Source organism: Shewanella violacea DSS12, from assembly GCF_000091325.1.
In the GTDB taxonomy this organism is placed as follows: Bacteria; Pseudomonadota; Gammaproteobacteria; order Enterobacterales; family Shewanellaceae; genus Shewanella; species Shewanella violacea.
In genome coordinates this window covers 3,287,279-3,517,964 of sequence record NC_014012.1, presented here as the reverse complement: position 1 = coordinate 3,517,964, position 230,686 = coordinate 3,287,279, and the positions used below count along the sequence as shown (strand labels likewise).

183 protein-coding genes, 3 tRNA genes, 1 other RNA gene and 10 pseudogenes (2 of these 197 cut by a window edge) are annotated in these 230,686 nt (G+C 44.8%); 126 read left to right on the top strand and 71 right to left on the bottom strand.

The window, feature by feature from the left end; translation table 11 throughout:
- The 11 genes from metA to SVI_RS14570 all read left to right on the top strand — a co-directional run.
- Positions 1-185 carry the final stretch of a homoserine O-acetyltransferase MetA gene (metA, locus tag SVI_RS14620; protein ID WP_041419989.1) on the top strand. 766 nt of this gene lie to the left of the window's left edge, so the window shows 185 of its 951 coding nt (coding positions 767-951); its start codon lies off the left edge, out of view; its stop codon occupies positions 183-185.
- A gap of 518 nt (positions 186-703) precedes the next feature.
- A complete protein-coding gene (locus tag SVI_RS14615) occupies positions 704-3,034 on the top strand; it encodes an immune inhibitor A domain-containing protein (protein ID WP_013052373.1) in 2,331 nt (776 codons plus the stop codon).
- A gap of 89 nt (positions 3,035-3,123) precedes the next feature.
- Positions 3,124-3,570, top strand: a complete 447-nt coding sequence (locus SVI_RS14610; RefSeq protein WP_013052372.1) for a hypothetical protein — start codon at positions 3,124-3,126, stop codon at positions 3,568-3,570.
- 258 nt (positions 3,571-3,828) lie between these two features.
- Positions 3,829-5,019 carry a thiolase family protein gene (locus tag SVI_RS14605; protein ID WP_041419987.1) on the top strand — a complete coding sequence of 397 codons (1,191 nt, stop codon included), beginning with the start codon at positions 3,829-3,831 and terminating at the stop codon, positions 5,017-5,019.
- A gap of 197 nt (positions 5,020-5,216) precedes the next feature.
- Positions 5,217-6,722 carry a CoA-acylating methylmalonate-semialdehyde dehydrogenase gene (locus tag SVI_RS14600; protein WP_013052370.1) on the top strand — a complete coding sequence of 502 codons (1,506 nt, stop codon included), beginning with the start codon at positions 5,217-5,219 and terminating at the stop codon, positions 6,720-6,722.
- A 177-nt stretch (positions 6,723-6,899) separates the two neighbouring features.
- Positions 6,900-8,057 carry an acyl-CoA dehydrogenase family protein gene (locus tag SVI_RS14595; RefSeq protein WP_013052369.1) on the top strand — a complete coding sequence of 386 codons (1,158 nt, stop codon included), beginning with the start codon at positions 6,900-6,902 and terminating at the stop codon, positions 8,055-8,057.
- A 26-nt stretch (positions 8,058-8,083) separates the two neighbouring features.
- Positions 8,084-8,857 (top strand): enoyl-CoA hydratase, encoded by a 774-nt coding sequence (locus SVI_RS14590; RefSeq protein ID WP_013052368.1) that lies wholly within the window; start codon positions 8,084-8,086, stop codon positions 8,855-8,857.
- A complete protein-coding gene (locus tag SVI_RS14585) occupies positions 8,857-9,996 on the top strand; it encodes an enoyl-CoA hydratase/isomerase family protein (RefSeq protein WP_041419986.1) in 1,140 nt (379 codons plus the stop codon). Before SVI_RS14590 ends, SVI_RS14585 begins: the two co-directional genes overlap by 1 nt.
- 50 nt (positions 9,997-10,046) lie before the next feature.
- Positions 10,047-10,985: a 3-hydroxyisobutyrate dehydrogenase gene (mmsB, locus tag SVI_RS14580; protein WP_013052366.1), complete on the top strand. Its 939-nt coding sequence runs from the start codon at positions 10,047-10,049 to the stop codon at positions 10,983-10,985.
- Positions 10,986-10,989: 4 nt separating this feature from the next.
- On the top strand, positions 10,990-11,748 hold the full coding sequence (locus tag SVI_RS14575; RefSeq protein WP_013052365.1) for an SDR family oxidoreductase: 759 nt from the start codon (positions 10,990-10,992) through the stop codon (positions 11,746-11,748).
- 242 nt (positions 11,749-11,990) lie between these two features.
- Positions 11,991-12,236, top strand: coding sequence for a hypothetical protein (locus tag SVI_RS14570; RefSeq protein ID WP_408005174.1), 246 nt, complete (start codon positions 11,991-11,993; stop codon positions 12,234-12,236).
- 189 nt (positions 12,237-12,425) lie between these two features.
- Here the strand turns inward: SVI_RS14570 and SVI_RS14565 are convergent, their stop codons facing one another.
- Positions 12,426-12,812 (bottom strand): MerR family DNA-binding protein, encoded by a 387-nt coding sequence (locus SVI_RS14565; protein WP_157608708.1) that lies wholly within the window; start codon positions 12,810-12,812, stop codon positions 12,426-12,428.
- A 217-nt stretch (positions 12,813-13,029) separates the two neighbouring features.
- On the opposite strand from SVI_RS14565, the gene SVI_RS14560 reads away from it, so the two are divergent.
- The 5 genes and pseudogenes from SVI_RS14560 to yghU all read left to right on the top strand — a co-directional run bounded on the left by SVI_RS14560 (position 13,030) and on the right by yghU (position 19,454).
- A complete protein-coding gene (locus SVI_RS14560; protein WP_013052361.1) occupies positions 13,030-15,384 on the top strand; it encodes a heavy metal translocating P-type ATPase in 2,355 nt (784 codons plus the stop codon).
- A gap of 240 nt (positions 15,385-15,624) precedes the next feature.
- Positions 15,625-15,810 (top strand): annotated as a pseudogene (locus SVI_RS22010) (hypothetical protein); the annotation flags it as partial.
- 27 nt (positions 15,811-15,837) lie between these two features.
- Positions 15,838-16,023, top strand: a pseudogene (locus tag SVI_RS22105) (hypothetical protein); the annotation flags it as partial.
- 357 nt (positions 16,024-16,380) lie between these two features.
- Entirely contained in the window at positions 16,381-17,973 is a 1,593-nt protein-coding gene (locus SVI_RS14555; protein WP_013052359.1) for an ABC-F family ATPase, read from the top strand.
- Positions 17,974-18,599: 626 nt separating this feature from the next.
- On the top strand, positions 18,600-19,454 hold the full coding sequence (gene yghU, locus SVI_RS14545) for a glutathione-dependent disulfide-bond oxidoreductase (RefSeq protein ID WP_041419984.1): 855 nt from the start codon (positions 18,600-18,602) through the stop codon (positions 19,452-19,454).
- Positions 19,455-19,554: 100 nt separating this feature from the next.
- Here yghU and SVI_RS14540 read toward each other — a convergent pair whose 3' ends face one another.
- From SVI_RS14540 to SVI_RS14525, 4 genes are all read right to left on the bottom strand, one after another.
- Complete coding sequence (locus tag SVI_RS14540) at positions 19,555-20,763, bottom strand: NupC/NupG family nucleoside CNT transporter (RefSeq protein ID WP_013052357.1); 1,209 nt, start codon at positions 20,761-20,763, stop codon at positions 19,555-19,557.
- 474 nt (positions 20,764-21,237) lie between these two features.
- Positions 21,238-22,599: a leucyl aminopeptidase family protein gene (locus tag SVI_RS14535; protein ID WP_041419983.1), complete on the bottom strand. Its 1,362-nt coding sequence runs from the start codon at positions 22,597-22,599 to the stop codon at positions 21,238-21,240.
- A 140-nt stretch (positions 22,600-22,739) separates the two neighbouring features.
- Positions 22,740-23,135, bottom strand: a complete 396-nt coding sequence (locus tag SVI_RS14530; protein ID WP_013052355.1) for a hypothetical protein — start codon at positions 23,133-23,135, stop codon at positions 22,740-22,742.
- A 503-nt stretch (positions 23,136-23,638) separates the two neighbouring features.
- Complete coding sequence (locus tag SVI_RS14525) at positions 23,639-26,500, bottom strand: TonB-dependent receptor plug domain-containing protein (RefSeq protein ID WP_013052354.1); 2,862 nt, start codon at positions 26,498-26,500, stop codon at positions 23,639-23,641.
- A gap of 459 nt (positions 26,501-26,959) precedes the next feature.
- On the opposite strand from SVI_RS14525, the gene SVI_RS14520 reads away from it, so the two are divergent.
- The 11 genes from SVI_RS14520 (at position 26,960) to SVI_RS22005 (ending at position 39,561) form a co-directional block, all read left to right on the top strand.
- The gene (locus SVI_RS14520) at positions 26,960-27,664 is read left to right on the top strand and encodes a GntR family transcriptional regulator (RefSeq protein ID WP_013052353.1); all 705 of its coding nucleotides are present in this window, start codon (positions 26,960-26,962) and stop codon (positions 27,662-27,664) included.
- Position 27,665: 1 nt separating this feature from the next.
- On the top strand, positions 27,666-28,568 hold the full coding sequence (gene prpB / locus SVI_RS14515; RefSeq protein WP_041419982.1) for a methylisocitrate lyase: 903 nt from the start codon (positions 27,666-27,668) through the stop codon (positions 28,566-28,568).
- Positions 28,569-28,786: 218 nt separating this feature from the next.
- Positions 28,787-29,911, top strand: coding sequence for a bifunctional 2-methylcitrate synthase/citrate synthase (prpC, locus tag SVI_RS14510; RefSeq protein WP_013052350.1), 1,125 nt, complete (start codon positions 28,787-28,789; stop codon positions 29,909-29,911).
- A 67-nt stretch (positions 29,912-29,978) separates the two neighbouring features.
- Positions 29,979-32,597 carry a Fe/S-dependent 2-methylisocitrate dehydratase AcnD gene (acnD, locus tag SVI_RS14505; RefSeq protein WP_013052349.1) on the top strand — a complete coding sequence of 873 codons (2,619 nt, stop codon included), beginning with the start codon at positions 29,979-29,981 and terminating at the stop codon, positions 32,595-32,597.
- A gap of 300 nt (positions 32,598-32,897) precedes the next feature.
- Positions 32,898-34,208 (top strand): PrpF domain-containing protein, encoded by a 1,311-nt coding sequence (locus SVI_RS14500; RefSeq protein ID WP_013052348.1) that lies wholly within the window; start codon positions 32,898-32,900, stop codon positions 34,206-34,208.
- Between the two features lie 533 nt (positions 34,209-34,741).
- Entirely contained in the window at positions 34,742-35,977 is a 1,236-nt protein-coding gene (locus SVI_RS14495; RefSeq protein ID WP_172634441.1) for an alpha/beta hydrolase-fold protein, read from the top strand.
- A gap of 122 nt (positions 35,978-36,099) precedes the next feature.
- The gene (locus SVI_RS14490; protein ID WP_041419981.1) at positions 36,100-36,537 is read left to right on the top strand and encodes a hypothetical protein; all 438 of its coding nucleotides are present in this window, start codon (positions 36,100-36,102) and stop codon (positions 36,535-36,537) included.
- Positions 36,538-36,883: 346 nt separating this feature from the next.
- On the top strand, positions 36,884-37,312 hold the full coding sequence (locus tag SVI_RS14485; protein ID WP_013052345.1) for an HIT domain-containing protein: 429 nt from the start codon (positions 36,884-36,886) through the stop codon (positions 37,310-37,312).
- A gap of 120 nt (positions 37,313-37,432) precedes the next feature.
- Positions 37,433-38,059 carry a type B chloramphenicol O-acetyltransferase gene (gene catB, locus SVI_RS14480; RefSeq protein ID WP_013052344.1) on the top strand — a complete coding sequence of 209 codons (627 nt, stop codon included), beginning with the start codon at positions 37,433-37,435 and terminating at the stop codon, positions 38,057-38,059.
- Positions 38,060-38,553: 494 nt separating this feature from the next.
- A complete protein-coding gene (locus tag SVI_RS14475) occupies positions 38,554-39,342 on the top strand; it encodes an alpha/beta hydrolase (RefSeq protein WP_041419980.1) in 789 nt (262 codons plus the stop codon).
- Positions 39,343-39,432: 90 nt separating this feature from the next.
- A complete protein-coding gene (locus SVI_RS22005; protein ID WP_269453338.1) occupies positions 39,433-39,561 on the top strand; it encodes a hypothetical protein in 129 nt (42 codons plus the stop codon).
- Positions 39,562-39,649: 88 nt separating this feature from the next.
- Here SVI_RS22005 and SVI_RS14470 read toward each other — a convergent pair whose 3' ends face one another.
- From SVI_RS14470 to SVI_RS14460, 3 genes are all read right to left on the bottom strand, one after another.
- Entirely contained in the window at positions 39,650-40,222 is a 573-nt protein-coding gene (locus tag SVI_RS14470; protein WP_013052341.1) for a tRNA-(ms[2]io[6]A)-hydroxylase, read from the bottom strand.
- 91 nt (positions 40,223-40,313) lie between these two features.
- Positions 40,314-40,946: a sulfotransferase family protein gene (locus SVI_RS14465; RefSeq protein WP_013052340.1), complete on the bottom strand. Its 633-nt coding sequence runs from the start codon at positions 40,944-40,946 to the stop codon at positions 40,314-40,316.
- A 67-nt stretch (positions 40,947-41,013) separates the two neighbouring features.
- Entirely contained in the window at positions 41,014-41,781 is a 768-nt protein-coding gene (locus SVI_RS14460) for a ribonuclease H family protein (protein WP_041419979.1), read from the bottom strand.
- 249 nt (positions 41,782-42,030) lie between these two features.
- Between SVI_RS14460 and SVI_RS20790 the strand changes: the two genes are divergently transcribed.
- Positions 42,031-42,573 (top strand): GNAT family N-acetyltransferase, encoded by a 543-nt coding sequence (locus SVI_RS20790; protein ID WP_049791107.1) that lies wholly within the window; start codon positions 42,031-42,033, stop codon positions 42,571-42,573.
- 3 nt (positions 42,574-42,576) lie between these two features.
- Here the strand turns inward: SVI_RS20790 and SVI_RS14450 are convergent, their stop codons facing one another.
- Together SVI_RS14450 and SVI_RS14445 are read right to left on the bottom strand one after the other, a co-directional pair.
- Entirely contained in the window at positions 42,577-43,143 is a 567-nt protein-coding gene (locus tag SVI_RS14450; protein ID WP_013052336.1) for a DUF1415 domain-containing protein, read from the bottom strand.
- A gap of 115 nt (positions 43,144-43,258) precedes the next feature.
- Complete coding sequence (locus SVI_RS14445; protein WP_013052335.1) at positions 43,259-43,852, bottom strand: LysE family translocator; 594 nt, start codon at positions 43,850-43,852, stop codon at positions 43,259-43,261.
- Between the two features lie 325 nt (positions 43,853-44,177).
- On the opposite strand from SVI_RS14445, the gene SVI_RS14440 reads away from it, so the two are divergent.
- Both SVI_RS14440 and SVI_RS14435 read left to right on the top strand, forming a co-directional pair.
- Positions 44,178-44,660, top strand: coding sequence for a DUF4136 domain-containing protein (locus tag SVI_RS14440; protein WP_231847730.1), 483 nt, complete (start codon positions 44,178-44,180; stop codon positions 44,658-44,660).
- Between the two features lie 30 nt (positions 44,661-44,690).
- A complete protein-coding gene (locus tag SVI_RS14435; protein WP_013052333.1) occupies positions 44,691-45,119 on the top strand; it encodes a hypothetical protein in 429 nt (142 codons plus the stop codon).
- A gap of 58 nt (positions 45,120-45,177) precedes the next feature.
- Here SVI_RS14435 and SVI_RS14430 read toward each other — a convergent pair whose 3' ends face one another.
- From SVI_RS14430 to SVI_RS14420, 3 genes are all read right to left on the bottom strand, one after another.
- Positions 45,178-46,152, bottom strand: coding sequence for a lipase chaperone family protein (locus SVI_RS14430; RefSeq protein WP_013052332.1), 975 nt, complete (start codon positions 46,150-46,152; stop codon positions 45,178-45,180).
- A gap of 2 nt (positions 46,153-46,154) precedes the next feature.
- Positions 46,155-47,084 (bottom strand): esterase/lipase family protein, encoded by a 930-nt coding sequence (locus SVI_RS14425; RefSeq protein ID WP_013052331.1) that lies wholly within the window; start codon positions 47,082-47,084, stop codon positions 46,155-46,157.
- A 497-nt stretch (positions 47,085-47,581) separates the two neighbouring features.
- Positions 47,582-49,735, bottom strand: a complete 2,154-nt coding sequence (locus SVI_RS14420) for a TonB-dependent receptor (protein ID WP_041419977.1) — start codon at positions 49,733-49,735, stop codon at positions 47,582-47,584.
- A 154-nt stretch (positions 49,736-49,889) separates the two neighbouring features.
- Here SVI_RS14420 and SVI_RS14415 point away from each other — a divergent pair, with 154 nt between their 5' ends.
- Positions 49,890-50,294, top strand: a complete 405-nt coding sequence (locus SVI_RS14415) for a cupin domain-containing protein (protein WP_013052329.1) — start codon at positions 49,890-49,892, stop codon at positions 50,292-50,294.
- Between the two features lie 63 nt (positions 50,295-50,357).
- Here the strand turns inward: SVI_RS14415 and SVI_RS14410 are convergent, their stop codons facing one another.
- Entirely contained in the window at positions 50,358-51,173 is an 816-nt protein-coding gene (locus SVI_RS14410; protein WP_041419976.1) for a DUF2797 domain-containing protein, read from the bottom strand.
- Between the two features lie 253 nt (positions 51,174-51,426).
- A complete protein-coding gene (locus SVI_RS14405) occupies positions 51,427-51,927 on the bottom strand; it encodes a glycine cleavage system protein R (RefSeq protein ID WP_013052327.1) in 501 nt (166 codons plus the stop codon).
- Positions 51,928-52,096: 169 nt separating this feature from the next.
- Between SVI_RS14405 and SVI_RS14400 the strand changes: the two genes are divergently transcribed.
- The 6 genes and pseudogenes from SVI_RS14400 to SVI_RS14375 all read left to right on the top strand — a co-directional run bounded on the left by SVI_RS14400 (position 52,097) and on the right by SVI_RS14375 (position 61,219).
- Positions 52,097-54,352 (top strand): ABC transporter permease subunit, encoded by a 2,256-nt coding sequence (locus SVI_RS14400; RefSeq protein WP_013052326.1) that lies wholly within the window; start codon positions 52,097-52,099, stop codon positions 54,350-54,352.
- 147 nt (positions 54,353-54,499) lie between these two features.
- Complete coding sequence (gene pstA, locus SVI_RS14395) at positions 54,500-56,152, top strand: phosphate ABC transporter permease PstA (protein WP_041419975.1); 1,653 nt, start codon at positions 54,500-54,502, stop codon at positions 56,150-56,152.
- A gap of 89 nt (positions 56,153-56,241) precedes the next feature.
- Positions 56,242-57,060: a phosphate ABC transporter ATP-binding protein PstB gene (gene pstB / locus SVI_RS14390; protein ID WP_013052324.1), complete on the top strand. Its 819-nt coding sequence runs from the start codon at positions 56,242-56,244 to the stop codon at positions 57,058-57,060.
- Between the two features lie 96 nt (positions 57,061-57,156).
- Complete coding sequence (phoU, locus tag SVI_RS14385; RefSeq protein ID WP_013052323.1) at positions 57,157-57,867, top strand: phosphate signaling complex protein PhoU; 711 nt, start codon at positions 57,157-57,159, stop codon at positions 57,865-57,867.
- A gap of 857 nt (positions 57,868-58,724) precedes the next feature.
- Positions 58,725-60,700: pseudogene (locus SVI_RS14380) on the top strand (BCCT family transporter).
- Between the two features lie 156 nt (positions 60,701-60,856).
- Positions 60,857-61,219, top strand: coding sequence for a YajD family HNH nuclease (locus SVI_RS14375; protein ID WP_013052319.1), 363 nt, complete (start codon positions 60,857-60,859; stop codon positions 61,217-61,219).
- Positions 61,220-61,312: 93 nt separating this feature from the next.
- Here SVI_RS14375 and SVI_RS14370 read toward each other — a convergent pair whose 3' ends face one another.
- Positions 61,313-61,561, bottom strand: coding sequence for a DUF1289 domain-containing protein (locus tag SVI_RS14370; protein ID WP_013052318.1), 249 nt, complete (start codon positions 61,559-61,561; stop codon positions 61,313-61,315).
- 223 nt (positions 61,562-61,784) lie between these two features.
- Between SVI_RS14370 and SVI_RS14365 the strand changes: the two genes are divergently transcribed.
- The 8 genes from SVI_RS14365 (at position 61,785) to SVI_RS14330 (ending at position 72,255) form a co-directional block, all read left to right on the top strand.
- Positions 61,785-62,963, top strand: a complete 1,179-nt coding sequence (locus tag SVI_RS14365; protein ID WP_013052317.1) for a hypothetical protein — start codon at positions 61,785-61,787, stop codon at positions 62,961-62,963.
- 627 nt (positions 62,964-63,590) lie between these two features.
- The gene (locus SVI_RS14360) at positions 63,591-64,856 is read left to right on the top strand and encodes a methyltransferase (RefSeq protein ID WP_041419974.1); all 1,266 of its coding nucleotides are present in this window, start codon (positions 63,591-63,593) and stop codon (positions 64,854-64,856) included.
- A 247-nt stretch (positions 64,857-65,103) separates the two neighbouring features.
- A complete protein-coding gene (locus tag SVI_RS14355) occupies positions 65,104-66,153 on the top strand; it encodes a 3-oxoacyl-ACP synthase III (RefSeq protein WP_013052315.1) in 1,050 nt (349 codons plus the stop codon).
- Positions 66,154-66,266: 113 nt separating this feature from the next.
- The gene (locus tag SVI_RS14350) at positions 66,267-67,154 is read left to right on the top strand and encodes an alpha/beta fold hydrolase (protein ID WP_013052314.1); all 888 of its coding nucleotides are present in this window, start codon (positions 66,267-66,269) and stop codon (positions 67,152-67,154) included.
- A 97-nt stretch (positions 67,155-67,251) separates the two neighbouring features.
- The gene (oleC, locus tag SVI_RS14345) at positions 67,252-69,021 is read left to right on the top strand and encodes an olefin beta-lactone synthetase (protein WP_013052313.1); all 1,770 of its coding nucleotides are present in this window, start codon (positions 67,252-67,254) and stop codon (positions 69,019-69,021) included.
- 3 nt (positions 69,022-69,024) lie between these two features.
- Positions 69,025-70,119: a 2-alkyl-3-oxoalkanoate reductase gene (gene oleD / locus SVI_RS14340; protein ID WP_041419973.1), complete on the top strand. Its 1,095-nt coding sequence runs from the start codon at positions 69,025-69,027 to the stop codon at positions 70,117-70,119.
- A 58-nt stretch (positions 70,120-70,177) separates the two neighbouring features.
- Positions 70,178-70,651, top strand: a complete 474-nt coding sequence (locus SVI_RS14335) for a hypothetical protein (RefSeq protein ID WP_041419972.1) — start codon at positions 70,178-70,180, stop codon at positions 70,649-70,651.
- A 71-nt stretch (positions 70,652-70,722) separates the two neighbouring features.
- Entirely contained in the window at positions 70,723-72,255 is a 1,533-nt protein-coding gene (locus tag SVI_RS14330) for a S41 family peptidase (protein ID WP_013052310.1), read from the top strand.
- A 222-nt stretch (positions 72,256-72,477) separates the two neighbouring features.
- Here the strand turns inward: SVI_RS14330 and SVI_RS14325 are convergent, their stop codons facing one another.
- On the bottom strand, positions 72,478-73,341 hold the full coding sequence (locus SVI_RS14325; protein WP_013052309.1) for an RluA family pseudouridine synthase: 864 nt from the start codon (positions 73,339-73,341) through the stop codon (positions 72,478-72,480).
- A 298-nt stretch (positions 73,342-73,639) separates the two neighbouring features.
- Between SVI_RS14325 and SVI_RS14320 the strand changes: the two genes are divergently transcribed.
- The 5 genes from SVI_RS14320 to SVI_RS14300 all read left to right on the top strand — a co-directional run bounded on the left by SVI_RS14320 (position 73,640) and on the right by SVI_RS14300 (position 78,669).
- Positions 73,640-75,361: a phospho-sugar mutase gene (locus tag SVI_RS14320; protein ID WP_013052308.1), complete on the top strand. Its 1,722-nt coding sequence runs from the start codon at positions 73,640-73,642 to the stop codon at positions 75,359-75,361.
- Between the two features lie 286 nt (positions 75,362-75,647).
- Positions 75,648-76,748 carry a hypothetical protein gene (locus SVI_RS14315; protein WP_231847729.1) on the top strand — a complete coding sequence of 367 codons (1,101 nt, stop codon included), beginning with the start codon at positions 75,648-75,650 and terminating at the stop codon, positions 76,746-76,748.
- A 113-nt stretch (positions 76,749-76,861) separates the two neighbouring features.
- Positions 76,862-77,245: a VOC family protein gene (locus SVI_RS14310; RefSeq protein ID WP_013052306.1), complete on the top strand. Its 384-nt coding sequence runs from the start codon at positions 76,862-76,864 to the stop codon at positions 77,243-77,245.
- Positions 77,246-77,348: 103 nt separating this feature from the next.
- The gene (locus SVI_RS14305; RefSeq protein ID WP_049791106.1) at positions 77,349-77,843 is read left to right on the top strand and encodes a GyrI-like domain-containing protein; all 495 of its coding nucleotides are present in this window, start codon (positions 77,349-77,351) and stop codon (positions 77,841-77,843) included.
- 145 nt (positions 77,844-77,988) lie between these two features.
- On the top strand, positions 77,989-78,669 hold the full coding sequence (locus tag SVI_RS14300) for a helix-turn-helix transcriptional regulator (protein ID WP_013052304.1): 681 nt from the start codon (positions 77,989-77,991) through the stop codon (positions 78,667-78,669).
- On the opposite strand, the pseudogene SVI_RS21155 reads toward SVI_RS14300, so the two are convergent.
- The 5 genes and pseudogenes from SVI_RS21155 to SVI_RS14280 all read right to left on the bottom strand — a co-directional run.
- Positions 78,666-78,791, bottom strand: a pseudogene (locus SVI_RS21155) (AzlD domain-containing protein); the annotation flags it as partial. The gene SVI_RS14300 and the pseudogene SVI_RS21155 overlap by 4 nt on opposite strands.
- A 193-nt stretch (positions 78,792-78,984) precedes the next feature.
- Positions 78,985-79,326 carry an NIPSNAP family protein gene (locus tag SVI_RS14295; protein WP_013052303.1) on the bottom strand — a complete coding sequence of 114 codons (342 nt, stop codon included), beginning with the start codon at positions 79,324-79,326 and terminating at the stop codon, positions 78,985-78,987.
- A 13-nt stretch (positions 79,327-79,339) separates the two neighbouring features.
- Complete coding sequence (locus SVI_RS14290; RefSeq protein ID WP_013052302.1) at positions 79,340-79,642, bottom strand: AzlD domain-containing protein; 303 nt, start codon at positions 79,640-79,642, stop codon at positions 79,340-79,342.
- Positions 79,639-80,355, bottom strand: coding sequence for an AzlC family ABC transporter permease (locus SVI_RS14285; protein ID WP_013052301.1), 717 nt, complete (start codon positions 80,353-80,355; stop codon positions 79,639-79,641). Before SVI_RS14285 ends, SVI_RS14290 begins: the two co-directional genes overlap by 4 nt.
- Positions 80,356-80,396: 41 nt before the next feature.
- On the bottom strand, positions 80,397-81,317 hold the full coding sequence (locus SVI_RS14280; RefSeq protein ID WP_013052300.1) for an AraC family transcriptional regulator: 921 nt from the start codon (positions 81,315-81,317) through the stop codon (positions 80,397-80,399).
- Between the two features lie 409 nt (positions 81,318-81,726).
- On the opposite strand from SVI_RS14280, the gene SVI_RS14275 reads away from it, so the two are divergent.
- Positions 81,727-82,128, top strand: a complete 402-nt coding sequence (locus SVI_RS14275) for a thiol-disulfide oxidoreductase DCC family protein (RefSeq protein ID WP_013052299.1) — start codon at positions 81,727-81,729, stop codon at positions 82,126-82,128.
- A 350-nt stretch (positions 82,129-82,478) separates the two neighbouring features.
- On the opposite strand, the gene SVI_RS14270 is transcribed toward SVI_RS14275, so the two are convergent.
- The 4 genes from SVI_RS14270 to SVI_RS14255 form a co-directional block, all read right to left on the bottom strand.
- The gene (locus tag SVI_RS14270) at positions 82,479-83,396 is read right to left on the bottom strand and encodes a metal ABC transporter permease (protein ID WP_013052298.1); all 918 of its coding nucleotides are present in this window, start codon (positions 83,394-83,396) and stop codon (positions 82,479-82,481) included.
- Positions 83,380-84,333 (bottom strand): metal ABC transporter permease, encoded by a 954-nt coding sequence (locus SVI_RS14265; RefSeq protein ID WP_013052297.1) that lies wholly within the window; start codon positions 84,331-84,333, stop codon positions 83,380-83,382. Before SVI_RS14265 ends, SVI_RS14270 begins: the two co-directional genes overlap by 17 nt.
- Positions 84,334-84,410: 77 nt before the next feature.
- Entirely contained in the window at positions 84,411-85,274 is an 864-nt protein-coding gene (locus SVI_RS14260; protein ID WP_013052296.1) for a manganese/iron ABC transporter ATP-binding protein, read from the bottom strand.
- A gap of 104 nt (positions 85,275-85,378) precedes the next feature.
- On the bottom strand, positions 85,379-86,272 hold the full coding sequence (locus tag SVI_RS14255; protein ID WP_013052295.1) for a metal ABC transporter substrate-binding protein: 894 nt from the start codon (positions 86,270-86,272) through the stop codon (positions 85,379-85,381).
- Between the two features lie 223 nt (positions 86,273-86,495).
- Here SVI_RS14255 and SVI_RS14250 point away from each other — a divergent pair, with 223 nt between their 5' ends.
- Positions 86,496-86,714: a ParD-like family protein gene (locus SVI_RS14250; RefSeq protein ID WP_013052293.1), complete on the top strand. Its 219-nt coding sequence runs from the start codon at positions 86,496-86,498 to the stop codon at positions 86,712-86,714.
- A 78-nt stretch (positions 86,715-86,792) separates the two neighbouring features.
- A pseudogene (gene map, locus SVI_RS14245) lies at positions 86,793-87,403 on the top strand (type I methionyl aminopeptidase); the annotation flags it as partial.
- 230 nt (positions 87,404-87,633) lie between these two features.
- On the opposite strand, the gene panP reads toward map, so the two are convergent.
- Both panP and SVI_RS14235 read right to left on the bottom strand, forming a co-directional pair.
- On the bottom strand, positions 87,634-89,286 hold the full coding sequence (panP, locus tag SVI_RS14240; RefSeq protein WP_013052291.1) for a pyridoxal-dependent aspartate 1-decarboxylase PanP: 1,653 nt from the start codon (positions 89,284-89,286) through the stop codon (positions 87,634-87,636).
- A gap of 246 nt (positions 89,287-89,532) precedes the next feature.
- Positions 89,533-90,711 carry a glycerate kinase gene (locus tag SVI_RS14235; RefSeq protein WP_013052290.1) on the bottom strand — a complete coding sequence of 393 codons (1,179 nt, stop codon included), beginning with the start codon at positions 90,709-90,711 and terminating at the stop codon, positions 89,533-89,535.
- A 39-nt stretch (positions 90,712-90,750) separates the two neighbouring features.
- Here SVI_RS14235 and SVI_RS21550 point away from each other — a divergent pair, with 39 nt between their 5' ends.
- From SVI_RS21550 to SVI_RS14195, 9 genes are all read left to right on the top strand, one after another.
- Positions 90,751-90,915: a hypothetical protein gene (locus SVI_RS21550; RefSeq protein WP_013052289.1), complete on the top strand. Its 165-nt coding sequence runs from the start codon at positions 90,751-90,753 to the stop codon at positions 90,913-90,915.
- Positions 90,916-91,145: 230 nt separating this feature from the next.
- Positions 91,146-92,096 (top strand): hypothetical protein, encoded by a 951-nt coding sequence (locus tag SVI_RS14230; RefSeq protein ID WP_013052288.1) that lies wholly within the window; start codon positions 91,146-91,148, stop codon positions 92,094-92,096.
- 306 nt (positions 92,097-92,402) lie between these two features.
- Entirely contained in the window at positions 92,403-95,216 is a 2,814-nt protein-coding gene (locus SVI_RS14225; protein ID WP_013052287.1) for a hypothetical protein, read from the top strand.
- Positions 95,217-95,617: 401 nt separating this feature from the next.
- Entirely contained in the window at positions 95,618-96,196 is a 579-nt protein-coding gene (locus tag SVI_RS14220; RefSeq protein WP_013052286.1) for a hypothetical protein, read from the top strand.
- Between the two features lie 62 nt (positions 96,197-96,258).
- Entirely contained in the window at positions 96,259-96,837 is a 579-nt protein-coding gene (locus tag SVI_RS14215; protein ID WP_041419971.1) for a hypothetical protein, read from the top strand.
- Positions 96,838-96,875: 38 nt separating this feature from the next.
- Positions 96,876-97,409, top strand: a complete 534-nt coding sequence (locus SVI_RS14210; protein WP_013052284.1) for a hypothetical protein — start codon at positions 96,876-96,878, stop codon at positions 97,407-97,409.
- Positions 97,406-100,333, top strand: coding sequence for a fimbrial biogenesis outer membrane usher protein (locus tag SVI_RS14205; RefSeq protein WP_013052283.1), 2,928 nt, complete (start codon positions 97,406-97,408; stop codon positions 100,331-100,333). Before SVI_RS14210 ends, SVI_RS14205 begins: the two co-directional genes overlap by 4 nt.
- 3 nt (positions 100,334-100,336) lie before the next feature.
- Complete coding sequence (locus SVI_RS14200; protein WP_013052282.1) at positions 100,337-101,059, top strand: fimbrial biogenesis chaperone; 723 nt, start codon at positions 100,337-100,339, stop codon at positions 101,057-101,059.
- 1 nt (position 101,060) lies between these two features.
- A complete protein-coding gene (locus SVI_RS14195; protein WP_013052281.1) occupies positions 101,061-102,158 on the top strand; it encodes a hypothetical protein in 1,098 nt (365 codons plus the stop codon).
- Between the two features lie 46 nt (positions 102,159-102,204).
- Here the strand turns inward: SVI_RS14195 and SVI_RS14190 are convergent, their stop codons facing one another.
- Positions 102,205-103,434 (bottom strand): glycosyltransferase, encoded by a 1,230-nt coding sequence (locus SVI_RS14190; RefSeq protein ID WP_013052280.1) that lies wholly within the window; start codon positions 103,432-103,434, stop codon positions 102,205-102,207.
- 408 nt (positions 103,435-103,842) lie between these two features.
- The gene (locus tag SVI_RS14185) at positions 103,843-104,829 is read right to left on the bottom strand and encodes a sensor domain-containing diguanylate cyclase (RefSeq protein ID WP_013052279.1); all 987 of its coding nucleotides are present in this window, start codon (positions 104,827-104,829) and stop codon (positions 103,843-103,845) included.
- 519 nt (positions 104,830-105,348) lie between these two features.
- On the opposite strand from SVI_RS14185, the gene SVI_RS14180 reads away from it, so the two are divergent.
- From SVI_RS14180 to glnS, 3 genes are all read left to right on the top strand, one after another.
- Positions 105,349-105,618 carry a FeoA family protein gene (locus tag SVI_RS14180; protein ID WP_013052278.1) on the top strand — a complete coding sequence of 90 codons (270 nt, stop codon included), beginning with the start codon at positions 105,349-105,351 and terminating at the stop codon, positions 105,616-105,618.
- Positions 105,611-107,902 (top strand): Fe(2+) transporter permease subunit FeoB, encoded by a 2,292-nt coding sequence (feoB, locus tag SVI_RS14175; RefSeq protein WP_013052277.1) that lies wholly within the window; start codon positions 105,611-105,613, stop codon positions 107,900-107,902. Before SVI_RS14180 ends, feoB begins: the two co-directional genes overlap by 8 nt.
- Positions 107,903-108,119: 217 nt before the next feature.
- Positions 108,120-109,790 (top strand): glutamine--tRNA ligase, encoded by a 1,671-nt coding sequence (glnS, locus tag SVI_RS14170; protein WP_041419970.1) that lies wholly within the window; start codon positions 108,120-108,122, stop codon positions 109,788-109,790.
- A gap of 111 nt (positions 109,791-109,901) precedes the next feature.
- Here glnS and SVI_RS14165 read toward each other — a convergent pair whose 3' ends face one another.
- Positions 109,902-110,498, bottom strand: coding sequence for a Yip1 family protein (locus SVI_RS14165; RefSeq protein ID WP_013052275.1), 597 nt, complete (start codon positions 110,496-110,498; stop codon positions 109,902-109,904).
- Positions 110,499-110,883: 385 nt separating this feature from the next.
- On the opposite strand from SVI_RS14165, the gene miaE reads away from it, so the two are divergent.
- Positions 110,884-111,672 carry a tRNA isopentenyl-2-thiomethyl-A-37 hydroxylase MiaE gene (miaE, locus tag SVI_RS14160; protein WP_013052274.1) on the top strand — a complete coding sequence of 263 codons (789 nt, stop codon included), beginning with the start codon at positions 110,884-110,886 and terminating at the stop codon, positions 111,670-111,672.
- Positions 111,673-111,746: 74 nt separating this feature from the next.
- On the opposite strand, the gene SVI_RS14155 is transcribed toward miaE, so the two are convergent.
- Positions 111,747-112,481 (bottom strand): UDP-2,3-diacylglucosamine diphosphatase, encoded by a 735-nt coding sequence (locus SVI_RS14155; protein ID WP_013052273.1) that lies wholly within the window; start codon positions 112,479-112,481, stop codon positions 111,747-111,749.
- Between the two features lie 9 nt (positions 112,482-112,490).
- On the bottom strand, positions 112,491-112,985 hold the full coding sequence (locus tag SVI_RS14150) for a peptidylprolyl isomerase (RefSeq protein ID WP_013052272.1): 495 nt from the start codon (positions 112,983-112,985) through the stop codon (positions 112,491-112,493).
- A gap of 261 nt (positions 112,986-113,246) precedes the next feature.
- Here SVI_RS14150 and cysS point away from each other — a divergent pair, with 261 nt between their 5' ends.
- Positions 113,247-114,626, top strand: a complete 1,380-nt coding sequence (cysS, locus tag SVI_RS14145; protein ID WP_013052270.1) for a cysteine--tRNA ligase — start codon at positions 113,247-113,249, stop codon at positions 114,624-114,626.
- 99 nt (positions 114,627-114,725) lie between these two features.
- Here cysS and folD read toward each other — a convergent pair whose 3' ends face one another.
- The gene (gene folD / locus SVI_RS14140) at positions 114,726-115,586 is read right to left on the bottom strand and encodes a bifunctional methylenetetrahydrofolate dehydrogenase/methenyltetrahydrofolate cyclohydrolase FolD (protein ID WP_041419969.1); all 861 of its coding nucleotides are present in this window, start codon (positions 115,584-115,586) and stop codon (positions 114,726-114,728) included.
- 314 nt (positions 115,587-115,900) lie between these two features.
- Between folD and SVI_RS14135 the strand changes: the two genes are divergently transcribed.
- From SVI_RS14135 to SVI_RS22090, 11 genes and pseudogenes are all read left to right on the top strand, one after another.
- Positions 115,901-115,977: transfer RNA gene (locus SVI_RS14135), tRNA-Pro, on the top strand.
- A gap of 189 nt (positions 115,978-116,166) precedes the next feature.
- A tRNA-Arg gene (locus SVI_RS14130) sits at positions 116,167-116,243 on the top strand.
- Positions 116,244-116,251: 8 nt separating this feature from the next.
- Positions 116,252-116,327, top strand: a tRNA-His gene (locus SVI_RS14125).
- A gap of 253 nt (positions 116,328-116,580) precedes the next feature.
- Positions 116,581-117,885, top strand: a complete 1,305-nt coding sequence (gene tig / locus SVI_RS14120) for a trigger factor (RefSeq protein ID WP_013052268.1) — start codon at positions 116,581-116,583, stop codon at positions 117,883-117,885.
- 90 nt (positions 117,886-117,975) lie between these two features.
- Positions 117,976-118,587 (top strand): ATP-dependent Clp endopeptidase proteolytic subunit ClpP, encoded by a 612-nt coding sequence (gene clpP / locus SVI_RS14115; protein WP_013052267.1) that lies wholly within the window; start codon positions 117,976-117,978, stop codon positions 118,585-118,587.
- An 81-nt stretch (positions 118,588-118,668) separates the two neighbouring features.
- Positions 118,669-119,947: pseudogene (gene clpX / locus SVI_RS14110) on the top strand (ATP-dependent protease ATP-binding subunit ClpX).
- Between the two features lie 149 nt (positions 119,948-120,096).
- On the top strand, positions 120,097-122,454 hold the full coding sequence (gene lon / locus SVI_RS14105; RefSeq protein ID WP_013052265.1) for an endopeptidase La: 2,358 nt from the start codon (positions 120,097-120,099) through the stop codon (positions 122,452-122,454).
- Between the two features lie 259 nt (positions 122,455-122,713).
- Complete coding sequence (locus SVI_RS14100; protein ID WP_013052264.1) at positions 122,714-122,986, top strand: HU family DNA-binding protein; 273 nt, start codon at positions 122,714-122,716, stop codon at positions 122,984-122,986.
- Positions 122,987-123,171: 185 nt separating this feature from the next.
- The gene (locus tag SVI_RS14095; protein WP_013052263.1) at positions 123,172-125,037 is read left to right on the top strand and encodes a SurA N-terminal domain-containing protein; all 1,866 of its coding nucleotides are present in this window, start codon (positions 123,172-123,174) and stop codon (positions 125,035-125,037) included.
- A 1,441-nt stretch (positions 125,038-126,478) separates the two neighbouring features.
- Entirely contained in the window at positions 126,479-128,524 is a 2,046-nt protein-coding gene (locus tag SVI_RS14090) for a pentapeptide repeat-containing protein (RefSeq protein ID WP_041419968.1), read from the top strand.
- Between the two features lie 81 nt (positions 128,525-128,605).
- Positions 128,606-128,788: pseudogene (locus SVI_RS22090) on the top strand (hypothetical protein); the annotation flags it as partial.
- 311 nt (positions 128,789-129,099) lie between these two features.
- On the opposite strand, the gene fabV reads toward SVI_RS22090, so the two are convergent.
- The 7 genes from fabV to pspF form a co-directional block, all read right to left on the bottom strand.
- On the bottom strand, positions 129,100-130,302 hold the full coding sequence (gene fabV, locus SVI_RS14085) for an enoyl-ACP reductase FabV (protein ID WP_013052261.1): 1,203 nt from the start codon (positions 130,300-130,302) through the stop codon (positions 129,100-129,102).
- Positions 130,303-130,491: 189 nt separating this feature from the next.
- Complete coding sequence (locus tag SVI_RS14080) at positions 130,492-131,304, bottom strand: peptide ABC transporter ATP-binding protein (protein WP_013052260.1); 813 nt, start codon at positions 131,302-131,304, stop codon at positions 130,492-130,494.
- A complete protein-coding gene (locus SVI_RS14075) occupies positions 131,279-132,292 on the bottom strand; it encodes an oligopeptide/dipeptide ABC transporter ATP-binding protein (RefSeq protein WP_013052259.1) in 1,014 nt (337 codons plus the stop codon). The genes SVI_RS14080 and SVI_RS14075 overlap by 26 nt, the downstream gene beginning before the upstream one ends.
- Before the next feature lie 15 nt (positions 132,293-132,307).
- Positions 132,308-133,198, bottom strand: a complete 891-nt coding sequence (locus SVI_RS14070; protein WP_013052258.1) for an ABC transporter permease subunit — start codon at positions 133,196-133,198, stop codon at positions 132,308-132,310.
- Positions 133,185-134,216, bottom strand: a complete 1,032-nt coding sequence (locus tag SVI_RS14065; protein ID WP_013052257.1) for an ABC transporter permease — start codon at positions 134,214-134,216, stop codon at positions 133,185-133,187. The genes SVI_RS14070 and SVI_RS14065 overlap by 14 nt, the downstream gene beginning before the upstream one ends.
- Positions 134,216-135,856 carry an ABC transporter substrate-binding protein gene (locus SVI_RS14060; protein ID WP_013052256.1) on the bottom strand — a complete coding sequence of 547 codons (1,641 nt, stop codon included), beginning with the start codon at positions 135,854-135,856 and terminating at the stop codon, positions 134,216-134,218. Before SVI_RS14060 ends, SVI_RS14065 begins: the two co-directional genes overlap by 1 nt.
- An 85-nt stretch (positions 135,857-135,941) precedes the next feature.
- Entirely contained in the window at positions 135,942-137,012 is a 1,071-nt protein-coding gene (gene pspF / locus SVI_RS14055) for a phage shock protein operon transcriptional activator (protein WP_013052255.1), read from the bottom strand.
- 177 nt (positions 137,013-137,189) lie between these two features.
- On the opposite strand from pspF, the gene pspA reads away from it, so the two are divergent.
- The 8 genes from pspA to ffs all read left to right on the top strand — a co-directional run bounded on the left by pspA (position 137,190) and on the right by ffs (position 143,442).
- Positions 137,190-137,873, top strand: coding sequence for a phage shock protein PspA (gene pspA, locus SVI_RS14050; RefSeq protein ID WP_013052254.1), 684 nt, complete (start codon positions 137,190-137,192; stop codon positions 137,871-137,873).
- A 20-nt stretch (positions 137,874-137,893) separates the two neighbouring features.
- Positions 137,894-138,127 carry an envelope stress response membrane protein PspB gene (pspB, locus tag SVI_RS14045; protein ID WP_013052253.1) on the top strand — a complete coding sequence of 78 codons (234 nt, stop codon included), beginning with the start codon at positions 137,894-137,896 and terminating at the stop codon, positions 138,125-138,127.
- Between the two features lie 53 nt (positions 138,128-138,180).
- Positions 138,181-138,576 (top strand): envelope stress response membrane protein PspC, encoded by a 396-nt coding sequence (pspC, locus tag SVI_RS14040; protein ID WP_013052252.1) that lies wholly within the window; start codon positions 138,181-138,183, stop codon positions 138,574-138,576.
- Between the two features lie 49 nt (positions 138,577-138,625).
- Positions 138,626-140,080 carry a YcjX family GTP-binding protein gene (locus SVI_RS14035; RefSeq protein WP_013052251.1) on the top strand — a complete coding sequence of 485 codons (1,455 nt, stop codon included), beginning with the start codon at positions 138,626-138,628 and terminating at the stop codon, positions 140,078-140,080.
- A 21-nt stretch (positions 140,081-140,101) separates the two neighbouring features.
- On the top strand, positions 140,102-141,283 hold the full coding sequence (locus SVI_RS14030) for a TIGR01620 family protein (RefSeq protein ID WP_013052250.1): 1,182 nt from the start codon (positions 140,102-140,104) through the stop codon (positions 141,281-141,283).
- A gap of 122 nt (positions 141,284-141,405) precedes the next feature.
- Positions 141,406-142,584: a trans-sulfuration enzyme family protein gene (locus SVI_RS14025; RefSeq protein ID WP_013052249.1), complete on the top strand. Its 1,179-nt coding sequence runs from the start codon at positions 141,406-141,408 to the stop codon at positions 142,582-142,584.
- Positions 142,585-142,878: 294 nt separating this feature from the next.
- Positions 142,879-143,196 carry a ComEA family DNA-binding protein gene (locus SVI_RS14020; protein WP_013052248.1) on the top strand — a complete coding sequence of 106 codons (318 nt, stop codon included), beginning with the start codon at positions 142,879-142,881 and terminating at the stop codon, positions 143,194-143,196.
- Positions 143,197-143,345: 149 nt separating this feature from the next.
- Positions 143,346-143,442: signal recognition particle sRNA small type (gene ffs / locus SVI_RS20915), an RNA gene on the top strand.
- Between the two features lie 287 nt (positions 143,443-143,729).
- Here the strand turns inward: ffs and SVI_RS14015 are convergent.
- From SVI_RS14015 to dinG, 5 genes are all read right to left on the bottom strand, one after another.
- The gene (locus SVI_RS14015) at positions 143,730-143,999 is read right to left on the bottom strand and encodes a late competence development ComFB family protein (RefSeq protein WP_013052247.1); all 270 of its coding nucleotides are present in this window, start codon (positions 143,997-143,999) and stop codon (positions 143,730-143,732) included.
- Positions 144,000-144,303: 304 nt separating this feature from the next.
- Positions 144,304-145,002, bottom strand: a complete 699-nt coding sequence (locus tag SVI_RS14010) for a DUF2057 domain-containing protein (protein ID WP_013052246.1) — start codon at positions 145,000-145,002, stop codon at positions 144,304-144,306.
- 9 nt (positions 145,003-145,011) lie between these two features.
- The gene (locus SVI_RS14005; protein WP_013052245.1) at positions 145,012-145,686 is read right to left on the bottom strand and encodes a primosomal replication protein; all 675 of its coding nucleotides are present in this window, start codon (positions 145,684-145,686) and stop codon (positions 145,012-145,014) included.
- Positions 145,687-145,691: 5 nt separating this feature from the next.
- A complete protein-coding gene (locus SVI_RS14000) occupies positions 145,692-146,465 on the bottom strand; it encodes a sulfite exporter TauE/SafE family protein (protein ID WP_013052244.1) in 774 nt (257 codons plus the stop codon).
- A 9-nt stretch (positions 146,466-146,474) separates the two neighbouring features.
- Positions 146,475-148,547, bottom strand: coding sequence for an ATP-dependent DNA helicase DinG (dinG, locus tag SVI_RS13995; RefSeq protein WP_041420379.1), 2,073 nt, complete (start codon positions 148,545-148,547; stop codon positions 146,475-146,477).
- Between the two features lie 131 nt (positions 148,548-148,678).
- On the opposite strand from dinG, the gene SVI_RS13990 reads away from it, so the two are divergent.
- The 10 genes from SVI_RS13990 (at position 148,679) to SVI_RS13945 (ending at position 162,598) form a co-directional block, all read left to right on the top strand.
- Entirely contained in the window at positions 148,679-151,114 is a 2,436-nt protein-coding gene (locus tag SVI_RS13990; protein WP_013052242.1) for a DNA polymerase II, read from the top strand.
- A 228-nt stretch (positions 151,115-151,342) separates the two neighbouring features.
- Complete coding sequence (locus SVI_RS13985) at positions 151,343-152,548, top strand: porin (protein WP_013052241.1); 1,206 nt, start codon at positions 151,343-151,345, stop codon at positions 152,546-152,548.
- 628 nt (positions 152,549-153,176) lie between these two features.
- Positions 153,177-156,077: a TonB-dependent receptor domain-containing protein gene (locus tag SVI_RS13980; protein ID WP_041419967.1), complete on the top strand. Its 2,901-nt coding sequence runs from the start codon at positions 153,177-153,179 to the stop codon at positions 156,075-156,077.
- A 58-nt stretch (positions 156,078-156,135) separates the two neighbouring features.
- Positions 156,136-156,396, top strand: coding sequence for a hypothetical protein (locus SVI_RS13975; RefSeq protein WP_041419966.1), 261 nt, complete (start codon positions 156,136-156,138; stop codon positions 156,394-156,396).
- Positions 156,397-157,631: 1,235 nt separating this feature from the next.
- A complete protein-coding gene (locus SVI_RS13970; protein ID WP_013052236.1) occupies positions 157,632-158,414 on the top strand; it encodes a DUF3450 domain-containing protein in 783 nt (260 codons plus the stop codon).
- Entirely contained in the window at positions 158,414-159,769 is a 1,356-nt protein-coding gene (locus SVI_RS13965; protein WP_013052235.1) for a MotA/TolQ/ExbB proton channel family protein, read from the top strand. Before SVI_RS13970 ends, SVI_RS13965 begins: the two co-directional genes overlap by 1 nt.
- The gene (locus tag SVI_RS13960) at positions 159,769-160,296 is read left to right on the top strand and encodes a MotA/TolQ/ExbB proton channel family protein (RefSeq protein ID WP_013052234.1); all 528 of its coding nucleotides are present in this window, start codon (positions 159,769-159,771) and stop codon (positions 160,294-160,296) included. The genes SVI_RS13965 and SVI_RS13960 overlap by 1 nt, the downstream gene beginning before the upstream one ends.
- A 13-nt stretch (positions 160,297-160,309) precedes the next feature.
- Entirely contained in the window at positions 160,310-160,714 is a 405-nt protein-coding gene (locus SVI_RS13955) for an ExbD/TolR family protein (protein WP_041419965.1), read from the top strand.
- A 1-nt stretch (position 160,715) separates the two neighbouring features.
- Positions 160,716-161,336: an energy transducer TonB gene (locus tag SVI_RS13950; protein WP_013052232.1), complete on the top strand. Its 621-nt coding sequence runs from the start codon at positions 160,716-160,718 to the stop codon at positions 161,334-161,336.
- Positions 161,337-161,338: 2 nt separating this feature from the next.
- Entirely contained in the window at positions 161,339-162,598 is a 1,260-nt protein-coding gene (locus SVI_RS13945) for a tetratricopeptide repeat protein (protein ID WP_013052231.1), read from the top strand.
- A gap of 91 nt (positions 162,599-162,689) precedes the next feature.
- On the opposite strand, the gene SVI_RS13940 is transcribed toward SVI_RS13945, so the two are convergent.
- On the bottom strand, positions 162,690-163,199 hold the full coding sequence (locus SVI_RS13940) for a diguanylate cyclase domain-containing protein (RefSeq protein WP_013052230.1): 510 nt from the start codon (positions 163,197-163,199) through the stop codon (positions 162,690-162,692).
- A gap of 135 nt (positions 163,200-163,334) precedes the next feature.
- Here SVI_RS13940 and SVI_RS13935 point away from each other — a divergent pair, with 135 nt between their 5' ends.
- The 6 genes and pseudogenes from SVI_RS13935 to SVI_RS13910 all read left to right on the top strand — a co-directional run bounded on the left by SVI_RS13935 (position 163,335) and on the right by SVI_RS13910 (position 169,078).
- Entirely contained in the window at positions 163,335-165,179 is a 1,845-nt protein-coding gene (locus SVI_RS13935; RefSeq protein WP_013052229.1) for a DUF885 domain-containing protein, read from the top strand.
- A gap of 161 nt (positions 165,180-165,340) precedes the next feature.
- Positions 165,341-165,619 (top strand): peptidylprolyl isomerase, encoded by a 279-nt coding sequence (locus SVI_RS13930; RefSeq protein ID WP_013052228.1) that lies wholly within the window; start codon positions 165,341-165,343, stop codon positions 165,617-165,619.
- A 20-nt stretch (positions 165,620-165,639) separates the two neighbouring features.
- A pseudogene (locus SVI_RS13925) lies at positions 165,640-166,179 on the top strand (GNAT family N-acetyltransferase).
- A 66-nt stretch (positions 166,180-166,245) separates the two neighbouring features.
- Positions 166,246-166,479 carry an RNA-binding S4 domain-containing protein gene (locus tag SVI_RS13920; RefSeq protein WP_013052224.1) on the top strand — a complete coding sequence of 78 codons (234 nt, stop codon included), beginning with the start codon at positions 166,246-166,248 and terminating at the stop codon, positions 166,477-166,479.
- 32 nt (positions 166,480-166,511) lie between these two features.
- Entirely contained in the window at positions 166,512-166,898 is a 387-nt protein-coding gene (locus SVI_RS13915) for a ribonuclease E inhibitor RraB (protein WP_013052223.1), read from the top strand.
- Between the two features lie 209 nt (positions 166,899-167,107).
- Positions 167,108-169,078, top strand: coding sequence for an NERD domain-containing protein kinase family protein (locus SVI_RS13910; protein WP_013052222.1), 1,971 nt, complete (start codon positions 167,108-167,110; stop codon positions 169,076-169,078).
- A 259-nt stretch (positions 169,079-169,337) separates the two neighbouring features.
- Here SVI_RS13910 and gcvA read toward each other — a convergent pair whose 3' ends face one another.
- Positions 169,338-170,225, bottom strand: a complete 888-nt coding sequence (gene gcvA, locus SVI_RS13905) for a transcriptional regulator GcvA (protein WP_013052221.1) — start codon at positions 170,223-170,225, stop codon at positions 169,338-169,340.
- Positions 170,226-170,344: 119 nt separating this feature from the next.
- On the opposite strand from gcvA, the gene SVI_RS13900 reads away from it, so the two are divergent.
- The 4 genes from SVI_RS13900 to SVI_RS13885 all read left to right on the top strand — a co-directional run bounded on the left by SVI_RS13900 (position 170,345) and on the right by SVI_RS13885 (position 176,484).
- Positions 170,345-171,124, top strand: a complete 780-nt coding sequence (locus tag SVI_RS13900) for a TSUP family transporter (RefSeq protein WP_013052220.1) — start codon at positions 170,345-170,347, stop codon at positions 171,122-171,124.
- Between the two features lie 205 nt (positions 171,125-171,329).
- A complete protein-coding gene (locus SVI_RS13895) occupies positions 171,330-171,698 on the top strand; it encodes a tautomerase family protein (protein WP_013052219.1) in 369 nt (122 codons plus the stop codon).
- Positions 171,699-172,572: 874 nt separating this feature from the next.
- Entirely contained in the window at positions 172,573-174,114 is a 1,542-nt protein-coding gene (locus tag SVI_RS13890) for a methyl-accepting chemotaxis protein (RefSeq protein ID WP_231847728.1), read from the top strand.
- 717 nt (positions 174,115-174,831) lie between these two features.
- On the top strand, positions 174,832-176,484 hold the full coding sequence (locus SVI_RS13885) for a methyl-accepting chemotaxis protein (protein ID WP_041420377.1): 1,653 nt from the start codon (positions 174,832-174,834) through the stop codon (positions 176,482-176,484).
- A gap of 343 nt (positions 176,485-176,827) precedes the next feature.
- On the opposite strand, the gene SVI_RS13880 is transcribed toward SVI_RS13885, so the two are convergent.
- Positions 176,828-178,090, bottom strand: a complete 1,263-nt coding sequence (locus SVI_RS13880; protein WP_013052216.1) for a valine--pyruvate transaminase — start codon at positions 178,088-178,090, stop codon at positions 176,828-176,830.
- 448 nt (positions 178,091-178,538) lie between these two features.
- Here SVI_RS13880 and SVI_RS13875 point away from each other — a divergent pair, with 448 nt between their 5' ends.
- From SVI_RS13875 to SVI_RS13860, 4 genes are all read left to right on the top strand, one after another.
- Positions 178,539-179,684, top strand: a complete 1,146-nt coding sequence (locus SVI_RS13875) for an exonuclease SbcCD subunit D (RefSeq protein WP_013052215.1) — start codon at positions 178,539-178,541, stop codon at positions 179,682-179,684.
- The gene (locus tag SVI_RS13870; RefSeq protein ID WP_013052214.1) at positions 179,681-182,737 is read left to right on the top strand and encodes an AAA family ATPase; all 3,057 of its coding nucleotides are present in this window, start codon (positions 179,681-179,683) and stop codon (positions 182,735-182,737) included. The genes SVI_RS13875 and SVI_RS13870 overlap by 4 nt, the downstream gene beginning before the upstream one ends.
- Positions 182,738-183,064: 327 nt before the next feature.
- Positions 183,065-184,384 (top strand): peptidoglycan DD-metalloendopeptidase family protein, encoded by a 1,320-nt coding sequence (locus SVI_RS13865; RefSeq protein ID WP_408005139.1) that lies wholly within the window; start codon positions 183,065-183,067, stop codon positions 184,382-184,384.
- A gap of 319 nt (positions 184,385-184,703) precedes the next feature.
- Positions 184,704-187,301: a glycoside hydrolase family 3 C-terminal domain-containing protein gene (locus SVI_RS13860; RefSeq protein WP_083779906.1), complete on the top strand. Its 2,598-nt coding sequence runs from the start codon at positions 184,704-184,706 to the stop codon at positions 187,299-187,301.
- 97 nt (positions 187,302-187,398) lie between these two features.
- Here SVI_RS13860 and SVI_RS13855 read toward each other — a convergent pair whose 3' ends face one another.
- A complete protein-coding gene (locus SVI_RS13855; RefSeq protein ID WP_041419963.1) occupies positions 187,399-188,577 on the bottom strand; it encodes a helix-turn-helix domain-containing protein in 1,179 nt (392 codons plus the stop codon).
- Between the two features lie 214 nt (positions 188,578-188,791).
- Between SVI_RS13855 and SVI_RS13850 the strand changes: the two genes are divergently transcribed.
- On the top strand, positions 188,792-189,571 hold the full coding sequence (locus SVI_RS13850) for a substrate-binding periplasmic protein (RefSeq protein ID WP_231847727.1): 780 nt from the start codon (positions 188,792-188,794) through the stop codon (positions 189,569-189,571).
- A 68-nt stretch (positions 189,572-189,639) separates the two neighbouring features.
- Here SVI_RS13850 and SVI_RS13845 read toward each other — a convergent pair whose 3' ends face one another.
- The 3 genes and pseudogenes from SVI_RS13845 to SVI_RS13835 form a co-directional block, all read right to left on the bottom strand.
- Positions 189,640-190,149: a M48 family metallopeptidase gene (locus SVI_RS13845; RefSeq protein ID WP_013052209.1), complete on the bottom strand. Its 510-nt coding sequence runs from the start codon at positions 190,147-190,149 to the stop codon at positions 189,640-189,642.
- 89 nt (positions 190,150-190,238) lie between these two features.
- Positions 190,239-190,697 carry a DUF3010 family protein gene (locus SVI_RS13840; protein WP_013052208.1) on the bottom strand — a complete coding sequence of 153 codons (459 nt, stop codon included), beginning with the start codon at positions 190,695-190,697 and terminating at the stop codon, positions 190,239-190,241.
- 105 nt (positions 190,698-190,802) lie between these two features.
- Positions 190,803-192,141, bottom strand: a pseudogene (locus SVI_RS13835) (DEAD/DEAH box helicase).
- A gap of 283 nt (positions 192,142-192,424) precedes the next feature.
- On the opposite strand from SVI_RS13835, the gene SVI_RS13830 reads away from it, so the two are divergent.
- Both SVI_RS13830 and rssA read left to right on the top strand, forming a co-directional pair.
- Complete coding sequence (locus SVI_RS13830; protein ID WP_041419962.1) at positions 192,425-193,522, top strand: outer membrane beta-barrel protein; 1,098 nt, start codon at positions 192,425-192,427, stop codon at positions 193,520-193,522.
- A gap of 108 nt (positions 193,523-193,630) precedes the next feature.
- Positions 193,631-194,566, top strand: coding sequence for a patatin-like phospholipase RssA (rssA, locus tag SVI_RS13825; RefSeq protein WP_013052204.1), 936 nt, complete (start codon positions 193,631-193,633; stop codon positions 194,564-194,566).
- Positions 194,567-194,713: 147 nt separating this feature from the next.
- Here the strand turns inward: rssA and SVI_RS13820 are convergent, their stop codons facing one another.
- Positions 194,714-195,712: an NADP-dependent oxidoreductase gene (locus SVI_RS13820; RefSeq protein WP_013052203.1), complete on the bottom strand. Its 999-nt coding sequence runs from the start codon at positions 195,710-195,712 to the stop codon at positions 194,714-194,716.
- A gap of 234 nt (positions 195,713-195,946) precedes the next feature.
- On the opposite strand from SVI_RS13820, the gene SVI_RS13815 reads away from it, so the two are divergent.
- From SVI_RS13815 to SVI_RS13785, 7 genes are all read left to right on the top strand, one after another.
- The gene (locus tag SVI_RS13815) at positions 195,947-196,396 is read left to right on the top strand and encodes a MarR family winged helix-turn-helix transcriptional regulator (protein WP_041419961.1); all 450 of its coding nucleotides are present in this window, start codon (positions 195,947-195,949) and stop codon (positions 196,394-196,396) included.
- 111 nt (positions 196,397-196,507) lie between these two features.
- Positions 196,508-197,248, top strand: coding sequence for a hypothetical protein (locus SVI_RS13810; RefSeq protein WP_041419960.1), 741 nt, complete (start codon positions 196,508-196,510; stop codon positions 197,246-197,248).
- 321 nt (positions 197,249-197,569) lie between these two features.
- A complete protein-coding gene (nrdD, locus tag SVI_RS13805; RefSeq protein ID WP_013052200.1) occupies positions 197,570-199,687 on the top strand; it encodes an anaerobic ribonucleoside-triphosphate reductase in 2,118 nt (705 codons plus the stop codon).
- 112 nt (positions 199,688-199,799) lie between these two features.
- Entirely contained in the window at positions 199,800-200,273 is a 474-nt protein-coding gene (gene nrdG / locus SVI_RS13800) for an anaerobic ribonucleoside-triphosphate reductase-activating protein (RefSeq protein ID WP_013052199.1), read from the top strand.
- Positions 200,274-200,387: 114 nt separating this feature from the next.
- Positions 200,388-200,744, top strand: coding sequence for a YibL family ribosome-associated protein (locus tag SVI_RS13795; protein WP_013052198.1), 357 nt, complete (start codon positions 200,388-200,390; stop codon positions 200,742-200,744).
- A gap of 346 nt (positions 200,745-201,090) precedes the next feature.
- Entirely contained in the window at positions 201,091-201,708 is a 618-nt protein-coding gene (gene ribA / locus SVI_RS13790) for a GTP cyclohydrolase II (protein ID WP_013052197.1), read from the top strand.
- A 76-nt stretch (positions 201,709-201,784) separates the two neighbouring features.
- Positions 201,785-202,597, top strand: coding sequence for a hypothetical protein (locus tag SVI_RS13785; RefSeq protein ID WP_041419959.1), 813 nt, complete (start codon positions 201,785-201,787; stop codon positions 202,595-202,597).
- Here the strand turns inward: SVI_RS13785 and SVI_RS13780 are convergent.
- Positions 202,574-203,485: a LysR family transcriptional regulator gene (locus SVI_RS13780; RefSeq protein ID WP_013052195.1), complete on the bottom strand. Its 912-nt coding sequence runs from the start codon at positions 203,483-203,485 to the stop codon at positions 202,574-202,576. The genes SVI_RS13785 and SVI_RS13780 overlap by 24 nt on opposite strands.
- 163 nt (positions 203,486-203,648) lie before the next feature.
- Here SVI_RS13780 and SVI_RS13775 point away from each other — a divergent pair, with 163 nt between their 5' ends.
- Positions 203,649-204,626 carry a zinc-dependent alcohol dehydrogenase family protein gene (locus SVI_RS13775; protein ID WP_013052194.1) on the top strand — a complete coding sequence of 326 codons (978 nt, stop codon included), beginning with the start codon at positions 203,649-203,651 and terminating at the stop codon, positions 204,624-204,626.
- Between the two features lie 93 nt (positions 204,627-204,719).
- Here the strand turns inward: SVI_RS13775 and SVI_RS13770 are convergent, their stop codons facing one another.
- The gene (locus SVI_RS13770; RefSeq protein ID WP_013052193.1) at positions 204,720-206,249 is read right to left on the bottom strand and encodes a DUF3612 domain-containing protein; all 1,530 of its coding nucleotides are present in this window, start codon (positions 206,247-206,249) and stop codon (positions 204,720-204,722) included.
- 202 nt (positions 206,250-206,451) lie between these two features.
- On the opposite strand from SVI_RS13770, the gene SVI_RS13765 reads away from it, so the two are divergent.
- Positions 206,452-206,967 (top strand): aldolase/citrate lyase/malate synthase family protein, encoded by a 516-nt coding sequence (locus tag SVI_RS13765; RefSeq protein ID WP_013052192.1) that lies wholly within the window; start codon positions 206,452-206,454, stop codon positions 206,965-206,967.
- 97 nt (positions 206,968-207,064) lie between these two features.
- Here the strand turns inward: SVI_RS13765 and SVI_RS13760 are convergent, their stop codons facing one another.
- The 14 genes and pseudogenes from SVI_RS13760 to SVI_RS13695 form a co-directional block, all read right to left on the bottom strand.
- Positions 207,065-207,412 carry a VF530 family protein gene (locus SVI_RS13760; protein ID WP_013052191.1) on the bottom strand — a complete coding sequence of 116 codons (348 nt, stop codon included), beginning with the start codon at positions 207,410-207,412 and terminating at the stop codon, positions 207,065-207,067.
- Between the two features lie 128 nt (positions 207,413-207,540).
- Positions 207,541-209,949 (bottom strand): S8 family serine peptidase, encoded by a 2,409-nt coding sequence (locus tag SVI_RS13755; RefSeq protein ID WP_013052190.1) that lies wholly within the window; start codon positions 209,947-209,949, stop codon positions 207,541-207,543.
- Positions 209,950-210,616: 667 nt separating this feature from the next.
- The gene (locus SVI_RS13750; RefSeq protein ID WP_049791180.1) at positions 210,617-210,991 is read right to left on the bottom strand and encodes a rhodanese-like domain-containing protein; all 375 of its coding nucleotides are present in this window, start codon (positions 210,989-210,991) and stop codon (positions 210,617-210,619) included.
- Between the two features lie 201 nt (positions 210,992-211,192).
- Positions 211,193-211,909 (bottom strand): SIMPL domain-containing protein, encoded by a 717-nt coding sequence (locus SVI_RS13745; RefSeq protein WP_013052188.1) that lies wholly within the window; start codon positions 211,907-211,909, stop codon positions 211,193-211,195.
- A 164-nt stretch (positions 211,910-212,073) separates the two neighbouring features.
- Complete coding sequence (locus SVI_RS13740; RefSeq protein ID WP_041420374.1) at positions 212,074-213,321, bottom strand: OmpP1/FadL family transporter; 1,248 nt, start codon at positions 213,319-213,321, stop codon at positions 212,074-212,076.
- Between the two features lie 363 nt (positions 213,322-213,684).
- Positions 213,685-215,133: pseudogene (gene putP / locus SVI_RS13735) on the bottom strand (sodium/proline symporter PutP).
- Between the two features lie 138 nt (positions 215,134-215,271).
- On the bottom strand, positions 215,272-215,976 hold the full coding sequence (locus tag SVI_RS13730) for a DUF3379 domain-containing protein (protein ID WP_013052185.1): 705 nt from the start codon (positions 215,974-215,976) through the stop codon (positions 215,272-215,274).
- Positions 215,969-216,532, bottom strand: a complete 564-nt coding sequence (locus SVI_RS13725; RefSeq protein ID WP_013052184.1) for a sigma-70 family RNA polymerase sigma factor — start codon at positions 216,530-216,532, stop codon at positions 215,969-215,971. The genes SVI_RS13730 and SVI_RS13725 overlap by 8 nt, the downstream gene beginning before the upstream one ends.
- Positions 216,533-216,655: 123 nt before the next feature.
- Complete coding sequence (locus SVI_RS13720; protein ID WP_013052183.1) at positions 216,656-218,353, bottom strand: BatD family protein; 1,698 nt, start codon at positions 218,351-218,353, stop codon at positions 216,656-216,658.
- Positions 218,347-220,365 (bottom strand): vWA domain-containing protein, encoded by a 2,019-nt coding sequence (locus SVI_RS13715; protein ID WP_013052182.1) that lies wholly within the window; start codon positions 220,363-220,365, stop codon positions 218,347-218,349. The genes SVI_RS13720 and SVI_RS13715 overlap by 7 nt, the downstream gene beginning before the upstream one ends.
- Before the next feature lie 2 nt (positions 220,366-220,367).
- The gene (locus SVI_RS13710; RefSeq protein ID WP_013052181.1) at positions 220,368-221,372 is read right to left on the bottom strand and encodes a vWA domain-containing protein; all 1,005 of its coding nucleotides are present in this window, start codon (positions 221,370-221,372) and stop codon (positions 220,368-220,370) included.
- Positions 221,366-221,890 carry a DUF4381 domain-containing protein gene (locus SVI_RS13705; protein WP_013052180.1) on the bottom strand — a complete coding sequence of 175 codons (525 nt, stop codon included), beginning with the start codon at positions 221,888-221,890 and terminating at the stop codon, positions 221,366-221,368. Before SVI_RS13705 ends, SVI_RS13710 begins: the two co-directional genes overlap by 7 nt.
- Positions 221,890-222,819, bottom strand: coding sequence for a DUF58 domain-containing protein (locus SVI_RS13700; RefSeq protein WP_013052179.1), 930 nt, complete (start codon positions 222,817-222,819; stop codon positions 221,890-221,892). Before SVI_RS13700 ends, SVI_RS13705 begins: the two co-directional genes overlap by 1 nt.
- Positions 222,820-223,776: an AAA family ATPase gene (locus SVI_RS13695; RefSeq protein ID WP_013052178.1), complete on the bottom strand. Its 957-nt coding sequence runs from the start codon at positions 223,774-223,776 to the stop codon at positions 222,820-222,822.
- 418 nt (positions 223,777-224,194) lie between these two features.
- Between SVI_RS13695 and fadI the strand changes: the two genes are divergently transcribed.
- The 4 genes from fadI to SVI_RS22085 all read left to right on the top strand — a co-directional run bounded on the left by fadI (position 224,195) and on the right by SVI_RS22085 (position 229,052).
- On the top strand, positions 224,195-225,505 hold the full coding sequence (gene fadI, locus SVI_RS13690; protein ID WP_013052176.1) for an acetyl-CoA C-acyltransferase FadI: 1,311 nt from the start codon (positions 224,195-224,197) through the stop codon (positions 225,503-225,505).
- A 5-nt stretch (positions 225,506-225,510) separates the two neighbouring features.
- A complete protein-coding gene (fadJ, locus tag SVI_RS13685) occupies positions 225,511-227,637 on the top strand; it encodes a fatty acid oxidation complex subunit alpha FadJ (protein ID WP_013052175.1) in 2,127 nt (708 codons plus the stop codon).
- Between the two features lie 374 nt (positions 227,638-228,011).
- Positions 228,012-228,236: a hypothetical protein gene (locus SVI_RS13680; RefSeq protein ID WP_013052174.1), complete on the top strand. Its 225-nt coding sequence runs from the start codon at positions 228,012-228,014 to the stop codon at positions 228,234-228,236.
- 336 nt (positions 228,237-228,572) lie between these two features.
- Positions 228,573-229,052, top strand: a complete 480-nt coding sequence (locus SVI_RS22085) for a BspA family leucine-rich repeat surface protein (RefSeq protein ID WP_172634440.1) — start codon at positions 228,573-228,575, stop codon at positions 229,050-229,052.
- Positions 229,053-229,320: 268 nt separating this feature from the next.
- Here the strand turns inward: SVI_RS22085 and SVI_RS13670 are convergent, their stop codons facing one another.
- On the bottom strand, positions 229,321-230,686 hold the end of the coding sequence (locus SVI_RS13670) for an EAL domain-containing protein (protein WP_231847726.1). The gene runs 2,933 nt beyond the window's last position; 1,366 of the gene's 4,299 nt are visible here — the last part of the coding sequence; its start codon lies beyond the right edge, outside the window — the gene reads right to left on this strand; its stop codon occupies positions 229,321-229,323.

Below are 230,686 nucleotides of genomic sequence, written 5' to 3'. Positions count from 1 at the left end.
AGCCCGAAATTCCGCAAAACTATTTTAGAAATGATGATCCTGAGCAGGAGCCAGTCGCTCGCTGGTATGGCCATGGTAGCTTGTTAGTCAGTAATTGGCTCAACTACTATGTGTATCAGCTAACCCCGTATAATCTGGATGATATGAGTGCTATTACTCCCTGGGAAGAGGCTGAACTGCCTTAAATTAACTCGCTGCAAATAGAGTGATGCCAGATAAAGCCACCTGTGTGGCTTTTATTTTGTCGGCTAGAACAAAATTTAATCGCTTAACTGTGGAATCGCAGGTTTACATTTGAGTCAGTGCTAGTAGTAAAGGCTACAATTTACCGTCAGGAGTAAGTTAAAGGTGTTGGCTGCCTTAGCTGAAAAAACACTCTGATTTATATTTTTTCTTATCATCTTAGTCATTAAATACTCATTAAATATTCATAATAAACAGCTTGTTAGGTAATTAGTTGAACTAATGTCATAGCATTCTAAGCTGTCTCTTCAATTCCATCGATTTCCTATCTAACTAAAATAACTAGTATCGAGCCTGTGATCTACTACTTGTGACTGATATGTTGCAATAATGTTGTTGTATTTATTCCCCTTCAGGTAGAGTTTTTTACCTTGTCTCGGCTCATAAAAGCTAGCGAAAAAACGAGTACCTCGAGACAGAACGCTATCTCAACAACTAGAAGTTAACACAGGGGATTCACGTGTTGAATAAAACAATATTATCACTAGCCGTAGTGCTAGCAGGATTATCAGCTAATGCGCTCGCATCGGAGCGTGAACATTCATATCAATCAGGTGCATTCGATCTGGTCGTTGCCGATGAGCAAAGACTGATTCAAATGTTAAAAAAATCAGGAAAGATCGCTCAAGGGGCTTCATTTAATGAAGCCGAGGTCGCGCTACGCAGTTTTCTTAAGACTCGCCAACAGCAAGAAGCACTCAGAGCAGCAAGCTTAGATGCCGAAGCGACGAGCAATTTCGCTATGGATAGCGACATAAAATCAAGCCGTAAGAAAGTCAGACGCAGCAAGGGTGACAAGAAAGGTAAGTTTTCTAGGTCACGCAGAAATCGCCCAGATAACTTGGTAATTGAAGATTATAGCGGTGAAGCTCGTCAGGGCCGTGTGCTGGCTATCTTGATGGAGTTCCCTGATTTCCCTCATAACTCAATCTTGCCAGAAGATAGCGGCATGTATTATGAAGATTATAATCAGGATCATTATCGTCAGATCTTGTTCGGTGCCCAGGGTTGGATTGCCCCTAACGGACATCATGCAAACTCTTTCACTCAGTTTTATGAAAAGCAGTCTGGTGGCAGTTACTCACTCACAGGTGATGTAGCCGGTTGGTATATGGCTACTGAAAATGCGGCTTACTATGGTGGCAACCCTGATGGTGATGCACGTAGCTTAATTCGTGAGGCGTTAGCGGCTGCTGCTGCCGATCCAAGTGTGGATCTGACTCAATTTGATATTGAAGATAGATACGATCTCGATGGTGATGGCAATTATTGGGAAGCCGATGGCTTAGTGGATCACGTGATGGTGTTCCATTCCAGTGTGGGCGAAGAAGCCGGCGGTGGTCAACTCGGTGAAGATGCTATCTGGGCACATCGCTGGAATCTAGGAGGTGTCTGGGCAATTCCTGGTGCAACTTCGGATGTTCCCTATTGGAACGGAGCCATGGTTGCTTATGACTATACTATCGCGCCTATCGATAGTGCCGTTGGTATTATCAGTCATGAATTTGGCCATGATCTAGGTCTACCTGATGAGTATGACACTCAATACACAGGTAAAGGTGAGCCTGTCTCCATGTGGTCAGTGATGTCTTCCGGTAGCTGGGCGGGTCGTCTCGGCGGTACTGAGCCAACGGGTTTCAGTGCTTGGGCCAAGGAGCAGCTACAGGCTTCTCTAGGTGGCAACTGGTTACATGGCGCCACGGTTAACTTCGATGATATCCCCAGAAGTGGCATTCAGGGATTACTCGATCAGGCGTCCAGCAAGGGCACTAACCATGATGCAATTCGTATCAATTTACCCCAGAAGCAGAGCCTGATCACCACACCTGTGAGTGGCCAATATGCTTACTTTAGTGGTTCGGGAAATGATCTCGACAATCGTATGTCAACCAGAGTAGACCTGACCGCAGCAAGCTCAGTGGTGGTTAAGTTTAAGACCTGGTATGACATAGAAGCCGATTGGGATTATGCCTATCTGGCTGTCAGTACTGAAGCGGGTCTAGTGACCATAGCCAATGCATTGACCACAGATACTAATCCAAATGGCAATAACTTAGGCAATGGTATTACGGGGTCATCAAATGGCTGGATAGATGCTGAATTCGATCTGACTAGCTTTGCAGGCCAGGTAGTGGATATCACTGTCATCTATAGCACAGATCCAGGAGTGGCAAATGCCGGTATTTATATCGATGACTTCAGTGTCGAGCTAGACAGTGTCGCAGTCGTTACTGCCAATGCCGATGACTCAGCCTCTGAGCCATTTAACTTTGCAGGTTTCACAGCAAATACAGGCAGTAACTATACGGATCATTATTACTTGCTTGAGTGGCGTACTCATCACGGCGTTGACAGTGGCCTTGCCCACATTAATGTTGCCGGTGAAACTATGAGCTATGAAGAAGGACTACTGATCTGGTATGTGGATAATAAGTTTTCTGATAACTGGGTAGGTAATCATCCTGGTGATGGCTTCTTAGGGGTTGTCGATGCAGATCAGAAGACACTCAAATGGAGTGACGGTGCACCAGCTTCGACTAAGTACCAGATCCATGATGCGACATTTAGCATAGATAGAAATGACAAGATGTTCTTAGATCTTGAAGAGCAGTATGGCATCACACTCCGTGATAACCGTGTTCGTGGTCAACGTCTGTTCAATGACCGTAGAAAATATATCGGTAGTGACATTCCTGATGCGGGTCGTAATATACCCACTTACGGTCTGAAGATCCGTTTGATTAATCAGAGTAAAGACAGAAGCGTAGGTTCTATTTATATTTATCGTTAATTATAAATAGACTAAGCCCTAATAAAAGCGCTGTTATCAGCGCTTTTTTATTGTCAAATATAATAAAGTTAGTGAAAGGTGGATAGATAATGAAACCAATAAAACTGCTCGCCATACTCTTAGTGAATGCATCTGTGCTAGCCATAATGGCGACCCCTGCATTGGCCAGGCCCAAATTATCTCAGGCTTGTCAGCAGCCTTCACCTGTTGTCGATATATGGTCGTTAGAAACTATGCTGACTAAGAGTGGAGTGCTTAACGACTCCATGGCTAAAAAGGAAAAGGAGCTGGCTATTCGGGATTATATCAAGCAGAAAAATGATAAGTACCGCCAATGCCAGATTGGAGGTAAAACAGCCTCATCCTGTAACAAGCCCAAAATGAGTAGCCGACAAATTGAAACAAACTTGCTTAATCAAGGCTCAATAGCACAAGACACCAAAGATGAGAAAAAACAGCAACTAGTAGAAGAGTATCGACACAAGAGGGAGTCTGAGTACAGATTGTGCCAATTGAAACTTGGGGCAGCTCTCTAGTGCAGTAAACTTAAATACCAATATGTATAAGAGCTAGTTCTTTAAGCTAGCTCGCCTATCTTCTCTAGCCTGATCCACAGCAAAGGCTTGTGTAAATATTGAGTGACAATATAACTCCCTGGTATCTTTTCCTATATTAGTATTTACACTTGCTTTACGTTCGCGTAAACGTCAGAGTGCTATTCTTTAGTTATAGAAGTTGAACTGGATCACCTATTTCTGGTTGACATTAATTATCTAGTAAAGGCGGAGTGGACAATGAGTACAGAGCAATTGAGTCAAGAGATCGTCATTGTGGCAGCTAAGCGCACCCCTATTGGGGGCTTTCAAGGGGCCTTATCTAGCGTTCCATCACCTTCGCTGGCCGCAACCGCCATCAAGAGTCTGGTTGAGCAGACAGGCGTTTCCAAAGATGTCATCGATGAAGTCTTAATGGGTTGTGTACTGCCAGCGGGTCTTGGTCAGGCACCGGCTCGTCAAGCGGCTCTAGGGGCAGGTTTACCTCTGTCGGTTGGCGCAACGACAGTCAATAAGGTCTGTGGATCAGGAATGAAGACGGTTATGTTAGCCCATGATCTTATCAAGGCAGGCAGTGCCGATATTGTCATAGCTGGTGGCATGGAAAGCATGAGCCTGGCACCTTATCTGCTCGATAAAGCCCGCGGTGGCATGCGTATGGGTCATGGTAAGGTGATGGACCATATGTTCTTAGATGGCTTAGAAGATGCCTATACCGGTGGTGCCATGGGCACGTTTGCACAAAACACCGCCGATGACTTTGACATCACTCGTGAGCAGATGGACTCTTTTTCACTGAGTTCACTCGCTAAAGCCAATAAGGCCATCGAGTCTGGTGCATTCAAACAAGAGATAGCGCCGGTCACTATATCGAGTCGCCGTGGTGATACCTTGGTGGATACCGATGAGCAGCCGGGCAATGCACGCCCAGATAAAATTCCCACTCTGCGTCCAGTCTTTGCCAAAGACGGCACAATTACCGCGGCTAATTCAAGCTCAATTTCAGATGGCGCGGCGGCGCTTATGCTGATGACAGCGCAACAGGCCAATATTCAAGGCTTACCTATACTGGCAAGCATCAAGGGTCATGCTACCCATGCTCAAGATCCATCATTGTTTACCACGGCACCTGTTGGCGCCATAAACAAGCTGCTCGATAAGGTGAACTGGAGTAAGGATGATGTGGATCTGTTTGAGATCAACGAAGCCTTTGCCATGGTGACCATGTTGGCTATCTCCGAGCTCTCTCTCGATGAGTCTAAGGTCAACGTCAATGGCGGCGCCTGTGCTCTGGGGCATCCCATCGGCTGCTCGGGTTCGCGTTTGTTAGTGACCTTGATATATGCACTCAAGGCCCGTGGGCTCAAGCGTGGCGTTGCATCTCTGTGTATCGGTGGCGGCGAAGCCACTGCCATGGCAATCGAAGTTTAGCTTGCACCATAAGGCTTGTCTGAAAAGATAAGCCTTTTTTATCTGCGCTAGCTAAGAGAAGAATCGCTAAGTAAAAATAGACCTTTATGTGAGTTTAAAGCTGTCACTCATAGGTAGCAATCAAGAAGACAATAGGTGTGTGGCAAAAATAATAAACCACAGCATGCCTGTTCTAACCAGTCTTAATGGGAAGCAATATGACCACTCAAGTGCAACATTATATCGACGGCCAATTTATTGATGGTAACGGGAAACAACAAATCTCGGTCACTAACCCAGCCAACAATCAAACCATAGCCATGATTAACGCCGCCACCGTCCAGGAGGTGGAAACAGCCATCGCCAGTGCGAAATCTGCCTTTAATAGCTGGAAAGAGGTGCCCGTTTCCGAGCGTGCCAGAGTGATGTTTAGATATCAGCATCTGCTGAAAGAGCACCATGATGAGCTGGCGACTATTCTGGCACAAGAGACAGGTAAGACATTCGATGATGCTAAAGGCGATGTTTGGCGCGGTATCGAAGTGGCCGAGCATGCTTGTAATATCGCGAGCCTGTTAATGGGGGAAACTGTGGAGAATGTGGCCAGAGGCATAGATACCTATAGTTACAGCCAACCTCTGGGCGTGTGTGCCGGCATTACCCCGTTTAATTTCCCTGCCATGATCCCGCTGTGGATGTTCCCCTTGTCTATCGCCTGCGGCAACACCTTTATACTCAAGCCTTCGGAGCAAGACCCCATGACGCCTCAGCGTCTGGTTGAGCTGTTCGAAGAGGCTGGTGCGCCTAAGGGCGTGTTGCAGCTAGTGCATGGTGACAAGACTGCGGTAGATGTGCTGCTGAATCATCAAGACATCAAGGCTATCTCTTTTGTCGGCTCTGTAGGCGTGGCTCAATATATCTACAAGACAGGCACAGATAACCTCAAGCGTGTACAGGCATTTGCCGGCGCTAAGAACCATTGCGTTGTTATGCCTGATGCCAATAAGCAGCAAGTGATCAATAACTTAGTCGGAGCCTCCGTTGGCGCTGCGGGTCAACGATGCATGGCGCTATCTGTGGCGATTTTTGTCGGTGCGGCCAAAGAGTGGATCCCTGAACTCAAGGAAGCCATCGCTAAGGTTAAACCCGGTCTGTGGGATGATAAAGAAGCGGGCTATGGTCCACTGATCAGCCCTGCAGCCAAAGCGCGAGTGCTGTCACTTATCGCCCAAGGCAAGGCGGAAGGCGCCAGTTGTTTGCTCGACGGTTCTGAATTTACCGTGCCGGGTTATGAATCTGGTAACTGGGTGGGTCCGACAGTGTTTAGCAAGGTCACCACAGAGATGACCATCTATAAAGAGGAGATCTTCGGTCCAGTGCTGTGCTGCATGGAGTCCGATACTTTGGAAGAGGCCATCGAGATAGTCAATGCCAGCCCCTATGGCAACGGTACCTCAATTTTTACCGCCAGTGGTGCGGCTGCGCGTAAATATCAGCACGAGATAGAAGTGGGTCAGGTGGGTATCAATGTGCCTATTCCTGTGCCTTTACCTTTCTTCTCTTTCACTGGCTGGAAGGGCAGTTTCTATGGTGATCAGCATGCCTATGGCAAGCAGGCTGTGCGTTTCTATACCGAAACTAAGACCATCACGGCGCGTTGGTTCGAGTCCCAGATAAGTGACGCCGAGCATACCGCTCCCAACATGACGATTGAGCTTAAGTAATAGGGCTGACAGCTAGTAACGCTTAAGGACCTTAGGTGGATACGCTATCCATCTAAGGCTTATTAAAATATAAATGATTCAATAAACAGGCAGGCACAAATTAAAACAAATGGTTTGAGCTCTATTAAACGAGTCGATTCTACAAGCCTATTATAAAAAGTGCCGAGGAGACCTAAGATGGATTTTAACCTCAGTGATGATCAGCGCCAGTTTGCCGATCTAGCCCAGCAGTTTTCACAAGACGAACTCGCCCCATTTGCAGCTCAGTGGGATAGAGAACACCACTTCCCTAAAGATGTCATTCAACGCGCCGGAGAGCTAGGTTTCTGCTCCCTGTATTCGCCAGAGAGTGAAGGTGGTATGGGACTGTCTCGTCTCGACTCATCCATTATCTTCGAGCAACTGGCCATGGGCTGTACGTCAACCACTGCCATGTTGACTATACATAATATGGCGACCTGGATGGTGACCAGTTTCGGCAGCGAAACCTTAAGACAAGAGTGGTCCGAGTTATTAACCACGGGCCAGAAACTGGCATCTTATTGCTTAACCGAAGCGGGCGCGGGCAGCGATGCTGCATCCCTTAAGACCAAAGCGGTGCGAGAGGGCGATGAGTATGTGATCTCCGGCACCAAGATGTTTATCTCTGGCGCTGGGGCGACCGAGCTATTAGTGGTCATGTGCCGCACCGGACAAGATGGCCCTAAAGGTATCTCAGCCATAGTGGTCCCTGCCGATGCTAAAGGGGTAACCTATGGTAAGGCGGAAGATAAGATGGGCTGGAACGCTCAACCTACCCGGGAGATCACCTTCAGCGAAGTGCGGGTACCGGTAACAAATCTCTTGGGTGAAGAGGGACAAGGTTTCACTTTCGCCATGAAGGGCCTGGACGGTGGACGCATCAATATTGCTACCTGCTCAGTGGGTACAGCTCAGGCGGCGCTTGAGCGTGCCACTCAATATATGACCGAGCGTAAGCAGTTTGGTAAACCCATTGCCACGTTTCAGGCGCTGCAATTTAAACTGGCCGACATGGCGACTGAACTTGTGGCGGCAAGACAGATAGTGCGATTAGCGGCCTTTAAACTCGATTGTGGTGATCCCGAAGCCAGCGCCTATTGCGCCATGGCGAAACGTTTTGCTACCGATATCGGTTTTCAGGTTTGTGATGCGGCGTTACAGCTGCACGGCGGCTATGGCTACATACGTGAATATCCCTTAGAGCGTCATGTGCGTGATGTGCGCGTACACCAGATATTGGAAGGGACTAACGAGATCATGCGCTTGATTATTGCGAGACGTTTACTCGATGAGAGCGCCGGACAGATCTTGTAATTTAGACTCATAAAAGGAAGTGACAGATGACAGCCCTGATAGAGAAGATTGTAGGCCATACCGCAGTGATCACCATGAGCAATCCGCCGGCTAATACCTGGACTGCCCAGAGTTTGCAGTTGCTGAAGCAGAAGGTGGAGGCACTCAATGATAATCCGGACATTTATGCCCTGGTCATAACGGGTGAAGGGGACAAGTTTTTCTCCGCTGGGGCCGATCTCAAGTTGTTTGCCGATGGCAATAAAGACAATGCTGCCAATATGGCCAAGTGTTTCGGTGAAGCGTTCGAAGCTTTGAGCGCATTTCGCGGTGTTTCCATCGCGGCAATCAATGGCTATGCCATGGGCGGCGGACTCGAGGTCGCGCTGGCCTGTGATCTACGTATCGCCGAATCTCAAGCTGTGATGGCCTTGCCCGAAGCGAGCGTAGGTCTGCTTCCTTGTGCGGGTGGGACGCAAAATTTGGCGGCGCTCATTGGCGAAGGCTGGGCTAAGCGGATGATCTTATGTGGTGAGCGACTGGCCGCAGACCAAGCCCTGGAGCTAAAACTGGTGGAGGAGGTGGTGGCAACTGGCGCCGCTCTCGATGGGGCCATGGAGCTGGCCGCCAAGGTGGCAAACCAGAGTCCCAGTAGTATTAAAGCCTGTAAATTTCTGATCCAAGCCGGACGTAATATGCCGAGAAACCAAGCCTTACCCATAGAACGCGAGCAGTTTGCGGCCTTGTTTGATACCCAAGATCAAGCTGAAGGGGTTGCGGCTTTCTTAGAAAAGCGTAAGGCCAACTGGAAGAACTGCTGATGACTCATTCAAGTAATAGTGTGGTATTTCAAACCTTAGGCACAAGCTCTGGCAAGCAGATTGGGGTCATGACCCTGAATATGGAGCAAGCGCTTAACGCTATCAATCTCGAGATGGTGCAGTCGATGCTGGCTCAGCTTATGCGCTGGCAAGATGATGACGCTATCGCCATGGTGATGTTAGATGGTGCAGGCGAGAAAGCCTTCTGCGCCGGTGGCGATGTCAGGGCCATTTATCATGCATCTGTTGCCACACCGGGTGAGCTTACCCAGCAGGCGACAGAATTCTTTGAGCAGGAATATAGACTCGATCATCTTATCGATACCTATGCTAAACCCATTTTAGTCTGGGGAGCCGGTATCGTCATGGGAGGCGGTCTTGGCCTGATGATGGGCGCGAGTCATCGTGTGGTGACCGAGGGTTCTCGTATTGCCATGCCTGAGGTGACCATAGGTCTGTACCCAGATGTAGGTGGCAGTTATTTTCTCAATCGTATGCCGGGGAAAGTGGGATTATTTCTGGGGCTTACGGCCTATAACATGAATGCAGCCGATGCTAAATTCGTGGGTATCGCTAATCACTATATTCTAGATGATGATAAACAGCCCTTGCTCGATAGCTTAGCCTGCCTCAATTGGGGAGATGATACTGAGGTTAATCATAACTTGTTGACCCATGAGCTCAATCGCACCGGCGCCGACGCAAGTGTAGGATTTTCCAAGGGGCGGCTCGAGACTTATAAAAATGACATAGATGTACTTATGTCGGGCTCGCTCAACGAGATTATGGCTCGAGTCGAAGAGCTTAATCTCAATGACTCTTGGCTGAAACGTCCCATCGAGACCATGTTGTCCGGTAGCCCCATCAGTTTGCAACTTATTTATCGCCAAGCTCACTTAGGCATAGACCTGAGTCTGGCCGAAGTATTTAGGTTCGAGCTTGGTTTGAGCGTCAACTGCTGCGCCCTGGGGGATTTCTCTGAAGGGGTGAGGGCATTGCTTATCGATAAAGACCGTAATCCCCAGTGGAAGTTTAACCGAGTGGCGGATGTGCCCGTAAGCTTAATCGAGCAGATGCTGAGCTCGCCTTGGTCTTTAGCATCGCATCCTTTAGCTCAGTTGGAGGAGCCTGTGTTGTAAGAGCGCTATTGAAATGAGTCTCGGGGAATAATTTTCTTAAGGAGTTTAAGATGACAAGTATCGCATTTATCGGATTAGGGCACATGGGCGCGCCTATGGCGGCCAATTTAATAAAATCAGGCGTGATGGTTAAGGTGTTCGATCTCGTCCCCGAGGCGATGAAGTCTCTTACTGAGCTTGGCGCACTAAGTGCCAAGAGTGCCTGCGGCGCAGCATCCGGTGCAGATGTGGTGATAACCATGCTGCCGGCGGGAAAACATGTTCGCTCTCTCTACTTAGGTGAAGGCAGCTCTGATAAGGGCTTGCTCGATGTGGTAGCCGAGGGAACCTTACTGATCGACTGCTCAACCATAGATGCTCAGAGCGCTAAAAAAGTCGCCGAAGTTGCCGTGAGTAAGGGACTCGAGTTTATCGATGCACCTGTATCTGGTGGTACCGCAGGGGCTGCGGCCGGGACATTAACCTTCATCTGTGGTGGCAGTGAGACGGGTTTTGAGCAAGCCTCTAAGGTGCTAAGTCATATGGGCGCCAATATTTTACACGCCGGGGATTCTGGTGCTGGTCAGGTGGCCAAAATTTGTAATAACATGCTTCTGTCTGTGCTGATGATAGCCACCAGTGAATCTTTGCAGATGGGCATTGACCATGGTTTAGATCCTAAGGTGTTATCTGAGATTATGAAGGTCAGTAGTGGTGGTAATTGGACCTTGGATAAATATAATCCTTGTCCAGATGTGATGGAGTCTGTACCGTCATCCAATGGTTATCAGGGGGGCTTCATGGTGGATCTTATGGTTAAAGATCTAGGTCTATCTCAAGAGGCGGCATTACTGACTAATTCCTGTACGCCCATGGGCGCCCTAGCACGCAGTTTATATGTGAACCATGCTCGTCAAGGCAATGGTACACGAGATTTTTCTAGTATTTTTGAACAGTTCTCTAGTTTTCAACAGATGACTCATATTCAACAAAATAAAAACAAAGGGTAATACGATGGATTTAAAAGATAAGGTAGTGGTCATTACTGGTGGTGCTGGTGGACTTGGTTTAGCCATGGCAGTGGATTTAGCCGAAGCCGGCGCTAAATTGGCCCTTATCGATGTGGATCAAGACAAGCTTGAACGTGCTTGCGCCGATATTGGCGACAGAGCGGAAGTACAAGGCTATGCCTTCGATATTACCGATGAAGAAGATGTGGTGGCGGGTTTCGGTTTTATCCTGGAAGATTTCGGTAAGGTGAATGTACTTATCAACAATGCAGGTATCTTATTAGATGGCATGCTAGTCAAAGCTAAAGATGGCAAGGTGACCGACCGTATGTCATATGAGCAGTTTCAGGCTGTGATTAACGTCAACTTAACCGGTTCATTCCTCTGTGGTCGTGAGGCTGCGGCTGCCATGATTGAGTCTAAGCAAGAAGGTGTGATCATCAATATCTCCAGCTTATCCAAGGCGGGCAATATGGGGCAGACTAACTACTCGGCTTCGAAAGCGGGTGTTGCAGCCATGTCTGTTGCTTGGGCAAAAGAGTTGGCAAGATACAATATTCGCAGCGCCGCGGTAGCGCCGGGTGTGATTGAGACTGAGATGACGGCATCGATGAAGCCTGAAGCGCTAGCACGTATGGAAAAAATGGTGCCAGTTGGCCGTCTGGGTCAACCTAGCGAGATATCATCGACGGTTAAGTTCATCATAGAGAACGACTATGTTAACGGCCGAGTATTCGAGATTGATGGCGGCATACGTATATAGATTTATGTGTCTATAACCTGGGAGTGAGTGCCTAGGTTCTAATTTCTAAGACAAGTATGATAAATATTAAAACGGGCCTTGGTCCGTTTTTTGTTGCTTTGGATTTACTCAGTAAGATCTGTATTGACCCCAGTGACAGGATTTAACTTAGATACTCATACAAGTACTTATACCGATAGGTATTACATTAGTGCTGGTGATAAGTAATAATGTTCAATGTTAATATTTTGGAGAAAACTGATTTGAGATTCCACAAGCAGATGGTTTGGCTGGAAAAAGCGACTAGGAATTTAATGCTGTTAGTCGGAGGGCTTGGGGTCTTGGTTATTTATGCGGGATTTCTATATCTGCTCATCACTGGACGTGATACTTCTGTGTTGCCCTGGTATCTGCTCTTATCTCCCTGGATCTGTATCTTTTATGGATTGAGCCGGGATAAACAGTTAACAGTTTTTGAATGGTTTAAGAACCTTCTTATCAGAAAGTAATTGTCAGAAGTTAATTGTCAGAAAGTAATGCCAAGTTATTTGCCAATGCCAGAAACAGGAAAGCTAATCAGCTATCTTGCCTGCATTGTCTCACTGTTTTTTATATTGCTGCCTGGATGAGATAATTCCTCACCATTCACCTCGTGTTTTATTAAGTCAGGTCATAGGGGTCTGGGCTATATCGGCTCATTATTCACTGAGCCCGCTGAGTATGGCGCAGTCCGGTTGATGGCCGCCGCGACAATCCTTTATCAGATGGTTTAACTGACTCTCTAGTGCCTGTAACTTGGTTATTCTATCACTCACCATCTCCAGGTGAGTCTTAGCTAAGCGTTTTACATCTTCGGCATCTCGGTCTTGATTGAGCTTAAGATCCAGCAAAGATCGACAATCATCTAGAGAGAAACCTAAATCGCGACAGTGACCGATAAACCTGAGGGAGTCTATCTGAGGTTTATCATATTCTCTGTAGCCGTTTTCACCCCGTGTGGCGCAGATAAGGCCTATGTCGTGGTAATAACGAATACTCTTCACCGTTAGACCTGTCTTTTTAGCCACTTCTCCAATTTTCATCATATGCCTCACATGTCATTTAATTCCATTCACAGGGCGCTAAAACTCTGTTCAAGCTCAGGTTCAAGCTCAGGTTCAAGCTCAGGTTCAAGGTAAATCGAGGGACAATCAGTTTATTTTACATTAAGGGTTTGACTCTCCCATTAGGGGAGACATTAACCTAGGTGCAGTGAAATGGGAACAAGCGAGTTAAAACCGCCTTGATTGAGGGGAATCAAAGATGATGAAAAATACCAATACCAATAGCATGACCTTATATGTGCCTCAAATGAACTGCGCTACTTGTGTGGCAAAAATTGAAGCAGCATTCGAAAAGTTATCACAAGCTGGCGTGGATACTAAGCTGGTCTCTCAGGTATCTTCACGGGTGTCCGCACGGGTTAATCTGGCCGATAAGCAGGTACAAATTCAGGGCGATATCAGCAGTGAGTTAGCAATCGTGACAGTGGCCAGTGTCGGTTATGACAGTGAACTCGTGCTGGATGCCAAGCTTGCCAGCGAGAAGAAAATTCAGGCTGAACGAGTCGAGTACCGCACCCGTATCATCCAATCTATGCTGGGATTGGGCTTAGGCGTGCCTATGATGCTATGGGGGCTATTTGGCGGCGAGATGATGGTGAATAATCCCAGTCAGCAATTGGCTTGGGGAGTCATGGGTATTATCACATTGATCCTGCTAGTGACCACAGGCGGACACTTTTATAAAGGGATGTGGCGTGCACTTAAGGCGCGCAGTGCCAATATGGATACCTTGATTGTGCTCGGCACTAGTACAGCATGGGCCTATTCCATGCTGGTGGTGATCATGCCTTACTGGTTTCCAGCCGAAACCCGCCATGTTTACTTTGAAGCCAGTGTGATGATTCTGGGTTTGATTAACTTAGGCCATGCGCTGGAGCTCAGGGCTAAGGGCAAGACCAGTGAAGCTGTGCAGCGGCTTATCGGATTACAATCCACCACAGCAATAAGGCTCACCGACACTGGGGATGAGGAGGTTGAAATAGCGCAAATACGAGTCGGTGACAACTTGAGGCTACAACCTGGTAGTCGAGTCGCCTTGGATGGGGAGGTGTTGAGTGGTGAGTCGAATCTCAATGAGTCCATGTTAACCGGTGAGCCCATTCCCGTGTCTAAAAGTATTGGCGATATGCTCAGTGCTGGCACCGTCAACGGCAATGGCAGCATTATATATCGTGTGACTGCCGGGTTAACCGATACCCGTTTATCGAAAATCATCGACCTGGTTCAGCAGGCACAAACATCAAAAATTCCCATAGGCAGGCTCACGGATAAGATATCGGCTTACTTTGTCCCTGTGGTGGTGATTATTGCCCTAGTCGCATCTATGGTGTGGTATCTAGCGGGACCAGCGCCTCAGTTGTCACACGCGCTAGTGGTGTTAACAAGCGTGTTAATTATCGCTTGCCCCTGCGCCCTAGGATTAGCGACACCTATGTCTATCATGGTATCGGTTGGACGAGCGGCGCAGATGGGAGTCTTGATTAAGAATGGTGAGGCTCTGCAAACTGCGAGTAAGGTGACCTGTGTGGTGCTGGACAAGACAGGCACTATTACATCGGGTAAGCCAAGGGTAACGGATATTCTTCTGCTTGATTCTTATTATGAGAGTTGTTATGAGAGTTATGATCAGAGTGATGATGAGAGTGAGAGCTGCAGCAGTAGTGAAGCCTCTGCATCAGAGCAAGTGTTATTCCTGGTGGCGAGTCTGGAGCAACATTCCGAGCATCCATTGGCTCAGGCTATGTTGGATTTCGCCAAAACGCGCGAGATAAGCTTGGTCGAACCCGAAGGTTTCAACAATATTCAAGGCAAAGGCATAGTGGGCCGAGTCTCCGGCGTCGAGCTGGCCATAGGTAATATGAGCCTGATGACCATGGAGCAGATATCGGGTGTGGATGCTCTACAAGATGAGGTTGAGACCTTAGCCCTGCTTGGTAAAACCCCAGTTTATGTGGCGAAACAAGGACGCTTAGTCTGTGTTATAGCCATCAGCGACCCGGTGAAACCCGATGCCAAACAAGCCATTGCTGCACTCAAGCGTGGCGGTAAACGAGTGATATTACTCAGCGGTGACAAGCAAGAGACGGTTCAGGCCGTTGCCAATGAAGTGGGCATAGATGAAGTCATTGCCGGAGTCCTGCCCGAGCAGAAACAGGCTAAGATTATCGAGCTCAAAGAGATCGGAGAAGTAGTAGCCATGGTAGGAGATGGTATCAATGATGCGCCGGCCTTAATGAGTGCTGATGTAGGTATCGCCATGGGAGATGGCACCGAGGTCGCCATCGAGAGTGCCGACTTGACCTTACTGAGCGGACGCCTGTCAGTGTTGGCCGATACTTTTGCTTTAGCCAATGCCAGCATGAGGAACATTAAGCAGAACCTCTTCGGTGCGTTTATATACAATAGCTTAGGCATTCCAGTCGCCGCAGGAGTCCTGTTTCCACTTACTGGAATATTGCTTAGCCCTGTGATAGCAGGAGCTGCTATGGCACTTTCTTCCTTGACTGTAGTGACAAACGCTAATCGCTTAAGACATGTGAAGTTGACTCGTTAGTTTAGTTTTATTTACGTATCACAATCCGAACAAAACCTGTTCGGGTTGCCATGTATCTATAACAGCTTAGGTATTCCCGTTGCCGCAGGAGTCCTGTTTCCACTTACCGGAATATTGCTTAGCCCTGTGATAGCAGGAGCTGCTATGGCACTTTCTTCCTTGACTGTAGTGACAAACGCTAATCGTTTAAGACATGTGAAGTTAACTCGTTAGTTTAGTTTTATTTACGTATCACAATCCGAACAAAACCTGTTCGGGTTGCCATGTATCTATAACAGCTTAGGCATTCCGGTCGCCGCAGGAGTCCTGTTTCCACTTACTGGAATATTGCTGAGTCCTGTGATTGCTGGGGCTGCTATGGCACTTTCTTCCTTGACTGTAGTGACAAACGCTAATCGTTTAAGACATGTGAAGTTAACTCGTTAGTTTAGTTTTATTTACGTATCACAATCCGAACAAAACCTGTTCGGGTTGCCATGTATCTATAACAGCTTAGGCATTCCGGTCGCCGCAGGAGTCCTGTTTCCACTTACTGGAATATTGCTTAGCCCTGTGATAGCAGGAGCTGCGATGGCACTTTCTTCCTTGACTGTAGTGACAAACGCTAATCGTTTAAGACATGTGAAGTTAACTCGTTAGTTTAGTTTTATTTACGTATCACAATCCGAACAAAACCTGTTCGGGTTCCTTTCATATACATGTGAAGTTGAGCAAGTAATGATTGAAGTGTTTGCTGTCTGAGTTAGGAGCCTGAACAAAGCCTGTATGGCTTGCTGCTTTAAATCCCCCCACAACGGAAAATCCTCATCGCTTGCTAGTTCGCTTTTAGTTGATTGTTTGGCAGTCGCTGGCTATAATACCGCGCTTGATTTTGCTCGTTTAAGCATCATATCAGCGCCGTAAATTCATGTTTATGTCATAGGGATATTTTATAATATTCACCCGAATGATAGGACTTAAATCGCGCATCGCATAACAATTTTTGGAATCTAACACTTGATTACTACAGCTAATATCACCATGCAGTTTGGCGCTAAGCCACTGTTTGAAAACATCTCAGTTAAATTCGGCGGCGGCAACCGTTATGGTCTGATCGGCGCGAACGGCTGTGGTAAGTCAACCTTTATGAAGATCTTGGGTAACGATCTGGAGCCGACAGGGGGTAATGTCTCTCTGGATGTCAATGAGCGTATCGGTAAACTGAGTCAGAACCAGTTTGGTTATGAAGCGTTCAGCGTGATCGATACCGTTATCATGGGCCACGAACAGCTTTGGGAAGTCAAGAAAGAGCGCGATCGTATCTACTCTCTGCCTGAAATGACAGAAGAAGATGGCATCAAGGTTGCCGATCTAGAGATGGAATTTGCCGAGATGGATGGTTACACTGCCGAATCTCGTGCCGGTGAACTCCTGATGGGAGTGGGTATTCCTGTTGATCAACATTTTGGTCTTATGAGCGCAATCGCTCCAGGTTTCAAACTTCGAATCTTGCTGGCACAAGCTCTGTTCTCTGATCCAGATGTATTGCTACTCGACGAACCAACCAACAACTTGGACATTGACACCATTCGTTGGTTGCAAGAGATGCTGAACCAGCGTAACAGCACTATGATCATCATCTCTCACGATAGATATTTCTTAAACTCAGTCTGTACCCATATGGCGGATCTCGATTACGGTGAGCTGCGTGTTTTCCCGGGTAACTATGATGAGTACATGATGGCAGCTCAACAAACTCGTGAGCGCTTGATGTCTGATAATGCCAAGAAGAAGGCGCAAATTGCCGAACTTCAGGGCTTCGTTGCTCGTTTCTCTGCTAACGCATCTAAGGCTAAGCAGGCCACTTCACGCGCTAAGCTTATCGATAAGATTAAGATTGATGACGTGAAAGCTTCGAGTCGTGTAAACCCGTTTATTCGTTTCGAGCAAGAGAAAAAACTGTTCCGTAATGCTTTGATCGTTGAAGAGCTAAGCAAGGGTTTCGATGAGCCACTGTTCAACAAGTTAAACCTTATGGTTGAAGTGGGTGAGCGTATTGCCATCTTAGGTGAGAACGGTATCGGTAAGACGACTTTACTGCGTACCTTGACCCACGATATTCCTCAGGATAGCGGTACCATCCAATGGTCTGAGAATTCATCTATCGGTTATTATGCTCAAGATCATGAGTCAGATTTTGAAAATGAAATGACCTTGTTCGAGTGGATGAGCCAGTGGCGTAAGCCTGAAGATGACGACCAGTCGGTTCGTGGTTACTTGGGTCGTATGCTATTTAGCTCTGACGATATCAAGAAGTCAGTTAAGGTATTATCGGGTGGTGAGAAGGGTCGTATGTTATTTGGCAAGCTTATCATGCAGAAGCCAAATATCTTGGTGATGGATGAGCCGACTAACCACATGGACATGGAATCTATCGAGTCATTGAACAATGCGCTGGAGATCTACCAAGGTACGCTGATTTTTGTCAGTCATGACCGTGCATTCGTTTCATCGGTTGCTAACCGCATCATAGAAATGACTAAAGATGGCATCAATGACTTCAAGGGAACTTATGATGAGTTCCTTAGAAGCAAAGGCGTCGATGCGTAAGCAGACACCTAAGCCTGTCCAGGCTTAACCAGATTGCTGCCAAAAGCCCGAACCTAGTTCGGGCTTTTTTGTACAGGGATGTAGTTATCCCCGGATGCCATGGATGGCATAGGAGTGGGTTTGTACATGGATGTCTCATAGTTAAGAGCTATCCCGGATGCCATGGATGGTGTAAGAGGGGGTTTGTACAGGGATGTCTCATAGTGAAGAGCTATCTGCGGATATAATGGATGGTGTAGGAGTATGCTTCTTATATACCGGCTTGTATCTGGACTTCTTATATTTGAGGTTTACACAAAGTCAGTCCCAGATGCCATGGTTAGCCTAAGAGTCGACTTCTTATATCTCATGTTTAAGGCCTATAAAAAATATTTACAGACGTCGTATAGGGTGCAAGATTGGGTTTATTTAGCAGCTTGTGCGCTTATTAGTTTTCTTCAACAATCATTCCACTCAGTCCAATAATCATTCCACTCAGTCAAATATCACTCACTAATAAGATTAAAATATTCAATAGATTAATGATATTCTGCTTGAGGTTCAAAGCAAAGATGACGAGTGTTATTTGTTTTGAAAGTATTTAACTAGAACCACATTTGTACGTTAATCAAGTGTAGGGAAAAATGATGAGTAATGAATATACGCCGCCTAAGGTGTGGGTTAATACTAGTAGCGACAATAAATGGGCAAGCATTAACCGCCCGGTTTCAGGCTCAACACACGAGAAAGACTTACCTGTAGGTGAGCACCCTTTACAACTTTACTCCTTGGGTACACCTAATGGACAAAAAGTTACGATTCTTTTAGAAGAGCTATTAGCCCTAGGGATCAAAGAGGCTGAATATGATGCATACCTAGTTAACATTGGAGAAGGTGAACAATTTTCGTCAGGATTTGTTGGCGTTAATCCAAATTCAAAAATCCCTGCTCTAGTGGATAAATCCGCTGATGATGAGGTTAATGTATTTGAATCAGCTTCAATTCTGGTTCATCTAGCAGAGAAATTTGGTCAGTTTTTACCACAAGATGCTAGTGCTAGAACCCAGACATTTAACTGGCTATTTTGGGTCCAAGGTTCAGCTCCTTTCCTTGGTGGAGGATTTGGACATTTCTATTCTTATGCCGATGAAAAGCTGGAATACCCGATCAACCGCTTTGCAATGGAAGTTAAACGACAGCTAGATGTTTTAGATAAGCAATTATCTAAAACTACTTATGTAGCGGGTGAAGAATATAGTATTGCGGACATGGCAATATGGCCCTGGTACGGCAATTTGGTGTTGGGCAACTTGTATGATGCTGGACATTTCTTACAAGTTGAAAGTTATACTCACCTTCTACGTTGGGCTAAGATGCTATCTGAAAGAGAGGCTGTACAACGAGGACGTATGGTCAATCGTGCCTGGGGTGAAGAGTGGGAACAAGTTCCAAATCGCCATAGTGCAGAAGACATAGATAGAGTATTAAGATTGCAGCCGTAAATTTTCGACATGAGTTAGCGCAGCCAATTAACGGCTTGTGCAGTGCTGTCGAATCTAGCGGCTTATTCAGGGGCTTATACAAGCCCCTGAATATTATTGGTTAAAAGCTGATGAAGATACCGGCGAGTACGGCGCTCATCAGGTTGGCCAGAGTAGCAGCCAATACCGCCTTAAAACCTAGCTTAGCGACTTCAGCGCTGCGCTCAGGCGCCATGACCCCAATACTGCCCAGTTGAATCGCAATCGAGCCAATATTAGCGAAGCCACAGAGTGCGAAGGTGATGATGACCTGAGTATGATTCGACAGTTGCTCTTTTATCGACACGAAATCCATGAAGGCCACGAATTCATTGAGGATAAGCTTCTGACCTATGAAGCCACCGGCCAGCATCATCTCATCTGCGGGGACACCTATGATGAAAGCAATGGGAGCAAAGATGTAACCCAGTATGCTTTGCATAGTCACGCCTTCGAAGTTAAACCAAAGACCCACTTGCTCTATACCCGCGTTGAACATGGCGATAACACTGATGAAAGCGATCAACATGGTGCCAATGGCAACGGCTACCCGCATGCCATTCATCGCTCCAGAGGCGAGGGCATCGACGACATTGTGATCTTCACTGCGGCTCATATCTAGGTTTTGGTTACTCACTGGAGTATCGACTTCTGGTACCAGCAGTTTTGCCATCAGCAAGCTGCCTGGCGCAGCCATAAAGCTGGCTGCAATCAGGTACTTTAACTCGACTCCCAGACCTGCATACCCACCCAAAACACTACCAGCCACCGAAGCCATGCCGCCTGTCATTAGGGCGAAGAGCTCCGAGCGTGTCATCTTAGGCAGAAAGGGCTTAACTAGCAGAGGTGACTCACCTTGGCTGAGAAAGATATTACCCGTGGCGACTAAAGATTCTGCGCGGCTAATTCCCAATAACTTTTGTAGGCCGCCACCTATGATCTTGATGACCCATTGCATTACACCTAAGTAATACAGCATGGAGATGAGCGCGCTGATGAAGATGACTAGGGGCAGGACCTTAATGGCAAACACGAAACCGTTATTTGCCAGAGGACCGAACATGAATTGAATACCTTGGTCGGCAAATCCTAAAATTGCCGTGACTCCCTGGCTTACTGAGCCCAGTAGCTGTTGTCCCATTGGGACATACAAGACTAGGGCTGCAAATCCAGCCTGAAGAATTAAGGCACCGATCACGGTACGCCAATTAATTGCTCTGCGGTTCTCAGAGAAGATCCAACCACAGAATAGAAGAAAGAATATTCCGGCCAAGCTAATTAACAACTGCATTTTTTATCCAAATCTGATCTATAGAGAGCGAGTCGAAGATGAATCAGAGCTTGAAGTGTCGGCTAGCTGACAGCCTCCTGATGCAGGAAGAGGGCAGGTATCGTGAAGAGAGAATACTGAGTTACGGGTATTCCGGCCTAAACTACAAGGGTGGAGTCATCGGTAAACCCGCAACAAATTCTGCTGGTCCAGCTCCGTGGGTCTATCACATATCCCTGTAACAGCCAGTATTAGGTGGCAAAAGCATTGAGTCTTAAGCTGGGAAAGGATTATACGAGTAATTTATGAAATTTCCAGTCGGTTATCTTGTTTAATTACAGTTTGACGTGTTTTTAGTCTGAATTTGTTCGTTATCGAAGCGTTAACGGCTTGAGTGTTTGGAGATGTGGGATTTTATTACATTTTTGTGTGTTGCCACCGACTAGTGATATTGGATCATGGCCGGTGGCAATATTGAGTGAGGAACGCTAGGGCTTATTTGACGAAACGTGTCTGCAGATAATCGAATACCGCACGAATACCGAAGGCTTCGCCACCGATTGGGCGACCGGGAAGCTTACGCGTGTTCCATGCCATTACATCGAAATGAGACCAGCTAATGTCTGCATCGACGAAGGATTCGAGATAGAGTGCTGCAGTAATAGCACCACCTTGAGGAACACGGCCACAGTTGGCTAGATCGGCGATATCACTGCCGGTGAGTTCCAGGTATGGCTTGTGCAGTGGCATGCGCCAGATAGGATCTTGTACCTTGAGGCCTGACTGAGTCATATCGGCTGCCACTTGATCATCATTACTGAAGAATCCGGGAAGCTCGGTGCCTAAGGCGATGCGCATTGCACCTGTTAGTGTGGCGAAATCTATCATCAGCTCAGGCTTGTCATTGTTGGCTTCGGCTAATGCATCACACAAGACTAAGCGGCCTTCGGCATCTGTGTTATCAATTTCAACTGTGATGCCTTTACGGGTCTTAATCACATCACCTGGACGGAAAGCATTTGCCGATACTGCATTTTCGACTGCTGGTACCAATACGCGCAAACGTATTGGTAAGTTACTCGCCATGATCTGGTGTGCCAGGCCGATAACGTGAGCGGCGCCGCCCATGTCTTTTTTCATCAAACGCATGCCTGCACCGGGTTTCAGATCCAGTCCGCCGGAGTCGAAACACACACCTTTACCCACTAAGGTGACTCTAGGTGCATTCTCATCACCCCAGGTCATATCTATTAGGCGCGGCAGGTTTTCACTTGCTCGGCCTACCATGTGGATAGTCGGGTAGTTTTGTTCGAGCAGTTCATCGCCAACTATCTGAGTGATGCTTGCACCAAATTCCTTGGCCAAACCCTCCATTGTCTCACCCAAGTGCTGAGGCATCATGTCTGCAGCTGGTGTATTGACCAGGTCACGCACGATAGTCACTGAGCGAACCAGTTTGTTCATTTCATCGACTTGAGCCTGAGTCGGCAATACCAGTTGCGGATATACTTTGTCATTGCGCTTATAGCGGTCGAATTTATATGCGCCTAGACCCCAGCTAAATGCCGCGACTTTAATTTGCTCATCGCTGCCCTGGATGGTGTAGCGACCGGCAGGAAGCTGGTTTACTAGGTCGCCGCATAACCAATAGGAATCTAGCTCAGAGCTCACATAAATGGCTTGAGAGAGTTCACCTGCACCGTTTGGAATTAGGCTCATGCCTTTGCCATTAAACTGAGTCGTAGTTAGCCAGTTTGTGGTCTGAGTGTCTTGCTCGGCTAGCCAAGTTGAGTATGCATCTGTGTGTAAGATAGTGAGGGGGGTGCCTTGGGCACCTGAGATCAATAATTCAGTCATGTTGGACGCGTGCTCGCTGCTGCTTGTATCAATTTGAGGAGGGTTATTTTTATAACTCAATAGGGTAACAGGCAATCAAAGCGGGGGAAAGGAGCTGTAATAGAGAAGGGTGGGAAAATGGAGATTTAAAACGTCACAGGTTATTTTTCATTTTCAGTCAATGTAGCGGAGCGTTTCTTTTTCTTTCTGGAAAGATTGTTAAATGAGCTTGGCAGTACATCTACGCCTACTATTTTTCCAAGTTTGACTACCAGAGGTATGGTAATAGGGGCGAACGGTAGTACGGCAAATACGCCCAGGCCTAATCCTTTTAACAGATCACCGAATTGCTTATTGGCCTCGGCTAGCTCTTCACGGCTGGCCTGCTTTTTTGTGTAACGTTTATAGGTGACCAACATATCTTTGGTCTCCTGTTTCTCTTGTGACAATGCATCTTTTAAAATAAGCATGTCTCGTTTTAACCTGATCCAAAATCGCTTTCTGCCTATGCGGAACACGCGTATGGGGGCCTTGTGAATATGGGCATAAATTTTCATGGCTCGATTGTCTCATAGGCGACCCTATAGGCAAAGCCGTGCTTGTTGGTTTTATTACAATCTTTTGTAACATCTTTATGGTGCATTCTTGAGTGTGGGTCAAAAATCCTGGGTTAACCCATGGCCTTGGTCACCGAATAACCCGTTACAGCGGCAGTAAGATTTTATTCACCTAAAACTGAATATTGTGCAAGTAGCTTCCCCTAAGTGGCTAAGCTGAGTTGTCGACAAAGTATGCCCTCAGTCGCGCCATGATTGGAGAAGCGATTAATTGATTAGCCTAGTGCCGTATCGTCTAGCTTGTATATAAGTATTGTTTGGCGAGTGTTTGAAGCTTTATATCATGTTTGAATGTAAACAGAGGGGAATAAAAACAGTACAAATCATAGGGTATCTTAAACGATGTGAGCTGTTTAATTTCAATTTGTTGAAATAGAAAAGCTATTTATCAAGGTGAATTGATAAATAGCTAATCGAGTCTTAGTTATTTTTACTGGTGTAGATTAAAAGTTGTAGCTGGTACTTAAGACCGCGTATCGACCGATAGTGTCATAAAGGCCACCCGTGTACCCTATGTGATAGCTTGCACCACCTCGGTTTGCTGAGGGTATTTGTGGTGTACCTTGATCAGTTAGATTATTGATTGCTAAGTTAATAAAAAAGTTTTCACTAATGTAATAGTTAACATTGATATCGGTATACCATATCCCCCCAGTCGTAAGCGGAGAACGGTCCTCTTCAGTTAAGCTAATGTCAGTGCTTTGCTCACCAATATACCTGAAGGTTAAGCTTGTTGAGAGATCTTTTAGGCTATAGCTAGCGCTAATATTTCCTCGCCACTCTGGATATGCCATGCCGCCAACAAACTCTTCTGGCTCTTGGTCTGAATCAGATTGCAATGTCCTCTCAAGCATCTTTGACCATAGTGTGGTGAAAGAAAGGTCACCATAAGAGTCAAAAGAATATGAATAGTCTAGCTTCATATCTAAACCTCTTACTTTATGGGCTGCGAGGTTGAGTTGTGTCATCTCTACTAAGGTGACAATGCCATTATCATCACGAGTGATAAAGTCACAGAATTGGTTATCTATACTCTTTGAATCAACACAGCCATTTACAATGGTATTCATGTCATAGGAGTTTATTTCATCGGTTAAATCAATATCCCAGTAATCAACAATTATATTTAAATTATCGATATATCGTGGTGATATTACCGCACCTATAGTCAGTGTCTTGGCTTCTTCTGATTTTAGCTCTTTATTACCGGAGAAATTCTGGTTTGTCCATGTCCAGTATGGAATAGCATCTGGATCAACACCTAAAGCCGCACAGTTTGCGGTACGTGTTGGATTGTCAGTGACAGACCAAGCATTACATGGGTCAACCAACCATTCACCACCAAAGTTTTCTGTAGCGTATACCTCATTAATGTTTGGTGCACGTGCCGCTTTGGCCAGTGATGTTCTGAACTTAAGATCACTGATAGGCTGCCATTCTGCTCCTAAATTCCAGCTAGTGTTACCACCGGCTGTACTATAGTCGGCATAACGAATGGCTCCCTCAACAGATAAAGTTTGAGCAAGAAAAACGTTTGAAAGCAAAGGTATCCTGACCTCAGAGAAAACTTCAGTCACATTATAATTACCCGAAATAGGCTTAGTCACCGAATAACCACTGCCAATACCGCTTTGTGAAACACTAGATGGCATGTCAGAGCTACTTTCCTTTCGATAATCTAAACCTGTAGCAAAACCGACAGTGCCAGCGGGTAACTCAAATAGATCGCCTGTGATTGAAGCTGAAACAATGGATTGTTTCAGCTCTGCTTTGCCTGAGTGTGGTTTGATACTGACATAATCAATCATCTCTTGGGTTAATGGTTGGAAAATGTTAAGTGGCACACAGTCAGAGTCACAACTTGTTCCCCAGGCTCCCTTACCAGCATCCCAGTTAGCTTGATTTAAATCTCCATATCTGGTGTCTTCACTGCTTGATTGTCCATGTTGAGCAGACAATGTCCAATTGAAGTCGCTAAATATCTCGCCCTCCAGCACAGCAACCACTTGGTACATTTCATGTTCCCAAGTTGCGCCAGATTGGCCTAACTCTGGAAAACTACCAGCCCATTCTAGACCCGAGCCAATACGTTCAACTTCTGCTTTTTGCTCTGAAGTATAAAATGCGTAATCTGTAGGTAAGTAGTTACCACCGTATTCAGAATGTGGATTCCAGCGTTGTTCTGAGGAACCAGTTACATATTTAGCATCAAGGAGTAGGTGAGTAGTATCAGTGAGCTCTTGTTGGTAGGTGAGGTTAAAGTTGAATTTTTCGGAAGGGACACTTAATCTTTGATAATTATAATCACCAAAATAATAGCCGCTATCTGAATTGGTATATGATTTAAAGAAGCCAGCCTCCGGGTCCCCCATAATTCCCATTGACCCCATAGGCGTAGGCGAAATACTGCCATCTGGGTTTTGTCTGTAGACAACATTATTAATGAAGAAGTTTCGATCTTCTTGGTTGAAAAATCGCACATACTCTTGAATTGTTCTATCTGGAATACCTGAGATATCCCCTTCAGGATCATTAGGGTTGGTTAAATAGGCTATGTCTCTATCAACATAGCTTCTGTCCACTGCCATAACGGGTTTAGATTTATAGTAACTGAAATTGAGTACTATATTGGCACTGTCATTGAGTAAACTAGAACCATGTGTGATATCTAGACCGTGTCTTTGGCCATCTGACTCGCCAGAGATACCATAAGTGGCGTTTATAGTAGTGCCTTGATATTCTTTTTTCAAAATGACGTTGATAACACCTGCAACAGCATCAGCACCATAAATGGCCGATGCACCACCTGTCATTATTTCAATTCGCTCAATAAGGGGCATAGGTATAGTTGACATGTCTACCGATGTGCTCCCCGGCATGGAAGGAACATGACGTCTACCATTAACTAAAACTAAGGTTCTTTCTGCGCCTAAACCTCGTAAATTTTGGGTTGACATGCCGGCAATACCGTTAGAGTTACTGGTGGTATCGCCTAAGTCAGGTACTATTATTGGTAATTTATTTAGGGCTTCAGTAATATTTAAAGCACCCGTTCTTCTTATATCATCGCCTGAAATTGAAATCACAGGTGTTACCGCTTCAATATCAGTGCGTTTTATTCTACTGCCCGTTATTTCAATTCTCTCTATTTTCCTTTGCTCATCTTTAACCTCAGTAGCAATGACATTGGTGCTAAAAGCAATTGAAGTGACCGCAAGAGCAAGTAAAGATTTAGTAAAAGTTTCTTGGATGCTCTTTATTCTATAATGGGCCATGTATGTTTCTTTTTTTTTATAATTGGCCATATATGTTTCCTTATTTTTATTGTTTTAGACAATTTTTTGTTGAAAGGTAATACAAACATATTTAGGCGAGAGTAGAAGAGGAAGTGACACCAAGTAGGTAATATAGAACATCAATAGCTGTTCTATAGGTGTAAGCATTATCGATAAATATATTATCGACTAACTATTATGTCATTAAGATGTTTGAAGTTTTTATCTGCGTATCTTAGTAAAAAAACAATGAAACTAATCTGGCTCAATCGAGGCCAAAGCCCAGCAATAATGATTACATCCATCTTTTGTTATTTTCCCCTATGAACATCTAAAACACCCCGCCTCTTAAGATTGTCGACAATTTAATCTGTTGTTACTTGAATAATATCAACTTTGCGTTACTATTGCGTTATGTGAGTAACTTTGTCGACAATGTTTCTCGTCGGTAAAGGTGTGAAAATTATCAATAAGCTTGAATGAGACCATATGCTTTTACTTAACCCAACAAAACAAGCAGCAGTAACCACAGCCGATAAGGTCTTTGAACAACTTCAACATGCCATTGTTGAAGGAGATATGGCAGCCGGTAGCAAAATAAGTGAGCCAGAACTTGCTAAGCACTATCAAATAAGTCGCTCTACTTTACGTGAAGCGTTAAATCGCCTGGAAAAATGTCACTTGATAGAACGCAAGGCCAATATAGGCTCGCGCGTAGTTGATTGCACTATAGAGGGCCTGCTTGAATTATATATTACCCGAGAAGCACTTGAAGGCATGGCGTGTCGGCAGGCTGCAATGAATATGACAGATGATGAGATAGCACATATGCAAAATATGCTAACTCAGCATGCAGGTGATAAAGCACTGCAAGACGGTGTGTCTTATTATCAAGAGGAAGGAGATGTGGATTTTCACTATAAAGTTATTCTTGGTAGTCATAATCAGCAGCTGATTAATCTTATTTGCGGTCAGTTGTATCATTTAGTTCGCATGTACCGTTGTCAGTTTGGTATGCATAGCCCAAGAGCCACTCGCGCTTTTACCGAGCACTCAAACATTATTCAAGCAATCAGTGATAGGGATGGTGAACTCGCTGAGTTATTAATGCGCCGTCATATTGCCGCTTCTAGAAAAAACATTGAAAATAAAATTGCCCTGCAACAAGCAGAACAAGAATCACAGGAGACCTAAGATGTCAGAAAGTTTATCAATAACTGTTTCACCGGGTAAAAAATTCCGTCTTGCTCTAGAAAATAATACCCCCTTGCAGATAGTGGGCACCATTAATGCGTACACCGCCATGATGGCAAAGCAGATAGGTCACCAGGCCATCTATCTTTCTGGTGGCGGTGTGGCGAATGCTTCATACGGCTTACCCGACTTAGGCATGACCTCGCTAAATGATGTGATTGTAGATGTACAACGCATCACATCAGCCTGCGACCTGCCTTTAATGGTGGATATCGATACTGGCTGGGGCGGGGCGTTCAACATAGCTAAGACCATACGAGATATGGAGAAGGCGGGTGCGGCTGCCGTGCATATGGAAGATCAGGTTGCTCAGAAGCGTTGTGGTCACAGGCCTAATAAGGAGATTGTCTCGACTGCTGAGATGGTCGACAGGATCAAGTCGGCAGTGGATGCCCGCACAGATCCAGATTTTTTCATCATGGCGCGAACCGACTCCTTCGCTCAAGAAGGTCTAGAAGCCGCCATCGCGCGAGCTAAAGCCTATGTAGCCGCCGGTGCTGATGGCATCTTCGCCGAAGCGGTGAAAACAGAGGAGCATTACCGCGCCTTTACCGAGGCATTAGATGTGCCTATTTTGGCCAATATTACCGAGTTTGGTCAGACCGAATTGTGGAATAAACAGCAGCTAGGAGAGTGGGGGTGCGCCATGGTGCTTTATCCGCTGTCGGCATTTAGGGCCATGAATAAGGCGGCAGAGATGGTCTATGAAACCATTCTAAAAGATGGCGATCAGAAGGCGGTAACCGACAAGATGCAGACCCGCATGGAACTCTATGATTATCTTGGGTACCACGCCTATGAGCAGAAGTTAGATGTGCTGTTTAGCGAAGGTAAGAACAAGTAGCTTAGTGGCTCTAAAAAGTCATTTAGCCTGTAGATGTAGATAGCAGTTAGTTAACAGAGTTAAGCCTGGCAAGTGTTTAGCGATATAGGCCTTGCCTGGGAGATAAAGCGTCATAAAACCTTACATAAAGCATGATAAAAATAGATGACCCGTTATCAAAACTCTGTGAAGCAAGCATACAGGGGCGAGGTCACAGTTAACAAATAGAGGAAAGAGTAATGCTAGATAAAAAACTGAGTGGTGCAGGACTACGTGGACAAAGTGCCGGCGAAACTAGCCTTTGTACCGTGGGGAAATCGGGCAGTGGCTTAACATATTGTGGCTATGACGTGTCAGATTTGGCCGACAATACCAGCTTCGAAGAGGTCGCCTACTTGTTGTTTAATGGCGAGCTGCCCACGGTGGATCAACTCGAGACCTATAAGGCCGAACTGAGCACACTGCGGGATCTACCTCAGCTACTGAAAGAGGTGTTGCAGCGTATTCCTCGTGATGCCCATCCTATGGATGTGATGCGCACAGCTTGTTCTTTCCTTGGAAATTTAGAGCCAGAAAATGATTTTTCTGAGCAAAACCATGCCGCCAATCGTCTCCTTGCCGCATTTCCAGCCATCATGTGTTACTGGTACAAGTATTCCCATGAAGGCGTCGAGATAGATTGTGTCACAGATGAAGCCTCTATAGGCGGTCATTTCTTGCATCTTCTCAACGGCAAAACCCCCTCTGAGCAGCATCGCCGCGTGATGGATGTGTCACTAATCCTCTATGCTGAGCATGAGTTTAATGCCTCGACCTTTACCGCACGTGTGTGTGCATCGACCCTGTCCGATATGTTCTCTTGTATTACAGGTGCTATCGGCACCTTGCGCGGTCCGCTACATGGCGGCGCGAATGAGGCGGCAATGGATATGATCCAGAGCTTTAGCTCACCCAAGGATGCCAAGGTGCAGATGGCGGGTATGCTAGAGCGTAAAGAGAAAATTATGGGTTTTGGTCATGCCATTTACCGTACCTCAGATCCTCGCAACGTGATCATCAAGGCCTGGTCTGAGAAGCTAGCCCAGGAGAATGGCGATACTAGCCTCTATGATATTTCCGTCGCCTGTGAAGAGTTTATGTGGGACAGCAAGAAACTCTTCTGTAATGCGGATTTTTTCCATGCATCGGCTTATCATTTTATGGGCATTCCCACTAAATTATTTACCCCCATCTTTGTTTGTTCACGCTTAACCGGCTGGGCGGCCCATGTGATGGAGCAGCGTTCGAATAACCGCATCATTCGCCCGAGCGCCGATTACACCGGCAGCGAGCCACGTAAAGTGACGCCAATCGAAACAAGATAAGCGCCCAGAAGCTAGGCCCGAGTTCCTAGGAACTAGGGCCTAGACACCGCTAATTGAGTAAATAAAGATGAATACCCAATACCGTAAATCTCTACCCGGCAGTAAACTCGATTACTTCGATACCGAGGCTGCCGTAGACGCTATCAGCCCAGGTGCATACCGCAAGCTGCCTTATTGCTCTCGTGTTTACGCCGAGAACCTAGTTCGTCGCTGCGAGCCAGCTAAGCTGACCGACTCACTGAAACAGATCATCGAGCGCAAGCAAGATCTGGATTTCCCCTGGTATCCCGCTCGCGTGGTGTGTCACGATATTCTTGGTCAGACGGCGTTAGTCGACTTGGCTGGTCTGCGTGATGCCATTGCCGCCAAGGGCGGCGACCCATCTAAAGTCAATCCTGTGGTGCCGACTCAGCTGATTGTCGACCATTCCTTAGCGGTGGAGCACGCCGGATTTGAGAAAGATGCCTTCGAGAAGAACCGCGCCATCGAAGACAGGCGTAACGATGACAGATTCCATTTCATCAACTGGACTAAAACGGCATTTAAAAACATAGATGTTATTCAGCCCGGTAACGGCATCATGCACCAGATCAACCTGGAAAAGATGTCTCCCGTTATCCAGTCCCGCGATGGGGTAGCATTTCCCGATACCTTAGTAGGAACCGACAGCCACACACCACATGTCGATGCCCTTGGGGTTATCGCCATAGGTGTTGGCGGTTTAGAAGCTGAAAGTGTCATGCTGGGACGTCCTTCTTACATGCGAGTGCCCGATATTGTCGGGGTCGAGCTGGTGGGTAAACGTCAGAGCGGGATCACCGCGACGGATATCGTGCTAGCGATCACCGAGTTTTTACGGGGTGAGAAAGTGGTATCAACCTATTTAGAGTTCTATGGCGAAGGTGCTAGAGCGCTGACATTGGGCGATCGCGCCACTATTTCGAACATGACCCCGGAATTTGGTGCCACTGCCGCCATGTTCTATATCGACGAGATGACCATAGATTATCTTAAGCTGACAGGCCGGGATGATAGCCAGGTAAAACTGGTTGAAAACTATGCCAAGCAAGCTGGCTTGTGGGCCGATACGCTAAAAGATGCCGAGTATGAGCGAGTACTGCATTTTGACTTGTCATCGGTTGGTCGTAACATCGCCGGACCTTCTAATCCCCATCGCCGTGTGTCGACAAGCGATCTTGCCAAGAAGGGGATCAGTGGTCATTACGATATGAGTCAAGATGCCGATGGCAAAGACTTGATGCCAGATGGTGCCTGTATCATCGCCGCCATCACCAGTTGTACTAACACGTCAAACCCCCGCAATGTCATTGCAGCAGGGCTTATCGCCCGTAATGCCAATGCTAAAGGCTTGACCCGTAAGCCTTGGGTGAAAACCTCACTGGCACCGGGTTCCAAAGCCGTGCAGTTGTATCTTGAAGATGCCAAGCTGTTGTCAGAATTGGAGCAATTGGGTTTCGGTATCGTAGGTTTCGCCTGCACCACCTGTAACGGCATGAGCGGCGCGTTAGATCCAGTGATTCAAAAAGAAGTGATCGACAGAGACTTGTACACAACGGCGGTGCTCTCGGGCAATCGAAATTTCGATGGTCGTATCCACCCCTACGCCAAACAAGCCTTCTTAGCGTCACCTCCTCTGGTTGTCGCCTACGCGATTGCCGGTACCATTCGCTTCGATATCGAAAAAGATGTGCTCGGCAAAGATAGTCAGGGCAATGATGTGACCTTGAAAGATATCTGGCCCAGTGACGAAGAGATAGACGCGGTTATTGCCCAAAGTGTTAAACCTGAGCAGTTTCGCAAGGTCTATGAGCCTATGTTCGATATTAAAGTCGAGTATGGCAGTGATAACGACCCGCTATATGATTGGCGTCCACAGAGTACTTATATCCGCAGGCCTCCTTATTGGGAAGGTGCACTCGCAGGTGAGCGCACCATGAAGGGCATGCGTCCTCTGGCTGTGCTTGGTGACAACATCACCACAGATCATCTGTCTCCCTCGAACGCCATCATGCTCGAAAGTGCCGCCGGAGCTTATCTGGATAAGATGGGTTTACCGGAAGTTGATTTTAACTCCTATGCGACCCACAGGGGCGATCATCTAACGACCCAACGTGCTACTTTTGCTAACCCTAAGCTGTTTAATGAAATGGTGACTCAGCTCGGTAAGAATGGCAAAGCAGAGGTTAAGCAAGGCTCACTCACACGCATCGAACCCGAAGGCATTGAGTCTCGCATGTGGGAAGCTATCGAAACCTATATGGCGCGCAAACAGCCTTTGATCATTATCGCCGGAGCCGATTACGGTCAAGGTTCATCACGTGATTGGGCCGCCAAAGGCGTACGTCTTGCTGGCGTAGAGGTGATTGTCGCCGAAGGTTTTGAGCGTATTCATCGCACTAACTTGGTGGGCATGGGGGTATTACCGGTTGAGTTTACCGGTGGCAATAACCGCCATTCCTATGGAATCGACGGCAGCGAAACCTATGATGTGATTGGCGAGCGCACGCCAGGGGCTGCATTAACGCTGATCATCACTCGTAAGAATGGTGAGCAGGTTGAAGTGCCGGTTAAGTGCCGTTTAGATACCGCAGAGGAAGTGACAATCTATGAAGCGGGCGGGATATTGCAACGCTTCGCCCAGGACTTTTTAGAGTCTTCAACATAATAAAGAGTCTTCAACGAATATAGAGTCCTCAACGAATATAGAGTCCTCAACGAATATAGAGTCCTCAACGAATATAGAGTCCTCAACGAATATAGAGTCCTCAACGAATATAGAGTCTTCAACGAATATAGAGTCTTCAACATAGAGTCATCAGCGGGGAAGGGAGTTTAAGTCTTCTACCTAGAACCATCAGCGGCAAAGGCATTAAAGTGTCTTTAGTCGCTGATAGCATACACAGTGCTCTGGCTTTATCTCATCTGTGTCCAATAAGAATCAATAAGCATTGTAATGGTAGAACTTATGACAAGTAACAAAGTACATTTACCACAGATAAAAGTGCCAGCAACTTATATGCGTGGCGGCACCAGTAAGGGGGTGTTTTTCTCGCTAACTGATTTGCCACAGGCGGCCCAGGTAGCAGGGGCTGCCCGTGATGCACTGCTTCTGCGTGTTATCGGCAGTCCAGACCCCTATGGTAAGCAGACCGATGGCATGGGCGGCGCAACTTCAAGCACCAGCAAAACGGTCATATTGTCGAAAAGCACTCAGGGGGATCATGATGTGGATTATCTATTCGGCCAAGTGGCGATTGATAAGGCCTTCGTCGATTGGAGTGGCAACTGCGGCAATCTGTCTGCCGCCGTCGGCGCTTTCGCCATTCATGCAGGCCTTGTCGATGCTAGCCGTATTCCAGAAAACGGTATTGCCGTGATACGTATTTGGCAGGCCAATATCAGTAAGACTATTATTGCCCATGTGCCCGTCACCAATGGTGAAGTGCAGGAAACCGGTGATTTTGAACTCGATGGGGTGACGTTTCCGGCCGCTGAAATTGGTGTCGATTTTATTGACCCTGCGGAGAAAGCCAAAGAGGGGGAGCCTGGAATGTTCCCCACGGGTAATCTAGTCGATGAGATAAGCTTACCAGCTGGTGTTTTTAATAACAGCCCTGAGCTTGATAACAGCCTTGAGCCTAGATACAGCCCTGAGCCTAGAAACAGCCTTGAGCCAAAAAAAATAGCTGCCACCATGATCAATGCCGGCATTCCGACCATCTTCGTCAATGCCGAGGATATCGGCTATCGCGGTGATGAGTTGCAAGAAGCAATAAACGCTGATGCTAAGGCGCTGGAGATGTTTGAATCACTGCGGGCTATCGGCGCTGTGCAGATGGGCTTGATTGGGCATGTGGATGAGGCGAAATCTCGTCAACATACTCCCAAGATTGCCTTTGTTTCTCCTGCAAGCAGTTACACCTCATCCAGTGGTAAGCAAGTTGAGACATGTGATATCGAACTTAATGTGCGCGCCCTGTCAATGGGGAAGTTGCATCACGCCATGATGGGTACTGCTGCCGTTGCCATAGGCACTGCTGCGGTCATCCCCGGCACTTTAGTCAACCTAGCGGCGAGCGGCGGCACTCTTACTAAAGCTGGCACTAAAGCTGACAGGAAAACGGACTCAATATGTTTTGGTCACCCTTCGGGGACATTGAAAGTGGGTGCAGCGGCAGAACAGGTCGATGGTCAATGGACTGTGACTAAGGTATCCATGAGTCGCAGCGCCAGGATATTGATGCAAGGCTGGGTTCGAGTACCAGATGAGAGTTAGCTTCGAATGAAGCTTGATACCATTTTGGCTTTATGGGGCTATTTTGATACTTGCTAGTGTGTTTGAGGTCGTTCCTTCATGGTTATCCATAGTCTGCGGCTCGCTTTCATGCAGATACTTCTACGAGGCGGGGAGTATAACTTCGTGATAGCTCACCCTGTGTTGGAAGCTCGCAGCCCCATCTACACTGGGTTCTTCAGCAGAAGGTTTGACCTTTTTCACTCCGAATACACTCTATTACTATCTATTACTATCTATTACTATGTATTGTGAGAGTGCATGCTTCATTATTGTTAAAAATATTAAACTGGTGTAACTTCAATGAGGTGGAATGCTCATTATCTCATTTTGCAGAATATACCAGAAAAATGAAATTTGTATATTCGACTTATGAAGGTGAACTTAAATCGTAGGATTAAAGTCGTCGTAAATCATGTGGTTACATGTTTTACTTTGTATGGAATAACTGGGTAAACGGGCAAGGTGTGTATAGAAATGTTAACGGTATACCGACACTCATAAATGGAATTAATATGCACCGCTTTATCAGATATCTCACAATTACAATCTCGCTTGTTATTTTCAGTTCATATGCTCTAGGTATTAACTTACAAAAAAATGAAGGTATTATTTCTGGTGGTAAATATAGTATTCAATCCTTAGTACTAGATGAAGTGCGCGAAATATTTATATCATTACCTGAAAGTTATAAATATTCATCCCATCACTATCCTGTCATTTATGTTATGGATGGTGAATTTCTTTTTGACTTAACACGATCTATGGTTGAAATTCGCGCTGCTAGAAATTATATGCCTGAAAGCATCATAGTGGGGATACCTAATAATACTGGAAAACGGATCGAGATGGCATTAGAGCTATTCGACGATAAAGGTAACCCTTTTTTTTATGGGGATGGTTTGGGACAAACAGGCAAGTACCTTAAATTCTTTAGAAATGATCTTATACCAACAATCGAAGAAGAATTCAGGGTTAATTCTCATAGAACCATCATAGGGATGTCACCTTCCTTTGGTCCTGTATTACAGGCTTTTTGGTCTGAACCTGATTTATTTACTGGCTATATAGTATTGGCTGCAGAAATAGGAAAAAAGCTTAAGTCTGGGAAAAGCATTGGGGAGAGGCTTATTGAAGAGATTTCAGATGAAAAACGCTCTACAGCTAGCATTTATATTGGTACTGCCGGGCGAGATATCATAAAAAGAGGGCCCAAAGAAGCTGCACTCTATGTAGATATCCCCAAAAAGTTAAAGAATATTGCAAATCCAAAAATTAGATATAAGTTTGAAGTCATTCATGAAGAAGACCACTACGGTATGTCAATTCCAGGTATACAGCATGGCTTAGAAACCATTTACGCTCGAGAAATCTGGAATATAGACTACAGAAAAATGTGGAATAGCCAAGATCCCGCACAAGCATTATCGGATCGGTATCAACAACTGTCTGAGCATTATGGATTTGAAATTATTCCGTTAGAAAAATCTTTTAACTCTATTCATAATATTATTAAAACAGCAGAGATACTATATAGACAAAATAGAATTGAAAAATTAATACCTTGGCTACAGCTTGCAGTTGAATATTATCCCTACTCACCTAGGATATATAGTCAGCTATCAAAAGCATATACACAAGCAGGTAAACATGCGCTTGCGATAATCTACGCAGAAAAAGCGGTTAAACTGGCTCAAAATAGCGAGGATATTAGATTCTATAAATCATTGTTAAAAACCTTAACGCCGTAACCATGTAGCAAGTTACATAAACGGAGAAATAACAGTTGGCTACTACTCGTTGCTCGTGCACTTTAGCCTGCAATTGTTTGCCCATTATTAGGGCGTTAGTATTACAGGAGTTATATAAAAATATGAAGTTTTCAATTTTATTACTAACCAGTCTGCTTTCATTTAATTCAATGGCTTATGACTATCAAACTGAAATAGATGAGTTTTTTGAATTGTATCAAATCGGCAGGATTAACGAAGCAGTAGACTCGATCTATAAATCAAATGAATACGTTTCATCTATACCCGATCAAATAATAAAAGTGAAAAACCAACTAACATCCTTAAAGGGGCTGATGGGAAACGTCAATAATATAGGGAAACTTGATACGTATACTGTCGGGGAATATTTTGTACATATAACTTATATTGTTACCTATGACAGGCAGCCTTTACGTTATGAATTTCAATTTTTCAAAGTTAAAGAAGGTTGGCGAATATATTCGTTTTCTTTTGATGATAAAATAACCAATGAGATAAAAGAACTAGCAAGAAAATCTGCAATGTCTCCAAAAAAATAATGCCAATAGTAAGGATAGGCCGCGTGCAGACGCGAGCCTATCTCAGGTGTTGCACAAGCCAAAACTCACTTAATCATGCTTACATCCATAGTCAAATTGCGTAATCCCCCTAATTAATCATCTCAGTGCAGCATTTGCAGACTTCAAAGCTGCTATTGAACTTATTGATTAGCTTTATCGATAATTAGAGAAGTTGATAACTTCCCATAAGATGGGTATGTTATTAATAAATAATGGGTCGGCTGTTTGTTACTTAACTTTTTCTTTAGGTTTTAGAGCGTTAGCGTATCAACGGTGTCTAGCAAGCCTTTATAAATCTAAATATAGCCATCAACATGGAAGTTATATGAAATCATTAATAATTTTACTATTCGGCATTTTAGTATCAAATTCATTAAGTGCGAATGTAAGTGTCGAGCAACTGGAACTATTATATTCGAAACCATCGGTATTTGAGTCTAAGCCTGAATCTGAATGGCTTGCTCAATCAGAAAATGCATTTGTTATAAAATCAAAATACCCTCAAGCCCCGGTACATCTACTTGTTATACCTAAGGAACGAGTTCCAACAATCCTTCAAGCTTCTGAAGCGCTAATTGGAGAGATGTTTTCACTGGCTCGTAAAGTAGCCAAAGAAAACGGTATAGTTCAAGATGGTTTTAGAATAATTATCAATACACATCCCTATGGTGGTCAATCTGTTTATCACCTGCACATTCATGTTTTAGGTGGTAAAGAGCTAGGTTGGGCGCCAGGATTTCGCCTGACAGATTGAAGCGTAACAAGCCGTTAAACAGAGGCAAGTACACTTGTCATTTTCTCTTTCGTCGCTTATTCTAGCCAGCTTTATCTTGCCCATCAAAGCGGGCGTTATAAGCTCAAAAGAGGATTTAGGTTGAACAATTATTTTGAAAGTCCTTTCGTCGGGAAGTCACTGAAAGAACAGGTGACGAATCCTAATATCATAGTGGGTGAGCATAGTTATTATTCCGGCTATTATCATAATCATAGCTTCGATGAATGTGCACGTTATCTGCTGGCTGACAGAAGTGATATTGATAAGTTAATTATTGGTAGTTACTGTTCAATTGGCTCAGGTGCTGTATTTATGATGGCAGGCAATCAGGGACATCAAAATAATTGGGTTAGCACATTCCCATTTTTCTACCAAGATAATGAAAATTTCTCTGATGCTAAAGATGGTTTTGAACGCTCTGGTGATACCCTTATTGGTAACGATGTTTGGATAGGCACTGAAGCCATGATCATGAGCGGTGTAACAGTGGGTGACGGTGCTATTATTGCAAGTCGTGCTGTCGTAACCAAAGACGTTGCGCCTTACTCCATCGTTGGTTCAAACCCTGCAAAACATATCCGCTATCGTTTTACTGAAAGTGAAATCCTTCAGTTACTAGAAATGAAATGGTGGCTGTGGAATGACGAGAAAATTAAAGGTGCAATGAGCTTAATGTGCTCGTCAGATATCAGTGGTCTTTATGATTATTGGAAAATTAGCAAATAAATCAGGTCTGAAAATAAATCATGCCAACTATTATTAATGGCTGGCTTAGTAAAGTTTTTCAGAATTGATGCTCTCTCCTAGATAGCCGATTCAGCATGCCTAATGCGGCTAGTCAGTACTTACATACTTCCTTTTAGTTTTAACTCCCTGTCAGTTTAAAACGGCTTTTTTAAATAGCTCATCTAGTCTTGTTTAGCAGCTTAAATGCCAACCCTCAGTTTTTTACCGTCTTTGAAAAAAGCTAAGGGCGCTTTTAGATGAAGACCCCCCAGATTTCTGCGATGGACTATTCGCTAATCTCAGTGCTGATACTCACGATAAACGTGGCAATGTCAGCTTTCTAGTGGCTAAAAAATAAAATAGACCTCACAATTAATAATCAATCTTGGGTTAAGATTAAGGAGGGAATACTTGTTTAGCCAAGCGAAATAACTTAAACAGGTTTGAAACTTGGCCTGTTTCCTACGCGATTATCCCCTTTGGGAAATGAAAATATGAATCGAATTTTAATACTGGTTATCGTCATCTATGTTGGATTAGGGCTGATGCTCTATTTGATGCAGCGTAGCTTTATCTATTTTCCTACAGAGGTAGTAGAGCACAGGTTCGATGAAGTGATATTTGAAAATGATGATGTTTCCACAACAAGTATCTTATTAAACAAGGGTCAGGATAAGGCGATTATCTATTTTGGTGGTAACGCCGAAAATGTTGCCTTTACAGCACCAGAATTTGAACAAGCATTATTAGAAACAGAATTATTAGAACCAGAGTTGTCGGCTTATTCGGTATACCTAGTTAATTATAGAGGTTATGCCAGTAGTGAGGGCTCACCTAGTGAAGCTGCATTATTGTCTGATGCCTTGGCTATGTATGACAGTCTGGCATTGACTCATGAGAGTGTATTCGTGATAGGCAGAAGCTTAGGCAGCGGTGTTGCATCTTATATCGCATCGGAGCGTCCGGTGAAAAAGTTAGTCTTGGTGACCCCATTTGACAGCATTCAAAGTATTGCTCAAAAACAATTTCCGTTTTACCCCATGTCCATATTACTCAAAGACAAGTTCAATTCGGTAGCGCGCGCCGGGAACATCTATTGTGACACGCTAATTTTAGGGGCTGAGTATGACAAGATTGTTCGCCGAATACACACAGACAAGCTTATACAAGCATTGGTAAATCGCGCTCCTGAGGTTATCTTCATCCAAGGTGCCGGCCACAATGATATTTCCCAGCATGCTACATATTATCAGTCAATATCAGCATTTCTTCATTCTCATTAATGAGCCATAACGGGGTCATTATCAAGTTGGCTGTTTAATCATGCTATGGAAAGAATGTCTCTGGTAAGGATATCTATGGAAAGGACTGGCATGTTATTTGAACCATTTCGTCACGAACACCTTATCGATACTCTATGGCAACAAGCGCGCGTGCAGCAGGCTGCATTGGCACTTTATGGTAAAATCAGGGAAGTTCGCTGGAAGAATGTAAATGTATAGGTTAAAGGCGCCAAGTCTCTTATGGATAATTGATGCTCTCTATAATAAAAGCCTCGAATTCTCGGGGCCTTTTATTATATTAAAATGATTAATGCAGCGCCGAGGTGAAAGGAATGCTTTCACAAATTTTGGCTTCGTCGATAAGCAGTTCTTCTAAGCGTATATCGACTATGTCTTTATCGAAATACTCATAGGCAAGTTCGACAAACATCTCTTTATGCTTCTCTTCCGACTTAGCAATGGCTTCATAGAAGTCTTTCTCTTTACCTGGCTCGAGTGCCTCGGCAACCAGAGAGAAACGCTCAAAGCCACGGGCTTCGATGACGCCGGCGATGAGCATGCGGTCTAAAAACAGTTGATCGCTTGGGTGTCTGTGAAGTTTGCGAACCTGAGTGATGTACTCATCTTTTTGATCTCGCCCCAGCTCATTGTCGCGGCCATGGATAAGCTTTAATACTTGCTTGAAATGGATCAGCTCTTCGAGGGCTAGATCTGTCATCGCACGTGCCAGCTTTTTATGGTGGGGATAATGCGACAACATAGACATGGCCATGCCCGATGCTTTCTTTTCTGCGGAAGCATGATCTTGTAAAAAGGTATCGAAATCGGCTAATACTTTTTCGGTCCACTTAAACGGCGTGTGGTATTTCAAATCAAACATAAGTGCTCTTAGCGAGAAAAAACGGCATTTTACCTAAGTTAGCCCTAGTAGCAAAGCGCTAACCTTATGAATGGCTCCATAGACAGTTTATTTATCGCTTAACGCTGTCGATTTTACCTTTCTCAGTCGCTTCTACTTTTAGCGAATGTTTTATCTTTTTCCAGGCTGTGACCTTGCCGCCAATGTTGATACGTTCAAAATTTTGCGAAGGCTGGAGCGCTGTGACATCTAAGAAGTCAGCTAGCTGTTGAAAACTGTCTGTATGAGCGACATCTATGATCAGCAGGTCTTGCTCTCGGCCGGTAAAATAGTCTAATGCACCTTGATAATGGCGCTGGTAGCACGCTAGTAAGAAGCTGTCTTTGGCAATGTTATCTAAGGTGAGCGGAGCAAAAATATCGTTATAACAACGTTTTAATATCGGATTAAAACCACCATCACTACGTTGCAAGTTGGTATACATACGCTCTAGCAACTGGCGAATAGACGGCAACCACTTATCAGACTCACGGCTAAGGTAAACGAATTTAGCATTTGGATAGGCCTTGTCCAGTTGCTGGTAATCACAAAAAACCGGCGTGTCGGCGATGATCTGGGCCTCATCCATGGCTCTTTGGGTGTAGGCTGTGTGCGCTGTTTTAAATCCCAAGGAAAGGGTGGCGACACAGAGGCTGGTGGTAGCCGTTCTGGGTAGACCTATGATAAATACTTTTTGCTCGGTCACTTGATTGCTGCTCTTTTAGATTCGACTTTGTTATTGCTAAGGGAGGCGGACTTTATACCAGTAGGGATTAACCCGTGCGTAAGCTTAAAATCCCAGTAAGCTCAATGGGATCTGGATAGCGGCAAAACTCTGCATCTTTTTTATCTATGGCATAGATAGACATTCTGTCGGCTAACTCATTACCTTCGATGCCTATATGGGCTGACACATGGGAGATAATTAGCTTATCTTTTAGCTCATCATATAGGGCATGTGATGCCTGAATGATATCCAGATTCTTGATGTCACCGGCAGTTTTGCGTTTCCATCCTTTGGTTTTCCAGCCATAGGCCCAGGTGGTGATGCAATTTATCGAGTATTGGGAGTCACTGCGAATGTGTACCGTTTTGCCAGCAGTCAAGTGCTCTTTTGCGAGTAATAGTGCCTGATGCAATGCATTTAACTCGGCCGAGTTATTGGTGCCATAGCTGTTATATAGCCCGTACCAAAGTTCTGACAAGGCATTATCTTTATATACGGCGACGCCAGAACCTGCTTTACCCGGGTTTGGCTCACAACCGCCATCGGTATAGATCACCACATCATAGTCAGCGTTAGAAGCTGATGTTCTAGCGGTAGGGGCCTTGTTACTCTTGCTAGAGCTAGACGAATTAGATGCTTTAGCGGCATAAGTTCGGGGCGAACCACCAGAAAATGCGGTCTCGGCTTCGGTTTTTGTCTTGAAAGATTTGTATTTGGCCTTAGGGAATTTATCGACCTGACGCTTGGCATCATCCCAAGTGGTAAAAATCCCTGTTTCACGCCCGACCCAAACCACATAAAACTTTTTAGCCATTTGATACTCTTAAATTTGCTGTATAGAGGATATATTCTGCCAAATACTACGGCCCCCTAAGGCAAAAGTCACCTGTTCAAGGGCAAGAAGCGATAAATCTGAGGTCGTTTGCGCAATCTTATACCAGTTTTATTTGCAGATAAGTTAATCCTATTAAAGAGCCAGATTGACTCTGATGAGAATAGCTGTGAAATTAACTCCGCAGGCTTTTGATATTCAGTTAAGAAACGGTCAACTAAAGGAGAAGCCATGATCACGACACGAGCCGTGACATCACAGGATGTGAGCCGGATTTGGCAGATAAGAACCAGCGCAATATTACTGGGTTGCGCGAGCCACTATACCAAGTTTGAATGTGAAACTTGGGCCAGCTCACCCATGCCGGAAACCTTCACTGAGATCTTGCTATCTCTCGGCGCTATCCTTGCTATTGAAACTGCAGGTGCTCCAATTGGAGAACAAGCCGCTGAAGATCTGGGGAAAAGTGTTAGTGCTATTCAAGGAGAGACTCAAGAGAGTATTCATGGGTTCGGTTTTATCGATGCTACCCAATGTCGTTTAGAGGCTGTCTTTGTTAGCCCTGAAGCCGTAGGCATGGGCATAGGTGAATTGCTCACCACTGAGCTTGAAATACAGGCTAAAAAAGCGGGAGTTAAGACTTTGTCGCTATCATCTTCATTAAATGCCGTCGGATTTTATAAAAAGTTAGGCTTTATCGCCGGAGATGAGACTCGCTGGCGGCACCCAGCGGGTATTGAGCTTATGTGCATCCCCATGTGTAAATTATTATGAGGCTTATTTTTTCATGCATTGAGAGAGTAGCTTGGCGAAGAAGTCACTGCCTTTGCGCTGGGTAAATTCGATATTGCGTTCGGGAATGGATTCAGGGTCTTTATAGCTGGCGAGTGCTTGCTCCATGCTGGCCTCCCGAATGATATGCAGTAAAGGGTAAGGTGAGCGATTGGTGTAGTTAGATGGCTCATCCATAGGCTCTCCATCGAAACAGTAATCCGGATGCATGCTGGCCAGTTGATAAACGCCTTCATAGCCTTGTTCGATAAGCAGGTTGTTGGCGACATCGACAAGATCCAGGTAAGGGTAGAAGCCCTCGAAGCCTCTAGGGACGATAAACAGTGTGGTCTCTAATTCTGGATTGTCATCTAAGCGCTTACACTCTTGTATTAAGGCTTCGAGCACATTATGCATCTTGGACTCATCAATCACAGCGTAGCGTATGCTGCCTCGTTCGACTTCTCGGCGAGCGAACGGACAGATGTTGTACTTCATTATCACCTGCTCTACCCAATTTTGAGTCTGCTGAGCGATAAGCTGAAGTTCTTTGTCTTGTTCTTGCTGTGACATGGAGGGCTAGCCTTAATCTGTTTTGGTGATACATCTGCGGGGAAGGATAAGGAGGAAATCCAGAGTACGCAAGCGCTCCGTGCCGAACTTGGCACAGAGGACTAAAAAACTGAGTTTATGGCGCCACCATGGGGATGATCGACGCCACGAGTAAGACTGCCATGGATATGTTGAAGATCTTCTGTTGTCGTTCATTCTTGAGTAGGCGTTTAAGGGCGACGCCAAAACCTAGCCAAGTGATGGCGCAAGGAAAGGCGACGGCGAGGAAGACGGCCGCGATAGTCAATATTTGGGGAGTCAATGCAGTATCAAGATTAGTGAAGGCGGCTATTGCCCCCACGGCCATGATCCAACCTTTAGGGTTGATCCATTGAAAGGCCGCAGCCTGAATGAAGCTCAATGGATTCGATGTCTGTTTGCCTTCCATCTTACTGCTGCTATTGGCGATAAGCCATGAGAGGTAGAGCAGGTAAGCTATTCCTATATATTTGATGATTAAATGAATCACAGGATAGGTCTGAAATAAGGCGCTCATACCTAAACCTATGGCGAGCACCATGCAAGGAAAACCAAGACAGATCCCGGTTAAGTGCGGCAAGCTAGCCTTGATGCCAAAGTTGACCCCAGAGCTCATCAACATGACGTTGTTTGGACCCGGTGTTATCCCGGATGAGAAGGCAAATAGGGCTATCGCTAAAATGAGTTCCATATGGGACCTGTAAGCTAAATCGGCACGCCATATTAGCTAATTTGATGAGACTGTGAAGCTAAATTTGCAACTGGAACTCACTTTCAAATCCTCTGCCATGGCTAAGGATGCCAAGATAAACCTTCAAGATTGATCATGGGTAAATGTTTTCTATTGTGATTACTTATGAGTCAGCTTAGGTTAACCTTTGCCATGTTATTGTTGACGCATTGAAAATCTTGCTCTGATATCGAAAAGGAACCTCACTATCAAAAAACTTATCTGTTTATTCTTAATTACATTTTTAACAGCTTGCGTCACTGTCGACCAGGTTAAAACCAGTCCTATGCGCACGACTATGGTGGCTACGGGTGATCTAGGTTTCATTTCTGACAAAAGTTCTCGTTTTGCCTGGCATCCCTCATTGGCAAATGTGGTTGCGGATGAGAGAATTAATAATGAACAAGTCGTTCGTCATATGCGATTCGCGATTACTCAGATAATGGAGTCGAAAGGTTATCGACTCGTGTCTATCGATGAGTCTCCGGATCTGCTGTTAGGTTTTGGTTTGGCACTCGAGTCCGATATGAGTGATGCCGAGATCTTGAAGCAAGCCGGTTTAGTCGCAGGCTTATCGACAGCAGGTAGCGATACTGAACAGTACGAGAAAGGTTCAGTCTTGGTGATGCTATTCAAACCTAAACAGTTACAAGCTGTTTGGCGTGTGTTAGCACAAGGATTTACCGACTTTAAGCAATCTGGTGAACAGAGACAGCAACGTTTTGACGAACTCATCTCTTTAATGTTGGGAAGTATTCCTAGCGTTTAATTTTAAAGATAAAAGTTTAGGAGAAGGATTTTGAAATTTTCAATAACACGTATATTGGTATTGGCACTAGCGCTGATTTCGTTTCAAGGTTTAGCGGCCGCAGAGTGGGTTAAAATTGCTGATAAGACAGTCGATTATAAGACCGAAACCGATACCGTCACTCCTCAATTTCGTGAGAAAAATGTCACTCATATTAAATTAAAGTGTACCCAAGGTTCAGTGAATCTACACAAACTAGTACTGAATATGAGCGATGGTACCAGCAAGACTGTAGACAACTTGGGTGTATTAACCAAGGGATTGGCGAGCCGTAGTATCTCTGTGCCTAAGGGTGATATTAAGCTTGAGTCTATCGATTTCACCTATGATAGTGTCGGTAGTCAGACCATGGCACTTGCCGGACTTTCTAAGAAAGGTAAGCTGGACATCATGGGTAAGAAACCCGCCCAAAAAGATTAACTAGTATTAGTTAGTTAGCCAAATAACAAGCCCGTAAGGGCTTGTTTCATTTTGGGCTTTAACTGGCATGGTACAGACTGGGGTTTCTTAAGAAAACCTGTAATCGTTTTATCTCTGTCGAGCTAAAATTCTGTTTAAGATACACTGCAATCTTTATCTCCTGTTCTTGTGCATCCGCATGCTCTTTCCTTATCTGCTGCTGAACCTTTAGATAGCTTGTTACCCGGGCTTGCCATTCTTCCTGTGCCATTTTTACTTTGTCTACTCTGGCTGCAATTTCTGGGGGCATCTGCTGTGGCTGAGCTTGTTTGTCATTGAGCACTGCGGCAATTTTTTGGGCTGCAAAACTAGGAAGCAGTGCCTCTTGCTCTGACTCATCTAACTGACTTAGATGATGTACCAGTAATTGCTGCTTTTGTGCTGGACTCAGGGAGGTATCTTGCCGGATGGCCGCTCTGGCTATCGCCTGTCGGTCGTAAGCATTGTCTTGCGCGAAGAAGGCGTCAATCTCCTCCTCACTGAAAAATTGAAATTGGCTATCGTGAACCTGCTCGATAAACCTAAGGCTTTGGCTCATCTGCATATCTTCATCTATGCTGGGGCTGAGTTTTTTTATCTCCATCAGAGCCTGCTGATAGTCACGATATCGCCCGAATAATACCAAAAGGTAGGCTAGATTTGTCGAGTCTAACTTTAGAGAATGAGCTAGCTTAATGACTTGTGTCTCTATGGCAGTTTGATGCTGTTGGTACTCTAAGATGATGTCATCAAACTTCCATTTTAGTGCCAGTTCCAGACGTAATGGCTGACTGAAAACTTGAGATGATAGTGGGGCTTGAGGATATTTTTTTTGTGAGCTAGCCAGTGGATATAGCCTCTGGTCTTTACTGACTAATTCGGCTGGCCGACTTGGATCTTCTCTGGTGCTAGCGAGATACAGAACCAAACCAAGACTGAGTAATATTAACGAAATCAGCCCAAGTATGCCGATAAGCTTAGTGGATCTCTGGCTTGGATTAGTTCTGTTATTCATTATTAGAGTCCGAGTTGGGCTAAGCGGTTTAAGTGCTGTCGGTATAGAGTGACAGGGTTGGTATCAAACCAGCTAACCAGACCGAAGGTCTGATTCACTTCATCTAAGTGATTCATCTTGTAGTTATCTTTGATGACTAAACCTAAGTGAGAGCTACAACTTGATACCAGTCCATCATTGGGTTCATTAAATAGCAGGCCGGTTAGACTCAAGGGGTAATCGCTGACATCGAACACATGGGTGAGTTGACTGGCACCGGACCAGGAGAAGTAGTACACACCGTTGTCGGCGAGTGCTGAACCTTGGCCACAGAATTGGGCCGGAATACCTTCGGGGTAGCGCTGATTAAATGCAACTGAGCCTGAGGTCGTGAGTGACTCCATCGCGGCGATAGTGTCAGTGGGTAAACCACTATTGCCTGAGATCCCGGCAATGATCGCGGCTAAGGAATTAAAACCTTGCTGAGCAAGCCATTCTATCGCCGAGTCGGCAGGTATTGCACCGCGGACGAAATCGGCAACATTGCTGCCCCAATTTACGCCACCGATAGAGGTAACCGATGCCACCATTTCAGGGCTGACACTGGCGACATAACGTATGGTTGGACTGCCATGGCTATGACCGATTAGGTTAACTTTATCGGCTCCCGTTTGTGCCAGCACGGCTTGTACATAATTGCGTAGCTGCTCGCCTCGGACTTCACTGGAATTAGCCGGAGATACGTTGGCGACAAATACTTGAGCACCTTGTTGCTGTAGGGTTTGAGGTATTTTGTAGAAGTAATCAATTCCCCAAATATCATCGAAACCAAATAAGCCATGCACCAGTACTATGGGATATTTAGTCGCCGATGTTGATGTGCTGGCCGTAGCATTGAATGAACTTGATAAGCTTAAGAGTAAGATTATAAGTGTGTAGATCCATCTGTTCATATTATTCCCCAGGGGTTTGTTGACTGTTTTGTTACTGAGTCTTGTTGAATGAGTATTTTGTTATTAGCGGTCTGTATGAAAAATGACCGCTTGTTATTATTGTTATCTTAGTTATTGGGTCTAATCAAGCTATGTTTTTTATTAAAAGTCAGGCTGGACAAGAGTTACAGGCGTGTTTAAAACATGTGTAAGGGGAGTAACTTGAGTGATGGCGTTAGATGCCGAACCTGTTTAAGACACAATGGATATTAGTCGTTACTAATTAAAATATTTCTAAAGCATGAATTTTAGCTATATCTGAAATTTAACCTTTAACCATATTTATGACTGAGTTTGTTATTTTTGGATAGGGTTTTAAGTGGATTGTATGGGTGTTAACTATTGAACTTCTGATTGGAGAATAATTTCTTGGTGCTAGTGTTATTGATTAATCTGTATGTAACTGTGCCTTAAAGAAGGGCAAGCCTGCTGCCCTTCATTAAGAGTTATGAGTTAAATCAGAAGCTGGTTTTAACGCCAAGATTTACTGTGGTGCCTAAACCTTTGGTGTTATAGCCTGAATAGGTATAAGCCTGAGAGCGAGCCGAGTAGTAATCTTGGTTCAGTAGGTTTTCAATTCCCAGAGACAGCTGCCAGTTGTCGATCTGGTAACTGCTGCTCAAGTTCACTAGGTTATAGCTACTCACTGGCCCGAGTGTACCGACATATTTACCATCTACAGGCTCGAAGCGTTTACGGTCACCAACATAAAGATAGTTAACACCGATTCTAACTTCTTCTATTGGCTGCCAGTCCAGTGTCGCTGTGAACTTAGGTGCAGAGATTGTCTTACCATCGAGATAGGTATCAGTTTCGGTATTTTTACCTTCTATCCAGCTGTAGCTGACACTGGAGGTTAAGTTTTCTTGTATCTGATAGCTAAGCTGAGCTTCGTATCCCCATATTTTTTGTGGCTCACGAACAGGCATGTAAACACCAGTCTCAACGATATATTTACTGCCTGTGCCTAGCTCTGAGTTGCTGCGATAGGCGGCAAATTCATAGGTTAAATCGGCAACTTGCCCCGACACACCGACTTCGTAGTTGTCGACTATTGAGGCCTCTGTACGAATAAGCGATATATCATCGACAGTGGCGGTACGCAGTAAGCGGCCAAGATCTGAGATGTCAGAGCCCTGGGAGAAGCTGATAAATGGGCTGAAATAGTCATTCATATTGTATCTGACGCCGACATTGAAGGTGGTGGTGTCATAATCAATATCACCCCCCTTAACATCCATAGGTACCGAGCAGGTATCGGCACTTTTGCACACTTTCAGTGTCTGGTAGTCATCGACGCTGAGATCGACACTGTCTTGACGAACTCCCGCCTTAATAATCCAATCTCCATCTATCACTATCTTGGTCTGTAGGTAGGCGGCCAAATTGGTCATGTCCATTTCAGGCACCCAGATCCGACCGTCATCCAGAGGTTGGGAGCTGACATCATTGAGTGCATCCAGTCCATAGATGAAACTGACCTCGACATTATCCCAGTCTAGCTGAGTGTTGAAGTTGACCCGAATCCCTTTCTTATCGGATTTAATCAGAGATTGTCCGCCAGCGTAACCTGCACTTGGGTTCGATAGTCGTGTGGAATAGAAGAACATGTTTTCGATGACCTGAGCATAACCATCGAGTGTGAGTTGAGTGTTACTGAAGATCTCTTCATCCACATATTTCAGCATTAAGTTGTGATTACCGCGGGGACCCTGAGGTACCCCCAGTTTTGGGGCTCCAGAAGTATCCTTGATGGCATAGGTTTTAACGCCGCTATTGACGCTGCCAACCACGTCCACATAATCGGTTTTCTGTTGAGCATCGTAATAGTTATAGGTCAGCTGCAGATACTTTTCTTCATCGAAAGCATAGCCGAGTTTAGTGAATAGATTCTTCGATTTACTCTCTGATAATCCGTATTTAAGGCCTATCACATCGCCTTGTGAATCGCGTTGTAAACCGGTTTCTTCCATCGCCCCCGTTAATACATAGCTGAATTTATCGATAGTCCCGTCTATGGATGCATCGAAACGGTAGCCCGGGGTGTCTTCGAACTTTACAGCGCTGAATTTGCTCGATGCGCCTAGCTGGATTCTGGCTTTATCATCACTACTTGCCTTCTTGGTGATGTAGTTAATGATGCCACCCGAGGCGCCATTACCATAAATTGAGGTTGCCCCCTTGATCACTTCTATACGCTCTATGGCGCCAGCATCTATTGAACGAATGCCTAACTGGCCATTTCTCAGTGGTGTTGACTGTGGTACCCCATCGATCATGATCAGTGCTTTTCGGCCACGCAATGTTTGTCCAGAATTACTGGAGGTGCCTGAGCTTGGTGCCATTCCCGGTACGCGAAATGCCAGTATATTCTGCAGCTCTGAGCTGATTAACATATCTTGTTTAAGCATCTTTTTGTCGATCAAGGTGACCGAAGATGGCACTTCATCTATGCGTTCGACACTACGACTTCCAGTGATAATCATACGCTCCATGGAGCTATCGGCTGGGGAGCGAGCGTTATCATCGGCTAATACGGAGAGTGAGGGAAGCGCGAGGCAAAGCAGTGCACATCGAGTGGCAATGGCCGTTTGGCTAAGTGAAAATGACATTGGGGGTCCAGTGTGTAATAAAATTGTCATGAATGATAATCATTATCAATCCCATTAAAAGCTTATTTACATTTATTTCACTTGCGCTACTGCAGTAACTGTCTTAATTTTGTGCATAGTTTTGGATAAGTTTACAGATAATAAGGATATTTTCATGTTGAAGGTCTTATTTGCCGCTTCGATGTTCGCCTCTTTAACCGCTGGTGCTGCCACCTCTAAGGATCTGATCAAATCTAGTGAGTCTTGGGATGGGAATAAACTGCCTGCATACTCATTAACTCAGCCAGAAGTGACGATTAAAGAGATAGTGATATTGCCTGGTGAGGAACTGCCTTGGCATCAGCATCCGGTGATTAATGCCGGCATACTCTTAAGCGGTGAATTGATGGTATACACCAGGGATGGCAAACAGAAAAATCTCAAGGCTGGGGATACGCTTATCGAGTTGGTTAATACCTCTCACTATGGAAAAAATATTAGCTCAGAGTCGGCCAAAATTGTGGTGTTCTATCTCGGGGAACAAGGCGATAAAGCCACAGTAATAGATAAGCAGCAGTAAATAAAAAGCTCATGATTATCATGAGCTTTTTATTTGATATATCTGAGATTAGCCGCTATATATCTAGCCTACGCTGATCTCATATGAGGTGAACTTTCTCATATTAATAACGCCGGTATCAAAGATTAAATACTGACCTTTTATGCCGAGCAAGATACCGCTGACCACAGGATCTTTATCGAAGTTATGTGAGCTGATCTTGATTGGGAACTCAGTGACAGGGAAGCGGATACTCTGTATCTCTTCATCGAGTTTCTCGATGGCATAGTCGCCATGTGCCATGCATATCTCATGGATCTTATTTTCGACTTCCGGCAGTAATTCTGCGGCTTTCGCTTTTAGATCTATGTCTTGTGCATTGCCCTTTAGCATAGTGCGCCAGTTGGTTTTGTCGGCGATCATCTTAGCCAGTTCAACTTCGACCAGTCCGGAGATTTGTCTGGTTGATACTTTCAAGATGGCTAAGCCTTGAGTGGCTCCCTGATCTATCCATCGGGTCGGAAGTTGGGTATGACGTGTGATGCCAACCTTGAGCCCTGAGGTGTTTGACAGGTAAACATAATGAGGCACGAAACAGTTAGCTTCTCCCCATTCAGGCTCGCGACATGTCCCCTGAGCGAAATGACAGGTCTCGGGCTTCATGATACACAAGTCGCAGCTGGCCAGCTTTCTCATACAGACGAAGCAATGACCCTGAGAATAGCTCTTCTTGGTGCGCTTGCCACAATTACTACAGCATATCTTGCCTGTATGTGTGAGAGTGACACTGGTGCCGATTAGCGGGTTCATGTCTAATAATTCATCGCCTATAGGCAACTGATACTGCACCTGCTGGTTATCATCCAGTGTGGCGCGCATCTTCTTGATGGTTCCTAACATATTTTTTCCTATCATTGGGAACTCTGTCGGTTCCCTACAATTTCGAGCATGACATTGACGAACTTATATGGTCTCAGTATATCAGATTGTTGGATTGACTCTTAATTGATTTATTCGATTGGTAAGAGTTTTGTAAAGGGATATGGCTGAAGGTTAGGACAGATGAGAGTCATCGAAGAGAATGCTTCCTCTTCGATGTAAGCTTGAGTCGGGTTTTATTAGGGCATGAATCGCTATTGGATCTATGCTGGTTTTAACGGTTTATCTTATCGAGCACCACATCATCACCCATGGCATACAGAGCTTCACATAGTTGCTCCTCTTGCTCGGGGTTTTTCATGCCGAGATCGAAGTTGGCTCTGAACAAGGCGACGCCAGTGTGGCAGGCTGTCTCGTAACGGCTGCTGAAATGTTCGATATTGATACCCAACGCGCTTATTTTATTGGAGATTTCGTGTACCAGACCGGGTCTGTCATAGGCGACTAATGAGAAGCTAAGATGTTGCAGTTTATTGGGCTGCTTACTGGTTTTAGCATAGGTCAGGCTCAAGCCTTCGATACACTCAAGATTCTCGACTAAGATGTCCCAATTAGAAGAGGGAACCTCTAATAGGAGTATGGCGGCAAAGATACCATCGATATGACGTAGCTCAGAATCAAGCCAATTACCGCCATGGCGACTCACCGCATGGGCTATCTGTTCTACGAGTCCTTTTTTATCAGCGACCTGCAATGTAACTAAGTAACGTAACATATTAATACTACTCCACTATTTATTAATCATTCCTTGGTTTGACTCTGTAATACTAGTGTCATCTTTGCGTCATATAATGGCACACATCAGAATAATGAGATTGTTGCTAACTTATTGTTAGAATAATCCCAGTGAAAAGTCTACTGACTATTTAATAAACGAGGTTCTAATGGATACTCAGGTAAGACAACCTGATTCTAAGGCTCATAACCTACTGATGGGGAGAGGCTCAAGCAGCAGGGCGATTAAGGATAAGTTAACTGAAATTGGTGTGACTATCGGCGGAGCCATGGTATTTGTTGCGCTATTATTGATTTTCTTTTATCTGCTCTATGTTATTAAGCCTATCTTCGATGATGCCGAAGTCTCAGCTGTATCGAGCGTGGAGTTTAATGATTCAGCCCCGGCCTTGATAGTTGGAAGCGACGAGCAAAATGAGATCATGTACCGTGTATCTCAAACGGGTAGAGTCGATTTTTATGATGTCAGTTCATCTAAACTAATTAAAACTGAGCAAGTGGTATTTCCCGAGGGAAGTCAGGTGGTCAGTAGTTCAGCCTCGGTGCCAAGTGAGCAGAGGTTTGCTTTTGGACTCGATAATGGTCAGGTGATCATTGCTGGTATCGAGTTTGGCGTGACCTATCCCAACAATAAACGTCTTATCACGCCTAATTTGAGATTCCCTAACGGCAGGGCGCCCATGACTGTCGATGACCGAGGGCAATCGATAAATCATCTCGCATTCGATTACAGTAGCGATATGATGACTTTTGCGTATCAAGATGATGATCAAGTATGGCGTTTATCTCGCTTGGAGGGTGAGGAGAACATGATGACCGAAGAGGTCGAATGGTCTTCTTACACTGGCATCATCAAGGATGCACCTGTGGATGTTGAGCAGCAGTTAATGACTCCAAATCAGCGTCAACTCCTGCTCAGTTCAGGCAATAAACTGTTTATCTATGATATTCGAGACGCCGAAGCCGTTTCCCTGAAACAAGTGTTAGAGCTGGGGCGTACTGGTGTTAAGGTTACTAATGTGAGCCTGCTTGCCGGAGCAAGTTCTCTGCTGGTGAGCTACGACTCAGGTTTGGTACAACAGTATTTTCAGGTCAATGGTGAGCAAGGGCGTAAATATCAAGAAATACGCGACTTTAGAAATGATGAGGGGATTAAAAGTGTTGCCTCTGAATTTTATCGCAAGAGTTTCGTCACTATTAGTGATAATGGCCAGCTGTCATTGCTTTACACCACGAGCCAAAGAAAGCTCTTCTCCGCGGATTTCAATTTAAAAAATCCTGGTACCTTGGGATTTAGCCCGAGATCTAATGCCTTAGTGATTGAAGCCGACAATAAGTTGCATATGTTCAGTGTTTCAAATACTCATCCAGAGGTGTCGTGGAGCGCCATGTGGAGCAAGGTGTGGTATGAAGATTATCCTGAACCTAAATATGTGTGGCAGTCAACGTCGGGATCAGATGATTTCGAAGCCAAATTAAGTCTGATGCCATTGGCGTTCGGTACCATGAAAGCCGCTTTCTATGCCATGTTGTTCGCCACACCACTGGCGATTGCTGGTGCCATCTATACCGCCTATTTTATGACGCCTAAGGTGCGCTCTGTTGTCAAACCCACCATCGAGATAATGGAAGCCTTGCCTACTGTGATACTCGGCTTCCTCGCCGGTTTATGGTTGGCTCCCTTGATAGAGGACCACTTGCCGGGGATCTTAGTCTTACTCATTCTCTTGCCTGTCTCGATACTGACCAGTGCTTTCATCTGGCATAACTTGCCGGATAAGGCTAAGCAGTACTTACCCGAAGCCTACCAGGAATTGATGTTAATCCCGGTGATCCTCTTCGTCGGCTGGTTCTCATTCGCTATTAGTCCCACACTGGAAGTTGCCTTCTTCGATGGCGATTCAAGATTATTTATTACCAATGAACTCGGTATCACCTTCGATCAACGTAATGCGCTAGTTGTCGGTATCGCCATGGGTTTTGCGGTCATTCCCACTATCTTCTCAATAGCCGAAGATGCGGTGTTCTCTGTGCCTCGTCATCTCTCGAATGGTAGTTTGGCTCTAGGTGCGACCACCTGGCAGACACTGACTCGTGTGGTATTGCTTACCGCTAGCCCAGGTATATTTTCTGCCATCATGATGGGAGTGGGGCGTGCGGTTGGTGAAACCATGATAGTACTCATGGCGACGGGTAACACAGCCATCATGGAATGGAGTGTGTTTCAGGGCATGCGTACATTGGCGGCGAATATTGCCGTCGAAGTGCCCGAGTCGGCCATAGGCAGCTCTCATTACCGGGTACTGTTTCTTGCGGCCTTCGTGCTGTTTATTTTCACCTTTGTTTTCAACACTATTGCCGAAGTGGTCAGACAGCGTCTACGTGAACGCTATAGCTCACTTTAATCGCTCATTTTAGTAGTAAAGAAATGATGAATATATATATGAACATGAATAGCGGGTTTAAATTTGGCTCTCTTTGGGCTTTGGGAATGAATGACATGGTGCTTGTTACTGAGTTTGATCTTGCTCTAATTCTTGGGAGTCAGTGTCATGGGTAATTGGTTTAAATCAGGCTCTCCTTGGATCTGGATGACAGGTGGTGCGGTCAGCATCAGCTTGATTGCGGTACTGGGGTTACTCTTGATGATTGCATGGCGGGGGTTGAGTTACTTCTGGCCAGCCGAGATCTACCAATGGGAGATGCAAGATCAACAGGGAGCTAAATATACCCTTATCGGTGAGATATACGACACCGAACAAGTGCCCACAGAGCAGCTGCTTTCGGCCGGTCATGTGTTTAAAGAGGCGCCTGGGGATACGGTTACACGATATTTAGTTAAAACCGGTAACCGTGAATTTGTTGGTCTGGATTTTCGCTGGATTCTTGCCACAGATATCATCTCGCGCAGTCTCCCCGAAGATATCGCGGTTATAGAGCGCAGCAAGAATGGCGATTTCTACGGTTATCCGCTTGCTGTTATTGAAAATGATAAACGGCTCGATTTTGAGAATGTTGAAGCCTCCTTCGAGTCGCACATTGAACGTTCTGTGGAGCTCAATGATAAGGCAGTAGAGATACAGAAGGGGGAAATAGGTTCGATAAATTACGCCATCGAAAAGCTGCGTCTGCAGGAGCGTGGTTATGAACTCGATGGTGAGCTAACACCTGTGGTCAAGGCAGACTTAGCCCAGAAACGGGCGATATTACAGGCTCAATATCAGACTGTAGAGAAAGAGTTTTTCGGACTCAGGAAACAAGCGGGTCGAGATTCGGTCATTATCAAAGACATGCGCGACGTGGAGGTGACCCTCAAGCTGGATAGCATTTTGGATGTGACTTATTCCAACCGTTTAGGCCTGTTAGATAAATTGGGCCATTGGTTTGTGGGTGTCGGTCGTTTCGTCAGTGATGACCCTCGTGAAGCCAATACCGAGGGCGGGGTGTTTCCGGCTATTTTCGGTACAGTATTTATGGTGATGCTGATGGCGGTAATTGTGACGCCATTTGGGGTGGTTGCGGCGGTTTACCTGCACGAGTATGCCAAGAAAGGCCCGGTGACTAAGATGATCCGTATCGCCGTAATTAACCTGGCGGGTGTGCCATCCATAGTTTACGGGGTATTTGGCTTAGGCTTCTTCGTCTATATGTTTGGCGGCAGCATAGATCAGCTCTTCTTTCCCGAAGCGCTGCCGGCGCCGACATTCGGCTCCCCCGGTGTACTTTGGTCTGCTTTGACTCTGGCTATTTTGACCTTGCCTGTGGTTATCGTGTCGACTGAGGAAGGTTTGAGTCGTATCCCTAGTTCGGTACGCCAAGCTAGTCTGGCACTGGGTGCTACTAAGGCGGAAACTCTGTGGCGTATCGTCTTGCCTATGGCGAGCCCGGCCATTATGACTGGACTTATTTTAGCGGTGGCTCGCGCTGCGGGTGAAGTGGCTCCCTTGATGTTAGTGGGTGTCGTCAAGCTTGCGCCAACCTTGCCCATAGATGTGAACTTTCCCTTCGTTCATCTGGAGCGAAAGTTTATGCACTTAGGTTTTCATATTTACGATGTGGGCTTCCAAAGTCCGAACGTAGAGGCCGCGCGACCTCTGGTTTACGCTACTTCGTTCTTGCTGGTTACTGTCATTGTGTCATTGAACCTGACGGCGATAGCGGTTCGAAACCATCTACGTGAGAAATATCGCTCACTCGAGCACTAATACCAATATTAGTGTGTGTAGGTAAACAGATTAATACGACTCACAGGTTTTGTGAGTCGCATAAAACAGTTAAAGTGATAGGACATAACATGATTTCGATAGATAAGTCAGCGATGAGTACAAAATTTGTGGACCTGAAAAACTTGAGCCAGGAAGACACAGCCCTGGAGATCCGTAACTTGGATCTGAAATATGGCGATAAACAGGCTTTGTTCGATGTATCTATGAAGATACCGGAAAAACAAGTTACCGCCTTTATCGGTCCCAGTGGTTGTGGTAAGTCGACGCTGCTGCGGTGTATTAACCGTATGAATGATCTGGTGGATAATTGCCATATAAGTGGTGACGTCCTGCTACATGGACAAAACATCTATGACAAGAAGATAGATGTTGCTGCCTTGCGTCGTAATGTTGGCATGGTATTCCAGCGTCCGAACCCTTTTCCTAAATCAATTTACGAGAATGTGGTCTACGGACTGCGCCTCCAAGGGATAAACAATCGCCGCGATCTCGATGATGCCGCCGAGCGCTCTCTTCGCGGTGCCGCCATATGGGATGAAGTGAAAGACAGACTTCATGATAACGCTTTTGGCCTTTCTGGTGGTCAGCAACAGCGTCTGGTGATAGCCCGTGCCATCGCCATCGAGCCTGAAGTGTTACTACTGGATGAGCCCACATCGGCTCTGGATCCCATCTCGACCCTGATCATTGAAGAGCTGATCAGTGAGCTTAAATCTAAGTATACCGTGGTGATAGTGACCCACAATATGCAGCAGGCAGCTCGGGTGTCAGATCAAACTGCATTTATGTACATGGGCGAGCTGGTTGAGTACGCAGATACCAATACCATTTTTACGACACCGCAGAAACGTAAGACGGAAGATTACATCACAGGCCGTTACGGTTAATTAAGGCTAATTAAGGCTAATTAGCCTTAGTCAACAAATCCAGTTCCAGTGAGCTTAGTTCACTGGGGATGAGATACAGAAAAAGGGTTAACACCTATGGATAATATGAATTTAAACAAACACATTTCGGGTCAATTTAACGCCGAGCTGGATGATATTCGTAACCGTGTCTTAGCCATGGGGGGTCTGGTCGAACGTCAGCTAGAGCAAGCACTGGATGCAATTTCGAACTTAGATGCTGAGCTTGCCCAGAGCGTTATCCAAGGTGATCATAAGGTCAATGGCATGGAGGTCTCTATCGATGAGGAATGTGCTCGTATCATAGCTAAAAGGCAACCAGCGGCGAGTGATTTAAGGTTAGTCTTGGCCATCTCTAAAACCATCACAGATTTAGAGCGTATCGGTGATGCCTGTGTGAAAATTGCCAAGGTTGCTCTGGATAAACGTTTAAAGAAACAGCAACCTCTGCTTGTGAGTCTGGATAGCATGGGACGCCACGCGACCCGTTTTCTTCATGGCACCTTAGATGCTTTAGCGCGTATGGACGCCGACGCCGCATTCGAGTTACACAAGGAAGACGCTAAACTAGATAAAGAGTATGAAGCCACCATTCGTCAACTTATGACCTATATGATGGAAGACCCTCGCTCAATTCCTGAGGTGTTTGATGTGCTTTGGGCAACACGAGCCGTTGAGCGTGTCGGCGATCGTTGTCAGAATATCTGCGAATACATCATCTATTATGTCAAAGGAAAAGATGTACGCCACGTTTCCTATGAAGAGATGGAAAAAGATCTCAACCTTTAACTATTCAGCTACTACAGAAAATGTCTGGCAATCTCGTGTCCTATGAAGAGATGGAAAAAGATCTGAACTTATAGCTTGGTCTTAGTAACGTTGGGTAATAGAAAAGATGTCCGGCAATCTCATCTCCTATGAAGAGATGGAAAAAGATCTCAACCTTTAACTATTCAGCTACTACAGAAAATGTCCGGCAATCTCGTGTCCTATGAAGAGATACTCGGTAATCTCATGCCCTAGAAGATGTGGGTAAACTTAGCTTGTTGTGAGCCTTGGGTAATAAATCTGGGAGTTTAAGGTTGGATTTAGGGCGTTCCAGTGTAAATCTTCAATCAAAAGACGGTTAATGGCGCCTATTTCAGCTAAGTGCACATTACTGAATCGCCATATAGGTTAGTATATTAACAAGTTTTGTGAGTATCTGGTTTTCGATAGGACAAGAATATATCTATCAGGTTCTGTCGATTAATCGATATGCAAATTCTATTTAATAGCTGGTTACAGCTCAATCCAGTACTTTTGAGTCGCTTATTGTGACTCGAGTCTGGTGTTTAGGAGCTGGCGTTATCCGTACAGGCTTTAGTCTGAGTACGGGGCTGGGTTATTCAATATGATTTGCTCCAGTGTATTACGTGCTAAATTTTCTACTTTCATCGCTATAAAGTGAATGGAAGTCTTCAACATGCCTAATCCTATGGCCGAAGAATTTAGTGGGTTAATCACAAAATGCAACTTCCCGGTTGCAGCATATACTTAACTGATGTCGGAGTTTGATTACGACCTAGTTGAATGTGTCATGCTTCGGGATCCAAGTAGCGTCACCATTATGTATGTGACGTTGCATGTTAACGTGCGGGAGCCATATGTCGCTTAAAACCAGTATCAATCCACCTGTATTTTTTTCATCACTATTGCTCATCATCTTGATTGTATTTGTATGCTCAATGTGGCCCGGACAATCCCAAGAAGTATTCCAATTGGTTCAGACCTGGATTCAGGTTAAAGCTGGTTGGCTTTACATCTTAGGTGTAGCCATCTTCCTTATCTTTATTATCTTCGTCATGGTCAGTCGTTTCGGCGACATCAAGCTTGGGCCTGATCACGCGGAACCCGATTACAGTTATAAGAGCTGGATAGCCATGCTGTTTTCTGCAGGTATGGGTATAGGCCTGATGTTTTTCGGCGTTGCCGAGCCTGTTATGCATTATATGGCGCCGCCAGATGCTACGCCTGAGAGTATCAGGCGGCAAAAGATGCCATGAAGATCACTTTTTTCCATTGGGGGATCCATGCCTGGGCGATTTATGCCGTTGTTGGTCTGAGTCTGTCTTATTTCTCCTATCGTCATAAATTACCTCTGTTGCCCAGAAGTGCCCTTTATCCCTTGATTGGTGAGCGCATTTATGGACCCATGGGCCATGCGGTTGATACCTTTGCCGTAATTGGTACCATGTTTGGCGTGGCGACCTCTCTGGGTTTTGGTGTATTGCAGGTTAACTCGGGTCTCAACTATTTAGTCGGTTTGCCTATTAGTCCTGTGGTCCAGGTCGGTCTGATTATCGCTATCTCCTTGATCGCCACAGTGTCAGTATTCTCAGGATTAGATAAGGGAGTTAAACGTCTCAGTGAGCTAAACCTAGGACTGGCGGTACTCTTGTTAATCTTTGTGCTTATATTCGGTCCTACGGTCGAAATATTACAGGCCTTTGTGCAGAATACCGGTGCCTATCTGAGTGATATAGTCGGTAAGACATTTAACTTATATGCTTATGAGCAGAAGAATGACTGGATTGGCGGCTGGACCTTGCTCTATTGGGGCTGGTGGATATCATGGTCACCATTTGTCGGCACCTTTATCGCACGAGTTTCTCGTGGACGAACCATCAGGGAATTTTTGATCGGCGTCTTGTTTGTGCCATCATTATTTACCTTCCTGTGGATGACGGTATTTGGTAACACAGCTATCGATGCCATCATGAATCATGGAGCCACTTATCTGTCTGATGCTGTTTCATCGGACGTATCAATTGCCCTGTTTGTCTTCTTTGAACACTTACCTTTCTCGACTCTGTTGTCGACCATAGCCCTATGCTTAGTGGTAACCTTCTTCGTTACTTCGTCAGATTCAGGCTCCTTGGTTATCGATAACCTCACCTCGGGGGGCGATCATGATGCTCCTGTGTGGCAACGTGTCTTCTGGGCTATGCTTCAGGGCGTGGTAGCCTCGGTGCTCTTGTTGGCCGGTGGTCTGCAGGCGCTGCAAACCGTGGCAATTGCCAGTGCACTACCATTTTTACTGGTGATGCTCTTGATGTGCCTAGGTCTCTATAAGGCGCTGAAAGATGATTGGATTAAGATCAACAGTGTGCAATCGCATAATACCAGTGTGCAATACAGCAAAACCAATGTGGATTGGGAGGATCATCTCGATGTCTTGGTGTCCCATCCTAGTGAAGACGATGTGCAGGAGTTCCTCGAGCAGGTGGCAACCCCAGCGCTGACTAAGGTGTGTGAGAGCTTCATTCGTCGAAATATCCCGGCACAGCTAATTAACTTAGACAATCGAGTTCGCTTTGTTATTCCTAGTGAAGACCATAACGATTTTGTCTATGGCCTACGGATCAGAGCCTTCACGATTACCAATCCGTTAGTCAGTGAAGTCGACGACGGTGAGACTGATTACTATCGCGCCGAAGTCTTCCTCGAGCATGGTGGTCAGCACTATGACGTCATGGGTTTCACGCAGAAACAGATCTTGGCCGATGTGGTGACTCAGTATGAGAAGTATACCCACTATTTGCATCTTTCTAGTTCTGAATACCTGGGCGGAGATGCTTAGAATCTAAGATCTTAATATCAGGCTTTGAATAGAAAGTCGGTTAAACAGTTAAATTTACCCTGTAGCGATGTTATTATCACTACAGGGTATTTTTTTAGCTATCGTGCCGGGTAATATTCAGACCTGTATCGATAGCCGTTAAGTGGAATTGAGTGGATGTCGGTAAGCCAAGGTCAAAGTAAACTAGATAAAGTATTAGCTGCAGCCAGAGATTATAAAGCGAAGCGTGAAACGGGTTACCGTGAGCAGGCGCTAAAGTTATATCCTTGGGTGTGCGGTCGTTGTACTCGTGAATTTGTACATTCAAACCTGCGTGAGCTGACTGTGCATCATAAAGATCATAACCACGATAATAACCCATCTGATGGTTCAAACTGGGAACTACTCTGCCTCTATTGTCATGATAATGAGCATTCGAAATTTGAAGAGTTGATTCAGTACGGTGCGACTACTGAGACTAAAGTAGAATCGGCCACTTATAATCCCTTCGCCAATCTTAAAGGCATGATGAAGAAGTAGTTTATCCATGGGATTAATAAGAGATATATGTCGGTAACGGCTATATCTCTTTTTATTGCTCTATCTATAGGGATTAAAGCTAGGGATTAACGTTCATTCAGTGCTATTCAGTGCTATTCGTGCCTCTGCTTCTTGCCATTTTTTCCGGCTGATACTGTTACTTTCGCCCAACTCACCTTTAGCCTGCTCGGCCTTACGCTTTGCTAGTTTTACCCATACGTCAGCCTTAAACCCATCGTCACCCGTACCCCAGGCCACTATTTCATCGATAGTCCGGTAACAACCCATACAGATGTCTTCGTCGTTTAAACCACATTTGGCCACGCAAGGGGAGTGAATCATATATTTCAGCCCAGATTTTAATTCTAAAATTATTGACTGGGATTCTAGTGATCCTGGTCACGATTTTCAAGGAGAGTGAGGTATATAGAGCTAGTGAATGATCTATAGCATTGTAAGCTATAGGTAAAACAGACTGCAAATGCTAGACTCGCTTGAATTTTTAGGTATGTTTTTTAATTTATTTTAGCTTTTCAATGGATTGTGAAAAGCTACTGGGGGCTTTATGAAAGCTTTGCTACGCTTAAGTGTTTTTGTTGTGTTGGGTCTGCTAACTTCGGCATGTTCTCTGTTAGAAGTTAAATTTGAAAGTGCTGTGGTGCCACTACCACAAGAGCAGCTTAATATGCGGGTATTTAGCCGCGATTTTAGTAGCACCTTCTATAGTCAGGTCGAACAGACTGCTGACCAAGTTTCCGCGCTTGAATCTATCGATGAACAAGATATCCAGCTGAGATCTAACGCTCTGATGTGGAAGATCAATGCTGAACAGGCTCTGCAGAGGACTATTTTCCAATCTTCACCAGTCGCAGCCATGCTTGATACTTGGGCATTTACGGCGCAGATGAGTGACTTTTATGAGACTGGGGCGGGTAAAACCTTATTTGGTGCACAGCAAGCCCAGGTTATTGAGACCAGTCGGGCATTAGAGGCACAGTTTGAGAAGACGGTTAAGGGCTTCTTATCTCAGGCCGATTTCAACAAGAACCGCGAATTTATCCAAAAGTACGTTGTGGATAACCCACTCACAGATATCACCTTTAGTCGTAAGTCGGCATTCAATGATTGGTTAATATTTAGAGAGGTCAATGAATTTGAAGCTGTGACTACCTTCGGCTCAGTGCCGGAAGTGATGAGCGATGTTTCAGATCGTATGGCGATGATCTCTGAGCAGATGCCCAAGCTTTTAGGCTGGAAAGCCGAGCTTTATGCGCTGCATTCCAATATCAATGCCGAAGATGTTCAGGCAACGCTTGTGAGCATCAGTGATACATCGGCAAAGTTTCAGGAGCTGATGGCACAGAGCCCTGAGATGATGCAGAATCTAGCCGTGGATATGCGTCGTGAGTTGACCCCTTTACTGCAACAGCTCAGCGACTCCACCGATGATAAGCTTGTACAGCTATCGGTAGAGCGTCAGGCATTAGAGTTGATGGTTAAGAATGAGCGTTTGGCTCTGGAGGATATGGTCGTCAGAGAGCGTATCGCTGCGGCGGCTAACTTAGATGAGATATCTAAACATACAGTAGAGGTGGTGTTTCAGGAGCTAACCAAGACACTTAAGAGTCTGATCCTCTATTTCGTACTCTTCTTAGTGGTGGTTTTCTTCGCTCCTCTTGGTTTAGGCGTCTTCTTAGGTAAGCGCATGGAAAGCAAGAAAGCTAACAAGGCTATAAAAAGCTAATTGCTAGCTAATGAACAGCCTGGTGGTTTTCTTCGCCTTTTCTCCAATTGGGTCTCGGAGTCTGGTTAGGTAAGAGAATGGAAAGCAAGAAAGCTAGCAAGGCTATAAAAAGCTAAAAGCTAGCTAATAAACAGCCTGGTGGTTTTCTTCGCCTTTTCTCCAATTGGGTCTTGGTGTCTGGTTTGGTAGGAGAATGGGAAATAAGAAAGCTAACAAATTAAGTAAAGAGACGATAAAAACTTAATTGCTAGAAGATTTATAGCTAGAAGCTTACTGAATTACAGACTGGTGGTTTTCTTCGCCTCTCGCTCAATTGGGTCTTAGTGTCTGCTTGGGTAAGAGAATGGGAAATAAGAAAGCTAACAAATTAAGTAAAGAGACGATAAAAACTTAATTGCTAGAAGCTTATTGAATTACAGCCTGGTGGTTTTCTTCGCCTCACGCCTTGTAAGGCGATAGAAAGCAAGGCCTAGGAACTTGTTCCTAGATTCTAGGCCCTATTTTCATGAACTCACTTCTGCTTTATAATCTAGGCTAGCGGCTAACTTTACATCATGGAGAGTTAGCCGTTGTTCTTGTCTTTGCCCTGTTTTCCTCTGTCTTTCCTTATGTCTTTTACTTAGAAAAATGAGTGCCTATACCTTGCAAGAAACCTTCCATCGCCAGCGACTCAAGCAACTCGATACATTATTAGTTCAGAGCCGAGAGCTATGGCAGGTTAAGGCGTTCGACTGCATTCAATTACCCTGGGAGAAACACTTCCCTAGTTTGGCTGAAAAAGTGTGGTCTATTGCTGATGTCGATATCGATAAACTCGATAAGGTGCAAGCTAAGCTAAATGCTGAGTTGCTGCCAGCGCTGCAGCGTGATTTAGACCGCAATGAGTCCCCCTGGCAACTGGACTTGCTACAGCAAGTTTTGGCTGACAAGGATTCAAGCCAAAAGCAGCCCCTAACTAATCTGTTATCTGACAAGGAGGCCTCACATTTCAGCACTGGAATAAAAGGTCGGAAATGGTCACAGATCACGGCATTTACGGCTCAAATCAAGCAAGATAGCAGCGAAGTTCTGGAGTGGTGTGCTGGAAAGGGGCATCTTGGTCGATTCATCGCCAAGGCGCATTCTCGTCCGGTTATAAGTCTGGAGTGGCAGCGTTCTCTGTGTGATGAAGGGACAAAATTTGCCGATAAGTGGCATTTGCCTCAGAGATTTATCTGCGCCGATGCATTTGCTCCTCAGCAGTCTAAGCTAAAGCGGGATCAACAGGTCGTAGCACTGCATGCCTGTGGCGATCTTCATGTGCGCTTACTAAGGCTTGCATCCCAAGCAAATACTCGATCCATTATGATCTCTCCCTGCTGTTATCATCTTATTCAAGCTGAGCGGTATCTGGGTATGTCTGAAGTGGTATTAGAAAGTGAATTGGTGTTATCTCCACATGATCTGCAGGTGCCATTGCAACACAGCACCATAGCCAATGCTAAACAGGTGGAGTATCGTCATAAAGAGATAGTTTGGCGCCTGGGATTCGATTCCTTGCAGCGTGAGGTGAATCGAAGCACGCGATACCTACCCATTCCATCGATAAAGCAGAGTCAGTTGAATAACGGTTTTGCAGCATTCTGTTATTGGGCTGCTGAGAAAAAGTCTGTGGTATTATCTGAGGATCTGGATGTTAACGTTTATCTCGAATTAGGCGTTCAGAGACATAGACTCACTCGGCGAATCGATCTGGTTGCCCATCTGTTTCGTGCAATTCTGGAACACTGGTTACTGCTCGACAGAGTCTGTTTTCTCGAAGAGCGAGGTTACTCGGTAAAGCTAACCAAATTCTGTAGTGAAGCGATTACCCCAAGAAACGCCCTAATTTTGGCTGAAAAACCAGAAAATTAATGATTAACCTATAAGGATTATCTAAGCGTATGTTTTTATAGTTAAAATATAATAAGTCATGTTTGTTTTTATTCTTTTAGACTTTGTTTTTTGATGAAAAATGGAGTTTTTTGATGAAAAAAACGTACCTATGACGGTTTTTTATTGAATCATTAGCCTTTTCTTGCTCAAATGATGGGTTAATACTAAATAATAATACTTATTGGCTGAAGTCGCGCCGATATTGTGAGCGAAATAATACTGTTTCATGAAATATTCCCGAGTATTTATCAATAGCCTGGCATATGAACTGGCACCTGAAGTGGTTACCACTTCCGAATTAGAATCTCGTTTGGCACCACTATATAAGAAGTTTCGTATCCCTATGGGGCAACTTGCCGCATTAACCGGGATCACCGAGCGTCGTTGGTGGCCAAAAGGCCATAGATTATCAGACGGTGCTCTGGCCGCGGCCCACAAAGCCATTGATGAAACGGGTGTAAAAGTCAGCGACTTAGGCGCCGTGGTGTATACCGGGGTTTGCCGCGATCAACATGAGCCCGCTACGGCGTGTCGTATCGCTGCCGAGCTTGGTGTGTCAAAAAATACCGCCATCTATGACATCAGTAATGCTTGTCTTGGGGTACTTTCAGGTATCTTAGATATTGCTAACCGCATCGAACTTGGTCAAATTAAGGCGGGTTTAGTGGTTTCCTGTGAATCTGCCCGTCATATTGTCGATATCACTATAGATAATATGTTGGCCGATCAAACCATGCAAAATTATGCCCAGTCGCTGGCAACCTTAACCGGTGGCTCTGGCGCGGTGGCTGTCTTGCTTACCGATGGCAGCTTGCCGTTGAATACCGATCGTCAACATCAGCTTTTAGGCGCGAGTCACCTTTCAGCACCTGAGCACCATAACTTATGTCAATGGGGCCTGCAGGAAGCTGGTTTACAACTCTACCGTGAGTTTATGCGCACCGATGGTGTGACACTACTCAAAGAGGGAGTAGAGCTTGCCCGTCATACCTGGAGTCATTTCCTGGAGCAGCGTGACTGGGTGGTGGAGCAGGTCGATAAAGTGATCTGCCATCAGGTTGGGTCAGCAAACCGACTGAAGGTGCTTAATGCACTGGATATTCCCCCAGAGAAAGAGTTTCCTACTTATCAACTGCTGGGCAACATGGGCACAGTCTCTCTGCCTGTCACAGCAGCAATCGCTCACGATCAGGGATTCCTGCAGAAGGGCGATCAGGTGAGTTTCTTAGGTATAGGCAGTGGACTTAACTGCATGATGCTTGGGATCAAGTGGTAACGCATTACAGTCTGTAATGCACACTTCGAGCGTTTCAGTCCTATACCTCACATAACCACGTTATGCGCCTCAATATTGAGGCGCGATGATGCAAAGAATATTTAGGAAGAGTCATGTTAGACACTCTGTTTCCCTTCAAGCGCAATTATCTCGACAGAAACGGCCATAAGTTACAGTACGTAAATGAAGGCCAAGGTGAGCCTGTGGTCATGGTTCATGGCAATCCTAGCTGGTCTTTCTATTATCGAAATGTGGTATCTGCTCTGAGCAGTAACCATCAGTGTATCGTGCCAGATCATATTGGCTGCGGTCTATCTGATAAGCCTGATGACAGCGGTTACGACTACACATTAAAGAATCGTATCGACGATCTCGAAGCCTTGCTTGAACATCTAGATGTAAAAGAGAACATCACCTTAGTCGTACACGACTGGGGCGGGATGATAGGCATGGGCTATGCTGCGCGTTATCCAGAGCGGATAAAACGTCTGGTAATTCTGAATACCGGCGCGTTTCATCTTCCTCAATCTAAGCCGTTTCCCTGGCCATTGTGGATCTGCCGTAATACCTTGTTAGGCACGGCTCTGGTTCGAGGTTTCAATGCGTTTTCATCCATAGCTTCCTATGTCGGTGTTAAGCGTAAACCTATGCCCAGTGAGATACGTAAAGCGTATGTGGCACCTTTCAATTCCTGGGCTAACCGGATCTCAACCTTGAGATTTGTACAGGATATCCCCCTCAAAGAGGGTGACAGAAACTATGAATTGGTCTCTGAAATTGCCGCCAGCCTGCCAAAGTTTGCCAATGTGCCGACTATGATCTGTTGGGGTCTTAAAGACTTCGTTTTCGATAAGCATTTTCTGGCCCAGTGGAAAGTAGAGATGCCCCATGCGAGCGTGCATGAATTTGCAGATTGCGGCCACTATATTCTTGAAGATGCCAGCGATGAAGTCGTCGGTCATATCACTCAGTTTATGAACAGCGACTCTACGGCGGTTTAATACTCGCGGTTAGCTTTCTAGCGAGAGGACAAGATACAAATAAGCGGCCTAAATTGGCCGCTTATTTAATTATAAGCAATGAGAAAGGTCATCGAACATGTCAGCCTCTTTAACTGCCAACCACTCTTCAACAGTAGAACACAGCGAAAGTCACAGCGAGATTCACACAAGAGCGGCTGCTAATCTCTGTCGTCACCTCATAAGTGCAGCAAGCCATTCCCCTGATGACCTCGCCGTAGTGGTACAAACAGCTATGGGGTCTTTTTTCTCTGCCAAGACCCTGGAATATCAAGAGCTCAACTTTTCCGAGCTTAATCAACAAAGTGATCGTTTAGCCCATGGTTTAAATGCCTACGGGATAACGCGTGGCATGAAGGCCGTGTTGATGGTGACTCCGAGTGTCGACTTTTTCACATTAACCTTCGCCCTGTTTAAGGCGGGAGTAGTGCCTATCTTGGTTGATCCGGGCATGGGAGTGAAGAACCTCAAGCAATGTTTCATCGAATCAGAGCCAGATGCCTTTATCGGCATACCTAAGGCGCACTTGGCTCGTAAGCTATTTGGTTGGGGCAAGAGGTCGGTTAAGCATTTGGTGACCGTAGGCGGTCGCAGTTTGTTTGGGGGAGTCACGCTGGAAGAACTCGCAGCACTGGGCTCATCAGAGCCCTATGAGATGATCTGGCTAGACCAAGATGAGATGGCCGCTATTTTGTTTACTAGTGGCAGTACAGGAACGCCCAAGGGGGTTGTTTACTCCCATAAGATGTTTGAAGCGCAGATAACTGCTCTAAGAGATGATTACGGCATCGAGCCTGGTGAACGTGACTTGGCCACTTTTCCATTATTTTCTCTATTTGGGCCTGCATTAGGCATGGCCTCGATTATCCCCGAGATGGATGCAAGTAAGCCGATAAAGGCTAATCCAGATTATCTGTTTGCCGCTATCGAAAAGTATCAATGCAGCAACATGTTTGTTAATCCGGCTTTGATTGAGAGATTGGGGCAAGCGGGTGTGCAAGCTGGACAGGGCATAGATATGATCCAGCATAAGCTGCCAAGCATCAAGCGTGTCATATCCGCAGGTGCTCCGGCGACTATCTCCTCTATCAAGCATTTCAGCAAGATGCTCAGTGATGGGGTAGAAGTGCTTAATTCCTACGGCGCTACCGAGTCACTGCCTCTGAGTAAGATGGGCAGCCAGGCTCTGTTTAATACCACGGCCATCACAGATGACGGCGGCGGGATTTGTGTCGGGGAAGCCATCTCAGGGGTGGACATAGCCATCATAGAGATCAACGACAACCCCATAATTCACTGGAGCGAGTCATTGAGACTCGAGGCCGGTAAGATAGGCGAGATAGTCGTTAAAGGCCCCATGGTGAGCCGCAGCTATTACCGCCGTGATAGCGCGACTGAGCAGGCTAAGATTAAAGATGGTGACATGATACGTCATCGTATGGGCGATCTCGGTTACCTAGACAGCGAAGGCAAGTTATGGATGTGTGGTCGTAAGGCCCATAGAGTCGATGCCAGTTGTGGTAAACGCTATTTTTCCATCCCCAGTGAACGCATCTTCAATACCCATCCCCAAGTTAAGCGCAGCGCATTAGTTGGCGTTGAGATCACCAGGGATGCAGGTATCCCAGAGCTTGTGCCTCTATTGTGTATTGAGCTGGATAAATCTCTGGCATGCTCTTTAGGCGCTAGCTTATATGCCGAGCTCAATGCCATCGCCGAGCAACATAGCCAGACTCTGGGTATCAAACGTTTTCTAATCCATCCTGAATTCCCCGTCGATATTCGCCATAACGCTAAGATTTTTCGTGAGAAACTAGCCGTCTGGGCCCAGAAAAAGCATAAGGAATAATCCATGTTAGCTAGTCATGTCTCTGTAAAATCACAGCTTGCCTCACCTGTTTTAGAAGAGTTTCATACTTTGGAACAGGCCGCTCTTGCGGCATTGAAGGGCAAGGCGAGTCATGGCTTTGTCACTGGGGCAGGAGGTTTCTTAGGTAAGGCAATCTGCCAGCGTTTATTGGCGGCCGGGATCAAGGTGACAGGTTTTGCCCGAGGTGATTACCCTGAGTTGACCGCTATGGGCGTGATTATGGTCAGAGGCGATATAGCCGATAAAACGGCAGTTCTTGATGCTATGAAAGGCTGCGATCTGGTTTTTCATGTGGCTTCTAAAGCGGGTGTTTGGGGCAGCAAACAGAGCTACTTTTTGCCGAATGTGGATGGTGCTGCCAACATCATCAGCGCTTGTCAGCAACTCAAAATCAGTAAGCTAATCTACACCAGTACGCCTAGTGTGACCTTTGCCGGTGAAGATGAATCTGGCATAGACGAGAGTGCCCCGTACGCCGCTAACTATCTGAATCATTATGGCGAGTCTAAAGCCGTTGCCGAGCAGATGGTGCTCGAGGCCAATAGTCAGGCACTGAAAACAACGGCGTTGCGCCCTCATCTTATCTGGGGGCCTGAAGATCCTCATCTGGTACCGCGTGTCATAGAGAGAGCAAAATCTGGACGACTCAAGTTAGTCGGCAAAGAAGATAAATTGGTGGATACCATCTATGTGGGTAACGCGGCCTACGCCCATATATTGGCCGCGGTAAACCTCTGTAGTGAGGATGCGTCGGCTGCGGGTAAAGCCTATTACCTCAGTAATGACGAGCCGATCACCATGGCTGCCATGCTGAATAAAATATTAGCCTGCGTTGACTTGCCCGAAGTGACCAAAAGGGTCCCCGCTGGCCTAGCCTATGCCGTTGGTGTTGTGCTCGAAAGCGTCTATGGCTGTCTTGGTAAGACAGATGAGCCCATGATGACCCGTTTTGTGGCTAAACAACTGTCGACCAGTCACTATTTCGATATCTCGGCTGCAAAAACAGATTTCGGATATTCTCCTATTATTAGCATTGACCAAGGAATGGTAAAACTGACAGAGTATCTCAAGTCTTAAATCAATCCAGTCTGGGCATCTTGAATAAAATATGCCCGAGCTCTATCAAGGAAGATGTATGCTCGCTCCAAGTCGTCCGCTCTTATCTGTTTTAGTCTCAATCTCGTTGGTTTTCTCTTTACTCTCATTAAGCTCCAGGGCACTAGCAAGCGAGCTAATGGTCAACCCCTTTATCGGTAGTTGGCAGCTAGAATCGGGCAAGTATCTGGATGATAAGGGTGAATGGCAGGACTATAAAAAACTTAATTTGCAAGCCATCAAGGTTATTTCGTCCTCCCATTTTAGCTTCACTACCATGAAAGAGATTGAGCAAGCTGATGGTGAGAACAAGCAAGAGTTTTGGGCCGCAGGTACGGGACGCTATGAGTTTACTGACAGCCTATATATCGAATATCCTCAACTTAACTCTTTCGGCGTAACGCCAGGAGAGTCATTTGCCTTCGAATATCAAATTAAAGGTCAAGAGCTGCATACCAAGCGCATCGAGGAAGGTGTACTTAAAGAAGTAGAAGTCTGGCAGAGACTGGATTAATTTTATCCTTATTATTTTCTGTTAGTTTTTATTGATAATAACCACGTCTTAACTAAAGGAATATATAGGACATGTTGAAACCTCTCTCATTTGCTTTAACCCTAGGGGCTAGCCTTAGCCTTGTGTTTTACACATCAGATGTATCGGCCGAAGCTGCAAATACCGCCTCAATTGAGGCCGTAAAGGATGGTTCAAACAATCCTTGGGCACAGCTTGCTGTTACCGATCTCAAGCAGATCTATCAGACGGTAAAAGCCGATCACCCCGGGGCGGTAGATGATGATAATCCCTATTTTAGTGATTGGTTAGAGCAAGGGTATCGAGAGGGAATTACCCGTGCAAACCAAGCTGAATCCCTTCAAGATACACTCAATACCTTAAGATATTATGTGTCAGGTTTTGCCGATGGCCACTTTGGTCTGAGTCTTAACTATCAAGCACGAACGCAGACATGGGTTGGCATAGGGCTAGCTAAGCGAGGCCGTGATTATCGGGTCTCTTATCAGGAAAAAAACTGGTCATCTGAGCTTCCTCCGTTAGGAGCCTCATTGATTAGCTGCGATGGCCGTAACCCCTCTAAGATAATGAATGATGAGATATTAAAATATCGTTTCAACAACCTTGAAGTTAACTCCAAGAAAATTCGTTATGCTAAAAAAATACTGATAGATGATGGTATTGGTGAGCGTACACATCCAGAAACCTGCCTATTTGAAATTTCAGGTAAGCAGCAGAGCTATAAACTTAGCTGGAAGAAAACCTCAACAACAAAACTGATCAATAAACTCAAACTTGGGAACTTACCTAGTCAGTTTGAGCTCATTGAGTTTAAGCCTAATCACTATTGGGTGACGCTCCCTAATTTTTATCCAAATGCAGACGAAGAAGTTCAATTGAAGGCCATAATAAAACAGATGAAAGCCTTAAGAAATGCTGAACTGCTAGTGTTTGATGTACGAGGCAATGGTGGAGGAAGTTCACAGTGGGGAGTAAACCTTGCCAGTGAGCTCTATGGTAAGGAGTATATCGACAATGTGATTGAGCATGCTCCAGATAATAGCTATGCACTATGGCGGGTCAGCTCTGAAAACATTGCTTATCTGGAGAGTATAAATGGCAGCATACTGACTCAGTTTGGCGCTGATAGTGAGATATTCAAAGAATTCTATCAGACTGGGCAGGATATGAAGGCATCTTTGCTTAGTGGAGATATCTTTGTCAAAGAGGCTAGTAGCAGTGAGGAGAGCGAGACCAGTAGTAAGGTGACGCCAAAACTTATAACAGAACCTTCTCTCTATAAGGGAAAAACAGTGCTATTGACCGACAGTTATTGCGGCAGTGCCTGTCTCGATTTTGCCGATCTAAGTTTATCTATTCCAGGTCTTGTTCATATGGGTGAGGAGACTTCGGCCGATACTGTCTATATGGACGTACGTATGGTTACACTCAAAAGTGGTCTGGGTCGGTTCTCATTGGCTCAAAAAGTCTATCGAGATCGTCCAAGGGCAAATAATCAGTCTTATATTCCACAATATCTGTATCAGGGCAAGATGACGGACACAGATGGACTGCAGAAGTGGGTAGTAGAATCGTTGGCTGAATAGGTCCATTGATTTTAATCATACCAAGGGTATCACTCTAAGTGGGCTTAGCAGTTAGCCGCAATAGCTGCGGCTAACTTTATGGGGATTGCCTTATTGCTAGCTACTAGCATCTTTTATTATTCGTTTTCTAGCATCTTTTATTATTCGTTTTCTAGCATCTCTTTTAAGTACATGGACTTAAGTTGCGTAGATGCTTGATATCTTTTGGCATAAGTTTCAGGTTCAGCAAGCGCTGAGTTTAGGCCTTAATCTCTGTGGCAGTTCAAATTCTTTTATCTCGTCTGTGATGGGACAGGTAAATTTAAGATAACAAGAGGTAAGCTGCAGATTCAGTTCATCTTCTTTCGCTACGCCGTGGAGTCTATCTCCAACAACTGGATATCCAATAGATTCCATATGAATGCGGATCTGGTGTTTACGTCCCGACTCAATTTTAACCTGTACCAATGAACGCCCACGTTCAGCATCATATTGGAGTAATTTTGCATGGGAGCAGGCAGCTTTGCCATCCACATCAGTCCCTATGGTGACAGACTCCTGTTGGCCTAAGTTAAATTGACCTTCTACTATGACCTGATAGTACTTATCGAGCAGCCTTAGCTCAAATAGTTTAGCCAGCGCCGCTGTGGTTTTCTTACTGTGGCCAATGAGTACCAGTCCGGTTGCGGCTCTGTCGAGTCGATGAATGATAAATGCCGGACGGTCTGGGCTGAGGTGAGTCTCGGCGTAACGGTTAATGGTCGTATGATCGCCCCATTTAGAACCTTGACACAACATGCCATAGGGCTTGTACCAGATACTGTATTGGCCCCCATCGAATATCAACTCGGCAGCATCGACCTTGTGTGCTAACACTTGATGGTTGTAATACAGGTGCAGTTCATCGCCAAGCTTTAATGCTCGCTTGGCACGGCGGAGTCTTTGGGTCTGTTTGCCCCGTGTTAACCAAACTGCTCCCTTGTTCATCGCTTGCTTTATCTGTTGCTTAGACAGCTCAGTGTCTGCTGCCAGTAAAGATGCGGCATCGAGTTCTAGGCTGTTAATAATCAGGTGGGATTCGAGTACATTTGGTAAATTTGGGGACATAAAATTAAGAAGTAGCTGATTGCGATAGCCGCTATTTTACATTATCTGATAATCAAAGTTTGTTTATTATATTGGCTTTATCACTACTGAGGTTATTTTAGTCTTTTGGTTTGGCGCTCATCCCGATTAAAGACATAGCTATGATTATCAATATCATGGTTTCTTCTCAATCTTGCCTTTTTAAGTGCAAATTTTCTTGTTCTCTATAGAGGCTAGGTTTAGGGTTAATGATAACTATTTTCAGTTGTCGATGGCAATCTAGGCCAGGCAGCACAATTTTTACCAGGTGAAGTGAATTATGGATACACAGTTAGCGTTTAGGGTTAAACATTGGCTTGAGCAAGATCCAGATCCCCGTACTCGACAGGAGCTGCAGGGGCTAATGGATAACGGCAATGAAGCTGAGTTACAGCAGCGTTTTTCGGGGCGATTGGCATTTGGTACTGCAGGGCTCAGAGGCGTAGTTGAAGCGGGCCCCATGGGGATGAATCGCTTGGTAGTACAGCAGACCTCGGCAGGCCTTGGAGCCTATCTTAAGCAGCAAGTCAGTGATCTTGATACTCGTGGTGTGGTCATCGGATACGATGGTCGCCACGATTCAAAGCAATTTTCCGAAGATGCCGCAGGCGTACTCAGTGCCATGGGGATCAAAGTCTATCTGACCTCTAAGGTAGCGCCGACTCCTCTAGTGGCATTCGGGGTGATTCATCTCGATGCCGCGGCGGGAATTGTGGTGACCGCGAGTCATAATCCACCTCAGTACAATGGCTATAAGGTGTATTGGGGCAATGGGGCGCAGATCATCCCGCCTCATGACTCAGGCATTGCGGCGTGTATCGAGAAGGTGGCAACTGAGTCTATCAAGTTACTGGATCTCGAGTCAGCCAGCAACAAGGGCAAGCTGGTCATGCTGGAAGATGATTTCTATCAAAGCTATCGTCAAGGGATCAAAGCTGCAGCCGTACTGCAAAATCATACTAAGCCTGAGCTGGTGAGTCTGTCATACACAGCCATGCACGGCGTTGGCGCCGAAATGGCCGAGACTGTACTGGCAGATGCAGGCGTGACTCAGGTCTATTCGGTAGCAGCCCAACGTGAGCCTGATGGTGATTTTCCTACGGTGAATTTCCCTAATCCCGAAGAGAAAGGGGCGATGGATCTTGTGATCGCCGAGGCGAAGAAGCACGGCGCCATGTTGGCTTGTGCTAACGATCCCGATGCCGACCGTTTTGCGGTTGCCGTTCGTACTCTGGCCGGTGATTATCAGATGCTCACAGGGGATCAGGTAGGTGTATTGTTTGGTCATTATCTGATGAGCCACGCGGAAAAAAATCAGCGCCTGACTTGTACAACTATCGTGTCTTCAAGCCTATTATCGAAAGTGGCCGCGAGTCTGGATGGGACCTGCTTGACCACATTGACAGGCTTTAAGTGGCTAACAAATGTTGCTATGGCGGAGCAGACTGAGGATAACCAGTGCTTGTTTGCCTATGAAGAAGCTTTAGGCTATATGGTTGGCTCTATGGTGTGGGATAAAGACGGTTTATCTGCACTGGTGGCGTTTGCACAGTTAACTGCCGAGCTTGCCAGTCAAGGCAAGACCATATGGGATAGATTAGAAGATATCTATCGTGAGCATGGTTTCCACCTCAATGCTCAGGTGAGTATAGCGCTTAAGCCCACTACGCCAAACATAGGCGCATATCTGCGTAAGAATTTACCCAGTGTGATAGCCGGCAAGCAGGTATTGAGCACAGATGATATCAGTTGTGGTCTGCGAACCTTTAAAGATGGCAACACCCAAGCTATCGTTCTGCCCGCCAGCGATGTGCTTATCTTTAAACTAGAAGGGGGAGGCCGCGTCATCGTCAGGCCGTCGGGCACTGAGCCTAAGATTAAGTGTTACTACGAAGTGGTGGCGAGTATGGGCAGTGATGATAGCTTAGAGAGCGTTCAGATTCGGGCTCAAGCCGAGATGGACTCTTTTATTGCAGCTCATCAGGCGTCCTTGCCTCAGTAATAGTCTGAGGATGAACCTAGCTGGTGGATAATATGTTTAAAATATCCGCCAGTTGGGTTCAACATTTTTTGGTGTTTGGTGTTTGGTGTTTGGTGTAAACGATAGAGCAGATTGAATCTTCAGCACATCAGTGAATATCCAAACAGCTCAGTGAATCAAGATAGAAATGTCTTATCGCTTTGTTTAAGCTTTAGTCCTTTTGAAATTATTACTATTTTTTACAACATTAGGTGATAGATGCTAGCATCTGCGAACTCATTATTTGTATTAGATTGGATATACCTAGTTGCAGGCTAGAAGCTTATTATTTTCACTCACACTGACCTTTATGGCTCTGACCATGACTCAAGCTAAGGGCCAAGTTCAGATTGAAGCTCTGGTCTGTGAGGTTAACCAGTCTGCTGTGGTGACCGATACAGGGCGCTTCACTGATTTGGACGTTAATGAGCAAGAAGTCGATGGCCAAGAGGTTACAAAGCCTGTAATAGAGAAAGACCCAGATCATGCCATCCCCGCTCAAGCTGCAGAGGTCATAGATCCCTGTTTAACCCATTCCGCTGATGATACAGCTTTCGATCAAGCCTTCGATTATCTCAATACTAAGTTTTGCCAGCCTGCGATCTGGTTCGACAACTTCTTTGTCGATGAACGTACCCTGGAGGATGCTCGGGCCGGTACCTTAGTTCGCTGGACCAATGATTTTTCTTATTATGAGAAAGAAGGCTTCAAATATAGGGCCAATATTAATGCTCGATTTAATCTTCCTGGGGCCAACCAGAAGCTTAAATTGATTATTGACTCCCAAGGGTTGGACGATCCATTCGCTTTTATGAAAGGACCCGATGATGAAGGAGAGGCTGATATAGGACTAAGATATGACTGGTATGCTAAAGACAGAGTCAGTTTCAATATTAAGGCGAACTTTAAGCCTAAATTAGAAGCGAGGTGGCGCTATACCTATCCCATCTCCCAAGGCACCTTAGCTCGGTTAACACAGAAAATCTATCAAGAGAAGAAAGTGACTGGAGAGTCTAGCGAATTCGATATCGAGCACTCGTTCGATGAGGATTTTCTATTGCGTTGGAGCGCGGTTATTCAATATGAAAATCGCAATAATGGTTGGGAGTTTGGCAGCAGTGTTAATCTGTATCATTACATTAGTAGCAAGCAAGCGCTTAACTATATTGCCAGTATTTATGGGGTCGATACGCCTTATCATTATGTGGAAAATGCCCGGGTCGCCGTGACCTATCGGCAAAACTTCGCCAGGGACTGGTTATTCTTCGAAATCACCCCTGAGTATAACTGGAGTAAAGAGGTCGACACAGATAGGTTAGATCAAGCCATTATCACCTTCAGGTTAGAGGTAATGTTCCAGAATATTTAAACACTACTGACACTATGCTGTCAGTAGTGGTGGATTATCCTTGTTTGGCACTAAGAGAGAAGTACTCATGTCGAGTATCCGCTTAGTAGAAAAGCATTTACAAGGAGTTCAATATGTTACATCAAGCACCGTTAGTCTGGGGCGAAATAGCCGTCGAAAATATGGATAGAGCCGTTGAGTTTTATGGTAAGCATTTTGGTGTCAGTTTTAAACGCGAAGTCATGAATGATATGGAGATGGCGATTCTAGAAACGAAGGACAAGGAAGCTGCCAGTATTGGCCTAGTGAAACATGAGATGATGAAGCCGTCGGCCCATGGTAGTGTGCTATATCTTCACTTGAGTGAAACTCTGTCTCCTCTGGTTGAGAGCATTACTCAAGCTGGCGTAAAAGTGCTCCTTCCTATCATGGCTATTAAGGAGGGTGAGTGTGGTTTTATCGCATTATTTGAAGACAGCGAAGGCAATACCGTTGGCTTGTGGTCAAAAGATAAATAGTTGTTAGTTGTGGATAGCGAGAATGTGGGCTGGATTTGATCCGGCTCATGTCTGGCTGATATTACTCGAGCCGGTAAAATGGCTGTAGATCAAAGGAGAGCAGATGACTGCTATTAAGGAAGATGTGGTTTCGCCAGTCTTGGTAAACCAAGATGTGATTGAGTTAAGCGGACTGATGGTAAGAACATCCAATCGTGCCGAGCAAGATAGCCATACTCAGAAAATTGGGCCTCTATGGCAGCAGTTTATGGGCCGTGCTGATATCCAGAACAATATAAGTTCGCCAATTTATGGCAGTTACTATGATTATGAATCCGATCATAATGGTGAGTTCTCTGTTCTCGCGGGATGGGTGGCAGGATTCACTCAAGTGGAAGCCGATAATTCGGAACTGACTGGACTGACGTTAGCTGGTGGAGACTACCTGCGTTTTAGTGCCATTGGCGAGATGCCTGCCGCAGTGATCCGTCTTTGGGGGCAGGTGTGGCACTATTTTAGTGCAGATAATTGTCAATTTGAGCGCAGTTATGGCACGGATTATGAGTGCTACAGCTCCAATGAAGGCGTCGATATCTATATTGGTGTCAAGCTTAAATAATCTTAATTTCGTACTCTAGAGTGTGCTAAGCCTCAGGCTTAGCACTTTTCATTTAGTGGATGTATATGTTTGCCCAGCCAGTGTTTTTAGATCCAGATGCAAGCAGTTAGATGCTCAATATGGACACTCAATATGGAGGTGAGTCATGCGCCGAGCTGACAGATTATTTCAGCTAGTTCAACTACTGCGTCATCGTCGTTTAACCACGGCTAAAGAGCTGGCTGAGCGGCTGGAAGTGTCGACTCGAACCATATATCGAGATGTGCAGGATCTCTGCCTTAGTGGTATCCCTATCGAAGGTGAGGCCGGTGTCGGTTACCTGCTGCGCCATGAGGTTAATGTCCCGCCCTTGATGTTTAATGAAGCCGAGCTAGAAGCGATTCAAGTTGGCATGCGTATGGTACAAGCCTGGGGCGGTAAAGAGCTCTCCAGCGCCGCCAAGCAGGCGATGATCAAGGTCGAAGCCGTGCTACCTGCGCGCTTGCAGAATTATCAGTCGCTGATGTTTGCCCCAGACTTTTATATCGACAGTGATGAGTTTAAATTTCTCGATGTGTTGAGAATAGCATCCAGATTACGGGAATACCTGTCGATGGAATATAGGGATGTTAAAGAGGCTAATACCCAGCGAGAGATCCGTCCTCTGGCCATCTATTTTTGGAAGGGAACCTGGACCTTGCTTGCCTGGTGTGAGCTTAGGGATGATTTTCGTAATTTCAGGGTCGATAGGATCACCGGACTCACCAATTTAGGGCGACACTTTGATGTGAGGCCCGGTGAGGAGATGCAGGATTATATCGAGGCGATGGAAGCGCAGTATTCCTAGTGAGTCACGAAGAAGAGCCCCATGCTTAGCACTGTGGTTAACAGGACATTGCGTGTGGTATATGCCAAAAAGGCAGTTAAGATTGCGCATATCAAATAGCTGTTATCTAAGCTGTTATCTAAGTTCAAGTCTAACTTTGGAAGGTTACCTGGACCTTGCTCGCCTGGTGTGAGCTTTCAGGGTCGACAGGATCACCGGACTCACCAATTTAGGGCGACACTTTGATGTGAGGCCCGGTGAGGAGATGCAGGACTATATCGAGGCGATGGAAGCGCAGTAGAGTAACCATTATGTTTGTAGTCGTGTCCATAAATACTAGCCAAGTACAGGGCGCATAAAATTACGCTCATATCTTAAAATGAATTTATGTTTTTTGGCATAGCCAAATGCAGCGAGACAAGCTGTATCTTTGGCTGAATTATTCCGATAAATTTCGTAAACAGCCAGACTAGGGAAAGAGAATAAGGCTAAAGCGATATCATTTGCTCCCTCGCTAGGCAGAAAGTAGCCATGATGTTGACCACCAAACCTTTCAACTAGCGGGATCCAGAGTTTGGCATAGTGTTCAAACTCCTCAATCATTTCCGGGTTTATTACGTATCTAACATGACAAGTCACCTTCATTCTTGGCTGTTCCAAATCTATACTCGAAGTCATTTGTATTTCTATCCTAGTGAATCACGAAGAAGAGCCCCATGCTTAGCACTGTGGTTAACAGGACACTGCGTGTGGTATATGCCAAGAATGCAGCTAAGATTGCGCATATCAAATAGCTGTTATCTAAGCTCAAATCTAACTGGTCTTGTCGAATAAATACGATGGGAGCGAAAATGGCTGTGAGTACGGCTGGGGCTGAATAGCTCAAGAAGGCTAAGGTATTCTTGCTTAAACGCACCGGCAGCCTTGGCTCCAGAAACAGATATCGACTGGCAAATACTAGAGCCGCCATGGCTAAAATCGTCAACCAAATCATGTTTTCTCTCCCGTAAGCTTGGCGTAGAGTGTGCCGCTGGTCATGCCAAGTAGTGCCGCGATGATCAATCCAGCGGGAATGGCGAATAGCTTACAGACCACAGCGCTGACGAGAGAGACGAGTACACAAAATAGCACCGAAGGTTTCTTTACCGAAGGAACTACAATGGCGATAAAGGTGGCTGCAATGGCGAAATCGAGTCCCCAGCTGTCAAGATTTGGGATTGTTTGACCCGCGATAATGCCGGCCGCCGTGGCCAGGTTCCAACCCAGATAAAAACTAAAGCCGCCGCCGAAGGCATACCAAGGGTCCAGTTTGTGCTGTTTACCTTGATTGGCGATGGCAAAGAGCTCATCGGTTAGCAGAAAACCTAAGGTTAGTCGCCACTTGAGTGGCAGGGGGCTAATTTGGGGACGCATGGCCATGCCATAAAGGAAGTGCCGTGAGGTGATGAGTAAGGTGGTGATTAATATGCTGGTTAAGCCAACGCCAGCTTTAATCATGCCCAGTGCCACCAGCTGCGCCGAGCCAGCGAAAATGATGATAGACATGGCCTGGCTCTCGAAAGGAGACAGTCCGGCGTCTAGGGCAAAGGAGCCAGCTAAAATCCCCCAGGGAATGACGGCTATAGTCAAAGGCATCACAGCTAAGGATCCCTTCAAGAAACCGTTAAATTTTCCATCATGCTTTAATGCTTGTATTTGAGAACTCATTAATCTGTTGATCACTTCTATTGGTCACATTAATCACTAAGCTAACCTATCTGAGATCCGCTGGCTTGTACAAACTTGCAGTTATTTATACCAGTAAACTCTTTTGCATATTGGCCTGGTGTGACGCCCATGGTGCGTTTAAAGTGGCGGTTGAGATGGCTCTGATCGTGAAAACCACAGGCTAAGGCGACATCCAGTAGCTTATCGCCACAGCGGATCCTTTGCTTGGCGAGTCTGACTCGCGCTTGGATCTGATAGGCATGGGGTGGCAGGCCAAAGGTGTGCTGAAATTGTTTAATTAAGTAGAAGGGGCTGAGCCCGGCTAATACTGCCAGCTCTTCCAGAGAAATATTGGCGCTGGGATGATCGTCGAGAAACTGTTTCACCAATGCCAGCTGAGGCTGAGCTAAGGCCTGTGTCTGGCTTTCTCCTTTGTGCTTACTGTGACGCGCCATGAGTTTAATCATGGTGGAGTAGACAACAGATTCTCGCAGCAGGCGGTTATCGGACTCTTTAAGGGTCTGAAACGTCATGCGGAGCATGTTGGCCATGGGTTTATCGTGGACCACGGCATCGGGAAAGTAAGGTGCGCCTTTCGAGGCCAGTCCTAATTCCTGGTTGATGGAGGAAAATTGTTCTGGGAGAGGATACATGGCGCGATAAGACCAGCCATGATCACTGGCAGAGCAGCCGTTATGTACCTCATCTGCGTTGACCAATATGATACTGTTCTGCGGCGCCAGGTGATTGCTGCCGGTGCGAAAGAACTTCTGGGCACCAGTATCTATCACACCAATTGTGTAGCCTTCATGACTGTGACGGGAAAAGTTCTGTTTCTGGTAGCTGGCATCGAGCAGCTCTATGCCACCCAGCTCTTGGGCCAAGGTAAATTCCGCTTTTTCGCTATTGCTTCTATGTCGAGCAGAACCTTGCTTGTCTGCCTTAAGTGCCGCTTGCTCCATGATGCTCCTCCTTGTGGTGATTCATCATAGCCCATAAATGCCTAATGCTTTTGTACAAAATTGTGCTTAAGTTTACTGACTCTCTGGTTTAACTTAGATAATGGCGAGGATGATGATCACAGATTGTATTTAGGTGCTGCTGCAATCTAAGAAAAGTCCTAAACTTTGGGCCACAATGCCTGATATTCATCTAAGTTATTTATTGTTCATCAGGGCTAGGAGATTCATTGATTGCCGTTATTGTGCCTAAGTCTTGCCTGCTAACGGTATCAGCTTTACCGCTATCTTTAGTGGCCGTGAATGCCTTTTATGCTATTAACTGCACTCTATAAATTCAATCGGGAGTCAGCTTATGGCATAGTCAGTTAAGGTTAATACCTATGGGTATAAGCAAAGGTAAGGAGTTGCCATGGAAGCCAGAAATATCATCATATTCGACGGTGTGTGTAATCTCTGCAATGGTGCGGTTAACTTCATCATCAAGCGGGATCATAAGCAGATATTTTGCTTTACGCCTATGCAAAGCGAGGCCGCGAAAGACTTAATGAGTCAATATTCTCTTGTGAATGATTACGGCGATACCTTCTTTTTTATCAAGCAAGGTCAATGTTATACCCGTACCGATGCGGCCCTTGAGATCTGCAAAAATCTGTCCGGTCTCTGGCCTCTGTTGAGAATATTGTCGCTCTTGCCTCGTTCATTCAGGGATTATTGCTATAACTGGCTAGGGAGTCGGCGCTATTCACTCTTCGGTAAGCGCGATATCTGCATGGTGCCGACACAAGATCTGCGCAGCCGGTTTATTGATTGATATTAAGTCGTTTTAATTAGACTGATTGATATTAAAATAGCGGATGTGAAAACTCAGATTACTGTACTTAGCTGATACTTAACGGTTAGTTGTCTGAGAGTTAAGATGAGTGATTGCAGCTTGCGGTTGAGATGATTAACGGGCTGGTGGCTTGAGTCCGCTGCTCCAAGGCCTTGTCGGAGCTCCCCTTTAAGAGACTTAAAAACCCAAGATATGTGTTGCTTGCCTATGGTTTAAATTAGCGGCTAGGGGCTAAGCTAGCCGTTGCTTGCTTATCTCATTGTCATTTGTTTAGTCTGATTAACTCGTCACTCGTCACTCGTCACTCGTCACTCGTCACTCGTCACTCGTCATTCGGCGCAAGCCTCCTTGGTCGGCGCTAAACCTTGCTGTTTTGCTTGTTGATTTTCTGAGCCTAGGAGCGAGGAGGTTCGCCTCGTCTGATAGCCTGAATAAAAGAACACACAGATGAAAATCAGCGTCATCAGCATTATGATGGTGGGCGCCGGTGCGCTATCGATGAAGAAGCTGAGGTAGACACCCAAGAAGGAGGTCAGGGTCGAAATAAATAGGGCGATGAGCATCATAGATTGAAACTTACGTGTCAACAGAAAGGCGATGGCCCCGGGGGCAATCAGCATGGCGACCACCAGAATCATGCCTACGGCCTTAAGCGCGCCTACTATGGTGAGAGAGAGTATCGACAGCAGACCATAATGTAGCAGATTTACGGGCAGTCCTATGGCTTTGGCATGTTGGTGGTCGAAGACAAACACCAGCAGATCCCGTCCCTTGAAGAGGATGAAGCTTATCACCAGCAGGGCAATTCCCCCAGCTTCGAGTACATCGGTCCAGCTCACTCCAAGCACATCACCGAACAAGATATGGTCCAGATGGACCCCAGTCTCAACTTTAGTCATCAGCACTAAGCCTAAACCAAACATGCTGGAAAATACCACTCCCATCACAGTGTCTTCCTTGAGACGACTATTGTCCTTGATAAATCCCGTGGCTAAGGCGCAGAACATGCCAGCGGCGAATGCGCCTATGGCATAGGGAATGGATAGCACATACGCCAAAATCACCCCGGGCAACACAGAATGGGAAATGGCGTCTCCCATTAGGGACCAGCCCTTGAGCACTAAAAAGCAGGAGAGCACAGAGGTGGGAATCGCCACTAACAGGACGATCATGAAGGCCTGATGCATGAAGGTAAAGCTAAAGGGTAAGAGTAATGTCTCTAGACCTGAGTTAAACAAGCTGATCATTGGGGACTCCTGTATCCACTGAGACGTTTTTTGACACTTGTCCTAGTGTGGTTTGCGACATGTTTTTAGAGATGGTGTTTACGCTTGGGTCTGAGAAATGTTTTGCCCTGCGTCTCGCCGCCAAGTAGCCATGTTTAGGCGCGAATACAAATGTCAGCACGAAGACGCAAGCTTGTAATACCACTATGATGCCGCCGGTAGCACCATCGATAAAGAAGCTTAGGTAGGCGCCGACAAACGAGGTAATGGCACCTATGGCGACACTCAAGATGACTAGGGTGCCAAATCGGTCGCTGAGCTGATAAGCAGTAGCTCCCGGAGTCACGACCATGGCTATCACCAGAAACGCGCCTACGGTTTGCAACGCCGCCACAGTCGATGCACTCAGCAAGGTGAAGAAGAGGATCTTTAGGCGATTGGGATTAAGACCTATGCTTCTGGCATGGTTCTCATCGAAGAAGACCACCATAAGATCTCGCCATTTCAGTACCAGCACGATCAAAGATATGCCAGAAATTAGCAGGAGTTGTAGGGTATCTTCCGGGGTAATGGCCAAGATATTTCCCAGTACTATGGTCTGAATGTTCACCGAAGTAGGCGAGAGTGACACCATAAACAGGCCGAGGCCGAAGAAGGAGGTGAAGATCAAGCCTATGATGGCATCCTCTTTAAGTTTAGATCTCTGACTGAGAAACAGCATGGTCGTTGCCGCGAGTCCCCCAGAGAAGAAGGCGCCGAGGGCGAAGGGCAGGCCTAACATATAGGCGCCGGCGACACCGGGAACGATTGAGTGTGACAGGGCATCGCCGATAAGGGACCAACCCTTGAGCATCAGGTAGGCGGATAGGAAGGCACAAACGCCGCCAACCAGAGCGCTGATAAAGATGGCATTTACCATGTAGCCATATTCGAATGGCTGTAATAGAGTTTCAATCATAGGTTCACCTGTTAAGCCAATCACTTTAATCAAGAGTTCACTTGTAGCGCTATTGAGTAAGCGCTACTGATTAATAGTTATTCACTGCTGACAACTTGAGCCTTGTTGTCATCACCGTATAACACCACAGGTCGCTCATGATCCGTTAGCAAGGTCAGTTGCCTGGCGTCATCATCTTCATGGAGGTTTTTACCGCTCAAGACGAAGTGGCGCAGCACGCCGCCAAATGCCAGTTGCAGATTTTCCTGAGTGAATACCAATTTAGTGGGGCCGGCGGCGAGTACAGTGCGGTTGATGAGTACGCATCTGTCACAAAACTCGGGCACGCTACCTAAGTTATGGGTAGATACCAAGATAACCTTGCCCTCGGCGCGTAACTCACGCAGCAAGTCCATGATCTGATCTTCGGTCTTCACATCCACGCCAGTGAAAGGCTCATCGAGTAAGATGACTTGGCCTTCTTGCGCTAGGGCCCTGGCGAGAAAGATACGTTTTTTTTGTCCGCCGGATAGCTCACCTATCTGACGCTTGCGAAATGCTCTCATATTTACCCTGTCCAGAGCGATATTCACCATCTCTTCATCATGCTTGTTGGCGATGCGAAACATGTTCATATGGCCATATCGACCCATCATGACCACATCTTCCACCAAGACGGGAAAATTCCAGTCTATCTCTTCGCTCTGAGGTACATAGGCCACCACATTGCTTTTTAGGGCTTGTTTAACCGACAGACCCAAGATTTCGACCTTGCCCTTAGCTAAGGTGACGAAGCCCATGATGGATTTAAATAGGGTGGACTTACCGCTGCCGTTGATGCCAACCAGCGCCGTGATTGAGCCCTTGGGCAGGTCAAAGCTGGCGTCATAAATCGCCGTATGGCCGTTGCGGTATGTGACCGTGATGTCGTTAACGATAAGTCCGCTATTGAGTGTTGTCATCTGGCTGTAGTCCTTAAGGTGCTTATCTTCAGGTCGTTGCGGTATGTGACTGTGATGTCGTTAACTGTGAGTTCTCGAGTGAGTGCTGCTATTCGCTGAGTCATTTAGTCTTTTAGTCCTTTGGCTATAGTGTCCAAAGTGCTTGTCAGTAGGCTGATGTAGGTCGGTACTGGGCCTGAACTGCTGCTCAAAGAGTCCACATAAAGCATGCCTCCGTATTTGGCTCCAGTTTCTCGTGCCACCTGCTGTGCGGGTTTGGCCGATACTGTGCTCTCACTGAAAATGACGGGTATCTTATGCTGTCTCATCTGGTCGATAACCTTTCTTACCTGTTGCGGTGTGCCCTGAGCATCGGCATTGATGGGCCAAAGGTAGAGTTCTTGCAGATCATAGTCTCGAGTCAGGTAGCTAAAGGCCCCCTCGCTGGTCACCAGCCATCGTCTTTCCTTAGATACCGCATCTAATTGTGCCTTGAATGGCTCGACGGCGGCGAGGATCTGCGCCGAATAACGTTTGGCATTGGTGTTATAAATTGCGGCATTGTCGCTGTCATAGCGGACTAAGGCCTTACGGATGTTTTCCACATAGATCAGGGCATTGGGGGCTGACATCCAGGCATGGGGATTAGGCTTACCTGAATAGGGTCCCTGAGAAATCCCCATAGGTTCTATCCCTTGGGTGACTATGGTACGGGGGACCTCATTGAGGTTTTGAAAAAACTTATTGAACCAGAGTTCCAAGTTGAGACCGTTATACAGGATTAAATCGGCTCCCTGGGCCCGACGAATGTCTCCAGGTGTCGCTTGATAGTTATGAATTTCGGCATTTGGTTTGGTGATTGACTCGACAATAGCGGCATCTCCCGCCACGTTTCTAGCCATATCGGCGATGACGGTGAAGGTAGTGATGACCTTAAACTTATCACCCTGGCTGGCAAGCAGCTCGTGAGACCAGAAGGAGAGTGTGATAGTGAGCAGCAAACCAAATGTACGAAGCATATTTTTTCCTTGTTATGTGCGGGAGGTAGGCACAATGCTAGCAGGGAATAAGACCTTAATGCAAATGATAATTATTATCATTTGATGATTGATGATTGATGGGGAAGAGGAAGATGTGGATCTGGGCTATTTGATACGGGTATTTGAGTCAGGGCTTGATGGCTATACATGTTCTATATGCAATACGTATATGTTTTATATATAAATCATATAAAGGTGTATTTTGGGACTGGTTAAAATTTCCGATGAACTTCATGAAGAGATTAGAAAATCGAGTAGTGTCATGTCGAGATCGATCAACTCTCAGGTTGAGTTTTGGATTAAGACCGGCATGTTAGCCGAGTTGAACCCGACGTTAAGCTTTTATGAGATCTTGCAGCAACGCCTCAGAGATGAAAGTGTGTCTTTGGAAGGCATTATTCATCAAGAAAAGCCGGCATAAATAGGCCAAGTGACTCGCTAAGATAAAAGCGACCAAGAATTGGAGTAGAAGTAAATTAATGAGTGATATTCAGATCAAGCCAGCAAGGGGCAATATGGTTATCAATATTCACTCAGTATTCATTCAATACTTAGGTCAATGAGGTGGTCTGCCATGGCATACCCTCCGAGATTTATATGTTGAAGAGTACCGACATAGTTAATGTCGATATTACGCTGGAGAAGAATGGCTTCATCGCAGATTCGAGTAAGGCTTATCTGTTACCCGATGCGAGTCCATTGGCAAAGAGGTTGGTGCATACCACCTATGAGGCTATGTGGCAGGGGATTAATGCCATTAAACCCGGTGCCAAACTGGGAGACATAGGTCATGCGATCCAGAAACACGTTGAGAAGTCTGGTTATAGCCTAGTGCGGGAGTATTGTGGTCATGGCATAGGGCGTGAGATGCATGAAGAGCCTGAGGTCATGCATTACGGACGCCCGGGTGTAGGTTTAACCTTGAAGCCTGGAATGACGTTTACCATTGAGCCTATGATCAATCAGGGCCAGGCAAAAATAAAAACCAAGAAAGATGGCTGGACCCTGGTGACCCGGGATAAGAAACTCTCAGCCCTGTGGGAACATACTATCTTAGTCACCGAGACTGGTTTCGAAGTATTGACCTTAAGGGGTACAGAAACTGTTTAATAAGCAGTTTTAGATTTCGCTAGTTATGGATATTAGCTGCAGCTTAAATACTAAGATATTAACAGTAGGCATCCGATAGGGATTACTCGGCTATAAGAGGCTCTGTGGAAGCACACACTTTTGTTGAGTGATATCGGTGGCAGAGACGGGTTATAAGGTATTGAGCTTAAGAGAAATAGAAGCCGTTTGATAAACGGCTTCTATTTCTTGGTTTTCTAGGCTTTATAAGATTAGTTAGAGGCGAGAGCCAAGAGTTGCGGTAAGAACTCGTTATCTTGTTGGGCTATCTCTATCTGCTCGGCTAAGACCTGCTGCAATATCTCACGGGTGGTGAGGGGATTAGCCAGTACTACTCGAAACACCACAGATTGGATATTCAGACTTGCGCGGCTCTCAGGGTTAATACGAGTACGGGAAACAAATGAGGTGCCTTGTTCTCGTTGACGTTTCTGGACAAACTTAGTCAGGCCGTCGAGTAAGCTATTAAATTCAATTAACTTCTCAGTGTTACCACTCTCTCTTGTCTCTTGCATCGCCTCTTGTACCGATTTAGGCACATAGCGATAGGTGAGCAGACAGAGTTCGGGCTCAGATACCAGCTGGAAGTCATCTTGGCCATGGATTAGTTCGGCGAAATAACGTGCCTTCTCCAGACTGTTATTGATTAAAATCTCGTAACCATCTCGGCCAATGATCTGCAGGCAAGCATGGACCAGCATGGCCATCCCAGGACGCGATCCCTCCAGAGTTTGACTTCCCAGGTCTTTAGAACCCTTGCGTAATATGTATTCGGCGTGGTGTTTGATGGCGTTGGCAAAGGCTGGGTCTTTGAAAATCACCATACCCGCACCCATGGGCACATACATCTGTTTGTGAGCATCGATTGTCACAGAGTCGGCGCGTTCTATGCCTTTAAGCAGGTGGCGGTACTTGTTGGATAATAATGAGGCGCCGCCCCAAGCCGCATCGACGTGGAAATGGCAATTAAGCTCTACAGCCAGTGTGGCAAGTTCGTCTAAGGGGTCGATATTGCCTGTTTCTGTGGTGCCAGCAACACCGACTATGGCCATTACCTTGATATTGTCCAGATCAAGCTGTTTCGCCATGGCGCGCATCTTATCAACATCGACCTTGTTGTCACTGGATGTGGGCACCTGAATGATGTTATCTCGGCCTATGCCAAGCAGGTCTGCCGTTTTCGCCAATGAGTAGTGACCACGCTCGGAGACTAAGATGGCTAAATCATCATAGCCATAGTGACGCAGTCCCTTCATCAGGCCTTGAGCCGAAACGCCCTTGAAATCTCCGTCAGCCTTGAGCAGCTGATTACGTGCAGTCCATAGGGCTGTGATGTTAGCGATAGTGCCGCCTGAGCAAAATGCTCCGAGGGAGTAGTTGGCGCTGTGCATCCAGTTTTTGTAAAACTTATCATCTTCACTGTAGATCAGGTGATGCATCATGCCTAAGACTTGACGTTCCAGTGGCGTGAAGGCTTTAGAGGTCTCAATTTTTACCAGATTCTGGTTAAGCCCGACCATCATCTTAGACAGAGGTAAGACGAAGTAAGGCAGAGCCGAGGTCATATGACCAATAAAGCTAGGGGATGACGTATGCACCGAGTGCGCCACTAAGGTCTTCATCATCTCATCGGCATAGTCTGAGACAAACTGAGGCGCAGAGGGGATTTGATGCTGTTGGAAATCTAGCTCTATCTCAGATAAAGGCTTTTCGACGGCAACCACACTCTCTTGCAAGAAGCCCATTAAGTTTTGCGATATGTTTTTCTCGATGACGCTTAATGTAGAATCAGGGGCTTCTGGTACTGTGAAGATGCGCAATAATGCCTCTTCCGAAGCTGTGGCTCGTCTGGGTGTCATCGACATGGTTATCTCTTAGCTATCACTCTATTCATTAGGAGCTGCTATTAATTGCAGTTATTCCAAAGGGGGGTCACTTTACTTTATGCGCTTTAGCGCATCAAGTAGCAAAGTTAAATGTATACCTGGGAATGGTATGGATAGTGTCAAATCTCGGAACTAAATCACAGTAATACCCATTGGCACTAATGAGGATAAATGTTTCCTATCACTTAACTATAAAGAGTCAAAGACTGAGTATTTAATTACGAGTCAGACGCCTTTTATCGTGGCTTTCAAGGCGAGAAGGGCGGCGATGTTTTGTGAGGTGGTAAATACATTATGTTTAGCATTGGCCAATACATCTTTCAGTGGAAGGGCCCTGGGAGTGATGGAGAAAATAGCAGCAATGCCATGTTCAAGTAGCAGATTAGCATCATCACTGACGGAGCCCGCTATGGCGATGACTGGGATATTCAGAGCGTTGGCTATGCGTGTGACCCCCATAGGGGCTTTACCGTGGAGGGTTTGGCTGTCTAGTCTACCTTCTCCCGTGACCACTAAGTCTGCGCCTGCCATTTTTTGTTCGAGTTTAAGTGTCTCCATGATGATATCTATGCCAGGTTTGAGTGTGGCGTTTAGGAATGCCATCACGCCCAGCCCCATGCCTCCTGCTGCGCCAGCACCTGGCTCGTCACGCTTATCTAGTATTTTTATACCATGAATTTTAGTCTTGGTAAGGATGTTTGCATATCGAGTTAAGGCGGCATCCAGGTTGGCTACCATCTTGGGGCTTGCCCCTTTCTGCGGGCCGTAGATGGCAGAGGCACCTTGGTCACCACATAAGGGATTGTCGACATCACAGGCCACAATGAATTTGCACTGCTGAATGAGAGGGTGGAGAGCTTTCATTTCTATGGTATGCAGCTGGTTTAATGCCAAGCCGCCCATCTTCAGGGCCTTACCTGATCCATCGAGCAGATGAATACCCAATGCCTGTGCCATCCCGGCGCCGCCATCGTTGGTTGCACTGCCACCTAGACCAATAATAATGCGTGTGATCCCCCGGTTGAGGGCATCACAAATAAGCTCGCCTGTGCCATAGCTGGTGGTGATACGGGGATCGCGTTTCTCGACTGAGACATGATGTAGGCCCGAGGCCGACGCCATCTCTATGATGGCGGTTTGACCGTGACCAATAAACTCATCTCCTAAGATCCCGTAGTGAGCACAGACTCTGTTTCCCAGAGGGCCGGTGACATTGAGTTCGATAATGCTGCCCTTGGTAGCATGGACCATAGATTGCACCGTACCTTCGCCGCCGTCGGCAAGGGGCACCTTGATGAACTCGGCATCGGGGAGGGCAGATTTGAAGCCGCGTTCTATCTCATTGGCTACGTCCATGGCACTCAGACTCTCTTTGAATGAATCGGGTGCGATAACAATTTTCATTGATTAAGATCCTTAAGCAGCGCTCAGAAGAAGGATGCAGTGACAAATTATAAAATGCCACTGGCCGATGTGATAGCAAGTGAACTTTGGGCGGTAGATAATAATCGAATCGCCCTAGGTTTAGTTTACGAGTATAACGACTGTGCCTATGAAAACGAGAAAGACTGCTTATGCACATCTGGATTCAAGGTGTTGGCTCTCTAGTATGACCTAGCTAGAAACACTCGCTAGGGTTTAATACTAATGAGTATTAATATCATGTCTGTGGGTTTTAGAGGATAAATTGAGATGATAAAACAGGCGCTTTTAGAGATGTAGTTCAAATTTTGGAATATAAATAGTCTATAAATTCCCATGCCATCAATAATTTTTGATATATTTCTCAGATAGTAAGGTCGTAAAACGCCTTTCCCTCTGTTTTACATAGGAGATAAATGGGACTATTTTCTTTATTGTTAAAGATCCGTACAGAACTTGAATGTACTCAGGCTGAGATGGTTGAAAAGCTGTCTTTGCATCATAAAGTTTTTGTTAATCTCGATCTTATCACCTACAGCCGCTGGGAGCGTGGCGTTTCTATGCCCTCTACCCTGCGAATTATTCACTTATTATCTTTCGCTCATTATGATGTCATGAAATATCTGGTTAAATTAGATTTGAAGTTGTCTAAAACTAAGATAAATCAAATGACGCGTATAGAAGCTCATGCTTACGATCAACAAGCGCTGATCCAGAGTGCTCTCTATCCCATTCCCAATGCCAGCTTTCAGCATTACTCCGGGACTCAGTCTTTGACTGATATGAGTAAATTACAGAAGATCTGTGATAGTAGTCGCCGATTTTTTAAACTCGACCATCTCGATGTACAACAGAGATGCGAGCGTTTGATCACCTTACAAGAGAAGCATTCACTGCATATGTTAACTTGTGAAGGTAAAGATGAATGCTTATATGCTCATGCTATGTTGTCTGTTCATAATCTTTACGAGAGAGAAGAGCTGTGGGGGGAGTTTAGAGATTTTTATAATAGCCCTCGCAAAGTCACAGCCGGTGGCGATAAGGTGATCTTGTTTCATTCTATGATGCGCTTTAATTTCCAGTGGTGGGAATATATCTGTTTGTATTTGCTTAAGGTGTTATGTCTTGAACCTGAGATAAAAGAGATCTTCTTTATCGTCAGAGATAAAAATACGGAACAAATATACGTAAATTTTGGTTTTAATGTTGAGGCGGAAGTTGAAAGTGAGCATAAGAATGCTTTCGAAGGGATCCGTAAGCTTATCAGCATTAACAGAGATAATTTATTCTCTCATCATGGTCTCATAGCTTGGTTAAAGGCGCATACAGACTTAATGACTAGATTAAGACTCGTCTCTAGTGCGTAAATCTCTCTGAATGACTTCATTATTCAGCTTCTATAGGCATTATTAAATTTCTAATTCTTAACATGCCCTGTAGAAGCTAGATTCCAATTGTTAAAATCTGCAAGAAATTGTCTCGCCTGTTTCTTTTCTTATTGTGTTAACTCCAATTTTTGTCTAGATACCAATCGCTATAAATCATTTAGCTGTACTTAAATTGGTGAAAATTTCGCAGATTAAAGCATCTTTATAATTTAGGAACCTATTAAGTGAACAGGCGAAATAGTATCAGGCGCAGGATTGTAGAATAGCTTTTTAATGGGGTTTTCAATGAGATTTCTTTGTCACATATCCATATTACTATCACTCGTAATGCTCAGCGCCTGTGGAGGCTCAGACAGTGATGGTGATATAGCGCCACCACCGCCTCCTCCACCGCCTCCAGTCGAGAAAACTGTGATTGCGATGGATTTTAGAAAGTCAGTGATCTTACCTGACGATATAGGTCAATCATTGACCTTTAATCTATCTACCTATGTCAGCTCTAAACTGGGTAAGAGTCTGATTCTGAGTAACATAGAGGCAATTGGCAATATAGCCGATTGCAGGGTGGTAGAAGTCATCGAAACAGGCTTGGATTTCTCCGTTTCACCAAAAAACTCAGTGAATTGTGATTATCGATATACCATTACAGATGGAGTAGAGCATGCCTCTGGCCTGGCTTCTGTGGTGTTCATCTCTAAAAGTGCTAAACAGATGGCTGCAGAGCAGGGCCTTGAAATCCCTCTAGGTAATCTACTGCCTGAACTCAGTAAATCTGTCGCCGTGGGTAACTCGCTTGTCTTCAACATTCAGGATGAGCTAGCCGCTGAATTTCTGCCTATGACTAATCCTAAATTTGAAGCCTCTACGGTCGTTATGGGAAGCGGCACCGCAGATATCACGGATGAGGGATACTTTAGCTACCGGGCCGTTGAGTTGGGTTTAACTAGGGTAACCTATTCAGTGATCGATGATAACCAACTGATATTTACCGGTGTTATCAATATAGATGTATCGGGAGAGACCAATACTGCGCCCCATACACTGGATGAGACTTATGATCGCTTAGTGCCTGTGGGTGAATTCATTAGTGTAGATATTATGAACTTTCCCAGAGTCGGCCCTTTAGTCACAGACAAGGAGGGTGACCAGATTCAATTAGTCGGCGTTCAGGTCTATAACGCCAATGTGGCCTTAGTGAATCCAAATGATGTATCCAATACCCGCTTTAGTTTTAAGGCTGAAAATCCTGGTCAATTTGTGGTTAATTACACCGTTTATGATCATGAGGTGGATGGTGTCAGTACCGGGACTATCACCTTTAACACAGGTGAGAGCAGAGCTGGGAAAATTGAGTTTTCTTATAATGGTTTCTTAAAGCTCTTCGGTGACGGAACACTAGGGGCTGGTGGCAATGATAAGTTAATGAATCCCTTTAAAAATGAGCTTGTTCCTTACATGGAAAACAATGGGGGATACGCGACAGGCATTAAGAATATTGGTTTTGGTAACTATCAAATATCGTTAAATACCAAGGAGACTATTCTTTTCGGCGCCGAAGGTTTTACGGACTCATTGGTCGTGCTACCTGCAACTGACCGAGTTTATTATGGCCTAACCTATGCGGACCGAGCCCTAGGCTATGGCGGCATTATCTATGTGGTGAATGAAGCGGGTGAGTCTAGTGCTATTAATCAAGTATCTGGCACATTTAACCAATGTTACTCCGCTTTCACCGATAAGTTTAATCAGCTGCATCTGTCCGATGTCGCGTCGGTTGAGAGTTTTGGTATTACCTCGGCGGTGGTACATTTTAACGATGGCACCGCCACTTATTACGGCATAGATTGCTACTCTGCAACCTTAGATGAGTGGGACTTTACTCCCTATCTAGATACTCGAGTGCAGTGCTGGAATGCCAAGAGCCATGGCTCGTTTTATTGTATGAAGGCATCGGATGAGCCTGGCGATGCATTTTTTTATCATAGTGCCCCAGAGGATAAGGGGAAAGATAACTTCTACTTAGACTTTATCCAGGAGTTTAATGACCGTAATCTCACTCCGGTTAAAACGACCCAGGTACAGACAGGAATTGCCGCGTTAACGAACAAGGGGGAGCTGTACGTTTTATTCGAGGGTAAAAACAGAGACGGTGCTAAATATAAGTTCAAAAAAGTGGCCACTAGGGTGAATGATTATCAGCAGTCTCCTAACTTTGTCACCTATATGCATCAAGTCGACGATGATGACAGGGATCACGATGATGACGATGATGAATTAGAGTTTGATGGTTACGCACAGTATCACAGAGAACAGCAACCAGATGGTAAGTGGCTAGATTTAACCCTGAACTTTCACGATATTCATCATAAAGATAAGTGTGAAGTAAAATTTTATAAAAATACCTCAAATGCGGTTTTACTGCTTATGAAACATAAGTTGTTCAGCTTAACTAAAGCTGGTTTTCATGAGGAGGAGAAGGAATATAGAAGTAATATCATAGGTGACTCGGCCAACTCCTATAGCGTTCGCACCGAAACTAGCGGGCAAGGTAAAAGTACGTATTTTTCTCGTGGTTATAAAAGTGAAAATTTAAAGCATTGGCATCTTATCAATCCACTTAAACGCGTAGATTCAATTTTTGAGTGTCACAATCCCGACACTGAAAATATAACATATCCCTATATCCTATCGGGTTGCAGTTACTTAGATTTTAAGATGAATGGTGCCGTGGTGCCAGCCAAGGACACAGGCATAAGTGTGTACCCTGAAGATAAGTTTGATGATAGGCCTGAGCTTCATGATCTGGTGGACCTAGATAATGACGGTTTTTCTACCGAGCAGGAGCTCGACGAGTGTAGCCATCTGCCTGGCAAGTATGCCAATAATAAGGTGGAATACTGCTCACAACCTATCTTGTCTGACAGTGATGGAGACAATGTCGATGATGCATTTGAATATCTGTACCAAGGCGCCCATACAGGCAGCCGTTACACGCCCTATAGCAATATCATAGGAGAGTATAAACACAATCATAGGGGGCCCATAGATGGTAATAAAGATATTGATAACAATGGACGTATCGATAAATATGATTACTAGCTTAACTCTGGTCAAGGGCTAGATAACCTCTTATTTACTTCATTAATTAATGGCAGATCTCTAGGTTAGAGGCTGCCATTATTTTTATCTGACCTTGCTGGCCCGTTATCCGTACAGGCTTAAATTTACCTCCTCAGTAATCAGGCTGATAGCTCACTATCATTTTTTCCGATCCATTGTTTTGTCTTTTGTGTTTGATATTACTGCCTTTTTAGAGCTTGGTAGGCGTTATTGATTTTTAAATTCCAGTATTGACCTGTTGATGATTTCTGCAACTATTAACATGCACTCTTGAAAGTTATCTAATACACATGCTTGCAAGTGGCTAGGGAGTCATTCATGTCTCGTCAGTCACTTATTTCAACAAGTCATGATAAATGTACCCACAAAGGATGTTCATAATGAATGCAAAAATCTTAATACCCCTAGCGTTAATCACATTATCAGGTGCTGCGATTGCCGGCGATGCAACAACTACATTGCATTGGAAAGGTGTCGTACCAACTGTGATACCTGGTGACGGTGTGATCATCACTGGCCCATCTGGTCATCTGCCATATGTCGACTCAGCTGGGTTAAGTGTTAAAGATACAACGGGTGTATTTTCATCTGATCAGATCTCACTAGAGCTTCACTACCGCAATTGTGCCGATGGTAGCTCAGCTACGGCCGGTGTTTGTGAAGGTGGCTTTATGGAAGGTGAAGTTGCTGAAGCCGTTGGTGACATTATTCAAGATGCAGACTGGACCATGACTTCGTTAGATACAGTGATCGGTACATTAGATACTACTGGTATCGGCACGGTTGTTAAGATGGAAGGCACTAAGATGGACAAGTCTGTTCCCGTAACAGCTTCTACAGGCACAGTGTCATTTACCACAGAAAACACTGAGAGTGTTGTGAATTCTCTGGGCGCTGAGCTAAATCCAGGCCAGAACATCGAAGTTCATACCGTGATCAACTCATCTAAAGCTATCTAATCTTAGTCACAGCTTTTTATCTAAGAAACAAAGAATAAATGTACCCACAAAGGATGTTCGTTATGAATGCAAAAATTTTATTACCTCTCGCGCTGATCACACTTTCGGGTTCGGTGTTTGCTGGCGATGCAACGACTACACTACACTGGAAAGGTATTGTTCCTACAGTAATATCTGGTGAAGGTGTGATCATTACAGGTCCATCGGGTCACCTGCCTTATATCGATTCTGCTGGACTAGATGTTAAAAACACTACGGGTGTATTTACGTCTGCTCAGATCTCACTAGAGCTTCATTATCGTAATTGTGCAGATGGTAGTACACCTGAACAAGGTACATGTGAAGGTGGCTTTATGGAAGGTGAAGTAGCTGAAGCCGTTGGTGACATTATTCCTGATGCAGACTGGACAATGACCTCGTTAGATACTGTCATTGGTACATTAGATACGAGCGGTATTGGCACCATTGTTAAGATGGAAGGTACTCAGATGGACAAGTCTGTACCTATTACCGCAAGCACAGGCACAGTGTCATTTACCACAGAAAACACTGAGAGCGTTGTGGCTTCTATGGGTGCTGAGCTGATCCCAGGTCAGAACATCGAAGTTCACACAGTTATCAACTCATCGAAAGCTATCTAATTTTCGCGAATTAGTTGCCTGATATATCAAGAGCATTCATGACACATTCAAATGTTATTTTTATCGCATCACTATTGTTTGCGGCGAATGATGCCTCGGCTCTTGATATATCTTCATCAAATAAGCAACAGGAATTCAATGTCGATACCAAGATAGAGTTGGATAAGTTCTATGACAGAGAAATTATTAAATTTGAGTTTGTAAAAAAGAACTGGCTTCTCGATTTCGATGCTAACAATTACAAATTTAATGATATTTCAGATGTGCTGCTACTTGGAACTTCTATCGCTAAAAGCGATCCACTAAATTCTTATTCCCTTAACCTGATAGAGAATGAATCTGCTTGTTATGATGTGAAAGGGGCCGCGACTGAAACCCAAGATTTAGTCACTGTGATAGTCGATGGTGAAGAGATCAAGGTAGGTGAAGGTCTGAGTGAGCTGGGATTTGACGGTGTAGGCCGTGTGGGGAAGTACAGCAAGTTCGATGTGGATCTTAAATTTGAAGCTGTAACCTTCAAAGATGACTACTGCAAAGGGATCATCAAGATGAGCATAGCATTAGATATATGAGATATAAAAGACTAGCCTTATCGATTATATTTTGTCTCTCCTCCAGCCTTAATCCTATTTTTTCACAGCCCGTCAATGCTTCGGTAGAGAGTGAAGGCATTGAGATCCCTGCAGAATTTGCCGATATGTATGCTGGTAGCACCGAGCGCTTTAGCTTTGAGTTAGCCAGTGCCCCCGAGCAAGTCTCTATTGAACTTAATTCTACACCAACTTCAGCTTCGTTAAACACATCCAGTCAGGGACTTATTGAGCAGTATTTAGCGCGATTTTACGTTAAAAAAGAGTCTGTCGCCGAGATAGTCTCGGCCATGAATAACATAGAAACCTCACAAGAGTGCCAAGGCAAGGTGTCCGAGTGTAACCTGATGCCAGAGCGCTATGCTTTTACTTATGATTTTGAAAAGAAACATCTTAAGTTATTTATCAATGTAAGCTTAATAGACAGTCATAAGACGGCTAAGACGTTCCATAATGCCACTAACGAGCGTTATGGGGCCATAAATAGCCTTAATGTAAACTATCACTATTTCAGTGATGGTGGCTCATCGGTTATAACCCGAGATGAAACTTTAGTGGGCTTAAAGTATGGCTCGATCAAGTCGAGTATCTACGCCGATACTTCAAGCGATAAGTTTGAGGCAGAGCAGCTATCCTATGACTATGAGAGCGGAAATCACCGCTTTCAATTGGGTCACTTCAAATATGGTTATGAGCAAAATACCACCTCATTTATGGACCTGTCGGGTGGATACTCCCAGGATGTGATTAATTACTCTTCCTCAAAAAATTTGATCGATGGCGGCAAGCAAAATAACAGACGTTTGTTCTATATTTTGCCCAACAAGGGGCGCATCGAGGTTTATCGTGATGGTCACTTAATTCATAGTCAAAATGTCGATGCCGGACAGCAGAGTATCGCCTTTCGCGATCTCGCTTATGGTTCATATACGGCAACGATAGTCGTGATATCGGCTGGTCGTGAGATTCTAAGAGAGCAGCAGCAGATATTTAATAACACGGCTTTCTCACTCAACAAGGGGGAATTTGATTACAGTTTCTCTGCGGGTATTTTAAATGACAGATATGAAGATGTAGATGAGCCTAGCGATAGTCAGAGTCGTAACCTCAAGGCGCTCCAAGGCAAGTTAGCTTATGGGCACTATGGCGATAGCTTGCTCTACGATGGTATCGAACCCCATGGAAACGGACTGGGATTGGATGAATATCTCGAGACCTATAGCCAGACTCAAAGGCTAGAACTGGACACTAATAACTTTGTCGAGGGAAAAGCGTCCTATCAGTTAACCGACAGCAGTATGGTTGGCGCGCGCCTGCTATCTAATTCCGATAGCACTATGGCCGAGTTCGGTCTTAAACAGTCAGTTAATGATGTCTCCACGGCTCAGATAAAATTTTCTTCCTACTCTAATGGCAGCCGATTTATTGCGGTTAACGCTAATTTTTATAACATTGGCCTAGGTTATGAGAAGTTCGACTCGGCGGACAGTGATTATGGATTGGATAATTATATGCTATCCAATACCGGCTATGAGCGTCTCAATGTCAATATCTCCTCTAATCTCTGGGATGGTCAAGGCTACCTGCTTTATGTCAATAATAAGCTGGATGAAGAAAGTGTCTTGGATCAACTTGTCACTCAGAGCGATTATTGGTCGGTAAGTGCCGGTTACTCTCATTCATTTATTGCCGACTCTATGATTAACCTGTCAGCGACTCTCCAGGGGGGGGATAGTTTCGGCGATGACGATGATTGGTATGCCGGTGTACTCTGGACTGTGCCATTTGCTACCGGTTGGAGTGTAAATTCTTCGGTTTCTATGAGCCCTCTGGGGATGGATGAGTTCAGAAATAGTGTCTCCAAGGATGTGCAATTTGGTGATTCATTGTCGATGAACAATGAACTTGGGGTCAGCTATAACGGCACAAGTATAGATCATGATATGAATTCAGACTTCTCGAGTAACATCAGCTATCAGGATGAGCATATTATGTCTGATACCTATGCTTATATCAGCTCTGATGGCACCCGAACGATCAATACGAGCATGGACAGTACCCAAGTGCTTTCGGGTAAGGGCGAGATTTATTTTACCTCACAGAAAAGTGACGCCTACATCATTGTCGACGCCGATAACCAAGGTGGTGCAGATACCCACCGTGGTCTGCTGTCGGTTTATAAGGGTAGCAGTTTAAGTTACAACGAAAATATAGTTAGAGAAGATACGGTGATCCCCGTCGATAGCTATAAGTCCCTTAGCGTTCACCTGGATACAGACTCATCGAACTATATCAGTGATCAAGCCCATGAAACGTCGGGGTATAGCCTGCCTGGCACAGTGCTTTCCCTGGATATAGAACTGGTAAAAATTAAGACCTTTATCTCCTCATTCGATGATGTGAATAACCAAGCTATCGCGAATGTCGAATGTGTCGGCGTAGGTTGCGTCGATGTTGAAAGGTTAGCCGAGGGGGTATTTAAGATATCTGTCATCGCGGGATCAAATTATCAACTGGTTTCACAGCATCAAACTTGCCTGACTCCGAGCCTAGATCTAGATTCTACCTATATCGTTAATACGGGTAAAAACTATTGTCTTCCGGGCTTAGATCATGAGCAAGCGGTCGGCCATGGAAGTGACAATAAACCCAAGGGCGTCACTATAGGTGATAAGAAATACTACTTCGTTGGGGCTTTCACGAATCAAACCGAACTGCTTATTACAAGACAAAAACTCGATGATGTCGGCTTGTCTGTGATAATCCGCACCTTAGGCCAGCGTCAATACGCCTATGTTACCAATGAGTCTAACCTAACGGCAAAACAAGAAATCCTATTAAGTGAATTATGTCTCAAGGCAAAACGCCTCATTAGACAGAACAATTTTGTAAATAACTGGAATTAAAGTATGAATGCTATTAAAAGTTTACTGTTTATTTTCTTATCCTTATCCGTGTTTGATACTCAAGCTATGGCGATCAGTAGCCTTATGCTAACCAATCCAGACGGTCAGGCAGGGGTGTTCACTTTAGATAATACCGATAAAATCACCTATTTTTTGAAAACCTCAGTGTCTAAAGTTGAGATTATTGATAATAAGATTATCAAGACTCCCTATACCAGAGAGAATCTAGATTCATGGGAGATAGCGACTAAGCCATCGAAACTTGTGATTGAACCTAATATGGTTAAAGAGATCCAGGTTGAAAGTATCTGTGGCGCTAAGTGCGGGACCGACAGAGATAGGGTCTACCAGATCAATATTCAACCAGTCTCATACAGCACAGATGGTAAAGAGCAGTCAAAAATTGATATGTTGTTTGGTTTCTCTCCCTACTACATAGTGCCGGCTAAGGAGAGCAAAATTAAATATCATCTCGATTATAAAGGTGAGATTATTACGGCGAAAAATAGCGGCAATACCTTAATAAATATCGTAATCGATCAGTGCGAAAAAGATGCTGCTAAGAAGAGCGCTAAAGCTTTATGCAAGGCGAATTTCACCATTCTTGCGGGTCGAACTAGAGATGTGCATGTACCAAAGGAGTTGCAGCGTGGTGAGCTTAACTTGATGGTGCTCAATCACGATGAGACATTCAGGGAAGAGATTACTTTACCCCGGGGAGAGTAAGATGAATGCTCAATCGTCGAAGTCATATTCATTAGGTATGAGTGCGCTGCAGCGGTGGTTCCAGCTTGGCACTCTGACACTTTGTTTATTGCTTTATGTTCAATCGGCAACAGCGTTTACCATCAATGGTACGCTGACTGGCGACAAGTTGAAATGGGCCAATGCCAGTACTGATGGTGAATTTATACGTCCTAATTACTGGTTCACTCCTGCGCGTTTACCCGATACGACAAGATGGGTGCCAGGTACCTATACGACGCCGACTGACATCACGATTGAGCTGTCTACTGGTTCTGATCATGTTTCTATGCCGATAAAATTAAGCGGTGTTAAATATCAAGTATCAGGCCAGTTTGTTCTGGCTTCCTATGCCGATATCTATCCTGTGTGTGGCCAGTCAACCATAGCAGCGACCACCACAGTCTTGAGTACAGGTAGTGGATTTTGTATTGCGGATCAGAGTATTGGCTTCGATAGTCCTCAAACGCCTTTTAAACGCTATCAGCCCGTTATCCGTTTAGATAAAACAGAGCTTATCCAACGCTTGAAAGGTAAGCCAAAAGGAATGTATTCAGGTACGGTCACAGGCATTATCAGTTATGGCTTTAAGGCCAATATCTCTGAGGCCGTAAAGACTTACCGTAATATTCCCATGACGTTTTCGATACAGATAGCCTATAACCCGAGTGTGATAACTCGTATCAATGTGCTAGGTAACGGTCATATCACGCCGGAATATGATACCTATAAGCACACTGTGAGTGGTACAACGGGCTTTAAGATCTCCGCCCTGGGTTATTTTCAAAATGGATTGAGTTTTAAGCTCATCAATAAAGATGCTAATGATTATACCTTGAAGCCTGTAATGGGCGGTTCGACCAGCATTCCCTATAGCATTACCTGCCAAGGGTGTAGTTCTACACCTGAGCTGGTCAACAAGGGGAGCTTAATCGATGAAGGTATAGGGCAGGTAGATGCCCCAGGCGCCAGCATTATCCCATTTATGTTGAATGTGGACTTTACTAATGTGTCGGTCAAAGATGTAGAAGATAAAAGCTATAACGATCATTTCACCGTGATGTTTGAAGTACTCCTGTGAAATGAGGTTTTAGCTTAGATTAATCCCGGTGTTGAATGTTGACTATTTATTGGCAATTGGCATTCTTAGCGGCGATCCACTGGGACATATACTTTGTGCTTGCCATGGAATGATGTTTCATCATGGCGCCGGTAAAGTTATTCAATCTGTGCTGGGCTAAATTATCTAATGTCTGGTTTAATTTTTTCATCCATTCTAGACCTAAAACTTGGCCATCATACCTTGCGGATAATAGATTTGAGGCGTGGCTTTGAGCCTCAGCCCAGAGCGACTCTTGAGCGTATAAATCCACGGCGGCTTGAGCAAAATCCTCTGTATCATCTGTGATATGTCCAGGCCAGGTTTCATCCTCAACCATGCCTTCACTGCCAACTGATGTGGTCACGCTTGGGGTCTGCATGAGCATGGCATCGAGAAGCTTGCCCTTGATGCCTGCGCCGAAACGTATCGGGGCAAGGCAGACACGAGATTGTTCCATCACCTTATAAGCATCTTCTGCCCAGCCTTTTATCAAAAAACCAGTTTTGGGGTTATTCAGCGCCGTTGCTTTCGGTGGTGGGTAGGAGCCGTAGATATGTAGCTCGGCCTGGGGTAGCTGTTTTCTGATCAAGGGCCAGATCTGTTGCAGGTATAACACGGCATCCCAGTTCGGGGCATGGCGGAAATTACCTATGGTCATAAAGTGCTGACGTTGTGAATATGTTTTTGTCTGAGTCGGGCAGTTATTTAAGTCCACCATGAACGGCAGATGATGCAATAGACTGGGATCAACCTTAAAAGTGGTCTCGAGTAACTCCATTTCGAAGCTTGAGATGATCAAGGAGATATCACAGCGGAGAATAGCAGCAATTTCTCGCTTGGCTATATCGCTGAATAGGTCGCTTTGAGTGAGTACTCGCTCACCCTTATGGGCTATGTGGCGTGCATTACGCAAACACTGCAGGTCTTCTGTATCGAGTATCTTGATGGCATCAGGACACTGCTTCTCGACTCGCCAACCAAATTGCTCCTCCATCATAAAACGGTCGAACATGACGACATCAGGTTGATATTGAGAGATATAGGTATCGAAACTATCGCAGTTTAGGGCGATGTTTTTACTAGAGATGCCTTCAGCGGTTAGGTCAATCATATGATCGGAAGGTTGGGCCGGAGTGGCAAATTCTACCTGCCAGCCTTGCTGTCTGTAGAGGCGTAACAGCGACATCATGTGAGTGCCCGCGGCTGAGGAGTTGGGCTCTGGCCACACATAACCTATCACTAGTACTTTTTTCACGACTTTTACTTCCCAATTTACACAGTCCGCAGGACCCGATATTCAGTAGGGCTATTCTATACTCGAATCATGTCAATCTGGGGAATTATTACCGCCAATTTTCGATTGAATCAGAGTTAGTGTTCACTATGGATTATTTGTTGATGAGAACGAGTTCAGCTCGCGTTGTAACAAGCCATCTAGCTCGTGGATAATCCTTTCTGTCATTTGCACTATTCTATCTAGGCTCTAGGTGTGCATAAGCTGTCGTTGTTATAGATATCCATTTTTCGCATATTCGGAGCTATGTCTTGGAGCCGTGGATAACCAGTTTACTTTTCCCTTGGGAGTAAGAGGGGATGACTTTGAGATTTTTTACAGCCAATTAAGGTATTTAGCTGATCAGCTGGTTTATTAATTCAGGTTTGGCTAGTTTGAACTCAAATTCTTCTTCGCGAGTTTATTTAGGTACATGCACCGGTCGGCAGTTTTTAATAATGTGTCGAGTTTGGTTTTATCGCCGGGTTTTAGCACCGCATAACCGAAGGAGTACTGTATGTCCTGGCTCAAGGAACAAGTCGATAATTTTTGTGCCATTCTGTGATTAAACAATTCTACACAGTGTTCGTTTTCGGCATGGATCAACACCAGAAATTCATCTCCGCCCCATCTGGCGACTAAGTCACAACTTCGACTGTTGATTTTAAGCATTTTTGCGAAGGTTTTTAGAATCTCATCTCCAATCTCATGACCATAATTGTCATTGGCTTGTTTGAATTGATCTAGGTCGAAATACAGTAAGATCAGTTGTCGATTCAGTCTTTGGGCTAAGTCCTGCGTGCTGATCAAGAGGTCTTCAAATCCACGTCGATTATAGATTTGAGTGAGTGGGTCGGTATAACTGAGTGTAAGGAGTTGGTTTTCCTTGTAAAGGTGCCTAAGGTCACTGTCTATTACCTCTTTGATTACCGCTAAGGCATTGATATAAGTCTGCGAGTAATGGGTTACTTTTGTGTCTAACACGCACAGAGTGCCGAAAATGCTGCCATCGGGCCATGATATTGGCAAGCCTAGATAGGAGACATAGTTATCTTCTGTGTATTCCGGATTATCGCTCCATTGGGGATCCAGTTTGGCGTCTCTAACATAGAGTTTGGCTGAGTTTTTGACCACCTGATGACAATAGATATTACTATTTAGATCGATACTGCCTGCTTGATAGTGAGTCTCAGGTTTTTGAGAGGCTATGATGACCTCTATTCCTTTCGAATTGGCCTGATTGATAAAAGTGGCCGGAGCATTAAACATGTCGGCAACCGTGTTGACCAGCTTCTGCCATCTTTGCCAGTCGATTTCTTCTATCTCTAATTCTAAAATAGATGAGTAAGGGTAGGGAGCACGTGGTGGACTCAGCATTTCACTCCAAATTTGATCTCAGGTCTTATGCTATCAGGGTTAAGTTTAGTTAAGGCCTAGGAGTTTTGTAGGGCAGCGGGTTTTATTACTCATTAAAGAATCGCAAGATTTCTTGTGCTGTGGGCTTATCAGTTTATTTGGACTCTTACTAAAGCTTGCATCTGCCTGGTTTAGATTTTTTTAAATCATAAATTACAGGAATGTCAGCGACTATTAATAGTCGCTCTATTGATTATTCGCTATGGGAGTCTAAGGTGAGGTTCTTTGTGGCTTGCTAGTGTAAGTCACATTATTGTCTGATTAGTAGTCAGTCCTGCTTCATTCGATGAATTCTCAGATAATTTGTTTAGCAGACGTTTATTAGTTGGGACTTTTGTCACATAATATAGAATACAATTGAAAACTATTATCGTTTTCAATTCGAAATCTTGATCTAGGTAAAGTTATTCTTCTTTTGCCTTCGTTAAAATAATTTCAAGTTTAAGAATTACTGAAACCTGTAAAGGTATATAAAGCATAATGAAATTAAGCGATTTAAACCCGGGCGATCACGCCACTATTTCAGAAGTTGGTCAGTTGAATCTGCCATCGGTTGTTAAGCGAAAATTACTTTCCATGGGGATCACCCCAAACACTTCATTCTTCATGATCCGTAAGGCTCCGATGGGATCTGGGCTCTTGCTCAATATTCGTGGAAGTAGGCTGTGTATGCGTCGTGACCTGGCCGATATTATAGATGTCGAGAGAGTCATTAAAGATAAAGTTGAGGCGGTACAAACGAATGGCTAAGCAGTTTCATTGTGTGACTGTCGGTAACCCTAATGCGGGTAAATCGACGCTTTTTAATGCTCTCACAGGGGCCAACCAGCAAGTTGGTAACTGGTCCGGTGTAACTGTAGAGAAGAAAACAGGCCTATTTACCTTAGAAGGTACCGATGTTTCTCTAACGGATCTACCGGGTATCTATGACCTATTACCTGCTGGTAAAAGCTGTGATTGCTCGCTTGATGAGCAGATAGCACAGCAGTTTCTTGCTGAGCAGCAGATAGATGGCATCATCAATCTGGTCGATGCCACCAATATTGAGCGGCATCTTTATTTAACTATCCAGCTACGTGAGCTGGGTATTCCTATGGTTGTTGTGCTCAACAAGATAGATGCGGCGAAGAGACATGGCATCGAAGTCGATGTTGAGCAGATGAGCAAAATATTAGGCTGTCCGGTTGTGGGTGTCTGCTCGCGAGACCAGGCCGATATCGAGAAAGTGAAAGCGCAAGTTGTCATCTTGCTCGAGGGCAAGGTCTCTGAGAAAGCCTTGATTCTCAATTACGACGCTCGGATTGAAGCTGCTGTCACCAATTTACTGGCAAGTGATACAAGCTTAAGCCGGGGTCGCGCCCTTGCCATGTTGGCCAATGGAATAGGTTACGGTCAGTGTAAGTCAAGCCAGGTGGGTGATGAGGTTAATGGCAGTACCGACTCTATTGTTGGCCAAGGCCAAGATATAGAAGTCATGGTGGCAACCACTCGTTTCGATTTGGTTCAAAGTGTCTATGATGCCTCTGTCTCATCGGATGGCAATGAAACCTTGAGTGACAAACTCGATAAGGTGATTCTTCACCCTGTGGCCGGCGTGCCGGTATTTCTGTTTGTCATGTATCTGATGTTCATGTTCAGTATCAATGTGGGTAGCGCGTTTATCGATTTCTTCGATATTATGGGGGGCGCAATCTTCGTCGACCATTTAGGCGCAATTATGACTAGCCTGGGCTCACCGGCTTGGCTAGTTACTATCATTGCTGGTGGTGTTGGCCAAGGTATTCAGACGGTAGCGACCTTTATTCCAGTTATCGCAGCCCTGTTTTTAGCGTTATCTGTGCTAGAAGGCTCAGGTTATATGGCTCGTGCGGCATTTGTGGTCGATGGCCTTATGCGTCGCATCGGTTTGCCGGGTAAGGCTTTCGTGCCTATGATTGTTGGTTTTGGCTGTTCAGTACCCGCGATTATGGCTACGCGTACCTTAGGCAGTGAACGAGAGCGCATAGTGACAGGTATGATGGCTCCATTTATGTCCTGTGGTGCTCGGCTACCTGTGTATGCGCTGTTTGCCGCCGCCTTCTTCCCTGAGTCGGGGCAGAACCTAGTGTTCTTGCTCTATCTTATTGGAATCTTGGCCGCTGTAGGCACTGGCTTACTTCTGCGTTCGACCTTATTACCAGGTAGCAGTAGTGCTGTGGTGATGGAATTACCCAGTTACGAGAAGCCTAAATTCAAGACGGTAATGAACCGTACGGGTAAACGGACTAAGAGTTTTATTCTTGGTGCGGGCAAGACTATTGTTATCGTGGTGACCTTGCTTAACTTCGTTAATGCCATAGGTCTGGATGGTAGCTTTGGTCATGAAGATAGTTCCGAGTCTGTGCTCAGTGTAGCCAGCCAGAAAGTGACACCATTTTTCGGCCCCATGGGCGTCGAGCAAGATAACTGGCCTGCTACCGTGGGAATAATCACCGGAATATTTGCCAAAGAGGCGGTAGTTGGCACTCTTAACAGCTTGTATAGCACAGCAGGCTCTGGTGATGAAGAGTTAGCGCCGCTTTTGGAGACACTCAATGAAGCCTTAAGTACCATTCCGGAAAACTTGTTTGGCATCGCATTAGACGATCCTTTATCGATTTCTGTTGGCGATGTGTCTTCGGTAGAAGCTGCATCGGAAGAGCTAGAGGTCGATGCTTCGACCTTCACAGCACTTCAGGCTGGCTTCTCTGGGATCACGGCAGCCTTTGCATATTTGTTGTTTATCTTGCTCTACACACCTTGTGTTGCGGCAATGGGCGCACTTGTGGGTGAGTTTGGTGGGCGTTGGGCTGCATTTGCTGGGGTTTGGACCTTTGCCTTAGCTTATGGCACGGCGACTGTTTTCTATCAGGCTGCGACGTTCGGGGAACACCCGCTTTCATCGAGTCTGTGGATTGGCTTCTTCATCAGTGCCTTGGTTATTTTCTATATTTGGTTGAAGGTGAAAGCCAAACGCACTGAAATGAAAATATTAGATGTCAAAGTGATCACATAACGAACACCTTATCGTCGGTTATTAATAAAAAAGCAGCGATTAGTCGCTGCTTTTTTATTATATGGATTTTTGTTGCTGTTTTTTGCTATCAGGCGTTGTATCTAGCACTGAGATAGTGGATTATCATTTCCAATTACATCTTAATATGCCATCCCATCCAGTTAATTGTATATACAATCAGGCTAGTGGCTGGCCAGCGTTCTCTAAGAGGAATCACATGAGTAATGTGGACAGCGAAGTTCGTCCCAGTAACTTCATTCGTAACATCATAGATGAAGATCTTGAAAGCGGTAAGCACACCAGTGTTCAAACACGCTTTCCACCAGAGCCAAATGGCTTTCTTCATATCGGTCATGCTAAATCAATCTGCTTAAACTTCGGTATAGCAAAGGATTACAAGGGCCAATGTAACTTACGATTTGATGATACCAACCCAGAAAAAGAAGATATCGACTATGTTCATTCGATTCAGGATGATGTGAAGTGGTTGGGTTTTGAGTGGTCAGGGGATATTCGTTATTCGTCTAACTACTTCGACAAGCTTCATGGGTACGCTGTTGAGTTGATCACCAAAGGCTTAGCTTATGTCTGTTTCCTAAACAGCGAAGAGACTCGCGAATATCGCGGTACATTGAAGGCACCGGGTAAGAATAGTCCTGCTCGCGATACCTCAGTGGCTGAGAATCTTGAGTTGTTTGAGAAGATGCGTAAGGGTGAATTTAAAGAGGGTGAGTGTTCGCTACGTGCCAAGATCGATATGTCATCGTCTTTCATGTGTATGCGTGACCCTATCATCTATCGTATTCGTTTTGCCCATCATCACCAAACCGGTGATAAATGGTGCATCTATCCTATGTACGACTTTACCCACTGTATCTCAGATGCCATCGAGAATATCAGTCACTCCTTATGTACATTAGAGTTCCAAGATAACCGTCGTTTATATGACTGGGTACTGGATCATTTAGATGATTTCCAGGCACCAAACAGAACCCGTCAGTATGAGTTTTCTAGACTTAATCTAGAATACACCTTGATGTCTAAGCGTAAGCTAAATGACTTGGTTACTCGTGAACTGGTAAATGGTTGGGATGACCCACGTATGCCAACTCTTGCAGGCCTGCGTCGTCGTGGTTACACAGCCGCATCTATTCGAGAGTTTTGTCTGCGTATCGGTGTGACTAAGCAAGATAACATGATCGAAGTTGCCATGTTAGATGCCTGTATTCGTGAAGAGCTGAACGATAATGCTCCCCGCGCCATGGCGGTGATCAATCCGGTTAAAGTGATTATCGAAAACTACCCTGAAGGGCAAGTTGAAACACTGCATGCACCAATCCATCCGAGTAAAGATGAGTTTGGTAAGCGTGAGATAACATTTGGCCGTGAACTGTTTATCGATGCCGATGACTTCCGTGAAGAAGCCAATAAGAAGTATAAGCGTCTGGTTCAAGGCAAAGAAGTTCGCCTACGTAATGCCTATGTCATTAAAGCTGAACGCTGTGATAAGGATGAAGAAGGTAACATCACTACTATCTATTGTACTTATGATGATGAGACATTAGGTGTAAACCCAGCTGATGGCCGTAAAGTGAAAGGTGTTATTCACTGGGTTGAAGCGAGCAGTGCTAAACCTGCCGAGTTCCGTCTCTACAATCGATTATTTACCGATGCTAACCCAGCCGGTGCTGAGACAGTGGATGAAGTGCTAAATCCTGATTCTCTGATCATTACTCATGGTCTGGTTGAAGCAGGTCTGGTGAATGCTGAGGCTGAGAAAGCTTATCAATTCGAACGTGAAGGTTACTTCTGTGCCGATAGTAAAGATTCAACACCCGACAAGTTAGTCTTTAACCTGACGGTTGCACTGCGAGATTCATCTCAGTAGTCGTGATTAGTTGATGTAGTAATTCTTCATTAAAAAGGCTTTAGGGGAAACCCTAAAGCCTTTTTTGTTGTCCTAGATTCCTAGATTCCTAGATTCCTAGATTCCTAGATTCTATTGATACATGGGACCCAAACCCATGCTCCAAAGGATCACGCTCGATGCCATCAAGGCGACCAGAAGTACTAGGCCTGCCGTGACCACAGAGCTGGCATAGATGAAGCCTTTTTCTTCAGGTATATTCATTATGATAGGGACGCCGGTATAAAGAAGGTAAACCGAATAGGCGAGTCCAAAGAAGCCAATGACCATTACAAACCAAACCGTTGGATACAATGCGGCCAGTCCGACCATAAACAATGGGGTCGCGGTGTAAGATGCCAGTTCCAGTGCTTGAGTATAACTAGGGTCGGCATCGAAGGTTTTTGCCATCCAAAAAGACAGATAAGCCAGTGCGAACACACCGGCAATGAGTCCTACATACATGCCTCCGGACATTAATAGTGCACTTTCTTGTGTTAGGAAGAGTCGCTCTCCAACACCTAAATCCCATCCCAATTCAGTTGCGGCGATAAAGGTACAGATCACGGGAATGAGTGCAATGAGTAAAATATGGCTCATGCTACTCTTGAGTGCCTCGTGATTCTTTTCGATTGTGTGCCACTCTTCTTTTGGATGCGTATAGAGTCCCATTAAGTGATTTAATATCATTATAATTATCCTTAGTTTAGCGTTAACTTTTGCTCGCCAAACTTCAGACGAGCCTACATGCCTATTGGTCTAATTCCCAAAGACCATACGGCTCACGATACCCAATGCCAATCCATGCTCTCACTAATGCTTAGTTCATCCTCTGATAATACATATATAAGGTTATTTATTGAACAAAATCACACCTTAGTCAAGTTGATATTGGCTAAGTTGTTAAATATTTGTTTCAAAGGCTGTATCTTGGTTTGAATGATCAAGTTCAAACTTCTCGATTAATAATCCAAGATAGGCAATAACGACTAAATTGATCCCTCAGCCAGACTGAGTCGATGTTAGAATAATACATCTATAAAAATGACATATATTTACTGCGAGAAGAGAGTCCATGGAGCAATTGTTAGCCCCGATCCATGCATTTTTAGGATGCGAAACACCAGACGCCTGGATTGAGGTGGCCAAAAGGCCGGAAAATCTACCTGAGTTACTTATCGACCACTGTAATTGTGAGTTAAAAGCGGCACAAACCGCCATGTTTCTTATTCGGAAATATGCAATCGATAAAGACAGCGGCAAATTGTTACTTCAATGGGCAAAACCCTATGAAGAGTTTATCTATCAAAAAGACAGAGACATAGACGCCTTTTTATCTCGTGATAGTAAGAAAAATGATTTTTCCGGGGAGCTAGTCGCTAAACCTAATTTCGATCATGGTTCTGCACTGATAAGTAAGATGGTTAGGCTTATCAAAGAGGAATTTCACCATTTCGAGCAAGTGTTAGAGATCATGCAAGCTAGAAATATTCCCTATCAAAACATGACAGCGGGTCGTTATGCCAAAGGCATGATGAAACAAGTCAGGACCCATGAGCCAGCAGCCTTAGTCGATAAGCTCATCATAGGCGCCTTTATCGAGGCCAGATCCTGTGAGCGTTTCGCAAAATTAGCGCCCTATTTAGATAATGAATTAAATCGATTTTATGTTTCTCTGTTACGCTCAGAAGCGAGACATTATCAAGACTATTTGGTGTTAGCCGAATTGATTCAGGCCAATGCTATGACTAAAAAGAGTGTGCCAGTGAGTGAGCGAATTATCATTATTCGCCAGGCTGAAGCTGAGCTTATTTTATCTAGCGACACTGAGTTTAAATTTCACTCTGGTGCGCCAGTGGCCTAATATCTTTTGAATCTGTTTGGCGGTTTTAGTGGGGGATAAGCCAGTAATTGCTTAGCTAGGTCATTACTGGTTAATTAGTTAGCTTGAAAGGGCAGGCTAGTTAAGGTTAGCGTATCTTTCGATATGCTAAGCACGCTGCCTTGTTCATACCAGTCACCAACCACAATGCGCCGATGCTCAATTCCAGCCAGGTCTTTGCCTAAATGATGAATGTCGGGTCTGTGGGTATGGCCATGGATCATCTGTGTTACGCCGCAACGTGCCATTAATTGAGTGACTGCATCCTGCTCAACATCCATGATGGTGTAACTTTTATTCATATTACTTGCCTGACTCTTTGCACGTATCTTGGTTGCAATATTTTGGCGAGTGCTCTTAGGAAGGCGTGAATAGATCCACTTAACAACTGGATTATTTCTGAAGCGTCTAAACTTTTGATAGGCTTGATCAAGGGTGCATAGGCTATCACCGTGTAGGAGAACGCTAGGTACGCCGTAAAGATCTAAGCAATGAATTTCGGGTAACAAGCTCATGCCACACCGTGCGGCAAAGTCTTTACCAATCAGAAAATCACGATTCCCATGGATATAGTAAATAGGAACTCGTTGTGAGATGCCATGGAGTTTATCGGCTAATTCGTAGGCGAAGGGATCGGCAATATCATCTCCGGTCCAGACTTCAAAAAGATCGCCAAGTATATAGAGGGCTTCGGCGTCATCGAGTTGGGTATCGAGAAACTGGTTGAAGGCTCGCGTGATATCGGGGCGATCTGCAGATAAATGCAGATCGCCGATAAAAAGTGTGCGCATTAAGCTGATTTACTCGGCAATGGTCACTTTCTCGATAATTACAGCTTCTAGAGGCACATCTTGATGCATGCCCTTGTTACCTGTGTTTACTGCTTTGATCTTGTTGACCACGTCCATACCGGCACTGATCTTAGCAAATACGCAGTAACCCCAGCCCTGTGCTGTCTCTGATTTGAAATCCAGGAAGGTGTTGTCATTGATGTTGATGAAGAACTGAGCCGTTGCCGAATGTGGATCAGATGTTCTGGCCATAGCCACAGTACCTATCACGTTGGATAAACCATTGTTTGCTTCGTTCTTGATGGTTTCATCGCAACGCTTCTGCTCCATATCTTCAGTGAAGCCGCCACCTTGAACCATGAAACCATCGATAACGCGGTGAAAAACCGTACCATCATAGAAGCCATCTTTAGCATATTTGATAAAGTTTTCGGCAGTTAACGGCGCTTTTTCGGTCTCAAGTTCCAGGGTGATTTCACCATGGTTAGTATGAAGAGTGATCATGTTTTGATTCTCACTAAATTTAGCAATAATAATTTGTGGCAAGATTCTATCGTAATTGCGATTTCGCATAAAGGGCTAGTCGCCAATTGACTAAGAGAATAAAAATATCAATGTTGGAGATGGGAGGATAAAACTCATCAAGGTGCCTGATAAAAAGCTAAGTTTCATGGCCAGAGTCACGTAAATTGATGGAAGCAAGACTAGTGCAATGGTAAACTGTTTGGCCAATTTTTATTGTTTTTTCGTTGAAAGAGAGTAGCGATGTTGAAGTTATACAACAGTCTGACCCGCCAAAAAGAGGAATTCAAACCAATACAGCCAGGCAAAATAGGTATGTATGTGTGTGGGATCACCATCTATGACTTATGTCATATCGGACACGGTCGTACTTTTGTCTCTTTCGATATGATAGTCAGGTACCTGAGATACTCAGGTTATGAGGTGAACTTTCAGCGAAACATTACCGACGTCGATGACAAGATCATCAAGCGCGCCGCTGAAAATAAAGAAAGCTGTGAGTCTCTTACCGAGAGATTGATCGGTGAGATGCACCGTGATTTCGATGCGTTAAACATGAAACGCCCAGATTTTGAGCCCAGAGCCACACTGCATATGCCAGAGATTATCGATATGGTTGAGAAACTTATCGAAAAAGATCATGCCTATGTCTCAGGTAATGGTGATGTATTATTTAGCGTGTCATCGTTCCCTGAATATGGCCGCCTGTCGGGGCAAAATATTGAGCAGTTGCAAGCCGGTGCTCGCGTAGAAGTCGAAGACACTAAGCGCGATCCTATGGATTTTGTGTTGTGGAAGATGTCTAAGCCTGGAGAGCCTACCTGGGATTCGCCTTGGGGAGCTGGTCGTCCGGGATGGCATATCGAATGTTCGGCAATGAACAGCAAACACTTAGGTCAACATTTTGATATTCATGGTGGTGGCTCAGATCTTCAATTTCCACACCATGAGAACGAGATCGCCCAATCTTGCTGTGCCCATGATACCTCCTATGTAAACTACTGGATGCATACGGGTATGGTGATGATCGATAAGGAGAAGATGTCTAAGTCATTGAACAACTTCTTCACCATTCGTGATGTGCTTAATCATTATGATGCTGGGACGATTCGCTACTTCCTGTTATCGGGACACTATCGTAGTCAGCTAAACTATTCGGAAGATAACCTCAAGCAGGCTAAATCGGCACTGGAGCGTTTATATACTTCATTAAAAGGTTTAGACCTCTCGGTTGAGTCTGCCGATGCCTCAGAGTTTGTCGCTAAATTTAAGGCGGCGATGGATGACGATTTTAATACTCCAGAAGCGTATTCAGTGCTGTTTGAGATGGTACGTGAGATTAATCGTGTTAAAGGCAGTGACATAGCTGCAGCATCGGCATTGGGTGTTAAGTTAAAAGAGTTGGCAGAAGTACTAGGTTTACTGGAACAAGATGTCGATACCTTCTTCAAGGGCGAGGGCAGTGATGATGAAGTGGCTCAAATAGAGGCCTTGATCGTTGAGCGTAATCGCGCCAGAGCCGAGAAAGACTGGCCTGCCGCCGATATAGCCCGTGACGGTTTAAATGCTTTAGGTGTTATCTTAGAAGATGGGCCTAGCGGCACCACTTGGCGTAAAAAGTAAAAGTTATTGGTTATCATAAAAAAAAGCCTGCAGATGCAGGCTTTTTTTATGCTTTTTAAAACTTAAAACTTAAAACTTAAAACTTATGAATCCAGAGGCCTAAGCCTTGTCGTGATAAGTTTCGGCGGCATATAAGGTGTTCTCCAGTAGGCTAGCTATGGTCATGGGACCAACGCCACCGGGAACCGGGGTAATGAAGGCAGCATTTTGCACTGCGACGTCATATTGAACATCACCGACTAGGCTGCCATCTTCCAGACGATTGATACCCACATCGATAACTAGGGCGCCGGGCTTGATCCAATCTCCCGGAATGAAGCCAGGTTTGCCTACTGCCACAACAACCAAATCTGCTTGTCTGACTTTTTGTTCAAGATTACGAGTGAATCTATGACAAGTTGTCGTTGTACAGCCTGCGAGTAGAAGCTCTAAGGTCATGGGACGACCTACTATGTTCGACGCTCCTACTACGATGGCGTCTAAACCGAAGGTATCGACGCCAGTAGACTTAATAAGAGTCATAATCCCCATAGGTGTACATGAACGCAGCACTGGAATTCGCTGAGCCAGACGGCCAACGTTATAGGGATGGAAACCATCGACATCTTTGTCGGGTCTGATGCGCTCGATGACCTTAGACTCTTCGATATGCTTAGGTAGGGGTAACTGTACTAATATGCCATCAATAGATGAGTCGTTATTACACTCATCTATTAGCGCCAGTAGCGCTTCTTCAGATGTGCTGCTGTCTAAGTCATATGAGCGGGATAAAAATCCGACTTCTTCACAGGCACGCCTCTTGCTTCCAACATAAACTTGAGACGCTGGATCTGCGCCGACTAAGATCACTGCTAAACCTGGAGCTCTGAGTCCTGCCTCTTTACGGGCGGTAACTTTTTCTTTTAGCTGTGTTCGAATGGATTGAGCGATCGCTTTGCCATCGATTCTTTGAGCTGTCATGGGGGTTGGATATCCTTTAATGGAACGCGATAATGAAAACGGCAATATTTTAACAGGACAAGGCTTAAGTGTCATTTATTACGCTATGCAACAATCAGTTCTGGAATACGGATAATTTGAGTGGTTTTAGACCTGATAGTTTGTAAAATAGCCAAGCTCACTTTCTTTGTAAAAAAACCGTTGACGCATGTCAGGCTAGGGGCTAAGATGCGCTCCGTTCTCAACGAGAAGATAGATTGTTCTCGAGGTTAGCAGAAGATTGAATGTTGCTCCCAATTATAAACATTCTTTAAAATCTTCAAATGATATACCTTCGGTGATTAGCGCAGCCCGGTAGCGCATCTGGTTTGGGACCAGAGGGTCAGAGGTTCGAATCCTCTATCACCGACCAAATTTATTAAAGTAGGTTGTTAACCTTCCTGCTTTAGGTCGAATAGGAAGAGAGGCTAAGAGCTTCGAATCCTCACTCTTTATGAAAGAGTGGCCGACCAATTATTTATTTATCTGAAACCAAGCAGATATCTTAGAAAGATACGTCTTTCAACGCTTATTCAGGATGTGAGAATTCTCACTTTCGAAAGCGCCCGTAGCTCAGTTGGATAGAGCACCCGCCTTCTAAGCGGGTGGCCGCAGGTTCGAATCCTGCCGGGCGCACCATATCAGTGGTGATTGTAGCTCAGTTGGTAGAGTCCCGGATTGTGATTCCGGTTGTCGTGGGTTCGAACCCCATCAGTCACCCCATTTCTTTCAGAAGAAAGTAGAAAAGCGACCTTAGGTCGCTTTTTTTACGCCTGTAATTCGTGTTTTAAGGTCGACTCTGAGATAAAGCGTGGCTATAATGTCGCGTCTTGATAATTCTCAACTATGAGTGATTAGAGCCAGAATTCAGTTGTGATGGGCTTTCTAGTCAAATTTTAAGATCAAGAAACGAATACTTTAATAGTTGATTATTCGACTATTACAAAGGATGTAAGACTTATTTCGAGGTAAAACAATGCAAGTTTCTGTTGAAACAACTCAAGGCCTAGAGCGTCGCCTAACTATTTCTGTTCCTGCTGAGCAGATCGAAAAGACCGTTAATGAAGCATTAAAGAGCGAAGCAAAACGTGCTCGTCTTCCTGGTTTCCGTCCAGGTAAGGTACCAGTAAGTGTCATCAACAAGCGTTATGGCAAGGCTATTCGTCAAGATATCACTGGTGAAGTGATGCAGCGTAATTTCGTCGAAGCTATCGTGGCTGAGAAATTAAACCCAGCTGGCGCACCAACTTTCATTCCTGGTGAGTCAGATACTGATAGCTTCCAGTTTGTTGCGACTTTTGAAATCTACCCAGAAGTAGCACTAAAGGGTCTTGATGCTATCGTTGTTGAACAACCAACAGCTGAAGTGACTGATACTGATGTTGACGCTATGATTGAAACATTGCGTAAGCAACATGCTACATTTGAAGCTGTAGAGCGTAATGCTGCTGACGGCGACAAGGCAATGATCAACTTCGTTGGTTCAGTTGATGGTGAAGACTTTGAAGGCGGAAAAGCTGAAAACTTCGAACTACAACTAGGTAGTGGCCGCATGATCCCAGGCTTCGAGTCTGGTGTTGAAGGTCATAAAGCCGGTGAAGAGTTCGATATCGAAGTCACTTTCCCAGAAGATTACCATGCTGAAAACTTGAAAGGCAAAGTAGCTAAGTTCGTTATCACACTGAACGAAGTTCAAGCTGCTAACCTGCCAGAAGTTAACGACGAGTTTGCTAAGCTATTCGGCGTGACTGAAGGCGGTCTTGAAGCACTTAAAGCTGAGATCAGTAAGAACATGGGTCGTGAACTTGATCAAGCACTTAAAGCAAGTGTTAAAGAGCAAGTTCTTAGTGGTCTACTTGAGCAGAATGAAATCGATCTGCCTAAGTCGCTTATCGATGGCGAAGTTAACGTTTTGCGTAAGCAAGCGATGCAACGTTTCGGTGATCAAGCTGCTAACATGCCTGAGCTACCAGCAGATCTTTTCACTGAACAAGCAGAACGTCGCGTAAAAGTTGGCCTACTACTTGGTGAAGTGATCAAGACAAACGAGCTAAAAGCTGAAGACGAACGTGTTAATGCACTTATCGCTTCTATGGCTTCTGCTTACGAAGATCCAAGTGAAGTAGTTGCATACTACAACGCGAATCAAGAGATGATGCAGAACATGCGCAACGTCGCTCTTGAAGAGCAAGCAGTAGAAGCTTTGTTAAAAACTGCCAAAGTGACTGAAAAAGCAGTCAACTTTGAAGAATTTATGAACAAGGCTACACAACAAGGCTAAGCTTAGCTTGACTTAAATGGCTGTTAACCATTTATAATGGCTCGTATGAGGTTCCTCATGCGAGCCGTTTTTATTTAGGGATTATTAATAATGCAAAATGCACCAGAATCAGTATTAAATGCACTCGTTCCTATGGTGGTTGAACAAACTGCTAAGGGTGAACGCTCATACGATATTTATTCACGTCTGTTGAAAGAGCGTATTATCTTTTTGGTTGGTCCAGTAGAAGAGCATATGGCTAATCTTGTCGTTGCACAGTTACTGTTTTTGGAGTCGGAGAGCCCAGATAAGGATATCTTCCTTTATATTAACTCTCCTGGTGGCTCAGTTACCGCTGGTATGGCGATTTACGATACAATGCAATTCATCAAGCCTGATGTCAGCACTGTGTGTATTGGCCAAGCTGCGAGTATGGGCGCATTCTTGCTTGCCGGTGGCGCAGCAGGTAAGCGTCATTGTTTACCAAACTCCAGAGTGATGATTCATCAGCCATTGGGTGGCTTCCAGGGGCAAGCCTCTGACATCGCCATTCATGCTCAAGAGATATTGGGTATCAAGAATAAGTTAAACGAGATGCTGGCTGAGCACACGGGTCAACCGCTGGAAGTGATTGAACGTGATACGGATCGTGATAACTTCATGAGCGCCGCACAAGCAGCGGAATATGGACTCGTCGATTCTGTGATGAGTAAACAGGGCTGATTTTTGTCTTTGGCTGAGCTATGCTGAGTAGTAAGGCGATAAGTAGATTTAAGTAGTGCAGACAGCGCAAGAGGTAGTGTAATGGGCGACAACAAAAGTACCGGTGACAGTGGGAAACTACTGTACTGCTCTTTTTTGTGGAAAGAGTCAACATGAGGTTCGTAAACTCATCGCTGGCCCTTCAGTATATGTTTGTGATGAGTGTGTTGAACTCTGCAACGACATTATTAGGGAAGAGATCAAAGAGATTTCACCGAAGCAAGATCAGGACAAGTTACCGACACCACATGAGCTAAGAGCTCATCTGGATGATTATGTCATCGGACAAGAGAAGGCCAAGAAAGTCCTCTCTGTTGCGGTATATAACCACTATAAGCGGTTAAAAAACTCGAATCCTAAAGATGGCGTTGAACTAGGCAAGAGTAATATCTTGCTGATTGGTCCAACGGGTAGTGGTAAAACATTACTTGCCGAGACATTTGCTCGCTTCCTCGATGTGCCATTTACCATGGCCGATGCAACCACATTAACCGAAGCCGGTTATGTGGGTGAAGATGTCGAGAATATCATTCAGAAGCTACTGCAAAAATGTGACTACGACGTTGAGAAGGCTCAGCGTGGTATTGTTTACATCGATGAGATCGATAAGATCAGCCGTAAGTCTGATAACCCATCGATCACTCGTGATGTGTCAGGTGAAGGTGTTCAACAGGCACTACTTAAGTTGATAGAAGGCACAGTTGCTTCTGTCCCACCTCAAGGAGGACGTAAGCATCCTCAGCAAGAGTTCTTACAGGTCGACACCTCTAAGATTCTGTTTATTTGTGGTGGCGCTTTTTCTGGTTTAGAGAAAGTGATTGAGCAACGTAGTCAAACCGGAAGTGGTATTGGCTTTGGTGCTCAAATTAAGGGTGAATCTGATAAAGCGACTATCTCTGAGATCTTGATGCAAGTTGAGCCGGAAGATCTGGTCAAATATGGCCTGATCCCTGAGTTTATCGGTCGTCTTCCAGTTCTGTCGACATTGGCTGAGCTAGATGAAGATGCCTTGGTACAAATTCTGTCTGAACCTAAGAATGCATTGACTAAACAGTTTGCTGCATTGTTTGAGATGGAAGGTGTAGAGCTTGAGTTCAGAGAAGATGCACTGAAAGCTATCGCAGCGAAGGCGATGACACGTAAGACTGGTGCTCGAGGATTGCGTTCGATCGTTGAAGGTATCTTACTGGATATCATGTATGATCTGCCTTCAGTGGATGATGTTGCTAAAGTCGTTATCGACGAATCGGTAGTAAAAGGGGAGTCAAGTCCTATACTCATCTATGAGAATAGCGAGCCCAAAGCCGCAGGCGCAAAGTAAGTTTTAAAAAACTGACTCATCAAAATTAAAAAAGGAGCCCATATGGCTCCTTTTTAATTAGCTCAATTTATATATTTGTTTTTAGCCATTGAAACCAATCAATTCATCCCAATATAATGATTAGTATTATCATCAAACGGAATCGAGCTATGACACAAGAGAGTGAAGCGCGAATCGAACTACCCGTACTACCACTAAGAGATGTGGTGGTATATCCCCATATGGTAATTCCGTTATTCGTAGGACGGGAAAAATCAATTCGTTGCCTAGAATCGGCGATGGAGCAAGACAAACAAATTATTCTAGTTGCCCAGCGTGATGCTGAGCTCGATGATCCAAGCATTGATGACATTTTTGAAGTGGGTACAGTCGCTTCTATTTTACAGTTATTAAAGTTACCCGATGGCACAGTAAAAGTACTGGTTGAAGGTGGCAAACGCGCACGCATCGAAAAATATTCAGACGAGGAATCATTCTTCGTTGCTACGGCCCTTTACCTGGAATCTGAGTCAATGGCTGAGAAAGAGGAAGAGGTGTTGGTACGTTCAGCAGTTGGCCAGTTTGAGGGCTATATAAAGCTGAATAAAAAGATCCCACCTGAAGTGTTAACTTCACTGTCCGGGATCGACGAAGCCGCTCGCCTTGCCGATACCATGGCGGCTCATATGCCACTTAAGCTCGAAGATAAGCAATCTGTGCTTGAGATGGTCGATGTTGCCGAGCGTCTCGAATATCTGATGGCCATGATGGAGTCCGAAATCGATCTGTTACAGGTCGAGAAGCGGATCCGTTCAAGGGTCAAAAAGCAGATGGAGAAGAGCCAGCGTGAGTATTATCTCAACGAGCAGATGAAGGCGATTCAAAAAGAGTTGGGGGACATCGATGAGTCTCACGATGAATTTGAAACCTTAGCCAAGAAGATTGAAGAGGCTAAGATGCCGGAGGAAGCCAAAGAGAAGGCGACCGCTGAGCTGAACAAACTTAAGATGATGTCACCCATGTCAGCAGAAGCAACGGTTGTGCGTAGCTATGTTGATTGGATGATCTCTGTGCCCTGGCGTCAACGTTCTAAAATTAAACGTGACTTGGCCAAGGCACAAGAAGTGTTAGATGAAGACCATTTCGGTTTAGAAAAGGTCAAAGAACGAATTTTAGAGTATTTGGCGGTTCAAAGCCGAGTCAAGCAGCTTAAAGGGCCCATACTTTGTTTAGTGGGACCTCCAGGCGTAGGTAAAACCTCATTAGGCCAGTCTATTGCCAGAGCAACCGGACGCAAGTATATACGTGTTGCCTTAGGTGGCGTGCGTGATGAAGCTGAGATCCGTGGCCATCGACGCACTTATATCGGCTCAATGCCGGGTAAAGTCATCCAAAAGATGTCTAAAGTTGGGGTTAAAAACCCGCTGTTTCTGCTCGATGAGATAGATAAGATGAGCAGCGACATGCGTGGTGATCCAGCGTCTGCCCTGCTAGAAGTATTAGATCCTGAACAGAACTCGACCTTTAGTGATCACTATTTAGAAGTGGATTACGACCTGTCCGATGTGATGTTTGTGGCGACCTCTAATTCGATGAACATCCCAGGACCACTACTTGACCGTATGGAAGTCATTCGTCTCTCGGGTTACACCGAAGATGAGAAGCTTAATATCGCTAAGAAACACTTGTTGCCTAAGCAGATAGAACGTAACGGTCTCAAACTTAAAGAAGTGACAGTCCATGATAGTGCCATCATAGGTATTATTCGTTATTACACTCGTGAAGCGGGTGTGAGATCACTTGAGCGTGAGCTATCTAAAATCTGTCGTAAGGTGGTTAAGCGTATCTTGCTCGACAAGACACTTAAGCATGTAGACGTGGATCAAGATAACCTAAAATCTTTCCTAGGTGTGCAGCGTTGTGACTATGGTAAAGCCGAGTCCAATAATCAGATTGGTCAAGTGACTGGCTTGGCATGGACAGAAGTGGGTGGTGATTTACTTACTATTGAGGCCACTTCGGTACCGGGTAAAGGTAAGCTAAGCTACACAGGTTCACTCGGTGATGTGATGCAGGAGTCGATTCAGGCTGCTATGACTGTGGTACGCGCCCGCGCCGAGCAGCTAGGTATTAATCCTGATTTCTATGAGAAACGTGATATTCACGTTCATGTGCCTGAAGGAGCAACGCCAAAAGATGGGCCTTCGGCTGGTGCTGCTATGTGTACAGCTTTGGTTTCTAGCTTAACGGGTAATCCGGTACGTGCCGATGTTGCCATGACAGGTGAAATTACCTTACGTGGTGAGGTATTACCTATCGGTGGCTTGAAGGAAAAACTACTTGCAGCCCATCGTGGTGGAACCAAAGTCGTGTTGATTCCAAAGGAAAATGAACGAGATTTGGAAGAAATTCCGGCAAATGTGGTTGCCGACTTGAAAATTTATCCGGTGCGCTGGATCGATGAAGTGTTAAAATTGGCGTTAGAGCGACCAATTGAAGGCTTCGAAGTCGTTAAAAACGCGGGTTAACGCAAAAAATTGCCTCTTTGTCGTAAAAAAATTGCAAAAAGGGGCTTTTTAAACTCGCTAGCTGTGGTAGCCTAGGTCCGTGGATAGCTCATTCTTCTCAAGCCCTTATGGCAACTGGTTTTGAGCTGTTTCCAATTATATTTACCTTGCTTTTCCTACCGGGCTTGAGTTTTAGATTCAAGCTTGTTATAAAAGCCTCCGCAGACCACTCTAGCAAAGGATTTGGTTGCGGTGCAAAAATTACATTCAAGGGGATGACATGAACAAATCTGAACTAATCGAGAAAATCGCTTCTGGTGCTGACATTTCTAAAGCGGCTGCAGGCCGTGCATTAGACTCTTTCATCGGCGCAGTCACTGACGGCCTTAAAGATGGCGATAAGATTTCTCTTGTTGGTTTCGGTACTTTTGAAGTGCGTCAACGTGCTGAGCGTACTGGTCGTAACCCACAGACGGGTGCTGAGATCAAGATTGCTGCAGCAAACATTCCTGCCTTCAAAGCAGGTAAAGCACTAAAAGACGCTGTAAACTAAGATCCGTTTACACTCTTTTATTTAAAGAGTTTTGTAAAAAGCACTGCTTTAGCGGTGCTTTTACGGATAATGAGTATGACAGGCATTAAGTAGCATCGGTTGCTAATGACCTCAAGTTTACGAAAAGGCGCATCTCAAACGTGATGCGCCTTTTTATTTTTTATTGGCAACGAGCGAGAGAACTGATGTTAGAGAAGATTCGCGAAGGCTCACAGGGCGTGATTGCAAAAAGCATTCTAGTTCTAGTAATACTTTCCTTTGCATTTACTGGTGTAAGTAGTTATTTAGGATCATCGACAGAGGCAGCTGCTGCCACCGTTAATGGTGAAGATATTAGTGAGTCAGCCTTAGAACAAGCCTATCAAAGTGAGCGTGCTCGATTAGAGCAACAGATGGGTGATATGTTCCAAGCGTTAGCCGCAAATGATACTTATCTGGCAAGTGTAAAGAAAAGCGTGTTAGAACGTTTAGTCGCCGAAAAGTTGCTGGATCAAAGCGCAACTGAACTTGGCTTAAGAGTGTCTGATGAGCAAATTAAAAATGCCATCATGATAGAGCCAGCGTTTCAGACGGATGGCCAATTCGATAACGATCGTTATCTAGCCATTTTGCGTCAGTTAGGCTATCAAGCAAATACCTTCAGAAATATGATGCGTACCGATATGACACGCCGTCAACTTGTCGCTTCTCTGGTTGGTTCTGAATTTGTCCTTCCTGGTGAAACTAGTTATTTAGCTGGTATTCAAGGACAGACACGGGATATTCGTTACCATATCGTTGATGCAAGTCCATTTGTTGCCGATGCAAAAGTGACAGATGAGCAGGCACAATCATTTTACGATGCGAACCTAAGTCAATTCATGAGTCCTGAGACTTTGAGTCTCGAGTATATCGAACTTAATGTTGCTGATATGGCTAACGATGTTAGCGTGACTGATGCAGAAGCTCAGACCTATTATGATGAGAATAAGCAGCAATATCTGAAACCTGAAAAACGCCTTGCTGCACATATTCTTATTAATCTTGGTGATGATGAGTCAGTATCAAAAGCCAAGGCCGAAGCTATCTATGCCAAGCTTCAAGCCGGTGATGATTTTTCTGAGCTTGCAAAAACTGAGTCTGAAGACACATTCAGTGGCGAGCTGGGCGGTAAATTAGACTGGTTTGAACAAGGTGTTATGGATCCAGCCTTCGATGAAGTGCTTTACTCTTTGTCTAAAGGTTCATACTCGACAGTGGTAAAGACAAGCTTTGGTTATCACATCATCAAGCTGTTGGATGTTCAGCCTGGAGTTGAAGCCCCTTTTGCCGACGTTAAAGATAATATTATCGCTGAGCTGAAAGATAAGGCTGCGGTAGACACCTATTATGGTTTACAGCAAACACTTGCTGATGTGACCTATGAAGTGCCAGATACCTTGAGTGAAGCGGCGACTGAGCTTGGCGTTAAAGTCAAGACAACACCTGTATTTACTCGTACTAATGCACCTGCACCCTTCGATAATCCAGAGGTGTTGAAAGCGGCATTCTCTACCAATGTGCTGCTTGATTCAATGAACAGTGATGTAATAGAGCTTGATACTAACCATGCCATGGTGATCCGTATCAAGTCACACACCGCTGCAGGTACTGTTAACTTTACTAAGGTTAAAGCTGGTATCGTCGAGCGTTTGAAGCAAGAGCAAGCTAACGAAGTGGCTCGTGAGAAGGCTCAAACCTCAATGAATGCTTTCAATGATACACATTCGAGCGCTGATTTTGTGACTAAGACAAAACTTGGACGCTTTGATCAAGGTATCGATACTGCTATCACCAACAAGGCTTTTCAGATGGCTCAACCTGCAGATACTGCAGTCGTTGATACCGTTGCACTAGCCAACGGTTATGCTGTGGTGGTACTAGACAAGGTTAATGCGGCTGAAGGTATTGATGACAACTTGCTGAATTCTCTTGAGCAACGTCTGAGCGCACAATACAGCGAAGGTGATTACCGAGCGCTAATTGCGACATTAAAAGCCAAGGGCGACGTGGTATATAGCTCTGCGCAGTAATGAACGTATTGTGAGTTTACTCACTTAAATTAAAGGTCAGCATTCGCTGACCTTTTTTATGTCTGGCCATAAATGTTCCATTCATTTATTGGCATTTCCGCCATCCATGGCAGTCAGAACATTTATGCCAGCCCCCATGGATGGAGTAGGGTTGGTATTTATGTCTGGCCATAAATGTTCCACTTATTTATTGGCATTTCCACCATCAAAGTTTGCAAGTCTTCGAATGAAGGCTTAATACATTTTCTGATTTAGCTTCTTGCTGAGTTGATATTGGGGAGTGTGTTTGAAGCTTTAGTCTTCATTGTAATCTATCGCCTGCAGCGTGCTTAAGTGCAGATACTTCTACGAAACGCCGTCAATCCGTCCATGGAGGCTCTACCAAAACATCCTTGTTTTGGAAGCTCGTAGCCGCATCTACACCTGGCTGTTCTACAAGAATGGAGTCTCTTCGATTTAGCTTTATTACTAAACTTGGTAACTCACTTCTGCCCCAAAGTTAGCGAGTCTTCGAATGAAGACTGATTACATTTTCTGTTTTAGCCTCTGGCTGATGTTGTATTGGGTAGTTTGTTTGAAGGTCATACTTTCAATGTAACCTACCGCGCTGGCCAGCGAGGCATGTGCACTCTTTACTTTGAGAAGGTTCTGCGAGACGCTGGCTCTTGATTTCAAAAGAGTCGTCCATGGCCGCTCTGCGATTTCAAACAACGTCCATGTTTAACGGCCAGTTCGACATCCTTGTCTCTCGTTCGAAGAGTATCACGTCGTGATACCTCACCCTGTCATCGAAGCTCGCAGCCGTATCTACACTGGGTTATTTGTCTCTTCGATTTGAGTTTTGATGGTAAGCATGAGCTTTAATGGGGAACACACTTTGCCCAAAAATCAGTTTGGCACTTCAAAGCTAAGTAGATTGAAAACACTTGGATCTAGAAAACTGAATGTGGAAGGTTTTCTATAACCTAAAAGGTTATGCCTGTCCTACCTCTTCATTTGTGAATTACGTCATTTAGGCTGGGAGGATTCATCTGCACAAGAGTTTAGCGAAGATACTGATGTGAATGACATTGTATGGGAGCGCTTTAGTGCACAACAGCAAGCGGATGAAATATGGCCAGAAGCTAATATCATCCCAGAGTAAGTTCTCCTTAATACATGAATTCAGCTATTAAGAAAAAGGATGTTTATTCTACTATAGTCACTGGTTTAACGGCCATGCTTGAAGCCTTGAGAAGCTTAGGGGCTAGGTCATAGATGCTTGTTAATACATCAAGCAGGACACTAAATGCAATTGGTAGCTTATTCTCATGAGGGGTTGATTAAAACGACACTCTGATTCACTATCTTAAAGGATAATGACGCCCTGCACGTCCAGAGGCTTAGGGATAGCCCATTATTACAACTTCAGAAAAATCTGTTCCATTATAAGGAAAGTAACGTGCAGACTATCAATGATTACCGCAGTAACTTTAACGTGTTGTTAGCGTCAATGTTTTCTATCATTTTCGTGACAGCTTGTGATAGCAACGACAATGATACTCAAATACAATCAGACCTTTTAACCGAAAAGGACTTTGCGAATAATAGTCGCTTACGTGCCAACCCTGAACAGGGTGTCGTTGCCTTATTTCTTGAGCCACCCTCGGCAACTGTAGAGGATGACTCTAACGGCAAATCAGGCTCTGACCTCATACCCTACCAATATTCGCGTACCCTAAATCATACATTTTGCTATGAAGATGGTAACAGCAATTCAAATCACTCTATGGTGCTCAACAATAGTAGTGGCGAGGAAGTGCTTAGCATTACAGCCAATGATGAGTGCGTATCGGCAGTAATACCTGCGGGGGAATATCAGCTGGTACTGACCCACGGTCAGCACGTAGATAGCACAGATACTAGCTTCTTAGTGACGACGCCTGATAGTGGTTCGCTGCCAGAAGTAAATAGCGTTAATTATTCGATTGTTTCCAAACTACTGACTACCATTGGCAATGCCCTGATAAGCCCAGCTTATGCAGACACTGCAGATGATAATGTGACTACGCTTATTTCCACAAACGCATGTAAGAATTGTGATTTGTCAGGCGTAGACTTGGATAATGCAACACTCACATTTGCAGATCTTTCCGGCGCTGATTTAAGTGATGCCATATTAACCAATGTCGACCTTTTCGAATCAACGCTCACAGGAACCAACTTTAGTGGTGCCGATATGAGCAAGGGGGACTTTCGTGGTTCGGAAATGACGTATGCAGATCTTAGTAATGCCAACCTGAGTGGGGCTTATTTTTCCAGCGCTCAATTATCACCTGCGGACCTTGATAAAGCGACTGTCACGGATACAGATTTTGATTACGCCAATCTCGTTGGCGCGACCTGGATAGACGGAGGCATTTGCGATATTACCTCTGTTGGCTTTTGTAATCCAACAGCCGTTGCCGAGTCAGACCCGTGCGATTCTGTTAAGCAGGATGTTACCTATGATGGCAACACCGTCTATAAATGTTTATTGCCAGCCGTTGATAAGGAAGTTTGTACCACAGAGTATGGTGGTGTTGATGGTGCCACGCCAATAACAAGCTGCGAAGCAAAAGATAATTCAGAGCTGGTTACGTCTGTTAATCTTGTTGATATCTTCAGCCAGGTTAGCTCATCCTTTGACACCACGCTGGACAACGACACTCCCATGGCCATTTTAGCCTGGGGGGGAGAAGGTGGCATTGGTTCTAGTGGTGGACTCTGGACCTCTGGTGGTGACGGCGGTAAGAGCGGTTTTGCATCGACAGTCACAACGTTATCTCATTTCCTAGACAATTATGGGCAAACATCATTCACTTTCTTCATCGGCGAAAATGGCACTCTGAGTAATATCTATGGTGACGGAGGCTCCTCCACACTGGTCATGATTGCAGAAAGTAGCCCAGCTTCACTTGAAGACGATGTCATACTTATTGCCGGTGGTGGCGGTGGCGGGGACTCTTCTGGATGGCTTAACGATGGCACTGATGGCGGTGATGGTGGCGTTGCGGCCTCATCAATCATAGGTCAGGGAACCATTGGCGTAGGCCAAGCCATTATTAGTGTATCCGACGGTGGCAGCACGGATGAATGGGGGAATGGTGGAAATGGCGCCAATGACGGCAAAGATGGCATTGGTGGTCAAGGCGGACAAGGGTTTTTAGGGGCTAATAGTGAATGGGTAAATGGCGATCCTGGGGTCGACTCTGACGGCAGGGGCGGCAATGCAGATGATAGCTTTAGCGCTTCTGGCGGCGGTGGCGGCGGAGGTGGTTATGGTGGCGGTGGCGCTGGCGATGATGGAGCTGGAGCCGGTGGCGGAAGCTGGTCCATAATCCCTGCCACCACCTGTAATAGCGCGCCCACTCAAGATACGGCACCTTCAAACCCTGGTTCATCAGGTGATGACTTTGGCAGTAAAAATGGCGCTGTTGAAGTTTGGATATTTCCAAAGGGCTGTTAATCACAGATAAAACAAGCTGAGAATGGGGCATTTTTTCAGTTCTCAGCCTGTCGATACTGCTGTAGTTGATACAGTTGCATTGGCTATGCCGTTGTCGTTCTTGATAAAGTTAATGCAGCGGAAGGCATTGATGACAATTTACTTGGCGCTCTTAAGCAACGTTTAAGTGCCCAATACAGTGAAGATGACTATCGAGCCCTGATTGCTACGCTAAAGGCAAAGGGTGAGGTGTTATACCTCTGCTCAGTAATATACGCATGGTGAGTTTACTCACTTAAACGAAAGGTCAGCATTAGCTGACCTTTTTTATGTCTGGAACATTTATGACCATTCATTAAAGATAGGCCAGGGATGGGTATAAATCTTCGTTATGTCTGGCCAAAGAGGTTCCATAGCTCTCTTGGCATTTCTGCCATCCATATCAGTCACAACATTTATGCTTTTTAGAACTTAGAACTTAGAACTTAGAACTTAGGCACAGCCAATTTAAGTTAAAAAAATGCACCACGTTGAAGTGATGCATTTAATCAAATACCGAGTTTAAACTGGGATAAATCTATCCCAGAAGTATCTGTTTAGATCGGTTCGACGTCGAAGCTCACTTCCGGGTTTACATCGAGTTCATAATCCACAGACGCTATGCCAAAACCAAATAGCTTGAGGAATTCTTCCTTATACTCGCGGTAATCGGTAAGTTCTGATAGGTTTTCAGTGGTAACTAATGGCCATTGATCGCGGCAATACTGCTGGATCTCTTCTTTTAGTTCCCAGTCATCTAAGCGTAAGCGATTAGCATCATCGACTTGTGGTGCCTCACCATCTTCACGAAATAGACGCTCGGCGAACATGCGGTTGATCTGCTCGATACAACCTTCATGTAGGCCTTCTTTACGCATTTTCTTAAATACCATAGCGATATAGAGTGGCATAACCGGGATAGCTGAGCTGGCTTGAGTAACCACGCTTTTCAGCACGGCGACATTAGCGCTGCCGCCAGTGGCAGATAATTTCTCATCTAAGGCTTTAGCCGCGCGATCAAGATCCATTTTGGCTTTACCCAGGGCGCCATGCCAATAGATAGGCCAAGTTAGCTCTGTGCCGATATAACTATAAGCTACAGTTTTGCAGCCATCAGCGAGTACACCAGCCTCAGACAAGGCTGCTAGCCATAGCTCCCAGTCTTCGCCGCCCATGACAGTCACAGTGTCTTGGATCTCTTGCTCGCTGGCAGGCTCAACACTGGTTTCGATAATGAGATCTTTATTGGTGTCTACTGCTGTAGCAGTATAAGTTTCACCAATAGGCTTGAGTGCTGAGCGAATAAGCTCACCAGAATCAGGCAATTTACGTACCGGTGAGGCTAGGGAGTAGACCACCATATCGACTTGACCTAAGTCGGCTTTAATAATATCGATGGCTTTCTGTTTAGCTTCATGACTGAATGCATCGCCATTGAGGCTCTTAGAGTACAAACCTTCGGCTTTGGCAAGCTTATCGAAGGCGGCCGAGTTATACCAACCAGCGGTGCCAGACTTTCTTTCTGTGCCGGGCTTTTCGAAGAAGACACCTAGAGTGGCAGCGCCACTGCCGAAGGCGGCAGTAATACGAGAAGATAGACCATATCCACTTGAAGAACCGATAACTAACACTTTTTTAGGGCCGTTTTTTAACGTGCCTTTCGCCTTAGTGATATTGATCTGTTCAAGTACATTGGCTTCACAACCAATAGGATGAGTAGTGGTGCATATAAAGCCACGTGTTTTAGGTTTGATTATCATGTTTCTGCTTCTCTTAAAAAAGTGAGGATAGGATAATAAATCAAGAGTGAAATGGCACTGATTATTCTTGATTTTATTAAAAAATGGCCAGTGGTAAGAGCAGTGTTAAGGCTGAAATCGACTGAGTCTTATCCTTAGAGGTGTTTAATCCTCATGGCCAAGCATGGTGAACAGGCTATAAACTTTGGGCTAACCGTGCTTCTTGCTTGGGCTGTTATGTCGTTTCTGACTAAATAGGGTCTGTTCACGGATCAGTTTTTTAGTATATTCGTGTTTTGGTGCATTGAATAATTCTTCTGTTGTGGCCTTTTCTATCATCTCCCCATGATGGAGCACCATCACTTTATCGCTAATGTGGCGAATGATGCTGAGATTATGGGATACGAAAATATAAGACAATCCCATCTCTTTTTGAAGTTTTAATAGTAAGTTGAGAATTTGTGCGCGAACCGATAGATCCAGAGCAGTGAGAGCCTCATCGGCTATGATTATTTTGGGGTCCAACATAAGGGCGCGAGCAACGGCAACACGTTGTTTCATGCCCTCAGAAATCATATGGGGGTAAAAATCAGCATGTTCGGGTAACAGACCCACTTTTCTGAGTTTGTCTACCACTTGCTCTCTACGCTCTTTAGCGTTGAATTCAGTATTAAATTTGAGTGGCTCATCGAGTAGCTCCCCAATGGTCAACTTAGGGTTCAATGATGTATTTGGGTCTTGAAAAATCATCCTGATTAATTTACATCTCTGCTTCAGGTTGCGTTTTTCCAGGGCTTCACCCTCAAAAAAGATTTCTCCACTACTGCGGGCTTCGGCGCCTACGAGTATGCGGGCTAAGGTACTCTTCCCCGACCCAGCTTTGCCAACTATCGCTAAAGTTTGACCCGTATGGAGTTCAAAAGACACAGGGGATAGAGCCTGGTTATATTGACGTTTAAACCCTTTGTAGCCTGTATAGAAACGCTTACTTAGATTGTTAACTTGAAGCAGTGGTGTCTTCATTACATGTTTCTTCATGGTAAGGGAAATGACAGGCAAAATACCGATTCTTTTTATGACTTAAATTAGGACGACTCACACATTTCTTTTCGGCCCGTGGGCACCTGGGACCGAGTCGGCAACCTATGGGAAGATGCTGCAGTGCCGGGGCTGAGCCTGGCAGAGTACGCATGATAGATTTATGAGCGATTCGCCCCGTGTGGTCCGGAATATTATTAAGCAGTGCTTTAGTGTATGGATGATAGGGGTGCGCTAATATGTCAGCCGTGGGGCCTGATTCCATTATTTGCCCACAATACATCACAGATAGCTTATCACACCAGATTGATAAGGTTTCGAGCTCATGACTTATCAGCAGAATGGATACACTCTGTAGCTGGTTTAACTTAGTCAAGAGGCGAAAGATCTGCGCTTGTGTGTCCATCTCCATTGAGTTAGTCGGCTCATCGGCTATTAATAACCTAGGTTGGTTGGCAATCGCCATGGCTATCATGACTTTTTGACATTCACCTTCCGATAATTCCCAGGCATAGCTGGCCATGATTTTCTGTGTGTCTTTAATGCCCACTTTATGCAGCCATTTCTTGGCGGTCTTCTTCTTATCGGCAGTGCGTCGCCAGAAAGGCAATTTCTTATTTTCGGGCATGGCCTCAACAAGTTGAGTTCCAACACAAATAACCGGGTCTAGGCTACCAGACGGATCTTGGAATATCATGGATATTTCGCTACCCATCAGGTTGCGTCGCTGCTTGGAGCTCATCTCTAATAGGTTGTGCCCATCCCACAACATGCGATCGGCTTTGATGGTCCAGTTATGGCCTGGTATGCCCAAGATAGCTCTAGCTAATAAACTTCGGCCGGAACCGGATTCTCCAACTAAGCCATGAATCTCTGCTGGATTAATAGTCAAACTGACTCTATCTAGTGCCTTGACGCGTCCGTGAGGAGTGTCGAGTTCTATGGTGAGGTTACGAATGTCGAGTAATGGCATAATCTGATATCAAAATTAATTATTGATCGGCGACAGTGCGGATCGTAATCCGTCACCGACTAAGTTAATTGCAAGGACACTGCATAAGATTGCAATGCCTGGGATTGTCACAGTCCAAGGAGCGGTTAATAGGTTGTCCATTCCCTGGGATACCATAGCGCCCCATTCAGGACTCGGGGCCTGCGCACCTAGGTTTAAGAAGCCTAGTGCGGCGATATCGAGAATGGCCGCCGAGATCCCTAAGGTGGTTTGTATTATCACTGTGTCCCATACATTTGGCATGATGACATACCAGAATATTTGAAATGGATTCGCGCCATCGAGCTTGGCTGCGGTGACATATTCTTTCTGCTTCTCTTCATGAATGGCTTGGTGAATCGCGCGGACAAATTGTGGCGTTAGTGCTATACCAACGGCCCAAAAAACGTTTTCTAATCCTGGTCCCATCACTGCGACTACTAAAATTGCCATCAATAGAGAGGGAATCGATAGCAAGGCATCGAGAAGATGGCTGAGAATACTTGATTTGAGTCCTTTCATCATGCCCGAAATTGACCCTATGACAAAACCTAGGGTCAGTGCCGTAAGGACTATGCCTAAGGCCATACCGAAGGTTAAGTGAGCGCCATGAAGCAGGCGACTGAATATATCTCGCCCTAAATCGTCGGTACCTAGAAAATGTTCAACTGTGCCAGCGGCATCCCATGATGGGGCTAACAAGAGGGCGTGAGGATCTTGCTGCTCCGGAGCAAAGGGGGCGATAAGCGGACCAAATAGGGCCAGTAATAAGAAACAAACAACGGTCCATAGCCCGGCAAAAGCAAATGGGTTATCTGAAAACGCATGCCAGATCCTTCGCATTGGAGATGGTATCTCATCTTCCTGATAGATCTTAATTTGCGGCATAAAGCTCTTTCCTACTTAGAGGATTGATTGCCGTGTGAAGGACCTCAATCATGATACTTAAAAATATGATGATCAAGGCAACCGCCAACACCCCGCCTTGAATCACAGTGTAATCTCTTTGATAGATCCCCGAGACTAACCAGGCTCCTACACCTGGCCAGGAGAAGATGACTTCAACCACCATGGCGTAGCTAGCAAAAGAGCCTAGCATGAGGCCGAGATTCTTCAGCACAGGTATCAAGGCGTTGGGAAGGGCATGACGTAACACTATGTGGCTGGTATGTAGCCCTCTGGCCTCCGCAGCCTTAATGTAAGTCTTATCCATGATGGCTATGATTGCCGAACGCGTGCTTCTTACCACGACTGTAAATGGGAGCACGGCGAGAGTGATGGCTGGTAAGATGATATGGTGCAGGGCATCGATAAAGGCTGAGTCAGCATAAAGAGAATCTGAAAGTAAGGTGTCAATCAGCACAAATCCTGTGACAGACTCAATCTCATAGAGCAAGTTAAGCTGGCCTGAGATGGGCAGCCAACCCAGCTGTACACCAAACCAGAGTGACAAGGTTAAACCTAGCCAAAAAACAGGAATAGAGTAACCAGTTAAGGTGATCAACATTATGGTGTGTTGGGTGATCTTATTCTTACTCATCGAGGCCAAAATACCCAGGGGAATACCGAAAAAAAGTGCTAACACAGCGGCGACAATCGCCAACTCGAATGATGCAGGTAAGACAGTCGCTAATTCATCGGTTATTGGCTGCTGTGATGTTGCTGAGATCCCCAAATTACCACTTAATCTCTGCTGAAGATATCCAATAAACTGACCTAAATGATTGCTGTCTAGTCGATAATCTTGATTGATGCTTGCTATCTGTTCGGCTGTTGGGGCATGTATTCCCGTTAGTGCAAACCGCTTCTCCACGGGGAAGTGGTGTGTGGCGATAAACAGCACCGCGAGCAGCACCAAGGATGTGGCGACGAACAGGTTCATTCTACGTAAAAGATACCGAGTCATTATCTTATCTCCCCCTCAGTGTTCATCATATCCCCATCTTGGTCGGCATTAAAGGAGATCCCACCAAAGGGTGTGAGCTGGCTGTTTTTTACGCTTTTTTTCTTTAAAATAAGCCGGGTGGCGTGGGCAAAAGGTAGCATAGGGAGCTCTTGTGCAAAAAGTGCTTCGGCCTCTTGATAGAGGGCTTTTCGTTCTTTCTTGGAAGTGATCGATCTTGCTTTAAAGAGAATGTCATCGAATTTTGGGTTACACCAACGAGAACGATTACTGTTAGACAGTACCGAGGCGCAGCTGAGGATCGGAGTAAAGAAGTTATCTGGATCGCTGTTATCGGCATTCCATCCTATAAGCACAGAGTCGTAACTCCTCTTGCTTAACTTCTGGTTGAATACACTCCAATCATAGCTAACGATATTAACTTTTACGCCTATGTCTGCTAAATCCGCCTGAATGAGTTCTGCCGTCTTATGAGCATTAGGGTTGTATATACGCGCGACGGGCATGGCCCAGATATCCATAGTAAGATTCTCTACACCAGCTTCATGTAATAATTGTCTGGCTTTTTCGGGATTATAATCTATCAGACTCTGATTTTGCGAATATGCCCAGGACATAGGTGGCAGCATCCCAGTTGCTTTGACAGCCGTTTTCAGGTAAACCGCTCGGAGAATATTATCTCTGTCGACAGCGTGGGCTAAGGCTTTACGCACTCTGACATCATTAAAGGGGGCTTTGTGAGTATTAAATGCCCAAAATGCCACATTAAAGCCAGGCAGCGAATCAACCTCTAGTTCTTCATGTTCGAAAACTACCGAGAGTTCTCCGGCCTTTGGTAAGGCGGAAACACTACAATCGCCGGTAATGAGTTTAGCCAGTCTACTGGTACTCTTAGGGGTGATATCAAACACTAACAGTTCAGCAGTGGGAAGATGTCCCCAATACCCTTCATTACGATGATATCGTATGTAGTCGTTTTTTACATATTTAACCAGCTGAAAAGGTCCAGTACCTACGGGCTCACGGTCAATTTTTTCTTGTTCATTTCTTTGGCTTAATGTGTCGGCATACTCGGCAGACAAGATAACCGAAAATCCGGAAGCTAAGTTGGCGAGAAAAGAGGCATCTTTATGTTTAAGATGAAAGGCGACTTCATGGTCCGACAATTTCTCAATTGACTCGATCTGTTTATCGAAGCCTATACTCTGAAAAAACGGATATCCAGTCTTAGAAATATGATGAAAAGGGTGAGATGGATCGATCACCCTGTTAAATGAGAATAAGACATCGTCAGCATTGAAATGACGTGTAGGCGTAAATTTTGTGGTGTGGTGAAAGTTAACTGCTCTTCGTAATTGAAAGGTATAAGTTAATTCGTCGTCACTGATTTGCCAATCTGTGGCTAAAGAGGGTTCTATCTGACCCAAGTTTATATCGTAGTCCACGAGTCCATTGTAGATTTGCTGTGAAGTTGCATCTAGTGTCGTTCCTGAAGTTATCAATTGAGGATTGAAAGATTCAGGATTTCCCTCTGAGCAGTAGACTATCCCTGGTGGGACTAGCTTGGGGCCACAAGCTGCAAGTAAAACACAGAAGCAGGATATGCTGGGGTATAAAAATAGACGCTTAAGCAGCATTCTCATCGACAGATCAATTTTTCAGGACTTTGGTGGTCATTTTAGCAGTGCTGATCGCCGATGAGCAATGAACATATGTTATTAAGGCAGATTAAGTTTTATCCAGTAAGTTGTATTTTTTCAAAATACCCCGTAATTGATGATAACTTAAGTTTAAAAGTTCGGCGGTTTTCTTTTGGTTAAATTGACCCGCTTCCAATGCTTGCTTCAATAGTTTTACTTCTAATCCCTCACAATGTTCTTTGAAATCAATAGGGAATGCTATTTTGTCCCCATTATTAACCGCAGTGCCGGATAAGCTGGTGTCCTTGCTCGCTGGCAGAGGCTGACTGCTCGCTAGCTGTTGTCTTTCACGAGTTTTGACTCTCGTTGTTGGCCGGTAGGGGGAGGCAAAAGGGTCGACGACTATGTTGGTTATAGACGTTGCGGTATCCTGATTTCGATAGACGCTTCTTTCCACCACGTTTTTAAGTTCTCGTATGTTACCTGGCCAACTATGATCCATCAGTTGTTGTATCGCTCTGGGGCTAAAGCCAGGAAATAGCTCATGTTTTAGCTGTCTTGCCATTCCTATAGCGAAGTATTCGGCTAAGATCATGATATCTTCCTGCCTGTGACGCAGTGGAGGCAAGGTGATCACATCAAATGCCAATCTATCGAGTAAATCAGCCCTGAATTCACCTGCTTCAGCTAAGGTGGGAAGATCTTCGTTAGCGGCGCAGATTAATCTGACATCTGTTCGTACTGTTTTACTGCCGCCTACGCGCTCAAATTCGCCGTATTCTATTACCCGTAGCAACTTTTCTTGCACCAAACCTGAGGTGTTGGCGAGTTCATCGAGAAATAAACTACCGCCATCGGCGCGCTCAAATCGTCCTTCATGTTTTTTATTTGCGCCGGTGAAAGCGCCAGCATCATGACCAAACAACTCACTTTCGAGTAAGCTTTCACTCAGTGACGAGCAATTAAGTTTAATAAAACTTTGATCCCAACGTGAGGATAGGAAGTGAAGACGTTCGGCGATTAACTCCTTACCTGTACCACGCTCGCCAATGATAAGGACGGGTTTAGACAGAGGTGCTATCTGAGAAACATGCTCAAGAACTTCGAGGAGCGCATTCGATTGTCCAATAAGATTATCTTGCTGAAATTGATTTGCCACAGTAAGTTTTAGTCTTTAACGCTAATAGTTGGTGAAAATAATAATAAGACCCTCTGATATTAAAAGAAAGAAAAAGTTAATATATTGGTTAAGTTACTGTATTTTATGAAATATGAAAAGTTGGCACAAAAAGTGGATTAATATCTTCGACACCAACAATAATTTAAGGACAGCATTATGGGAATTTTCTCTCGATTTGCAGATATCATTAATTCAAATATCACTTCATTGCTGGATAAAGCCGAAGATCCAGAAAAAATGGTTCGCTTGATTATTCAAGAGATGGAAGACACCTTAGTAGAGGTTCGCTCTACATCGGCTAAAGTATTAGCCGAGAAGAAAGAGATAATTCGTCGCATCACAAAGGTACAGGCGCAGGTACTCGATTGGGAAGGCAAAGCCGAGCTTGCATTATCGAAAGACCGCGAAGATCTTGCGATGGCCGCTCTGGTAGAAAAAAAGAAGGCGAGCGAACTTGCCGATACCTTGACCCAAGAGCTTGTGGTTGTTGAAGAGCAGATTTCTCGTTTGAAAGAGGAGGTTAACTTGCTTCAGCAGAAGCTAGCCGATGCCAAGGCTCGTCAGAAAACGATAATTATGCGCAAGCAGACGGCGTCATCGCGCTTAGAAGTGAAGAAGCAACTTGACTCAAGTAAGATAGATAACGCTATGAGTAAGTTTGAGCAGTATGAACGTCGTGTCGAAGGGCTAGAATCACAAGTTGATGCCTATGATCTGGGTAACAAGAAAAGTTTAAGTGATGAGTTTGCCGCACTGGAAGCTGAAGACTCGGTCAATGCTGAGCTTGAGGCATTAAAAGCCAAAATAAAGAACAGCAAGGCAAAGACTCAAGCCAAATAATTACAATTCAGAGGTGAGTTATGGACATGGATATTTTAATGGCCCCAATTATTATTTTTATGGTAGTTGTGGCTCCCATTTGGCTGATACTTCACTACCGCAGTAAGCGTCAAGTGAGCCAGGGACTTACTGAAGAAGAGTATTCACAGCTCAATGAACTGATCGGAAGAGCCGATAAAATGGCTAAACGCATCGATACATTGGAAGCGATTTTAGACAGTGAGGCACCACAGTGGAGAGGACGCAATGATTAAAACTTGCATCATCTTAACTGGCGAAGCGGATTCTTTACAACGGAGGAATTGAAATGAGTGACACGAGAGCACGTACCTTATATCGCATTCCTCAATCAGGTAAAATAGCTGGGGTTTGTTCTGGAATTGCAGACTATTTCGGTTTTGAAACCTGGCTGGTGAGAGTCGTCGCCGCTTCAATATTTCTTTTAGGTGGCTCGGGAATTGTGTTAATCATCTATGTATTACTCTGGATGATTTTAGATATTAAACTCGGTACCGACAATAATATAAAAGCGCATAAGGATATAGAGATAAAGAAGAAGGTTTGGCAATCGGGTGAGCCTGCGAAGATGGCTCTGCGTGATGTTAACTCACAGTTTAGAAGTTTAGAAATCAGACTTCAAAAATTGGAACGTCATGTCACCTCTGATAGTTTCGATTTGAAACAAGAGATCAATAACCTTTAATCCTTCCAATGGGCGGCCCTGTCGCCCACATAATTTTTAAGTGCAGGCTATGGGTCGTATCAACCGCTCTTTATCTAAGTTAAGCAAAACCGTAAGCAATAAAACCTTATCATTTGCCCATAGGGCTTCAGATAGAAATATCAGATTAGCAGTCACAGGCCTCTCGGGCTCAGGAAAAACGGCCTTTATCACTGGCCTTGTTAATCAACTTCTCAACGCGGGTCTCACAGGAAAGAGTAATAACCTCCCTCTTTGGCAAGTCACTAGAGATGAGCGCTTATATGGCGTTAAACGTGATCTTCAGCCAGATTTGACCGTGGCAAGCTTTGACTATGAGTTTGGTATGAACGCCTTGAAACAAGCTGTTCCCCAGTGGCCAGCATCGACGCGTAATATTAGTGAGTTAAGGTTAACCCTTAAATATCAACCTAGCCAAGGAATATTGGCTAAGCTCACGGACAGCGCCAGCTTGTATCTGGATATTATCGATTATCCCGGTGAGTGGTTACTCGATCTACCTATGCTCAAACAAAACTATGGGCAATGGTCTACAGCCCAGGAGCTGCGTAAACCGATATTCGCTAAGTCACAATATTATCTCGCTTTCGTTGGGGCCTTGGAGTCGCTGGAACTAGGCGCTAATGCCGATGAAGCCGAATTAAAGCACATCGCCGAGTTATACCAAGAGGTATTGGTAGATTGTGTTCACCAGCACGGCTTTTATTATGCTCAACCCGGTCGATTACTCCTCCCCGGCGAGTTCGCCGGTTCGCCGGTGTTGGCTTTTTTTCCACTGCTAAATATGTCTGATGAGACCCGGGCAGATCTTGAAAATACCCAAGCAGAGTCGACCTATCAAGTGTTGAAAATGCGATACAAACAGTATCAGGACAAGGTGATAAAGCCCTTCTACAAAGATTATTTCTCCACCTTTGACCGTCAGTTGTTATTGGTTGACTGCTTTACGCCGTTAAACAGGGGCAAGGAGCAGTTTGATGATATGACACAGGCGCTCAATGGCATCATGGAGAGTTTTAAATTTGGTCAATCTAACCTCTTGAAACGTCTCTTCTCACCAAGGATCGACAAACTGCTCTTCGCAGCAAGTAAGGTGGATCATATTACCCGGGATCAGCAGGGCAATGTGCTGTCATTGCTGACCCAGCTGGTCAAGCAGAGTCAGAGACTGGCTAAATTCGAAGGGTGTGAGGTCGAGACCATGGCAATCAGTGCTATCAAGGCTACCCAGCACGGCATGATTAGATCGGCTAAGGGTGAAATTGAAGTCGTCAAAGGCATCAGTTTGAATGACAGGGAGCCAATTACCCTGTTTCCTGGGGAAGTGCCTAACTCCTTGCCTGGATCTGCGTTCTGGGAGTCTCAGGGGTTTGGATTTACCAGTTTTGCACCGCCAAACTATACTCCTCAATCCGATGGAGCAGATTTTGAACATATACGCTTAGACCACTTGCTGCAATTTTTACTCGGTGACAAGCTAAAATAATGGGCCGTTTGAGAGAATAATATGAATGATAAAGAAGCAGTTACTTCACAACAGAGTTCAAAACCTGCTGCTAGTTCGGCCGAAAATACCATCAAACAGAAACAAATATTTACATCCATAGCGGAAGACAAGCAACCAAAATTCCGAGAGGCTCAGCGATTTGACCAGCAAGCTCAATTTATTGAAACGCCTTATGATAATGAGGGCCAATCCTGCACCGATGAGTTTATAGATAATGAAGTCGCCTCTAGTTTATCTGAGAGCTCGGGACTGTTTGAAAACAACATGAGCAAGACAAGCAAACCTCGGCGTTCTCTGCTTGCCAGACTCACGCTCATCGGCTTCATTGCCCTAGTTATCACAGAGACGATATTGGGTTTAAGAGATGCCTGGCTAGAGAGTCCTTGGTTATTCGGCTTGTACTTGACTGTGACTTCATTACTCTGCCTATGGGTGGGAAAACTGGTGTTTAGAGAATGGCGTCAGTTGAATAGGCTTAAGTCGGTTGAAGAGGCGCAACAAATCGGCGATAGGCTAGCTCAAAGTATGCAGCAGGGGGAAGCCGATAAATTCATCGGTAACATCATCGCCCATCTACCGACAGGTATTGATTTTTCTAAGTATCATGACTCATGTCGAGATGGGCATAATGACGCCGAAAAACTGATTTTATTTGATGAGATCATATTATGTGATCGAGATAAGGTGGCAAAGAAAATTGTTCGCCGTTTCGCTCAAGAATCGGCGCTGTTACTCGCTGCTAGCCCTCTGGCGGTGCTCGATATGGCCATTATTCTTTGGCGAAATCAAAGCATGATAGTCAAAATCGCCCACTGTTATGGGATTGAATTGGGTTACTGGAGCCGTATCAAGTTGATAAGAGGTGTTATCACCAACATCATCTATGCTGGTACCAGTGAAATTGCGACAGATCTTGGTACTCAATTATTTTCAGTTGAGATGTCAGGCAAGTTGTCAGCCCGACTTGGACAAGGTCTTGGTGGCGGTTTACTGACTGCACGTTTAGGTTATCAAGCGATGGCACTGTGTAGACCAATCTCCTTTAAAGAGTCTTCTCGGCCAAGATTGTCTGGTATACATAAGGAATTGTTGTTGGATCTTAAGGAGTTATCTACTTCAGTATTTTCTGGTAAGGTCAAAGAAAAAGTCAAATGTAATAAAGATTTTACATCTGGAACTTGATTATTTCTCACCTGCTGTTTACTTAGGATAGTGTCTGGGTACATGGTTAAATAACCATCGGCACTTACATATAATAAAATTAACAGCCGGTGGATGCTTAAGTGCAGACCTCGGAGAAATTTATGCAAGAAAAGTGGAAACTGGCAACGCAAGTTATACATGCTGGGCATATTAAAGACAGTTCAGGGGCACTGGTAACCCCCTTGTGCCAGAGTGCAACTTTCGTATTCGATAGTGCACAGCAGGGAGGTGCTAGGTTTGCTGGCGATGAGCCAGGTTATATCTATACTCGACTCGGTAACCCAACCACGGCTGAGTTAGAGCGCAAGATGGCTCGGCTTGAAGGGGCTGAAGCGGCTGCTGCTACGGCATCAGGTATGGCGGCGGTTTCTTCAGCGCTGCTGGCTAATCTTTCACAAGGCGATCATCTGGTTGCTTCCAAGGCCGTATATGGCTGTACTTTCTCACTGATGAGCACACAGTTGAGCAAGTTTGGTATTGAGGTGTCCTTGGTTGATTTTAAGGATCTCGATGCGATTTCTGCAGCGATAACCAACAAGACCAAAGTACTTTTCTGTGAGACACCAGTTAATCCTCATCTCGATGTTTTTGATTTAGATGCACTGGTGTCAATTGCACGCAAGCATGGTTTGATCAGCATCATAGACAATACGTTCATGACCCCATTGTTGCAGCAACCTTTGGCTCACGGAGTCGATCTTGTTGTTCACAGTGCCACTAAGTACCTCAATGGACACGGCGATGTCATTGCCGGAATAATCTGTGGCAGTAATGAGCAGATAGAGAAGATAAAATTCGAAACCATGAAAGACTTAGGCGGAGTCTTGTCTCCCCATGATGCCTGGTTGATTCTGCGAGGACTAAAAACCTTAGATGTCAGAATGGAACGTCATTGTGATAACGCCCAGAGAGTGGTGGAATACCTGTTATCTCATCCTAAAGTGGTTAAGGTGTATTACCCTGGAATCGAGGGAAGCTATGGTCAGCACCTACTCGGTAAGCAGATGCGCAGGGGCGGTGGAGTGATCGCTTTTGAGCTTGATGCAGACTTAGATAAGTCCATCGAGTTTATCAATAGCCTGCAACTATTTTCCATCGCAGTGAGTCTAGGAGATGCCGAGTCTTTAATACAACATCCAGCTTCAATGACTCATGCTACCTATGATAAAGAGGAGCGGGAAGCTGCGGGTATTGGTGAGAATCTGTTGCGTATCTCTGTGGGGCTAGAATCAGTCGAAGACCTTATTGTCGACTTAGATCAAGGCTTGGCTCAGATTTAGTTCTATCGGACATTTACCACAAAATAAAGCCGCATTTGCTTATCCATGATGGGGCTTAATGTTTACATACTCACTATTACTTAGGATTAAATCTTAGTTCAACTCCAGAAAGATGATAATAATTTGAAGCATATATCTGTTATGTAGAACAAAAAACAGCCAGCGGTCTCACTGTTATTTAACTTGCTAGATATTTGGCAAGAAGTGAGTGGCTGATCTACATTTAATGAGTGGCCAAGGATGAATGGATTAGCGGCCGCATTTTAACGGAATAATACTCAACATGGAGTTTCTATGAAAATAACACAGGTATCTGCGACACTTATGGCTGCACTATTTTCTCTCAGCGTTTACGCCGGTGAGGTTTCTAGCCAATCGAAAGCGCCCCATAAAAAAGTAAATATAAATCAAGTTCAACAACTTAATGTCAATATTAATACCTCTTCCATAGAGCAATTGGTTTTACTTAAGGGGATTGGTGAATCAAAAGCGAAAGCGATTGTCGAATATAGAGAGAGTAACGGCAAGTTTATGGCGATAGGTGACCTTTCGAAAGTGAAGGGCATAGGCGCTAAGCTTGTTGATAAAAATAGGCTATTCCTAAGTTTATAGCATCTGTTTCTAGTCTATCTGTTTATAGAAGCAGCAGTCAGCAATAAACAAGACAATTGTTGCTGTTTAGGACTTGATTGATTGGCGGGCTTAGTAGATAATGCTCGCCGTTCTCTGAGGTTTTTTACTCATAGAAAGCAATGGTGACCTTAGGGTCCCCCCGCAATGATAACTCGTGAATTCGGCCAGGCCTGGAAGGGAGCAACCGCAGCAAGTGACTCATGTGCCGGGGTGTGGCTCTAGGGGAACCTCCAAATCTCCCTAGTCACCATTACGTTTCAAATACTTCTGTTCAAATACTTCTGTTCAAATACTTCTGTTCAAATACTTCTGTTCAAATACTTCTGTTCAAATACTTCTGTTCAAATACTTCTGTTCAAATACTTCTGTTCAAATACTTCTGTTCAAATACTTCTGTTCAAATACTTCTGTTCAAATACTTCTGTTCAAATACTTCTGTTCAAATACTTCTGTTCAAATACTTCTGTTCAAATACTTCTGTTCAAATACTAGTCAATTAGTAAGCATGTTCTTCAGCTGTTTGTCTTATGTAGGTTAGCTTTGAGAAATGCTCTCGATTTTTCTAATGCGGTTTGGATTTCTGTTCTCATCTCGGATAATTCGCTGTAATCCTCGAAAAAATAGGTATCGACCAGATGCCGTATATAGCGAACAGGCAGTTGGTTTAGGGTGACACAACAAAGATCTGCCAGATAGTCCTCTGGTAATTCATCGAGTAAGCCTTCATCGGATAAGAGTTCCATAAGAAGGACTTCATAATAGTTTCGAATTTCTAATTGCATACAGATGCTCCATGACAGTAAGTGTCTATTGCTGTTATAGCGGACAAAAAAGATAGTGAGACCATTGATACCTTGCCTCTGAAGCGAAAAATCCTCGCTGAGGGATCTCATATTTATATCGGCTGGTATTAGTTTGCATCCATAATTAAATAGCAGCAATAGTAAAGTGCAATATCTTCAAAGGTAATTTTAGCGCTTGTTTAGCATTAGCGCCTCAAATATAAGCCTATCTTTACAAAATGTGGATACAAAAACGCCAGCAAGTTTAGCTGGCGTTTAGACTTTATGGAGAGGTTAGTACTATCTATAGCTGCTGAATGGCCCAACTCATAAACTCTTTACGGGTCTTATCATCGGCATGAAGCCACCAGTATTGTAACATCTGGTTGGCATGTTCGCCTTTGTCGGCTTTATCACCTACTGTTGGAGTTATTGGCATAACTTCAACGGGGGCAGGGATGCTGACTGGCGCCCTTGGTGTCAAACTTGTCGAAGTCGCAATCACAGCTCCGCCTGTAGCCGCAGTTGTTATCGCTGCAATATCTTGTTTGTTTCCGCCACTAAACAGGCTAGTCACGAAGGAGTCTTCGGTGAAGTCTGTTTGAATAACCTTATAATTGACTCTAGCTTTGTCACCGCGGGTGATCAACACCTGCGGAGATTTGGCGAAAGATTTTGGTCGCTTTATTATATCGCCATCGGCGGACTTCAATGTGTACTCATGGTCACCATCCACAGCAATTGTCACTATGAAAGGAGACGACTTGATAAAGCTTTCACTATCACTGAAATCATCTTGAACCATATCGTGGTAACGGATCGCAATCTTGTGGGTTCCTTGATCTAATTCAAGCTGTGACTTATGGCTGAATAAGCTGCTTTCGACTTTCTTGCCGTCGATGGCAAGATATTCAAATGACATTGGGATATTTAAACTAGCTGCCATGGCCGAAGATGAGCCAAGCAGAGCCAAGATTGCTGTGATAGACATAAGTGATTTCATTGTTGCTCCTTAACGATTAAAACTCTTATAGGTTCGAGAGAAAGGTCGCTCAAACGCTTGAATACGATCTTCTATATAGCTTATGGCTTGTCGACACTTTCCTAGTCGTCGATGAACCAACAGGATCTCATTTTGCATCTGAATCTTGTCATCACTATGACAGTTATCCAATTGTGATTGCAAAATTAGGATTTTTTGTTCAAATTTACTCACCCAATTAAGATGCTTGTTGAGTTCAGCATACAGTTGGTGACTGTTATGCATGACTCCGGAAGCGATCCAATCGAAGCCGCTCTCATCATGGGACTTATTTTTACGCCGCCTGGCCTGAGCGACTCGCAAAGCTCTTTGTTGCGAGGCCGAATTAGCCCCTAATGAGGTGGTATTTAGTGCTCTTCTGACGGCGGTAAATCTGTCTTGAATACGTTCACAGCTCAAGGCTATGGTATTGGCAGATATATTGCCTTTTATCAGTTGACCTAGCTGCACAATACTCTTGTTTATCTGTTCTATACAGGGCTTAAGTTTTGCCCCAGACTGCATAAACAGTTGGTCGTTAAACCTGTCGGTATTCTTAAGTAGTTTCTGTTCTCTTCGAGGTAAATTTGAGTCGTGTTGAAGCACGTCTTGCTCTAGCTGCTTCAATTGAATCATTAATTGCTTTAGGAGTTCGTTAGTATTCATCGTTATTACACCCATGCATCCCAAGCTAATTTTGCTGCAATCAATAATACCAGAGTGATAAATACGGGTCTGATAAACTGGACGCCGAACTTTATCGCTGTTCTTGCACCGATAAAGGAACCTAGCATCATACATAGGCCCATTGAAAGACCGATAATAACATTCACTTGCCCAAGCGTGAGAAAGATCACTAATGAGGTGAGATTACTGGTGAATGTCATTGCTCTGGCTAAACCACAACTGTGGAGAAGAGGCTGCTTATGATAGGTGGTACTGGTTATGGTCCAGAACGCTCCTGTGCCAGGTCCTGCAAAACCATCATAGAATCCAAGTGGGAATCCTTGAAGCCATTGCTTAATTCTAGTCGCGGGTTGTTTAAGTGGGGTGAATGTACTGCAGCCCATGGAATTGGGTTTAGCTAAGGTGTAAATCGCAATAATGATGATCATCAGTGGAAGCAGTTTTTCCAACAAATGGCTATCAATAAGCGTGACTATGAAGGTGCCGGATATCGCGCCGAGAAAAGTAGCAATAAAGGTGTGGTACCACAACTGAGGCGTGAACAGGTTTTGTTTATAATAAGTATAAGCAGCCGTCGATGACCCAAAACATGCGGCTAACTTATTAGTGCCCAATGCCGTATGAGGATTGATTCCTAATGTGAGTAAGGCTGGAATAGAGAGTAAGCCTCCACCTCCGGCTATGGCATCGATAAAGCCTGCCAGTAAACCTATGCCAGCTAGAATGGCCCAAGTGCTGGGTTCAAACAGTAAATCCAAAAATAAATCCTACTCAATAACGCGTCTAAAAGGGGGAAGTGCATCGAGCAGTGATTTTCCATATCGTTTGGTGACTAAACGTCGATCTAAAATCGTGATGCGTCCATAGTCTTGCTCGTTGCGTAGTAATCTACCACAACTCTGTATCAATTTGCGCGACGCATCAGGGATAGTCAGCTGCATAAAAGGATTTCCACCTTTTATCTTGATATATTCCGCATGAGCCTGCTCGACGGGAGAGGTTGGCACCGCGAAAGGAAGTTTTGTGATGATCAAGTTAGTCAGGTAATCCCCCGGTAGATCTAATCCTTCAGAGAAGCTACCTGTGCCGAATATGATACTAGGTTCATCGTTATCACATCGTTTCTTATGGGCGGATAAAATTTGCTGTCTGGAGATGGTACCTTGAACCAGTAGGCCTGTTTTGATCTTGCTCTCGACCATATCGACGACCTTTTCCATCTGCCAATAAGAGGCAAATAATACTAAGGTGGCCATCTCACCATCGATCAGGGCTAAGATCTGCTCGGCGAGTTCTTCGGTGAATTTCTCATCTGTGGGGTCATTCTTCATTTTAGGCAGGAAAAGGGTCGCATTCTGTTCAAAGTCGAAGGGCGAGTCCATGGCTAAAAAGCGGCTACCGTCGTTGAGTGAAAGGCCCACTTGATGAGTGAAATGATTAAAATTATTTAAGGCTCGTAATGTCGCGCTGCAAAGCACAACTCCGGCTGCCTTGTCCCAAAGTAGCTTCTCTAACATGAAGCCAACTTCGATGGGGGATGCGCTGAAAAGGTAATCGGTCTGTTTACCGGTTAATATCTCAATCCAGCGTGCCATAGGGGCACCTTTGGGATGATCTTCCTTGGCCATCATCTTCCACAATTTTTGCAGGTTTTCTAACTTCTGCAACATGAAGCCTGTTTCTGTGAGCAGTTGTTCGGCCTGATGCTTTGGAATATCGCCATCTTTTATGGCTTCACTGAGCAAGGCTAACATTTTATTGAACTGCTTGAGGGCAGCTGTTGATACAGTGGCTAAGTTCTCTGCTTGGGTAAGCAAGCCTTGGGGTAACTTGCCATGTTCGAAGCGTAAACGATTCTCTGGGTTATCGAAGCTGGGTGTTTGGCTATCACAAAAATGGGCTATCTGGCTGAGTTGACCGGTAAGATCGGTAATATGGTCCTGCATCGCCTGTGCTGGTCCTATGATGTGATTACTCTTTATCTGATTTTGTAGCTTGCTACAGGTCTTATCTATTTTCTCCAACCAGTCCACTGCGCCCCTGAGTGTGGTTTGTGCACTGGAGAAGTCTCTGGCTACCATAGGCAGGTGGTGAGCTTCGTCTATGATGTAATATACATCTTCAGGATCGGGAAGAATGACTCCGCCACCTAACTCCAGATCGGCAAACAAGAGACTGTGGTTAGCAATCAAGACGTCCCAGTTATCGATATCTTCACGTGCCTTATGGAAAGGACAATTTCTGTGGCTGGCAAGTTGTCTGTGACAGCTGTGTTTATCGCAAGCTATCTGTTGCCATAGGTGGTCGGGGAGCTGCTCGACTAAGGTGTCACGCTCGCCATTCCATTTTCCTTCATGGTACTGCTTTAATAATGTTTGCAGCAGTTTGATCTGACTGTTGTCGGGTTTGGTCTGCCACATAGCCATTTGAGTGCCGTTATCGGCCCCGATTAACATCTCTAATTTAGACAGACAGACATAGCGTTGCCGCCCCTTGACTAACCCGAAAGTAAAGTTCAATTCAGATTGCTGTAAAAAGAAAGGCAGATCCTTGTGTAACAGTTGCTCTTGCAATGCAACGGTGGCGGTGGCGATACACACCTTTTTCTTGTTGGCTAGTGCCAATGGGATAGAGCCTAAAATGTAGGCTAAAGATTTACCTATCCCAGTACCTGCTTCGACCACGATTATGCGCCTGTGTTCATCGTATTCACCGGCTAAGGTCTTAGATATTTCGGCGACGATGTAGTTTTGCTCGCGCCTAGGGCGAAAGTCAGGCAAAGACTTGGCGATACCTTTATATATGGAGCGGATCTGTGTTTTTACGTCGGCCGATAGCATAGGTATACAAGGAAGAGAAATAGAGCTGTACATAATAACAGTGATTGCATAGCCTTAACTACTCTAATTTTATATTATTGAGCTAAATGTGAACCCTTTTTCATCGAGCCCCTGTTTTGGATAGACAAATTATGCCAGTAAAACCCCCATCAGAGTCTAGGGTCACTTCATCGATCAAGGGGCGAATACTTTCTCGTCATACGGTGCAGCATTCGGGTATGACTTGGTTGCATTACTATATTAAAACCTCCGATGGCCCTAGATTAGTTAAAGTGCCCCAAGCTGAATATCTGTGTTTCTGTGCAACGAAAGATCTGCCTCGGCTGCAAGGATTACCCCAGTCAGCAAAACTAAGAATAGTGGATCTGCCGCTTAAAAATTTCAATTGTGATCCTGTCACGGCAATTTACGCCAGTTCTTTACAAGTATTTAGATTGGTGAACAGAGGAGCTGTGGATCTAGGTATTCCTCTGTTTGAAACCGATATTCGTCCAGAGCACAGATACTTGATAGAGAGATATATAGCGCTAGATGTGGAGTTTATTGGACAATTTGAGCCCCAAGTACAAGGCCATCTGGCCAGTTTCACCGCTTCACGGGCGAGAAAAAGTGCTGTGGATATCAGACTCAAAGCCATATCCCTAGATTTCGAATGCAGTATGTCCGGTGAGCTTTATTCGGTTGGCCTCTACGCCAAGGAGACGGATGATGAATATAAGAAGGTGATCATGGTGGGCTCACCTAATCCGAGTAACCGTGATAATTCGTCTTTATCTGCTGATCAAGTGGACTATATCGAATGGGTAGCAGATGAGAGAGGGCTTATCCTCAAGTTAATCGATTGGTTTGCTGAATATGATCCCGACATTATTATCGGTTGGGCGGTGGTGACGTTCGATCTGGCTCTAGTATATAGAAGAGCAAAACTACTTGGGATCGCACTGACATTGGGCAGGGGAGGGACGGTTCTGAGTTGGAAGGTGGCAGATAAATACCGTCCTGAAACTCTTTCGCTACCAGGTAGAGTTGTGCTAGACGGAATAGACTGGCTCAAGGCGGCTTTTTACCGGTTCGATAGTTTCTCACTAGAGTCGGTTTCACGTGCTTTGCTCGAAGAGGGCAAGGCATTGCCTAGCGGCCCAAAGGGGATCTTAAACCGAGGGGAGGAGATCACTGAGCTATTTCATCAGGATAAAGCAGCGCTCGCTCACTATAATTTAACCGATAGTCGCCTAGTGTGGGATGTTTTTAAGAAAGCACAATTGTTCGAATTTGCCTTAGAGAGATCTAGGCTTACTGGGTTAGAACTCGGTAGAGTCGGCGCTTCAGTGGCAGCATTCAATAACTTATACCTGCCTCACCTGCATAGGGCTGGTTTCGTTGCCCCCGCGATGGCGACGAGTCAAGGGCTAGAAAGCCCTGGTGGCTATGTGATGAATTCTATCCCCGGACTCTATAAACATATTTTAGTGCTCGATTTTAAGAGCCTTTACCCTTCGATTATCAGAACCTTTCTCATCGATCCCAAAGGCCTTGTTAAGGGGCTATCTGAGTCTGAAGCCGACAATGTCGATGGTTTTTTGGGAGCAAAATTTAGCCGGGACTCTCCCATATTACCCGAACTTATCAAAACACTCTCAGCCCATAGGGAAGAAGCGAAGCGCGAAAATAATGCACCACTGTCACAGGCCATTAAGATAATCATGAACTCTCTTTATGGCGTATTAGGCTCCCGTGGTTGTGTGTTTCATGATGCCAGGCTTGCTAGCTCAATTACCCTCAGGGGTCATCAGATAATGAAACAGACTAGGGCTTGGATTGAGGAGCTTGGTTATCAGGTCATCTATGGCGATACCGATTCGACCTTTGTCTGGTTGGGTCTAGATCCTGAGGATACCGATGTGGATAAGATAGGTGGAGGGCTCGTCAAAACGATTAACGCTAAATGGAAAAATAAGTTAGCTAAAGAGATGAAGCTAGATAGTCATTTAGAGCTGGAGTTTGAATGTCATTATGAGCAATTTTTCATGCCGACTCTCAGAGGCTCTACTGAAGGATCTAAAAAACGCTATGTTGGGGCCATTACCAATAACGAAGGAGAACTGCAGCTAATCTTTAAGGGAATGGAGCAAGTGCGCAGTGACTGGAGCCCGTTGGCCAGACGCATACAAGAAGCACTGTATTATCGTTTATTCTCTAAAAAAGATGTCATGGTCTTTTTACAAGAGGTGGTCAATGATCTGATGCAAGGTAAGTTAGATGAAGAACTTATTTTCAGTAAACGTTTACGCAGAGATATCGCAGATTATACCGCTAAGTCATCTCCCCACGTAAAAGCGGCTAAAATGATGTGTGATTTTTCAGGATCTGAGCGATTCTCAAAGAGGGGAACCAAGGTTGAGTACCTTATGACACTCAATGGTGCTGAACCGATTCAGTATCGTCAGTCTGCTATCGATTATTATTACTATCTAACTAAACAACTTGCCCCTATCGCCGAACCTGTTTTAGGGCTGCTTAATAAACGTTTCTCTGATATTGCTTCTAAACAGATGTCGTTAATTTAGTGAGTGGACTTATAAGGTTATTTTGGTTTTATGTTGCCGGCTAGTATCTGATGTGCTGCCAAAAGGTTTTTGTGGTTAAGCGGGTGATAAAACAGGTAGTTTTTGTGACTTTTGTCTTTGGGGGAGAAGACATCTTTTGCTACCCTCGCCTGCAATTAGGAAGACGTTGACCAATGGAATGATAAAAAAATAACCATGCAGACTGAAAACAATAAGGTTAGACATCAGATGAAAAAAACTCTAGTAGCATCGGCATTAGTAGCCGTTATATTTGTCCCGTCAGTATCGGCGATCGAAGTCTATAAAGATGATAAAAATGCAGTTGAGATTGGTGGATTTGTTGACGCACGTATCATCAATACTCAAGGTGTTACAGAAATCGTCAACGGCGCATCACGTATCAACTTCGGTTTTACTCGCGAAATGAGTGATGGCTGGAAGGTATTCACTAAGCTGGAGTGGGGCGTAAACCCATTCGGTAACAGCGAAATCGTTTATAGCAGTGAGAGTAACTTCCAATCTAAAAGCAGTGACTTTCTTAATAATCGTCTTGGTTATGTTGGTATCGCTCATGATGTCTACGGTTCGCTTACTATAGGCAAGCAGTGGAGTACATGGTACGACGTAGTGTATAACACTAACTACGGCCTAGTATGGGATGGTAATGCATCGGGTACATACACTTATAAGGCAGATGGCGGAATCAACGGTACTGGCCGTGGTGATGATACTGTTCAATATCGTAATTCAGTAGGTGATTTAAGTTTCGGAGTACAAGTCCAACTTAAGCACGATTCATTTGATATTACAGGTGATCCTGAAGTGATTCATAGCGTAGGAACTGGCTCTGCTGCAATTAAGGCAAGTGATCCTACCGTTATAGCCTCACTTGAATATAACAATACTTACGGTGGTGCCGCTACTTACAATGTGACTGACAATTTGATATTCACAGCAGGTTTCAACATAGGTGAGTTTAAAGGTGCCTTTGCTAATGGCCAGGCTATTAATGAAACCGACTCTATTTACGGCTTAGGTGCTATGTGGGGCAACTGGAATGGCGAAGGCGTTTATGCCGCTTTTAACGTCAATAAGCAAGAGTATCATGATACAGATAACTTAGGTCGCATGGTACCAGAAGCTACTGGTTTAGAATCACTTGTGTCATACAAGTTTAACAACGGTATTCGTACTTTCGCGTCTTATAACATCTTAGAAGCAGGTGATGACTATGAATCAGCTTATAAAGGCGATGAGTTCAAGCGTCAATTTGCTGTAGTAGGTGTTCATTATGTTTGGGATGCAAACACTGTACTTTACCTTGAAGGTCGTAAGGATTACGGTAACTTTACAAGCAACGATGCTGTACAAGAAGCTGCAATGTCTATGTCTGAAGAAGATGGTGTCGGTTTCGGCGTCAGATATATTATGTAGGTTTATATAACTTAAACCTGTTAGTTAAAAAAACGCCTGCGGGCGTTTTTTTATGTGTGTAGAAAAGTAAATAGGTGAATTTTTTGTCTCATTTCACTAGGTCAGAATAATATCTATGACTGTCTTTCAAGTCCCAATATTTTAAAGAATAACAGTGCCGCCAAATGTAAATAATAGTTTACATAAACAAGATGTTTGTCAAAAGTGTATATCTAGAATCTGAATAATAAATTATTTCTGAATAAGCATTCGTTTATTTGCTTTTGGCACATAATAAAAAAAATCTGATAATCAATATTTGACTACAAATCTAACTGGTTGTTTATTGGTCAGTATTTGTTGGTGAAGAAGGGCGGGGCCATCTAGTTCTGTTTGTTTGTGACTTATGCCAATCATTTCATTTCTGCTATTTATCGATGGGAATACGGATTTTTGACGCCTGATTGTATGTAAAACAATCATCGCAACCAGTGGGTTGTAAAAAGAGCTGTGCACTTGTTGCATAAATGTTTCTGATGTGGTCTTATTTGTTTGCAAATGTGTTTAGGTGTAACTGTCTGCGTTACATCTGGTGCGTTTAAAAATATAAAAACATAAAAATATAAGAATGAGTCCAGGGAGAAACAATATGTATAAAAATAGCATACTAGCTAAGTCGGTGCGTTTCGCACTAATTAGTGGTGCAGCAGCAACGGCAGCCATTACAGCACCAGTAGCTTTCGCGGCTGAAGAGTCTGCAGAAGTTGAAAGAATTTCAGTAACAGGTTCTCGTATTAAGAGAACTGATATGGAAGGTTCTAACCCCGTTACGACCATAGATGCTGCCGCTATTGAGAAAATGAGTGTCAATAATGTTGGTGATCTTCTTAAAAGTCTAACGTCATCAGCAGGTGCTGCTACTAACACACAAACTAACAATGGTGGTGATTCGAGTACTCGTTTTTCACTTCGTGGTATGGGCTCTGAGCGTACCCTAGTATTAATTAACGGCCGACGCGTTGTCGCCGGTGGTTCTGGTGCTAACTCATCAGTAGATTTGAATACGATCCCAACTGCAATTGTTAAGCGAGTTGAGATCCTGAAAGATGGTGCTTCAGCCACTTACGGGTCAGACGCTATAGCTGGTGTAGTTAACATCATTACTAAAGATGATTTTGAAGGCTTCGAACTTAAACTTAATTATGGTGGAAGTGATAAAGGTGATGCAGTCACTAAAGGTGTAGATGTGACCTTTGGTGCAGCAAGTGATCGTGGAAACGTAGTTGTTGCTCTTGGTTATAGTGATCAGGGCGATGCATTCATGGGTGATCGTTCTTTTTCAGAATATGAATTACGAGCTTATGAAGATGGTATGACAGAACAAGGTGGATCTTCAGCGCCACCTTGGGTTAACGCTAATACTCCAGATGGCCGTGTAACTCGCGGTCCAGAATATGGTAATTGGAGAGATTACTCGGGTGCTACTGATTCATATAACTATAACCCAGTGAATTATCTGCAGACCCCAAGCAAGCGTCGTTATGCTTCCGTATTTGCAAATTATACTTTAGGTGAATTTGGATTTCTTGGTGAAGTGAACTCTTTTGCTGAAGCTAGTTATGTACAAACTACAGGTAATAGACGATTGGCGCCGGAACCATTAGCTCCATTGATTTTCTTTGGGTCAGCAGCGCCTTATTCACCAAATAACTACTATAACCAGACGATGGGACCAAAAGATGCAAATGGCAATGCCTATGTGATAGACGATTGGCGTCGCCGTATGATTGAAACAGGTGGTCGTGCTAATGAGCGAGATTATAAAACATTCCGTACAGCGGTTGGTTTCAATGGTGCCTTAGATAATGGTTGGGATTGGGAAGTTTCTTATGTCTGGGGACAGAGTGACTCAGTCGAAACTGCAGCAGGTTACTTTAATCTAGATCGCGTAGCTGAAGCTGTTGGTCCATCTGGATGGTTAGATGCCAACGGTAATCTGATTGTTGACGGAAACGGGGATGCAGTTGTTGATGCCAATGGCTCTCAACTCGTCTGTTTGGATGCTAATGGTGGGGCTATCGACGGCTGTGTTCCTTTGAACATATTTGGAACTCCAGGTTCTGCGGATGAGGTATCACCTGAAATGCTGCAATATATTTCAGGCGATTATAATACAACTGAAACGGGTCAAAATAAGCAAGAAGTGCTTACAGCACTTATTTCTGGCGACCTGTTTGATTTACCCGCGGGTTCCGTAGGTTTTGCTGCTGGTTGGGAACAAAGAAAAGAGTCAGGGTCATATACTCCTGACTCTTTGATTCTTCAAGGCATTACTACAGCAGGATCTGCCGTCGGAACTAGTGGTGGATATGATGTACAAGAGTTGTTTGGTGAATTAATTGTTCCAATTTTAGCTGATGCCCCTATGGCTCACATGCTTGATTTTGAGGCCGCTGTACGTTATTCGGATTATAGTACTTTTGGTACAAATACAAGTGGCAAGTTAGGTGTTAAATGGATGCCGATTGAGTCACTGATGGTACGTGCGACTTTATCTGAAGCTTTCAGGGCACCGACAACATCTGATTTATATGGTGGTGCATCAGTAGGTTTCCCTGAAGCGACAGATCCGTGTGATGGTAACTTCTATACTGATGCAGAATATACGGCTGTTAAAGCTTCATCTAATTGGGCTAACTGTACAGGTACAGGTGTACCTACTACTGGCTATGATTCAGGCGGTGTAGAACAAATTCCAAGTAATGGTGGTGGTTCAGATAACTGGGTTGGCACAACAGATTTGACTCCCGAGACCGCTGAAGTACTGACCGTTGGTTTCGTATACAACCCTGATTTCATAGACAACTTCTCTATGAGTGTCGACTACTGGAAAATTGAGTTAGAAAATGCAATTTCAACAGTGGGTACACAAACTCGTTTAGATGGCTGTTTCAATACAGGTACTTATTGTGAAACAATCACACGATTTGGTGAGACTAGTGCGGCAGCTGGCGGTATTATTACGGTTGATAACTACACAGTAAACGTGGGTGGTATTAATACAGCAGGTATCGACTATGACTTACGCTATACATTTGAATCAGGTTTTGGTGATTGGGGATTAGGTCTAGATGGTACTTACCTTCTTCAGTATGACAAAATTCTTGCTGATGGTTCGATTATCGATCATGTAGGACGTTACGAAGTCAATCATGATGGCATGTTTGCTAAACTTAAAACAAACTTTACTGTAAATTGGACTATAGCAGACTTTGATACTTCATTAATCACGCGTTATATCACTAGTGTTGTTGAGACTGAAGCCGGTTGGTGGACAGATCCATTCGAAAGAGATGTTGACTCTAATATCATTGTTGATTTTCAAACGAATTACACTGTATCTGAGCATTTGATGCTAACCGCTGGTGTTAACAACTTGTTCGATGAGACGCCACCATTTGTGTACTCAGCGCCTGGTGCGAATACGGATGTGTCTACTTATGATGTTATTGGCCGCACAATCTACTTACGTGCAGGGGTTAAGTTTTAAAGAATAAAAAAATTAAAAGGGCGCATTGCGCCCTTTTTTATTTTACCAAGGAGTGGTTATGAGATTTTATATATTTGTTTTAATTGGTTTTTTATCGGGATGTGAGTCCTCGCAGAATATGTTTAAGACAGAAGATCTAAATGGACAAATAGTCGATGCAGGTATTAGGTGCGAGATGCTTGCTCGAACTGGCACAAATCGTAAAACTAAAGTTTGTAGAACTGCAGAGCAGAGAAAGAAGGATGAGAAGGATGCGTATAATTCGTTAAATAGAAAGCAAAGAACGGGCTATACGATCCCCAAAGAAGGTGGTTTATAAATGAAAAGGTTTGAATAATGAGAATCATTACCATATTTCTGATGATTGGGCTCTTTGGGTTTGAGTCATCACAAGAAATGTTTAAAATCCAAAATTCACCATGCTAATGGTGAAATTGTAGATTCGGGTATTCGATGTCAGATGAAGGCCAGAACCGGCACTAATAGAAAGACTATGGTCTGTAGAACTGCTGAGTAGAGCAAAAAGCATACAGCAGGTTCTGAGCGTTATTTAGACAGATCACTAAAAAAGGGATGAGTTTAACAAAGTAGTGCTTTGTGAACTGAGAGCGCAAAGACGCAGCTTCTTTGTGTTCTATCTGCTTTCTACTACTAGTGTTTATGTAATAAGCCACTTCGATGGAACATGACCTTCTTAAAAAATCTTGCTAAGAATCAGTTTTAAATACTTTTTACTGTTTAAACAGCATTAACACCTCATTAATTGAGGGCAAAATTACTTTCGTAGGCGGCATTTTTTATTGAATGTATTAAAAATCCTACCACAGCCAATGCCTTTATCTTGTGTACTGTATCGTTATTCTTCCTTGCTTGATTATTGAAATTAAAACAGCCATTGAAATGTGATAGTACAAAATCATCCATGGATATCTACTAAGGTGAAAGCCATTACATGGGTGGGGTTTACTCTAATTTACTTAAGGTGGTTATTAGCCTTAAACTAAAAATACCAACAAAGATCCCACTTCCGAGTAAAGTGTGATTTCAATCATTTAGTGCGAAAGTAATGCTTTAGGACTTGCTTTTTTAAAGCCAAAAGTGAGCTTATAAGCATATTTAAGGAGGTAATAGGTAGACATAATGACTGAATAAAATGCCTGTGGTTAAGTCAATGTTAATGATGTTGCCGGTATGTAAAATGACTTAATTCTTTTATATTACAACAGCTAAAGCTTTAATTGCTGTGTGCTTTAATAGGTAATTAGTAATATTCATTTTACTAATTTGTTCAAAAATCTAGCTTTTGCACCTTTTCCCTCCTCAAGTGCCTTTTTCTACTAGTTTTAGTCCGTTTCAATTGTTGACACAGGTCAACATTTTGTGAAATGATGCCGATGGTGCTACGCCTTTATCGGTGTAGAAAAATAAGATAATAATTAACAATCACAAGAGAAAGACATACTTATAAGCAGGAAACACTCGTAAATATAAGCGAGACTCCATGTTGTTAATAAGTTAAACCTTTTTAATTTTACTTCAAATTGGTTGGGAACTATGTCCAAGGTAAGCAATAAAACAAAAATCGCTACAGCGCTCGTAGGCGCACTAGCCTTAGCAAGCTCAAACTTAGTGATAGCAGATCCTCTTTCTGTCGTTCAGAAGGCTGACAGCAAAATTCACGCTGAAGCAGCAACATCGCAAAAGAAAGTAGATAAGTACTTTGACCAAGCTCAGGACATGATGTTCGAGTATGGTTCAGTTGCAGATGAGCGTGAGTCACTAAAATCTTATAACGATTACGTAGCTGGTCTGGTCGCTGACCAAGAAGCGACGATGAAATCAATTCAAGGTGACATCAATGGCGTAGATACACTTCGTCAAGGTGTTGTTCCTCTCATGTTTAAGATGGTTGATGCTCTTGAGCAGTTCGTGGCTCTCGATCTTCCTTTCAACCTAGAAACTCGTGTTGAGCGCGTAAATAATCTTAAGGCACTATTGAACAGTGCTGAAGTGACTCTAGCCGAAAAGTTTCGTCTGATCCTTGATGCATACAGCATCGAACGTGAATACGGCAGTTTCGTTGCTGTTAAAACTGGTCAGCTTAAACTCGACGGTAAAGATGTCTTAGTTGATTTCTTCAATTTAGGTCGTGTAGCACTTTATGCACAGAGCTTAGACCAGAAGTCTGCTTGGATGTTTAACGATGAAACTAAGGCATGGGATCTGCTAGATGAAAGCTATCTACGTGAACTGACCAAAGGTATCCGCATTGCACGTAAACAGGGTGCTCCGGATCTATTCTCGTTACCAATTCCTGCTGCGGAGGCTGCACAATAATGAAGAAGTTTATAACTACAGCAATCCTAGCTGCAACTCTGTCTCTATCTGCAGGTATTGCAAGCGCAGCTGACGCACCTAAATCTATCGACCAGCTGTTGAAGCAGGTTCAGACAGATCGTGCTAATGCGACTAAGACAAATAAGAAGCGTGAGCAAGAGTTTAGGAATGAGCGTGGCGATAAAGCGTCTCTACTTAAACGTGAAAAGAATGCTCTAGCTACCGAAAGACAGCGCGGTAAAGATTTGAGCCAAGCTTTCTCTGATAATGAGGGCAAAATTGCCGAGTTGGAAGAGAACCTAAAAACGGCTCAAGGTGACTTGGGTGAGATGTTTGGTGTCGTTAAAGGTGATGCCGGTGATTTCTCCGGTAAACTGGTAGCGTCTAACATCAGTGCTCAATATCCTGGTCGTGATACTTTCATCGCAGAACTCGGTGCTCGTAAGCAGCTACCAAAGATTGACGAGCTGGAGCGTTTCTGGGAAGAGCAGCTATTTGAAATGGTACAGTCTGGCAAGGTCGTAACCTTCGATGCTGCTGTTACCGATATCGATGGCAGTATTCATAATACAACCATTACTCGTGTGGGTACTTTCAACTTACTTGCCGATGGCAAATATGTTGTTTATAACGCGGACCTTGGCCTGATTCAGCAGCTATCGCAGCAGCCATCCGGTCATCAGGTTAGTACGGTTGCTAACTTCTTGGATACTAATTCTGGTATTGCTCCTCTCTACATAGATCCTATTAAGGGTGTGTTGTTGAGTATCTTTACTCAGAAGCCGACTATTGAAGATCGTATCGAAGCCGGTGGAACTATTGGTTACATCATTATAGGCCTGCTTATTATCGGTGCCATCATCTCTGTCGAGCGTATCGTTACTCTTGGTCTAGTTGGCGCTAAAGTTAAAGCTCAGCGTAAGAATCTGGATAATCCAGGTAACAATGCTCTAGGTCGTATTCTTAAGACTTTCCACGACAACAAAGATGTTGATGTTGAAACTCTGGAACTTAAGCTTGATGAAGCCATTCTGAAAGAGACACCAGCACTAGAAGCGCGTATCTCTATCATTAAGGTCCTTGCCGCAATCGCACCTATGATGGGTCTGCTCGGTACAGTAACCGGTATGATTGCCACCTTCCAGAGTATTCAGTTGTTCGGTACCAGTGATCCTAAGCTTATGGCTGGCGGTATCTCTATGGCACTGATGACAACAGTTCAAGGTCTGGTTGCAGCTCTACCTCTGATGCTTATGCACGCAATTGTAGTTGCACGCAGTAAGTCAATCGTACAGGTTCTCGAAGAGCAAAGTGCCGGTATGGTTGCTAGTCACGCTGAGAAGAGGAACGCCTAATGATGCTATACCTGATGGACATATGGGATTCCGTCAGGGGCTTCATGGCGGCCGGAGGCGATGTTCTCTGGTTAGTAGCGGCAGTGTTGTTTGTCATGTGGGTATTGATGCTTGAACGTTACTGGTATCTTAATTGGATATCACCAAACGAACATAAAGCAATAATATCCTCATGGGATGCACGAGAGGATTCTACCTCTTGGTATGCACACCGTATCCGTGAATCCTGGATATCCCAAGCTAAGCAAAACTTGAATGCACGTATGCTGTTTATTAAAACCTTAGTCGCCATCTGCCCTATGATAGGTCTGTTGGGCACAGTGACAGGTATGATATCAGTATTCGATGTGATGGCAGTTCATGGGACGAGTAATGCTCGTATGATGGCAGCTGGTATTTCAATGGCGACCATGCCGACAATGGCGGGAATGGTTGCGGCGTTATCGGGAGTATTCTTTAGTACTCGTCTGGACGCTAAAATGAAAATCAGTTTAGAAAAGCTAAAAGACAGCATGCGTCACCACTAGAGAGAGATTGAACATGGCACGTAGAAAGCATTCCAGCGTGGAAGAGGAAGCTCAGATTGATATGACACCGATGCTAGACATCGTGTTTATCATGTTGATCTTCTTCATTGTAACAACTTCGTTTGTTAAACCTTCAGGCCTTGATTATACCAAGCCAGAAGCGTCTACGGCGACTAAGAAGCCTTCTGCTAACATCTTTATCGGTGTAAGCAAGACTGGCACGATAATGATGGAGAACCGTCTGGTCGATATCGAGCGTGTAACTGCAAACGTTGAACGTATGCTTGCAGAGGCTCCAGAAGCGGCCGTGCTAATCCAAGCCGATAAAGATGCCAAACATGGCCTAGTTATCAAGGTAATGGATAGTGTTAAGAAGGCGGGTGTAGATAAGATTTCAGTATCGGCGGGGAAAGACTAATATGCTAAGAGGAATAGTATCATTAATACTTGGTGGTGCTGTGACTTATGCCTTATTTGTCTTCATGGCATTTTTGATAGGTGGCGGTCCAACCCGCCACGATGCTTCAACAGAATCACCTATCATTGAAATAACCATGAGCAAAGAGGATGCATCAGCACAGAAGAAACCTAGGGTAAAGCCTAAGCCTCCTGCGCCACCAGAGCAGCCACCTAAGCCGGATACGACTCCGCCTGACAGTTCATCTGACATAGATACAAACATGTCATTTAACATGGGTGGTGTAGATACCGGTGGGGCTAATACAGGCTTCAAGCTTGGTAATATGATGACGCGTGATGGTGATGCTACACCTATCGTTCGCATCGAGCCTCAATATCCAATTGCTGCGGCACGTGATGGCAAAGAAGGTTGGGTACAACTGAGCTTTACCATTAACGAACTCGGTGGTGTTGAAGACGTTAAAATTATCAAGGCTGAACCTAAGCGTTTGTTTAACAAAGAAGCAAGACGCGCACTTAAAAAGTGGAAGTATAAGCCTAAGATAGTTGACGGTAAGGCACTTAAGCAAACTGGTATGAAAATCCAGTTGGACTTTACCTTAGATAAAGGAGGCAGATAACGATGCGAACACTTAGTATAAAAACTACTAGTATTGCAGCCGCGCTTTTGTTTTCTCTAGGTGGTAGCTTGGTCATGGTTTCGGCAGTTTCAGCTGCCGAGAAGTGTCCTATCGAGCAGCGTAAGTCTAAAGCCGTTGGTCAAAGTGCTGCTAAGAAAGTGCAAAAGTCTTTCAAAGCTTACACTGAAGGTAACCTCGACGAAGCTATCGCGATATTACTCGAGGCCAATCCTAAGAGTAGTTTCGATAAAGCGTACATAGATCGCATGCTGGGCAATTTCTATGCAGAAAAAGCTCAGATGAAAACGGCAATCAAGTACCTTAAGAAAGCTGTCGATGCGAATATCTTAGGTGGCGGTGATCATGCCGGAACGCTTAGACTCTACGCGGATCTCTTGATTCAAGAGAAACAGTTTAAAGAGTCGATCGCTTATTACTACAAGTGGATGGCGTTTACCTGTAAAGAGGATGCTCAAGTCTACCGTCGTATCGGTATCGCCTACTCGGAGCAAAAGAACTGGAACAAGGTTCTTGAAGTTGCCGATAAGGGGTTAGCCCTGTCTGATAAGCCTGATAAAGGCCTGTATCAGATGAAGCTGACAGCTTACTTCAATCAGAAAAAGTATCCGCAAGCGGTGAAAGTACTCGAGACCATGGTGCCACTTTTCCAAGACGATAAACGTCTTTGGATTCAGTTAGCTCAGTTCTATCTGATGACTGAAAAGTACACTAAGTCTCTGGCAACTTATGATCTTGCCTACAAGAATGGTTTCTTGGAGACAGGTGGTAATATCACTCGTCTTGCTCAGCTACTTTCACAGAATGGTTCGCCATATCGTGCGGCTAAGATATATGAGAAGCACATGAAATCTGGCCTGATCAAAGAGGATGAGAAATCTCTTGGTATCTTGGCTGGTTTCTATCACAACGCGAAAGAGTTGAGAGAAGCTGCTCTGTATTACGGTAAGGCTGCAGATGCGGGCAATATTGGCAAGTTCTATCTTCGTCAGGGTCGAATCCTGTCTCTAGATGGTAAATCTAAGGCCGCGATTGTCGCATTGAAGAAGTCATTGGATGCTGGTATTACTCATCCTGGTGAAGCTCAATTTGAGCTGGCTCTGGCTTACCTGAACCTTAAGCAATATAAGTCTGCTTATTCACGCGCTAAGTTAGCGGCAAAGGATAAGAAGACGGCTCGCTCTGGGAAAAGTTATGTCTCTTATATCAAAGATAAAGCACGTATTCATAACGTAGCATTGTAACTTTTTCTTTGAATGAGTTAAAAAGCCCCGCAAGGGGCTTTTTTATTGCTGTGAATTTCTAGGAAAACTGCAGTTTTACTAGAACCTTCTCTTATTGCATCTGTCTCAGTTCAATATGTTTATTTTTCTCCATTTCTAACTCATGAGTTAAACTCTCTACGTCTTCAAATATCAACTCAATTCTTAGGTTACGCGCCGGTGTGCAGGTATAACCAGCGAGTTCGTAATCTACGTGACTGGTGTATTTTTTGCCATATTCTAAATTGAAGAGCTCAATTTTTTCCTCAATTCTATGTAATACAATCTGAGTGCCCTGTTCATCAATGTTGAATAAGCCTAAGGCAAAGCTGTTATTGTTAAGTCTTGCTACCAGATCAGTAGTTCTTAAGATGGCTTCTTGTACTTGTTTCATAAAGAATTCGAGCAGATGAGGTTGCTTAACTGTTTCATGTATGTGCGGGCACAGATACAATAGGGCCAGACTTTGGTGATCTCTGATATGGCGATGCCATTCGCGATTGAATACCTCCATAAAGTAGGTTTGATTATAGACGCCAGTTTCGGGATCTCTGAAACCTGAGTTGCGAAATGAATAGATCATTGACTGGCTCCTTTACGATCCTACGAAGAAGATAGAGATAGCTGTATAAATATAGCTTGTATAAATAATGTTGAACATTTGGTATTAAGTATAGAAAATAACAAGCAATTGCACCGAATATAGGGAAAGAAACAGATGAGAAGAGCATTTTTAGCCGTATCAATAGGCTTAGTACTGGGCATAACAGCTTGTTCAGATGACAATCAGATAAGTAAAGACACGGGTTCTACTGCAATCGGTGCTTCTTCTGAAATGTCACAAACGAGCCTGAATAAAGAGGCATCTGTAGAGCAGGCTTATCTCGCTTTGGTTGATGATTTCTTCAAGGACTATCTTAAACTTGAGCCTATTTACGCCACCTTTGTTGGTGTGAATGATTATAACGACCAGTTTGGTGGCGATCTTACTAATGAGTATTTAACGGCGCGTCACGATTTAAATACCAGCTATCAGGCTAGGGTAGAGAAGATAGACAGAAGTGCCTTATCTCCTGAGCTACAGCTAAGTTATGATATGTTTGCCTATGATAGAAATATCGCCCTGGTAGACGAAATATTCCCATCTCGTTTCATGCCCATGAACCAGTTCTACAGCACAGTGATTAATATGGTGCAGTTGGGGAGTGGTGAAAGTGCTCAGCCTTTTAATACCGTCGAAGACTATAACAATTGGGCATCTCGTTTAACTGGGTTTATTGCCTGGACTAAGCTAGCACAAGAGCGTATGGATGAAGGAGTCAGAAGTAAGGTTGTTCTGCCTAGGGTGTTAGTCGAGCGTATCATTCCTCAGCTCAAGGCCCTGCTTGTGGATGATGCCAGCAAGAGCATGTTTTACGTTCCGATTAGTAATCTTCCCCAGAGTTTCTCAGATGCAGATAAGGCTGAACTCACTGCAAGCTACACTAAGCTTATCAATCAAGAACTCATTCCCGCAATTGCCTCATTAGCTGACTATTTTGAGAGTAAATACCTGCCGGTTTCACGTGCCAGCGATGGATGGTGGGGATTACCCAACGGTAAGGCTTGGTATCAGCATCTGGCCAATTCCCACACGACTACCATGATGCCTGTTGATGAAATCCATCAGATAGGCTTGAGTGAAGTGGCCCGTATCCTCTCCGAGATGGATAAGGTACGAGAGCAGGTGAAATTTAAGGGAGATCTTAAGGCCTTCTTCGCTTCTCTGTCATCTGAGCCTGAGTACTTCTTCACCGATAGACAGGATCTTATCGATGGTTATATGACGCTCAAAGATCAGATTAATGCCGAGCTACCTAAGTATTTTAATGTGATGCCAAAGGCCGATTATGTGGTCAAGCCAGTGGAAAGCTTCCGCGAGCAGTCAGCGGCTGGGGCTTCCTACGAATCACCTGCCGTGGATGGTTCTCGCCCTGGTGTTTTCTATATCAATACTTATAACTTAAAAGCACAGCCTAAATGGGGAATGACAACCCTATCTCTCCATGAGGCTGCACCTGGACACCATTTCCAGATAGCCATCAAGCAAGAGCTAACAGGTGTACCTGAGTTCCAACGCTTTGGTAACTATACGGCGTTCGAAGAGGGTTGGGCCCTGTATGCCGAAAACTTAGGCATTGAGATGGGATTGTTTAAAGACCCTTATCAGTATTTCGGTAAGTTGTCCGATGAGATGTTGCGCGCTATGCGCCTGGTGGTCGACACAGGTCTTCACGCTAAAGGCTGGACGCGTGAGCAAGCGATACAATATATGAAAGATAACTCGCCTATGGCTGAGTCGGATATTATTGCCGAAGTTGAACGCTATATGGCAATACCTGGTCAGGCATTGTCCTATAAAGTGGGTCAGCTCAAGATCCTTTCTCTTAGAGCCGAAGCGGAAGCTGAATTAGGCGATAAGTTTGACCTAAAAGCCTTTCATGATCAGATCTTAACCTCAGGTTCTCTGCCTATGGCAGTGATGGATCTTAAGATCCATCACTGGATAGAAACTCAGAAGTAAACGATTGCAACATGAGTTTAAATTTAGTTTCATAAGCTAAAGCCTTTTTAAACCCAGCTTTTATCAATATACTGGCTGGGTTTTATTTTTTCTAAAATTTGTCATGCCTAAGGTGTTCAATTATTGGCTGGCAAATTAATCACAACGTTAGGAGTTACACCATGGTACAAGCCACAGCAAGACATCTATTAGTTAGCAGCGAAGAGAAATGTGAAGCCCTTAAGCAGGAAATCTTAGGCGGCGCAGATTTTGGTGATGTTGCGAAGGCTAACTCATCTTGTCCATCTAGCGCTCAAGGTGGTGATCTAGGATCTTTCGGTCCAGGCATGATGGTTAAAGAGTTCGATGAAGTCGTTTTCAATGCGCCTCTGAATGAAGTTCAAGGTCCAGTTAAGACGCAATTTGGTTATCACCTGCTTGAAGTGACAAGCCGCGGATAATTAGCCAAAGGTCATGCTCTATGCTCGAACTTTATACCGATAGGCTAAGGCTTCACAGTCTACAAGCCGCTGATTGGAACAATTTCTTGATGCTTCATCAAGATCCTATCATCAATCATTTTGTCAGACTCCTCGACGAGGAGTCTGTAATTCGAAAAAGTTCGAGCAAAGGCTAACGCCTTGGCGGTATGAATCCGGTGATTGCTTGACTCTGGTTATCGAGGAGCTAGCAACCGATAAATTTTTTCGGCGTTACCGGATTGTATTGTATTGTATTGTGTTGACCAAGAATATGGTCAAGCCGCAGCGGGCTATATGTTAGCCACCGAAGGCCAAGGTAAGGGTTATGCAACCGAGAGCCTCAAGGCGTTGACTGGGCTTGCTTAAGCTTTCAGGTGCACAAGTTTATCGGCCTGTGTGCAAAACAAAATATTGCATCGACAAAAGTGTTAGTAAAAAATGGCTTTCAACTCGAAGCTGTAATCAGAGACGAGTGTAAACTCGATGATAATTGGCTTGATGATTGCGCTTATGGCTTACTGAGCCATGAAAGAGGCTAATTGGTATTATCCTTGTCTAAGCTCGGTGCTATAATCACATAATAATTTTGATTAAAGGTAAAACGTGTGACAGCACAAATTGAAACCTTGGCCCTATTGCCAGGTGAAGAATACATAGAGTTATATAAGATTTTGAAAGTCCAGTCCATGAGTAGTGGGGGCGGTGAAGCCAAATTCGTCATCAGTGAAGGCAAGGTAACCGTTGACGGTGAAGTTGAGACCCGTAAACGCAAAAAAGTCAGAGCTGGTGAAGTGGTTTGTTTCAATGGCGAGTCTGTACAGATAGTCACCTCTGCTTAATAGGTGATTGAAGTAGTTAAGTGGAGTAAGAAATGCAGTTTCCAGATGATGACAATGGCAAGATGCTCGCGGCTATGGCCGATGCAGGTATCGATCTAACTAAGCAACTCGATGTCGACTTCTTCCTAGTTTTCGATGACCAAAGAGATGCCGAGTATGCTGCTGAAGAGCTGGCAAAGTCTGAGATTGAAGGTGAGATGGAACTTCATCTCAATGACGATCTTGGCCAGTGGGAATTAATTGTGTGTATCCCTATGGTTCCTGAGTATCAGGCTGTAGTGGATCAAGAAGTTCAGCTGAATACATTTGCCAAAGAGTTCGGCGGCGTGACCGATGGTTGGGGCGTGATGCAACACCAAGATGGTGATGATGAATTTGCCGATGACGAGCACGAATGCAGCAACGAATGTAAGCACTAAGCGATCTGCTTAACATGCCGATTGATGCCAGCTTGTGGTCTTTTCATCGAGCCAGATAGTTAAGCCATAAGATGACAGATATTTAGTATTAAGCCACCATTTGAGTGGCTTTTTTTATGCCTCTAATTCATGATGTACACCAAATGGTTCACCATACTCACACCTAAGCTTAACAAGTTGAGTGGATTGCACATTAAGGGTCACATTGAATGGCAAAGCAGATAAGTTTTGGAACTCCGGTCAACGATGCCGAACGTTGGGCATTCTCCTTGCTGGCGGAGGAGTTACCCGATAACTATATTTTACTCACTAATGTGGAGATCCCGACTAAATCGGGGCAAGCCATGGAAGTTGATGCGCTGGTTATCGGTGAGTGGGGCGTTTATGTTGTCGATGTTAAAGGTTATATAGGACGCTTAGATGCGGGGCTTCATGCCTGGTCTTTAGATGGCAGGCAGGTGGATAACAGTTTGGCCAAAGCCAACTATGTTGCCCGGGTTCTGGCCGGTAACGTCAAGCATAAGATCCCAGTGGGAGTTTATGCTCCTTGGTGCCAGGGGATGGTGTTTATTACTGGCCGCAAGGGGGAAGAGATAGAATTGGAGAAACAAGAAGGTTCTCTCAGTATCTACACACCGCAACAAATAGTTGCCGCCTTGACTAAGGAATGGGGCTTAACTGCACCACACAGCCACCAGGTGACCGACGAGCAGAAAGAGATGGTGCTTAAAACCATAGGCCAGGTAGCGCTTGTGGAGCAACGTAATAACAAGATCCAGGATTTCACCAAGCTCAAGTGTCTGTTCATTCAAAGCGGCTTGGAGGTCTGGCAGGCGGAATACAATCCTGGGGGATGGACGGCCCCCTGGTTACTTAAAATTCTTATTGCGACTCAGTTTACCGATCAAGCACAATCAGAAAGTCATGAGAATCAGCTAAGGGCCGAATTTAAGCGCCTACAAGCCCTAACGGGTTGTAGTGGTGTGCCATATTGTGCCCCTCTGATCCAAGATGGGGAGCAACTGGTACTCCCCATACGTATGCCCCGTGGTGTGCCATTAAATATCCTGGAATTCGAAAAACTCACTACCTATCAATTGTTAGAGATATTGAGGCGCTCAGTTTCGGGTTTGCAGCAGGTACATCGCCGTGGCTTTACTGTGGGTGGCTGGGCTGCTAATTGTGTCTTTGTCTCAGATTTGGGGGATGTTGAATTTATCGATATCAAAGATAACCTCAATATCAGTGAAGATATTCAGGCCTATGCAGAGGGTTTCCTGACCCTAGCAGAGCAGACTAAACAACCTCGTGTATATCAGTGGTATCGTCTGGCGGCTAAAGGCGGCAGCGTCGATCTCGATGCTCTTAGGTGCGATCTGTCGGCACTCATAGATAATGGGGTATGCGATAGCCTGCCAGAGCGAGTCGAAATAGCCACTGGGGCGATTATCGATCACCATTACAAGCTGGAACAATTTATTGCAGCGACCCAAGATAGTCAGTTTTGGCGCGCGACTCATATTCAGGGGCAATATCAGTGTGGTGTATCAATTTATTCCAAGGTAGAGGCTAAGTGGCCTACCTTGAGTAGCTTATACCGTAGCCTGTCTAAATTACACCATCCTCATGTGGAAAAAGTGCTGGGTTTTGGCCAGTTGGCCCAGAGTGAAGACTTATTTATCGCACGGGGATGGGAGTACGGCGTATCCTTAGATGAGCTAGCCGATATTCAGCTTGGTCAGCCTGTGATGTGGTTTACTCAACTTTTGAGTGGCCTGCAATATATGCATCAGATGGATATCTATCATGGGGCAATATGCCCTAAAAATATCATCTGTAACCTAGAGAAAGCTATCTTAGTCAACTTTGGCATCGGCTTAGATATAGCGACGAGTCATTACGCCAGTCGCTATGCCGACCCTCAACTCTGGGCAGCCGAAGGGGATGCCGAGAGAGATCTTTATGGTTTAGTCGCCAGCTTCATCTCCACATTGGCTCCCGTGTCGTTACAGGGAGACGGCGGTCAGGAGGGGATTATTCAGGCTCTTAATTCTTTCGACAAGGAGTGGTTCGGTGAGAAGACGTTTAATACCTGCATGAAGGTATTAAATTTTGAATTCGATGCCCCGTCTGGGATGAATTATCTGCAAGCCTTCGATGTGGCTGACAGCTTAATCTAGGCCTTATACTTGCGCCATAGAAGGTCGCCAATGAGAAGCTCAGTTTGGGCTTCTCTTTTTTATGCTTGATATGCTAGGGCTAGGGCTAGGGCTAGGGACAGCGCTGAGAAAGTTATCAGTCTCAAGATAGAGCAGAGAAAGCTATAAGGCTAAAGCGAATCTAAATCACAGGGCCGGAATCCAGTTTTTAGCTGGAGGGATCTAAGTAAGGCTAAGCAAGTTTCGACCTAGGGGTAACTAGTTACTGGTTAGAGAGGTGCTAGTTACGGTATGGGGCAAATATCTCCAGTAACCAATCGATAAAGGCTTGGGCTTTCAGTGGCAGGTTGCTGGACTTAGGGGTAAGCACATAGTAAGTGTAAGGACTGGTGAAACCGGTATTGAAGGGGATCACTAAGCTCGCATCAGCCAGTTGATCTTCGATAAAAAATCTAGGGATCAGAGCCACTCCCATTCCTCCTACTGCCGCTTGACTCAGCATATAGAAATGTTCCATGCCAAACTTCTTGTCAGTGGTCAGGGTTAGACCAACCTGCTGTGACCAATAAGGCCAGAGTTCTGGCCTAGTGGTGTGTTTTAGTAAGGTCATCTTGTTGATATCGTCGACCGTTTTAAGCTGTTCAGCTAGTAAGGGAGAGCATACCAAGCAGAGATCTTCATCCATCAGCTTGATAAAGTTGGCATCTGTAGGCTCATGCTTAGCACTCCTGATGGCAATATCACAACGGCTGTTATCAAAATCTACCGCAAAATCTCCGATGGAAAGATCCACATACAGATGAGGGTAACGTCGCTTGAATTCCTCCATTCGCGGGATAAGCCAATTAATGGTTAGGCTAGGCAAAACATTGATAGAGAGTGTTTGAGCTCGCATCTGTTGTGATTTTATCTCATCGGTTGCATGATTAATTGTCTGCAGCGCCGATTGCACTTGTATAAAGTAACGTTGGGCATCATCTGTGAGTAATAACTTTCTATGCTGGCGAATGAATAAGGGGACGCCTACAAATGACTCCAATCCCTTGATCTGTTTACTGATAGCTCCATGAGTCACGAATAGTTCGTTGGCCGCTTTGCTAAAACTTAAGTGTCTTGCCGCAGATTCAAAAGCCAGTAGCGAATTGAGTGGTGGAAGAGGTGAATGCATCATATCCCCGTTGACTGTTTGTGTGAGAATATCTCACCCTAAGTGGACGATAACTCCTTTGTGCATCTTGTGCAAATATCGTCTAATAACGCCCTTATTAAAACCTTTGAGACTTGTTTATGCCATTGGAACTATCCTATGAACTTATCGCACTCATGTTTGCAGTGGCGATGCTCGCGGGCTTTATAGACGCGATAGCGGGGGGAGGTGGGTTAATTACTATTCCAGCACTAATGTGGGTTGGTCTTCCGCCAACGGCGGCATTGGCGACAAATAAACTACAAGCCTGTGGTGGCAGCTTCTTTGCCAGCCTCTATTTTGTCCGTAAGGGGATGGTGAAACTTGGTGAGATGAAGTTGGCCATAGCTTGCGCCTTCGTTGGTGCCGCGCTCGGTACCATAGCGGTGCAGATGATAGACACGGCTTTCTTAGAGACATTATTACCATTCTTAATTCTCGCTATAGGTGGCTACTTTCTATTTTCAAAGAAGATCAGTGAAGAAGACAGGCATCAAGTATTTACCCCTGTTATGTTTGGGTTTACGGCAGCATTTGGCGTGGGATTATATGATGGATTCTTTGGCCCAGGAACTGGCAGTTTCTTCGCATTAGCCTTCGTGTCTCTGGCCGGTTTCGGTCTGGCTAAGGCCACTGCTCATGCCAAGGTGCTTAACTTCTCGACTAATATCGCCTCTCTTATCTTCTTTGCCATAGGGGGGAAAGTGTTTTGGATGCTGGGCGGCATCATGCTCCTTGGTCAGGCTATTGGCGCCACTCTGGGCTCTAGACTCGTCCTGACTAAAGGAACCAAAATCATCAAGCCTTTGGTCGTGACCATGTCCATAGCCATGAGTGTGAAGCTATTGTCGACACAATATGATCTGTTTTCTTGGGTTTAGATAAGCTGTAGCAAGATTCGTTATTTTGCTAATGGCTGGGGAGGCCAAGCCTCTGATCTTTTTTTATCGGCAATTGATTCATTTGAAGTGACTAATGATTTTTAAATACATCAAGGTGGGTATCTTTCTATCTCATTACTGAGTAGGAGAAAGTTAGCTGGCTTGGTAATACACTATTATGTATGCGCAAAAGGAATAAACTAATATGCCCCATGTAGAAATAAAATATTCTGATGATTTGGATATAGATACCAAGCAAGCATTTGATCTTATTGAACAGATCATCAATGAGCAAGATGCCAGTGCTGGCGTATGTAAATCAAGAGCCTATCCATGCTCTCAGTACAAATACCCCCATATACTCATAGTTGTATCCCTATTAACCAAGCCATATCGTGATCAAGAATTCACCAATGACTTAAGTGAAAAAATAGCTAAAGAAATCAAGAAACTGTTTAAACAAAGCCTGTATTTTTCACTCAACATAGAATACAGCTCAGCCAACTACACGACAAATGTTCATCTTGTTGAAGGGGATAAATTACAGGCTATGGAAGACTCGTCTAGCAGCTAAAAAGTCGCACACCTTGAGTTTCAACCTAGATAAGTTGTACTAAGGGGAAACCTAGCCTTAGTGCAACAGCTAACGCCAAGTCTCCCCCTATGTTTATCATGCTAGCTTGTCTTACTCTGCTGTGATGGTCATTCCATCAGCCATCTTGGCTTGATCCTGAACATACTTGATTCACAAGCATACATGGGCATGCTGCTAATGTTTTCTTGCCCTAATATGAATATATTCATATTGCAATATTCCATTAGCCTTCAATCTGAATTTAATCGCTTATCAGCTTAGAATAATCTGAGTGCTGACTAAGTGATTTATATCGGTATGTTATTTTCTCTGTCAGTCATTTTATTTAATTCACTCTGTTTAGTTCACTCTGTTTAATTTGTTCTATTTGATCAGTCGCATTTAATTCATTCTGTTTATTAAGTTCATTTTATTTTCTGGTTAAAATTCTAGCTGTCCTAGCAAATGTTATAAGGCTATCTGTGCTAAATATTATATTAGTAATGGCACTTATATTGGTGCAATCTACTGAAATCTAGTTTTTATAGGTCTGTTGTGGTTCCTCTATTACTCTGGTGTGAATATGACACAGGCACGAATTATTACATCAGCACTCACTGTTATAGAAGTGTAAAAGTAATTAAGTGTTGATCTTAGGTGTTTAAAAGGTTAAATGTTTACCTGAGAATGTGGTTTTCGTGATGATATGAACGCAGAGTCATTATTAATTGTCTAAATGTGAGTGAACTTGTATATGAAGTTATTAGGAAATTTGTCTTTAAAAATTAAGATGTCAATTCCTGTTTTTTTAGTTGTAATTCTTTTCTCTTCTTTAACTGCTTTTAATATATTTATGTTTGATAAGCAGTCAAATGTGGGCTATACGCTATCAGTCACAGTTCAGCCCGTTATTGATAGTATGGAAGACGGTTATCGGGACTTATATCAAGTCATAGCAGCAACACAAAGGCTGGTGCTTTTAAAGGGGGAGAAGGGGGAAAAGGCTGATAAAACTGAGATCGATACTTATATTGGGGAGTTTAAAAGCAACGCATATAAAGCCGGCCCTAGAATGGCTAAAATTCAAATTTTATATGATAACAATGTGATCCCAAGAGCAACCCAGCACAACATGAACCTTCTTGTATCGTATATCGAAGCTTGGGTGCGCTTGTATGAGCCCATGATCGATAACCCAGATATAGCGGTCGATTATTATGAAAAAAACCAATCAAAACTTGATCATAAATTTAGTCAGATTCGTTCAGAATACAAGCTGATACGGGTGATCATAGAGGCGAAACAAGCTGAATTGATGGCGCTCCGTGATGAGGAGGGCAATATAGGATCTATGGTATTAAAAGTGGGCACACTTATTGTGATACTTATCGCGGTAGTTTTATCTTGGATACTGTCGTCCTGGATTGTAAGTCCAATTAAACGATTAGAGTTGGCTATGCTTGACATAGCTTCCGGTGATGGTGACTTATCTAAGCGTATTAAAGTGGAATATCTCGATGAAGTGGGCTCCCTTGCCGCGGCATTCAATAGTTTTGTGTCGAAAATTCACCAAACCGTGAGTGAGGTAATAGTGACCTCGGTTGCGGTTCGCTCAGAAATGGAGAGTATGAAGCAGATCACTGCCCAAACATTGGATAGTGCTTCAAATCAACAACAAGAAAGTGAATTGGTTGCAGCCGCTGTACATGAAATGCGGGTCACCAGTGAGACAGTCAGTGAAAATGCCAATGAAGCGGCTATAGCTACTCAAAATGCATCGATTGAATCTAAGCAAACAAAAGATATTCTGGAGAAAACGGTTACATCCATTGAAAACTTAGCCAATGAGATCACATCAGCTAGTGAGGTCATTCATACCTTAGATTCAGATGTGGGTAATATAGCCTCTATTCTTGATGTGATACGTGGTATTGCAGAGCAAACAAACCTATTGGCACTTAACGCTGCCATTGAAGCCGCGAGGGCGGGTGAGCAAGGACGAGGCTTCGCCGTGGTTGCCGATGAAGTTCGTGCATTAGCGAGCAAGACTCAAGAAAGTACCGGTGAGATTCAAAATATGATTGAGCGCTTGCAGTCCGGTGCAAAAAAAGCCGTAACGGCAATGGAAGCCAGTAAAGACAGTGGTGTTAAGACTATAGAAACCGCGGGTAGTGCAGCGAGTTCAATCGAAGAGATCAGTCGCTTGATTATCATTATTAATGATATGAACACCCACATTGCAACGGCAGCGAATCAGCAGAGTCAAGTCAGTGGAGACGTTAACCTGAATGTGCAAAAAATAGCAGATAATAGCAGTCAGATAGTGGAACAAGTGAGTAGCTCTGAGACGGCTTGTGTGGTTTTATCTGATCAATGTGAAAAGCTGGATTCTTTAGTTAGTCAGTTTAAAGTGTAAAGTCATAAACAAGACTGCTTCAACAGTGAAACAATTCAAATCGAAAATATACACTGAAATATAAACGCCGCCGTGACCTCCTGTTATTGGGAGGTCTGGCCAGGTCGATAGATGCAAGGATACCTATATCTAACAGCCAGTTCAGTATCATTTCCCCAAGTTTATCAGTCCAGGAATCTTAGTTTCCTCTTCAAAGTGTCACGAAAGTGCAGATACATGAGCTTGTTCATTGCCGACAATTTATGGATAGAATCCTAATTTTCTGGTCGCAAGCAATAGATATTCATATGGCACGTTCAGACTTAACTAACCTTAAATCTGAATTAAATCGGGTGTTCAGTTAAGAATAGACTTAATTGATGTACCACTATATTAGACTCCTCAATAAGTAATTATATTTATTTTGTTCATTTAACTCATTCTATTTAATTCGCTCATGCTTCTATCCGCAAGTGAAGCTAGAGGGTCGATAATAAGTAATATTTAGCCCATGGTCTAAAATTCTGGTTTCTACTGGCTATTTTATATATTACAAAATACTTTATTAGTTGATTTGTAGTCTGTATGTGTATGCCCAGTTAATTGACTTATATGACAGGTGTCACAGTTAGAGGGCTTGGGTAGCTAAAAGGTTAATACTTGATTAAAGAATGTTATTTCAGTGCCGATAGGAGCCTTGAATCATTATTAATCGTCTAAATTTGAGTGGTGTTTTATATGAAGTCATTAGGAAATTTATCTTTAAAAGTTAAGATGTCAATCCCCGTCTTTTTAGTTGTTATTATTTTCTCCTCTTTAACTGCTTTTAATATATCTGTGTTTGAGAAGCAGACAAAAATTGGCTATACGCTATCTGTCGTAGTTCAGCCTGTTCTAGATAGTATGGAAGACGGTTATCGCGACTTTTATCAAGTTATATCAGCAGCACAAAAGCTGGTACTTTTAAAGCAAAATAATGGCAGTGAAGCTGAGATAGAGCATCATATTGAAGAATTTAAAGATAACGCCTATAAAGCAGCGCCTAGAATGGCTAAAATTCAAATTTTATATGATGACAACGTGATCCCCACAACAACTCAGTACGACATGAAGCTTCTGGTATCGAATATTGAAGCTTGGATACGCTTGTATGAGCCCATGATCACTAAGCCTGACGGCGCGGTCGTTTATTATGCAAAAAATCAAGCTGAACTTGAGCAAGATTTTATTCAGATCCGTGCGGAATATAAACAAATACGCAGGGTCATCGAGACGAAACAAGCAGAATTAGTGGCGCTCCGTGATGAGGAGGGCAATATAGGATCTATGGTATTAAAAGTCGGTACTCTGGTAGCGATATTTGTCGCGATAGTTTTATCTTGGTTACTTTCGCTATGGATTGTGAGCCCGATTAAACGATTAGAGCTGGCTATGCTTGATATAGCATCTGGAGAAGGTGACTTATCTAAGCGTATTCAGGTGGAATCTGGTGATGAAGTGGGCTCTCTTGCGGCTGCATTCAATAGTTTTGTATCAAAAATTCACCAAACTGTGAGTGAGGTAATTGTGACTTCTACTGCGGTTCGTTCAGAAATGGAGAGTATGAAGCAGATTACGAAGCAAACATTGGATAGTGCTTCAAATCAACAACAAGAAAGTGAATTGGTTGCTGCCGCTGTACATGAAATGCGGGTCACCAGTGAGACTGTTAGTGACAATGCTAATGAAGCCGCTATAGCCACCCAAAATGCATCGATTGAATCTAATCAAACAAAACTCATTCTGGAAAAAACGGTTACTTCCATTGAAAACTTAGCCAATGAGATCACATCTGCTAGTGAGGTCATTCATACCTTAGACTCTGATGTGGGTAATATAGCCTCTATTCTGGATGTAATACGTGGTATAGCAGATCAGACCAACCTATTGGCACTTAATGCTGCGATTGAAGCCGCGAGGGCGGGTGAGCAAGGAAGAGGTTTTGCCGTGGTTGCCGATGAGGTTCGTGCATTAGCGAGTAAGACTCAAGAAAGTACTGGTGAGATTCATAATATGATAGAGCGCTTGCAGTCCGGTGCTAAAAAAGCCGTAACGGCAATGGAAGCCAGTAAAGACAGTGGTGTTAAGACCATAGAAACGGCGGGCAGTGCAGCGACTTCAATCGAAGAGATCAGTCGTTTGATTGTCATTATTAATGATATGAACACTCACATTGCAACGGCAGCGAATCAGCAGAGTCAAGTTAGCGGAGACGTTAACCTAAATGTGCAAAAAATAGCAGATAATAGCAGTCAGATAGTGGAACAAGTGAGTAGCTCTGAAACGGCTTGTGTGGTTTTATCTGATCAGTGTGAAAATCTGGATTATTTGGTTAGTCAGTTTAAAGTGTAAAGTGTAAAGTCATAAATAAGACTGTTTTTTAACGGTAAATAAACCTCAATCGAAGAGGTATTTCGCCGGTGCAGGTATCGTGAAGTGATACCTGCAACGAGAGCCTGAATGAATATGGCAAAGCTATGGATACGAGTGAGGGATATCGAACAGCTAGTTTTACCGGAAGTCATAGGAAATGCCAAAGCCTACAGAGCCAATGTATGTTCCAGACAATATTTGGCATTGACTCCGTCCATGGAGGTCCAAACTACTCGCGGCTCTCTATTCTAGTCTCAAGTCTCAAGTTTCAAGTCTCAAGTTTCAAGTCTCAGCAAGTCAGTCCAAATATTGGCATACTAGTTTAAGCGTTTGCATAGGCCTTGGTCACTTCTTCGGCTATGATTGCAATGCCATCACGCATCTTAGCTTCATCTTGGACATAGTTCATTCGCAAGCATTGATGGGCATGCTGCCACTTTTCCTGGGATTGTTCTTCCTGTCCAAAGAAGAAATATTCCCCCGGTACTATTAATACTCCACGAGCCTTCAATCTGGAATAAAGCTCCATAGTGGTGATTGGCAGTTCATCGAACCATAACCAGAGGAAGATAGCTCCTTCAGGCTTGTGTATTTTGAATCTAGTATCACTAATAGATTGCTGTAATAAGGACACCGCCAATTCAGACTTGTTCCGATAAAATGGCTTAATAACCGTTTCGCTTAAACGCAGCAGATCACCAGATTTGATCATATGCTCAGCAATCGCGGGGCCAAATCCACCAGGGGCTAGGCTGATAATGCCATTAAGGTTTGTCAGCGCTTGAGTTATCTCCTCATTGGCGATAACTATGCCGCAACGCACGCCTGGAAGTCCGAGTTTTGACAAACTCATGCATAAAATGGTGTTGCTGTTCCAAAACGGCGTGACGTCTTCGAAGATAATATTAGGAAAGGGGGTGCCATAGGCATTATCTATGATGAGGGGAATACCCTTATCACGTGCTAAAACGTCTAACTTAGCGACTTCGTCATCAGTGAGTACATTGCCAGTGGGGTTTGTTGGTCTTGAGACACATATCGCTGCTACGGAATCATCGACTTTCAGCTGCTCAAAATCCACATGATATTTAAACATACGGTTATCCAGCAACTCGATATCAGGTCGGTAGGAGACAAAAATATCATCATCCAGTCCGGCATCACTGTAACCTATATATTCAGGTGCCAGAGGTAAGAGTATTTTTTTGTGTCTGCCATCAACTTGCTTTCCCGCTAGCAGGTTAAATAGATAAAAGAATGCACTCTGGCTGCCATTCGTCAGGCTGATATTTTTCTCGCTAATATCCCAGCCATAAGTATCCCGTAACAAGCCAGATAAGGCAGTGAGAAAGGTATCTTTACCCTGAGGACCATCATAGTTACCTAATGCCGATAGTAGCTCACCATTATTTAGCATCTCACCAGTAGCTTGGTGAAAGTAATCGAGCATTTCCGGAATCGCTGCAGGATTGCCGCCGCCCAACATAATCGCTCCCGGCTTGCGTAGCCCCTCATTGAGATCACCCATCAAACGGTTAATGCCGGAATAACGATTAAACTTTTCACCAAATTTTGAATACTGCATGACACTGAGTACCTGAACGCCGTAATTGCTTATGAGTGCCTGTAGTATCAATTTTCAGTAAGAAACGCACTCATTATTTCATTTTTTGGCGACTAATCTGGATCACGTCATGTTTTACTTGGGGAGTAGCAAATTATTTGTTCGTTTTTTCAACGCGGAGACCAAGAAGTGCCGTCTTAGAATGAAGGCTGAGCTTTTTATTTTCTGGCTATGGTTACAGGAATGAATATTTGAAGTTCGAGTATTCCTTTGAGACTCTGGGATTACCAACAAGCCCCATGTTGAATATCATATAGAAAGTAAGATTTTAAGACGTTGAAGATATTCGAAATCCCCATCGAGCCTTGTTGTCATACACGTGCTACCCCCCTTGTGAAATGGGTCGAGTTTTCTTACTATAGCCATATTAGAACACCCCTGTATCTCCCTAATTTTTAAATGAGAAAGCATGAAATTTATCCACACTTCTGACTGGCATATCGGCAGGCAACTGCATAACCAGAATCTGCTCGAAGATCAACGCTTCGTGTTAAATCAGATCGTTACATTCGCTGTTGAAAATAGTGTCGATGCGGTGATCATTGCCGGTGATATCTATGACAGATCTGTTCCGCCAGCCAATGCTGTGGCGCTGCTCGATGAGGTGGTGAATCGTCTGGTGAATGAGTTGAACATTCCCATTATCATGATCGCGGGTAATCATGATGGCCATGAACGTCTAGGCTTTGCCTCGAGACAGATGATTGAAAGTGGTTTGCACATAATAGGCCCACTGAGTAAGGACATTTCTACTATCACTCTGTCCGGTAAGAATGGCGATGCTGTCTTCTATGGCTTACCCTATGCCGATCCAGCCACAGTGCGTCATGTACTTGATTGTGAAGTGACGAGTCATGAAGCGGCCATGGTTAAATTGCTTGAGCAGGTCCATGGTCATGATAGTCAAGGCTTACCTAAAGTAGTGATCAGCCACTGTTTCCTCGATGGTGGCAGTGAGTCTGAATCTGAGCGTCCCCTGAGTATCGGCGGTGCTGATAAAATTTCCCCAAGCTTATTTACTCCGTTTAATTATACGGCGCTGGGCCATCTCCACGGACCTCAGTATAAGGGGGCTGAGCATGTTAGGTATTCAGGCTCCATGCTTAAGTATTCTTTCAGTGAGCAGCATCAGAATAAATCGGTTACCTTGGTCGAATTAGACGCTCAGGGCGTGGCCAATATCAAGCTTTTGCCGCTCAAGGCTTATAGAGATGTGCGCATTATCGAAGGGGAGTTGGCTGAGTTACTCGAACAAGGGAAAACCGATGTCAATCGTGAGGATTACCTCATGGTGCGACTCAGCGATAAAACTGCCATTTTAGATGCCATGGGTAAGCTGAGAAGCGTATACCCTAATGTGTTGCATTTGGAACGTACGGGCTTGATGGCGGATAACGGCAGAGTCGCGCTGAGCCGGGATCATATCAAGAAGGGCGAGCTGGATATGTTCAGTGACTTCTTCTCTCAGGTATCCGGTGAGCCAATGACCAAGGCCCAACAACAGGCCATGACAGTGGCAATCGATGAGTTACATAAAGTGGAGAGCAGGTCATGAGGCCATTAAAACTGATAATGTCGGCCTTTGGCCCCTTCGCATCAACTCAGGAAACAGACTTCGCGGCGCTGGGCACTAATCCGCTGTTTTTAATCAATGGGCCGACTGGCGCGGGTAAAACCACACTTTTAGATGCCATCTGTTTCGCCTTATACGGTAAGACCACTGGTGATGAGCGTGAAGGCAGCCAGATGCGCTGTGACTTAGCCCTTGACAGTCTACTCACAGAGGTGACCTTTAGTTTTGCCCTGGGTGAGATTCAATACCGCATCCGCCGTGTGCCTGAGCAGCCACGCATCAAGAAAAGTGGTGATGGTTACACGGTGCAGAAACCTGAGGCTCAGCTGTATCGTATCGATAGCGACGGTAGCGAGCATCTGCTGGTGGCGAGTAAGGTCTCAGAGGCTACTGCTGAAATTGAGCAACTCACAGGCTTAGATGCCGACCAATTTCGTCAGGTGATGGTGCTGCCCCAGGGCAAGTTCCGTGAACTCCTGATGGCGGACTCTAAAGACAGAGAGAAGATATTCAGCCAGCTGTTTCAGACCCAAATTTATCGAAAAATTGAGGATAAGCTCAAGTTTCAGGCATCGGCAATTAAAGCCGAGGTTCGGGATCACCGCAACAGACGTGATGGGATCTTACACAATATCCAGCTTGAGTCTGATGAAGCGTTAAATGCTGAGCTTGCCGAGTTTTCACCTAAATTAACTCAAGCAGTTGAGAGTAAAGAAAAGGCAAGTCTTGTCTTTATTGATGCCAATAAGCAGTTTGAATCTGCCAAATTACTGACCAATGATTTTGACGCTTTGGATAAGCTGAAGCTGGCCGGCGCATTATTAGATGAGCAAAAACAAGCTTTTGAGCAGAGTCAATTCAGGCTCGAAAGTGCGCAAAAAGCCCAGCAGCTCAAACCTGTTGTCGATGTATTGGTGGCAAGAGAGTCTGAACTCAGTCAGGCACAAGATGTCGTCACTCAGGCTAAGTCGGCAAAGCACCAGAGTGAGCTAGCGCTAACTATCTGCAAAACCCAGTTCGACGGTTTAAGTGAGTTAGAGCAGAAGTTACAGCATGTCCAGAATGATGAGCTGCAGTTAACCAGCTTAGCTCCACAGCTTCAGGGGCTAGAGAGTCTGCAACAAGCGCTGAGCACAGCTAGGCTTGAACTCAATCAGGCTAAGGATAAAGGCACTAAGGCTAAATCTGCGCTAGATGGATTAACCTTAGATAAACAAGCCGCCGAGCAGCAAGTTCCCCAGTTAGAAGCATTGGCCGCAGAGCAGGTTAATGCCCAGCAAGCACTTACAGCCCAAGGTGACTTGATTGAGCGTTATCAGCAGTGGCAACAGGCAAGCGCGGAAGCGGGAAAGACAGAGCAGAGCCTGATACAAGCACAAGAGAAGGGTCAAAGATTACGTCTAAGTTTTAGCCAGACGCAAACTGAAAATCGACAATGTCAGCTTGTTTGGCATCGAGGTCAGGCAGCGAGTTTGGCCCAGCAGCTTAAAACGGGTGAGCCATGTTCCGTGTGCGGAAGTGAGCAGCATCCAAATCCTGCCACAAGTGAGCAAGTTCTGCCGACAGAAGATGAGTTGCAACAAGCGCAGCGTAATGAAGAACTGGCCAATGAGGCATTAAACCAAGCAAGAGCCGAGTATTCAGGTTTAAAGACTAAGCACCAGGAGCAGTTACGACAAGTCAGTGATTATCAACATAAGCTAGGTGACTGGTCATCGCAGTCACTGGAGTCGCTTCAGTCCCATAATCAGCAGCTACAGCAGCAGGTGAATCAGGCAAATGCAGCCGCACAGCAACTGATTCAGCTTAGACAGCAAGTGCAAACTTGGCAGGTCAAAGAGCAAGATCTTAGAGCTGTGCTCGAGACTGAGCGGGAACGATACCAAGGTGTGCAAACACGGGTAGCTTCTTTTCAAGGTAAATTGGAGCAGGCGTTAGCGGCAATACCCGATGAATACCGCAGTTTGGACACTCTCAATGCCGCGATTAACCGAGCGCAATCTAAGGTTAGAGTCTTTAAGAAACAGATTCAGGATATACGTCAGTCTCATACTCAAGCGGTGGAGCAAGATGCGGCCCATGGCGCGGCCTTGATAGCTGTCGAATCCAGCTTAGTTCAGGCAAGGGATCACAGTGATAAGGCTAACGTCGAGCTTGATGCTCAATTAGTCACATCTGGATTCAGTGATAAGCAAGCGTTAGTCCAAGCCTTATTATCCAGTGATGAGTCACAGAAAATAGCCGATGACATCACTCAGTATCAACAAGATTGTGTTGCGAATCAGACTAGGTTAGCTCAGTTGAGAGAGAAGTTAGCCGAGCAAGTTAAACCTGATTTGACAGACATTGAGGCGGATTTATCCACTAAGCAAACAGAGCAACAGCAAGCTGAGCATAGTTGGCAACTCATTCAGAGCAGAGTCACACAATTGACTCAGACTCAAAAACAGCTAAAGGACGCCGATTCTCAGGCCAAGAAACTTGAGGATGAGTACGCCATTATTGGCACCTTATCTGAAGTGGCCAATGGACAGACAGGCAACAAGATCAGCTTACAGCGTTTTGTCTTGAGTGTGTTGCTCGACGATGTGCTGCTTGAGGCGAGTCATAGACTACAGACTATGAGTAAGGGGCGTTACCGTCTGATACGTAAAGAGGAGAGGGCTAAGGGTAATAAGGCTTCTGGGCTTGAGCTAGAGGTGGAAGATGCTTATACCTCTAAGGTACGCCCTGTGGCTACCTTGAGTGGAGGTGAGAGCTTTATGGCTGCGCTTTCCATGGCTTTGGGGCTGTCAGAAGTCGTGCAGGCCTATGCCGGTGGGATTAAGCTAGATACGCTATTTATTGATGAGGGATTTGGCAGCCTAGATCAAGACTCGCTGGATTTAGCTATCCGCACCTTGATGGATCTGCAATCTTCCGGTCGTATGATAGGGGTTATCTCCCACGTCTCCGAGATGAAGGAACAGATCGGCACTCGTATCGACATTATTAAAACAGCCCTTGGCAGTGAAACTGTCATAGTGTTGCCGTAGCATAAGCTGCTCATTTAATACCCGTCAAATATTGCATTAGTGCTGTTGAGATAGATGGTGCTAATGCAATCTTAATAACATTAAGAATAATTATTCAAAATTCTCTAGTCGAACGGTTTGTACTTTGGCTTAATTTTGGTATAACTTATCTCAATTGCTTATCCCAATGGATAAACAAGCCAAATTCATAATAATGTAATAAAGCCGTGTGTCGAGCCTTGATATAACAACACTTATATCACTAATTCCAAGAATGGATGACACTTTGTTGACAGGATAGCTCAGGTTTTTAGTACTCAAATAAATTCAGTTAGATGGGGCTTCAAGTTGCAAACGGGTATATTTTCATTTTTTAAGGTTTCTTTTTTAAAGTCACCCCTATCGAATATTCAGGAATTCTTGTCTTTACAAGAGTCTAATTTTCACAAAAAAGTCATGTTGGGTGGAGGCTTACTCATTGCCGCTGCCATTTTGTGGCCGACGGATCAGGAGTTAATACCTCAGCGCATTCCCATCGATTTAGATATCGAAACCATGATTGCTCAGCTTAATCCTTCTATTCCGGTAGAACACATCTTCACTGGGCCTGATTTTACTCATAAAATCACCAGTGGCGATACTCTAGGTAAATTATTCATGCAGGCCAACGTGGGCCAACAAACCATGTACCGGGTATTAGAGGCCGACTTGAATGTGTTGGCATTAGATACGTTAAAGCCAGGTAATCAGATAAAGTTTTGGCTCGACGACAAGGGAGAGCTGGAAAAGTTAGAGCTATATTTCTCTGCGGCACATCAGGTGGTGTTTACTCGTTTCGATGACGGCAGTTTTAATGCCGATGATATTAATATTGAAGGGGTCTGGCGCAATCGTAGTGTCTCAGGCGAGATCCATGGGTCTTTCTATGTGTCGGCCAAGAAGATAGGGCTAAATGCAGGCGATATCCAGCGTATCGAGTCTCTGCTTAAAGAGAAACTCAATTTCGCTAAGGATCTGCGTGCGGGTGACCGATTCTCTGTATTGGTTGACGATCAGTTTATCGATGGCATGGCAACGGGTGCCAGTGATATTTTAGGTATCAGCATTCATCGTGGCCGCAGTGACATTACCGCCTTTCAAAACAGCGATGGTAATTTTTACGATGATAAGGGCCGTAGCCTGACACGTGCATTTCAGCGTATTCCGCTGCTGAAGAACTACCGTATAAGTTCACGTTTCAATCGTCATCGTCATCACCCTGTGACAGGTCGTACGTCCCCTCATAACGGAACTGATTTTGCTACGCCCATAGGCACCAAAGTCATCGCTCCTGGTGATGGTATCGTTACCTTAGTGGTCGCCAACCACAGATACGCAGGTAAGTATGTGGTGATACAACACGGTAATAAGTACCGCACTCGTTATCTGCATCTGTCGAAATCCTTAGTCCATAAAGGACAAAGGGTTACTCGTGGCCAGGTTATTGCTCTTTCGGGAAATTCCGGGCGCATTACCGGACCTCATCTTCATTATGAGTTCCATGTTAATGGTCGTCCTGTGAATCCGATGACAGCTAATATTCCTATGTCCAGTACTCTGTCTAGAAAGCAAATGACTGCGTTTTCGCAACTGGTCAAGGTGCGCAAGATGATGATGGGTCAAAGCTAATATCCATAGGTATAAGCTTATTACTTGAGTCTGTTTAGGCTCTACTTTATTAAATATCAGCCAATGGCTGATATTTTTTTGTCTTATATTTACCTCTTAATTCCTATTATCTATAAATAACCTGTGTAAGTATTCACTCGGAATAATAGATTTATCTTTAAATAACAGGTGATTATACGTTCGCCTTTCTTAATGGGTAAAGTTGAACGTTCAAACTTGCGAACTTGTCTGGGTTTAGTCGAGAGGGAGAGTCTGATTTGCTACTTTTGTTGGGCACATTGATTCTGAATCAATATAACTATAACAATAAGGCGGACAGATGAAGTTACCCGGCATTATTTTTCCTATAGCGCTGGCAGGACTAGCAGCTTGCAACCATAGTGAAAAGACTCAAAAGTTAAGCCCTCAGAAACTAGAAACTCACCAAGCAATTAATCAGATAAAACAAGATGATAAACGGCTCACTGAGAGGCTTGGGACTGTTGAAACGCGAGTGGAGTCATTGCTTTCTCAGTTGACCCTTGAGGAGAAGATATCTTTAACCCACGCCAATACTAAATTCTCAATAGCTGCCATCGAACGTTTGGGTATTCATCAGATGTGGATGTCTGATGGACCACATGGGGTGCGCCATGAGATCGAGCGTTATAGCTGGAATTCGGCAAATTGGGATGATGATTATTCCACTTATCTTCCTCCTCTCACCGCCGTTGCGGCAAGCTGGGATCTTAATATGGCCAGCCTTCACGGCAATGTACTCGGCAGTGAGGCGCGCCATCGAAATAAAGATGTGATTTTAGGTCCTGGGGTGAACTTAGCGCGTTTACCACTCTATGGTCGAAACTTCGAGTATCTGGGGGAAGATCCATTCTTGGCCGCTAAGCTGGTGGTTCCTCAGGTGAAAGCGATTCAGAGTAACGATGTGGCGGCCTCGGTAAAACATTATGCGCTTAATACCCAAGAGCTAAATCGCACCAGTGTCGATGCTAAGCCCAATGAGCGTACCCTTAGAGAGATCTATCTTCCCGCCTTTGAAGCTGCGGTCAAAGAAGGTAACACCCTAACCATCATGGGCTCCTATAACCGTTACTATGGTACCAATGCTAATCAGAGTAAGCATCTGGTGATGGATATCTTAAAAGGCGAGTGGGGTTACAAGGGGGTCTTGCTCACTGACTGGAATGTGGATATCAACACCTATGATGCCGCCATGAATGGTCTGGATATCGAGATGGGCACAGATGTCGACAATTTCGATGATTACTTCTTAGCTCAGCCACTGCAGGAGATGATCGAGTCCGGCAAGGTGCCCCTAGCCGTGCTCGATGACAAAGTCAGGCGTATTCTTCGCGTGCAGCTCACAATAGGCATGATGGATAAGAATAGGCTGTCCGGTCAGCGTAATATTAGCGAGCATCATCAAGCGGCGCGGGATATTATTGCCAGCGGCGTGGTGCTGCTGAAAAATGACGATAATGTTTTGCCACTTGAGCAGAGTAAAGTGAAAAGCATACTCGTGCTCGGACCCAATGCCGAAATGCTCCACAGTCAGGGCGGAGGTTCATCTGAAGTGAAGGCTCTCTATGAAATTTCACCGGTTCAGGGGCTCAAAGACCGCCTAGGTGCGAGTACTGAAATCACTGTAATGCGAGCACAAAACAGTGCATCTGTGTCGCCCATTGCCACTGATTATATGGCGACTCGCCATTGGACTGGTACCCCACAATGGGAGCTGACACGCTTTACTGATAGTCAGCATAACACTGTACTAAGGTCTGATGATTGGATAGCAAATTCAGCTTATCGAGTCAGTGAGCTTAGCCAGGCCGAGTATGTGCTACTTAAGACTAAAATTAAGCCTCTAGCCACGGGGAGCCATAGATTAAAACTAGCACTGGATGGTCAGGCTAGCTTATCAATAGATGGTGAGCAGGTACTCAGACATAGAAGTCAATCGCTAACCTTCATAGAGCATTCGATAATACTCAATGGGGGGCAAGAGTATAATTTCGAGCTTAGGTATAACGGCTCTGGCAGTGTGGTCTTAGGTTGGGAAGCCCCCGGGGCCTTATTCACCCCTGAGAGTGAGTACTTAGCCGCAGCTAAATCTGCCGATGCGGTGATCTACTTTGGCGGCCTATCCCACGCCGATGATAGAGAGGCCATAGACAGAGCCGATATGAAGCTACCTAAGGGTCAAGATGAGGTGATAGCTAAACTGCTCGCTGCCAACCCTAATACTATTGTCTTCTTAAATGGCGGCTCAGCGGTAGAGATGCCATGGGTCGACCAGGCCAAAGCGATTGTCTGGGGCTGGTATGGGGGCATGGAGGCGGGTAATGCCTACGCCGATATTCTCTTCGGTGATGTTAATCCAAGTGGCAAGATGCCCATTACCTTACCTGTTAAGCTTGCTGACACAGCTCCTATCGCCTTAGATGATTACAATGGGCTAGAGACCCTCTATAAAGAAGGCGTCTTTATTGGTTACCGCTGGTTTGAGCAGCAAAAAATTAAACCCTTGTTCCCCTTTGGCCATGGGTTGTCATACACCCAGTTTAAGTATAGTGATATCACGCTGAGCACGAGTGCACTCTCTGATGATGAAATAATCAGAGTGACAGTTAAGGTAACTAATATAGGCAAGCGAGAGGGCAGCGAAGTGGTGCAGCTGTATCTTCATGATGTCGACGCTAGTGTACCGCGTCCTATTAAGGAGCTTAAAGGCTTTAACAAACTTGCGCTCAAGGCTGGCGAAAGTGGTCTAGTGTCTATGACGCTCAATCGGCGTGACCTGTCTTTCTGGGATGTAAACACCCATGACTGGCTGGCCGAGCCTGGTGAGTTTGAAGTGCTGTTAGGCTCATCGGTCGAGGATATACGCCAGAAAGCTATTTTTACCTACTCCCTTGAATGATAAATCTAGAGTGAGGGTGTTGCCCAGATTGCGAGCCTTTAATATTCAATAATCGGTCGATTAATTAACAGTGAGTACTATTAATTAGCCGTGTGTACTAAGCGGCTTTTGTGTCAGACCTTGAGTGCTCTTTACGATATTGAGTCGGTGTCAGGCCGACTAATTTCTTGAAGAAAGTATTAAAGGTCGCTTTACTGTTAAAGCCGGCTCGATCCATTATTTTGAGCATGGTCACTTGACGGTTTTCGCTGAGCTGAAGTAGTTGCTTACTCTCATCGATGCGATAGCCATTGATGAATTCGAAAAAGTTCTGTTTAAAGTGTCGATTGATAGCCTGAGAGAGATACCTAGGCGGGATACTAAGTTGGCTAGCGAGATTATCTAACGTTAACAAATGATTAAGGTAAGGTTTCTCGTTTTTCATATAGAGTAAGATGTTATCGACCAGCTGAGGATCTATAGGGGACTTGTCCAAGGGGGGCGCGGTTGTTTCATTAGACTCTATGCCTTTAAACACCGAGGAGAATCTAAGACTGAAGAAGATCAGCACGCTAATCAGTAGCAGTACAGTGTAATTAGAGATAAGGCCTAAGAGTTCATAATCGATAATGAGACCAAATTCGAATGAAGAGAACATGGCCAATGAGACTAAAATCGCATCGGCTCTGATGAAGAGAAAACCTATTACCAGAATTTTAAGCCAGGTTAGATCGACACTCTCGATATTGGCGAACTTATCTTTGATTTTGGTCTGATAGCGCTGAAGCTCAATCAGACAGAGTAGGCCACAGAACAAGCGGAAACACTCTCTGAATAGACCAATAAATCGGGAATATAGCGGCTCTTCAGCAGCTTGGTAGTTGTTTAGCATAGCCACCTTGTTGCCATGGTCGACGATGAACCAAATATTTATCTCATAGATGAGGTAGCATAAAAAAGGCACAAATAATAAGAAGTCATATTTACTGAAAGTGAACTTTTTATAGATCAATGAGCGTACATAAAACAACAGGATCACCGCCTCTAGCCAATAAGCATTACCGAAGAAGTAAAAAATATTGGGCGAGACTTCAATAACATGAGCTCTGAATGCTGCACCATAATTGATCAAGCTATCAAGAGGGATAGCAGCGTAAGAAAGGAGAAATAAGGCCAGTAGTAGGTTGCTCTGCTTATTGCCTTTCTTGAAGGTGAGCAGGAAGAGGGCGAACAATACACACTGATATATGGTGATTAATAATACAATGTCGTGTGTATTAAAGAGCACAGTAGTCATTCCATTTCCCTAAACCATCTCGGTTATTATCTTGTCGGTTAGGGGGTATACTAGCGAGAAAGCGCTTACATGTCATCGAAGTGACGGTACCGTGTTAAAATTAACAGTAAAATGATGATCTCTTTGCTTATTTCTACACCTTATTCAGGTAAGACAAAATAATATAAGTGATCATCTATACTGGAATAACAGGCTAACTCTTTGGTTTGACTCTATGCTTCCATGGCTGACTTTTGAATCTAAACGCGCATTTTTCTTGCTCTTTGCTAGCCTGTTAGTCATGACTTCATTGGTACTTCACGGCGAAACACTTCCTTTGGTGATAGCCTCGAGTGAGGGGCCGCCTCATATGATCGATGATGTACATCATGGTATCGATCTCGATATTGTTGAGGCGGTGCTGAGACGACTGGGATATGAAGTCGACTATCAGTTTATGGGACTAAAACGGGCCGGGCGTGAAGTTGAAATGGGCCATGTGGATGTCAGCGCGCCTATCTTTATGCAGTCCGATGTCGTTGGCAGCTATATCTCATCAGCCATAGTGCAGTATCAACCTATGGTTTTTTCCTTGAAAAAATCAAATCTGGCACCGGCATCGATTCTAGATATGCAGGGGCATAGTGTGGTGACTTTTCTGGGAGCACCTGGTTACTTTGGTGCCGATTTTGGCTTGCTTACTGAGGGAGATAATTATAAAGAGCTCACTGATATGTCGGTAATTCCAGAGCTGTTAGTTAAGGGGCGTTATGAATTTGCCGTGCTCGATAAGTATATCTTCTACTATTTTTATCGGTTTAATGAAAAAAACAAAGACGTGTCTATTTTTACTGAGCACAAATTAATAGCACCAGTTTCTGCCAGCGCAGCTTTTCATGATGCAGATCTTAGGGATGCGTTTAATCGCGAGCTAGTTGAGTTTATGTTGAGTGAGGAGTATAAACAGATCTTCGAGCGCTACTTAGGCACAGCACTCTTCTCATCTGAGCCATAAGCCGAAATTATTCCCAAGAGCTGCCGTTATTAACGTCATTTAGCATCATTTGGTAATAGGCAAGTTCGTTAGCCGTAAGGGTTCTGATCGTGTTCGACTAAGGTCAGTAGTAGCCTAAGATCAAACTCTAATTGATGGTAATCTCCCTCCATATGACAGCAAAGCTGATAGAAGGCTTTGTTGTGATCTTTCTCTTTCAGGTGTGCCAGCTCGTGAACTACGACCATGCGCAGCAGAGATTCAGGTATCCGCTTTAACCGTGAAGATATGCGGATTTCATTCTTAGCCTTAGTTTTACGACCTTGAGCTCGAGAGACGAAAGAGTGTAATCCCAGAGCTTGATGGCTGAGGGATATTTTATCGTCATATTGGATTTTAGACAGGGGCTGAGACTTACGCAGGTAGCGGTTCTTTATTGCTATGGTGTAATCGTACAGGGCCTTGTCGGTGCGAATATCATGGATATGGGGATGACGATTTAATAATACGGTTTTGAGTTTACCACTCTCGAGTAGGCTAGATACTTGCTCGCGTATTTCTGGCTGGTAACCGTTTAGGTATTGAAGCTGATTTTCCATGGGTAAAGTGATCTAAGTTGTTTGTGTTAAGGGCATAAAAAAGAGGGCGTTTAGCCCTCTTATTCACTTAGCAGCTCAGTTCTAAAAACTTAGCTGTCTGATTGGTCATCACCCCAAACATTAAAAATATGTTGGTTATGGTAAGCATAAGCCGCATCAAATGCAGGCTTTTGGAAACGTTTTAGTCCTAGACCCTCGAAATCAACCTGAGGTGGATTACGCTTAAGACGCTCTTTAACTGTCACTGGAGAGATAAGAATAACCGGCAAGTCGAGCAACTGAATAGCAGCTTCAACCTTGAAGCTGGTGGCGCTTCCGGCAAGTTTACCTTTTTGCTCACGTGAAATGATCACGATCTTATCCACATGATAATCTTCCATCAGCTTCTTAAAAGTGAATTGGAAGTCACGAATCGATTCAGTGGTGTCTGAATGTGAAATGACAAATGATTGCTGACGACAATCCGGAATATTAAATGTTTCACCTTCATAGCTCAACAAGCTAATTACCGCTTCTCCGCCTTTTAACTCTATGCCACAAACTCTCATGTTTACCCTTAAAATATTCTTGATCAGGCGGCTTAATCTTTAGCCGATAATCGTAAATTGATACTTAGCCGCTAATCTAATTTAGCGACTTTATTGCTGTTTAGTTTACTCAGGTGTTTCCTGAAGCTTTGATTTTGGCTTTCTTAGCATAGGAGCATCACCGATATCGATACCTGTGATGAAGCGCTTATCTTGCTTCTTAGGCTTAGCCTTGGCCTTGCGCTTAGCCTTGTTTGCCGTGTTTGTCTTCGCTGTTGTCTTAGTTCTCTTGTTGGTTTTTGGCTTATCTTTCAAACCTGAGAATTTAGCGACTAGACCATCGATAACAGTGAATTCGAATGTCTTACGCAGGAATACCTGTATTTGCTTGAAGCTGAGCCAATCTTTAGGGTCCGACCAAAGAGATGGCATCACCTTTAGCCCCGGCGCGACCCGTACGACCAATTCTGTGGACATACTCTTCGGCAAACTTTGGCATATCGAAGTTAATTACCAAGGACACATTGAGAAGATCGAGTCCTCGTGATGCAATATCTGTGGTGACCAATATTTTTTGCAGACCGCGACTAAATTGATCCATGATCTGGTTGCGGGCACTCTGCTTCAAGTTACCGCTTAGTGATGCGGTCTTGTGGCCGGATGCGGCTAATTTAGTCGCTAACCTGTCGGTATCTTCACGTGTTGCGGTGAAGATGATGATCTGCTTATGAGTCTCATTGTTTAAGATACTTTCGAGCAGGGCTTCCTTGTGATCTAAGTGATCCGCAAGATAGATACGCTGGGTAATATCTAAGTTCTCGATGTTACCCGCACCGACATCTACATGCTCTGGAGACTTGAGTAGCTCGGCGGCAATATCATTAATCTGGCCATGATCTAAGGTGGCTGAAAACATCAAGGTTTGGCGACGTTTATGATCGGCGGCCTTGTTAATCGCTTTTAGCTGTTCAGCAAAACCGAGATCTAGCATACGGTCGGCTTCATCTAAGATAAGCAGTTCGAGGCCGTTTAGATGTAAATGGTGCTGGGCAAGATGATCCGCTAAGCGACCCGGTGTAGCGACCACAAAGTGTGGGTCACGAGCCAGTAACTTTGCCTGGTCGTTAAAGTTCTCGCCGCCCAATATCTTCATCGCCTTGTATTGCGTGTTGGCGACTAATAGACGAAGCTGGCCATATACCTGGTTGGCTAGCTCTCGTGTGGGCAATAAAATCAACACTCTAGGATCTTTTTTACTCAACGCCCTAGTGGAAATTATCCTCTGCATCGCCGGTAACAAAAACGCTAAGGTTTTACCTGAGCCTGTTTTTGATGACGCCATCAGGTCTTTTCCTGACAGACCTACTGGTATAGCCTGCTGCTGGATCTCTGTAGGCGTTTCAATGCCCATATGATCGAGCGTATCTAACAGACGTTTATCCAGTGAAAAATCGGTAAATTGCAAAGGTGTACTCCAAATTTGATTTGACTGCGTATTATAACCTGACTTTGCTAGTTTGGGCTATAAACATCCCTCAATCGTGATCGGTTTCCATACACTTTAAACGGGGATCTGATGATTATGCAGCATAATCAGTTTCTTTTTCTGTTTGGCTTGGGGAAAATAGATTTAAAAAGAGTGATCAAACCTACTTGATGATCATAATTTCTTTGTCATTTTGATGGCTTAAGCTTAAAATCCCCAATGTCCTCGAGATCAGATCAAAAATTAGATAAAGGATTAGATAATGTATTCATTAAAGCGCGCTCCCTCTCACGTTAAAATATTAGCCTTGTCACTGCTGGCAAGCAGTTCATTTTCTGTTATGGCAGAGGATATGGCTCAAGCTAATCAGGTTAAGACCCATGAGGCGTCAAAGGTACAAGATGACAGTTTCTTTTATCTTGGTGCTAAAGGCGGTTGGATTAACTACCAAAATGCTTGTGAAGCTCAAGCTGTCGATTGTGATGCAAACGACTCGGCCTGGGGCGGGTTTGCGGGTTATCAATTTCATCGAAATTGGGCAGTAGAGACTGGCTATAATGACTTTGGTCAGGCTGGGGCAGTTTACCCTGAGAGTGGACTACTTAATGAATATATAGGCACCATGAAAGGTTGGGAGTTTTCATTGAAAGGCAATCTGCCACTCACAGAAAACCTAGACCTGTTTGGTAAAGCGGGGACATTAAGATGGGATGGCGAAAACTCAGGGCCATTTTCATATGACAGCGACGATGGCTGGTCTCCCATGGTAGGCATAGGATTGGAATATAAGCTAACACCGTCTTGGGTTGCGCGTGTTGAGTATCAATATTTCGACTCGGTTGGCAGCGACAAGCTTGGGGGGAGTAATATGCACTTCACCAGTTTAGGACTCAGCTATCGTTTCGGCCAGACTAAACCAGTGGCTAAATCTGTGACTCAGCCAGCACCAGTTGCTGTGGAGCAGGTTGTCGTAGTAGCAAGCCCAATGGTTATCCCTGCAATGACTAATGCAGTACATTTCGATTTCGACAGTGAAGTCCCCTTACAGACTCATATCTTGGTTGAAGTCGCTAGGCATCTGAATCAATATCCAAGTGCCTCGGTTGTGCTTCAAGGTTACACCGATGCAGTTGGTCCTTCAGGCTATAACCTGAAACTTTCAAAACGACGTGCAGTGTCTGTTGCAGCTTACCTTAAAAAACTTGAGGTCAGTGATGCACAGATAAGCATCGAAGCTTTAGGTGAGACCCATCCCGAGCTAGATAACATCACCGAAGAGCACAGAGCCAATAATCGCCGGGTATATATCTCTATCCCGGAGATCACAGTGAACCCAGAGAGTACTGATTCGGCTCAATGATAGTGCGTTCATAATGCTTTATTTTTGCCTAGCTTATTTGGGATAAGCTAGGCAAACGTGTATACATAGGTTTTTTATACCTAGAAGAATTGGCTTTGGAGACTATGAATGGCAAAAATAGGAATTGCACTGGGCAGTGGTGCCGCCAAGGGCTGGGCTCATATTGGCGTACTCAATGGACTGGCCGAAATGGGCATCTATCCCGATAAAATATCAGGCTGTTCAATCGGTGCTCTGGTTGGGGCTGCTTATGCTAATGAACAGCTCGATGAGCTTGAACATTGGGTAAGAAGCTTCTCCAGCTGGGACGTCTTAGGCCTGATGGACTTGAGTTGGCGCAAGGGCGGACTCATCGGAGGCGATAAGGTTTTCGATATAATTCAGAGCCGTATTGGCGATCTACAGATAGAAAATTTAAAAAAGCCCATGATTGCCGTCGCTACGGATCTCTATTCGGGTCAGGAGATCTGGTTTAGAGAGGGCGATCTTCGTCATGCCATTCGCGCTTCTTGCTCTATGCCAGGTATATTGCCGCCAGTTAAAGTAGGCGAACGTTGGTTGGTGGATGGGGCCGTGGTCAATCCAGTTCCTGTATCTGTCAGTAGAACCATGGGCGTCGATGTGGTCATAGCGGTAGACCTTAATGGTCAGCGCCGTGGTCGAATGCAGGTCCTGCCTGTGGATATGACCTGCAATAAGCCATCCCTAGAGGAGAGTGTCAAAGCACAAGAGCATCAAGATACTGGCTTTATGGATCTGCTTGCTCGTGGTCGGGAATATGTCAGCCACCTTAGCGATAAATTCTCCAAAGGCAGTCGCTCAGATCCTGGCATGCTGGCGGTGATGTCACAATCTATGGATATTCTAGAGCAGCGCCATAAACGCGCTAGACTCATGGGCGATCCACCGGATATCTGCTTAATCCCAGATCTCGGTGACATAGGCACCATGGAGTTCCATCGCGCAGACGAGGCCATCGCGGCAGGGGAGTTGGCGGTGAAACATGCCCGACATCAGATTGAGGCAGTACTAAGTAAATACTAAGTAAGTACTAAGAAAATACTAAATAGCGATTAAGCGTATAAATTCCTTGTTAGGCTTTCATGGCCCCAGGGATAACTAGATGCATATACAAAAGGGCCTATTCGGGCCCTTTAATATTTATCAGCATCTAAAATAAGTGCAGTAGAACTAGTCGAGTTTGACCAGCATCTTGCCGCGATTCTTACCTTCGAATAAACCTATGAAGGCGGCTGGTGCCTGCTCGAGTCCTTGGTAAATAGTCTGTTCGGCCTTAATGGCTCCAGTTGCTAGCCATTGTCCCATCTGCTTGGCAAACTCAGGATAATGATCCCAGTGTTCGAACACGATAAAGCCTTCAATTTTAAGCTTCTTGATGATGATCATGCCCAGGTTATTCGGACCAGGAGTCGGCGCTGTATCATTGTATTGCGAGATCATGCCGCACACGGCGATTCTGCCGTGGTCATTCATGTTGTTCAGTGCCGCGGTGAGATGCTCACCACCGACATTTTCAAAATAAACATCTATGCCTTGTGGAGCAGCCTGTTTCAGTGCAGCACTGAGATCTTTGGTCGTCTTGTAGTTAATCACGGCATCGACGCCTAAGTCGCGCAGGTGAGCAGCCTTCTCGTCACTACCCACTGAAGCCACTACCTTGGCCCCCATTAATTTACCAAGCTGACACACTACGCTACCTACAGCACCTGCAGCGCCAGAAACAAATAATGTGTCTCCCTCTTTTAAGGCTGCGATTCGGGTCAAACCTGTCCATGCCGTCATACCTGGCATGCCTAAGACTCCGAGGAAGTGAGACTCACTCATTGGGGTCTCAGGGAGTCTAGTATGCTCACTACCATCGGTGACATAGTGACTACGCCAGCCGTTATTGGCACTGACTCTAGTGCCGATAGGAAAATCGGCATTGTTGGACTCTATTACTTCGCCTATTGAGCCGCCCTCCAGTACCTCACCTATCTCAAATGGTGCTATGTAGCTCTCTCTGTCTATCATGCGACCACGCATATAGGGGTCAACTGACATCCATAGGTTTTTAACCAGGAACTCACCGTCTGTGATGGCAGGCAATTTAACAGATGTCTGCTTGAAATTATCTGCTGTAGGCATGCCTTCCGGACGAGAGTCTAATAAGATCTGTTTGGCGTTCATAAAACCTCTTTGCTTTGCGCGCTAATTAATTGTGGTAAACTCTACACCTAAACTTTTTACCACGCAACTAGTTTGCGCGCAAATTAATTTACATGTGCAGGATATGCTGTAGTAATTACAGTATTGAGTTTAGATCCGAGTACAATGGCTGCTAGCCATCTTGTAAATTTATGCTGAGTAAAATGCTGCATAACCCCTAAGGTATGATTAGTGACCGAAAATATTCATTCGAAAATGAGCATAGACGATACACAAGCAAGCAGTTGCCTGTCGGACAACGTCTGTTTTGCCCTGTACACAGCAGGTAATGCATTAGTGCGTGCCTATCGCCCCTTGTTGAATGAATGTGGCTTAACCTATCCACAATACCTGGTGATGCAGGCGCTCTGGTTAAATGATGCTGTCAGCCTGACCCAGCTGTCTCAAATGACACGTCTTGATTTAGGCACTTTGACGCCTATAGTCAAGCGCTTAGAAGCCAAAGGTCTGTTGAATCGTGCTATCGATACCAAAGATGAGCGTAAGAAGATCATCAGGACAACACCTGAGGGGCTAGCGCTGAAACAAGAGGCATTAGCACTCAAGCAAGTCCTGCTCGATAAAGTTACCCTCAGTGAGCCTGAAATAGAGTCTCTGAGAGAGATGTGCATGACCCTCACACAAGACTTAAACAGGAAATCATAAGTTAATTTCAGCTTTATTTTGGTTTTCTGTTAACTCGCGCTGGTTTAATCTGCTTTTCGGCATGCTTCCTGCTTAATACCTGTATATCTTTTTTATGTCGGTATTTTGACAATGAATCCAATCACTAACCTTGCCAGCCCAATTAACTCAGGCACTAGCTCTGGAGCTAATTCTGCTGGGGCCAAGAGTACGAGTTTGGCCGACAGTTATGGTGTAAATACTCATCAGGCTGAAGCGGGTTCTAGCAGTGACAAGGTGAGCCTGAGTCAATCGAAAGAGGCGGCGACGGGACTCAATAGGGATGGGATTAAAGATGAGTCGGTGTCACTTTCTCCTCGTGCGGCTAGGGCACAGAAAATAGAAGCTATGGCTAAAGACTTCTTTTCTAAAGGGGATTTTTCTGCTGGTGACCTACCAAAATTGATCCAACGCCTGCATCAAGACGGGATCTTGTCAGATACCCAGCTGAACCGTCTGTCAGAAGGGGGCTTCGAGTTAGCACCAGTTCAAGGTGAGTCCGAGGATTTTATGGCTTTTATTCAGGATAAGCGTACAGAGCTAACTGCAAGTGGCGACACCCAAGGTATGAATGGTGTCCTAATTAGCCTGCTCGACGATGCCAAGAGCGTACTTAATCAGATGGATAATGCTCAGAGTAAAGAGGTGGGTCAGCAAGCGACCCGAGTATCGGCTCAATTGAATATTTATCTTAAGAGTGATACCCAGATGCCATCCAGTGAACGTGAGCAGTGGCAGGGGCTTAAATCTGTGATGCAATTGGCGTCCTCTATGGGGGAGAATCAACAAGCGGGTGGCATGGTCAATAGCTACCTGAGTCTCGGCAGATACTAGTACTGAGACAAGAAATCATTTTGACTTTCATTCAGCGTTCCTTGATTTTTTTCGTTCTTATTTGTCATATATTCTATCTGCTAGTCCATCTAAATACCCGTCGGTATAACTTGCTTAAATCCTCAGGTCAAGGCCACTCTTATCAATAAGTGGCCTCCTTTGCAGGAATAATTTATCGTTAAAACCTATGGCAATAATTATGATCTCGATCAATGTTCTTTTCATGGCTTTATAGCTTAATACACAACATATTGTGTTACACGGTTAATCTAACACTGTATATGGTGTTATTTTCGACGTGACTTGAGGAGAGATTGAACGATGCCAGTGGTTATTAAGCGGGATGGTTGCCGCACGCCTTTTGACGAAACAAGGATTAGAGACGCTGTGGTGGCTGCAGCGAATTCGGCAGGTATTGATGACAAGAATTATGCGATGAGTGTCGCAGATTCTGTCGCTAAATGTGTGGCCGATAAGACTGAGATAGATATTCATGATCTGCAAGACTTGGTCGAAAATCACTTGATGGAAGGCCCTTATAAGTCTCTCGCTCGCGTCTATATCGAGTATCGTCATGATAGAGATTTACACCGTGAAACCAGCAGCAGACTGAATCAGGAAATCCGTGGTCTAATCGAGCAGACCAATGCAGCCCTGATGAATGAAAATGCTAATAAAGACGCTAAAGTGATCCCGACTCAGCGTGACTTATTAGCCGGGATTGTGGCTAAACATTATGCTACCCGACATATTTTACCCAAGGATGTGGTTGGGGCTCATGAGTCTGGTGAGATCCATTATCATGATCTTGATTATGCGCCTTTCTTCCCCATGTTTAACTGTATGTTGATCGATCTTAGTGGCATGTTGACTAATGGCTTCAAGATGGGCAACGCCGAGATTGAGACGCCTAAGTCTATCTCTACGGCAACGGCAGTGACGGCGCAGATCATCGCCCAGGTAGCCAGTCACATCTATGGTGGCACCACGATTAATCGTATCGATGAAGTATTGGCTCCTTTCGTCACCAAGAGTTATGACAAGCAGTATCAGCTGGCGCTGGACTGGGGCATCACAGATGCTAAAGCCTTCGCCACCGCGCAAACTGAAAAAGAGTGTTACGATGCGTTCCAGTCCCTGGAATACGAGGTCAACACCTTACATACAGCCAATGGTCAAACGCCATTTGTCACCTTTGGTTTTGGTTTAGGCACCTCTTGGGAGTCTCACCTTATACAATCGTCTATGTTGAAAGTGCGCATCGCGGGTTTGGGTAAAAACCGTAAGACAGCAGTATTTCCTAAACTAGTGTTTGCTATTCGTGACGGCATTAACCACAAGGTGGGCGACCGTAACTATGATATCAAGCAACTTGCGCTCAAGTGCGCCACGACCCGCATGTATCCAGATATTCTCAACTATGAGCAAGTAGAAAAGGTCACAGGGTCATTTAAGACTCCTATGGGATGCCGCAGTTTCCTTGGCACCTATGAAGAAGGTGGTGAGCTGATCCACGAAGGTCGTAACAACTTAGGTGTGGTGAGTTTGAACCTGCCAAGGGTTGCGTTGGAAGCCAAGGGAGATGAAACCCAATTTTATCGAATCTTAGATCTGCGTCTGGCTATTGCCCGTAAGGCTCTGGACACCAGAATTGAGCGTTTAGAAGGTGTTAAAGCGCGGGTAGCTCCCATTCTGTATATGGAAGGGGCTTGTGGAGTAAGGCTTAAAGCCGATGAGGATATATCAAGTATTTTCAAAAATGGCCGCGCCTCCATTTCTCTGGGCTATATCGGATTGCATGAAACTATCAATGCCCTCTACGGCACAGATAAGCATGTCTATGATTGCGAAATCTTGCGCCAAAAAGCCATTGAAGTCATTGAGTATATGAAAGCGGCAACCGACAAGTGGAAACAGGAGACTGGCTACGCTTTCAGTCTCTACAGTACACCGAGTGAAAACCTCTGTAGTCGTTTTTGTAAGCTAGATACTCAGGTCTTTGGTGTCGTGGAAGGGGTGACCAACAAAGGTTATTACACCAATAGCTTTCATCTCGATGTGGAAAAGCAAGTCAATCCATACGACAAGTTGGATTTTGAGCAGCCATATCCAGCATTAACTAACGGTGGTTTCATCTGTTACGGTGAATATCCGAATATGCAGCATAACCTCGAAGCATTGGAAGATGTGTGGGACTACAGTTACAGCCGAGTGCCATATTACGGCACCAACACGCCTATAGATGAGTGTTATGACTGTGGTTTTACCGGTGAGTTTGAATGTGCCAGTAAGGGTTTCACCTGCCCCAAGTGTGGCAATCATGAACCGAGTCGGGTTTCTGTAACCCGTCGAGTCTGTGGTTACTTAGGCAGTCCCGATGCAAGGCCCTTCAACGATGGCAAACAAGAAGAGGTTAAGCGACGGGTTAAGCACCTGTAATCAATTAGCTAGTCATTATATGTAAGCGACAAATGCCAAGGCGTTACTGAGTCAGTAGCGCCTTCTCTATTTATTCAGGCCATTATTAAATTTCAAGGTTAAAATTCTCGCTATGAACTACCATCAATATTTTCCTGTGGATGTCATCAATGGGCCAGGAACGCGAGCGACTCTGTTTGTTTCGGGTTGCGAGCATCAATGCCGTGGTTGTTATAATCAGAGCACATGGAATCCAGATAATGGTCATCGATTTGACTTACAGATGCAGCAGCGAGTCATTAACGATCTTAAAGATAGCCGCATCAAACGCAGAGGTTTATCACTCTCAGGTGGCGATCCCCTCTATCCTGAGAATTTATCTGAGATACTCGCCCTGGTTCAGCGAGTCAAAAATGAATGTCCCGATAAAGATATCTGGTTGTGGACTGGATACAGATTAGATGAGTTATCCCCTGAGCAAAAGCGGGTAATAGATTACGTCGATGTCCTGATTGACGGTAAGTTTGAGCAGGAGAATGCGGATGTCAGTCTGGTATTTCGTGGTAGCAGTAATCAGGTAATTCACTATCTTGCAGAAAAGCGATAACTGTATTCATTCAGTTACTGTTATAATAGCGCTCATAGGATCTAACTAATTTTAAAAAACAGCCGCTTATTGAGGCTGTTTTTGCATTTTACAGAATATTTTTAAGGCACGAGCATGAATTTAAAAGAAGAGCTTCATGGACTTAGCGACAAGCTAGAACAGTTCCGTCGTAAATTAGCCGCAGCAGAAAAGCGCGGTGATAAGGGAGTGGCGTTGCAATTTAGGCAGGAAATAAACGCAGTGACTAAGCGTATTGCCAGCACTAAAACTCAGCAAACACGTGAATTGAGTAAGCAAGGCGGCTCAGTAGTGAGCTTGAAATTCAAGCGCCCTCTGACGAAAGCTGAGCAGGCTGATATGGGTAAACTCAAGAAGTCAGTAAAAGGACTCGTTGTGGTTCATCCTATGACGGCACTCGGTCGAGAAATGGGTATCAAGGTTGTAACAGGCTACGCAGCAAAAGAGTTTTAACTAGCGATTTCATCCTGGCTAGACGGTTATTCTTTAGCGAGCGACAGCATGTTTCTCTGTCGTCATCGGGTGTATTATTCCTCCTTAAACATGGGGAATGCTAGTATTAGACGTATCATTCTTACCTACCAAACGTAGAGGGAATGTGAGTACTTAGGTGAATCAATAGCCGATTAAAATGCTAAGGTATTTCACTTACTGGTAAAACCAGATAATATCCTCCCTTCACTGCAAGATAGAGTGAAAGGGTAGGATTATAAAGCCGTCGTTTTTAGACACAGGTCATTCTCGTTGTTTTTTCTGATTTATCGTCATCTCAGGGAAAGAGAGTCTTTAAGGTTATTTCATGTCGATCAAGTATATAGCTTCTTCAAAATTGCCAACGCCTTGGGGCGTGTTTGCTATGCATGGTTTTGAAGATACAGAGACTGGCAAAGAACATATTGCACTGACATTGGGTGAATGGGATAGCCAGAGCCCGATCCTTGGACGTATTCATTCAGAATGCTTAACCGGTGATGCACTATTCAGTCTACGCTGTGATTGTGGTTTTCAGCTGCAGACAGCGATGAAAAATATTGCCGATGTTGGTCAAGGTTTCATCCTTTACCTTCGCCAAGAGGGACGTGGCATAGGTTTGCTCAATAAGATTAGAGCTTATGAGCTGCAAGATCAGGGTGCTAATACCGTCGAAGCCAATGAAAAGCTGGGTTTTGCCGCCGATATGCGTAAGTACGATATGATCTTGCCTATGATGGAAAAGATAGGTATTCAGAAGGTCAAGTTGATGACTAACAATCCTCGCAAAGTGAAAGCGATGAAAGACTTAGGCATCGAGGTCGTCGAGCGTATCCCGCTACAAGTGGGCAAAAACCGCTATAATGAGTCCTACCTAAGGACCAAGTCTACCCAACTTGGACATCTGATGTCCGAAGATTATTTTGCTGATGAAGGCAAAGAATAACGTAAGTTATTGATTTTCCTTCATACAGTCGTTATATTCAGAACCATACTAATAATATCATTTCTATGTCTTATTTATGGTTCTGAAATCAGTTCTTATCCTTGCCACATTGCTCGGTTCTTTCTTCGCTTTTGCTGAAGAAGATTTTACTCATTACGCATTCGCAAATTATCTCGGTAGTGGTATCTATAAAACCTCAGGGCAGAACGCTGCTGTGGTTAACATACCTGTCAGTTTCGATCTCTATAACAATGACACCGAATCGCTTATCCTGCGCACCCCCATATCTCTAGGTTTTTTCAATTTTAAGTGGAGCGATCTTCCCGAGGGGGACTTGCCCTCTAGCGTCGGCACCATGACGATAACCCCTGGCATAGAGTATCGTATCCGCACTTCTGAACACCATGAATTCCAAACCTATTTTGATCTGGGTTATGGCAACAATTTCACTACCGGAACCAATGTCGGGATCTTGTCGGCAGGCGTCTCAAGCTTACTGGATTTTGAATTGAAACAGGCAGATCCTGTCTGGGTTAATCGACTGTTTTTTGCTGGCTATACCAGCTTCGATGGCAAGCAGAGTGAGACCTATTCGGCGATTCAATCCGGAATTGATATAGGCACAGACATACATTGGCGCTGGGATTGGTTAGGTGTCGATGTTGAGCCTAGGGTGTTTGCCGTTGGCTATTGGTATTTCGATAAACTCAGGTTCGCGATGCCATTTGGTGAAGATGTCCTAGTATCGAATAGTTTAGAAGTGGGCGCGACTTTAGCCTTTTCCAAGCCAATATTTTGGGAGTGGATGGGCATAGATAGGCTAGGTCTCAGTGTCAGGGCTGGTGATGGGATTAAGGCCTGGCGTTTACTCTTCGAGTTCCCTATCTAGATTCTCTCGGATAAAGTCCAGAAACACCCGAATTTTAGGTGAGATTAATTCCCTTTTTTGGTAGAGGGCATAGGTCGAACTCAAAGGGGCGCAGGGGCTAAAGGTGTCTTGTGCCAGTATTTGGACTAAGCTGCCATTTTTCAACTCTTCCTTTACGGCCCATAGCGGGATCAAGGCAAAACCTGCATCATTTAGCATGAGCTGTTTCTGGCCATTGACTGAGTTGACCGTGAGTCCTTCAGAAATGGTCAATTTTTTAAAAGCATGAGGAGCTGATGTCATCACCAACCATTCTCGCCAGCCGGCATAGCCATATTTGATACAATCAAATTCATGCAAGTCATTAGCCGACAGGGGTTGTCCATGCTGAGTAATGTATTGCGGGCTCGAACAGATCAAGAAGTTATTATCGGTCAGCTTACGGGCGATCAAGTTTGAGTCAGGTAGATGGCCGCTGCGTATAGCGATATCGACATTCTCCTCCACCATATCGATAACACGCTCGGTTAATTCCAACTCAATGTTTACTTCTGGATATTGACGTATAAATGCAGAGATCAATGGCAGTACGCAGCTTTCACCGAAGCCAACTGTCATGCTGACTTTCAAATGACCCTTAGGGTTTTTCTGCAACTCATTTACCGCCCTATGAGCCTCATCGAGTTCGGAGACGATACGCTGAGAATATTGATAGTAGGTTAAGCCTGCTTCGGTTAAGCCTATATTGCGGGTATTACGATTGAGTAAGCGAATACCAAGGTCTTTCTCTAGTGCCATCAATTGGCGGGAGATGGAGGAGGGCTGAATATCGAAAACTCGACTCGCTTTCGAGATGCTACCGGTTTCTACGACACAGTTAAAATAATGTAGCCGAGTCAGCATGCTCATATGTGTACCTCTCTATCTGTATGTATGAGCAGAATATCATTATTGCCTAAAAGACAAAAATGGTTTGTTTAGCCGTGCGTTGATGGTTGATTAGGCAATAACTAAACTAGCCTGACTAATGCCAATCGGTATCACTAGCCATTCAATGATAGAGACGAAAAATATGAAAGCCATGATCATAAAGCAACTGGGTTCCAGTCATGTGTTTCAACTGACCGAAAAAGTAAAACCTGTATTGAAACCAGGCCACATGCTGGTGGAAGTGAAAGCCAGCAGTGTGAATCCGTTAGATATCATGTTGCGCTCGAGCGATACCCCCTGGTCTGCTAATTTACCTGAAATACTTCACGGCGATGTGGCAGGAATTGTGAGTGAAGTGGCCGACGACGTCACTAGCTTAAAGGTTGGAGATGAGGTTTACGGCTGCGCGGGAGGAATCGCGGGTATCGATGGTGCATTAGCAGAATTTATGTTGGTCGATGCCGATTTAATGGCGCTTAAGCCCAAAAGCTTGACCATGAAGCAGGCTGCAGCCCTGCCTCTTGTGTCTATCACTGCATGGGAAGCCTTGTGTCATAAACTCAAGGTAAAGCAAGGAGATAAGGTTTTGATCCATGGCGCTACTGGCGGGGTTGGCCATGTGGCTATTCAGTTAGCCAAGCATCTTGGCGCAGAGGTCACGGCGACATCAACGCCGCGAAATATGAAACTTGCCGCCAGTATAGGCGCCGATAACTTAGTCGATATCAAGGCGCAGTCTGTGGCCGACTATGTTGAACAATATACTAATGGAGTGGGGTTCGATGCCATATTCGATCCCGTAGCCGGTGACAATATTCAGCTCAGTTTCGAAGCCGCTCGATTTAACGGGGCCGTCGCCACCACTTTACCCATAGATAATGTATTACAGGTGGCGTTAAAAAGCCTGAGTTTTCACAGCGTACTTATGCTTATTCCCCTGGTCGAAGGTATAAACCGACAATCTCATGGAGAAATTTTAACTCAGATTGCAGAGCTAGTAGATGCTGGCATTATCGAACCTCTGCTCGATGACTCTGACTTTACTATTTGGCAAGTCGCCGAAGCCCATGCTCGTTTAGAATCTGGCGTTGTGGTAGGGAAAATAGCGTTAAGGGTGTAGTCGTTCGCCTAGCTAGTGTTAACAGGTGCAGCATAAAAAGTGAACTAAAAGCCTAAATTGTGTTCAGGCTCTTGGTTTCATCAATTCAATTATCTACTCACATTGAGGCTTGCCTGCTTCATAACAAGTGGGCTGACGTGGACAGACTGCGCCTCTTGCACAGATGAGTCTGGCTTGAGTCTCTATGCCTCGCTCGACCCAGTTGATATTGAGAATTTTAGCCACACTGGTTAAATCCTTCTTTATTGCCTTGGGGATCTCGGCTTCGCCGCCATGCTTAACGCAAGCTTGTTTTAATTCAGCAGCTATCCCACTAGCGTCTCCTCCTTGAGCTTGGATAGCGGGGTTGAGATCTATGCCGGCACAGAGCACGTGATTATTGCCGGCCATATCTTTTACTCTTATGGACTCACAGCTGTAAATTCTAGGTTCATTATCGACATCGAGTATCGACAGTTGTGCAGATGAACCTGAGCTGTCTTCATTGATTTTTCTAAATACAGCCCAATGCTGACAAGGGTCTTGAACTAAGCGCATATTGCCCCAGGGAAGTGGAATACCGTTGCCGCGATAGACAGCTTTTAATTTTCCCGGCGCATAGGCATCGAAATAGTGCCAATGCGGATAGGGAGAGACAACGGTCATGCGGCGCATGGCCACCGATGCTGAGACTCCCACTTTTTCATGAACATTTATCTCATAGCCATGGCGATCTAACATCTGCCTGAAGGGGACTTTAGGGCAAAGTAGGGCACCGGCAAAGAAACTGGATTCAAAATCGCGCCAGGCGTGGAGAATATCCTGTGCATTTACCGTGGAAGACTGTGGCGTGCCATTGTCCATCTCTGTGCTGACCTGACTTTTTCCTGTGGTAAGCACAGATTTTAATCCATCCTTGTTGTGCAATACGCAGTGGCCTATGTGTACGGCCAGATCATACTTGAGTCGAGTCGGGTTAGATTTCAGGTGTTTATTAATATAGATGGTCGAAGGCGGTTCAAAAAATGACGTCACCAGCTGAGTCGAGGTGGCTCCCATCTCATCGATAACATCTTTTGGCGCTCGGTCGATCCATTTTATTTTAAGCCCCATCCCCTTAGCAATATCCATGATATCTTCCAGGGCGAGTGGTAGTCGTTTTAGGCCTATCTCTTCGGCTGCACGTTCGAGATCCGGAAAGTGATTCTGATGATGCTCCTGATGGGCGCGAATTAAAAGATGGGCAAACTGTCGTCCTGTGATCCCAGTTTGTGACAACATCTCAGGAATGGCAATCTGCAATATATCTTTAGAAAACAAAAAGCTTGGCTCCAGCGCCATGCCATTTATGCCACCACGGCGTCCTTTATCTGGCATGATAGCTTGCTCTTCCGGTACATCATCTAAAAACCAATCTACCTCTTTTTGAAATACTGCCGCGATGACGGCTAACATGCCGGCACTGGGGACTCGCTTGCCACGCTCTATCATAGACAGGTATGACACAGATGGGGCGGTTTCAGGGTCGACTCGTACACAACGCGCCGAAAGATCTTCCATGGTGAGATGGTTTCTTTTTCTTAGATTACGGATCTTGGTACCAAGAAAATGTGATTTTCGCATTAAGCTTTTTGTTGTTCTCATTTTGTAAAATTCACACTGTAAAATTTTTATTGTGAAATTGTAGTAAATTTTTCGCTAGACTACAAATCAAGCAATCGAGAAAGAATGAATTAAATGACTCACGTGAGATATAAATAAAAAATGCGTGATGATTCGACAGGAAATTTCTAGTCGTTTGTTAATAATGGAAAATAACCCGAGAGTGATTTGAGAGGATAAGGCTATGGAAATATCTACTATCAGTAATGAGTGCGGCGAGCAGAACTTTACAAACCTTATCAATGCCGGAATTGTTAATGTAAAAACATCAGAAGCCGTTACAGATATTGACACTATGGCCAATGCTAAACAGTTTCTTGATAACACATTTCCATTAGCTAAAGGTTCCCATAAAGAGGTGTGCAGTTACGTGGTTTACTACCAGCAACTCTTGATGTTTTTTTCCGACGGAAGCCATACGGGTCTAAAGGATTCAGGGCAATTTGTGGCGTTAAATGGTCATAAGAGTGAACCTGAAGCTATCTTGCTTAATAACAATGGTACCCATGTGGAATTGAGTTTCGATCGCGGTGGAAAAACGGGTAATAAAGACCAGGCTCACATAGATGATGTCAGGCTAGAAGGTCATGAATACTGGATTAGCTTGCTTAATGTTGAAGAGAAGCGAATCATTGAAAGCTCACAAACCTCACAAGTATTTACGGCCAAAGATGGCAGCGAGTATCCGCTTAAAGGCTAATTAACTCTTGATATAATAAAGCCGGACAGACGTTAAGGTCTATCCGGCTTCTTGATGTGCAATGTCATATCCCGGTAGCTAGGCTTTGTCTAAGCTGCTAGCTTCCCCAAATATTGGTATTCATCTGATCGCCATCATTGTCTGTTTCAGAACTTGCTCTGTTACTTGCCGCACGTAGACTCTTATCACTGGCTTGGTAGTGATCATCTCTTGGCTTTGTTGCCGGTAGAGGTAATTTATTCATCTTTAAATAAAGGTATTCAACCTTCTCTCTCGCCCAAAGGGTCTTACGTAGGAAGCGCAAACTGGATTTAATACTTGGATCATGATTAAAGCAACGAACATCGATGCGAGTGCCTAGCTCTTCCCAGCCATAATGTTCGACTAAGTCGGTGAGTAGGTCTGCTAGCTTGATACCATGTAGTGGATTGTTTACTTGGGTCATGAGTTCATAAGATTAATTGATATTGAGTTAATTATATCAGTTAACCAGCAAGATTGAACGGGGAGGTTTTATCTTGGCAAGAAAAGAGGGCACAGGGCCCTCAAAATATGGCTAAATCGGTACTAGGTTTACTGGAAACTAAGCTGCCAATTATTGATGCTACCAGTATCGCGGCGAGCATTGTCTATGGCCTTTAATGTCCATTCACCGGCAGATTCAACCCCCGTCATATCGACATTGTAAGTTTGAACCACATCGTTTGAGCTGCCGCCGGTATTATCGTGCAAGACAGTCAATTGGCCCGTTGGGCTATGTAGCTCTATTCGTAAGTCACCAATGTAAGTGTGGCTGATGTTAACCTTGACCGCCACAGTGCCTGAATCACCGGTTCGAGTAGCGGATATTGGGCTAGTGACACCCACAGAGCTGTTATCCGGAATCGAGTAGCCGTTAGTATTGCTGTAACTTGCTGGACCACCTGTGGTTGATTCAGTGAAATTAGCCACTAAGCTAACTCCGCTGAAGGCAGAGTAACCCTGAACCATAACGTAATAAGTACCTGCTTGTGCATCTGTGATAGGACAAGATTCACTGTTGCCGCCTTTCCAGGGGCGACAATCATAGCTGCTAGCCGTTGGCGCCGCAGCGTATTGTACATACAGATCCGCATCACCATCACCGCCACTCATGGTAAAGCTCAAATTTGTGGCATTAGCCGGGACATCGACTGAGAAATGCAGCTCATCATTGTTAGCGCCGGCTAAGTTTGTTTTAGCCACACCATTTTCGAGTACAAACTCTCCAGGACCCGTTCCCGGATCGGTAGGACCGTCACAAGATGCATCCAGGTAAGTGTTCGCTGCCACCGCATCGATAAGACCATAACCTGTCTTATCATCACGGCCGGCAATATCGAGATCTTCAGCGGTGACTTTCAATGCATTACGGATCTGAGCGGCGCTACACTGAGTATGGTAACTCCATACTAGTGTTGCCACGCCCGATACATGTGGGGTCGCCATGGAAGTACCGTTGTAATACGCGTAATCTTCATTGGCGGTATTGGCCACTGTAACAGTCGATCCTACTCGTGCCTTAAGTGCCTGACCGGTTGCGCGATCGACAGAAACAGAAACCAGTGGCGCTTCATTGTTGCTATCTATGATGAAAGGGTTTTGTAGCCCAGGAAGCTGGTTATTACCATAGACAATAACCGCACTTGCTCCTGCCGAGTTACAGGCTCTAATCGCATCGATTTCAGGGTAACTAGCGCCCTGATTACCGACACGTTCAATCAAACAAACCTTGGCCTTCATATCGCCACAAGTAAAGCTATTGCCAGAGACCGAACACTCAGCGAGTTCACCGGTTACACTGCCGTTAATAGGGGAATCAAGATGGCTGGCACCGGATTTTACATAACGCTTGTGTGGGACTATGCCATTATCGAAGTAGGACTGGCCATTAATTGTGATGTCGGCTAAACGTCCTTCACCTAAGGTAACAGTTGATAGAATAGCTTCACCTGGACCTGAGATCTCAACTTGATCTGTGTACTGGGAAAATGCCGCATGATCTTTGTTGTTATCAACGGCAGCGACAGACATTACCGCATCGTAAGATGCCGGGTAGCTGTGAGTACTGTCACCGGCGTTACCCGCCGCGGCAATCAACAAGATGCCATTATTTGCGTGGGCCGTCATGGCGTTCTTTTCTGTGATACTGGAATTGCTACCACCCAGAGACATAGTGACTAGATTTGCGCCATTACTGACACAAGTATCTATGGCCGAGACTAAAGAAGAAGAATATCCCCACCCAGCTTGGTTAAATACCTTGATAACATGAATGTTAGCTGTCTGGTTTGGCATCACGCCGACAACACCTGAGTTGTTCGCTATGGCGGCTATCGTGCCAGCAACATGAGTACCATGAGCATTATTCTTGCCAGGCTCGAACCAGTTACCCGTACCTGAATTATTGGTGCCTGTGACATTATTGCCACTTAAGTCACCATGATCACGATCGTAACCGGAATCGATAATACATATGGTGCGATTACCCGCCATGGAGTCACTCAAGCGGGTGGCACCCACATAGGTTTGACCCCATGGAGTGGTTTCACTCAGTAGGTGTCTGGGCATATCTTCTTCAACATAGTCAACATCTGAACGAAGGCGAAGGGAGCGAATACTTTTAGAGGCGAGTTTGGTTGTATAGCTGTTACTGCGGCCAATGCGCTTCATCTCTTTCGCCGACACACTGTTGAGTGCTCTGTGATGAGAAAATACTTCGTTAGTTCTTGGTACATAGTTCATCGTACTCATTCCATTAGCAGCTGATTGGAAATTAGCCGCGGCTTGAGCATTTTTAAATTTTACAATATAGCGCTTTGGTAGTGGGGATGCTTGTTCAAAACCTGTTTCACTCGATTGAAGCCCCGGGGTAAAGGTCGGTGCTGCCTGTACATTAGCTGAGATGGCGATTGCCAAGGCAGATAAGCTGAGTGCAATAGAATGCTTGTTACTTATTGTCATAATTGTCTTCCATGTTACTTAGAATTAATCATTATTATTAGATGGTTTTTTAGTCGAAACTAAAAAAAACCGGTCGATCCGCAGTGAATGTAACTATTTGTATCCAAATTGTAAAATCAATGTAAATCTAGGGTGGTTTGAAATTTATAGGAGGGAATATAAAACACGTTTGAATAATTACCCGATTTAAGTGGGTTTAATTTCGTAATTACGTGGGTGTTGTGAATTTTTATGCTGTTAATGATGAGGTTTATCTATTAGGTATGAAATATGAAAATAAACCCTCGCTGTGATTTCTATAGCACTTTCTTATTGTAAGATATTGAAAATGTAGGTTAATAGTATTAACACCTGTTGGTTATAATATATTCCTAAAAGTAATAAGGCTTGGGGCGATTTCTGCCATTAATTAAGGTTTGTCATAGAGTTAAGGAAAGTATTAAGCCTAATTTCAGCAGGATCTAGATGATAAAAAGTCTAAATCTGTCTTGTATGAGCAAAGGAGTGGCATGAATAAATAATCGAGAAGGGGAGTTTGGGAGAGCTACTAGAGTCTTAAAAGAGTGTGTCTGGGGGAGTCAGTGCTTTAGGCTAGGCGTTTAAGAAAATGTCGATAACTCCTAGGGTAGATTGAGTTATCGACATAAAATGATGAGCTGGCGCTTAATTATTGTTTATTATCTTGTTTAAACAGGCTCAAGGTTTCAAAGCCACCGCCATTGTAACTCTGAGTGTAACCTTCTGAGACTAAGGTATCGAAAGCGATACCGCTGCGTCGGCCACTGCGGCAATAGAGTACAATTTGTGTGTCTTTGGCGATATCTAAGGTGTTAATTGCCACCGCTATCTCTTCGAAAGGGATGTTGATCGCGTTATCTAGGTGTCCCGCTGCGAACTCCTCTGCCGTTCTAACATCGATCACAGTGGCACCCGCATTGATCTTATCCCATGCGACTTCAGGGTCTTTATCTGCCGCGAAAGCTAATTGGCTCATCAAGAGGCTAAATAACGCAAACATGACCATAAAGCTGTGGTTTTGCATACTTCTGTAGGCGGCACTTGTCAGATTCTTCACTTTGTTTTCCTTATATTTATGAATGAATAGGGTTATTTCTCTGCTAGGATTTTCGGCATAGCGCACTCGAATATGCATTAAGCAGCACAAGGACGAGTCTCAATTATGAGTATAGCGTTCGGGCTTCATGGGGTAAATATCTACCCCATGAAGCCTTGTCCAATCAAGTTAATCCTTGAGATAATAAGTTAAGGTAGAGACGACTCTCACACGCTTGATATAAGGGGTATTACTGTCCCTATCGGATATGCTGAATTGACCTTGAGAGGCACTTTTTATCTTGCCCAATACCGAATCTGAGTCTTGGGCAAACTTATTGGCTATTTGTCTGGCATTGGTCGTAGCAGCTTGCACCATAGCTGGCTTGACTGAATTTAGCTCAGTGAACAGGAACTCGGTCCTGTTGTTGTAATCTTCACTGGCGATGGCAATGCCTTCTTTAGCCAGTTCGAGCATATGTTGTCGGCTGTTTAATAGCAGTTCGACTCTCTTGGTATAAATAGAGATGGTCACTTTGGCTGCGTAGCGATATTTCACATTGGGATCGACATATCCCTGTGCTTGTCTGTCTTCGATAGAGGGGAGAGAGCTTGATATCTCATCGACAGTAAAACCTTGTTTAAGCAGGAAGGAGATCACCTTGTCTGTCTGGTTTTGTACCGTCTGATATAAGGCCGTGAGATCATTATCGACCTGGATAAAGCGGATCGGCCAAATAGCAATATTGGCTTTTACTTCCTGTTCGGCGAGTCCCTTGACGGTAACCGTTCTCTCCATAGATTTCATCTCAATTAGGCTATGTCCAATGCCATAGCCCAGAAGCGCCAAACCAAGACAGAGTAGTGAGCCTAAGATGAGTGCACTGATTGCGTTGTTCTTATTCATTAATCCAATTCCTTGAGCTGAAAACTGAAGGGATAATATAGTTTTTTTTACTGTTTCGATCTAGCTACAACTTCTAAAAAAGAGTAATGGCTGTAGATTTTGCTCCAGGCATGAAAAAGCCGCACTCAGTGCGGCTTTTCATGACTATCAAGGACTAAATAAATTTAGAACTGGTAGTTGTACTGCATAGAGTAGTAAGTCGCATCTGAGCGAGTCGTTGCATGGATATCACCCACAAGCCCACTGGATTCAATCAGAGATACATCTTCACCACGGACGAAGCCTAAGCCGAAGTCCAAGCTAGTGTTTTGAGACAGGTTATAAGTTACACCTGCTGTGTACCAATTACGGTCTGAATCAGGGATTGAGATAGAGCTTATCTCGCCCACGACACCTTGGTCATGCATGTAACCGGCACGAAGTGTCCAGCTATTATTGAGCGTGTAAGTACCACCTATGCTGAACAACCAAGAGTCATCCCATGCATAATGTTTAAGTTGTGCATCCACAGGATCTGAAACTGTAATTTCATCGAAATCAGCCCATGTTGTTAACTGAGCCGTGTAGTGAATGGCGAACTTGTCAGTTAACTGATGAAAACCGGCGACCTGGAAGATGTCTGGTAATGGGATAATGATCTCATCAAAGTCAACTCCAGCCATGGTGACATCACCGGATGCTTTAAATTCAGGACTTAAACGATAGCTTATTCCGAAGCGGTTATCGGCATTAATCTCGTATACTGCACCGACGATTCCGCCAAATGCTATGCCATCGGCATCAACATCGACAAGATCCACATCTATCGGAGCTCCAGTAATTGGACTTGGTACTGCACCGCCACGAGTCAAGGTACCTTGACCATAGATCATATCAACACCGGCACCGACACTGAAATGCTCGTTGAAACGGTATGAAGCACTTAGGTTGAAGTTGATTGTGGTTACTTCAGTTTTCCCAAGTAGATCGATAGGAGCTGGTAACCTGCCGCCAATGATGTTGTTAGAAAGTTCTGTAGTATCGGTACCTGTACCGAAGTTACTGAACATAGCTACACCGTAAGCAAACTTGTCGTTTACTGGATTGACATAATAAAAGTTAGGAATGACCTTAGCTTCTGCTGCATCATCCACTGAGCCATAGTTGGCACCAGAACCATGAGTTACATCGTTAACCTGAACTTGCACATCGGCGTAAGTCAGACCCATAGAGAGTTGCTGCTTATCAAACAGGGCCATGGCCGCAGGGTTGCGTGATAGTACTGAAGCATTGTCTGCGATGACGGCATCACCGGCGAAAGCACGGCCAATACCGGTAGCAGATTGGCTGTTTAATTGAAAACCAGCGGCTATAGCTTGTGAACTTGCAAGCGTAACTGCGATAGCTAAAAAAGTCTTGTTGAAGTTTTTCATCATTATCATCTCTGTAATTTTAGGCCCAATATTTCAAACTCAGCTTTTATCTGCTTTTTTACGTTTGATGGGGTTCACTTGTTAGACCAGTGCATCTTAGGCATGCTCGTACCCGGCAGCAACTCCGACCAGTGGTCACTTGCTGTTGTGATTTTGTTAATTTGATGGGGTGATTTATGACTGAGGATGTGTGTGTATTTTAATCATGAGCTGAAGGGCTTATCCCTAGGCGTATCAAGGCGTGTAGGTGTTTTAAATTTAAGTTGCGGGCTTGTAAACGTGGAGTCGAAAATAAATCATAAAAATAGCGTACACATGTACGCTATTTTAGTTCAGCAGGGAAAAATATCTTACTTTTAGGTATTACAATTTTGAAGTAAATACTCTAAATTGTTCTTTAACCTTATCAGAAGGTGCAGATATTTTACTCACAATCACGCCTGAGAGCGTTGCGAAAATGAAGCCCGGTAAGAATTCGTAGAGCTCGAAGATCCACCTGAAAGCTGTTTCAAATCACACAGTGAATGCACCGACTATGATAGTGGCTACCGCACCATTTCGACTGTAAGCACTCCAGAAAAGCGAGAGTAATACCACAGGGCCAAATGCCGCGCCGAAACCAGCCCATGCATAACTGACTAGGCCAAGTACGCTGCTTTCTGGGTTGAGTGCAACGATACCAGCGATAATGGCAATCGCCAGTACGCCGATACGGCCCACTAACATTAGCTCTTTACTGCTGGCTTCTGGGCGTAACCACTTCTTATAGAAATCTTCTGTGATAACACTAGAGCAGACTAGCAGCTGTGAATCTATGGTGCTCATGATGGCCGATAAAATAGCGGCGATAAGTAGACCGCCGATCCATGGATTGAATGCTGCATGTGCCAAGTGGATAAACACAGTTTCTGGATTGGCCAATGGATCGTTGGCGAAGTACAAGCTGCCGGCAATGCCCGTTGCCAAGGCACCTGCTAGTGCGATTAACATCCAGCTCATGGCGATACGACGTGATAGCGGAATATCATTGGCATTTTTTATGGCCATGAAACGTGACAAAATATGTGGTTGGCCGAAATAGCCTAAGCCCCATGCCAGTAATGATACTAGGCCAATCGCAGTGGTGTTTTCATGAAACATAGACAACATAGCCGGGTCAATATTGGCTAAACTCGTTTGGGTTTCGGGCTGGCTGAAGATGGCTACCGGCACTATCAATAGGGCGATTAACATCAGACAGCCCTGAAAGAAATCGGTCCAACTGACGGCAAAGAAGCCACCGACAAAGGTGTATGCAACAATAATGGTTGAGCCAATAATCAGCGCTAAGGTGTAATCGAGGCCGAAGACTTTTTCAAACAGTATTGCACCGCCTACCATGCCTGATGAGGCATAGAAGGTGAAGAAGATTAGAATTGTGACCGCTGAAACCAGTTTCAGTAAGCCTTTACTGTCTTCGAAACGTTTCTCGAAGAAGTCGGGTAGGGTTAGGGCGTTATCGGTAAATTCCGTGTATATACGCAGACGCTTGGCGACGAAGAGCCAGTTTAACCAGGCACCAAAGACCAGACCTATGCCAATCCAGGCTTCGCCTAACCCACCTAAGTAAACTGCACCAGGCAAGCCCAGTAGTAGCCAGCCAGACATATCAGATGCGCCAACACTCAAGGCCGTCACTGCAGGGCCCATGCCTCTGCCACCCAATATGTAATCGTCGACGGAATCTGTCGCTTTATAGGCCCATAAACCTATGCCCATCATTAGGGCGAGGTAGCCGACGAAAGTAATTAATATCGGTAATTCAATATTCATGCTCAATGCCATTATTTTTTATTTTTCAAAATGTGGGCGACATGCTAGCAGATGTTTGAGGTTAAGCTCAATATTGAATGACTATCTGCCTCAGAAGGGGCCAGTGGCGGCATGATGCCACCACTGGGTGTTACGGGTTTAGATAAATATTTGTTGGATCTCTTTTTTGACATAGTTTAGGTCGGAATTATCTTCGCCAACCAGTAGCATATAAGCCTTATCGGTCACGAAACCTCTTCCTAGGTACTTGTTATCCTTGAAGGCTTGTTCGAGTACCATGCGATCCTCAATGGGGACGATAAATAGGGTGACCTTGCCATGCTCTCCTTGCATAACCAGATGCAGACTCTTCACGCCTTGAAAGTCACAAAAACTGCTGTAATAAAGCTTACCGGGTTGTTGGGTAAATTTGGCATTGCCAATTGTGCTCATTGAGGCCAGTTGAAAGTTAACATCCTTAAAGCTGATGTCTTGATCTAAGGTCAGTGCTTTCGTCTCATGATACACATGGGCGAGGGCATGTTGTCCTAGATCGACCGGGGCCATTCTTAGAAGAGTGAAACTTATTCCAGCTATAAAAGCGACAGATGCGACCAGCGCTAGAGTAAAACCTGACTTACGTCTCAGTCTAGAATGCTGATGAAGCTGTTGGTTGAGCAGTAACCTGGCGGCTAAATCTTCCGGCACATCAATTTTTAAGGCCCGCTCCAATTTACGGTCGAGATTTTTGAGGTCGTTGACGAAAGATTCACGTTCAGGAATGGCTTGCATTGCCGCTAAAAAATCATCGTCCTGACAGTTTGGCTCTGTGTAGGCCTGGCGTCTAAACTTCAGCTCATCCATTGGATTGACCTCTTACTTGTGGTTTTTCTATTAAATCTTTTAACTGGTTTCTGGCACGAAAGAGTCGAGTCATCACAGTATTCCGGTTGAGCGCTAATATGTTTGCAATCTCCTCACCGCTGAAACCCCCAATAACTTGTAAAATTAACGGTTCACGGTATTCGATCTCTAATTTTGAGATTAGCCTGCGGATCAGGTACTGCTCTGCGTTATCTTCGGTACTAGTGGATAAATGGTCTTCCAGTTGATCTTGCTCAATATCTGAGTAATCAAACTGCTTCCTCTCGAATCGACGGGCATTCTCTCTGCGCACTATGGTGATAAGCCAGGCCTTAGCCGCCTTATCATCTTTTAATGAGTCGAGTGAGCGCCATGCCCGAAGAAAGGTCTCCTGAGTGATATCCTCCGCAATATGCTTATCTCCGCATAACCAGTAGGCGTAGCGGAAGATATCGGCATGGAGTGCCCTGACAAGGCTATCGTATCGTCTTTGTTTACTTAGCATGTCAGAATTGACCGAGGAACTGGGTTTTTTATTTCGCAGGCGATTAAACATTTTTTAAATTGACGCTCGATTAATGACCATAATATTGGCTAGCTTAACCTGCTGGGAGGGAATGGCAAGAAGTTAACTATTAGAAAGTACTAGGTTAACTTCTTGCCGTAGGTATCGAGAGGCCTATTTAGGATTAAGATCCACCAGAGCAGAGACTCGTTGCTGAGTCTTTGTGACTTGAGATGACTTCACCGCCTGAATAATCATCTGATAATCTAGGGGAGTTTGCTGCTTACTGAAGGCACAAATCTGTAGCTGCGAGATACCTTGGTTTAATTCAAGGGATAATCCGCCAATGTCGGCAAGACTCATGGAACGTGAATATTGTTCACTGTAGTGAGCCTGAAGCGCCGTTAATACTTTTCCGGGGTTTTCCTCTTTACAGGCAGTTTCCAGTGTCGACAGGCTATTTTGTTGTTTAGTCGTTAGGACGGCAGAGGCAGTTGTCTGAACATTATCTTTGCTCCTCGCCGTGTGCACTATATTTGGGTTTAATGTCGAGTCGAGTTGATTAGCCGAGAGCTGTTTAACCTGTCCACGACTCTTTTGCCAGAGCATTAAAGTGGCCAACCATAGGCTGGCAAAAATTAAGCTTAGCCAAGGCCAGTAAGCGGATTGACTGGTATCAGAGCTGGTATTTATCTGAGGCAGGTTCACTTCAGGTGTATCGCTGGCAATAACTGTGATGGTTCTGGCGGCAAGCGTCGCTTGTTCTTGGCGTTTGGTGTGTGGATTCCACCAAGGCACTGTGATGGCTGGTAAGGTGTATTCTCCGGCTTTGGTTGGCACTATGGCTAAGGTTTGGATCAGCTGTGACACCATTTGTTTATCGCGTAAGAAGTTCTTGCGTACTGGCTTCTCTGGATAGGTTTTAAGGCCTTGGGGTACGGGTATTAGCATGTCCGGTAAGCTAGTTTCATCTGTATTTGATGCGATTAAGCTAATGGTGCGTGTGATAGGGTTGCCGACCTGATATTCCTGAGTCTCTTCCGGCCAGTCTTCATGTAGCGCAACCAGATCTGACACTAACCATTCCCCGTGATACTCCTTGGGGATCGGGTTAATGAGTAAGATAGATTTTGCGGCTCTGGCTTCCATGGGACGGCTTTCATTGAAAGAGAACATGCCGCCTCGACGAGAGCCTTGCACTAATACATCACCCGCAAACCCAGTACCGTCTATGGTGAGTTCTCCAGGTTGATCGGCAATGATGCCGTATGTGCGCTCTATGACTCGATAACGGCGGCCATTGAAGAGCTCTGTGGTATCGATATCTTCACCCAATTGCTTAATTTGTGCTCCATCTAAGTTAGGGGCACTTAATACGCCTCGCTGAAGATCCACCGCTAAGTAGAGTTTCACTTTATAGGTGATGAGTTGTCCCACATAGGCTTCTTCAGTGGATAAGCTGGTGCGTATGAAGAGGCTCTTCATCTGCAGAGGCTGACTGCCTGAAGCGACGACACTGAGTTCGATAGGTTTAGATTTGACACCGTCTATGCTCAAAGATGGGATCAGGAGGTTTCCCGAGTGTTTAGGTGCCAGAAGAATTTGCCAACGAGTTTGTTTTTTCGAGTCGAAATTAACTATCTGAGTGCTGCGACTGACACTGGTACGTCCCACGATAAAGTCTTTGAGCAGGGGAGATGTATCTAGCTCCCCGGTTTGGATATTATCGTCGGCACTGATGCTCAGTACTAGGTATTCCTTTTCAACGGCAGGGTTTCTGTCGACAGATGTTTCCAGCTGGCTAATGGCAAAAGTTGGGATGGAGAACACTAGCGTCACTAAGGCTAGTAATAAACGTTTGGAAACTACCATTGCTGCTGATCCTTAGAGTTGGCATTGTGTCTTGCACGTTTTTGATATTCGAGTTGCATCTTATTTCTCAGTAAAACTTGAGGGTCGTCGACTAGCGCTCTTAATGCCCGCTCCATCTCGGGAGGCAGCGCTTCTGGTCCTTCATGGATTTGAGCCGCTTGTGCTTTGGCTTGGGCATCTTCATCTGGATTGTCATCGGCTGCTTGTGGGTTTTGAGAGGCCGTCTGCTCTTGTGCTTCTTGCTGCTGGTCATCGCTGCTGGCAGGTTTATTTCGCTCACTGTCTTGCTTATCTTTTTCAGCATTAGCTTGAGACTGCTTTTTATCCGGATCGGCCTGCATGTCGGAATCGTTACCGTTATTTTTTGAGGGCTTATCTTCCTGGCTCTGATCTCCCGCATTCTCTTTATCAGATCCACTGTCCTCTTGTGACTCATTGGATTGTGATTGCTGGTCTTGCTTAGATTCTTGCTGTTTGTCTTTGTCAGATTTTTTGTCAGATTTTTTGTCAGAGTCTTGGTCTGATTTGTCCTGCTGTCTGTCTTCTTTGTCGCCTTGGTTTTTATCAGACTGATTTTTATCTTGTTCGGACTCATCGTTTTTCGACTTATCTTGGTCTGACTTATCCTTGTTTGATTTGTCTTGATCCGATTTATTTTTATCCTGGCTGTCTTGCTGCTGGGCTAATTTTTTGGCAAGCTCGAGATTATCTTTTGTGCCTGTTAACTCAGGGCTTTGTGCTAAAGCATCTTGATAACGTTTTATCGCCTCATGGTATTTGTTTTGCTGCATCAAGGTATTGCCTTGATTGTACAAGCCACTCGCCGAACCATCCTGTTCGAACAATGGTAGAGCCTCATCATATTTTCCAGCCTTATACAGGGCACTGGCTTGCCATTGAGGAGATTTAAAGGAGTCTGACGCCTGGTCAAAATTCTCTGCTTGATAGGCTTGCATGCCTTGTTGATCTTGGGTTTGCCAGAGATCGTCCCAGCTAGATGCCTGAACCGGATTGGGAATATAGATGATACAGACAGCGATAGCAGCAACCAGGCCATGCCTAAAACTGAGCAATACAGGAAGCAGGAGTAACAGCGCGATATAGGGACCAGCATCTTGCCAGATCTCACCGTCCAGTTCAGTCGCCTTAGTATCGCCGGTAGACGATAGCCAGGTCTGTATCTGCTCGATATCTTGATTATCACTTCTATAGGGGATCAATACGCCATCTGCAGCCTGTGCCAGTTCATTAAGTAGCGAGTAGTTGGTCTTAGCAACGACAACTTGGTTGGCATGATCTCGCAGCAGCTGACCATCCGGCAGGCGAATGGGTGAGCCTTGCTTACTACCAAAAGCCATGATTGCTAATCGATACTGGGTGCCCTCTAATACCGCTTTTGCACCGTGCATCTGCCGAGTAGATAGGCCATCTGTGAGCAATAAGATATCACCGCGAATGTGTCCGCCCTGAGCGAGTAAGTTTTTTCCTCGCTCTAATGCTGCTACTAGGTTAGAGCCTCGAACCGGCATGATGTTCGGTGATAAGGTGGGCAGTAGATTGAGTAAGGTTGCTCTATCTCGGGTTAAGGGGCTGATAGTAAAAGCATCCCCGGCATAAGCTATGAGTCCGGTTTCACCCTCTTTAAGCTCACCGATGAGATCGGTGGCTTTAAATTTGGCTTGTGCCAATCGATTGGGAGCCAGATCGGTCGCGTACATAGACTGAGACATATCCATGACGATAACTCTGCCCTGGGCCGCTTCAAATACCGGCAAAGACTGCTTAGTGAAAGCGGGTCCCGACAAGGCAAATACGGCCACGAGCCAAGCCAATCCGAGATACCATAACTTGCTCGGTTTAATCTCCTTAGCCTGGGTGACTAATAGCCTGGCTAGATGGGGGGCAATGTAACGGTTCCATGTCGAATTTTTTCGCTCTCGATGCCATAGCAAGAGAATGAGTAATATCAGGGGGAGTAGAGCAAAAAACCACTCAGGGCGAAGAAAATGCATATTTATCTGTCTCCTCGACGGGCTGTTAGCCATTGAACGGGTCGATTAAAGAAGGGGAGTTGAGATAGCGCCATTAAGATGGTGATCAATAAGGCGGCAGCCAATGGCAGGTAAAAGAGTTCCGATTGAGGTCGATAGCTGAGTTGATCTCGGCTAATAGGCTCAAGTTTATCAATTTCTTGATAGATCTGTTGCAGATCCTGAGAACTTCTGGCTCTGAAATATAAGCCACCTGTTATTTTTGCCAGGGAGCTAAGTTGTGCCTCATCGAGATCCATCGATGGATTGACTCTTTCTGTACCGAAGATAGAACGTCTCTCCATAACGTCTGCGCCGACTCCGATGGCGTAGATTTTCACGCCTCGCTTCGCGGCGATAGCGGCGGCTTGCTCGGGAGAGATGGAACCTGAATTGTTGGAGCCGTCGGTGAGTAGCACTAAAATTCGATTACTCTTGTCCACCATGTCGAATCGCTTCACCCCTAAGGCAATCGCTTCGCCGATAGCGGTTTGTTTGCCGACTAATCCTATCTGAGCTTCCTTTAAAAACTGAGCAACAGAGCGTCTATCTTGGGTCAATGGTGCCTGTAGATAAGCATGATCTGCGAACAGGATAAGACCTAATTTGTCTCCCTTACGACGCTCGATAAAGTCACTGACAACATCTTGTATCATGGTAAATCGATCCACTGCTTGTCCGTTGAGCACCATGTCTTCAATTTGCATACTGCCAGAAAGATCCACCGCTATCATAAGATCACGGCCCTTACTTGGCAGTTCGATAGCATCACCCATCCACAAGGGTCGTGCGACGGCAATCACTAACAGCACCCAGACTAGCCAATATGCTTTACGGGAATGACTTGATTGCTGAACTTGCTCGCTCCCATTTTCGCCGATGCCGGGCAGGTGAAGGTGTCCGCTGATCTCTATTTTTTGTTGCTGTTTTCTGAAGATGAGTGGCAATGGCAGGAGTAAGAGCAGCCAGGCCCATGTGAGAGTCAGCATTGTGCCTCCTTGTTACTGGTACTGATATTCTGAAGGTCCTTTTGCAATGGTAAGGCTTGTTTAAGCCAATTTGTGGCTAAGGTTTTGAGCTCTTCGGCTTCATTTTGAGTCAGGCCCTCTCTTTGATAGCGTCTGTCCAGCAGGGCTTTTAGACGTGGATTAGAACGCTTAACTTGCCGCGCCATCCATTGGTGCCAACTGTCGCCCTCAAGACCCGCAATCTGCTCTCTGGAGAGGTAACTCATGGCTGCGCGTTTGATTAAGGCATTTATCTGGACTGGAATATCGGCTGAATTCTTATCACTAGATGTGTCCAATGAAGCGACGGCTGATAATACTTCGCGTTTTGGTGCCCTGTGGCGCCTTGCTTGTTTGAGCTTGAAGATTAGCGCCGTGAGGCCGATTAATATCAGTGTAAGCACCAGCCAGTAACCTAAGGCTATGGGCATGTTACTGATGACCTCGGGTGTATGAATATCTTTCAATGCGGTGAGGGCAGGATTGGCAGTAGGCTGCATTATCTTAACGCTCCAAGTTGATCGTTAAGGCTCATGCCTGCATCTAATGTGCGTGTGTGAACATTTAGTTTTTGCATCATTTGAGTAAACTGCGCTTGGGTCTTAAGTTGTTGTTGCAACCAGGAATCATAGCCAGCCCGGTTGAGGGTCAGTTCCTTGTTGCCATCTTTAACCGGCAGTTGGAACTGTTTGGGCAGCTTTAAGTTACCTTGCCTCAGGGGATCTGTGATTAAGAAGGCCCCCATATCGCAATGGCGTTTTAGATCCGACAGAGGTGCAAGACAAGATTCGTTAAAATTGCTGCCATCGCTGATTATCCAGATCAATGAGCCTGGCTTGGCTATGCGTCTAAGCCTTTGACATGCACGAAACATATGCTCAGGTTCAGCCTGATGTGTGGTCAGCCTAGCCAGCTGTTGCTTATGCACAGATTCGATGGCAGAGATAAGCTGCAAGATGCCTTTTTGACGGCTTCTGGGCTTGAGCTCAAGATGCTCATCTTCGGTGGCAATCAAAGCACCTAATCTGTCGCTGTGGAGAATAGCACTCCAACCCAAAGTGGCAGCCAGATGCGCAGCCTGTACCGATTGCAGCAGTAAGCTGGAACCAAAATAGAGGCTGTGGCTGAGATCGAGTAAAATCAGTACCGGCCGCTCTCGCTCCTCAACGAAGAGCTTAGTATGAGCCTTACCCGTACGGGCCGTGACGCGCCAGTCTATGGTCCTGACATCATCACCGGGTTGGTATTGCCGCACTTCGGCAAATTCCATTCCCCGGCCTTTAATTAGGCTGGCCCTATGACCCGAAAGACTTGCACGGGCTTTAGAGCGCCTCTCGGGAAGCGCTCTGGCGATATTTTGGCATGCTAACAGCTCTTTTTGATTCAGGTTTACCCCGTCGGCAAAAAGAGGGAGGACTATTTCTGACACTTAAGGCACCGCGACTTGAGACAAAATATAATCGATGACTTGGTCGCTGCTCACGCCTTCGGCTTGGGCCTGATAACTTAGCAGTAACCTGTGTCTCAATACGTTGGGTGCCACGGCTTGAATATCTTCCGGTGAGACAAAATCGCGTTTCTGCAACCAGGCTCTGGCTCGGGCACAGCGCTCTAATGCGAGTGTGGCTCGCGGGCTGACACCATATTCAAGCCAACTGGCTAGCTCATCGCTGTAACGCTGAGGTTGTCTGGTCGCCATGACTATATCGACGATGTACTTTTCTAGAGGCTCGGCAAGATAGAGTTCCAGTGACTCTTCACGGGCTTCGAAAATATCTTTTTGAATGATAGGTTCTACGCTAGGAGCGGCTTGCTTTAAGGCTTCTTTACGTGACATACGCATGATCTCGAACTCAGTTTCCGCATCGGGATAATCTAGGTTGAGATGCATAAGGAAGCGATCTAGCTGTGCTTCGGGTAATGGATAAGTCCCTTCATTCTCTAGGGGGTTTTGCGTCGCCATGACCAGAAACAGCTCTGGTAATTTATAGCTATTCTTACCTACGGTAACCTGACCTTCTCCCATAGCTTCCAGCAGAGCCGATTGAACCTTGGCGGGGGCACGGTTTATCTCATCGGCTAAGATAAGATTGTGAAAAATCGGTCCGGCTTCAAATTCAAATGTAGCCGTTTGAGCACGATAGATATCGGTTCCGGTTAGATCAGCAGGTAACAGATCTGGAGTAAACTGAATTCGGTGGAAGTCACCTTCTACGCCGTCACATAGGGCTTTTACGGCTCGTGTTTTCGCAAGTCCCGGAGGCCCCTCAACGAGTAAATGTCCATCTGCGATCAAGGCTATTAATAAGCTTTCTGTTAGGACCGGCTGTCCCAAAATGACCTGGTTTAGGTATTCGCGTAATGCGTGAAATCGACTTAAAGGCATGATGCTACTCAGTTTGTTTTTCATTAGTTAAGTTATAGGCCAACGACATGGTAGAAAATTCATATAGGGTTTGGCTAGTACCAATTCTCTTTTTGCGCATAAAGTCATATTACTTGTATGACTTAGTCATATGCTTCATTGCCGCTTTAGCTAGATTTAGATATTTATAATATGCATAAATAGGACAAGATAAATCAAAATAAATTTCATTAAGCATTGTTAATAAAGGTTTTTATAATATATGTCAGTCTAAAAACCAAACAGATGTTTAAAACTTTGGTGTAAGAAGTTAGAATCAGATCACACTTTAATGGTCAGACCTGTTAAATGCAGTACAGTCAGGCAGATTAAAAAGCAGCACGGAATAATAGCGTCAATAGCTAAATATCGGCTAAACGTAATAAGAAGAGGGCGGCAAATGAGTCACAGACAACAGGTAACGAACGCCAAGGGCGATCGTATTGCGATAGTAATGGGTTTAAGAACTCCATTTGCTAAACAAGCTACGGCGTTTCACGGTGTTTCGGCACTGGAAATGGGTAAAATGGTCGTTAACGAGATGCTGTCTCGTTCACAGATTGATCCTAAGGAGATAGAGCAGCTTGTATATGGTCAGGTTGTTCAGATGCCTGCAGCGCCCAATATTGCCCGAGAAATTGTTTTGGGAACAGGCATGAACGTGAGCACCGATGCCTACAGTGTTAGCCGTGCATGTGCCACTAGTTTTCAGTCTACTGTGAATGTTGCCGAGTCCATTATGACGGGTAATATCGATATCGGTATCGCCGGTGGCGCAGATTCCTCTTCAGTGCTCCCCATAGGTGTCTCCAAGAGATTGGCTCATGCGTTAGTCGACCTTAACAAGGCTCGCTCATTTAGTCAGAAGCTGGCTATCTTCAGACGCTTAGGTTTAAAAGATTTGTTGCCGGTGCCGCCAGCAGTCGCTGAGTTCTCTACCGGCATTTCCATGGGCCAAACCGCAGAGCAGATGGCTAAGACTTATAACATTAGCCGCGCCGACCAAGATGCCTTAGCACACCGTTCTCATACGCTTGCGACAGAGACCTGGAATGCGGGCCATCTTAGAGATGAGGTCATGGCAGCCCATATTGCGCCTTATAAAAGCTTTATTGATCGTGATAATAATATTAGAGAAAATTCTACCCTAGAATCCTATGCCAAACTAAGACCTGCGTTCGATCGCAAACATGGCACAGTTACCGCGGCAACCAGTACGCCATTAACCGATGGTGCTTCGGCGGTGTTAATGATGAGTGAGAGCCGCGCTAAAGCACTTGGCTATGACCCCATTGGTTACATCAAGAGTTATGCATTTACTGCCATCGATGTGTGGGAAGACATGCTGATGGGCCCATCATATGCGACGCCGCTGGCACTGCAACGTGCGGGTATGGAGCTCGAAGATCTGACCCTTATCGAGATGCATGAAGCCTTTGCTGCACAAACCCTTGCCAATATGCAGATGTTTGCCTCGAAAAAGTTTGCTGCAGAGAAACTCGGCAGAAACCGAGCCATAGGTGAGATAGATATGAGTAAGTTTAATGTGTTAGGTGGCTCACTCGCTTATGGTCATCCCTTTGCTGCTACGGGGACTCGATTAATTACCCAAGTCTGTCGTGAGTTAAAACGCCGAGGTGGTGGTACTGGATTGACCACGGCCTGTGCGGCTGGTGGCTTAGGTGCAGCAATGATAGTAGAAGTGGAGTAACAATCATGGAAAAGACATTTAATTTAGTTCGTCGTGAAGATGGCATCGCTGTACTGACGATAGATGTACCCGGTGAAACCATGAATACTCTGCGCACCGAGTTTGCTGCCGAGATCACTGAGGTTTTGGCTGAAATTAAAGCCGATACCAGTATCAAGGGACTAGTTTTAGCTTCAGGTAAGAAAGATTGTTTCGTTGCCGGTGCAGATATTTCCATGTTAGATGCATGTACCTCGGTAGAAGATGCCAAGGCACTGTCACAGCAAGGGCATATTGTATTTAACGAACTCGAAGCCTTATCTATCCCAGTTGTGGCGGCGATAGATGGCGTGTGTCTGGGCGGCGGTCTGGAGCTGGCATTGGCTTGTCATCTAAGAGTATGTAGCCAAAACGGTAAGACCATGATGGGCGTGCCTGAGGTTCAGCTAGGCCTGCTACCTGGCGGCGGTGGAACCCAAAGGTTACCTAGACTCGTGGGTATCACTACGGCGTTAGATATGATGCTCACGGGCAAGCAGATCCGTCCTAAGCAAGCGTTGAAGATGGGCTTGGTCGACGATGTTGTCCCCGAGTCGATACTGTTAGCTACCGCAGTTAAAATGGCGCTGAAAGGTAAAGTAGCGCCTAAGAAGGAGAATAAGTCTCTGGTTAACAAGTTACTAGAAGGCACAGCTGTTGGCCGCAATATCATCTTCGATCAGGCGGGTAAGCAAGTTCAGAAGAAGACTCAAGGTAATTACCCTGCACCTGCCAAGATTATTGACTGTGTGCGTCAAGGCATGGCGAAGGGGAAAACCAAGGGACTGGAAGTGGAAGCCAGCCATTTCGCCGAGCTGGTTATGTCGAAAGAGTCGGCCGCATTAAGAAGCATCTTCTTTGCCACGACCGAGATGAAGAAAGAGACCGGCGCCGGTGATGTTAAGCCTCGCAAGGTTAACAAGGCTATGATACTCGGTGGCGGCCTTATGGGCGGCGGTATTGCCTCTGTGACGACCAGTAAGGCTAAGATCCCGGCGCGAGTGAAAGATATCAGTGAGCAGGGGCTTAGCAACGCACTTTCTTATGCTTATAAACTGCTGGATAAAGGTGTAAAGCGTCGTCATATGACGCCATCGGCCAGAGACAATATCATGTCGCTGATGACCACAACCACTGAGTATATCGGCATTAAATATGCCGATATCGTGGTAGAGGCCGTTTTTGAAGACTTGAGCCTTAAGCATCAGATGGTAAAAGATGTCGAACGCGAGTGTGGCGAGAACACCATTTTTGCATCAAATACCTCTTCACTGCCTATCTCGCAGATTGCTGAGGCTGCTGCTCGTCCTGAAAATGTTATCGGTCTGCATTACTTTTCTCCGGTTGAGAAGATGCCCTTGGTTGAAGTTATCGCTCATAAGAAAACGTCGCCAGAGACCATAGCGACTACGGTAGCCTTTGCTCGCAAGCAAGGTAAAACGCCTATTGTTGTACAAGATGGTGCTGGCTTTTATGTGAATCGAATTTTAGCGCTTTACATGAATGAAGCTGCACAATTGCTGCTTGAAGGTCAGAGTGTTGAGCATCTTGACAAGGCACTGGTTAAGTTTGGCTTCCCAGTTGGTCCTATGACACTACTCGATGAAGTTGGAATCGATGTCGGCGCTAAGATATCCCCTATATTGGAAGCTGAGTTAGGCGAGCGATTTAAGGCGCCTGCTGCGTTTGATAAGTTGCTGAGCGATGGCAGAAAGGGTCGTAAGAACGGTAAAGGCTTCTATCTGTACGCTGGCAAGGCCAAGAAGAAAGCTAAGCAAGTCGACGAGAGTGTCTACCAAGTTCTCGGCTTGAAACCTGGCGTGAACGCAGAAGTGTCTGAAGTCGCCCAGCGTTGTGTGGTGCAGATGCTCAATGAAGCTGTGCGTTGTTTGGAAGAGGGGATTATCGCCTCACCACGTGATGGTGATATAGGTGCTATCTTCGGCATTGGTTTCCCGCCATTCCTAGGTGGACCATTCCATTATATTGATACGTTAGGAGCCGGGGTTTTAGTTGCAAAACTAGAAAAATACCAAGCCAAGCACGGTGACAGATTTACACCTTGTAATAAGTTGATAGAGATGGCTGAGAGCAATCAGCGTTTCTTCGACTAACCTAAAGTTTGAATCAGCTAGCTTCGAGCTCGCTTTAAGTTAGTTTCGAACGGCTTTCATCTAGAAGGACCCTTTAGGGTCAAAAATGCGGCATTATAATATGGTATTATAGTGCCGCATTTTTTGTGGCTAAACATAATCGGCGCATGTTTTTCATTCACTTATTGAGTTGTTTTTTGTACAATATAGTTGCTTTAGATTGGTATTATTAAGGTCAAGTTAGCTGAAAATCAAAGTATAGTTTATATAGCTAGAGGCTTTAGGTCTGATGGATATATAACTCATTCTTTGGGATTCAATGTTATTTCGGGTCTTAACTCGGTAGTTATCAAGAGATGTAATGTGTCTCTGTTTTGATATGAGGTGGTAGATTAGTGCTAGCATTCGCAAATGTAGAAAGTGTGGTAACCCTTATCTGTGTGCTCTTGATATCGGGTCTCGTTATGGGTAACTTGGCTTTTCGTGCTGGTCTTGGCATTAAGCGCTGGACCTTGCTAGGCCTGCTTATTGGTCCTGTAGCCTATCCTCTATTTAATACCCATAAACATTATGCTTGGCGACGTTCAGTGGGTAAGTCTTCAGGCTCCTTAAGGTTCTAACTTCCAGTTCTAGTTCTGCTCTGGTTCAGTTCTGATGAGCCATCCGTAGTTATAAGAAGTTATAAGCGGTTAGAAGTCGCTAGAAGTTATAAAGCCTCAAATAAAGAAACTAAAAAAGGAGCCCTAGGCTCCTTTTCTGTACTTGTATCATGAGTGAACGAATATCAGCTCAAGGACAAGGTCATTCTACTTCCACCACACTTTGGCTGGTATAACTTCTAAATGGTTCAGTCCTTCTGGAAGCTGTACCTTGATACGTGCTGGCTTGTGAGTTAGGCCTAATGCTTTCTTAATTGAATCGAACATAATTATTCTCCTCTGACCTTAAGCCATTTCTTGGTTGATGAATCTTATATTTGGGATACCAGCGAGTTCGATAGGCTTGAACTTGATATTTGGAATACCAGCGAGTTCGATAGGCTTGAACTTGATATTTGGGATGCCAGCGAGTTCAATAGGCTTAAACTTGATATTTGGGATGCCAGCGAGTTCAATAGGCTTAAACTTGATATTTGGGATGCCAGCGAGTTTGATATGCTTGAACTTGATATTTGGGATACCAACGAGTTCGATAGGCTTGAACTTGATATTTGGGATGCCAGCGAGTTCAATAGGCTTGAACTTGATATTTGGGATACCAGCGAGTTCGATAGGCTTGAACTTGATATTTGGGATTCCTGCGAGTTCGATAGGCTTGAACTTGATATTTGGGATACCAGCGAGTTCGATAGGCTTGAACTTGATATTTGGGATACCAGCGAGTTCGATAGGCTTGAACTTGATATTTTGGATACCAACGAGCTCAATAGGCTCTAAGCTAACATTCGAAATAGTAGCAAGAAGTATTTGATTAGAGTCAATCGCAGGAGTTTCAAAAGCCATTGTTGAAGTGGATAATACTAGGGCAATGCTCGTTGCTAATACTTTAATCATATTCTTCTTCTCTCAAGTTTTTGTACATCAGTTAGTGAGGTACATGGTCAGTAGGTATGCCAATTATTATTTTTTGACACTTGAGAGAATAATTGCACTTGTTATGCCATCTTTATCATTTCCTTAAATGTAATCGATTTTTTTGTTGATTTCATATTGCTTTCCTGTCGCTTTGTACTAAGGCAGGCTCGATGAACTCCTTATTGAGTAGCTTAGTAAATTCAGCTTCCGTGACCGGTTTGCTAAATATAAACCCTTGAATATCTTCACAGTTTAGAGCTTTTAGAATGCTAAGTTGAGATGCGTCTTCTACACCTTCAGCTACAACTGAGAGTCCCATGTTATGGGCGATAGTAATAATTGAATCGACCATCTTAAGATCACGATCGGATTTATCTATGTCGTCTACGAAGGCTTTATCTATCTTCAAGGTATGAATTGGAAAACGTTTCAAATAAGAAAGTGAAGAGTAACCGGTACCAAAATCATCTAATGCCAGGCTAACCCCCATCTTAGATAGTTGCTGCATCACCTTTATTGCTTTCTCTGGCTCTTTTATGACGGTGCCTTCGGTTATTTCAAGTTCTAAATTCGCTGCTGGCAGCTGAGTTAGACGTAAAATTGACTCGATGCGCTGTTGCAAGTCGGGTAGGGCGAACTGATATGAAGACAAATTGACGGCTACGCGTCCATTGAAGATCCCTTGACTCCGCCATTTTTGTGTCGCGAAGCAGGCTTTCTTCAAGACTATGTCACCAATCTCGACGATCAGGCCATTCTCTTCGGCTAATGGAATAAAATCGTTCGGTGGAATAAGGCCGTGTTCTGGATGATTTAGCCTAACTAAAGCTTCCATACCTGCCATCTTGCCACTCTTAAGATTAATCTTAGCTTGATAGTAAACTTCAAACAGATCTTCCCTGATGCCTTGGCGGATTAAGTTTTCGACTTCAAGTTGTCTGATTGCGTTACGATTCAGTGACTCTGAGTAGAACTGATAGCGATTGCCACCCGCAGATTTGGCATGGTACATGGCGATATCGGCTTTACGTAATAGTGCTTGTTCATTTTGGTCATCTTCGGGGTACAGGACTATGCCGATACTCATGCCAACCACTACCTTATCTAAGGTTAATTCGAATGGTGTGACGAAAGCTTCGATAACATTATTGGCGATAATAGCACTGGATCCTATATCCGGATTATCGTCTACTAAGATAGCGAATTCATCACCGCCGAGGCGGTAGATACTCGTATGGTAAGGGACGGCGGCTTCGATGCGTCCAGCGACTTTGATGAGTAACTCATCACCAACTTGATGTCCCAGTGAGTCATTAATTTTTTTAAAATTATCTAGATCTAGCACCATGAGAGTGTGATGAGAGTCACGTTTAACCAGGTTACCTAAGGTGACCATTAAACTTGAACGGTTGGGTAGGTTCGTCAGCAGATCGTTGTTAGTGAGCTTTCTAAGCTCTTCCTCTTGCTGTTTACGACGGGAGATATCTGAGAATACA

What these genes read in the sequence shown, in the direction of transcription:
- SVI_RS14475 (WP_041419980.1), top strand. Translation starts at nt 38,554, where the DNA reads ATGAATCGAATTTTAATACTGGTTATCGTCATCTATGTTGGATTAGGG.
- SVI_RS13725 (WP_013052184.1), bottom strand. Translation starts at nt 216,532, where the DNA reads ATGTTTAATCGCCTGCGAAATAAAAAACCCAGTTCCTCGGTCAATTCT.
- SVI_RS14270 (WP_013052298.1), bottom strand. Translation starts at nt 83,396, where the DNA reads ATGATCAGCTTGTTTAACTCAGGTCTAGAGACATTACTCTTACCCTTT.
- oleC (WP_013052313.1), top strand. Translation starts at nt 67,252, where the DNA reads ATGTCAGCCTCTTTAACTGCCAACCACTCTTCAACAGTAGAACACAGC.
- SVI_RS14310 (WP_013052306.1), top strand. Translation starts at nt 76,862, where the DNA reads ATGTTACATCAAGCACCGTTAGTCTGGGGCGAAATAGCCGTCGAAAAT.
- SVI_RS14070 (WP_013052258.1), bottom strand. Translation starts at nt 133,198, where the DNA reads ATGCCGCAAATTAAGATCTATCAGGAAGATGAGATACCATCTCCAATG.
- SVI_RS14360 (WP_041419974.1), top strand. Translation starts at nt 63,591, where the DNA reads ATGAGTGCCTATACCTTGCAAGAAACCTTCCATCGCCAGCGACTCAAG.
- pspA (WP_013052254.1), top strand. Translation starts at nt 137,190, where the DNA reads ATGGGAATTTTCTCTCGATTTGCAGATATCATTAATTCAAATATCACT.
- SVI_RS14195 (WP_013052281.1), top strand. Translation starts at nt 101,061, where the DNA reads ATGAATGCTCAATCGTCGAAGTCATATTCATTAGGTATGAGTGCGCTG.
- fadJ (WP_013052175.1), top strand. Translation starts at nt 225,511, where the DNA reads ATGGAAAAGACATTTAATTTAGTTCGTCGTGAAGATGGCATCGCTGTA.
- SVI_RS14200 (WP_013052282.1), top strand. Translation starts at nt 100,337, where the DNA reads ATGAATGCTATTAAAAGTTTACTGTTTATTTTCTTATCCTTATCCGTG.
- SVI_RS13715 (WP_013052182.1), bottom strand. Translation starts at nt 220,365, where the DNA reads ATGCATTTTCTTCGCCCTGAGTGGTTTTTTGCTCTACTCCCCCTGATA.
- SVI_RS13875 (WP_013052215.1), top strand. Translation starts at nt 178,539, where the DNA reads ATGAAATTTATCCACACTTCTGACTGGCATATCGGCAGGCAACTGCAT.
- SVI_RS14100 (WP_013052264.1), top strand. Translation starts at nt 122,714, where the DNA reads ATGAACAAATCTGAACTAATCGAGAAAATCGCTTCTGGTGCTGACATT.
- SVI_RS13710 (WP_013052181.1), bottom strand. Translation starts at nt 221,372, where the DNA reads ATGCTGACTCTCACATGGGCCTGGCTGCTCTTACTCCTGCCATTGCCA.
- SVI_RS14260 (WP_013052296.1), bottom strand. Translation starts at nt 85,274, where the DNA reads ATGACAACACTCAATAGCGGACTTATCGTTAACGACATCACGGTCACA.
- cysS (WP_013052270.1), top strand. Translation starts at nt 113,247, where the DNA reads ATGTTGAAGTTATACAACAGTCTGACCCGCCAAAAAGAGGAATTCAAA.
- SVI_RS13845 (WP_013052209.1), bottom strand. Translation starts at nt 190,149, where the DNA reads ATGGAAAATCAGCTTCAATACCTAAACGGTTACCAGCCAGAAATACGC.
- prpC (WP_013052350.1), top strand. Translation starts at nt 28,787, where the DNA reads ATGCTAGATAAAAAACTGAGTGGTGCAGGACTACGTGGACAAAGTGCC.
- SVI_RS14355 (WP_013052315.1), top strand. Translation starts at nt 65,104, where the DNA reads ATGAAATATTCCCGAGTATTTATCAATAGCCTGGCATATGAACTGGCA.
- SVI_RS13950 (WP_013052232.1), top strand. Translation starts at nt 160,716, where the DNA reads ATGCTAAGAGGAATAGTATCATTAATACTTGGTGGTGCTGTGACTTAT.
- SVI_RS14165 (WP_013052275.1), bottom strand. Translation starts at nt 110,498, where the DNA reads ATGATATTAAATCACTTAATGGGACTCTATACGCATCCAAAAGAAGAG.
- SVI_RS13780 (WP_013052195.1), bottom strand. Translation starts at nt 203,485, where the DNA reads ATGAGCATGCTGACTCGGCTACATTATTTTAACTGTGTCGTAGAAACC.
- SVI_RS14565 (WP_157608708.1), bottom strand. Translation starts at nt 12,812, where the DNA reads ATGATGAAAATTGGAGAAGTGGCTAAAAAGACAGGTCTAACGGTGAAG.
- SVI_RS14425 (WP_013052331.1), bottom strand. Translation starts at nt 47,084, where the DNA reads ATGAACAGATGGATCTACACACTTATAATCTTACTCTTAAGCTTATCA.
- SVI_RS14225 (WP_013052287.1), top strand. Translation starts at nt 92,403, where the DNA reads ATGAGATTTCTTTGTCACATATCCATATTACTATCACTCGTAATGCTC.
- rssA (WP_013052204.1), top strand. Translation starts at nt 193,631, where the DNA reads ATGGCAAAAATAGGAATTGCACTGGGCAGTGGTGCCGCCAAGGGCTGG.
- SVI_RS13795 (WP_013052198.1), top strand. Translation starts at nt 200,388, where the DNA reads ATGAATTTAAAAGAAGAGCTTCATGGACTTAGCGACAAGCTAGAACAG.
- SVI_RS14220 (WP_013052286.1), top strand. Translation starts at nt 95,618, where the DNA reads ATGAATGCAAAAATCTTAATACCCCTAGCGTTAATCACATTATCAGGT.
- gcvA (WP_013052221.1), bottom strand. Translation starts at nt 170,225, where the DNA reads ATGCATTCACCTCTTCCACCACTCAATTCGCTACTGGCTTTTGAATCT.
- SVI_RS13705 (WP_013052180.1), bottom strand. Translation starts at nt 221,890, where the DNA reads ATGCAGCCTACTGCCAATCCTGCCCTCACCGCATTGAAAGATATTCAT.
- pstA (WP_041419975.1), top strand. Translation starts at nt 54,500, where the DNA reads ATGGGTAATTGGTTTAAATCAGGCTCTCCTTGGATCTGGATGACAGGT.
- SVI_RS14255 (WP_013052295.1), bottom strand. Translation starts at nt 86,272, where the DNA reads ATGCTTCGTACATTTGGTTTGCTGCTCACTATCACACTCTCCTTCTGG.
- SVI_RS14150 (WP_013052272.1), bottom strand. Translation starts at nt 112,985, where the DNA reads ATGATCACTCTTCATACTAACCATGGTGAAATCACCCTGGAACTTGAG.
- yghU (WP_041419984.1), top strand. Translation starts at nt 18,600, where the DNA reads ATGAGTAATGAATATACGCCGCCTAAGGTGTGGGTTAATACTAGTAGC.
- SVI_RS14440 (WP_231847730.1), top strand. Translation starts at nt 44,178, where the DNA reads ATGCGCACGACTATGGTGGCTACGGGTGATCTAGGTTTCATTTCTGAC.
- SVI_RS14490 (WP_041419981.1), top strand. Translation starts at nt 36,100, where the DNA reads ATGAAGTTTTCAATTTTATTACTAACCAGTCTGCTTTCATTTAATTCA.
- SVI_RS14540 (WP_013052357.1), bottom strand. Translation starts at nt 20,763, where the DNA reads ATGCAGTTGTTAATTAGCTTGGCCGGAATATTCTTTCTTCTATTCTGT.
- folD (WP_041419969.1), bottom strand. Translation starts at nt 115,586, where the DNA reads ATGACAGCTCAAAGAATCGATGGCAAAGCGATCGCTCAATCCATTCGA.
- SVI_RS14520 (WP_013052353.1), top strand. Translation starts at nt 26,960, where the DNA reads ATGCTTTTACTTAACCCAACAAAACAAGCAGCAGTAACCACAGCCGAT.
- SVI_RS14590 (WP_013052368.1), top strand. Translation starts at nt 8,084, where the DNA reads ATGACAGCCCTGATAGAGAAGATTGTAGGCCATACCGCAGTGATCACC.
- SVI_RS14010 (WP_013052246.1), bottom strand. Translation starts at nt 145,002, where the DNA reads ATGAAATCACTTATGTCTATCACAGCAATCTTGGCTCTGCTTGGCTCA.
- SVI_RS14430 (WP_013052332.1), bottom strand. Translation starts at nt 46,152, where the DNA reads ATGAATAACAGAACTAATCCAAGCCAGAGATCCACTAAGCTTATCGGC.
- SVI_RS14610 (WP_013052372.1), top strand. Translation starts at nt 3,124, where the DNA reads ATGAAACCAATAAAACTGCTCGCCATACTCTTAGTGAATGCATCTGTG.
- SVI_RS14535 (WP_041419983.1), bottom strand. Translation starts at nt 22,599, where the DNA reads ATGACTGAATTATTGATCTCAGGTGCCCAAGGCACCCCCCTCACTATC.
- SVI_RS14210 (WP_013052284.1), top strand. Translation starts at nt 96,876, where the DNA reads ATGACACATTCAAATGTTATTTTTATCGCATCACTATTGTTTGCGGCG.
- SVI_RS14330 (WP_013052310.1), top strand. Translation starts at nt 70,723, where the DNA reads ATGTTGAAACCTCTCTCATTTGCTTTAACCCTAGGGGCTAGCCTTAGC.
- SVI_RS14265 (WP_013052297.1), bottom strand. Translation starts at nt 84,333, where the DNA reads ATGATTGAAACTCTATTACAGCCATTCGAATATGGCTACATGGTAAAT.
- SVI_RS14485 (WP_013052345.1), top strand. Translation starts at nt 36,884, where the DNA reads ATGAAATCATTAATAATTTTACTATTCGGCATTTTAGTATCAAATTCA.
- SVI_RS14375 (WP_013052319.1), top strand. Translation starts at nt 60,857, where the DNA reads ATGTCGGTAAGCCAAGGTCAAAGTAAACTAGATAAAGTATTAGCTGCA.
- prpB (WP_041419982.1), top strand. Translation starts at nt 27,666, where the DNA reads ATGTCAGAAAGTTTATCAATAACTGTTTCACCGGGTAAAAAATTCCGT.
- SVI_RS14235 (WP_013052290.1), bottom strand. Translation starts at nt 90,711, where the DNA reads ATGAAAATTGTTATCGCACCCGATTCATTCAAAGAGAGTCTGAGTGCC.
- pstB (WP_013052324.1), top strand. Translation starts at nt 56,242, where the DNA reads ATGATTTCGATAGATAAGTCAGCGATGAGTACAAAATTTGTGGACCTG.
- SVI_RS13930 (WP_013052228.1), top strand. Translation starts at nt 165,341, where the DNA reads ATGGTACAAGCCACAGCAAGACATCTATTAGTTAGCAGCGAAGAGAAA.
- SVI_RS14025 (WP_013052249.1), top strand. Translation starts at nt 141,406, where the DNA reads ATGCAAGAAAAGTGGAAACTGGCAACGCAAGTTATACATGCTGGGCAT.
- SVI_RS13985 (WP_013052241.1), top strand. Translation starts at nt 151,343, where the DNA reads ATGAAAAAAACTCTAGTAGCATCGGCATTAGTAGCCGTTATATTTGTC.
- SVI_RS13955 (WP_041419965.1), top strand. Translation starts at nt 160,310, where the DNA reads ATGGCACGTAGAAAGCATTCCAGCGTGGAAGAGGAAGCTCAGATTGAT.
- SVI_RS14445 (WP_013052335.1), bottom strand. Translation starts at nt 43,852, where the DNA reads ATGGAACTCATTTTAGCGATAGCCCTATTTGCCTTCTCATCCGGGATA.
- SVI_RS13810 (WP_041419960.1), top strand. Translation starts at nt 196,508, where the DNA reads ATGAATCCAATCACTAACCTTGCCAGCCCAATTAACTCAGGCACTAGC.
- SVI_RS14450 (WP_013052336.1), bottom strand. Translation starts at nt 43,143, where the DNA reads ATGTCACAGCAAGAACAAGACAAAGAACTTCAGCTTATCGCTCAGCAG.
- SVI_RS14180 (WP_013052278.1), top strand. Translation starts at nt 105,349, where the DNA reads ATGAAATTAAGCGATTTAAACCCGGGCGATCACGCCACTATTTCAGAA.
- SVI_RS14325 (WP_013052309.1), bottom strand. Translation starts at nt 73,341, where the DNA reads ATGTCCCCAAATTTACCAAATGTACTCGAATCCCACCTGATTATTAAC.
- SVI_RS14030 (WP_013052250.1), top strand. Translation starts at nt 140,102, where the DNA reads ATGAATGATAAAGAAGCAGTTACTTCACAACAGAGTTCAAAACCTGCT.
- SVI_RS14230 (WP_013052288.1), top strand. Translation starts at nt 91,146, where the DNA reads ATGGGACTATTTTCTTTATTGTTAAAGATCCGTACAGAACTTGAATGT.
- SVI_RS13760 (WP_013052191.1), bottom strand. Translation starts at nt 207,412, where the DNA reads ATGACCCAAGTAAACAATCCACTACATGGTATCAAGCTAGCAGACCTA.
- SVI_RS14075 (WP_013052259.1), bottom strand. Translation starts at nt 132,292, where the DNA reads ATGCCATTACTCGACATTCGTAACCTCACCATAGAACTCGACACTCCT.
- SVI_RS13990 (WP_013052242.1), top strand. Translation starts at nt 148,679, where the DNA reads ATGCCAGTAAAACCCCCATCAGAGTCTAGGGTCACTTCATCGATCAAG.
- SVI_RS14215 (WP_041419971.1), top strand. Translation starts at nt 96,259, where the DNA reads ATGAATGCAAAAATTTTATTACCTCTCGCGCTGATCACACTTTCGGGT.
- SVI_RS13900 (WP_013052220.1), top strand. Translation starts at nt 170,345, where the DNA reads ATGCCATTGGAACTATCCTATGAACTTATCGCACTCATGTTTGCAGTG.
- SVI_RS14280 (WP_013052300.1), bottom strand. Translation starts at nt 81,317, where the DNA reads ATGGAGCAAGCGGCACTTAAGGCAGACAAGCAAGGTTCTGCTCGACAT.
- SVI_RS14285 (WP_013052301.1), bottom strand. Translation starts at nt 80,355, where the DNA reads ATGAGTTCTCAAATACAAGCATTAAAGCATGATGGAAAATTTAACGGT.
- SVI_RS13940 (WP_013052230.1), bottom strand. Translation starts at nt 163,199, where the DNA reads ATGATCTATTCATTTCGCAACTCAGGTTTCAGAGATCCCGAAACTGGC.
- pspB (WP_013052253.1), top strand. Translation starts at nt 137,894, where the DNA reads ATGGACATGGATATTTTAATGGCCCCAATTATTATTTTTATGGTAGTT.
- SVI_RS14305 (WP_049791106.1), top strand. Translation starts at nt 77,349, where the DNA reads ATGACTGCTATTAAGGAAGATGTGGTTTCGCCAGTCTTGGTAAACCAA.
- SVI_RS13870 (WP_013052214.1), top strand. Translation starts at nt 179,681, where the DNA reads ATGAGGCCATTAAAACTGATAATGTCGGCCTTTGGCCCCTTCGCATCA.
- SVI_RS13815 (WP_041419961.1), top strand. Translation starts at nt 195,947, where the DNA reads ATGAGCATAGACGATACACAAGCAAGCAGTTGCCTGTCGGACAACGTC.
- SVI_RS13970 (WP_013052236.1), top strand. Translation starts at nt 157,632, where the DNA reads ATGTCCAAGGTAAGCAATAAAACAAAAATCGCTACAGCGCTCGTAGGC.
- SVI_RS14370 (WP_013052318.1), bottom strand. Translation starts at nt 61,561, where the DNA reads ATGATTCACTCCCCTTGCGTGGCCAAATGTGGTTTAAACGACGAAGAC.
- pspC (WP_013052252.1), top strand. Translation starts at nt 138,181, where the DNA reads ATGAGTGACACGAGAGCACGTACCTTATATCGCATTCCTCAATCAGGT.
- SVI_RS13980 (WP_041419967.1), top strand. Translation starts at nt 153,177, where the DNA reads ATGTATAAAAATAGCATACTAGCTAAGTCGGTGCGTTTCGCACTAATT.
- SVI_RS13775 (WP_013052194.1), top strand. Translation starts at nt 203,649, where the DNA reads ATGAAAGCCATGATCATAAAGCAACTGGGTTCCAGTCATGTGTTTCAA.
- miaE (WP_013052274.1), top strand. Translation starts at nt 110,884, where the DNA reads ATGGAGCAATTGTTAGCCCCGATCCATGCATTTTTAGGATGCGAAACA.
- SVI_RS14400 (WP_013052326.1), top strand. Translation starts at nt 52,097, where the DNA reads ATGGATACTCAGGTAAGACAACCTGATTCTAAGGCTCATAACCTACTG.
- SVI_RS14005 (WP_013052245.1), bottom strand. Translation starts at nt 145,686, where the DNA reads ATGAATACTAACGAACTCCTAAAGCAATTAATGATTCAATTGAAGCAG.
- SVI_RS14275 (WP_013052299.1), top strand. Translation starts at nt 81,727, where the DNA reads ATGGAAGCCAGAAATATCATCATATTCGACGGTGTGTGTAATCTCTGC.
- SVI_RS14595 (WP_013052369.1), top strand. Translation starts at nt 6,900, where the DNA reads ATGGATTTTAACCTCAGTGATGATCAGCGCCAGTTTGCCGATCTAGCC.
- SVI_RS13850 (WP_231847727.1), top strand. Translation starts at nt 188,792, where the DNA reads ATGCTTCCATGGCTGACTTTTGAATCTAAACGCGCATTTTTCTTGCTC.
- tig (WP_013052268.1), top strand. Translation starts at nt 116,581, where the DNA reads ATGCAAGTTTCTGTTGAAACAACTCAAGGCCTAGAGCGTCGCCTAACT.
- mmsB (WP_013052366.1), top strand. Translation starts at nt 10,047, where the DNA reads ATGACAAGTATCGCATTTATCGGATTAGGGCACATGGGCGCGCCTATG.
- fadI (WP_013052176.1), top strand. Translation starts at nt 224,195, where the DNA reads ATGAGTCACAGACAACAGGTAACGAACGCCAAGGGCGATCGTATTGCG.
- phoU (WP_013052323.1), top strand. Translation starts at nt 57,157, where the DNA reads ATGGATAATATGAATTTAAACAAACACATTTCGGGTCAATTTAACGCC.
- SVI_RS13960 (WP_013052234.1), top strand. Translation starts at nt 159,769, where the DNA reads ATGATGCTATACCTGATGGACATATGGGATTCCGTCAGGGGCTTCATG.
- SVI_RS13770 (WP_013052193.1), bottom strand. Translation starts at nt 206,249, where the DNA reads ATGAGAACAACAAAAAGCTTAATGCGAAAATCACATTTTCTTGGTACC.
- SVI_RS22005 (WP_269453338.1), top strand. Translation starts at nt 39,433, where the DNA reads ATGTTATTTGAACCATTTCGTCACGAACACCTTATCGATACTCTATGG.
- SVI_RS13965 (WP_013052235.1), top strand. Translation starts at nt 158,414, where the DNA reads ATGAAGAAGTTTATAACTACAGCAATCCTAGCTGCAACTCTGTCTCTA.
- SVI_RS14525 (WP_013052354.1), bottom strand. Translation starts at nt 26,500, where the DNA reads ATGGCCAATTATAAAAAAAAAGAAACATACATGGCCCATTATAGAATA.
- SVI_RS13720 (WP_013052183.1), bottom strand. Translation starts at nt 218,353, where the DNA reads ATGGTAGTTTCCAAACGTTTATTACTAGCCTTAGTGACGCTAGTGTTC.
- SVI_RS13730 (WP_013052185.1), bottom strand. Translation starts at nt 215,976, where the DNA reads ATGGATGAGCTGAAGTTTAGACGCCAGGCCTACACAGAGCCAAACTGT.
- panP (WP_013052291.1), bottom strand. Translation starts at nt 89,286, where the DNA reads ATGTCGATGACACCCAGACGAGCCACAGCTTCGGAAGAGGCATTATTG.
- SVI_RS14295 (WP_013052303.1), bottom strand. Translation starts at nt 79,326, where the DNA reads ATGACTTCGAGTATAGATTTGGAACAGCCAAGAATGAAGGTGACTTGT.
- SVI_RS14365 (WP_013052317.1), top strand. Translation starts at nt 61,785, where the DNA reads ATGAAAGCTTTGCTACGCTTAAGTGTTTTTGTTGTGTTGGGTCTGCTA.
- nrdD (WP_013052200.1), top strand. Translation starts at nt 197,570, where the DNA reads ATGCCAGTGGTTATTAAGCGGGATGGTTGCCGCACGCCTTTTGACGAA.
- SVI_RS13935 (WP_013052229.1), top strand. Translation starts at nt 163,335, where the DNA reads ATGAGAAGAGCATTTTTAGCCGTATCAATAGGCTTAGTACTGGGCATA.
- SVI_RS13885 (WP_041420377.1), top strand. Translation starts at nt 174,832, where the DNA reads ATGAAGTCATTAGGAAATTTATCTTTAAAAGTTAAGATGTCAATCCCC.
- clpP (WP_013052267.1), top strand. Translation starts at nt 117,976, where the DNA reads ATGCAAAATGCACCAGAATCAGTATTAAATGCACTCGTTCCTATGGTG.
- SVI_RS14320 (WP_013052308.1), top strand. Translation starts at nt 73,640, where the DNA reads ATGGATACACAGTTAGCGTTTAGGGTTAAACATTGGCTTGAGCAAGAT.
- SVI_RS13695 (WP_013052178.1), bottom strand. Translation starts at nt 223,776, where the DNA reads ATGCCTTTAAGTCGATTTCACGCATTACGCGAATACCTAAACCAGGTC.
- SVI_RS14185 (WP_013052279.1), bottom strand. Translation starts at nt 104,829, where the DNA reads ATGCTGAGTCCACCACGTGCTCCCTACCCTTACTCATCTATTTTAGAA.
- dinG (WP_041420379.1), bottom strand. Translation starts at nt 148,547, where the DNA reads ATGCTATCGGCCGACGTAAAAACACAGATCCGCTCCATATATAAAGGT.
- SVI_RS14335 (WP_041419972.1), top strand. Translation starts at nt 70,178, where the DNA reads ATGCTCGCTCCAAGTCGTCCGCTCTTATCTGTTTTAGTCTCAATCTCG.
- lon (WP_013052265.1), top strand. Translation starts at nt 120,097, where the DNA reads ATGACACAAGAGAGTGAAGCGCGAATCGAACTACCCGTACTACCACTA.
- SVI_RS13830 (WP_041419962.1), top strand. Translation starts at nt 192,425, where the DNA reads ATGTATTCATTAAAGCGCGCTCCCTCTCACGTTAAAATATTAGCCTTG.
- SVI_RS14035 (WP_013052251.1), top strand. Translation starts at nt 138,626, where the DNA reads ATGGGTCGTATCAACCGCTCTTTATCTAAGTTAAGCAAAACCGTAAGC.
- SVI_RS13945 (WP_013052231.1), top strand. Translation starts at nt 161,339, where the DNA reads ATGCGAACACTTAGTATAAAAACTACTAGTATTGCAGCCGCGCTTTTG.
- SVI_RS13820 (WP_013052203.1), bottom strand. Translation starts at nt 195,712, where the DNA reads ATGAACGCCAAACAGATCTTATTAGACTCTCGTCCGGAAGGCATGCCT.
- SVI_RS14060 (WP_013052256.1), bottom strand. Translation starts at nt 135,856, where the DNA reads ATGAGAATGCTGCTTAAGCGTCTATTTTTATACCCCAGCATATCCTGC.
- SVI_RS14095 (WP_013052263.1), top strand. Translation starts at nt 123,172, where the DNA reads ATGTTAGAGAAGATTCGCGAAGGCTCACAGGGCGTGATTGCAAAAAGC.
- SVI_RS14585 (WP_041419986.1), top strand. Translation starts at nt 8,857, where the DNA reads ATGACTCATTCAAGTAATAGTGTGGTATTTCAAACCTTAGGCACAAGC.
- SVI_RS14560 (WP_013052361.1), top strand. Translation starts at nt 13,030, where the DNA reads ATGATGAAAAATACCAATACCAATAGCATGACCTTATATGTGCCTCAA.
- SVI_RS13755 (WP_013052190.1), bottom strand. Translation starts at nt 209,949, where the DNA reads ATGACAATAAGTAACAAGCATTCTATTGCACTCAGCTTATCTGCCTTG.
- SVI_RS14500 (WP_013052348.1), top strand. Translation starts at nt 32,898, where the DNA reads ATGACAAGTAACAAAGTACATTTACCACAGATAAAAGTGCCAGCAACT.
- SVI_RS14410 (WP_041419976.1), bottom strand. Translation starts at nt 51,173, where the DNA reads ATGTTAGGAACCATCAAGAAGATGCGCGCCACACTGGATGATAACCAG.
- fabV (WP_013052261.1), bottom strand. Translation starts at nt 130,302, where the DNA reads ATGATAATCAAACCTAAAACACGTGGCTTTATATGCACCACTACTCAT.
- SVI_RS13750 (WP_049791180.1), bottom strand. Translation starts at nt 210,991, where the DNA reads ATGCAAAACCACAGCTTTATGGTCATGTTTGCGTTATTTAGCCTCTTG.
- SVI_RS14205 (WP_013052283.1), top strand. Translation starts at nt 97,406, where the DNA reads ATGAGATATAAAAGACTAGCCTTATCGATTATATTTTGTCTCTCCTCC.
- SVI_RS13860 (WP_083779906.1), top strand. Translation starts at nt 184,704, where the DNA reads ATGAAGTTACCCGGCATTATTTTTCCTATAGCGCTGGCAGGACTAGCA.
- SVI_RS13910 (WP_013052222.1), top strand. Translation starts at nt 167,108, where the DNA reads ATGGCAAAGCAGATAAGTTTTGGAACTCCGGTCAACGATGCCGAACGT.
- SVI_RS14600 (WP_013052370.1), top strand. Translation starts at nt 5,217, where the DNA reads ATGACCACTCAAGTGCAACATTATATCGACGGCCAATTTATTGATGGT.
- SVI_RS13740 (WP_041420374.1), bottom strand. Translation starts at nt 213,321, where the DNA reads ATGAAAAACTTCAACAAGACTTTTTTAGCTATCGCAGTTACGCTTGCA.
- SVI_RS14020 (WP_013052248.1), top strand. Translation starts at nt 142,879, where the DNA reads ATGAAAATAACACAGGTATCTGCGACACTTATGGCTGCACTATTTTCT.
- SVI_RS13975 (WP_041419966.1), top strand. Translation starts at nt 156,136, where the DNA reads ATGAGATTTTATATATTTGTTTTAATTGGTTTTTTATCGGGATGTGAG.
- glnS (WP_041419970.1), top strand. Translation starts at nt 108,120, where the DNA reads ATGAGTAATGTGGACAGCGAAGTTCGTCCCAGTAACTTCATTCGTAAC.
- SVI_RS14530 (WP_013052355.1), bottom strand. Translation starts at nt 23,135, where the DNA reads ATGAAAATTTATGCCCATATTCACAAGGCCCCCATACGCGTGTTCCGC.
- SVI_RS14015 (WP_013052247.1), bottom strand. Translation starts at nt 143,999, where the DNA reads ATGCAATTAGAAATTCGAAACTATTATGAAGTCCTTCTTATGGAACTC.
- SVI_RS13785 (WP_041419959.1), top strand. Translation starts at nt 201,785, where the DNA reads ATGGTTCTGAAATCAGTTCTTATCCTTGCCACATTGCTCGGTTCTTTC.
- SVI_RS14605 (WP_041419987.1), top strand. Translation starts at nt 3,829, where the DNA reads ATGAGTACAGAGCAATTGAGTCAAGAGATCGTCATTGTGGCAGCTAAG.
- SVI_RS14300 (WP_013052304.1), top strand. Translation starts at nt 77,989, where the DNA reads ATGCGCCGAGCTGACAGATTATTTCAGCTAGTTCAACTACTGCGTCAT.
- SVI_RS13880 (WP_013052216.1), bottom strand. Translation starts at nt 178,090, where the DNA reads ATGCAGTATTCAAAATTTGGTGAAAAGTTTAATCGTTATTCCGGCATT.
- SVI_RS13745 (WP_013052188.1), bottom strand. Translation starts at nt 211,909, where the DNA reads ATGAATAAGAACAACGCAATCAGTGCACTCATCTTAGGCTCACTACTC.
- SVI_RS14290 (WP_013052302.1), bottom strand. Translation starts at nt 79,642, where the DNA reads ATGATTTGGTTGACGATTTTAGCCATGGCGGCTCTAGTATTTGCCAGT.
- acnD (WP_013052349.1), top strand. Translation starts at nt 29,979, where the DNA reads ATGAATACCCAATACCGTAAATCTCTACCCGGCAGTAAACTCGATTAC.
- SVI_RS14350 (WP_013052314.1), top strand. Translation starts at nt 66,267, where the DNA reads ATGTTAGACACTCTGTTTCCCTTCAAGCGCAATTATCTCGACAGAAAC.
- nrdG (WP_013052199.1), top strand. Translation starts at nt 199,800, where the DNA reads ATGAACTACCATCAATATTTTCCTGTGGATGTCATCAATGGGCCAGGA.
- SVI_RS14420 (WP_041419977.1), bottom strand. Translation starts at nt 49,735, where the DNA reads ATGTCATTTTCACTTAGCCAAACGGCCATTGCCACTCGATGTGCACTG.
- SVI_RS13915 (WP_013052223.1), top strand. Translation starts at nt 166,512, where the DNA reads ATGCAGTTTCCAGATGATGACAATGGCAAGATGCTCGCGGCTATGGCC.
- SVI_RS14495 (WP_172634441.1), top strand. Translation starts at nt 34,742, where the DNA reads ATGCACCGCTTTATCAGATATCTCACAATTACAATCTCGCTTGTTATT.
- ribA (WP_013052197.1), top strand. Translation starts at nt 201,091, where the DNA reads ATGTCGATCAAGTATATAGCTTCTTCAAAATTGCCAACGCCTTGGGGC.
- SVI_RS20790 (WP_049791107.1), top strand. Translation starts at nt 42,031, where the DNA reads ATGATCACGACACGAGCCGTGACATCACAGGATGTGAGCCGGATTTGG.
- SVI_RS14155 (WP_013052273.1), bottom strand. Translation starts at nt 112,481, where the DNA reads ATGCGCACACTTTTTATCGGCGATCTGCATTTATCTGCAGATCGCCCC.
- SVI_RS14575 (WP_013052365.1), top strand. Translation starts at nt 10,990, where the DNA reads ATGGATTTAAAAGATAAGGTAGTGGTCATTACTGGTGGTGCTGGTGGA.
- oleD (WP_041419973.1), top strand. Translation starts at nt 69,025, where the DNA reads ATGTTAGCTAGTCATGTCTCTGTAAAATCACAGCTTGCCTCACCTGTT.
- SVI_RS14065 (WP_013052257.1), bottom strand. Translation starts at nt 134,216, where the DNA reads ATGACTCGGTATCTTTTACGTAGAATGAACCTGTTCGTCGCCACATCC.
- SVI_RS14405 (WP_013052327.1), bottom strand. Translation starts at nt 51,927, where the DNA reads ATGTTACGTTACTTAGTTACATTGCAGGTCGCTGATAAAAAAGGACTC.
- SVI_RS14080 (WP_013052260.1), bottom strand. Translation starts at nt 131,304, where the DNA reads ATGAAGACACCACTGCTTCAAGTTAACAATCTAAGTAAGCGTTTCTAT.
- SVI_RS13765 (WP_013052192.1), top strand. Translation starts at nt 206,452, where the DNA reads ATGGAAATATCTACTATCAGTAATGAGTGCGGCGAGCAGAACTTTACA.
- SVI_RS14415 (WP_013052329.1), top strand. Translation starts at nt 49,890, where the DNA reads ATGTTGAAGGTCTTATTTGCCGCTTCGATGTTCGCCTCTTTAACCGCT.
- SVI_RS14470 (WP_013052341.1), bottom strand. Translation starts at nt 40,222, where the DNA reads ATGTTTGATTTGAAATACCACACGCCGTTTAAGTGGACCGAAAAAGTA.
- SVI_RS14460 (WP_041419979.1), bottom strand. Translation starts at nt 41,781, where the DNA reads ATGGCTAAAAAGTTTTATGTGGTTTGGGTCGGGCGTGAAACAGGGATT.
- SVI_RS13855 (WP_041419963.1), bottom strand. Translation starts at nt 188,577, where the DNA reads ATGACTACTGTGCTCTTTAATACACACGACATTGTATTATTAATCACC.
- feoB (WP_013052277.1), top strand. Translation starts at nt 105,611, where the DNA reads ATGGCTAAGCAGTTTCATTGTGTGACTGTCGGTAACCCTAATGCGGGT.
- SVI_RS13895 (WP_013052219.1), top strand. Translation starts at nt 171,330, where the DNA reads ATGCCCCATGTAGAAATAAAATATTCTGATGATTTGGATATAGATACC.
- SVI_RS13840 (WP_013052208.1), bottom strand. Translation starts at nt 190,697, where the DNA reads ATGAGAGTTTGTGGCATAGAGTTAAAAGGCGGAGAAGCGGTAATTAGC.